This is a genomic window from Ectobacillus sp. JY-23 (assembly GCF_023022965.1).
Classification (GTDB): domain Bacteria; phylum Bacillota; class Bacilli; order Bacillales; family Bacillaceae_G; genus Ectobacillus.
In genome coordinates this window covers 2,068,372-2,299,057 of the sequence record NZ_CP095462.1, presented here as the reverse complement: position 1 = coordinate 2,299,057, position 230,686 = coordinate 2,068,372, and the positions used below count along the sequence as shown (strand labels likewise).

The 230,686-nt window shown below is 42.3% G+C and carries 208 protein-coding genes, 1 tRNA gene, 3 rRNA genes and 3 pseudogenes (2 of these 215 running past the window's edge); 169 read left to right on the top strand and 46 right to left on the bottom strand.

The features are described 5' to 3' along the window. From MUG87_RS11865 to MUG87_RS11815, 11 genes are all read left to right on the top strand, one after another. Window positions 1-134 carry the 3' portion of an acyl-CoA dehydrogenase gene (locus MUG87_RS11865; protein ID WP_247082372.1) on the top strand. Its footprint begins 1,006 nt before the window's first position, so only the last 134 of its 1,140 coding nucleotides appear in the window; its start codon lies off the left edge, out of view; its stop codon occupies window positions 132-134. 281 nt (window positions 135-415) lie between these two features. After that, entirely contained in the window at window positions 416-1,057 is a 642-nt protein-coding gene (locus MUG87_RS11860) for a TetR/AcrR family transcriptional regulator (protein WP_247082371.1), read from the top strand. 2 nt (window positions 1,058-1,059) lie between these two features. Beyond that, window positions 1,060-4,299 carry a fused isobutyryl-CoA mutase/GTPase IcmF gene (gene icmF / locus MUG87_RS11855; RefSeq protein ID WP_247087670.1) on the top strand — a complete coding sequence of 1,080 codons (3,240 nt, stop codon included), beginning with the start codon at window positions 1,060-1,062 and terminating at the stop codon, window positions 4,297-4,299. A gap of 251 nt (window positions 4,300-4,550) precedes the next feature. Beyond that, on the top strand, window positions 4,551-5,093 hold the full coding sequence (gene rpoE, locus MUG87_RS11850) for a DNA-directed RNA polymerase subunit delta (RefSeq protein ID WP_247082369.1): 543 nt from the start codon (window positions 4,551-4,553) through the stop codon (window positions 5,091-5,093). A gap of 243 nt (window positions 5,094-5,336) precedes the next feature. Next, window positions 5,337-6,944, top strand: coding sequence for a CTP synthase (locus MUG87_RS11845; RefSeq protein WP_247082367.1), 1,608 nt, complete (start codon window positions 5,337-5,339; stop codon window positions 6,942-6,944). A 253-nt stretch (window positions 6,945-7,197) separates the two neighbouring features. Further along, entirely contained in the window at window positions 7,198-8,130 is a 933-nt protein-coding gene (locus MUG87_RS11840) for an ABC transporter permease (protein ID WP_247082362.1), read from the top strand. A gap of 11 nt (window positions 8,131-8,141) precedes the next feature. Then, window positions 8,142-9,062 (top strand): ABC transporter permease, encoded by a 921-nt coding sequence (locus MUG87_RS11835; RefSeq protein WP_247082360.1) that lies wholly within the window; start codon window positions 8,142-8,144, stop codon window positions 9,060-9,062. 1 nt (window position 9,063) lies between these two features. After that, on the top strand, window positions 9,064-10,089 hold the full coding sequence (locus MUG87_RS11830) for an ABC transporter ATP-binding protein (RefSeq protein ID WP_247082358.1): 1,026 nt from the start codon (window positions 9,064-9,066) through the stop codon (window positions 10,087-10,089). Beyond that, complete coding sequence (locus tag MUG87_RS11825; protein WP_247082356.1) at window positions 10,086-11,693, top strand: peptide ABC transporter substrate-binding protein; 1,608 nt, start codon at window positions 10,086-10,088, stop codon at window positions 11,691-11,693. Before MUG87_RS11830 ends, MUG87_RS11825 begins: the two co-directional genes overlap by 4 nt. 51 nt (window positions 11,694-11,744) lie before the next feature. Continuing rightward, window positions 11,745-12,584, top strand: coding sequence for a C40 family peptidase (locus MUG87_RS11820; RefSeq protein ID WP_247082354.1), 840 nt, complete (start codon window positions 11,745-11,747; stop codon window positions 12,582-12,584). Further along, complete coding sequence (locus MUG87_RS11815; RefSeq protein WP_247082352.1) at window positions 12,584-13,324, top strand: serine hydrolase; 741 nt, start codon at window positions 12,584-12,586, stop codon at window positions 13,322-13,324. The genes MUG87_RS11820 and MUG87_RS11815 overlap by 1 nt, the downstream gene beginning before the upstream one ends. Window positions 13,325-13,349: 25 nt before the next feature. Here MUG87_RS11815 and MUG87_RS11810 read toward each other — a convergent pair whose 3' ends face one another. Beyond that, complete coding sequence (locus tag MUG87_RS11810) at window positions 13,350-13,862, bottom strand: DUF2529 domain-containing protein (protein ID WP_247082350.1); 513 nt, start codon at window positions 13,860-13,862, stop codon at window positions 13,350-13,352. A 316-nt stretch (window positions 13,863-14,178) separates the two neighbouring features. Here MUG87_RS11810 and MUG87_RS11805 point away from each other — a divergent pair, with 316 nt between their 5' ends. The 18 genes from MUG87_RS11805 (at window position 14,179) to MUG87_RS11720 (ending at window position 30,159) form a co-directional block, all read left to right on the top strand. Beyond that, window positions 14,179-14,547, top strand: a complete 369-nt coding sequence (locus tag MUG87_RS11805) for a response regulator (protein ID WP_247082348.1) — start codon at window positions 14,179-14,181, stop codon at window positions 14,545-14,547. 208 nt (window positions 14,548-14,755) lie between these two features. After that, window positions 14,756-15,613, top strand: coding sequence for a class II fructose-bisphosphate aldolase (locus MUG87_RS11800; RefSeq protein WP_124564125.1), 858 nt, complete (start codon window positions 14,756-14,758; stop codon window positions 15,611-15,613). Window positions 15,614-15,786: 173 nt separating this feature from the next. Next, the gene (fsa, locus tag MUG87_RS11795) at window positions 15,787-16,428 is read left to right on the top strand and encodes a fructose-6-phosphate aldolase (RefSeq protein WP_247082346.1); all 642 of its coding nucleotides are present in this window, start codon (window positions 15,787-15,789) and stop codon (window positions 16,426-16,428) included. Window positions 16,429-16,446: 18 nt separating this feature from the next. After that, entirely contained in the window at window positions 16,447-17,733 is a 1,287-nt protein-coding gene (locus MUG87_RS11790) for a UDP-N-acetylglucosamine 1-carboxyvinyltransferase (protein ID WP_247082344.1), read from the top strand. A 26-nt stretch (window positions 17,734-17,759) separates the two neighbouring features. Further along, the gene (glpX, locus tag MUG87_RS11785; protein WP_247082342.1) at window positions 17,760-18,725 is read left to right on the top strand and encodes a class II fructose-bisphosphatase; all 966 of its coding nucleotides are present in this window, start codon (window positions 17,760-17,762) and stop codon (window positions 18,723-18,725) included. Window positions 18,726-19,217: 492 nt separating this feature from the next. Next, window positions 19,218-20,489, top strand: a complete 1,272-nt coding sequence (rho, locus tag MUG87_RS11780; protein ID WP_247082340.1) for a transcription termination factor Rho — start codon at window positions 19,218-19,220, stop codon at window positions 20,487-20,489. A gap of 191 nt (window positions 20,490-20,680) precedes the next feature. Further along, a complete protein-coding gene (locus MUG87_RS11775; protein WP_124564120.1) occupies window positions 20,681-20,926 on the top strand; it encodes a type B 50S ribosomal protein L31 in 246 nt (81 codons plus the stop codon). 164 nt (window positions 20,927-21,090) lie between these two features. Further along, window positions 21,091-21,669, top strand: coding sequence for a thymidine kinase (locus MUG87_RS11770; RefSeq protein WP_247082338.1), 579 nt, complete (start codon window positions 21,091-21,093; stop codon window positions 21,667-21,669). Between the two features lie 101 nt (window positions 21,670-21,770). Then, window positions 21,771-22,838, top strand: a complete 1,068-nt coding sequence (gene prfA, locus MUG87_RS11765; protein ID WP_247082329.1) for a peptide chain release factor 1 — start codon at window positions 21,771-21,773, stop codon at window positions 22,836-22,838. Beyond that, window positions 22,838-23,689: a peptide chain release factor N(5)-glutamine methyltransferase gene (gene prmC, locus MUG87_RS11760; RefSeq protein WP_247082327.1), complete on the top strand. Its 852-nt coding sequence runs from the start codon at window positions 22,838-22,840 to the stop codon at window positions 23,687-23,689. The genes prfA and prmC overlap by 1 nt, the downstream gene beginning before the upstream one ends. Window positions 23,690-23,905: 216 nt before the next feature. Continuing rightward, window positions 23,906-24,712, top strand: coding sequence for a stage II sporulation protein R (gene spoIIR / locus MUG87_RS11755; protein WP_247082325.1), 807 nt, complete (start codon window positions 23,906-23,908; stop codon window positions 24,710-24,712). 51 nt (window positions 24,713-24,763) lie between these two features. Continuing rightward, window positions 24,764-25,201, top strand: a complete 438-nt coding sequence (locus MUG87_RS11750) for a mechanosensitive ion channel protein (protein WP_247082323.1) — start codon at window positions 24,764-24,766, stop codon at window positions 25,199-25,201. 150 nt (window positions 25,202-25,351) lie between these two features. Further along, complete coding sequence (locus MUG87_RS11745) at window positions 25,352-26,386, top strand: L-threonylcarbamoyladenylate synthase (protein WP_247082321.1); 1,035 nt, start codon at window positions 25,352-25,354, stop codon at window positions 26,384-26,386. Window positions 26,387-26,441: 55 nt separating this feature from the next. Beyond that, complete coding sequence (locus MUG87_RS11740) at window positions 26,442-27,002, top strand: manganese efflux pump MntP (protein ID WP_247082319.1); 561 nt, start codon at window positions 26,442-26,444, stop codon at window positions 27,000-27,002. Between the two features lie 368 nt (window positions 27,003-27,370). Then, window positions 27,371-28,237 (top strand): hypothetical protein, encoded by an 867-nt coding sequence (locus MUG87_RS11735; protein ID WP_247082317.1) that lies wholly within the window; start codon window positions 27,371-27,373, stop codon window positions 28,235-28,237. A 29-nt stretch (window positions 28,238-28,266) separates the two neighbouring features. Further along, complete coding sequence (locus MUG87_RS11730) at window positions 28,267-29,220, top strand: hypothetical protein (RefSeq protein ID WP_247082315.1); 954 nt, start codon at window positions 28,267-28,269, stop codon at window positions 29,218-29,220. Window positions 29,221-29,241: 21 nt separating this feature from the next. After that, window positions 29,242-29,874: a hypothetical protein gene (locus MUG87_RS11725; protein WP_247082313.1), complete on the top strand. Its 633-nt coding sequence runs from the start codon at window positions 29,242-29,244 to the stop codon at window positions 29,872-29,874. An 18-nt stretch (window positions 29,875-29,892) separates the two neighbouring features. Next, window positions 29,893-30,159: a DUF4176 domain-containing protein gene (locus MUG87_RS11720; protein ID WP_247082311.1), complete on the top strand. Its 267-nt coding sequence runs from the start codon at window positions 29,893-29,895 to the stop codon at window positions 30,157-30,159. Window positions 30,160-30,187: 28 nt separating this feature from the next. On the opposite strand, the gene MUG87_RS11715 is transcribed toward MUG87_RS11720, so the two are convergent. Next, window positions 30,188-30,463, bottom strand: coding sequence for a WXG100 family type VII secretion target (locus MUG87_RS11715; RefSeq protein WP_247082309.1), 276 nt, complete (start codon window positions 30,461-30,463; stop codon window positions 30,188-30,190). A gap of 147 nt (window positions 30,464-30,610) precedes the next feature. Here MUG87_RS11715 and MUG87_RS11710 point away from each other — a divergent pair, with 147 nt between their 5' ends. Next, window positions 30,611-30,754, top strand: a complete 144-nt coding sequence (locus MUG87_RS11710; RefSeq protein ID WP_247082307.1) for a hypothetical protein — start codon at window positions 30,611-30,613, stop codon at window positions 30,752-30,754. Window positions 30,755-30,770: 16 nt separating this feature from the next. On the opposite strand, the gene MUG87_RS11705 is transcribed toward MUG87_RS11710, so the two are convergent. Genes MUG87_RS11705 through MUG87_RS11690 form a run of 4 tightly spaced genes read right to left on the bottom strand, consistent with a single transcriptional unit; the run spans window position 30,771 to window position 33,364 of the window. After that, entirely contained in the window at window positions 30,771-31,370 is a 600-nt protein-coding gene (locus tag MUG87_RS11705) for a flavin reductase family protein (RefSeq protein ID WP_247082305.1), read from the bottom strand. An 18-nt stretch (window positions 31,371-31,388) separates the two neighbouring features. Continuing rightward, on the bottom strand, window positions 31,389-31,994 hold the full coding sequence (locus tag MUG87_RS11700) for an alpha/beta hydrolase (protein ID WP_247082303.1): 606 nt from the start codon (window positions 31,992-31,994) through the stop codon (window positions 31,389-31,391). After that, the gene (locus MUG87_RS11695) at window positions 31,994-32,938 is read right to left on the bottom strand and encodes a ring-cleaving dioxygenase (protein WP_247082301.1); all 945 of its coding nucleotides are present in this window, start codon (window positions 32,936-32,938) and stop codon (window positions 31,994-31,996) included. The genes MUG87_RS11700 and MUG87_RS11695 overlap by 1 nt, the downstream gene beginning before the upstream one ends. Before the next feature lie 42 nt (window positions 32,939-32,980). Next, window positions 32,981-33,364: a DoxX family protein gene (locus MUG87_RS11690; protein WP_247087668.1), complete on the bottom strand. Its 384-nt coding sequence runs from the start codon at window positions 33,362-33,364 to the stop codon at window positions 32,981-32,983. Between the two features lie 224 nt (window positions 33,365-33,588). Between MUG87_RS11690 and MUG87_RS11685 the strand changes: the two genes are divergently transcribed. The 20 genes from MUG87_RS11685 to MUG87_RS11590 all read left to right on the top strand — a co-directional run bounded on the left by MUG87_RS11685 (window position 33,589) and on the right by MUG87_RS11590 (window position 49,531). Then, window positions 33,589-34,089, top strand: a complete 501-nt coding sequence (locus MUG87_RS11685) for a PTS sugar transporter subunit IIA (RefSeq protein WP_247082299.1) — start codon at window positions 33,589-33,591, stop codon at window positions 34,087-34,089. 305 nt (window positions 34,090-34,394) lie between these two features. Then, window positions 34,395-34,844: a MarR family winged helix-turn-helix transcriptional regulator gene (locus tag MUG87_RS11680; RefSeq protein ID WP_247082297.1), complete on the top strand. Its 450-nt coding sequence runs from the start codon at window positions 34,395-34,397 to the stop codon at window positions 34,842-34,844. A gap of 4 nt (window positions 34,845-34,848) precedes the next feature. Continuing rightward, the gene (locus MUG87_RS11675) at window positions 34,849-35,268 is read left to right on the top strand and encodes an organic hydroperoxide resistance protein (protein ID WP_247082295.1); all 420 of its coding nucleotides are present in this window, start codon (window positions 34,849-34,851) and stop codon (window positions 35,266-35,268) included. A gap of 116 nt (window positions 35,269-35,384) precedes the next feature. Beyond that, the gene (locus tag MUG87_RS11670; protein ID WP_247082293.1) at window positions 35,385-35,822 is read left to right on the top strand and encodes a low molecular weight protein arginine phosphatase; all 438 of its coding nucleotides are present in this window, start codon (window positions 35,385-35,387) and stop codon (window positions 35,820-35,822) included. A gap of 46 nt (window positions 35,823-35,868) precedes the next feature. Continuing rightward, on the top strand, window positions 35,869-36,306 hold the full coding sequence (gene rpiB / locus MUG87_RS11665; protein WP_247082290.1) for a ribose 5-phosphate isomerase B: 438 nt from the start codon (window positions 35,869-35,871) through the stop codon (window positions 36,304-36,306). 147 nt (window positions 36,307-36,453) lie between these two features. Next, complete coding sequence (locus MUG87_RS11660; protein ID WP_247087666.1) at window positions 36,454-37,026, top strand: TIGR01440 family protein; 573 nt, start codon at window positions 36,454-36,456, stop codon at window positions 37,024-37,026. Window positions 37,027-37,131: 105 nt separating this feature from the next. Continuing rightward, complete coding sequence (locus tag MUG87_RS11655; RefSeq protein WP_164464220.1) at window positions 37,132-37,272, top strand: hypothetical protein; 141 nt, start codon at window positions 37,132-37,134, stop codon at window positions 37,270-37,272. Between the two features lie 389 nt (window positions 37,273-37,661). After that, entirely contained in the window at window positions 37,662-38,903 is a 1,242-nt protein-coding gene (gene glyA, locus MUG87_RS11650; RefSeq protein WP_247082288.1) for a serine hydroxymethyltransferase, read from the top strand. Window positions 38,904-39,011: 108 nt separating this feature from the next. After that, a complete protein-coding gene (gene upp, locus MUG87_RS11645; protein WP_124564103.1) occupies window positions 39,012-39,641 on the top strand; it encodes a uracil phosphoribosyltransferase in 630 nt (209 codons plus the stop codon). Window positions 39,642-39,786: 145 nt separating this feature from the next. Continuing rightward, a complete protein-coding gene (locus MUG87_RS11640; RefSeq protein ID WP_281503648.1) occupies window positions 39,787-41,946 on the top strand; it encodes a S8 family serine peptidase in 2,160 nt (719 codons plus the stop codon). 265 nt (window positions 41,947-42,211) lie between these two features. After that, complete coding sequence (locus MUG87_RS11635) at window positions 42,212-42,439, top strand: AtpZ/AtpI family protein (protein ID WP_247082286.1); 228 nt, start codon at window positions 42,212-42,214, stop codon at window positions 42,437-42,439. Continuing rightward, window positions 42,436-42,828 (top strand): ATP synthase subunit I, encoded by a 393-nt coding sequence (locus MUG87_RS11630; RefSeq protein WP_247082284.1) that lies wholly within the window; start codon window positions 42,436-42,438, stop codon window positions 42,826-42,828. Before MUG87_RS11635 ends, MUG87_RS11630 begins: the two co-directional genes overlap by 4 nt. Window positions 42,829-42,835: 7 nt before the next feature. Beyond that, window positions 42,836-43,555, top strand: a complete 720-nt coding sequence (gene atpB / locus MUG87_RS11625) for a F0F1 ATP synthase subunit A (RefSeq protein ID WP_247082282.1) — start codon at window positions 42,836-42,838, stop codon at window positions 43,553-43,555. Between the two features lie 51 nt (window positions 43,556-43,606). Next, window positions 43,607-43,825 (top strand): F0F1 ATP synthase subunit C, encoded by a 219-nt coding sequence (gene atpE, locus MUG87_RS11620; protein ID WP_124564099.1) that lies wholly within the window; start codon window positions 43,607-43,609, stop codon window positions 43,823-43,825. Between the two features lie 143 nt (window positions 43,826-43,968). Next, the gene (gene atpF, locus MUG87_RS11615; protein ID WP_247087664.1) at window positions 43,969-44,472 is read left to right on the top strand and encodes a F0F1 ATP synthase subunit B; all 504 of its coding nucleotides are present in this window, start codon (window positions 43,969-43,971) and stop codon (window positions 44,470-44,472) included. After that, window positions 44,469-45,011 (top strand): F0F1 ATP synthase subunit delta, encoded by a 543-nt coding sequence (locus tag MUG87_RS11610; protein WP_124564097.1) that lies wholly within the window; start codon window positions 44,469-44,471, stop codon window positions 45,009-45,011. The genes atpF and MUG87_RS11610 overlap by 4 nt, the downstream gene beginning before the upstream one ends. A gap of 11 nt (window positions 45,012-45,022) precedes the next feature. Further along, on the top strand, window positions 45,023-46,531 hold the full coding sequence (atpA, locus tag MUG87_RS11605; RefSeq protein WP_247082280.1) for a F0F1 ATP synthase subunit alpha: 1,509 nt from the start codon (window positions 45,023-45,025) through the stop codon (window positions 46,529-46,531). A 263-nt stretch (window positions 46,532-46,794) separates the two neighbouring features. After that, entirely contained in the window at window positions 46,795-47,652 is an 858-nt protein-coding gene (gene atpG, locus MUG87_RS11600; protein WP_124564095.1) for an ATP synthase F1 subunit gamma, read from the top strand. A 52-nt stretch (window positions 47,653-47,704) separates the two neighbouring features. Beyond that, the gene (gene atpD, locus MUG87_RS11595) at window positions 47,705-49,108 is read left to right on the top strand and encodes a F0F1 ATP synthase subunit beta (RefSeq protein ID WP_247082278.1); all 1,404 of its coding nucleotides are present in this window, start codon (window positions 47,705-47,707) and stop codon (window positions 49,106-49,108) included. 21 nt (window positions 49,109-49,129) lie between these two features. Then, window positions 49,130-49,531 carry a F0F1 ATP synthase subunit epsilon gene (locus MUG87_RS11590; RefSeq protein WP_247082275.1) on the top strand — a complete coding sequence of 134 codons (402 nt, stop codon included), beginning with the start codon at window positions 49,130-49,132 and terminating at the stop codon, window positions 49,529-49,531. A 184-nt stretch (window positions 49,532-49,715) separates the two neighbouring features. Here the strand turns inward: MUG87_RS11590 and MUG87_RS11585 are convergent. Further along, window positions 49,716-49,835, bottom strand: a pseudogene (locus MUG87_RS11585) (hypothetical protein); the annotation flags it as partial. Window positions 49,836-49,931: 96 nt separating this feature from the next. Here MUG87_RS11585 and MUG87_RS11580 point away from each other — a divergent pair. Together MUG87_RS11580 and MUG87_RS11575 are read left to right on the top strand one after the other, a co-directional pair. Further along, window positions 49,932-50,615, top strand: a complete 684-nt coding sequence (locus MUG87_RS11580) for a DUF975 family protein (protein WP_247082273.1) — start codon at window positions 49,932-49,934, stop codon at window positions 50,613-50,615. 152 nt (window positions 50,616-50,767) lie between these two features. Next, complete coding sequence (locus MUG87_RS11575; RefSeq protein ID WP_247082271.1) at window positions 50,768-52,021, top strand: helix-turn-helix domain-containing protein; 1,254 nt, start codon at window positions 50,768-50,770, stop codon at window positions 52,019-52,021. 183 nt (window positions 52,022-52,204) lie between these two features. Here the strand turns inward: MUG87_RS11575 and MUG87_RS11570 are convergent, their stop codons facing one another. Both MUG87_RS11570 and MUG87_RS11565 read right to left on the bottom strand, forming a co-directional pair. Further along, on the bottom strand, window positions 52,205-56,314 hold the full coding sequence (locus MUG87_RS11570; RefSeq protein ID WP_247082262.1) for a S8 family serine peptidase: 4,110 nt from the start codon (window positions 56,312-56,314) through the stop codon (window positions 52,205-52,207). Window positions 56,315-56,856: 542 nt separating this feature from the next. Continuing rightward, on the bottom strand, window positions 56,857-58,194 hold the full coding sequence (locus MUG87_RS11565; RefSeq protein WP_247082260.1) for a sigma-54 interaction domain-containing protein: 1,338 nt from the start codon (window positions 58,192-58,194) through the stop codon (window positions 56,857-56,859). A 168-nt stretch (window positions 58,195-58,362) separates the two neighbouring features. Here MUG87_RS11565 and MUG87_RS11560 point away from each other — a divergent pair, with 168 nt between their 5' ends. Next, entirely contained in the window at window positions 58,363-59,562 is a 1,200-nt protein-coding gene (locus MUG87_RS11560) for an ornithine--oxo-acid transaminase (protein WP_247082250.1), read from the top strand. A gap of 118 nt (window positions 59,563-59,680) precedes the next feature. After that, window positions 59,681-61,081, top strand: a complete 1,401-nt coding sequence (locus tag MUG87_RS11555) for an amino acid permease (RefSeq protein WP_247082248.1) — start codon at window positions 59,681-59,683, stop codon at window positions 61,079-61,081. A gap of 105 nt (window positions 61,082-61,186) precedes the next feature. On the opposite strand, the gene MUG87_RS11550 is transcribed toward MUG87_RS11555, so the two are convergent. Then, window positions 61,187-63,613, bottom strand: coding sequence for a putative bifunctional diguanylate cyclase/phosphodiesterase (locus MUG87_RS11550; protein ID WP_247082246.1), 2,427 nt, complete (start codon window positions 63,611-63,613; stop codon window positions 61,187-61,189). Between the two features lie 500 nt (window positions 63,614-64,113). Here MUG87_RS11550 and MUG87_RS11545 point away from each other — a divergent pair, with 500 nt between their 5' ends. From MUG87_RS11545 to MUG87_RS11455, 20 genes and pseudogenes are all read left to right on the top strand, one after another. Beyond that, window positions 64,114-64,482 (top strand): NADH-quinone oxidoreductase subunit A, encoded by a 369-nt coding sequence (locus MUG87_RS11545; protein ID WP_247082244.1) that lies wholly within the window; start codon window positions 64,114-64,116, stop codon window positions 64,480-64,482. Beyond that, on the top strand, window positions 64,473-64,991 hold the full coding sequence (gene nuoB / locus MUG87_RS11540) for an NADH-quinone oxidoreductase subunit NuoB (RefSeq protein WP_124564085.1): 519 nt from the start codon (window positions 64,473-64,475) through the stop codon (window positions 64,989-64,991). The genes MUG87_RS11545 and nuoB overlap by 10 nt, the downstream gene beginning before the upstream one ends. Beyond that, window positions 64,988-66,358, top strand: coding sequence for an NADH-quinone oxidoreductase subunit C (locus MUG87_RS11535; protein WP_247082242.1), 1,371 nt, complete (start codon window positions 64,988-64,990; stop codon window positions 66,356-66,358). The genes nuoB and MUG87_RS11535 overlap by 4 nt, the downstream gene beginning before the upstream one ends. Window positions 66,359-66,360: 2 nt before the next feature. After that, the gene (locus MUG87_RS11530) at window positions 66,361-67,461 is read left to right on the top strand and encodes an NADH-quinone oxidoreductase subunit D (RefSeq protein ID WP_247082241.1); all 1,101 of its coding nucleotides are present in this window, start codon (window positions 66,361-66,363) and stop codon (window positions 67,459-67,461) included. After that, entirely contained in the window at window positions 67,461-68,462 is a 1,002-nt protein-coding gene (gene nuoH, locus MUG87_RS11525; protein WP_247082240.1) for an NADH-quinone oxidoreductase subunit NuoH, read from the top strand. Before MUG87_RS11530 ends, nuoH begins: the two co-directional genes overlap by 1 nt. Window positions 68,463-68,474: 12 nt before the next feature. Beyond that, the gene (gene nuoI / locus MUG87_RS11520) at window positions 68,475-68,894 is read left to right on the top strand and encodes an NADH-quinone oxidoreductase subunit NuoI (protein ID WP_247082236.1); all 420 of its coding nucleotides are present in this window, start codon (window positions 68,475-68,477) and stop codon (window positions 68,892-68,894) included. Continuing rightward, window positions 68,891-69,400 carry an NADH-quinone oxidoreductase subunit J gene (locus tag MUG87_RS11515; RefSeq protein ID WP_247082234.1) on the top strand — a complete coding sequence of 170 codons (510 nt, stop codon included), beginning with the start codon at window positions 68,891-68,893 and terminating at the stop codon, window positions 69,398-69,400. Before nuoI ends, MUG87_RS11515 begins: the two co-directional genes overlap by 4 nt. Next, window positions 69,393-69,707 carry an NADH-quinone oxidoreductase subunit NuoK gene (nuoK, locus tag MUG87_RS11510; protein ID WP_247082232.1) on the top strand — a complete coding sequence of 105 codons (315 nt, stop codon included), beginning with the start codon at window positions 69,393-69,395 and terminating at the stop codon, window positions 69,705-69,707. Before MUG87_RS11515 ends, nuoK begins: the two co-directional genes overlap by 8 nt. 9 nt (window positions 69,708-69,716) lie before the next feature. Next, entirely contained in the window at window positions 69,717-71,540 is a 1,824-nt protein-coding gene (nuoL, locus tag MUG87_RS11505; RefSeq protein ID WP_247087662.1) for an NADH-quinone oxidoreductase subunit L, read from the top strand. Beyond that, window positions 71,537-73,000, top strand: coding sequence for an NADH-quinone oxidoreductase subunit M (locus tag MUG87_RS11500; RefSeq protein ID WP_247082230.1), 1,464 nt, complete (start codon window positions 71,537-71,539; stop codon window positions 72,998-73,000). The genes nuoL and MUG87_RS11500 overlap by 4 nt, the downstream gene beginning before the upstream one ends. A gap of 11 nt (window positions 73,001-73,011) precedes the next feature. Further along, on the top strand, window positions 73,012-74,505 hold the full coding sequence (gene nuoN, locus MUG87_RS11495) for an NADH-quinone oxidoreductase subunit NuoN (protein WP_281503701.1): 1,494 nt from the start codon (window positions 73,012-73,014) through the stop codon (window positions 74,503-74,505). Between the two features lie 202 nt (window positions 74,506-74,707). Next, the gene (locus MUG87_RS11490) at window positions 74,708-74,944 is read left to right on the top strand and encodes a DUF1146 family protein (RefSeq protein WP_124564076.1); all 237 of its coding nucleotides are present in this window, start codon (window positions 74,708-74,710) and stop codon (window positions 74,942-74,944) included. A gap of 76 nt (window positions 74,945-75,020) precedes the next feature. Next, window positions 75,021-75,728 carry a YwmB family TATA-box binding protein gene (locus MUG87_RS11485; RefSeq protein ID WP_247082227.1) on the top strand — a complete coding sequence of 236 codons (708 nt, stop codon included), beginning with the start codon at window positions 75,021-75,023 and terminating at the stop codon, window positions 75,726-75,728. 39 nt (window positions 75,729-75,767) lie between these two features. Continuing rightward, the gene (gene murA, locus MUG87_RS11480) at window positions 75,768-77,069 is read left to right on the top strand and encodes a UDP-N-acetylglucosamine 1-carboxyvinyltransferase (RefSeq protein WP_247082226.1); all 1,302 of its coding nucleotides are present in this window, start codon (window positions 75,768-75,770) and stop codon (window positions 77,067-77,069) included. 454 nt (window positions 77,070-77,523) lie between these two features. Beyond that, complete coding sequence (gene spoIID, locus MUG87_RS11475) at window positions 77,524-78,528, top strand: stage II sporulation protein D (protein WP_247082223.1); 1,005 nt, start codon at window positions 77,524-77,526, stop codon at window positions 78,526-78,528. A gap of 126 nt (window positions 78,529-78,654) precedes the next feature. Next, complete coding sequence (locus MUG87_RS11470) at window positions 78,655-78,864, top strand: hypothetical protein (RefSeq protein WP_247082214.1); 210 nt, start codon at window positions 78,655-78,657, stop codon at window positions 78,862-78,864. Then, window positions 78,855-79,010, top strand: a pseudogene (locus tag MUG87_RS19705) (DUF4176 domain-containing protein); the annotation flags it as partial. The gene MUG87_RS11470 and the pseudogene MUG87_RS19705, both read left to right, overlap by 10 nt. A gap of 97 nt (window positions 79,011-79,107) precedes the next feature. Further along, window positions 79,108-79,617, top strand: coding sequence for a hypothetical protein (locus MUG87_RS11465; protein WP_247082212.1), 510 nt, complete (start codon window positions 79,108-79,110; stop codon window positions 79,615-79,617). 56 nt (window positions 79,618-79,673) lie between these two features. Next, window positions 79,674-80,258, top strand: coding sequence for an HAD-IA family hydrolase (locus tag MUG87_RS11460; RefSeq protein ID WP_247082210.1), 585 nt, complete (start codon window positions 79,674-79,676; stop codon window positions 80,256-80,258). 34 nt (window positions 80,259-80,292) lie between these two features. Continuing rightward, window positions 80,293-80,865: a nuclease-related domain-containing protein gene (locus tag MUG87_RS11455; RefSeq protein WP_247082208.1), complete on the top strand. Its 573-nt coding sequence runs from the start codon at window positions 80,293-80,295 to the stop codon at window positions 80,863-80,865. Window positions 80,866-81,025: 160 nt separating this feature from the next. On the opposite strand, the gene MUG87_RS11450 is transcribed toward MUG87_RS11455, so the two are convergent. The 5 genes from MUG87_RS11450 to MUG87_RS11430 are packed head-to-tail and all read right to left on the bottom strand — an operon-like array spanning window position 81,026 to window position 86,241. After that, entirely contained in the window at window positions 81,026-82,117 is a 1,092-nt protein-coding gene (locus MUG87_RS11450; RefSeq protein WP_247082206.1) for a GerAB/ArcD/ProY family transporter, read from the bottom strand. Beyond that, window positions 82,098-83,213, bottom strand: a complete 1,116-nt coding sequence (locus MUG87_RS11445) for a GerAB/ArcD/ProY family transporter (RefSeq protein WP_247082205.1) — start codon at window positions 83,211-83,213, stop codon at window positions 82,098-82,100. Before MUG87_RS11445 ends, MUG87_RS11450 begins: the two co-directional genes overlap by 20 nt. Window position 83,214: 1 nt before the next feature. Beyond that, window positions 83,215-83,463, bottom strand: a complete 249-nt coding sequence (locus MUG87_RS11440) for a hypothetical protein (RefSeq protein ID WP_247082203.1) — start codon at window positions 83,461-83,463, stop codon at window positions 83,215-83,217. A gap of 1 nt (window position 83,464) precedes the next feature. Next, window positions 83,465-84,661: a Ger(x)C family spore germination protein gene (locus MUG87_RS11435; protein WP_247082201.1), complete on the bottom strand. Its 1,197-nt coding sequence runs from the start codon at window positions 84,659-84,661 to the stop codon at window positions 83,465-83,467. Next, window positions 84,658-86,241: a spore germination protein gene (locus MUG87_RS11430; protein ID WP_247082199.1), complete on the bottom strand. Its 1,584-nt coding sequence runs from the start codon at window positions 86,239-86,241 to the stop codon at window positions 84,658-84,660. The genes MUG87_RS11435 and MUG87_RS11430 overlap by 4 nt, the downstream gene beginning before the upstream one ends. A 198-nt stretch (window positions 86,242-86,439) precedes the next feature. On the opposite strand from MUG87_RS11430, the gene MUG87_RS11425 reads away from it, so the two are divergent. The 19 genes from MUG87_RS11425 to tagH all read left to right on the top strand — a co-directional run bounded on the left by MUG87_RS11425 (window position 86,440) and on the right by tagH (window position 107,771). After that, window positions 86,440-87,306, top strand: a complete 867-nt coding sequence (locus MUG87_RS11425) for a stage II sporulation protein SpoIIQ (protein WP_368042540.1) — start codon at window positions 86,440-86,442, stop codon at window positions 87,304-87,306. A gap of 102 nt (window positions 87,307-87,408) precedes the next feature. After that, complete coding sequence (locus MUG87_RS11420) at window positions 87,409-87,549, top strand: hypothetical protein (RefSeq protein WP_247082197.1); 141 nt, start codon at window positions 87,409-87,411, stop codon at window positions 87,547-87,549. A 139-nt stretch (window positions 87,550-87,688) separates the two neighbouring features. Further along, complete coding sequence (locus MUG87_RS11415; protein ID WP_247082195.1) at window positions 87,689-88,228, top strand: GNAT family N-acetyltransferase; 540 nt, start codon at window positions 87,689-87,691, stop codon at window positions 88,226-88,228. Window positions 88,229-88,239: 11 nt separating this feature from the next. Beyond that, window positions 88,240-88,965 carry an AAA family ATPase gene (locus tag MUG87_RS11410; protein ID WP_247082193.1) on the top strand — a complete coding sequence of 242 codons (726 nt, stop codon included), beginning with the start codon at window positions 88,240-88,242 and terminating at the stop codon, window positions 88,963-88,965. An 18-nt stretch (window positions 88,966-88,983) separates the two neighbouring features. Next, window positions 88,984-89,418, top strand: coding sequence for a hypothetical protein (locus MUG87_RS11405; protein WP_247082191.1), 435 nt, complete (start codon window positions 88,984-88,986; stop codon window positions 89,416-89,418). 262 nt (window positions 89,419-89,680) lie between these two features. Continuing rightward, window positions 89,681-89,959: a sporulation transcriptional regulator SpoIIID gene (gene spoIIID, locus MUG87_RS11400; protein WP_124564221.1), complete on the top strand. Its 279-nt coding sequence runs from the start codon at window positions 89,681-89,683 to the stop codon at window positions 89,957-89,959. Window positions 89,960-90,158: 199 nt separating this feature from the next. Next, window positions 90,159-91,160, top strand: coding sequence for a rod shape-determining protein (locus MUG87_RS11395; RefSeq protein ID WP_247082189.1), 1,002 nt, complete (start codon window positions 90,159-90,161; stop codon window positions 91,158-91,160). Window positions 91,161-91,375: 215 nt separating this feature from the next. Beyond that, window positions 91,376-92,290, top strand: coding sequence for a polyisoprenyl-teichoic acid--peptidoglycan teichoic acid transferase TagU (locus tag MUG87_RS11390; protein ID WP_247082187.1), 915 nt, complete (start codon window positions 91,376-91,378; stop codon window positions 92,288-92,290). 56 nt (window positions 92,291-92,346) lie between these two features. After that, complete coding sequence (locus MUG87_RS11385; protein WP_247082185.1) at window positions 92,347-92,877, top strand: YdcF family protein; 531 nt, start codon at window positions 92,347-92,349, stop codon at window positions 92,875-92,877. Window positions 92,878-93,084: 207 nt separating this feature from the next. Next, window positions 93,085-94,284, top strand: coding sequence for a glycosyltransferase family 4 protein (locus tag MUG87_RS11380; protein WP_368042539.1), 1,200 nt, complete (start codon window positions 93,085-93,087; stop codon window positions 94,282-94,284). After that, on the top strand, window positions 94,277-95,575 hold the full coding sequence (locus tag MUG87_RS11375) for a glycosyltransferase (RefSeq protein ID WP_247082181.1): 1,299 nt from the start codon (window positions 94,277-94,279) through the stop codon (window positions 95,573-95,575). Before MUG87_RS11380 ends, MUG87_RS11375 begins: the two co-directional genes overlap by 8 nt. Before the next feature lie 67 nt (window positions 95,576-95,642). Beyond that, window positions 95,643-95,909, top strand: coding sequence for a hypothetical protein (locus tag MUG87_RS11370; RefSeq protein WP_247082179.1), 267 nt, complete (start codon window positions 95,643-95,645; stop codon window positions 95,907-95,909). Window positions 95,910-95,921: 12 nt separating this feature from the next. Beyond that, window positions 95,922-99,041, top strand: a complete 3,120-nt coding sequence (locus tag MUG87_RS11365) for a CgeB family protein (RefSeq protein ID WP_247082171.1) — start codon at window positions 95,922-95,924, stop codon at window positions 99,039-99,041. A gap of 11 nt (window positions 99,042-99,052) precedes the next feature. Further along, window positions 99,053-100,063 carry a glycosyltransferase gene (locus tag MUG87_RS11360; protein ID WP_247082169.1) on the top strand — a complete coding sequence of 337 codons (1,011 nt, stop codon included), beginning with the start codon at window positions 99,053-99,055 and terminating at the stop codon, window positions 100,061-100,063. Window positions 100,064-100,180: 117 nt separating this feature from the next. Further along, window positions 100,181-102,877 (top strand): alginate lyase family protein, encoded by a 2,697-nt coding sequence (locus MUG87_RS11355; RefSeq protein WP_247082168.1) that lies wholly within the window; start codon window positions 100,181-100,183, stop codon window positions 102,875-102,877. A gap of 28 nt (window positions 102,878-102,905) precedes the next feature. Beyond that, on the top strand, window positions 102,906-104,183 hold the full coding sequence (locus tag MUG87_RS11350; protein ID WP_247082166.1) for a nucleotide sugar dehydrogenase: 1,278 nt from the start codon (window positions 102,906-102,908) through the stop codon (window positions 104,181-104,183). 99 nt (window positions 104,184-104,282) lie between these two features. After that, window positions 104,283-105,167: a DUF6270 domain-containing protein gene (locus MUG87_RS11345; RefSeq protein ID WP_247082164.1), complete on the top strand. Its 885-nt coding sequence runs from the start codon at window positions 104,283-104,285 to the stop codon at window positions 105,165-105,167. A 156-nt stretch (window positions 105,168-105,323) separates the two neighbouring features. Next, window positions 105,324-106,130, top strand: coding sequence for an ABC transporter permease (locus tag MUG87_RS11340; protein ID WP_247082162.1), 807 nt, complete (start codon window positions 105,324-105,326; stop codon window positions 106,128-106,130). 15 nt (window positions 106,131-106,145) lie between these two features. Then, window positions 106,146-107,771: a teichoic acids export ABC transporter ATP-binding subunit TagH gene (tagH, locus tag MUG87_RS11335; protein ID WP_247082160.1), complete on the top strand. Its 1,626-nt coding sequence runs from the start codon at window positions 106,146-106,148 to the stop codon at window positions 107,769-107,771. A 101-nt stretch (window positions 107,772-107,872) separates the two neighbouring features. Here tagH and MUG87_RS11330 read toward each other — a convergent pair whose 3' ends face one another. Then, window positions 107,873-109,264 carry a right-handed parallel beta-helix repeat-containing protein gene (locus tag MUG87_RS11330; protein ID WP_247082157.1) on the bottom strand — a complete coding sequence of 464 codons (1,392 nt, stop codon included), beginning with the start codon at window positions 109,262-109,264 and terminating at the stop codon, window positions 107,873-107,875. 215 nt (window positions 109,265-109,479) lie between these two features. Between MUG87_RS11330 and wecB the strand changes: the two genes are divergently transcribed. Further along, a complete protein-coding gene (wecB, locus tag MUG87_RS11325; RefSeq protein ID WP_247082155.1) occupies window positions 109,480-110,595 on the top strand; it encodes a non-hydrolyzing UDP-N-acetylglucosamine 2-epimerase in 1,116 nt (371 codons plus the stop codon). Between the two features lie 42 nt (window positions 110,596-110,637). Here wecB and MUG87_RS11320 read toward each other — a convergent pair whose 3' ends face one another. After that, window positions 110,638-112,773, bottom strand: coding sequence for a S8 family serine peptidase (locus MUG87_RS11320; RefSeq protein WP_247082153.1), 2,136 nt, complete (start codon window positions 112,771-112,773; stop codon window positions 110,638-110,640). 349 nt (window positions 112,774-113,122) lie between these two features. Here MUG87_RS11320 and MUG87_RS11315 point away from each other — a divergent pair, with 349 nt between their 5' ends. The 3 genes from MUG87_RS11315 to galU all read left to right on the top strand — a co-directional run bounded on the left by MUG87_RS11315 (window position 113,123) and on the right by galU (window position 117,859). Further along, window positions 113,123-115,657 carry a peptidase S8 gene (locus MUG87_RS11315; RefSeq protein ID WP_247082151.1) on the top strand — a complete coding sequence of 845 codons (2,535 nt, stop codon included), beginning with the start codon at window positions 113,123-113,125 and terminating at the stop codon, window positions 115,655-115,657. Window positions 115,658-116,191: 534 nt separating this feature from the next. Next, on the top strand, window positions 116,192-116,626 hold the full coding sequence (gene fabZ / locus MUG87_RS11310; protein WP_124565930.1) for a 3-hydroxyacyl-ACP dehydratase FabZ: 435 nt from the start codon (window positions 116,192-116,194) through the stop codon (window positions 116,624-116,626). A 345-nt stretch (window positions 116,627-116,971) separates the two neighbouring features. Further along, the gene (gene galU / locus MUG87_RS11305) at window positions 116,972-117,859 is read left to right on the top strand and encodes a UTP--glucose-1-phosphate uridylyltransferase GalU (RefSeq protein WP_247082149.1); all 888 of its coding nucleotides are present in this window, start codon (window positions 116,972-116,974) and stop codon (window positions 117,857-117,859) included. Window positions 117,860-118,426: 567 nt separating this feature from the next. Here galU and MUG87_RS11300 read toward each other — a convergent pair. Then, window positions 118,427-120,466, bottom strand: coding sequence for a SpoIID/LytB domain-containing protein (locus MUG87_RS11300; RefSeq protein WP_247082147.1), 2,040 nt, complete (start codon window positions 120,464-120,466; stop codon window positions 118,427-118,429). A 340-nt stretch (window positions 120,467-120,806) separates the two neighbouring features. On the opposite strand from MUG87_RS11300, the gene MUG87_RS11295 reads away from it, so the two are divergent. The 3 genes from MUG87_RS11295 to yidC all read left to right on the top strand — a co-directional run bounded on the left by MUG87_RS11295 (window position 120,807) and on the right by yidC (window position 123,493). Further along, a complete protein-coding gene (locus MUG87_RS11295) occupies window positions 120,807-121,556 on the top strand; it encodes a DUF6904 family protein (protein ID WP_247082145.1) in 750 nt (249 codons plus the stop codon). A gap of 307 nt (window positions 121,557-121,863) precedes the next feature. Then, window positions 121,864-122,568, top strand: coding sequence for a DUF6904 family protein (locus tag MUG87_RS11290; protein WP_247082143.1), 705 nt, complete (start codon window positions 121,864-121,866; stop codon window positions 122,566-122,568). 142 nt (window positions 122,569-122,710) lie between these two features. Beyond that, window positions 122,711-123,493 (top strand): membrane protein insertase YidC, encoded by a 783-nt coding sequence (gene yidC / locus MUG87_RS11285; RefSeq protein WP_247082141.1) that lies wholly within the window; start codon window positions 122,711-122,713, stop codon window positions 123,491-123,493. A gap of 24 nt (window positions 123,494-123,517) precedes the next feature. Here yidC and MUG87_RS11280 read toward each other — a convergent pair whose 3' ends face one another. The 6 genes from MUG87_RS11280 to MUG87_RS11255 all read right to left on the bottom strand — a co-directional run bounded on the left by MUG87_RS11280 (window position 123,518) and on the right by MUG87_RS11255 (window position 128,144). Beyond that, window positions 123,518-123,850: a hypothetical protein gene (locus MUG87_RS11280; RefSeq protein ID WP_247082139.1), complete on the bottom strand. Its 333-nt coding sequence runs from the start codon at window positions 123,848-123,850 to the stop codon at window positions 123,518-123,520. A 397-nt stretch (window positions 123,851-124,247) separates the two neighbouring features. Then, window positions 124,248-124,904, bottom strand: coding sequence for an ABC transporter ATP-binding protein (locus MUG87_RS11275; protein WP_247082137.1), 657 nt, complete (start codon window positions 124,902-124,904; stop codon window positions 124,248-124,250). 12 nt (window positions 124,905-124,916) lie between these two features. Further along, window positions 124,917-125,429 (bottom strand): stage II sporulation protein M, encoded by a 513-nt coding sequence (locus MUG87_RS11270; RefSeq protein ID WP_247082135.1) that lies wholly within the window; start codon window positions 125,427-125,429, stop codon window positions 124,917-124,919. 1,469 nt (window positions 125,430-126,898) lie between these two features. Beyond that, complete coding sequence (locus MUG87_RS11265) at window positions 126,899-127,093, bottom strand: hypothetical protein (protein ID WP_247082133.1); 195 nt, start codon at window positions 127,091-127,093, stop codon at window positions 126,899-126,901. A 27-nt stretch (window positions 127,094-127,120) separates the two neighbouring features. Further along, window positions 127,121-127,312 carry a hypothetical protein gene (locus MUG87_RS11260; protein WP_247082131.1) on the bottom strand — a complete coding sequence of 64 codons (192 nt, stop codon included), beginning with the start codon at window positions 127,310-127,312 and terminating at the stop codon, window positions 127,121-127,123. A 160-nt stretch (window positions 127,313-127,472) separates the two neighbouring features. Further along, entirely contained in the window at window positions 127,473-128,144 is a 672-nt protein-coding gene (locus MUG87_RS11255; RefSeq protein ID WP_247082129.1) for a winged helix-turn-helix domain-containing protein, read from the bottom strand. Between the two features lie 344 nt (window positions 128,145-128,488). Here MUG87_RS11255 and MUG87_RS11250 point away from each other — a divergent pair, with 344 nt between their 5' ends. From MUG87_RS11250 to MUG87_RS11240, 3 genes are all read left to right on the top strand, one after another. Beyond that, window positions 128,489-129,181: a YknW family membrane protein gene (locus MUG87_RS11250; protein ID WP_247082127.1), complete on the top strand. Its 693-nt coding sequence runs from the start codon at window positions 128,489-128,491 to the stop codon at window positions 129,179-129,181. A gap of 937 nt (window positions 129,182-130,118) precedes the next feature. Beyond that, window positions 130,119-130,979 (top strand): helix-turn-helix domain-containing protein, encoded by an 861-nt coding sequence (locus MUG87_RS11245; RefSeq protein WP_247087660.1) that lies wholly within the window; start codon window positions 130,119-130,121, stop codon window positions 130,977-130,979. Between the two features lie 413 nt (window positions 130,980-131,392). Then, window positions 131,393-132,268, top strand: coding sequence for an aldose 1-epimerase family protein (locus tag MUG87_RS11240; RefSeq protein ID WP_247082125.1), 876 nt, complete (start codon window positions 131,393-131,395; stop codon window positions 132,266-132,268). 96 nt (window positions 132,269-132,364) lie between these two features. Here MUG87_RS11240 and MUG87_RS19600 read toward each other — a convergent pair whose 3' ends face one another. Further along, window positions 132,365-136,405, bottom strand: coding sequence for a S8 family serine peptidase (locus tag MUG87_RS19600; protein ID WP_281503647.1), 4,041 nt, complete (start codon window positions 136,403-136,405; stop codon window positions 132,365-132,367). A 390-nt stretch (window positions 136,406-136,795) separates the two neighbouring features. On the opposite strand from MUG87_RS19600, the gene MUG87_RS11220 reads away from it, so the two are divergent. Continuing rightward, window positions 136,796-141,001: a phosphodiester glycosidase family protein gene (locus tag MUG87_RS11220; protein ID WP_247082123.1), complete on the top strand. Its 4,206-nt coding sequence runs from the start codon at window positions 136,796-136,798 to the stop codon at window positions 140,999-141,001. 500 nt (window positions 141,002-141,501) lie between these two features. Beyond that, on the top strand, window positions 141,502-142,440 hold the full coding sequence (locus MUG87_RS11215) for a methyl-accepting chemotaxis protein (protein ID WP_247082121.1): 939 nt from the start codon (window positions 141,502-141,504) through the stop codon (window positions 142,438-142,440). 23 nt (window positions 142,441-142,463) lie between these two features. Here MUG87_RS11215 and MUG87_RS11210 read toward each other — a convergent pair whose 3' ends face one another. Then, window positions 142,464-142,769 carry a hypothetical protein gene (locus tag MUG87_RS11210; protein ID WP_247082119.1) on the bottom strand — a complete coding sequence of 102 codons (306 nt, stop codon included), beginning with the start codon at window positions 142,767-142,769 and terminating at the stop codon, window positions 142,464-142,466. 353 nt (window positions 142,770-143,122) lie between these two features. Between MUG87_RS11210 and MUG87_RS11205 the strand changes: the two genes are divergently transcribed. Next, entirely contained in the window at window positions 143,123-143,587 is a 465-nt protein-coding gene (locus tag MUG87_RS11205) for a sigma-70 family RNA polymerase sigma factor (RefSeq protein WP_247082117.1), read from the top strand. A 2-nt stretch (window positions 143,588-143,589) separates the two neighbouring features. Here MUG87_RS11205 and MUG87_RS11200 read toward each other — a convergent pair whose 3' ends face one another. Beyond that, on the bottom strand, window positions 143,590-144,042 hold the full coding sequence (locus MUG87_RS11200; protein WP_247082115.1) for a competence protein ComK: 453 nt from the start codon (window positions 144,040-144,042) through the stop codon (window positions 143,590-143,592). Window positions 144,043-144,222: 180 nt separating this feature from the next. Here MUG87_RS11200 and MUG87_RS19700 point away from each other — a divergent pair. The 11 genes and pseudogenes from MUG87_RS19700 to MUG87_RS11150 all read left to right on the top strand — a co-directional run. Continuing rightward, window positions 144,223-144,522: pseudogene (locus MUG87_RS19700) on the top strand (EAL domain-containing protein); the annotation flags it as partial. A gap of 28 nt (window positions 144,523-144,550) precedes the next feature. Beyond that, entirely contained in the window at window positions 144,551-145,582 is a 1,032-nt protein-coding gene (gene galE / locus MUG87_RS11195; protein WP_247082108.1) for a UDP-glucose 4-epimerase GalE, read from the top strand. Between the two features lie 77 nt (window positions 145,583-145,659). Beyond that, entirely contained in the window at window positions 145,660-146,517 is an 858-nt protein-coding gene (locus MUG87_RS11190) for an NAD-dependent epimerase/dehydratase family protein (protein WP_247082106.1), read from the top strand. 380 nt (window positions 146,518-146,897) lie between these two features. Beyond that, window positions 146,898-148,589 (top strand): sensor domain-containing protein, encoded by a 1,692-nt coding sequence (locus MUG87_RS11185; protein WP_247082104.1) that lies wholly within the window; start codon window positions 146,898-146,900, stop codon window positions 148,587-148,589. Window positions 148,590-148,716: 127 nt separating this feature from the next. Further along, window positions 148,717-149,877: an efflux RND transporter periplasmic adaptor subunit gene (locus tag MUG87_RS11180; RefSeq protein ID WP_247082102.1), complete on the top strand. Its 1,161-nt coding sequence runs from the start codon at window positions 148,717-148,719 to the stop codon at window positions 149,875-149,877. After that, window positions 149,870-150,550, top strand: coding sequence for an ABC transporter ATP-binding protein (locus tag MUG87_RS11175; protein WP_247082100.1), 681 nt, complete (start codon window positions 149,870-149,872; stop codon window positions 150,548-150,550). Before MUG87_RS11180 ends, MUG87_RS11175 begins: the two co-directional genes overlap by 8 nt. Beyond that, a complete protein-coding gene (locus MUG87_RS11170; RefSeq protein ID WP_247082098.1) occupies window positions 150,547-151,746 on the top strand; it encodes an ABC transporter permease in 1,200 nt (399 codons plus the stop codon). Before MUG87_RS11175 ends, MUG87_RS11170 begins: the two co-directional genes overlap by 4 nt. Before the next feature lie 19 nt (window positions 151,747-151,765). After that, complete coding sequence (locus MUG87_RS11165) at window positions 151,766-152,437, top strand: YknW family membrane protein (protein WP_247082096.1); 672 nt, start codon at window positions 151,766-151,768, stop codon at window positions 152,435-152,437. A gap of 149 nt (window positions 152,438-152,586) precedes the next feature. Further along, entirely contained in the window at window positions 152,587-152,724 is a 138-nt protein-coding gene (locus MUG87_RS11160) for a hypothetical protein (RefSeq protein ID WP_247082094.1), read from the top strand. 194 nt (window positions 152,725-152,918) lie between these two features. Continuing rightward, complete coding sequence (locus MUG87_RS11155) at window positions 152,919-153,425, top strand: DoxX family membrane protein (RefSeq protein ID WP_247082092.1); 507 nt, start codon at window positions 152,919-152,921, stop codon at window positions 153,423-153,425. 60 nt (window positions 153,426-153,485) lie between these two features. Next, window positions 153,486-153,878: a DUF4359 domain-containing protein gene (locus tag MUG87_RS11150; RefSeq protein ID WP_247082090.1), complete on the top strand. Its 393-nt coding sequence runs from the start codon at window positions 153,486-153,488 to the stop codon at window positions 153,876-153,878. A gap of 13 nt (window positions 153,879-153,891) precedes the next feature. Here MUG87_RS11150 and MUG87_RS11145 read toward each other — a convergent pair whose 3' ends face one another. After that, window positions 153,892-154,104, bottom strand: coding sequence for a DUF2922 domain-containing protein (locus MUG87_RS11145; protein WP_124566049.1), 213 nt, complete (start codon window positions 154,102-154,104; stop codon window positions 153,892-153,894). A gap of 17 nt (window positions 154,105-154,121) precedes the next feature. Beyond that, a complete protein-coding gene (locus MUG87_RS11140; protein ID WP_247082088.1) occupies window positions 154,122-154,346 on the bottom strand; it encodes a DUF1659 domain-containing protein in 225 nt (74 codons plus the stop codon). Between the two features lie 703 nt (window positions 154,347-155,049). Between MUG87_RS11140 and MUG87_RS11135 the strand changes: the two genes are divergently transcribed. From MUG87_RS11135 to MUG87_RS11105, 7 genes are all read left to right on the top strand, one after another. After that, window positions 155,050-155,547, top strand: a complete 498-nt coding sequence (locus MUG87_RS11135; protein ID WP_247082086.1) for a VanZ family protein — start codon at window positions 155,050-155,052, stop codon at window positions 155,545-155,547. Window positions 155,548-156,177: 630 nt separating this feature from the next. Then, window positions 156,178-157,713, top strand: a 16S ribosomal RNA gene (locus tag MUG87_RS11130). Between the two features lie 144 nt (window positions 157,714-157,857). After that, a 23S ribosomal RNA gene (locus MUG87_RS11125) occupies window positions 157,858-160,774 on the top strand. A gap of 202 nt (window positions 160,775-160,976) precedes the next feature. Continuing rightward, a 5S ribosomal RNA gene (gene rrf / locus MUG87_RS11120) occupies window positions 160,977-161,092 on the top strand. Together the 16S, 23S and 5S rRNA genes with 1 tRNA gene alongside form the textbook arrangement of a ribosomal RNA operon. Before the next feature lie 28 nt (window positions 161,093-161,120). Further along, window positions 161,121-161,201, top strand: a tRNA-Leu gene (locus tag MUG87_RS11115). An 83-nt stretch (window positions 161,202-161,284) separates the two neighbouring features. Then, the gene (locus MUG87_RS11110) at window positions 161,285-161,713 is read left to right on the top strand and encodes a GNAT family N-acetyltransferase (RefSeq protein WP_247082084.1); all 429 of its coding nucleotides are present in this window, start codon (window positions 161,285-161,287) and stop codon (window positions 161,711-161,713) included. A gap of 194 nt (window positions 161,714-161,907) precedes the next feature. Beyond that, window positions 161,908-162,669: a DUF4230 domain-containing protein gene (locus MUG87_RS11105; RefSeq protein WP_247082082.1), complete on the top strand. Its 762-nt coding sequence runs from the start codon at window positions 161,908-161,910 to the stop codon at window positions 162,667-162,669. A gap of 210 nt (window positions 162,670-162,879) precedes the next feature. On the opposite strand, the gene MUG87_RS11100 is transcribed toward MUG87_RS11105, so the two are convergent. Both MUG87_RS11100 and MUG87_RS11095 read right to left on the bottom strand, forming a co-directional pair. After that, window positions 162,880-163,440, bottom strand: a complete 561-nt coding sequence (locus tag MUG87_RS11100) for a DEAD/DEAH box helicase family protein (RefSeq protein ID WP_247082080.1) — start codon at window positions 163,438-163,440, stop codon at window positions 162,880-162,882. A gap of 9 nt (window positions 163,441-163,449) precedes the next feature. Further along, window positions 163,450-164,700 carry an MDR family MFS transporter gene (locus MUG87_RS11095; protein WP_247082079.1) on the bottom strand — a complete coding sequence of 417 codons (1,251 nt, stop codon included), beginning with the start codon at window positions 164,698-164,700 and terminating at the stop codon, window positions 163,450-163,452. Between the two features lie 115 nt (window positions 164,701-164,815). On the opposite strand from MUG87_RS11095, the gene MUG87_RS11090 reads away from it, so the two are divergent. Together MUG87_RS11090 and MUG87_RS11085 are read left to right on the top strand one after the other, a co-directional pair. Beyond that, complete coding sequence (locus tag MUG87_RS11090) at window positions 164,816-166,534, top strand: ABC transporter substrate-binding protein (RefSeq protein WP_247082077.1); 1,719 nt, start codon at window positions 164,816-164,818, stop codon at window positions 166,532-166,534. Window positions 166,535-166,551: 17 nt separating this feature from the next. Next, window positions 166,552-167,805 (top strand): helix-turn-helix domain-containing protein, encoded by a 1,254-nt coding sequence (locus MUG87_RS11085; protein ID WP_247082075.1) that lies wholly within the window; start codon window positions 166,552-166,554, stop codon window positions 167,803-167,805. A gap of 567 nt (window positions 167,806-168,372) precedes the next feature. Here MUG87_RS11085 and MUG87_RS11080 read toward each other — a convergent pair. From MUG87_RS11080 to MUG87_RS11065, 4 genes are all read right to left on the bottom strand, one after another. Then, window positions 168,373-171,093 (bottom strand): DEAD/DEAH box helicase, encoded by a 2,721-nt coding sequence (locus MUG87_RS11080; RefSeq protein ID WP_247082073.1) that lies wholly within the window; start codon window positions 171,091-171,093, stop codon window positions 168,373-168,375. After that, on the bottom strand, window positions 171,077-172,687 hold the full coding sequence (locus MUG87_RS11075) for an SWIM zinc finger family protein (RefSeq protein ID WP_247082072.1): 1,611 nt from the start codon (window positions 172,685-172,687) through the stop codon (window positions 171,077-171,079). Before MUG87_RS11075 ends, MUG87_RS11080 begins: the two co-directional genes overlap by 17 nt. 136 nt (window positions 172,688-172,823) lie before the next feature. After that, window positions 172,824-173,063 (bottom strand): hypothetical protein, encoded by a 240-nt coding sequence (locus MUG87_RS11070; RefSeq protein WP_247082070.1) that lies wholly within the window; start codon window positions 173,061-173,063, stop codon window positions 172,824-172,826. A gap of 77 nt (window positions 173,064-173,140) precedes the next feature. Further along, window positions 173,141-173,878, bottom strand: coding sequence for an SH3 domain-containing protein (locus tag MUG87_RS11065; protein WP_247082068.1), 738 nt, complete (start codon window positions 173,876-173,878; stop codon window positions 173,141-173,143). A 450-nt stretch (window positions 173,879-174,328) separates the two neighbouring features. Between MUG87_RS11065 and MUG87_RS19595 the strand changes: the two genes are divergently transcribed. Next, window positions 174,329-174,460, top strand: a complete 132-nt coding sequence (locus MUG87_RS19595) for a hypothetical protein (RefSeq protein WP_281503646.1) — start codon at window positions 174,329-174,331, stop codon at window positions 174,458-174,460. Window positions 174,461-174,738: 278 nt separating this feature from the next. Here the strand turns inward: MUG87_RS19595 and MUG87_RS11060 are convergent, their stop codons facing one another. Beyond that, entirely contained in the window at window positions 174,739-174,882 is a 144-nt protein-coding gene (locus tag MUG87_RS11060) for a hypothetical protein (RefSeq protein WP_247082066.1), read from the bottom strand. A 69-nt stretch (window positions 174,883-174,951) separates the two neighbouring features. Further along, entirely contained in the window at window positions 174,952-176,202 is a 1,251-nt protein-coding gene (locus MUG87_RS11055) for a C40 family peptidase (RefSeq protein WP_247082064.1), read from the bottom strand. 261 nt (window positions 176,203-176,463) lie between these two features. Between MUG87_RS11055 and MUG87_RS11050 the strand changes: the two genes are divergently transcribed. Together MUG87_RS11050 and MUG87_RS11045 are read left to right on the top strand one after the other, a co-directional pair. Continuing rightward, on the top strand, window positions 176,464-177,228 hold the full coding sequence (locus tag MUG87_RS11050; RefSeq protein WP_247082062.1) for a 5'-methylthioadenosine/adenosylhomocysteine nucleosidase: 765 nt from the start codon (window positions 176,464-176,466) through the stop codon (window positions 177,226-177,228). A 12-nt stretch (window positions 177,229-177,240) separates the two neighbouring features. Beyond that, complete coding sequence (locus MUG87_RS11045) at window positions 177,241-178,032, top strand: 5'-methylthioadenosine/adenosylhomocysteine nucleosidase (protein ID WP_247082060.1); 792 nt, start codon at window positions 177,241-177,243, stop codon at window positions 178,030-178,032. Between the two features lie 53 nt (window positions 178,033-178,085). On the opposite strand, the gene dat is transcribed toward MUG87_RS11045, so the two are convergent. Further along, the gene (gene dat, locus MUG87_RS11040) at window positions 178,086-178,946 is read right to left on the bottom strand and encodes a D-amino-acid transaminase (protein ID WP_247082058.1); all 861 of its coding nucleotides are present in this window, start codon (window positions 178,944-178,946) and stop codon (window positions 178,086-178,088) included. 139 nt (window positions 178,947-179,085) lie between these two features. Between dat and MUG87_RS11035 the strand changes: the two genes are divergently transcribed. Next, the gene (locus MUG87_RS11035) at window positions 179,086-179,988 is read left to right on the top strand and encodes an aldo/keto reductase (protein ID WP_247082056.1); all 903 of its coding nucleotides are present in this window, start codon (window positions 179,086-179,088) and stop codon (window positions 179,986-179,988) included. A 127-nt stretch (window positions 179,989-180,115) separates the two neighbouring features. Here MUG87_RS11035 and MUG87_RS11030 read toward each other — a convergent pair whose 3' ends face one another. Continuing rightward, window positions 180,116-182,038 (bottom strand): LTA synthase family protein, encoded by a 1,923-nt coding sequence (locus tag MUG87_RS11030; RefSeq protein WP_247082053.1) that lies wholly within the window; start codon window positions 182,036-182,038, stop codon window positions 180,116-180,118. Between the two features lie 417 nt (window positions 182,039-182,455). Between MUG87_RS11030 and MUG87_RS11025 the strand changes: the two genes are divergently transcribed. The 5 genes from MUG87_RS11025 to MUG87_RS11005 all read left to right on the top strand — a co-directional run bounded on the left by MUG87_RS11025 (window position 182,456) and on the right by MUG87_RS11005 (window position 186,735). Next, the gene (locus tag MUG87_RS11025) at window positions 182,456-182,818 is read left to right on the top strand and encodes a YkvA family protein (RefSeq protein ID WP_247082051.1); all 363 of its coding nucleotides are present in this window, start codon (window positions 182,456-182,458) and stop codon (window positions 182,816-182,818) included. A 64-nt stretch (window positions 182,819-182,882) separates the two neighbouring features. Next, window positions 182,883-183,365, top strand: coding sequence for a metal-binding protein (locus MUG87_RS11020; protein ID WP_247082049.1), 483 nt, complete (start codon window positions 182,883-182,885; stop codon window positions 183,363-183,365). Window positions 183,366-183,449: 84 nt separating this feature from the next. Beyond that, window positions 183,450-183,983: an NAD(P)H-dependent oxidoreductase gene (locus MUG87_RS11015; RefSeq protein WP_247082047.1), complete on the top strand. Its 534-nt coding sequence runs from the start codon at window positions 183,450-183,452 to the stop codon at window positions 183,981-183,983. Between the two features lie 346 nt (window positions 183,984-184,329). Continuing rightward, window positions 184,330-184,740: a hypothetical protein gene (locus tag MUG87_RS11010; protein ID WP_247082045.1), complete on the top strand. Its 411-nt coding sequence runs from the start codon at window positions 184,330-184,332 to the stop codon at window positions 184,738-184,740. 339 nt (window positions 184,741-185,079) lie between these two features. Next, window positions 185,080-186,735, top strand: coding sequence for a lactate permease LctP family transporter (locus MUG87_RS11005; RefSeq protein WP_247082043.1), 1,656 nt, complete (start codon window positions 185,080-185,082; stop codon window positions 186,733-186,735). A 24-nt stretch (window positions 186,736-186,759) separates the two neighbouring features. Here MUG87_RS11005 and MUG87_RS11000 read toward each other — a convergent pair whose 3' ends face one another. Together MUG87_RS11000 and MUG87_RS10995 are read right to left on the bottom strand one after the other, a co-directional pair. Beyond that, window positions 186,760-187,785, bottom strand: coding sequence for a cytochrome d ubiquinol oxidase subunit II (locus MUG87_RS11000; protein ID WP_247082041.1), 1,026 nt, complete (start codon window positions 187,783-187,785; stop codon window positions 186,760-186,762). Continuing rightward, entirely contained in the window at window positions 187,785-189,134 is a 1,350-nt protein-coding gene (locus MUG87_RS10995) for a cytochrome ubiquinol oxidase subunit I (protein WP_247082039.1), read from the bottom strand. Before MUG87_RS10995 ends, MUG87_RS11000 begins: the two co-directional genes overlap by 1 nt. A 277-nt stretch (window positions 189,135-189,411) precedes the next feature. On the opposite strand from MUG87_RS10995, the gene MUG87_RS10990 reads away from it, so the two are divergent. Further along, window positions 189,412-189,564, top strand: a complete 153-nt coding sequence (locus MUG87_RS10990; RefSeq protein WP_247082037.1) for a hypothetical protein — start codon at window positions 189,412-189,414, stop codon at window positions 189,562-189,564. A gap of 75 nt (window positions 189,565-189,639) precedes the next feature. On the opposite strand, the gene MUG87_RS10985 is transcribed toward MUG87_RS10990, so the two are convergent. Then, window positions 189,640-190,707 (bottom strand): glycosyltransferase family 4 protein, encoded by a 1,068-nt coding sequence (locus tag MUG87_RS10985; protein ID WP_247082035.1) that lies wholly within the window; start codon window positions 190,705-190,707, stop codon window positions 189,640-189,642. A gap of 295 nt (window positions 190,708-191,002) precedes the next feature. Here MUG87_RS10985 and MUG87_RS10980 point away from each other — a divergent pair, with 295 nt between their 5' ends. Together MUG87_RS10980 and MUG87_RS10975 are read left to right on the top strand one after the other, a co-directional pair. After that, window positions 191,003-192,322 carry a UDP-glucose dehydrogenase family protein gene (locus MUG87_RS10980; RefSeq protein WP_247082033.1) on the top strand — a complete coding sequence of 440 codons (1,320 nt, stop codon included), beginning with the start codon at window positions 191,003-191,005 and terminating at the stop codon, window positions 192,320-192,322. Between the two features lie 66 nt (window positions 192,323-192,388). Beyond that, window positions 192,389-193,465, top strand: a complete 1,077-nt coding sequence (locus MUG87_RS10975) for a glycosyltransferase family 4 protein (RefSeq protein ID WP_247082030.1) — start codon at window positions 192,389-192,391, stop codon at window positions 193,463-193,465. A gap of 90 nt (window positions 193,466-193,555) precedes the next feature. On the opposite strand, the gene MUG87_RS10970 is transcribed toward MUG87_RS10975, so the two are convergent. Then, window positions 193,556-194,575: an LCP family protein gene (locus MUG87_RS10970; RefSeq protein ID WP_247082028.1), complete on the bottom strand. Its 1,020-nt coding sequence runs from the start codon at window positions 194,573-194,575 to the stop codon at window positions 193,556-193,558. A gap of 12 nt (window positions 194,576-194,587) precedes the next feature. Continuing rightward, entirely contained in the window at window positions 194,588-195,223 is a 636-nt protein-coding gene (locus tag MUG87_RS10965; protein ID WP_247082026.1) for a YigZ family protein, read from the bottom strand. 406 nt (window positions 195,224-195,629) lie between these two features. Here MUG87_RS10965 and MUG87_RS10960 point away from each other — a divergent pair, with 406 nt between their 5' ends. The 6 genes from MUG87_RS10960 to cspD all read left to right on the top strand — a co-directional run bounded on the left by MUG87_RS10960 (window position 195,630) and on the right by cspD (window position 200,938). Continuing rightward, window positions 195,630-196,472 (top strand): DegV family protein, encoded by an 843-nt coding sequence (locus MUG87_RS10960; RefSeq protein ID WP_247082024.1) that lies wholly within the window; start codon window positions 195,630-195,632, stop codon window positions 196,470-196,472. 147 nt (window positions 196,473-196,619) lie between these two features. Next, a complete protein-coding gene (locus MUG87_RS10955; protein ID WP_247082022.1) occupies window positions 196,620-196,931 on the top strand; it encodes a winged helix-turn-helix transcriptional regulator in 312 nt (103 codons plus the stop codon). Window positions 196,932-197,268: 337 nt separating this feature from the next. Beyond that, complete coding sequence (locus tag MUG87_RS10950) at window positions 197,269-198,417, top strand: C40 family peptidase (RefSeq protein WP_247082020.1); 1,149 nt, start codon at window positions 197,269-197,271, stop codon at window positions 198,415-198,417. A 214-nt stretch (window positions 198,418-198,631) separates the two neighbouring features. After that, complete coding sequence (locus tag MUG87_RS10945; RefSeq protein ID WP_247087656.1) at window positions 198,632-199,951, top strand: ATP-dependent helicase ComFA; 1,320 nt, start codon at window positions 198,632-198,634, stop codon at window positions 199,949-199,951. Next, window positions 199,948-200,634, top strand: coding sequence for a ComF family protein (locus MUG87_RS10940; protein WP_247082011.1), 687 nt, complete (start codon window positions 199,948-199,950; stop codon window positions 200,632-200,634). The genes MUG87_RS10945 and MUG87_RS10940 overlap by 4 nt, the downstream gene beginning before the upstream one ends. A 106-nt stretch (window positions 200,635-200,740) precedes the next feature. Next, the gene (gene cspD, locus MUG87_RS10935; protein WP_124564518.1) at window positions 200,741-200,938 is read left to right on the top strand and encodes a cold-shock protein CspD; all 198 of its coding nucleotides are present in this window, start codon (window positions 200,741-200,743) and stop codon (window positions 200,936-200,938) included. Window positions 200,939-201,004: 66 nt separating this feature from the next. On the opposite strand, the gene MUG87_RS10930 is transcribed toward cspD, so the two are convergent. After that, complete coding sequence (locus MUG87_RS10930; RefSeq protein ID WP_247082009.1) at window positions 201,005-202,210, bottom strand: phospholipase D-like domain-containing protein; 1,206 nt, start codon at window positions 202,208-202,210, stop codon at window positions 201,005-201,007. A 260-nt stretch (window positions 202,211-202,470) separates the two neighbouring features. Between MUG87_RS10930 and raiA the strand changes: the two genes are divergently transcribed. From raiA to MUG87_RS10805, 25 genes are all read left to right on the top strand, one after another. Next, complete coding sequence (raiA, locus tag MUG87_RS10925; RefSeq protein ID WP_247082007.1) at window positions 202,471-203,004, top strand: ribosome hibernation-promoting factor, HPF/YfiA family; 534 nt, start codon at window positions 202,471-202,473, stop codon at window positions 203,002-203,004. A 410-nt stretch (window positions 203,005-203,414) separates the two neighbouring features. Beyond that, window positions 203,415-205,922 (top strand): preprotein translocase subunit SecA, encoded by a 2,508-nt coding sequence (gene secA, locus MUG87_RS10920; RefSeq protein WP_247082005.1) that lies wholly within the window; start codon window positions 203,415-203,417, stop codon window positions 205,920-205,922. 85 nt (window positions 205,923-206,007) lie between these two features. Further along, window positions 206,008-207,106 (top strand): peptide chain release factor 2 gene (gene prfB, locus MUG87_RS10915; RefSeq protein WP_247081997.1). Its coding sequence is split into 2 segments (ribosomal slippage): window positions 206,008-206,079 and window positions 206,081-207,106, totalling 1,098 coding nucleotides; the frame shifts between segments, so codons are not numbered across the junction. Between the two features lie 264 nt (window positions 207,107-207,370). Then, entirely contained in the window at window positions 207,371-208,231 is an 861-nt protein-coding gene (locus MUG87_RS10910) for a YitT family protein (protein WP_247081995.1), read from the top strand. A gap of 124 nt (window positions 208,232-208,355) precedes the next feature. Beyond that, on the top strand, window positions 208,356-208,679 hold the full coding sequence (cccB, locus tag MUG87_RS10905; protein WP_247081986.1) for a cytochrome c551: 324 nt from the start codon (window positions 208,356-208,358) through the stop codon (window positions 208,677-208,679). 346 nt (window positions 208,680-209,025) lie between these two features. Further along, window positions 209,026-209,712, top strand: a complete 687-nt coding sequence (gene ftsE / locus MUG87_RS10900) for a cell division ATP-binding protein FtsE (RefSeq protein ID WP_247087654.1) — start codon at window positions 209,026-209,028, stop codon at window positions 209,710-209,712. Then, complete coding sequence (gene ftsX, locus MUG87_RS10895; protein WP_247081983.1) at window positions 209,702-210,595, top strand: permease-like cell division protein FtsX; 894 nt, start codon at window positions 209,702-209,704, stop codon at window positions 210,593-210,595. Before ftsE ends, ftsX begins: the two co-directional genes overlap by 11 nt. 78 nt (window positions 210,596-210,673) lie before the next feature. After that, on the top strand, window positions 210,674-212,143 hold the full coding sequence (locus MUG87_RS10890) for a S41 family peptidase (RefSeq protein ID WP_247087652.1): 1,470 nt from the start codon (window positions 210,674-210,676) through the stop codon (window positions 212,141-212,143). Window positions 212,144-212,551: 408 nt separating this feature from the next. After that, a complete protein-coding gene (locus MUG87_RS10885; RefSeq protein WP_247081981.1) occupies window positions 212,552-213,694 on the top strand; it encodes a PDZ domain-containing protein in 1,143 nt (380 codons plus the stop codon). A gap of 191 nt (window positions 213,695-213,885) precedes the next feature. Next, window positions 213,886-215,859 (top strand): excinuclease ABC subunit UvrB, encoded by a 1,974-nt coding sequence (gene uvrB / locus MUG87_RS10880; protein WP_247081978.1) that lies wholly within the window; start codon window positions 213,886-213,888, stop codon window positions 215,857-215,859. A gap of 8 nt (window positions 215,860-215,867) precedes the next feature. Next, on the top strand, window positions 215,868-218,732 hold the full coding sequence (gene uvrA, locus MUG87_RS10875; RefSeq protein ID WP_247081975.1) for an excinuclease ABC subunit UvrA: 2,865 nt from the start codon (window positions 215,868-215,870) through the stop codon (window positions 218,730-218,732). An 80-nt stretch (window positions 218,733-218,812) separates the two neighbouring features. After that, the gene (locus MUG87_RS10870) at window positions 218,813-219,142 is read left to right on the top strand and encodes a hypothetical protein (RefSeq protein WP_247081973.1); all 330 of its coding nucleotides are present in this window, start codon (window positions 218,813-218,815) and stop codon (window positions 219,140-219,142) included. Continuing rightward, a complete protein-coding gene (locus tag MUG87_RS10865) occupies window positions 219,139-219,513 on the top strand; it encodes a phage holin family protein (RefSeq protein WP_247081971.1) in 375 nt (124 codons plus the stop codon). Before MUG87_RS10870 ends, MUG87_RS10865 begins: the two co-directional genes overlap by 4 nt. A gap of 75 nt (window positions 219,514-219,588) precedes the next feature. Continuing rightward, window positions 219,589-220,515 (top strand): HPr(Ser) kinase/phosphatase, encoded by a 927-nt coding sequence (gene hprK, locus MUG87_RS10860; RefSeq protein ID WP_247081969.1) that lies wholly within the window; start codon window positions 219,589-219,591, stop codon window positions 220,513-220,515. A gap of 12 nt (window positions 220,516-220,527) precedes the next feature. Beyond that, window positions 220,528-221,340, top strand: a complete 813-nt coding sequence (gene lgt / locus MUG87_RS10855) for a prolipoprotein diacylglyceryl transferase (RefSeq protein ID WP_247081967.1) — start codon at window positions 220,528-220,530, stop codon at window positions 221,338-221,340. Window positions 221,341-221,388: 48 nt separating this feature from the next. Then, window positions 221,389-222,321: a nucleoside recognition domain-containing protein gene (locus MUG87_RS10850; protein ID WP_247081965.1), complete on the top strand. Its 933-nt coding sequence runs from the start codon at window positions 221,389-221,391 to the stop codon at window positions 222,319-222,321. Beyond that, a complete protein-coding gene (gene ppaX / locus MUG87_RS10845) occupies window positions 222,311-222,961 on the top strand; it encodes a pyrophosphatase PpaX (RefSeq protein ID WP_247081963.1) in 651 nt (216 codons plus the stop codon). The genes MUG87_RS10850 and ppaX overlap by 11 nt, the downstream gene beginning before the upstream one ends. Continuing rightward, on the top strand, window positions 222,958-223,461 hold the full coding sequence (locus MUG87_RS10840) for an acyltransferase (RefSeq protein ID WP_247081961.1): 504 nt from the start codon (window positions 222,958-222,960) through the stop codon (window positions 223,459-223,461). The genes ppaX and MUG87_RS10840 overlap by 4 nt, the downstream gene beginning before the upstream one ends. Window positions 223,462-223,584: 123 nt before the next feature. Next, the gene (locus MUG87_RS10835; protein ID WP_247081959.1) at window positions 223,585-225,090 is read left to right on the top strand and encodes a tetratricopeptide repeat protein; all 1,506 of its coding nucleotides are present in this window, start codon (window positions 223,585-223,587) and stop codon (window positions 225,088-225,090) included. 67 nt (window positions 225,091-225,157) lie between these two features. Beyond that, on the top strand, window positions 225,158-226,120 hold the full coding sequence (gene trxB, locus MUG87_RS10830) for a thioredoxin-disulfide reductase (protein WP_247081957.1): 963 nt from the start codon (window positions 225,158-225,160) through the stop codon (window positions 226,118-226,120). A 707-nt stretch (window positions 226,121-226,827) separates the two neighbouring features. Further along, window positions 226,828-227,286, top strand: coding sequence for an NUDIX hydrolase (locus MUG87_RS10825; protein ID WP_124564497.1), 459 nt, complete (start codon window positions 226,828-226,830; stop codon window positions 227,284-227,286). Window positions 227,287-227,299: 13 nt separating this feature from the next. Continuing rightward, complete coding sequence (gene rapZ / locus MUG87_RS10820; protein WP_247081955.1) at window positions 227,300-228,178, top strand: RNase adapter RapZ; 879 nt, start codon at window positions 227,300-227,302, stop codon at window positions 228,176-228,178. Window positions 228,179-228,181: 3 nt separating this feature from the next. Then, window positions 228,182-229,129, top strand: a complete 948-nt coding sequence (gene yvcK / locus MUG87_RS10815) for a gluconeogenesis factor YvcK family protein (protein WP_247081953.1) — start codon at window positions 228,182-228,184, stop codon at window positions 229,127-229,129. A gap of 14 nt (window positions 229,130-229,143) precedes the next feature. Further along, window positions 229,144-230,088, top strand: coding sequence for a DNA-binding protein WhiA (gene whiA, locus MUG87_RS10810; RefSeq protein ID WP_247081951.1), 945 nt, complete (start codon window positions 229,144-229,146; stop codon window positions 230,086-230,088). Between the two features lie 15 nt (window positions 230,089-230,103). Continuing rightward, window positions 230,104-230,358, top strand: coding sequence for an HPr family phosphocarrier protein (locus tag MUG87_RS10805; RefSeq protein ID WP_247081949.1), 255 nt, complete (start codon window positions 230,104-230,106; stop codon window positions 230,356-230,358). Between the two features lie 95 nt (window positions 230,359-230,453). Here the strand turns inward: MUG87_RS10805 and clpP are convergent, their stop codons facing one another. Next, window positions 230,454-230,686, bottom strand: partial view of an ATP-dependent Clp endopeptidase proteolytic subunit ClpP gene (gene clpP / locus MUG87_RS10800; RefSeq protein WP_124564492.1) — the end only. 352 nt of this gene lie beyond the right edge of the window; the window shows 233 of its 585 coding nt (coding positions 353-585); the start codon falls outside the window, past its right edge; the stop codon is at window positions 230,454-230,456.

The window sequence follows — 230,686 nt, the reverse complement described above, 5'->3', positions numbered from 1 at the left end:
AAGTCTTTGGCGGCTATGGCTATACAAAGGATTACCCTGTAGAACGCTTCATGCGCGATGCGAAAATCACACAAATTTATGAGGGTACACAAGAGATTCAAAGGTTGGTAATTTCTCGTATGATTACCAAGTAATACAATCCGCCCCTTTTTAATATAAAGCCTAATGTTGCAAATTGGCACTTGTTAAGGGGGTAAGACACCTGCGGGAAAAGCGTGTCAAAGGGAGACCCCGCAGGCGCATAGCGCAGAGGAGGCTCCCTGACCGCCCGCAGAAAGCGACCCCCGTAACAGAAATCAACAACGAACTTGAACAGAGCTTACATGAAAGTGAGGGCTTGCGGTTAGGGCTGAGGAAAGTTCATGCCCAGGAATAGCTGTAGGTAGAGAGATGGATTAGAGAGCGAGGTGAGGGAATGGCAAAACATAATGTGCATGCTTCGGTGAAGGATGAAAAGCTAGTGATGAAGCGGCGCGAGCAGATGGTAAAGGGTGCTGTGCAGTTATTTAAGCAGAAGGGTTTTCATCGTACAACAACACGTGAAATTGCAAAAGCAGCAGGCTTTAGTATCGGGACGTTGTATGAATATATACGTACAAAGGATGATGTACTGTACCTAGTATGTGACAGTATTTATGACAACGTGAAGGAACGCCTTGAGCAAGCGCTCAGTCTGGATAAAGTGAGTGTGTTGAGCTTGCGGCAGGCAATCGCTAACTACTTTAAAGTTATGGATGAACTGCAGGAGGAAGTGCTCATTATGTATCAGGAAGCGCGTTCTCTTTCTAAGGAGTCCATACCTTATGTGTTGAAAAAAGAGCTTGAGATGGTTCAGATGTTTGAGGATTTATTGCGACAATGCGCTGAAGATGAAGGAATTTCGTTAACAGAAAAGGAGATTGGCGCAATTGCTCATAACATTTTTGTCCAAGGTCAAATGTGGGGCTTTCGTCGTTGGGTTATGCAGAGATTATATACATTAGAAGAATATACAGAACTGCAAAGCAATTATTTACTGTACGGTATGTATATGAGAAAAGAGGAGATGGGGAAATGACTGTGGTTGAGATCTATCGTCCAAAGCATAAAGTTCGATTTGTTACGGCTTCTAGTTTATTTGATGGTCATGATGCTTCCATTAACATTATGAGACGTATCCTGCAGGCAAGCGGGGCCGAGGTCATTCACCTGGGACATAATCGTTCTGTAGAAGAAATTGTGAATGCCGCTATTCAAGAAGATGTACAGGGAATTGCGATTTCTTCTTATCAAGGCGGCCATGTTGAATACTTTAAATACATGTACGATCTTTTAAAAGAAAAAGGTGCCTCCAGTATACGTATCTATGGCGGCGGGGGCGGTGTAATCATTCCGCGGGAAATCGATGAATTGCACGAGTACGGCATTGCGAAAATCTTTTCGCCGGAAGATGGGCGCCGCCTAGGCTTACAGGGAATGATTAATGAAATGCTGCAGGAGTGCGATTTCCCGACAGTGGGCGACCTGGTGAAGGAATTGGATCAGACGGAACAGTTGAATGCGGGTAGCATTGCGAAGCTAATCACGCTAGCTGAGCAGAGTGTCGGGGTTGGTAATGATGTATTTCGAACATTGGCGGAGCGTGTGCAGCATACCGCACCGGTTCTGGGGATTACCGGAACGGGCGGTGCTGGAAAAAGCTCATTAACAGATGAACTCATTCGCCGCTTTTTGCATGAATTTAAAGATATGAAAATTGCCGTTATTTCTATTGATCCAACAAAGCAAAAAACGGGTGGGGCTCTGCTTGGGGACCGCATTCGTATGAACGCGATTAACTCGCCGCGCGTATATATGAGAAGTCTTGCGACGCGTGATTCGCGTTCTGAGCTGTCACTTGCAATTCAGGATGCAATTACTGTCGTAAAAGCAGCAGGCTTTGATTTAATTATTGTGGAAACGAGCGGAATCGGCCAGGGAGATGCCGGCATTACAGAGTACAGTGACCTTAGTATGTATGTTATGACCAGTGAATTTGGTGCGCCGACGCAGCTTGAAAAAATTGATATGATTGATTACGCAGACCTAATCGTCATCAACAAATTCGAACGCAAAGGCTCAGAGGACGCTTTGCGCCAAGTACAAAAGCAGTATCAACGCAGCCGTATGCTATTCGAATTACCTCTTGAAGAGATGCCTGTGTATGGCACCATTGCCAGCCAGTTCAATGATGCGGGTACAAATACTGTGTTTTTAAAGCTAGTGGAATTAATTAATGAGAAGACAAAGCGCAATTTAGAAACGCAAACGATTCAAGCAGGAAAAGTTGAGAAGCAGCACGTCATTATTCCAAACGAGCGCCGCTATTATTTACGTGAAATCTCTGATGCGGTACGCGGCTATCATAAGCAAACCGAGCAGCAGGCAAAGGTTGCCGAGCGCTTGTTCCAAATAGAAGGCGCCCTAGAAGCCATTTGTGAGCAAAGTGCGGATGCGAAGGTATCTGAAACGTTGCAAGAGGTGAAACGCAGCTATGAGAATGCGCTCTCTCCACAAGCGAAGCTGATTTTAGATACATGGGATGATGTGAAAAAGAAATATAGTGGGGATGAGTTTGTCACAAAAATTCGGGATAAAGAAATTCGCACAAAGCTACATACCATTACACTTTCCGGTACTAAAATTCCAAAAGTGACTTTGCCTAAATACAGCAACTACGGCGAGATTCTGCGCTGGGTACGCAAAGAAAATGTACCAGGACAATTCCCTTATACAGCAGGTGTATTTCCATTTAAGCGCGCCGATGAAGATCCGAAGCGTCAGTTTGCCGGGGAGGGAACGCCGGAACGTACGAATCGCCGTTTTCACTATTTGTGTAAGGACGACAATGCAAAGCGCTTAAGTACAGCATTTGACTCCGTTACCTTGTACGGAGAAGATCCATCTTATCGCCCAGACATTTTCGGAAAAATCGGTGAGAGCGGTGTGAATGTATGTACACTCGATGATATGAAAAAGCTGTATAAAGGGTTCGATTTATGTGCACCTTCTACATCTGTTTCAATGACAATTAACGGACCTGCGCCAATCATTTTGGCAATGTTCATGAATACAGCAATTTCGCAGCAAGTTGAACTAAAAGAAGCTGAGCTAGGACGTACTTTGACAGAAGAAGAGTACCTGCATGTAAAGGCGAAAACCTTACAAACAGTGCGAGGTACCGTACAAGCGGATATTCTAAAGGAAGACCAAGGTCAAAATACGTGTATTTTCTCTACTGAGTTCGCGCTGCGCTTAATGGGAGATATTCAGGATTATTTCATTCAAAATCAAGTGAGAAACTACTATTCTGTTTCCATTTCTGGCTATCATATTGCAGAGGCCGGGGCAAACCCAATTTCACAGCTTGCCTTTACGCTTGCGAACGGCTTTACGTATGTAGAGTATTATTTAAGCCGCGGGATGAAAATTGATGATTTTGCACCAAATCTATCATATTTCTTCAGCAATGGCCTAGATGCGGAGTATTCTGTTATTGGTCGTGTTGCTCGCCGTATTTGGTCGATTGTAATGAAGGAAAAATACGGTGCCAACGAGCGTAGTCAAAAGCTAAAGTACCATGTACAAACATCGGGGCGCTCTCTTCATGCGCAGGAAATTGCATTCAATGATATTCGCACTACATTGCAGGCTTTGATGGCACTGCATGATAATTGTAATTCTCTTCATACAAATGCGTATGATGAAGCCATTACAACACCAACGGAAGAATCTGTACGCCGCGCGATGGCAATTCAGCTTATTATTACAAAAGAGCATGGGTTAACAAAAAATGAAAATCCATTGCAGGGCTCGTTTATTATTGAAGAATTAACCGACCTAGTAGAAGAAATGGTATTGCAGGAATTTGATCGCATCAATGACCGCGGGGGTGTGCTAGGCGCGATGGAAACGCAGTATCAGCGCGGTAAAATTCAAGATGAGTCCATGCATTACGAAATGCAAAAGCATACAGGAGAGCTGCCGATTATTGGTGTAAACACATATTTGAATCCAAGCGCTGCGGTTGAAGAAGATATGAACAATATGGAAATTGCCCGCGCTTCATATCAAGAAAAAGAAACGCAGATTGTAAATCTACAAGCATTCCAGGAAACGCATAAGGACCAAGCGGCGGTAGCACTAGCCCGCCTTCAGCAAACAGCAATCGCTGGTGGAAATATCTTTGCGGAATTGATGGAAACGGTAAAGGTAGCTAGTCTCGGACAAATTACGAAGGCTTTATATGAAGTAGGCGGACAGTATCGCCGGAACATGTAAGGGAAATCATTTTGATTTCCCTTTTTTAATAGGGTAGAAAGAATAGTAACTAAAGTTGCTCAGAAGTCTCCGCTTCAAGTGATAAAGCCAATAAGTGGGGGTAGCTCACATGCTACCAGGTATGAAAAAACATCTTTTTTTACGTTCCATATATAGCATAATCCATATAGAATTGTTTATAATGAATAGTATGTATTTTTTTGTACAGGCCTATTAATGCATTATTTTGAGAGAAAGGAAGTGCCTCGACCGTGAATTTACAACAGTATTCACCAGAAGAGTTAAAAGAACTATCCATGATTGAAGTAACGTATTCAATTATGGAAGGCAGAAAAGAAGCGATTGAGTTTTCACAGCTTGTGAAAGAAATCTCTAACGTGCTTAATTTATCCCAAGAAGAGGTTGCGGCAAGAATTGCTCAATTTTATACAGATTTAAATATCGATGGACGGTTCATTACAATTGGAGAAAACCGTTGGGGTTTGCGCAGCTGGTATCCGTACGAACAGATCGATGAAGAAATTTTACCGCAAGCAAAGCCTAAGAAGAAGCGCAAGTACGACGAAGATGAGTTCGACGATTTTGTTGCGGAAGATGAGGACTATGAAGATCTTGATGAAGTAGAAGATCTAGAGGACTTGGACGAGTTGGATGAGGATCTAGAGGACTTAGATGAAGACTTAGAAGAGATCGATGAAGAAGAACTTATCGATGAAGATCTGGATGAAGAAGAAGATTTCGTAGATGAGGATGAAGCGGAGTACGATGAAGTGGAAGAAGAGGAAGAACTATAAGCCTTGACTTTTCCACAGAGTCTATGTAGAATCATTTTTGGGCTCTTTAAAACAGATACAACTACGTTTTATATAAAAGAAAATAGCTCCCTACTATTAAATAGGGAGCTATTTTCTTTTTTTGTTTAGAAACATAAAAAAATCTAACAATAAAACATATGCTCCTTACATACGTTGCAAATTGCGACGTTTTATATAAGCTCATGATGAGCGGGACCAAAACGACTGAAGGGAGATTTTCTAATGACTAAGTATATTTTTGTAACAGGTGGCGTTGTATCATCTCTAGGTAAAGGGATTACGGCTGCATCTTTAGGAAGACTATTGAAAAATCGTGGTTTAAACGTGACAATTCAGAAGTTTGACCCATATATTAACGTGGACCCGGGAACAATGAGCCCTTATCAGCATGGTGAAGTGTTCGTAACAGATGATGGTGCAGAGACTGACTTGGACCTTGGTCACTATGAGCGCTTTATTGACATCAACCTAAATCGCTATAGCAACGTAACAACAGGTAAAGTATATTCTTCTGTTTTGCAAAAAGAGCGCCGCGGTGATTACTTGGGAGGAACTGTACAAGTTATTCCTCACATCACGAATGAAATCAAAGAACGTGTATTCCGTGCAGGTCGTGAAACAAACGCGGACGTTATTATTACAGAGATTGGAGGAACTGTAGGAGATATCGAGTCTCTTCCTTTCCTTGAAGCTATCCGTCAAATCAAGAGTGATATTGGCCGCGATAACGTAATGTACATTCACTGTACGTTAATTCCTTACATCAAAGCGGCAGGTGAAATGAAAACAAAGCCAACGCAGCACAGTGTAAAAGAATTGCGCAGCCTTGGTATTCAGCCAAACATTATCGTAGTACGTACGGAGCAGCCTGTTTCTCAAGATATGAAGGACAAGCTTGCACTGTTCTGTGACATTGATCCAAAGGCAGTAATTGAAGCGCGCGATGCAGACACATTATATGCAGTACCGCTTGCGCTTCAAGAGCAAAACATGGATCAAATCGTTTGCGATCATTTGAAATTGGATTATAAGCCTGCAGATATGCAAGAGTGGCAAGCGCTTGTTGAGAAGGTTCGCAATCTGTCTAAGAAAACAAAAATTGCATTGGTCGGAAAATATGTAGAGTTGCAAGATGCGTATATCTCTGTTGTAGAAGCATTGCGTCATGCAGGCTATACTTTCGATGCGGATATTGAAATCAATTGGATCAATGCAGAGCACGTAACAGCTGAAAATGTAAAAGAATTAATTGGTGACGCAGATGGTATTCTTGTACCTGGCGGCTTCGGCGATCGCGGCGTGGAAGGTAAGATTACAGCAACACAATACGCACGTGAAAACAACGTACCATTCTTAGGTATTTGTTTAGGTATGCAGTTGGCTTCTATTGAGTTTGCGCGTAATGTGCTTGGTTTAGAAGGAGCAAACTCTTCTGAAATCAATCCGGATACGAAGTATCCAATTATTGACCTTCTTCCTGAACAAAAGGATGTAGAGGACTTGGGCGGTACACTTCGTCTTGGTTTATACCCTTGTAAGCTTGCTGAAGAAACAAAAGCTTTCAACGCATATGGTGAGCCTGTTGTATACGAGCGTCATCGTCACCGTTATGAGTTCAATAATCAATTCCGTCAAGATATGGAAAAAGCAGGCTTCGTATTCTCTGGTACAAGCCCTGACGGTCGCTTAGTAGAAATTATCGAACTAAAAGACCACCCTTGGTTCGTGGCATCTCAGTTCCATCCGGAATTTGTATCACGTCCAACAAGACCGCAGCCACTGTTCCGCGACTTCGTGCATGCGTCTCTTATTCATAAGGAAAGTAAATAATCCGAGGCTAAGCCTCGGATTTTTTTATTTGAAATTGCAGGACTGCATGTCCAACGGATAGAAATCTGCCTCAAATCATAAAAAATCCATATTATTTATAATATTTAGAATATTTTATAAAATTTATGTAAAATTGTGTCTCTTTCTAGTATAATCTACATAACACCCTTCCATTTACACATCCAGAATATAACCTCACGTTATTTTATCCCGATTGCTGTAATAGAACAACCAACTAGAAAGGGGGACTTTTATGGTTCACTACCTGATTCGGCGTGTCATTTCCATGTTGTTTACGCTGCTTGTCATCGTAACGCTAACCTTCATTTTAATGCACAGTGTGCCCGGTTCACCTTTTAATGAAGACAGCGGCAAAGCAACAAACGAAGCAATCATGGCTAACTTGAATGCCAGGTACCACTTGGATGAACCGCTTTACATGCAGTTTTTTTATTATTTGTCTTCTCTCGCTCAAGGAGATCTCGGAATTAGTATGAAGCAATCTGATACGTCGGTGAATGAGTTGCTTGCTAGAGGATTTCCGGTAAGTGCCGAGCTTGGCACGTACGCAGTGTTGCTTGCCGTTTTGACAGGTGTCTCTCTCGGGGTACTTGCTGCGCTTCGTCATAATGGTGTTATTGATTATCTAGCAATGACATTGGCGGTAATCGGCATTTCCGTACCAAGCTTTATTATGGCAACCTTTCTTATCCAGCAAATTGCAGTGAATTGGGGCATTTTACCCGTCGCTACCTGGACAAGCTGGAAGCATATGATTTTGCCTACGCTCTCTTTGGCTACTGGTCCAACGGCAATTATTGCTAGGTTGACACGAAGCAGCATGCTCGAGGTGCTTACACAGGAATATATCCAGACTGCACAAGCAAAAGGACTACACCCTGTACGTATTGTTGTGGTTCATGCACTAAAAAATGCGATGCTTCCTGTTGTGACAGTGCTAGGTACATTAGTTGCGAGTATTCTAACGGGCAGCTTTGTCATTGAAAAAATTTTTGCGATTCCGGGCATGGGCAAGTACTTTGTGGAAAGTATTAATAATCGCGACTATTCCGTCATTATGGGAACAACGGTTTTTTACAGTATTTTGCTGATTGTTATGTTGCTATTAGTGGACCTCGTATATAGTCTGCTTGACCCGCGCATTAAGCTTCATCAGCAAAAGTGAGGTGAATCATCATGGAAAATATGGAAGCTTTATTTGTCAAACGAACACAAAAAGGCAATGTAGAAGCAGTGGTTAGGCCTTCATTATCCTATTGGAAGGATGGGTGGAGAAGGCTAAAGCGTAACAAGTTAGCTTTAACAGGTCTCGGATTTTTACTATTTTTATTGATTGGAGCTGTCTTAGGTCCAATCATCTCTCCTTATGATGTGGCGCATCAAAATGTCGTAGAAGGCAGCCAGGCACCAAGCAGTAAGCATTGGTTTGGCACAGATGAATTAGGAAGGGATTTATTTGCGCGAGTATGGTATGGGGCGCGTATCAGCTTGTTTGTAGGGGTTGTCGCTGCACTTATTGATATGACCATCGGTGTATTGTACGGAGGTATTGCAGGATACAAAGGCGGAAAAACCGATCACTATATGATGCGGTTTGTTGAAATTTTATATGGAATTCCATATCTACTGGTTGTTATTTTACTAATGGTCGCAATGGGACCGGGCTTACATACCATTCTGATCGCTCTTACTATCACCGGCTGGGTGGGTATGGCACGTATTGTGCGTGGACAGGTGATGCAGTTGCGCTCCTATGAATTTATTTTAGCCTCTCAAACATTAGGAGGAAGCACGCTGCATATTTTACGAAAGGGACTGCTTCCGAATACAGTTGGCCCTATTTTAGTAAATATGACCTTGTCTGTACCTGCGGCTATTTTCGCAGAGTCTTTTTTAAGCTTTCTCGGTCTTGGTATTCAGGCGCCGTTTGCGAGCTGGGGTGTACTTGCGAATGATGGCTTGTCGGCAATTTTAACAGGCGAGTGGTGGCGATTGTTCTTTCCGGCATTTTTCATCTCACTTACGATGTTTGCATTCAATGTTCTCGGCGACGGATTGCAGGATGCCTTAGATCCGAAGCTTAGAAAGGGGGATTAATATGTCGTTTGTAGATGTAAAAGGATTAAATGTCTCATTTCTAGCTTACGGAGGCTTTGTTCACGCTGTTCGAGACGTATCATTTTCAATTGAACGCGGTGAAACTGTTGCGCTTGTCGGCGAATCAGGATCCGGAAAATCTGTGACTGCTAAAAGCATATTTGGCATGACGCATATGAATAAGAATGTTCGCATGGAAGGGCATATTCACGTTGCAGGGCAAGATGTGATGCGGTTATCTCCGAAAGAATTGCGGCAGTTACGAGGTCGCCGGATGGGAATGATCTTTCAAGATCCTATGACGAGTTTGAACCCGACGCTTACTGTAGAAACGCAGTTAACAGAAGGGATGATTACTCATCTTGGCTTTACGAAGAAGCAAGCACGTAATCAAGCACTTGAACTACTTGACTTAGTTGGCATTGACAACGGTAAAGGTCGCCTCAATCAATATCCGCACCAGTTTAGCGGTGGACAAAGACAGCGCATTATCATTGCGATTGCGCTAGCGTGTAATCCGACTTTATTAATTGCGGATGAGCCAACAACGGCACTAGATGTAACCATTCAGGCGCAAATTTTGGAGTTGCTCCAAGATTTAAAAGAAAAGCTGGATCTATCTGTTTTACTAATCACGCATGATCTTGGTGTCGTAGCGCAAGTAGCAGACCGCGTTATGGTCATGTATGCAGGAAAAATTGTTGAGACAGGCAACAGCGAATCTTTATTTAAAAATCCTGCCCATCCATACACCAGGGCATTGCTAAAAAGTGTGCCTCATATGCGGAGGCAAGGAGGCGTTTTAGAAAGTATACCGGGGACACCTCCAGACTTGTTTCAGCCGCCTCGTGGTTGCGGATTTGTAGACAGATGTGCCTATGCGATGGATATATGTGCAGCAATGCAACCACCTGTGTTCCAAAATAGAGGACAAGAAGCTTCTTGCTGGCTCCACGATGAGCGGGCAAAGAATCTTTTTCCTGATTTTCATGAAAGAAATATTCTAATTAAAGGGGGATTACGATGAAAAAAGGGTTTGCGATTGTCATGGCAACAATGTTAGCAGTGTCTGCAGGATGTACGGCAAAGCAGGAAACAGCAACAACGGAAAAAGGAAAAGCAGAGAAAAAGGTATTGCGTCTGAACAATGGGAAAGAACCAACAAGCTTTGATCCGCCAATCGGTTTTGACAATGTATCTTGGGTACCTCTGAACAACTTGGGTGAAGGGCTGACCCGTCTTGGAAAAACACATAAACCGGAGGCTGCTGCGGCTGAAAGCTGGAAGGTATCACCGGATGGGAAAACATATACATTCAAGCTACGTAAAGATGCCAAATGGTCAAATGGCGAACCTGTCACTGCAAAAGATTTTGAGTTTGCCTGGAAGCGCATGTTGAGCCCTGAGCTTGCATCTTCCGCTGCTTTCCTTGCTTATTTTATTGAAGGTGCCGAAGAGTACAATACAGGCAAGGGGTCTGTTGATAACGTGAAAATAAAAGCTGTTGGTGATTACGAGCTTGAGGTTGTGCTTACAAGCCCGCAGGCATTTTTCTTGAGCGTTATTTCTAACCCATCCTTCTTCCCGGTACCGCAAAAGATTGTGGAGAAGGATCCAAACTGGTTTAAAGAAGCAGCTACATTTGTTGGCAATGGACCATTCAAGCTAACAAAGTGGGAGCATGGCAGTGAAATGGTATTCGAGAAAAACAAACACTATTGGGACAATAAGTCCGTTAAGCTAGATGAGATTAAATGGGCGATGGTTAACGATGTAAAAACAGAGTATCAAATGTATAAAACAGGTGAGCTTGATGTTTCTAGCGTTCCTGCAGAATTAGCTGAAAAGCTTCTGAAAGATGGTGAAGCAAAAGCTGAAGATCAAGCCGGTATAGAATTTTATCGTTTTAACTTAAAGCAAGCGCCGTTCCAAAATGCTAAGATTCGTCAAGCATTTGCGATGAGCATCGATCAGGCGAAAATTGCACAATACGTAAAGCGTGCAGGACAAAAACCAGCATACGGGTTTGTTGGGTTTGGTTTTAAAGATGCGAACGGGAAAGACTTCCGTCAAACGAGCGGAGACCTGTTGAAAACAGATACGACAAAAGCGAAACAGCTGTTAGAAGAAGGAATGAAAGAAGAAAATTATAAAACATTACCTGAAGTAACGCTGACATACAACACAAGCGATACAAATAAACCGGTAGCTGAAGCGATTCAACAGATGATTAAAGAATCACTTGGTGTGGATATTAAGCTAGCGAATATGGAATGGAATGTGTTTTCTACAGAGCAAAAAGCAGGCAAATTCCAGTTCTCTAGAGGCTCTTTCTTAGCTGATTACGGTGATCCGGTTAACTTCTTGGAAAACTTCACGACAGACAACTCTATGAATCGCACAAGCTGGAGCAGTACGCAGTTTGACGAATTAATCGCTAAGTCCAAAAAAGAAGGCGACGAGAAAAAACGCTTTGAATATTTATATGAAGCTGAAAAGCTACTGATGAAGGACGCATCAATTGTACCGCTTTACTTCTACAATCAAGTGTACTTGCAACAAGAAAAAGTAACGGGCGTTGTCCGTCATCCTGTTGGTTATTTAGAGTTGAAGTGGGCTGACTTAAAATGAAAGAAACACCATCGCCGCGGCGGTGGTGTTTCCGCTAGGGGAGGGAAAAGAATGCTAGTAAGGGTACCAGTAGCGAATGTATGGACGAAGCCTGTAGAAGGTTATGAGCTTGCTTTGTCAGAGCAAGGATTGATGAAGGAATGGACAGAAAGTTTAACCTTGGAGGGGCGCATGCAGTTATGGAAGGAAAATGTACTGCAAACGCAGGTGCTTCTTGGCGATGAAGTAGAAATCGTGAAAGAAGAGGGAGATTGGGCAGAGGTACGTGTGTTATCTCAGTCCTCTTCTAAGGATAAAAAAGGTTACCCAGGCTGGATGTATAAAGGGCAGCTTCGTGAAGGAAATCTGCAGGGAGAGCGTTTTGTTATTACTGTACCAGAGGCGGAGTTATTTGATGAGGAAGAACGAGAGAAACAACGAATTGTGTATCAAACAGTGCTTCCGCTCGTGAAAGAAGAAGGAGATTGGGTGTTTTTAATGACACCTGACGGCTTGCGAAAAACAAAACGAGAAAATGGAGCGGCAGGAGCCGATTTACTTACTAATGGAAAACAGTTTATTGGCTTGCCGTATCTGTGGGGCGGCACGAGTGCTTTTGGATATGATTGCTCCGGATTCACGTATACACTAGCTCGTTCTGTCGGCGTAGACATTCCGCGTGATGCGCATGATCAAGCAAAAGCGGGAGAGGCAGTTGAACGCGCAGATATGCAACCGGGTGATTTATTGTTCTTTGCCTATGAGAATGGCAAGGGTGCTATTCATCATGTAGCTGTATACGCTGGAGAAGGGCAGATGCTGCATGCTCCTAAAACAGGTAAGTGTATTGAGGTCATTCCGATTGAAGGTATTTATGCAGAGGAATTATGCGCAATTCGCAGGGTGATATAATGAATAACTTACATGAAACAGTAACGTTGTTATTGGAAAAAGTGGATGGACGCGTAAGCTTGTGTATAGAAGGGGCCTATACATATGCTTATCATGCGGAAGCATTACATGTGCCGGCAAGTCTAATTAAAATGCCTATCTTATGGGCGGGGCTTCCGCTTAATCAGAATGAGCAAGTTCTTCCCCATACATTAGCTAAAGTAGGTGGTAGCGGTATTATTGACAGTTTATCTTCCGGTGCGACGCTTACCGTACGAGACTTATTAACCCTGATGATTAACGTATCTGACAATACAGCCACCAACTGGCTCATTGAGCGAATTGGTAAATCAGCTATTCAAAGTTCTATAGCGGAAGCAGGGCTTACGCAGACCGCACTGCAACGCTATATGATGCAAAGCCCAGAAGAAGCAGGCGGTGACAATGTAACGTGTGCAGCAGATATGGTGAGACTGTTGCGAGTTGCCGATCATTCGCCGCAGCGTGATGCGTTCTACGCCCCGCTTCTGCAGCAGCAATTTCGCAGTCAGTTACCGGGACTTTTAGAGTATAGCGATGTCGAGATTGCCAACAAGACAGGAAGCGTGCGCGGCGTGTTACATGACGCGGCTCGCTTCCGCCGCGGCGCATGTACATTGTATGTAGCGGTGCTCATGTCTGACTTGCAGGATGTAGCGCATGCTGGCTATATACAAGCTCGAATTGGTTCTGCATTAGCAGAATGGATGCAAGCACAATAAAAGCATGGCAGCTGCCATGCTTTTATTAATACTCAGATAAAATTTCTTTTACTGTAAACGCAAGACCATAGTAGGCAAACAAAGCAATAATGCTACTTGGAAAGCCATAACGCACACCCTCATCATCGGGAATCAACGCTTTCAAAAGTTTTGTATCAATATGAGCATCCACATATTGCTCAAGAGACTCCGTTCCTTCTTGTACGGCAGAAATGCCCACAATCGCATGACCCTCCTCTTGTAATCGCTTTGCCAGAGAAATCGCTTCTTTGTCTGTAGAAAAGCGGCTTACAATCATAATGCGGTCTGCATACGTTACTTCATCTACGCATAGTTCTTGGGCACCTTGCAGTGGTTCGGCACCGTACAGAGCTTCTGCTACTACAGCCTGCATTTCGTGCGAGCCGTATATGTGAATGTGTCCGTCCCCCACTAAGGCCTGCGCTAAAATGCGAGCGCCATCCTCTATGTTCATCTCTTCCTGTTCCGCAATACGCTTAAAATAGCCGCTAATTTGCGTTGAAAATATCTTTAACATCCTTCGTTCTCCTTTTACCAATATCTATGAGGTCATGCTGTTCGTTTTACTACATCAGTATGCGATACATATGACATGCATATGCCCTAAAACCATGTAAGCACTGACCGCAGCTATACAATACCCATTCTTCTCTCTCAGCTGAAATCATTTGTTTTTCTACTTGTATACCTATTATAAAAAATTTCACTTAAAATCTGAAATAATAAGGTATACAATTAAGATAAGAAGGAAATTCAATACCAAAAAGAGAAATAGTTTGAAACTGAAGAATTAGGATACATTATATTTTATCAACTGAAAGGCTGTGGGGAAAATGAAAGGGAAAATTTTAATTGTGGATGATCAATACGGTATTCGTATTTTATTAAATGAAGTGTTTCAAAAGGAAGGTTACCAGACTTCACAGGCAGCCAATGGTTTTCAGGCTATTGATATTGTAATGAAGGACAAGCCTGATCTTGTGATATTAGATATGAAAATTCCAGGTATGGATGGAATCGAGATTTTAAAGCGAGTAAAGGCAATTGATCAAGATATTAAAGTTATTTTGATGACAGCATATGGTGAGCTTGATATGATTCAAGAGGCAAAGGATCACGGTGCGATTATGCATTTTGCAAAGCCATTTGATATTGATGAGATGCGTGAGGCAGTAAGACAAGAACTTACTGTAAATGCATAATGATGTGTCAAATTTAGAAAATAATTACGAAAAAACGCTTTCATACTGGGCTTTCCGGGTGAATTCAGTTGAGTTTTCTTGGTCAAGTTGGTATCCTATGTAATGTAGAAAAAAGTCCGGTATCATTCAATACATATTTTTTTTGCGGTTGCTAAAACTATACAGGAATGTATCGGATGTAAAATTTGTTTTTCTAGGAGGATTCAACATGCCTTTAGTTTCCATGAAAGAAATGCTTAATAAAGCATTGGAAGGTAAGTACGCTGTCGGTCAATTCAACATCAACAACTTGGAGTGGACGCAAGCGATCTTAGCTGCTGCTGAGCAAGAGCAATCTCCTGTCATCCTTGGTGTGTCTGAAGGTGCAGCTCGTCACATGGGCGGCTTCAAGACAACTGTTATGATGGTTAAAGGTTTAATGGAAGATATGAAAATCACGGTTCCTGTAGCAATTCACTTGGACCATGGTTCTAGCTTCGATAAATGTAAAGAAGCGATTGATGCAGGTTTTACATCTGTTATGATCGATGCTTCTCACCATCCATTCGATGAGAACGTAGAGACTACAAAGAAAGTAGTAGAATACGCACATGCGCGCAACGTATCTGTTGAAGCTGAGCTAGGTACTGTCGGTGGTCAAGAAGACGATGTAGTTGCTGAAGGCGTAATTTACGCAGATCCAAATGAGTGCGCTGAGCTTGTAAAACGTACAGGCGTTGACTGCTTAGCTCCAGCATTAGGTTCTGTTCATGGTCCTTACAAAGGCGAGCCAAACCTTGGCTTTAAAGAAATGGAACAAGTTCGCGACTTAACTGGTGTACCATTGGTATTGCACGGCGGTACTGGAATTCCAAAGAGCGATATTGATCGTTCTATCTCTTTAGGTACATCTAAAATCAACGTAAACACAGAAAACCAAATTGCATTTACAAAAGCAGTACGCGAAGTATTGGGTGCAGACGGTGAAGTTTACGATCCACGTAAATACATCGTTCCTGGCCGTGAAGCGATTAAGGCTACAGTTGTAGGTAAAATCCGCGAGTTTGGCTCCAACGGCAAAGCGTAAGCATTGCTTTTCCATAAATTTTATACAGCTTGGAAACCGTCTAGTCTTTTAGACGGTTTCCTTTCGTTGTATAATGAAAGCGGCAACAATTTACAAGAACAGACAAAAAACGCAAGAAAATTGTCTATACTGTAGAAGTATAGGAAATTATGGGGATAAGGAGGATTCACAATATGAAGTTTTTTATTGATACAGCGAATCTAGAAGAAATCAAAGAAATCAACAGCATGGGGATTCTAGCAGGTGTAACGACAAATCCAAGTTTGGTAGCCAAGGAAAAAGGGGTATCCTTCCACGAGCGTTTGCGTGAAATCACTGCTGAGGTAGAGGGCTCTGTCAGCGCAGAGGTAATTGCGTTAACAGCAGCGGAAATGATTGAAGAGGGAAAAGAATTAGCTGCTATTGCACCAAATATTACAGTAAAGGTACCAATGACAGCTGACGGTTTAAAGGCAGTAAAGGCGTTCAGTGAGCTAGGAATTAAAACAAACGTTACACTCATCTTTAACGCAAACCAAGCTTTGCTGGCAGCTCGTGCCGGCGCAACCTATGTATCTCCTTTCTTAGGTCGATTGGATGATATCGGTCAAGATGGCTTAGAGCTGATTGACACAATTTCGGCTATTTTCTTACAGCACAATATCAGAACAGAAATTATTGCGGCGTCCGTGCGTCATCCTGTACATGTAACAGAGGCTGCGCTGCGCGGTGCACATATTGCTACCATCCCTTATAAAGTATTTGGACAACTGATGAAGCATCCGTTAACGGATAAGGGAATTGAACAATTTCTAAATGATTGGAACAACCGATAAGCTGAAAAGGGGTGCAAGATGGAAAAATTACTTATTGAAGGCGGTATGCCCCTACGTGGGACAGTGCGTATCAGCGGCGCAAAAAACAGTGCAGTAGCACTTATACCGGCTACAATTCTTGCGGAAACACCAGTGACAATTGGGGGCATTCCCAATATTTCAGATGTAGGTGTACTTGGAGATTTATTAGAAGAGATTGGCGGAGTTGTTACGTTTGATGGACAAGATATGACCGTAGATCCTTCTAAAATGATCGGTATGCCACTTCCAAACGGTAAGGTAAAGAAACTACGCGCTTCTTATTATTTAATGGGAGCTATGCTTGGGCGTTTCAAAAAGGCTGTTATTGGTTTGCCGGGTGGTTGTCACCTTGGACCACGTCCTATTGATCAGCATATTAAAGGCTTTGAAGCATTAGGGGCGCAAGTGACAAACGAGCAAGGCGCTATTTATTTACGTGCTGATGAGCTGCGCGGTGCACGTATCTATCTTGATGTGGTGAGCGTAGGAGCAACCATTAACATCATGCTTGCGGCAGTTCGTGCCAAAGGCAGAACTATTATCGAAAATGCAGCAAAAGAACCGGAAATTATTGATGTTGCCACTTTGCTTACAAGTATGGGCGCGCGTATTAAAGGAGCCGGTACAGATGTGATTCGCATCGACGGCGTAGATTCTTTAAAAGGCTGTTATCATTCTATTATCCCAGATCGCATTGAAGCAGGTACATTCATGATTTTAGCAGCAGCTGCAGGTGAACGCATTATAATTGATAATGTCATCCCGCAACACCTTGAGTCCGTAACGGCTAAGCTTCGGGAAATGGGTGTACAAATCGAGACTCTTGATGATCAAATGATTGTGACAGGCGGCAATGACCTGAAGACAGTAGATATTAAAACACTTGTTTATCCAGGATTTGCAACAGATCTTCAACAACCGTTCACATCCTTGCTGACTAAGGCAAAAGGGACAGGTGTTGTAACTGATACCATTTACGGCGCGCGTTTTAAGCATATTGATGAATTGCGTCGTATGAATGCCAATATTAAGGTAGAAGGCCGAACTGCTATCGTCAATGGCCCGGTTGCCTTACAAGGTGCCAAAGTAAAGGCAAGTGATTTGCGAGCTGGTGCAGCTTTGGTAATTGCCGGGTTAATGGCACGTGGTATAACAGAAGTAACAGGACTTGAACACATTGATCGAGGGTATGAGGATTTAGAAAATAAATTGCGCGGTCTCGGCGCGCGTATTTGGCGAGAAAAGCTGACAGAACAAGAAATTGAGCAGGTGCAAAACTCGTAAATTGCGTAAAAGGGAGATGGGGAGAAATGGAAAGAAGTTTATCGATGGAATTGGTTCGTGTTACAGAGGCGGCAGCACTATCAGCAGCGCGTTGGATGGGACGTGGTAAGAAGGATGAAGCAGATGATGCGGCAACATCCGCTATGCGCGATGTATTTGATACGATTCCAATGAAGGGGACTGTTGTTATCGGAGAAGGCGAAATGGATGAAGCGCCGATGCTGTATATTGGGGAAAAGCTCGGCACAGGCTATGGCCCACGCGTAGACGTGGCAGTCGATCCACTAGAAGGGACAAACATCGTATCCTCCGGCGGTTGGAATGCGCTAGCTGTCTTGGCAGTTGCAGACCACGGCAACTTGCTTCATGCGCCGGATATGTATATGGATAAGATTGCAGTTGGACCGGAAGCAGTTGGTGCTATTGATATCAATGCACCAATTATTGATAACCTCCGTGCAGTTGCAAAGGCAAAGGGCAAAGATATTGAAGATGTTGTAGCGACTATTTTAAATCGTCCGCGACATGAACATATCATTGAAGAGATTAGAAGAGCTGGTGCCCGCATTAAGCTAATTAATGACGGTGACGTGGCTGGTGCAATTAACACAGCTTTTGATCATACAGGTGTGGATATTTTATTCGGATCAGGTGGTGCGCCTGAGGGTGTGCTTGCGGCAGTTGCACTAAAGTGCCTCGGCGGCGAGCTGCAAGGCAAGCTTCTGCCGCAAAGTGAAGAAGAACTGATTCGTTGTACAAAGATGGGCATCATTGATGTGAATCGGGTTTTACGTATGGAAGACCTTGTACGAGGTGATGATGCAATCTTCGCAGCGACGGGCGTAACAGACGGCGAATTGCTGCGCGGCGTACAATTCAAAGGAACGGTTGGTACCACACATTCTGTTGTTATGCGTGCGAAGTCCGGTACAGTTCGCTTTATTGATGGACGCCATAGTCTCCAGAAAAAACCAAACCTGGTCATTAAATAAGGCTCTTTTCTAAAAGATTGTTGTTTTTAGATAGAATTCTTTATTTCAGGTTGGTTGGACCGGAAGGTGCGAGACTCCACAGGCTGTAAGCCGAGGAGGCTCACCGCACGCCCCGCGGAAATCAAGCATGCCCCACTACTTGTTACATCGCAAAAAAGTTTGCGAAAACAGCCTTAAATAAAAGGAGGGTGTCCTAAGGGGCACCCTTTCCATACTGAAAAGGAAAGGTTTATTTTTACCATTCTTATGCTGTATCTTTCAAACAAGCATTGATTAAACCTAGAAAAAGAGGTTACAATAGGGAATATTAATCTGCATGTATTTACATCTTTCATAATACCTTCCGTTTTTTCCTTTCTAGATAAGTTCAATTTGTCTTCTGACAGACTGCCGTAGCCAATATATAATTAAAATTTACTGAGCCAAAGGTATCTGGTGGATGCCGTTGAATTTATGAAAAATAAATAGAATAAATTAAAGTGTGGTGTCCCAATGAATTTAACAATTTCAGCATTAGAAGGCATGAAGTTAAAAGAGCTTTATGAACATGCGAAGAGTTTTAAAATTTCCTACTACAGTAAACTAACAAAAAAAGAGCTGATTTTTGCTATTTTGAAAGCGCAAGCAGAAAAAGAAGGCTTTTTCTTTATGGAAGGCGTTTTAGAAATTATTCAATCCGAGGGATTTGGCTTCTTACGTCCAATCAATTACTCCCCAAGCTCTGAAGATATTTATATTTCCGCATCGCAAATCCGCAGATTCGACTTACGTAACGGTGATAAAGTATCAGGGAAGGTTCGTCCGCCAAAAGAAAATGAGCGTTACTTTGGTTTACTGCAGGTAGAAGCAGTAAATGGCGATAATCCTGAATCAGCGAAGGAGCGCGTTCACTTTCCAGCGCTTACACCGCTATATCCTGACCGTCAGATGAAGCTGGAAACAGAAGCGAAAGGATTATCAACGCGTATTATGGATCTTATAGCACCAGTGGGGTTTGGTCAGCGTGGTTTAATTGTCGCACCTCCAAAGGCTGGTAAAACAATGCTTCTAAAGGAAATTGCGAACAGCATTACAACAAACCATCCAGAAGCAGAGCTTATTGTATTGCTAATTGATGAGCGGCCGGAAGAAGTTACAGATATTGAACGCTCTGTAGCCGGTGATGTAGTAAGTTCAACATTTGACGAAGTACCAGAAAACCATATTAAAGTGGCAGAGCTTGTGCTTGAGCGTGCGATGCGTCTTGTTGAACATAAAAAGGATGTTGTAATCTTAATGGATAGTATTACTCGTTTAGCTCGTGCATATAACCTGGTAATTCCCCCAAGTGGGCGCACACTATCCGGTGGTATTGATCCAGCAGCCTTTCATCGTCCAAAACGCTTCTTTGGTGCAGCGCGTAATATTGAGGAAGGTGGCAGCTTAACCATTCTCGCTACGGCACTTGTCGATACCGGCTCTCGTATGGATGACGTCATTTATGAGGAATTTAAAGGAACGGGTAACATGGAATTGCATTTAGATCGCGCACTTGCAGAGCGTCGTATCTTCCCGGCAATCGATATTCGCCGCTCCGGTACGCGTAAAGAAGATTTACTCATACCAAAAGAGCATCTTGATAAACTATGGGGAATTCGCAAGGCGATGACGGACGCACCAGATTTTACAGATCGTCTATTACGCACATTGCGTAAAACAAAATCAAATGAAGAATTCTTCCAAATTGTATCAAAAGAACAAAAAAGCCCGGTCACAATGAAATAGCATAGAACACACAATGTGCCTGTACTTGGTTCATCATGTGTTCCTAAAAATACTAAAAACAGGTAGTTGCAAAATCAATTTTACCTTGTTATAATTTCATCATGTGTGTTTCATCGATAGACTATGCTGGTATAGCATTTGATGAAAAACTCTGTTTCTAAAATGATTCAGGGCGGAAGGAGATGAAAAGAATGAAACAAGGAATTCATCCAGATTATAAGAAGGTTGTTTTCATGGATACAAACACTGGATTCAAGTTTTTAACTGGTTCTACAAAGTATTCTGCTGAAACAATCGAATGGGAAGACGGTAACACTTACCCACTAATTAAAGTGGAGATCAGTTCTGACTCTCACCCATTCTACACAGGACGTCAGAAATTCGCTACTGCAGACGGACGTGTTGATCGCTTCAACAAAAAATACGGCCTTAAGTAATAGCTGCGTTCCTACGAATGATATGGAAATAAAGCAGGCAAGCACCGCTTGCCTGCTTTTTTTAGGCATAAAAAGCGAGCGAAAGCGCTTCGCTTACCACGGAAGCACGGGGATTCCCGTGCTCCGTTTTTGAGATTACGCTTCTTGCAATGAGGAGGCTTATTATGTACTTAATGAATCGAAACGGCTGGATTGAAGTCATTTGTGGCAGCATGTTTTCCGGTAAATCAGAAGAACTGATTCGCCGTGTGCGCCGCACACAATTTGCAAAGCAAAAAGCAGTTGTGTTCAAACCCGGCATTGATACAAGATATAGCGAAGAAGATGTTGTCTCGCACAATGGCGCTAAGGTAACCGCAATTCCTGTTTCATCATCACTGCAGATTTTGCATCATGTAACAGAGGAAATGGATGTAATTGCAATTGACGAGGTGCAGTTTTTTGATGATGACATTGTAGAGGTTGTTCAAACATTAGCAAACCGTGGCTACCGTGTCATTGTGGCAGGACTTGACCAGGACTTCCGCGGTGTTCCGTTCGGGCAAGTTCCGGCGCTTATGGCAATTGCGGAGCATGTAACCAAGCTACAAGCTGTATGCTCATCATGCGGCGCACCTGCAAGCCGTACGCAGCGTTTAATTGATGGCAAACCAGCAGGCTTTCATGAGCCTGTCATCTTGGTCGGGGCATCAGAATCCTACGAACCGCGCTGTCGTCATTGCCACGAGGTACCGGAAGAATAAAAACTCGCTAACCAGCGGGTTTTTTTCAAAGGGCGCTACTTTGTAAAACTACAAAAAAACAGATATACTAATTATAGAATGAAAATGTTGAGGTGAGTGACGTGTTAGATCGTTTACAAGCTGTAGAAAACCGTTACGAAAAACTGAACGAACTTTTGAGTGATCCAGCTGTTGTTAATGATCCAAAAAAGCTTCGTGAGTATTCGAAAGAGCAATCTGATATTCAAGAAACGGTAGCGGCATACCGCGAATACAAAAGTGTTCGTGAGCAATTGAAAGATGCAAAGACCATGCTTGAAGACAAATTGGATGCGGATATGCGTGAAATGGTAAAAGAAGAAATATCCGAACTGGAAACACAGGAGCAAGAGCTTTCTGATCGCCTGAAAGTATTGTTAATTCCAAAAGATCCAAACGATGATAAGAACGTTATTATTGAGATTCGCGGTGCTGCAGGCGGAGACGAGGCAGCTCTGTTCGCAGGTGATTTGTACCGTATGTACAGCCGTTATGCAGAGATGCAAGGATGGAAGCCTGAGGTTATTGAAGCGAGCCCAACAGGACTTGGCGGGTTTAAAGAAATTATCTTTATGATCAATGGGAACGGCGCTTACTCTAAAATGAAATTTGAAAATGGCGCGCACCGTGTACAGCGTGTACCTGAAACAGAATCAGGCGGCCGCATTCATACATCTACCGCCACTGTGGCCGTGTTGCCAGAGGCGGAAGAAGTAGAAGTAGAAATTCATGAAAAAGACATTCGCGTTGATACATTCGCATCCAGTGGACCGGGCGGACAAAGCGTTAATACAACAATGTCAGCCGTTCGTTTAACGCACTTGCCGACAGGCGTTGTTGTATCGTGTCAGGATGAGAAGTCTCAGATTAAAAACAAAGAAAAAGCTATGAAGGTATTGCGTGCCCGCGTGTATGATAAGTTTCAGCAGGAAGCGCAGGCGGAATACGATCAAAACCGTAAACAAGCGGTGGGTACGGGCGACCGTTCCGAGCGTATCCGTACTTACAACTTCCCGCAAAACCGTGTTACTGACCATCGCATCGGTTTGACAATCCAAAAGCTTGATCAAATTCTTCAAGGGAAGCTTGATGAGTTTATCAATGCTTTGATCATGGACGATCAAGCGAAGCGCATGGAGGCAGCGGAATAATGCGCGTGTACGAAGCCCTAAAATGGGCTTCTTCTTTTTTGCGGGAAAAAGGACGTGAAGAACATGCTGCTGAAGTACTTTTGCTTCATGTATTAGGGGTAAATCGAACAGAGTTATTAATGCAAATGCGCGATATACTGGACGATGCACAAATCAATGCTTTTAAAGATATGGTGATTCGTCATGGTGAGGGAAGTCCCGTTCAATATATGATTGGGCATGAAATGTTTTATGGCAGACCCTTTCACGTTAACGAGGAAGTACTGATTCCAAGGCCGGAAACGGAAGAGCTGATTGAAGGTGTGCTGCAGCGCATTGAAACTCACTTTGGAAATGAACGCTTAAAGGTCGCAGATATTGGAACAGGAAGCGGCGCAATTGCCGTTACATTAGCACTTGAAAACAAAAACCTGCAAGTTACAACCGTGGATATTGCCGCAGCTTCCATTGAAGTTGCAAAGAATAATGCCAAAATGCTGGAGGCAGAAGTGACATTCTATCACGGTGATCTACTGCAGCCTTTCATTCAAAATGGTCAGAAGCTTGATGTGGTAGTTTCTAATCCGCCTTACATACCGCAGCGCGAATGGGAAGAACTTTCCCCGGTTGTAAAAGATTACGAACCAGTACGCGCGCTTGTCGGTGGAGAAGATGGACTCGACTTTTATCGCCGCTTTATGATAGAACTGCCGCAGGTACTGCAACCAAAAGCACTTGTTGCCTTTGAATATGGGGCAGGACAAGGAAAAGCCATCAAGAAAATGCTTGCAGACACCTTCCCTGAGGCTCGCGTAGAAATTGTATATGATATCAACGGCAAAGACCGCATGGTATTTGCAACAATCGGATAAAAGCGACTTGCACCAAAAGTCGCCTTTATCCCTTCCTTATTCGAGACCACCTCGCTACATGATGGTCTCACCAAGAACGAGGCGCACATAAGGCCCCACCCGCAACAACCCAAAGCCCGTTCCTCTCTCTAATCTAAAAAAATCTTTTTTTAGATTACTAGTTTAGAAACAAGCAAACCTGCCTACACTGTTTTATTAGAAGGGACGGTGTGGAGGATGAAGAAACAGGTTATCGCATTTCTTATTTTATTGGTGATCGGTGCCCAGTTCATGGCGCATTTCGGATATATGCAAGCAGAAGCTAAGGTTATTCCAAATGAGGCAATTCGCCTGCGAATTCTGGCTAACAGTGATTCTGATAAAGATCAGGCATTAAAACGTAAAGTACGCGATGAAGTAAAAGCACAAATTGACACATGGGTAGCTGATTTAACCTCTATTGAAGATGCGCGTACCATCATTCAAAGCCGCATCCCAGAGCTTGAGAAGACAGTTGCAAAGGTATTGAAACAAGAAAAAAGTAATCAAAGCTATAAAGTTGAGTTCGGTAAGCATGTAAAGTTTCCAACAAAGCAATACGGTAACTTTTTATATCCTGCCGGTGAATACGAAGCGGTGCTTGTAACTTTGGGAGCAGGAGAAGGTGCGAATTGGTGGTGCGTACTTTTTCCGCCATTATGCTTCTTAGATTTTGCGAGTGGTACCGCTATTAAAAAACAAGAAGTAAAAAAAGAGTCTCTAGCAGAAGAAAAAGCTGTGGAAGAAATAGAAGAAGTAGAAGAAGCTGAGAAGGAAAAGCCAGTCGTTCAAAAGTCAGCTGAGAAAAAAATAGCGAAAGTGCAAACGAAAAAAATGGACATAAAGCGATTAGCAAAGGAAGAAAAGCTGCTAGAGCAAGTGGTAGCTGCCGCTGAAACGGAATCTGTAGAAGAACCTGAAGCTAAGATGGAGGTAGAGATAGAAGAAGAGCCAGAAGTGAAGTTCTTTTTGGTAGAAGTAGTCGCATCTCTATTTTCTAAATAAGTTCTAATCGGACATCCCCTGCATATAGTGAAAGTAAAGGGGGTGTCCGTGATGCGTTTTGCAACGGAGCGGGATGTGGATAACTTAATTGCATTTTTAGGACAAGCTGATATTGACGGTAAAAGTATACGTGAAATATACGCGCAGTTTATGGTTGTTGAGGATGAAAACGGAACAATCACAGGTACAATTGGTTATGAAAAGGCGGGAAATCAAGGTTTGCTTCGTTCACTTGTTTTGAAAAGTGGGGTTGATCAAGCGCAATTGTTGTATTTGATGCAGAGCTTTTTCTTCTATTTAGAAAAGCAAGCTGTGGAAAAGCTATACTTAGTCACAGATAAAAAGCAATCTGTACCGCTGTTTCATGCCTTTGGTTTTGAAGCTGTGGAAAAGTCTGATGTTCCAAATGCTGTTAGTGAACTTCAGCACTTTAAAAGGAGCATAGAACGCCCCGGATCCTTTATTTTATGTGGAAAAACAGGATTGTAAGAATTGTCAGCTATTCACAAAGTTATCCACTGAATCCAAAGGTTTATCCACAATCCGTGGATAAACCTTGTTTGTGTTTTATATAATGCTCATAGTAAACTGTGTAATACAAGGGAAATTTACGAAATAAGGGTGTGAAGGAAGTTGAAAATGAAGTATTGGTCTGTGGATAAAGATGTTGAAAATGAAAAAAATTATCCACAAATACATGAAGCGGCGATGTTGCTTCGTGACGGAGAAGCGATTGCTTTCCCAACAGAAACAGTATATGGCCTTGGTGCAGACGCGACAAGTGATGCGGCAGTGACAAAAATTTTTGAAGCAAAGGGCAGACCGAGCGATAATCCACTCATTGTCCACATTGCAAGTCAGTCGCAGCTGGAAAAGCTGGTTTCGGATGTTCCTCCCATTGCGCGTGTATTGATGGAGCACTTTTGGCCGGGTCCGCTCACCTTAATTTTTCCAAAACGAGACGGTGTTTCCACAAAGGTAACTGCAGGTTTGGATACTGTTGCTGTGCGCATGCCAGATCATGACATTGCTTTAGCTCTTATCGCAGCGGCCGATGTGCCAGTCGCAGCACCGAGTGCAAATCGTTCGGGACGACCAAGTCCAACGCTTGCTTCTCATGTGAAAGAGGATTTAGAAGGTAAAATTGCCGGTATTGTAGACGGAGGAGCTACGGGTGTCGGGGTAGAGTCCACGGTGCTTGATTGTACAGGCAATGTTCCGGTCATTTTACGTCCAGGCGGGGTTACGAAAGAGCAATTAGAAGAAGTGATTGGTGCAGTTATGGTTGATCCGGGACTTGAAAGCAATGTGGAGAAGCCCAAATCGCCAGGCATGAAGTATACACATTATGCGCCAAAGGCCCCGCTCGTTATTGCGGATGGATCAACGTCATTTGTGCAAGCCCTTATTGACGAAGCGAGGCAGGAAGGCCTGAAAGTCGGTGTTCTCACAACTGCGGAACAAAAAGGTAGTTATAAAGCAGATCAAATCATCATATGTGGTAAGCGTGAGGATTTATCCACAGTCGCCGCTGGTTTGTATGAAGCACTGCGAGGCTTTGATAGTACAGATGTAGATGTAATTTACAGTGAAGCATTTCCGAAAATTGGAATTGGTATTGCGGTGATGAATCGCCTTGTTAAGGCTGCTGGTCACCAGGTCATAAAAGAATAGTCTAACTCTCCTTGGACGTGCATATCTTTAATTAGCAGGTCCAAGGAGGGAAGACATGAATATTCAACATATTATCGGAGAGATTTTAACTCTCACCATCATGGCATTTGCCCTTGGGCTTGATGCCTTTTCTGTCAGTCTTGGCATGGGGATGGTTCGTCTTAGACTGAAACAAATCTTTTACATAGGGCTGACAATTGGTGCATTCCACGTTGTGATGCCGCTGCTTGGCATGTTAATTGGGCGGCTACTGTCAGCACGATTTGGTGAACTTGCGACAATTGCCGGCGGTATTCTGTTAATCGGGCTGGGTTTTCATATTATTTATTCCAATTTATTTGGCTCGGAAGAAAGCAAAGTCGCACCATCCGGTCTTGGCTTATATCTATTTGCTTTTTCCGTCAGCTTGGACAGCTTCTCAGTTGGCTTAAGCCTTGGTATTTATGGAGCGCGTACATGGGCGACCATTGTCATTTTCGGCTTAGTCAGCGCATTTCTAACATGGTCAGGCCTGCTGCTGGGGAGACATGCCACAAAAGTACTTGGCACATACGGCGAAGTACTAGGCGGTAGTATTTTAATAGGATTTGGTTTGAAACTGCTGTTTCCGATATAATGAAAAATCCACTTACACCAGAGTGGGTTTTTTGATTTGTGGGAATATCCTCTCAGGAGCTTAGCCGTCACCATCACAAGATAAAAAATATCTTTAAAATTATAAAAAAACGATCCAAGTGTTATTTTCTTTCGTTAGTTATATAGAGAGGGAAATCCTCTCTTTGCTCTCTGGATGAGAGCGCCTGCTTTCCTTTTCCGCCCTGATGACGGGTACCCTAATTGATGGGCTGCTTCCCCAAGAGGCAGCTCTTTTTTATTGTTACTTGTAGATAAACAGATGTAAATTTATGGGATTGTGAAGGCGCGATACCTACAGTAAAATAATAGTAGAGAAAGAGTAAAATGGTATAAGGTAGGGGGAGTATATTGTCACAAAATTGGTTTCAGACAATAGTAGATAGCGTAATCCGAAAGGTACAAGGAACGGATGAGATAAAGGGGGAAATTGTGTTGTTACCCAGTGAACAATCTATTACGGTGCAGCTAAGCCAGAAAGAAGCATTTTTTCTGTTTCAAAAAATGGGAATGCAAGAGCTACCGCTAGCGAATCCCTTTGTAGGTAAGAGTACCGAGGAGATGGAGAAAGAATGGCTACAGGTAAAAGCTGCGTTAATCAAAGATGAGATTTTGGAAGAAAAAAGAGGAAAGCTGGCTGTTGAACCAGTTACATATACGCTTTTACAAATCTGTAAGCTTAGCAGCGTTGTTTCTCGTCTTGTTTTGCACGGTGAAGAACCGATGGATGGTCATTATTATTTTTCCTCGCAAAAGATTGTAGAAGTAGAGAGTGGCCAAAATGAAAGTGAATGTACACTGAATACCATAAAAGACTTTGAAGAGTATCTGGATTCTTTAGGTAACTACTATATCCAAGCGAATGATACATCAGCGTTGGATATGAGGGGTGCTATAAGTGTAAGTGGTTATGAAGAGCTGATGAAGAACTTACCGCAGCTTCGGAAAGAAGGAATTCTTGATAGACTGCACATAGAAAACATATCGGCGGAGCTTGCGGAGGCTTTTGCATCGTCTTTGGTAGAAACAGAGAGATACGGTTCTTATGCAGTTTCCAAAAGAGTCAAAAGCGGCTGGGAGACCAAAGGAGTAGGCTTTGTTATCGGCCACACAAACAACTGGATTATCGTTCCAAACGTCGAACAAGCTGACATTTACACCATAGGCGATATAGAGCTTATCACGTATATGTATGACATGGTGACGGAAGCACTGTAGTGTAAAAATGGGGAAAGGCGGTATCGCTATTGAGTAGAATTGTTGTAACAGAACAGTATTTAATGTCATTAAGTAATGAATTAAAAGCTGCAATGGATCACCTGAAGCAGGTTGACAGTAAGGTCCAAAGATCATTACATGCCATTCCGTGGGAATCTCAAAACCGTGGAGAAATTTTAAGTATGTACGGTTCATATCAGCAAAAGCTGCGTATCGCAAATGAGCAATTAACAGCACTGTCTAAATTTGTGGATACGACAAAAGAGAACTTTATAAAAGCAGATCAATCATTCCTTGGCATGAAAGGATTTAATGGGATGGCACCGATTGACGGGCTAGGCAATACGTTTGGTACTGTCACGGGTGCATTGGCAGTGGCGCATGTTGGTTATAAGGTAACAAAGGACGGCTATAAAGTTGTAAAGCAATTAGATAGACATAGACCGCGCATCCTCGTTAGAGAAGATCATCAATCTGCAGCCCATCAGAAAAGAATGAAGGGCCGGGAACATAAAATTTATTACGTGGACCAAATAAATAAGCAGCTTGCGAATGGTACGGCGGATGCAAAAACAAGGGAAGTTGCAGCAATGATTAAGCCAGGGAGTGCCGTGAAAATGGCACTCAAGGATAAACTGGGGTGGGCCAGTGTTGCAATAGATACTTATAACGATACATCCGATAATATCAAAAGCGGGGCATCAGGTGATAAAATTGCGGGAGATATTATGGGAAATGTAGCTGTAGGAGCGGCTACAACGGTAGGGGCAGCGGCACTTACAGTGGCGATTTTGCCGGCGGCTGTACCCGCACTGGGGATAGCGGCTGCAGGATTTGCAGTTTCTGTCGGTGCTACCTATATCGCAGAAGGCATTAAATGGGATGTGGACACAAATGGCGATGGGGAGGATGATACGATTAAAGATATGGTAAAGACCGGAGCGCAAAAAGTATGTTCGACTGTTGCTGGTTGGTTTAAATAACATTATGGGGGCACTAACAGCATGAATAAAGCTATAGCCTATAATAAAAAAGCTCTTCAACAATATATGTTTTTATATCCCGTTAGTGGTGTTAGAGAAAATCTAGTAGCGCTTATAGTAGGGGCGGATGTTTTTATAGTTGTTCTCACCCTAGCCCCGCCGTTTCAGCTACTATATGCAGTTTTGCTGTTATCCCCAATTGCCTTTCTGAATATATGGGCAATTTGGATTGCCATTCATCCTCGGAAACGAAGTGTGCAATATATCTTGTTTCGCGGGGTGTTTGGTGTTGTATTTTCGTTTGGGTTAATGACGTTAACACAAAAGATGGCATATGGCATGATTGGCTTACAAACGCCGCTTTATTTTATTGTGTCTTTTAGTCTATACGGTCTAGCACTTTATGGATATACAAAGCGTCATATTCAAAAATTAAAAGAGCCCATTAAAAACCAAGAGATGGCAGGGAAGTTTGGTGGCAGTTTAGCGGCGGCTGTTGGATTAGGTTATCTTGTCGCAAATGTAAGCGTGGGGTATGCTACACAACAAATGGTGGCTGTTGTTTTGATGAGTGTGTTTACCGTGCTTTCGTTCGTTACGTTTCACTTTATCATGGAGCTGCATCGCTACTACATTATTAAAAAGTACAGCTAAACAAGAGGGGAGACCGCTATGAAATATGGGAAGGACAAGCTATTGCCTAATGGGTCGATTGTGCTGCTGAAGGAAGGTGAAAAGCGTTTGGTTATTTACGGACGCAAGCAGCTGCTGATGCGACAGGAGCCCGTCATGTATGATTATATTGGCTGCTTCTATCCAGAGGGCTATATCAACCCAGATTATACATTTGTGTTTAATCATGAAGATATTGAAGACATCGTCTTTGTTGGCTTTTCTGATGAAGAAGAAGAAAAGTTTGCAACATTGCTCGGGGAATAAAGAAGAAGCACCACAGTCTGTGGTGCTTTTATCTATTTAAGTCAGCTTCTCTAAAGCGCTGCGCAGTACTTTGTAGCTTAGCTTGTGTTTGCTGTAAACCCTCTATGTAATGCTCTAGAGCGGCAGTACTTTGGTTCAATTGATTCAAAAACTGCTGATGCTTATTTCCTTCCCACTTTCCCTGTGAATCTGTTCCTAACCGTTTAATCTTATTGGCAACTTCTCGGCATTCGGTGCTCGCTGCCGCAAATTGCTTTGCAATTCTATCTAATTCTTCTGGTACGACATGAATTCTATTACGCAATATTCTTCCCCCTGTAAACACTTTTTTACAGCTATCATACCATGGAAATTAATTGTAAATGAATGAAATTCTATTTTTTAGAGAAAAGTGATTCAAGCTATATTTCTGTGTATTAGGTAGGTGAAGAGCAATGAAGGAGGTGGCAATATGTTCAACGAAGTATTGACGAACCTATTCAATGCGCTACGCAGCATTATCGGTATTATTATTTTACTTGTGACAAGTATTTTGTATGGTAAAAAAGGTGCTCCAATTTACTATTGGAGCACCTTTTTATGCAAGTATGAGTGAATAAAAGAGCTAACCCTTATGGACGTTCAATTTCAAATTGCTCTCCTAACTTCGCGTAGCTGTTACCCGCGAGGCGGCTGATGGGACGCAGTCCTGTAGCATTGATTCGTCCGTTTTCGTAGAGATGCTCTGCTACGTGGAAGCGGACAACCTTTCCAATTAGTAAATCACAGGCCGGGCCGTCCCCTAGGGGAATCGCTTGCTCGAGCAGGCATTCCATGCGGATACTGGCTTCCTGTACACCTGGCACGGCAATGACCTCGCTCGGTACTGGCGTCAGCTTAGCGAGCTCAATTTCACTTTCATGAGGAGGAAGCTGTGCCGCTGTCATATTAATCGCTTCCGCATATGTTTCATCGGAAATATGAACCACGAAGGCGCCAGTTTCTATCGCATTGCGTGCAGTGTCCTTTTGTAACCCGTTTTGTCGCTGAACAGACACAGAAATAAGGGGCGGGTTTGCAGTTACAATATTAAAGTAACTGAACGGAGCCCCGTTATGGACGCCATCTTTTGAGAGTGTAGTTACAAATGCTACAGGACGAGGGATAATACTCCCTGTCAGTAGCTTATAGTTATCTCGTTCACTTTGCGTGCGGGGATCAATACTGTGCACAATGCTTCCTCCTCTGTATTATTCGTTTTTTTGTAGCCACGTCTTGGCGGCTTCTACTTCACTTCGTGTCAGCTGATGACCGAAGCTTTCCCAATGTACATGTACACTTGCTCCGGCAGCTGTTAGCAGGGCTTCTAGCTCTGTTGTTTCCTGCGGCGGGCAGATCGGATCATTTGTACCAGCGCTGATGAAGACAGGGGTTCCTGTTAGGTCTGGCAAAGGAATCCCTCGGCGCGGCACCATTGGATGATGAAGGATCGCGCTTTTTAGGGCATTCTGATAATGGAAAAGCAAACTTCCGGCAATGTTAGCACCGTTAGAATAGCCAATCGCAATCATATTGTTTCTGTCAAAGCCATACTTCTGGGCTGCTTCGTCTAAAAAGTCATGTAACTCTTTTGTGCGAAACACCAAATCTTCTTCATCAAATACGCCTTCTGCTAAGCGTCTAAAAAAGCGCGGCATGCCGTTTTCTAATACATTCCCACGTACACTCAGTATACTATAAGATGGAGCAATAAGATTGGCTAGCGGCAATAAATCGGTCTCTGTTCCGCCTGTACCGTGCAACAATAACAGGGTAGGAGCGGTGGTATCCGCTCCTTGTTTATAAATATGCTTCATCACAGGTCCTCCTTCAGTACACGTACCTCAGCTGGCAAGAGGATGCGCTCTAGCTCAGCGCGTTTTGGCTCAAGCCATGGCGGCAACAGCAGTTTTTCTCCAAGCTGTTCAAACGGTTCGTTATGCAGGAAGCCTGGCGGATCTGTCGCAATCTCAAATAAAATCGCGCCTGGCTCTCGGAAGTAAATTGCATTAAAATACTGACGGTCCACAATTGGTGTGACTTGATGACCGTGAGCGCTCACATGTTCCCGCCATGCCTCGTGGTCGGAAAAGTCATCGGCGCGCCATGCAATATGATGAACGGTACCCACGCCCATGCGTCCTGGAGCCATTGTGGTTTGTTTGACATCAATGATATTGCCAAGGTCTCCGGATGCGCGGAACCGAATGAAGTCACCTTCTTCACCAACTCGTGTAAGTCCCATTACGTCTGTCAAAACGCGCATCGTCCCAAGGGGATCGGCACTCAATAGGACAGCGCCGCCAAACCCTTTAATAGCATGCTGAGCAGGGACGCCTCCAAATGCCCAAGCACTATTTGGTCCTTCCTCGCGTTCTGTAATTTCCAAATGCAAGCCATGGGGGTCATCGAACTCTAAATACATTTCTCCAAAGCGTTCATATTTCGTAACGGCAAGCCCGAATTTACTTAGGCGATCCTCCCAAAATGTGAGGGATCCCTTCGGAACAACGTATGTTGTAACGCCGACCTGCCCAGAACCGATGCGACCCTGATAGGCATCTGGCCAAGGGAAAAATGTGATGATTGTGCCAGGACTTCCTTGCTCGTTACCAAAATACAGGTGATATGTTCCTGGGTCATCAAAGTTCACCGTTTTCTTTACGAGACGAAGTCCTAACACGCCTGCGTAAAAATCAACGTTTTCTTGGGGATTACCAACGATAGCTGTTACATGATGAATACCTGTTGTGTGTTTCATATTCTTCACCTCTTCTGTAAAATCTTGAATTCGAGATATCTATTATAATAAAGTGTAAGCGCCTGGTCCTATTAACGCAACCCCAATTACGACTACAATCAGCATCAAATTATATTCGTATCCGTTTTGTGTAACCCAAAATCCATTTTTACCGTGTACAGTCAGAATAGCAACTAGCATCGATCCTGCAATTAGTATTGCTCCTGCCCAAGTAAAAATTCCTGCTGCGAATAAAAATCCGCCTAACATTTCTGTAGCACCTGCCATAAAAGCCATAAATACACCCGGTTTTAAACCAATTGATTCCATCCAGCCGCCTGTTCCTTTTAAGCCATAGCCGCCAAACCAGCCAAATAATTTTTGCGCACCGTGCCCCATAAATACAATCCCAACAAACAAACGAATTAATAACAACCCAAAATCCATTAACATATTTAAAACCTCCTAAAAGTTAATTAACTTACTTTATGTAAGTAATGATACTTTTGTTACTTACTTTTGTCAAGTAACTATTTTTAAAATCCATTAAAATTGTAAAGTCTAAACAAGTGGAACAAAGTTGTTAAGATTTTTGGACAATTATCCTCAAAGTAGAAAAATGAAACAAAATTACTTTATAATATGAAAGTAAGTGTAAAGGAGGACGTAACATGTTAAAAAAATTATTTGGTTTATCAAAAACAAAAAAAGATGAATTGATTGTAGCGCCGCTTACAGGTGCTGTTAAAAATATTGAAGAAGTGCCGGATCCAGTGTTCGCACAACGTATGATGGGCGACGGGATTGCGATTGTTCCTGAGGAAGGTGTGGTTGTATCTCCGGTTGATGGTGAGGTTGTACAGTTGTTTCATACCAAGCATGCAATCGGTATTAAATCGAGAAATGGTCTTGAAATTTTAATTCACGTTGGCTTGGAAACAGTTAATCTAAATGGTGAAGGATTTGAAGCACATGTGACTACAGGTCAGCAAGTAAAAGCAGGTGACAAGCTGATTACATTTGATCTAGCGTTTATTTCAGAAAACGCAAAAAGTACGATTACACCTATTGTCATTACAAATGGGGATGTATTCGGCGCGGTTGATAAATCACTTGATATTCGTGCTGAAAAAGGTACAACACAAGTGATGAAGGTAGCGCTTGAGAAGTAAAAATAATACGTATTGTTATCTTGTAGTTAAAAAAACGCGCTTTCCATATGGGAAAAGCGCGTTTTTTAGGCTTTTTTAAAGCCTACTTGATAATGGACACTTGCTGATGGGAGTGAGGGAGGAGGCTCCCTGACCGCCCGCGGAAAGCGAACTCCCGTAACGGAAATCTATAACGAGCTTTAACAGAGCTTTTTATAAAGTGAATGAAGTTACAAAGCGCGGGCATAATAGTTGACGATACATACTAGGTTTGTTATGATTGTGTCAGATTTAGTTGTGCACAATCTAAATGAGGAGTTCTACAAATGAATAAGGAAATACTAAAGCTTGAAAATCAACTTTGTTTTTCGGTTTATGCGTGTTCCCGGGAAATTACACGCCTATATCGTCCCTACTTAGAAGAATTGGGTCTTACGTATCCGCAATATTTAGTGCTGCTTGTGTTATGGGATAAAGGGCCTTCCCTTGTAAGGGAATTAGGAGATGAATTGTTCTTGGATTCCGGTACGTTAACACCGATGCTAAAACGTATGGAGACAAGCGGACTGGTAACGAGAGAGCGTTCGTCAGAAGATGAGCGTAAAGTGTTTATCACTTTGACAAAAAAGGGAGAGGCATTAAAGGAAAAAGCATATTGTATTCCTGAAACTCTTCTACAGCAAAGCGGTGTTTCTCCAGCTGATTTTTCTAAGTTGCTGGAGCAAAGCCGTTCGCTTTTACAAAATATTCATCAATACAATGAAAAAGGAGACTAACAATATGGAACATTTATACACTGCAAAAGTAACAGCGACAGGTGGACGAAACGGCAAGGTTGTTTCTGAAGATAACGTAATCAATTTAGATGTAAAAATGCCAAAGGCACTAGGCGGTCCTGGCGGAGAGGCGACAAATCCAGAACAATTATTTGCGGCAGGATACGCAGCTTGCTTTGACAGTGCGCTTAACTTGGTAGCTCGTACAAAGCGTGTAAGTGTTGGAACAACTGAGGTAACAGCTCATGTTTCCATCGGTAAAGGAACAGATGGCGGTTTTGAACTTGCGGCAGTATTAGAAGTAAAGGTACCTGGTGTATCTAAAGAAGAGGCAGAGCAGCTAGTGGCGGCAGCGCACCAAGTTTGTCCTTACTCTAAAGCAACAAGAGGCAACATGGATGTACAATTAAAAGTAGTAGAGTAATACAGGAGCTGTCCGTCAATGCGGACAGCTTTTCTCATATACGCTATACTAAGGGTAGGAAAACTTTATATAGTTTGAATTACAAGAAACAGTATAACCTAAAGGAGGAAGTATACATGCGTGTCTTATTCGTTTGTACGGGCAACACATGCCGAAGCCCGATGGCCGAAGCACTGCTTAGGCATCACGGCCAAGATGTATTCGAGGTAAAGTCTGCAGGTGTATACGCTGCACATGGTAGCGATGCTTCCACTCATGCAAAAGAAGCGCTTAGTGAAAAGGGGATTTCAATCGAGCATCAGGCATCACAGCTACAAGAGGAGCAGTTGCTTTGGGCTGATATTGTGCTAACCATGACAGAGGGACACAAGCAAACCATTTTACACTATTTCCCTGCAGTAAAAGAGAAAGTCAGCACATTATTTGAAGCAGCTTCCGGTATAAAAGGTGATATTTCAGATCCGTTTGGCGGATCTTTACGGACATACCAACAAACGAGAGATGAACTTGAAAATTTAATTTTAAATTTTATCAAAAAGCATAGCAATCACTAGTATGAAGTGATATGTTTCATTATGTATAAAAGGTGGAGGTGTCAGGATGAAGGTAGTTGTAGCATCAGACCATGGTGGAATCAATATTCGTAAAGAAATTATTGGACTGTTGGAAGAGCTAGGTATTGAATATATAGATTTAGGATGCAACTGTGAGGGCTCGGTGGATTATCCTGATTTTGCATTTCCAGCAGCAGAAATGGTCGCAAAAGGCGAAGTGGATAAAGGGATTTTAATTTGCGGGACAGGCATCGGTATGTCGATTGCAGCTAACAAAGTGAAAGGTGTTCGTTGTGCACTTGTTCATGACACATTTAGTGCAAAAGCGACAAGACAACATAACGACAGCAACATGCTTGCGATGGGTGAGCGTGTGATTGGCCCTGGCTTGGCGCTTGATATTGCACGTATTTGGCTATCGACTGAGTTTGAAGGTGGACGCCATGAAAAGCGAGTTGGTAAAATTAAACATTACGAAGCGTGATGCATTGTAGAAAAAACACCATGAATAGTTGTTCCTTACATTTCGCAAGCGTGATATAATTTGATGAAATATTCTAGAATCGGCAGTGTAACGCCGAACCTTATTAGACAGTTGGTTCCGCAAAATGCCGTGAAAGGAAGAATGGCGATGAATGAGTTAGCGCATTTAAAAGAACAATTACAAACGGCGCTTTCGGATTTTCAGGAACAGGCTCTTTTAAAAGAAGGAAGTATTTTTGTGGTAGGCTGCAGTACAAGTGAAATTATTGGCTCACGTATCGGTACATCCGGAACGATGGAAGTTGCGGAGATTGTGTTTAAGGAGCTTCTTTCATTTCAAAGCAGCACAGGTATCGCTTTGGCATTTCAGTGCTGTGAGCATTTAAATCGCGCCTTAGTTGTAGAAAGAGAAACGGCTCTCAAGCATGGATTTGAGCAGGTAGAGGTGTTGCCGGTTCGTTCAGCGGGCGGTGCGCTCCCAACGTATGCGTATCATAATCTTAAAGATCCTGTAATTGTAGAGTTTATTAAGGCCGATGCTGGTATGGATATTGGCGATACGTTTATTGGCATGCATTTAAAGCATGTAGCTGTGCCGATTCGCACGAGTGTAAAACAGATTGGTCATGCGCACGTCACAATGGCGAATACGCGTCCGAAATTAATCGGCGGCGCTCGTGCAGTATATGCAGTCAAACAAGAATCATTTACGTGTCAATAAGGCTATCTATACAGATAGTCTTTTTTTGCGCGGTGAAAATTGCCAAGCATGTGCACCCCGCTTATGGCCCCATACTAAGTCATCTTGTAAAAAGGATGTGAAAACATGAATCAAAATAAAGGTTCCCTACAACGTTTTGGCGGCAATGTGAAAGCGGGCGCAAAAAAGGCAGATGCAGAATTCGCACGTGAAATGCAGGCAAACGCAGAACGCGATCAGTTGATTAAGCAATCTAAACATAAATAATTAGTAAAGCAGCCCAAACGCGGGCTGTTTTTTTTGTAGTGTTTGAAGAAATCGGCCGATAGAAGAGGAATTCGGCTGATAGAGAGGTGAATTTGGCCGATAGAAGAGGAGTTAGGCCGATAGAAGGGTAAATTCGGTCGATAGAAGAGGAAGTTAGGCCGATAAAAGAGTGAATTTAGCCGATAGAGGTGCAATAAAGTGTGGGCTTCACTTTTGACTTTTCGGTTTGTAGAATTTATTCTTTCACTATTAAGTACAATCATGTTAGAATGAAGTTGAAAAATGTGAATGTTAAAAGGAATCGTGCCTTTATAATTCGTGTTTTTAATATTTATAACGAATATAAATGCGTAAAGTCTTGGTTTCTTTCAGCGAAAAGGGGGATTTTCATGGAGCATTTAAAGTTGCAGGATGAAAAAGTGTTTCAAGCGATTATGGCCGAATTAGGAAGACAACGTTCTAAAATTGAATTGATTGCTTCTGAGAACTTTGTTAGCGAAGCCGTTATGGAGGCACAAGGATCTATTTTAACGAACAAGTATGCGGAGGGTTATCCTGGTAAGCGTTACTATGGTGGTTGTGAGTATGTGGACGTAGCGGAAGACATCGCAAGAGATCGTGCGAAAGAGATTTTCGGTGCGGAGCATGCGAACGTACAACCACATTCCGGTGCACAAGCAAACATGGCTGTTTATTTTACTATTTTGAAACAAGGCGACACAGTGCTTGGCATGAATTTATCCCATGGTGGTCACTTAACACACGGTAGTCCAGTTAACTTTAGCGGTGTGCAATATAACTTCGTAGAGTACGGTGTAGACGCAGAAACACATGTTATTAACTACGAAGATGTAAGAGAAAAAGCAAAGCAACATAAGCCAAAGCTAATCGTTGCAGGTGCAAGTGCGTATCCGCGTGAAATTGACTTTAAGAAGTTCCGTGAAATTGCTGATGAAGTTGGCGCATATCTGATGGTTGATATGGCTCACATTGCTGGTCTTGTAGCAGCAGGTTTGCATCCAAACCCAGTTCCTTATGCTGACTTTGTAACAACAACAACGCATAAAACATTGCGCGGTCCTCGCGGCGGTATGATTTTATGTAAAGAAGAGTTTGCGAAAGCAATTGATAAATCTATTTTCCCTGGTATTCAGGGCGGTCCACTTATGCACGTTATTGCCGCAAAAGCTGTTGCATTTGGTGAAGCGTTACAAGATGAGTTCAAAGCATACGCACAAAACATTATAAATAATGCAAAGCGTTTGGCTGAAAGCTTGCAAAAAGAAGGACTAACTCTTGTTTCTGGCGGCACGGACAACCACTTAATCTTAATTGATGTTCGCAACCTGAACCTAACGGGTAAAGTAGCGGAGCATGTATTGGATGAAGTAGGTATTACAGTAAATAAAAATACCATTCCATTTGACCCAGCAAGCCCGTTTGTAACAAGCGGTATCCGTATCGGTACAGCAGCCGTTACAACACGCGGTTTTGGACTAGAAGAAATGGATGAAATTGCATCTTTAATCGCATTTACGCTGAAAAACCACGACAACAAAGAAGCGCTTGAAGAAGCAAAGCAACGTGTGGACGCGTTAACAGCGAAATTCCCAATGTATCCTGAATTATAAGAATTTTTCCAAAGGGCTGTGTTTATCAAACACAGCCCTTGAATATTGAGGGCGTTTTCTATACAATCGTACATAGTGCAAAAAAACGTCCGAAGGAGAGAGTATCACATGGGAAAACTTTACGTATTTGATCATCCTTTAATTCAGCATAAGCTCACATATATCCGCGATAAAAATACGGGTACAAAGGAATTTCGTGAACTTGTAGATGAAGTGGCAAGCTTAATGGCTTTTGAAATTACACGCGATCTTCCTCTTGAGGAAATTGAAATTGAAACACCGGTAAGCACAGCAAAAACAAAAGTAATTGCGGGTAAAAAGCTTGGAATTATTCCTATTTTGCGTGCAGGTCTTGGAATGGTAGACGGTATCTTAAAATTAATCCCTGCTGCAAAGGTTGGACATGTAGGTTTATATCGCGATCCAGAAACATTGCAGCCGGTTGAATATTATGTAAAGCTTCCTACTGATGTGGAGGAGCGTGATTTTATCGTTGTAGATCCAATGCTTGCGACAGGCGGATCTGCGGTAGAAGCAATCAACTCCTTGAAAAAGCGCGGCGCAAAAAGCATTAAGCTTATGTGCTTGTGCGCAGCACCTGAGGGCGTAGAAACGGTTCAAAAGGCGCATGAAGATGTAGACATCTATCTTGCGGCACTTGATGAAAAATTGAATGATCACGGCTATATCGTACCTGGTCTTGGCGATGCTGGTGATCGCTTGTTCGGCACAAAATAAGAAGGGGATTCCCCTTCTTTTTTTATGGGCCACAATCTAATTGAAGTCCCTGCAGGTGCTTAGTGCCGAGAAGACATCGTCAGCACGGAATTTTTTATTTGTAAATTTTTATAATTGCACAAGCTAAGCAAAAGGAGGTTATAGTATGATTCGACTGATTTTGCTTATCCTGTGCGTATGGGTATCACCTGTCCATGCGATGACGTTCCCGGATCATCCGAAGGCACCTGTACAATATGAGAATGAACAAGAGGTTGTCATTATTGAAGTAACACCAGATCGCTTACGAGACGTACAAGCGCATATACATAATCGTTATCCAAATATAACAGTGCGCGCTGTATATCAAACCGCATTACATGGATTAAGTGTAAAGGGAAGGCGTCGTGAACTGCGGGAGCTATATCAAATACCAGGCGTGGAGCGTGTTACACCGGTCACAACCTACAAGGCTCATATTAATGAAAGTGTAACATTGATTGGCGGGCAGGCCGCACATGGCTACTACGATGAAAAGGGAAATCGATTGACGGGCAAAGGTGTGCGCGTTGGTGTAATTGATACAGGGATTGACTACGAGCATCCGGATTTAAGACGAAATTATCGCGGTGGCTATGACACGTTTGACGATGATACGGATCCGATGGAATCTAAGAAAGTGGGACCGACTCTGCATGGTTCTCATGTAGCTGGCATTATTGCGGCGAACGGTAAACTGCGCGGCGTGGCACCCGATGCCACAATTATTGCTTATCGCGCCCTTGGTCCGGGCGGAACTGGCTCAAGTGAAACCGTACTGGCTGCGATTGAAAAGGCTATTGAAGATAAAGTAGATGTTTTGAATTTATCGCTTGGCAACGAGGTAAACGGTCCGGATTGGCCGACAAGCATCGCTTTGGACCGAGCGGTAGAAAAGGGGATTGTGGCTGTGACTGCTTCAGGTAATTCTGGTCCTGCCATTTGGACGGTCGGGTCACCGGGTACCGCTTCTAAAGCCATTGCAGTCGGCGCTTCTTCTCCGCGCCTTCGTATACCTTATATTGAGGTAAGCGGACGAAGCTTACGGTTAGACATGATGGAGGGATCGCCGGAATGGAATATCTCTCGCTCTTTACCTTGGGTGCATGCCGGTCTCGGTAAAGAGATAAAAAACGCGGCAGGAAAGATTGTTGTGTTAGAGCGCGGTGCCCTTACCTTTTCAGAAAAAGCAAAGCGCGCTCAAGAAGCGGGGGCTGAGGGCGTCATTATCTTCAATAATATGCGCGACTCCTTTCAAGGAGCGGTAGAAGGGGTAAATATTCCGGTTGCTGTTTTATCAGGTCGCGATGGAAAATGGCTATTATCGCAGCAAGGCGCACTGATGGGGACGGTCTTTCGAGAAGAGCAGGATGTATTGGCTTCGTTTAGTTCGCGCGGCCCTGTAACGCAAACCTGGGAGATTAAGCCTGACCTTGTTGCACCCGGGGTCAGCATTCATAGTACGGTGCCCGGCGGTTACCTTGCTTTACAGGGAACAAGTATGGCGGCGCCTCATGTAGCCGGTGCGGCAGCGCTGCTTCGGCAAGCGCATCCGGAATGGAATCCAGAGCAAATCAAGGCGGCGCTCATGAATACGTGCAAGCTACTATATCAAAATGGGAAGCCATATGCGGTATACGAGCAAGGAGCAGGGAGACTACAAATTGAGAAAGCGTTACGTACAAAGACGCTGCTGTATCCGGCGGCGCTCTCATTTGGACTACTAACAGGGCAAGCGCGCGTAAAAGTGGATGTCACGATTGAAAATCGCACGGACGCGCCCCGTACCTATATATTCCAGCCTCCGCCTGCGGTAACGGGTATACAATGGCATTTGCCGCATACATTGTATGTAGATGCGGGTGGGAAGCGCACGGTCCCCGTAGAGGCGGAAGTAAATGCGGCTTTTTTGCGTAATACCTTGCATCAAGGATACCTTACAGTAGTAGGGGATGGCGATATGGTGCAGCTGCCGTACCTGTTTTTTACAGGGGAACCCAATTACCCGCGCATTATGGGCTTTCAATTTGCGCAAGGAGACGGAGAAGGTATATATAAATATGAAATGTATTTACCGGGAGGTGCGGATGAGCTTGGGATTGTCCTCTATGATGCGGCAACATTTCGCTATATTGATTTCTTAGATTATCGTCAAAATGTGACAAACGGCAGGTATGAACAAACTATATTAAACAAACAATTTTTAAGAGGTACTTATAAGGCGCTTATCTTTGTTAAGAAGGGAAATAGGGAAGATACATTTGAGACTTTGCTAACATTTTCTTAGAATGGTATTTTGAAGTTGTGAAAAATGAAATCAAGCTGAAATTTTTCGCTTTTTTTCGATTTCTCGTTGACACTATTAAACACACTATTGTATGCTAACAATGGCGATAGATGGTAGGGCTTTCAGTGACAAGTTTCCATCTATTTTTTGACAAAACAGTGACAGTTTTCATTTTTTAAAACGATGCTGTTAAAAATGAGTTACTATTATCACATCACAACTTTTCTGCACGACTTCCCCACACTTGTTTTGGAGGGATTAACGTATGCAACAAAATCGACGCAATCCTCTGAAGGGCTACGCTCTTATGACAGGGATTCTTTCCCAGTTGGTAGGTTCCATTCTTATCGGCATTTTTTTTGGAAAGTGGATTGATGAAAAAGTCGGTACGTTTCCTCTATTTCTCATTATCGGTTTGCTGCTTGGTCTCGCAACGGGCATTTACGCAATGATCATGCTCATCCAAAAATTTAACTCAGGAGACCCGCAATGATTACAATGCATGAACTTGTCCGAAGACAAACGAAATACACGCTATACCTTACCGCGCTTTTTGTACTAGGTTGGGGTTTTACTCCTTACCAAAAGGTGTTTCTCGGTATGGCATTCGGGACAGCCGCAGGCTTATTGGGTTTGCGTCTTGTCGCATGGAAAACGGACAAGCTGTTAGATCGTGTAGAGCGAGGGGATGCAAAGGTGCGTTTTAAAGCGAATGCAGTTAGTACATATCCGCGCTTGGCTGCTATCGGACTTGGCATTATTTTCGCCGTGCGCTATCAGCATATGATGGAAGCATGGAGCTTTGGACTTGGATTGTTGACAGCATATCTTGTCATGATCATAGATTTTATTTACTTACAGTATGGAAGGGAAGAGAGGTGAATTACTGGTGGAACACGGTCAGTTAAAAGAGTTTTTAGGGTTAACGTTTGACATGTCTAGTGTGATGATGACGACGGTCGCAGCCGCAATCGTACTTATAATTGCTGTAGCAGCAACGCGTACGTTGGCACTGCGCCCAACGGGGATGCAGAACTTCATGGAATGGGTTATGGATTTCGTGAAGGGAATTATCAACAGCACAATGGATTGGCAAACAGGCGGTCGCTTCTTGACGCTTGGGGTTACTTTAATCATGTATATTTTCGTATCAAACATGCTTGGATTGCCATTTATGCTTTCCATTCACGAAGGAAATGAACATATTGCATGGTGGAGATCTCCGACATCGGACCCGGCTGTAACATTAACATTAGCCGTGATGGTAGTTACCCTCACCCATTATTATGGTATTAAGTTGAAGGGTACAGGCGAATACGTAAAGGGTTACTTCCAACCGATGCCTTTCTTGTTCCCGCTAAAAATCATCGAGGAGTTTGCGAACACATTAACATTGGGTCTGCGTCTTTTCGGTAACATTTATGCGGGTGAGATTTTGTTGGCTTTGCTTGCGGGACTAGGCACAAGCGGTGCACTAGGTGCTGTCGGCGGCGGTATCGCTATGGTGGCTTGGATGGGCTTCAGCGTTTTCGTAGGTGCAATTCAAGCATTTATCTTTACTATGTTAACAATGGTGTACATGGCTCACAAAGTTAGTCATGATCATTAATAAATTTTAAGAAAAAATATTTTTTTCCAATACAAAGGAGGACAAATTAAAATGAGTTTAGGTGTAATCGCAGCTGCAATTGCTATTGGTTTATCTGCACTAGGTGCTGGTATCGGTAACGGTTTGATCGTATCTCGTACAGTTGAAGGTGTTGCTCGTCAACCAGAACTTCGTAGCACGCTTCAAACAATCATGTTCATCGGGGTAGCACTAGTTGAGGCCCTTCCTATCATCGGCGTAGTTATCGCGTTCATGGTATTAAACAAATAAGGAGCAATCCTTGCATGGCGAAGATCGTGGAAAAGCCGTCTTCGCCATTCTTTTAATAAGGCGCGGCCGACAAGCGGCGGCGAAATATATGTGCCAAGAATCACGGCTTTTTTTTGTCGAGTTGAAACTACTGAAGGGAGTGAATCCTTGTGCTTTTAGGAGCTGCCATTCCATATGGAACGATTGTATACCAATTGGTTATTTTCCTAATTTTATTAGCTTTGCTTCGTAAATTCGCATTTGGACCTTTAATGGGTATTATGAAGCAGCGTGAAGAGCATATTGCCGGAGAAATCGAAGCGGCTGAAAGAAACAATGCTGAAGCCAAGAAATTGGTAGAAGAGCAACGCACAGCTATGGCGCAATCTCGCCAAGAAGCGAAGGAATTGATTGAAAGAGCGAAGAAACAAGCAGAAGAGCAAAAAGAAGGCATTATCGCTGCTGCTAAAGCGGAAGCAGAAGCTGTAAAAGCATCTGCTGTACAAGAAATTCAACGTGAAAAAGAGCAAGCACTCGCTGCTGTACAAGCGCAAGTTGCCGCTCTATCCGTTCAGATTGCTTCTAAAGTAATCGGAAAAGAGCTGAAAGAGGAAGACCAAGCTGCGTTGATTCGTAACTACATCAACGAGGTAGGCGAAGCGCGATGAGCAAAGATATTGTAGCTAGCCGTTATGCAGTCGCTCTTTTTAAGCTTGCAAAAGAAAAGCATATGCTGGAGACGTTTGAAGAGGAGTTGCGCACGGTTAAGGAAGTTTTCCAAAACACAAAGGAATTACATATGTTCCTTGAGCAGCCAAATATCTCCAACGAGAAAAAGAAGGATATGTTAAAAACAGTATTCTCTTCTTTATCTCAACCAATGTTAAACACACTATGTCTTCTTGTTGATAAACAACGTGAAGACATTGTAACGGATATTGCGGATGCGTATTTTGAGCTAGCGAATGCGGAGCGCAACATCGCAGATGCTACTGTGTACTCTGTTCGTCCTTTAACGGAAGATGAGAAAGCAGGCATTGCTGAGGTGTTCGCAAAGCGCGACGGCAAAGATGCAATTCGTATTAAAAATGTTGTGAACACAGAGCTGCTTGGCGGCATTAAGGTTCGCATCGGCAACCGTATTTATGACGGAAGCCTGCAAGGAAAATTGGCGCGTATTCAACGTGAACTTTTGAAGAATAGATAGGGGTGAAACGCATGAGCATCAGAGCTGAAGAAATTAGCGCACTGATTAAGCAACAAATCGAAAACTATCAGTCTGAAATCGAAGTTAGCGATGTTGGTACAGTTATCCAGGTTGGTGACGGTATCGCACGTGCTCATGGTCTTGATAACGTAATGGCTGGGGAGCTTGTTGAGTTCTCTAACGGCGTTATGGGGCTTGCGCAAAACTTAGAGGAAAACAACGTAGGTATTGTTATCTTAGGACCTTACACAGGTATCCGTGAAGGTGACGAGGTTCGCCGTACAGGCCGCATCATGCAAGTACCAGTAGGTCCTGAATTGATCGGACGTGTAGTAAACCCATTAGGACAACCTGTTGACGGCTTAGGCCCAATCAACACAACAAAAACTCGTCCTATCGAGAGCCCGGCTCCTGGCGTAATGGATCGTAAATCCGTACACGAGCCGCTTCAAACAGGTATTAAAGCGATCGACGCTCTTGTGCCAATCGGCCGCGGACAACGTGAGTTAATCATCGGTGACCGCCAAACTGGTAAAACAGCAGTAGCGCTTGATACAATCCTAAACCAAAAAGACCAAGATATGATTTGTATTTATGTAGCGATTGGACAGAAGGAATCTACAGTTCGTAACGTAGTAGAAACACTTCGTAAATTCGGCGCTTTAGAATACACAATCGTTGTTACGGCATCTGCTTCTCAGCCGGCACCATTACTATACCTTGCTCCTTATGCGGGTGTAGCTATGGGTGAAGAGTTCATGTACAACGGCAAGCACGTTCTTGTTGTATACGATGACCTTTCTAAGCAAGCTGCGGCATACCGTGAGCTTTCCCTATTGCTACGTCGTCCTCCAGGCCGCGAAGCATATCCAGGGGATGTATTCTACTTGCACTCTCGCTTGCTTGAGCGTGCTGCAAAACTTAGCGATGCAAAAGGCGGCGGTTCTTTAACTGCACTTCCTTTTATCGAAACACAAGCAGGGGACGTTTCTGCTTACATTCCGACGAACGTAATCTCCATCACAGATGGACAGATTTTCTTGCAATCTGACTTGTTCTTCTCCGGTGTTCGCCCAGCGATCGATGCGGGTACTTCCGTATCCCGCGTAGGTGGAGCTGCACAGATCAAAGCAATGAGCAAGGTATCTGGTACACTTCGTCTTGACCTAGCATCTTTCCGTGAGCTTGAAGCGTTCGCGCAGTTCGGCTCTGACCTTGATAAAGCGACACAAGCGAAGCTAAACCGCGGTGCTCGTACAGTAGAAGTATTGAAGCAAGGCTTGCACAAACCACTTAAGGTAGAAAAGCAAGTTATGATTCTTTACGCACTAACACGCGGCTTCTTGGATGATATCCCAGTAGCTGATATCCAACGCTTTGAAGACGAAATGCTTGCTTGGATGGATTCTAACCGTGCTGACGTATTGGAGCAAATCCGTACAACAAGACAGCTTGCAGAAGACGACAAAATGGCTGCTGCAATCAACGACTTCAAAAAAACATTCGCGCCTAGCGTTTAATGAATAGGGCTATTACAGCCCATGGTTGATGTTGAAGCTTTGTTGATTGGAGCGCAAGGCATGAGCTGCGGGAAAGCGAGTCAAAGGTAGAACCCACAGGCGTTAGCCGAGGAGGCCTCCTGACTGCCCGCGGAAAGCGAATGCCTGCAGCGGAAATCAACAGGTACAAAGCATAGCCATAAAAAGCGGAATCGGCCGGCGCCTTGGTGCCGGTCGGTAACGCATGAATATGCCTACTTCCGACTAAAAGGTGGTGAAAACCTGTGGCATCTTTACGCGATATAAAAGCAAAAATTAACTCCACGAAAAAGACAAGCCAAATTACAAAGGCGATGGAGATGGTATCCGCTTCAAAGCTGAACCGTGCTGAGCAAAACGCACGCGCATTCGTACCTTACATGAACAAAATTCAAGAGGTAGTAGGAAGCGTTGCAAACGGCAGCAAAGGCGTGAACCACCCGATGTTGACAGCTCGCCCTGTGAAACGTACGGGATATATCGTCATCACTTCTGATCGTGGACTTGCCGGCGCATACAACAGTAACGTGCTGCGCGCGCTAAGCAGAACGATTGAAGAACGTCATAACATGGATCCAAATCAATATGCAATCATCGTGATTGGACGTGTCGGCCGCGATTACCTAAAGCGCCGTAACTTCAACATCATTGATGAAATTACAGGTCTTTCCGATCAGCCTGCATTCGCGGACATTAAAGACATCGCATCTCGTGCGGTAGCTATGTTCACGGATGGTGCATACGATGAACTGTACATCCATTACAACCATTACATCAGCAAGATTCAACAAGAAGTGGAAGAGAAGAAAATTCTTCCTTTGACTGATGTAGAAACGAAGTCCACAACTCTTTATGAGTTTGAGCCTTCTGAAGAGGAAATCTTGAAAGTGTTGCTTCCACAATACGCAGAAAGCCTTGTGTACGGCGCTTTGCTGGACGGAAAAGCAAGCGAGCACGCGGCGCGTATGACAGCGATGAAAAACGCTACGGACAACGCACTCGATGTTATCGACTCTTACACACTTACTTACAACCGCACTCGACAAGCTGCGATTACGCAAGAGATTACGGAAATCGTCGGCGGCGCGGCGGCATTGGAATAGCATGAACGAGGCTGATCAGGTAATCTGAAAGCCAACATGAGGAGGGAAACCGATGAATAAAGGACGCATTACCGCTATAATGGGTCCCGTTGTAGACGTAAAGTTTGAAGACGGCAAACTTCCTAACCTCTACAACGCCCTTAAAGTAACACATGAAGGAAATGACACATCAATCAACCTTACATTAGAGGTTGCGCTTCACCTTGGCGATGATACAGTTCGTACGGTTGCGATGTCTTCTACAGATGGACTTGTTCGCGGCATGGAAGCTGTTGATACAGAAGGTCCAATCTCTGTTCCTGTAGGTGACGCAACACTTGGTCGCGTATTCAACGTACTTGGCGATCCAATCGACCTTGACGGCGAAGTTGCGACAGATGTACGCCGTGATCCAATCCACCGCCAGGCTCCTGCGTTTGAAGAGCTTTCTACAAAAGTAGAAATCCTTGAAACAGGTATCAAAGTAGTAGACTTGCTTGCTCCTTACATCAAGGGTGGTAAGATCGGTCTATTCGGTGGTGCCGGTGTAGGTAAAACGGTACTTATCCAAGAGTTGATTAACAATATCGCACAAGAGCACGGTGGTATCTCCGTATTCGCAGGTGTAGGTGAGCGTACTCGTGAGGGTAACGACCTTTACCACGAAATGAGTGATTCCGGCGTTATTAAGAAAACAGCGATGGTATTCGGTCAGATGAATGAGCCACCTGGTGCACGTCAGCGTGTAGCTTTGACTGGTTTGACAATGGCTGAGTACTTCCGTGATGAGCAAGGTCAAGACGTACTTCTGTTCATCGACAACATCTTCCGCTTCACGCAAGCTGGTTCTGAGGTATCCGCACTACTTGGCCGTATGCCATCAGCGGTAGGTTACCAGCCGACACTTGCGACTGAAATGGGTCAATTGCAAGAGCGTATCACGTCTACAAACAAAGGTTCCATTACTTCCATTCAGGCAGTATACGTACCAGCGGATGACTATACGGATCCAGCTCCTGCAACGGCGTTCGCTCACTTGGATGCAACAACAAACCTTGAGCGTCGCTTAACACAGATCGGTATTTACCCAGCGGTAGATCCATTGGCGTCTACGTCTCGTGCCCTTTCTCCTGAAATCGTAGGTGAAGAGCATTACACAGTTGCACGTCAAGTACAGCAAACATTGCAACGCTACAAGGAATTGCAAGATATCATCGCAATCCTTGGTATGGACGAGCTTTCTGAGGACGATAAGCTAGTTGTACACCGCGCACGTCGTGTTCAATTCTTCTTGTCTCAAAACTTCCACGTAGCTGAGCAGTTCACAGGTCAAAAAGGTTCTTATGTACCTGTTAAAGAAACAGTACAAGCATTCAAAGAAATTATCGAAGGTAAACACGATGATCTTCCAGAAGAGGCATTCCGCTTAGTAGGACGCATCGAAGAAGCTATCGAGAAAGCAAAAACGTTAGTATAACAGGTCTAGGAGGGACTATTCATGAAGACAATTCAAGTCAGTATTGTAACTCCTGACGGACCGGTATACGAAACAAACGCAGAGATGGTCAGTGTAAAAGCAGAGAGCGGGGAAATGGGGATCCTACCGGGTCACATTTCTACAGTAGCTCCTTTGCAAATTAGTGCGGTTCGTGTAAAAGTGGAAGGCAAAACGGATTATGTTGCAGTATCTGGTGGCTTTATTGAAGTTCGCCCGGACAAAGTAACAATTCTTGCGCCATCTGCTGAAGTCGCATCTCACATTGACGTCCATCGTGCGAATGAAGCGAAACGCCGTGCAGAACGCCGCATCGGTGAAAAGCAGGCAAACGTGGACTTCAAACGAGCGGAGCTTTCCTTACAGCGTGCTGTCAACCGTTTGAACGTTGCGAATATGAGATAATAACAAAACCGCAAAGGTATATACCTTTGCGGTTTTTTGTATGAAAAATGGAGGTATGACTACGTTCATCTACATGGATGGGCATGTGTTCACAGTTGGTGAGGGTACCTCTAAGGTTGAATGTAGAAGATACTCATGTTTATTGCTTCACATACAGTGATATTTCTTTCTTCCGCATTATGGATTATAAGAAGATAAGAATCATCCCAATCAATCCTGCTGCTAACACGTAATACAACATAGGTACGAGTGTCATCCAGATAATGGTTCCTTCTTGTCCCGTTAATCCTATTACGGAGGCTGCTGCTACGACATTTAATCATATCCAATTCGTTTATTCGTAGTCATATCCTTGTCCCTTTTCACATATATTTGTACGAGTTAAGAACGGGGGGCTTGTATGATTGAAGAAGCAAAAATAATGGCTCGTTCTGCCTTGGACGGGCGATGGAAATTAGCAGTGGGAGCGATGCTTATATATATCGTTTGTGTATTTGTATTTGCTTATTTGACACTTGGGATTGTATTTTTATGCATGATTTTACTTATAGGTTCAGCGTTTGAATCCGTATGGAATGTGGTCGTATATGTGTGCTATGGAATAGGTATATTCGCGATAAGCTCCTCATTGGCTTTTGGCTTCTTACATATATGTATGAAGCTTGCAAAAGGAGAGCGCACCAGCAAATATGATGTATTTCGGTATTTACACACTGCGAGGCAAATATGGACAACTGGTAAGGCAGTAGGGTTAGTAAGCTTATATACATGCTTGTGGTCACTGTTACTTATTGTACCAGGTATGATAAAGGTATTCTCTTATTCTATGACGTATTTTATTTTGCTAGAGAAGCCGCATTATACGACGCGTCAAGCAATAGAAGAAAGCAATGCACTGATGGAGGGACAGAAGCGCAAGTTGTTTTTACTTATGCTTAGGTTTACCGGCTGGATCTTGCTTTGCATTCTTACGTGCGGCATCGCATGTTTGTGGATTATACCGTATATATGTGTGACGATAAGTCAGTTTTATTTAAAAATCTCGCAAACAGATATAGAGCTCAGTATAAATCTTGTGGAGTAAAAGCTGCTGGAATGAGCGGCTTTTTGTACGTATGTATATAGTGAATCCGTTTGAATAGTGAATAAATTTTCTCTTAACCTTATAAAAACATGTTATTATACATGTAGTTCAATGGAAATCTTCACTACGTAGATGGATAAGGGGAGAGGCATATGTTAGAGGGAGAAATTATTAAATTTTATCGTAAAAAAGCTGGTCTTACGCAAGAGCAGCTAGGTGAAGGCATTTGCTCGACAACACATGTCAGTAAAATTGAACGAGGGCAAACCGCCTATTCTCCAGAGATTATTACACTCTTTTCGGAACGTTTACAGATTGATATAGAAAAAGAAATTGAATTTGTGCAAGGAATGAAAAAGCAACTTCATAACTGGCACAATGCTATTATTATGCAAAGAACGAAAGAAATTGAATCGACCAAAGAGAAGCTGGAGAAGTTTTCTTTTATTGAATCATCTATGTATGCGACGTTATATCAATTGCTGCGGGCCAGATATTTCATCATGCACAATGATTTAGGACAAGCTCATAAGCTGTTACAGCAAGTGGAAAAAGAGTATGATCAGCTTTCTTTGTATGAGAAAAACTTACTGCAGCACGTGCGAGGCATTTATTATATCTCCGACTATACGAACTTCACCATTGAAAACCAGCAAAAGGCGATAGAAGTGTTAAAAACGATTCGCATGGATGAATACGGCAATCCGGAATACTACTATCATTTAGCAATTGCTTATCATTGTATCGGTGTTAAGGTCATGGCGTATTTGTATGCAGATAAAGCCTTGCAGCACTTTAAAGAAACAAATAACTTTTTAAGAGTGATCAATGCAGAATCCCTAATGCTATTGCAAATCCGTGGTGATATGTATCTTGATTTCGAGGAAACCGTCGAACGTTATCATAACCTAATTGATGATAGTGAAGCTCTTCATGACGCTGAGAAAAAGATTATGCTACTTGGAAACTTAGGTTACGAATACCATAAAAGAAAAGAGTATATAAGCGCGCAACAGTGCTATAAGGAAGCGTTAGATATGGCAAACAAAGATCATCCATCTTATCTCTCGCATTTATATAATTATGTGCACAATGCAATAGAGGGAAACACATTACCTAGAAACGAGCTTGAGAGGATGACGAAGTACGGCTTGGCGATGGCTAATAAACTCGATAATCACTTTCATCAAGTGGTGTTTGAATTGCTCATGCATCAAAGTAAAGGGGATCCTGAGCGATATTACACGTTTTTACAACATACAGCTCTGCCGCTGTTTCAATCTAGCAAGCATGTTGGCATGATTAATGAATATGGACAAGCACTGTACCAATATTATAGGCAGACGGAACAACATGAAAAAGCAGTTCAAATTGCAGATATTTTTATGGAGAATATCGATATGTAAAAAGCAGGCTGTTCCAAAAGTAGAACAGCCTGTTCTATGTCTGATGCAGACCAAAATGTGTTTAGTTTAGGCTCTTTTCTAAAAGATTGTTGTTTTTAGATAGGTTTCCTTGTTTCAGGCTGGAGCGGAAATCAACCATTCCCCACTACTTGTTACATCGCAACAAAGTTTGCGAAAACAGCCTTAGTTTATACCTAATATGGATTTAATGCTGGTGATGGTTTCTCCCTGATAAGATTGTTGCGGCTCTGGTGTGTTTACTACATAATCATTTTGTTTTAAGTAATTGAGCTCCATCAACTTAAAGTCTTTTGCATCAGTTTTCCCATCAAAATTGATGTCTGTATTACGGTTGCTTGTTTCCCAATGTGTTTTCATTAAAATGGCGTCATGAATATCAATAACATTATCTTTATTAACATCACCGGCCTTTGATTTGATGGTGTAATAGAAAATGCTTTCCCCAGCATAGTACCCGGCTTCTTTTCGGCCAATTTCAAGCGGCGCATACGTAGCGAAGTGTCCAGGCACATCAATCATTACTGTATATACTTGCTCCGCGGCTGGTAGCTGATTGATATATATCTGTCCATTTTTTTGGATGTCCGCATTGTATATGTTACCTTTCGCATCTTGTGCCTTTACAGTTGCGCCAATGGCTGTGTAATCCATTGTATAGTTGTAGCTGCCGTCCTCCTTGTAGAGTCCTTCTGCTCCGAGCTGGGCTTGTATCTTAGAATAAGGTGTGTATATAGGCAATAAGCCTACTTGTGTATAAGGTCTTACTGTAGTACCATTCACATCTTTATAATAAACATTGTATGCATTGAACAGTTGAGACAAAACGGGGATAAACTCTTCCGCTTTTGTGTCTGCAATAATATCAAAGAGTGGAACATCGCCGTTCAAGGCATCGCCTGTCACCTTCATATTAACTGTGTTACTCAAGCTGGTCGTTCCTTTTGTAGTTACTTTGAATTCTGTATTTTCCGGCAAGGAGGCATGCTTACGGAATTCTACGGAATCAAAATACTTTGCTACATAATCTAAGGTAAATGAGAACTCTTTCGCATTCTGCAGGCCATGGCTATAGAACGTATACGTAACTTTATCTCCCATAGTAATCGCTTTTTGATTTGGCTTGGCATAGAAATACTGTGTACCCGCTTTAATATAGTAAATGGTTTGTGGAGGTAGTGAATTGCCTGCACGGTCGCCACTCGTCATTTGGATGGCCTGAACAGTTCCAGGACCTGCGACTACAATTTCTTTAGTAAACCGGCCGTTTTGATCCGTGGTAATGCTATAATTCGGTCCGTATGTTCCGTAATATACCTTGTTATTCCCTTGTGTCACGTTAATGCCAAACGTATTCATTTCACCTACTTCATTGTCTATCACAGTACCAGACAAGGTAACGGTTGATTGTCCTGGGGCTAGCTCTACAAAAGGAAGCTCACCCTTAGGCATGGCATTTGTTTGGTCTAATGTTAATGCAGGGGCGCTGTTATCTAAATATACATAATCTGTATAGATAAACTGCTTACCGCTTAAATTGGTGCCAACTGCTTTAATTTTATAAACCCCATCCGGTGCTAGCACAGATGTATATCCAACTGGCTTTTTTGCATTGCCGGTAAACGGATAATATCTACCGGAAAAGGCACCTGACAAATAATAATCAAAATCAATTGCCGCACCTGCTGTATAGATAGATGTAATCAATCCAAGGTCTTTATTTGATTTGGCATCTACTAAAATAAAATCTAGTGTTTGCATAGATGAATTGAATTTAAAATCTAAATCTGTTGCTTTCACACTGTACGGATTGCGTATACGATTTGTTGAAAAGGAAGGAGTGTGTACTTTAAAATAGTCCAATCCTTCATCAACAACACGCATGCCAAATGGAATTTGATACGCCTCTTCTGGATTATGCTTATTCACGATATGAATGTAGCCTTCGTATGTTCCTCTCTTGGCTGTTTTTGGAACCAGAATGTAAGCTCCTAACTCTTTTTTTCTATGTTTTTGTACAACGATGGAGGTATCCGATAGTTTGACGATAACACCGTTTTTCTTTGGATCCAAGGAGCCCTGCACGCCAATATTGTAAACAACAGAGAGTTCATACTTGGTTGTTTTATCACCATTATTGGTAATAGATACTGTCTTTTTATCTGTAAATGCCGGTGCATCGCCTACCGGAATAAAGCCGTAGCTAAGTCCCCCTGTTTCTTCTTCTATCAGGGTTTGTTCTCCATTTTGCATATACGGTGTTTTATCAAGAACAGCTATCTCTGTGTCGGCGTGAATGGCTTCATAAGGGTCGACTCTGCCTGCTCCCGTTTCAAACACGCTGTATGTACCTTTTAAGGGATCAGCAGTATTCATCAATGCCGTCTTAATATCTGCTGGTGTGTATTCTGGATGTGCCTGCAGAAGCAATGCTGCTATGCTCGCCACATGAGGAGAGGCCATGGACGTACCTGACATTCTGAGATAAGCGGAGGAATAATCAGACGTATTGTTTTTGCTGTTGATATAAGAAGGTACGGTCGATAATACGGTTACCCCTGGTGCCGTCACTTCAGGCTTGATATCGTATAATGTACCAGAAGGCCCCTTTGAGCTAAAGCTTGCTAATTCATCTCCTGGTAAATTTGCTGTGCCGGTCGTTCCCAGTGAGATGGTTGGTGTACCACCGTTGGTAAATAGCGCATGAACCGCTACTCCTGCTTTGTTTGATAGCGAAAACACGGGAATATTGCTATTGCTTTCCCCCAGATAGTGCGGTATATGGCCTTCGGTTGGATTGCTGTTATAAATGATAATACCTGCTGCTCCGTTTTGTTGTGCGTAATACATTTTTTCAGCAAGTGCATACGTACCTCGAGCTGCAAAAGCAATTTTGCCCTTTACGTCTTTTCCTATATAATCCTGTGCACCGCCTAGCCCCACATTCACCATCTCAAAGATTTTTCCGGACAGGTTACGAAAATCATCGGTCCACTTTTTGGTCATTAACTGCAATGTGTCCTCAATCTGCGTACCATTTGCTTCGAATCGACTTTCAAATGTGGTTACCTGAATAGAAGCTGAGCTGGCACCAACTGTTAGAGCTAAAGCTGCCGCCCCTGGAGACCCTAGTGTATACATACCCATGTCACCCTCATTACCAGCTGCTACTACAGCGGTTATACCGCTTAGTACTGCATTATCAATCGCTAAACTTGCTGGGCTTAATGGGTCATTTTGAAAGGAACCTAAGGAAAGGTTAATGATGTCCATTCCGTCAGTAATGGTTTTATCGATAGCTGCAATAATATTCGCGGTAGCACCACTTCCATAGGGTCCCAAGACACGATACATATAGAGCTCGGAATCCGGTGCAATCCCGAGAACCTTGTGGTCGGAAGTATTCTTAGCACGCCCGGCGATTGTTCCTGAAACATGTGTGCCATGAGAAGTGTAATACGTACTGCCATTCATTGTTTCTTGCTTACCAGATTTCTTCCAATCATCATATGTTGCTTCCATTGGATTGCTATCACTATCTACAAAATCATAGCCGCCCTTATAAGCGTCTTTTAAATCGGGATGGTGATAATCGATTCCTGTATCAAGGACACCAATTTTAATGCCCTTTCCCGTAAAGCCTTCTTTGTGTAACTGATCAATTTTTAAAAAGGAAATGCTATCGACCTTTGTTTCATTTGCTTCTCCGTCTATTTGGATAGGAGGAGTAATATGTACTTGTTTGTTGCTATAAACAGCTTTCACGACATCGGATTGCAATAGCTTCTCAATTTGATTGGCAGGAAGTGATAATGCTACGCCGTTTAAAGCATATTTATAGGTGTGTTGGATCTGGTAATCATCCTTACCTGATTTTTCATTTTTACCTATTTTCTCTTGAAGGTGCTTTTTAAATTGTACATGAGATTGCTCTACATTGTCGGCGGCTGCTTGCAGAGATAGTTTTTCACCCTTAGCCGCTTGTGCTGTTTGTGCAACTTTGGCAGGAAGTTCTTTAAATTCTACAATAACTGATACTTCTTCCGTGCTTGTTACATCTACCTCCTGTGATAAACGTAAGCCCGTCTTCAGCTCGTGTCTCTCCAGATTTTGCAGGGCATTCCGTTGCTCTGGTGTCAAATTCGCCAACAGACTTTCTGTGGAAGCTTGCGCATATGCAGCATGTGGTTTTACTGGAATTGCTCCTAGTAAAAGCACTGAGCTAACAGCTAAAGACATCAAATACCTGGCTTTTCTCTTTCCTTTTTTCAACATAATCCCTCATCCTCTCCCCTTAACTGACAAAATTCTCTTTCAATTCATTCTACAAGAAAACTGGCAATGTTTGAATCGGGGGAATTTTTTGCATTTTTCCTTATATATGTCATTTGTTTGCATTTATAAAATACGCTCTGTTAAAGATCGTTGTTGATTTCCGTTATGGGGCTTCGCTTTCCGCAGGCGGTCAGGGAGCCTCTTTAGCACTATGCGCCTGCGGGGCCTCCTGCTTTGAATCCAATCAACAAGTGCCAATTATCAACATGAGGCTTGAACACAGTCACAAAATAAAAAAGCATCCGACGTTGGATGCTTTGCGTAAAAATCTATTTTCTTTTTCTACTTGTCAAACTGTATGTGTAAATCCTGCACATGTATACCGGTACCAGACATTTCAACTTTCATATTTTCTTCTTGCTGCAGAACTTGTATATAAACAAAACCTTCCTGTTCCATTTCAGTTCCTTGCTCAATTGTAAGACTGAGCTGTTAGGCAGGGTTAATGATGAACGATAATTTCTCCCATATGTAAGTCCCCTTTAGATATTGTATTTCTTTAGCCTATACTGCAGACTTTGCCTGCTTAATCCTAGCATCCTTGCAGTTTTAGAGATATTCCCGCCATTCTCCTGCAGCAGTTGTTTAATATAAATTTGCTCTGCTTCATCAATTTTTTTCTTTAATGGTGTTTGTTTTGGCATTTCAGGTGCATGCCGTTTGGTAATACGGCCAGGTAAGTGTGAAAGCTGGATGATATCTTCTTCAACCAGGTTCATGGCGCCTTCAATCATATGTTCGAGCTCACGAACATTTCCCGGCCAATCATGATGGAGAAAATATTCTTTTACATGCTCATCAATGCCTGTGACCTCCATATTAAATAATGCATTATATTTTTGAATAAAGCCTTGCGTCAGGAGCTCGATATCCTCAGTGCGCTCTCGTAGAGGAGGAAGAAATAAGGTAACGACACTGAGACGGTAGTACAGGTCCTTACGCATGCGGTTATGTGTAATAGCTTCGATCGGATCTTCATTCATCGTAGCAATGAGTCTGACGTCGATTTCTTTCTCCTGCGATCCCCCGACTCTGCGAACGGTTCGCTCTTGAATCACTCGAAGCAATTTTGCCTGCAGGTGAGGACTTAAGGAGTTAATCTCATCAAGAAGAAGGGTGCCGCCGTTTGCTTCTTCAAACAGACCAGGCTTATCAATCGCCCCTGTGAAAGCCCCCTTTGCTGTACCAAACAAAGTGCTTTCCATCAGCGACTCGGGGATCGCTGCGCAGTTTTGAGAAATAAAGGGCTTCGCCGCACGGGAGCTTTCATTATGAATGCTTTTGGCGAACACTTCTTTCCCCGTCCCAGTCTCTCCGATAAGAAGTACAGAGGAGGAGGTCCGCGATGCCCGCCTTGCTTCTTGCACCACTGCTAAAAAGGCAGGGGACCGCCCGAGCATCCGATCGAAGGTAAACTTCGTTTTGCGTTCTAGATCTGTTTTTTCAATCGTTCGTCTTAGCTTGGTAATATCTTTTACAATCTCAACGGCTCCTTTAATTTTACCGTTATAGATGATAGGAACAGTATCGTTAATCGTTGTAATCTCCTTACCGCGATTGTTGAAATAAGTCTGGGTAATATTGCGTCTTGGCTTTCCTCTAAGTGCATCCATCAGCGTACTGCTTTGATTGTCTTTAAAAGCAAATACCTCAAGCGGGCTTTTATTCAGCACCTCATGCTTGTCCATTGATTCAATCTCCATCATCTTTTGATTATAGATAATGGTTTTACCATCTTCATTTACTGCATGAATGCCAATATCAAGTTCATTTAGAAGGTATTCATAAAATGTTTTTACGTCCAAGCTGTGACCCTCCATGTGCAAAATATTCTGCCTTTATTGTATGATTATTTTGCGGTGGGTGCAAAATAATTTTGCGTTTTTGCGCAAATTTTGAAGGTTTTTCGTATATGTAGATTGAATTACATAGTTGGCATACATTTTGCATTGTAACGTGTGGAGACTACAAATAAGGGGGCTTTAAAGATGACGACAACATCTCGTACAGAGCATATTATTGAACAAACAAATCAGTATGGTGCAAATAACTATCATCCACTGCCAGTCGTAATTGCGAAAGCAGAAGGTGCTTGGGTATACGATCCAGAAGGCAATAAATATATGGACATGCTGAGCGCATATTCCGCGGTAAACCAAGGTCATAGACATCCTAAAATTATTGCTGCTTTAAAAGAGCAAGCAGACAAGGTTACGTTAACATCCCGCGCGTTTCATAATGATCAGCTAGCGCCTTTTTATGAAAAAGTAGCTAAGCTAACGAAAAAAGAAATGGTATTGCCGATGAACACAGGTGCAGAAGCGGTTGAAACGGCTGTAAAGGCTGCAAGACGCTGGGCGTATGATGTGAAAGGTGTGGCGGAAAACCAAGCGGAAATTATCGCATGCGAAGGCAACTTCCATGGTCGTACGATGACGGCAGTGTCATTATCCTCTGAAGCGGAATATCAGCGCGGCTTCGGTCCGTTCTTGCCAGGCATCAAGCTGATTCCTTACGGAGATTTGGAAGCATTGAAGGCGGCAATTACACCAAATACAGCGGCGTTCCTATTAGAGCCTATTCAAGGGGAAGCGGGTATCGTAATGCCAACAGAAGGCTTCTTAAAAGCGGCTCAACAGCTATGTAAAGAGCAAAATGTTTTATTGATTGCGGATGAAATTCAAACAGGCCTAGCCCGTACAGGAAAAATGTTTGCTTGTGACTGGGAAGGTGTTACACCTGATATGTACATTCTTGGTAAAGCGCTTGGCGGCGGCGTATTCCCAATCTCCTGTGTAGCAGCGAACCGCGATGTTCTTGGTGTGTTTAACCCGGGTTCCCACGGCTCCACATTCGGCGGAAATCCCCTTGCTTGTGCGGTTTCTATCGCGGCTTTAGAAGTATTGGAGGAAGAGAAGCTGGCGGACCGTTCTATGGAGCTTGGTGCATATTTTATGGAGAAGTTAAAAGAAATTAACAACCCAATGATTAAAGAAGTGCGTGGTCGCGGCTTATTTATCGGTGTGGAGCTTGATCGTCCAGCACGTCCATACTGTGAACAATTAAAAGCAGAGGGGTTACTATGCAAAGAAACGCATGAAACAACAATTCGCTTTGCACCGCCATTAATCATTTCTGAAGAAGATTTAAACTGGGCAATCGAGAAAATCCAAAAAGTATTAGCGTAAAAGTGAAGGGCTGCGGGGGGAACCGCGCAGCTTTCCTTTTTTCTATAAATATCAGAATTTTAAAAACAAAATAGTAAACGCTTACATTTACTAGAGGATGCAACAAAGGGGGATTTTTATGTTACAGCAAGATAATGGGTTAAAGCGTGAACTAAAAAGCCGTCATATTTTTATGATTGCCCTAGGAGGCGTCATCGGTACCGGTTTGTTTTTGAGCTCCGGTTATACGATCAATCAAGCCGGGCCGGGCGGCGCCCTTCTCGCATATCTAATTGGCGGATTTGTGATGTATTTGACGATGCTTTGTCTAGGGGAATTGGCTGTTGCAAATCCGCATGCGGGTTCCTATCAAACGTATGCTACGCAACACATCTCACCGGGAGCGGGATATGTTGTAGGATGGATGTCGTGGCTAAACTGGTCGGTGACAGTTGGTCTTGAACTGATTACAGTCAGTATTTTAATGAAGCGCTGGTTTCCGGATGTTCCTTCATGGATTTGGTGTGTAGTATTCGCAGTTATGCTGTTTGCGATCAATGCATTGTCTACAAAAAGCTTTGCGGAAGTGGAGTTTTGGTTTTCCAGCATTAAAATTATCGCTGTGCTAGCATTCATCATCCTAGGCGGCGCCGCTATGTTTGGGTTCTTAGATATGAAAAATGAACCAGCGCCATTTTTCAGTAACTTTACAGACCATGGCGGTTTATTCCCGAACGGTGTGCTGGCAATTTTAGTAACAATGATCGGGGTGAACTTCTCCTTCCAAGGAACAGAGCTCGTCGGTATTGCAGCGGGGGAAAGCGATAATCCTGAAAAAACAATTCCAAGAGCAATCAATAACACAGCATGGCGCATTCTTATCTTTTTCATTCTTTCTGTGTTCGTATTGGCAGGATTATTTCCGTGGGAAAAAGCGGGCTTGGTAGAAAGTCCATTCGTTGTTGTCTTTGACAGCATTGGTATCCCATATGCAGCTGATATTATGAACTTCGTTATTATCACAGCGGTATTATCGGTTGCCAATTCCGGATTATACGCGACATCTCGTGTACTTTGGTCTATGTCTTCGCAAGGTATGGTGAGCCCAACCTTCAGCAAGCTTTCTAAAAAAGGCGTTCCAATCAATTCATTGATTGCTAGTATGACAATTGGCTGTTTATCACTGCTTTGCGGTGTTTTCGCTGAAGATACCGTATATTTATGGCTTCTATCCATTGCTGGCTTTGGTGCTGTGTTCGTTTGGGCTTCCATTGCGCTTTCCAACCTGCTTGCAAGAAGAGCGTTTGTAAAGAACGGAGGCAACGTAAAAGATTTGAAATTCAAAACGCCTTTATATCCGTTCGTTCCTTTATTAGCTTTATCTATGAACACCATTGTAATGGTAAGCCTTGCATTTATTCCAGATCAACGCATGGCACTGTATTGCGGGATTCCTTTCTTGATTGCATGCGCGCTGTACTACCGTTTTGTCGCAAAGCATAAAATGAAAGAAAACGTACCTGTAAAAAAAGGCGCATAACGCGAAAAAGGCACGGATCTCCGTGCCTTTTTCTGTTGCGGTCGTGGATTTAGCAACCTTTAAGGAAAATCTGGCAACTTTGCGAATTTGTTTGGAAACTATGCCTCAAATAGCACCAAGAAAGGCAGTTGCATCTTCGACAGAGAGAGGTCGACTAAAATAGTAGCCCTGCACCTGGTAGCAATTATGTTTTTGTAAAAATACCATTTGCTCGTGTGTTTCCACACCTTCCGCAATCACGCAAATGCCCAGTGTACTCGCAAGCGAGAGGATGGCGGTAATGATAGCTTTGCCTTCGTCGCTGTTATCTGCCATATGAATAAATTCTTTCGCAATCTTTAAACGGTCTAGCGGGTAAAGCGGCAGATAGGCTAGTGATGAATAGCCGGTACCAAAATCATCAATTGAAACATGAATACCAAGCTCTTTCAGATGCTTTAGTTTATTGAGAGTTTTTTCTTCATTATCCATGGCAATTCGTTCCGTTAGCTCTACATCAAGAAGGTCTGGGCGGAGACCGGTTTTGGATAGGGTAGACGTAACCATTTCTAAAAAATTGTCATGATTAAATTGCTTTGTTGACAGGTTTACCCCTACTTTCAGCACATATCCCATTTCAGACCATGTCTTCATTTGTCTACACGCCTCCTGCAAAATCCATTCTCCTATTGTGACAATCAGGTTTGTATCCTCCGCTATGGGAATAAACTCGTTAGGTGGAATGAGTCCTAGAACCGGATGCCGCCAGCGCACCAAAGCTTCCATCCCGATAACGGTGCGGCGATTGGTATCCATCTGGGGTTGATACACAAGGAATAATTGGTTATGCTGCAGTGCTTGATACAAATCCTTTTCTAGTCGTAATCGTCTTCGCATTTTGCAACTCATCTCGTCAGTGTAAATAGAGTAGTTGTTTTTTCCGTTGTTTTTGCTGTGATACATAGCTAAATCGGCGTGTTTTAATAAAGATTCTGCATCTTCTCCTGCATAGGGATATACGGCAATGCCAATGCTCGGTGTCACATACAAGGTATGTCCTTCAATTAGGAAGGGCTCCTGCAATTCTTTTAAAATATCAGAGATGCTTTCATCAGCATCGCGTATTAAAATGGTAAACTCATCTCCACCTAAACGCGCCAGCCTTGCGTAAGGAGGAAGGCAACGCTTTAACCGTTCTGCTGTCTCTACAAGCACCAAATCTCCAATAGAGTGTCCTAGCGTATCATTAATGACTTTAAAGCCATCTAAATCGATGAATAACACCGAAAATGTTGTTCCAGATTCTTTGGCTGCATGAATCATGGTTTGCAAATCATTGTGAAATGTACTGCGATTGGAAAGGCCAGTTAAGGTGTCGTGGAAGGCAAGAAAGTTGATTTGCTTTTGCTGCTGCTTGCTTTCCGTAATATCTTTTACCATGACATAAATACCAAGAACCTTTTGATCATCCACAATGGGAACGGCAGTCAAAGCCAAATCGTAAATCATGCCATTTTTATGAAGACCGCGTACTTCAAGAGATGTGGCCTGCCCTTGTAGAACGTATCGGTAGGATACCAAGAGACGCCGCACATCCTTTTGATAAATAAATTCCTTGTAACTATGCCCAAGAATTTCAGATACCTTATACCCAAGCAAAACAGTCCCCGCCCTGTTTACCTGTTGAAATCGCCCTTGCAGATTAATCGTAAAAATGGGATCCGGGTGAAATTCGAATAAAGACTTAAATTTTTGTTCACTTTGCAAAAGAGCTGCCTGCTGCAGTAACAAATCTCGTGTGCGTTCTTCAATTCTAGTGCCGAGCTCTCCATTCATTTGCTGCAGTTGTATCAGCAGCCGTTTATTTTGTATTCGTATCAAGGTTTGGCGAAACAATACAAAACAAAAGGTTACACAAATTGCTACCATAACAGGATAAGAATGTGTCTGCGTCAAGATGACAAACCCGCCTAAACACACCAAAGCGAGATAAGATAACCAAGATTGTACATCCCCGGCCTTCTCTCCTGCATATCTTGATTCTCCGGTATCTAAAAGGCCCGCCGCTGCAGTCATAATCATCGAAATTTGATAAAGAGGATTTATTAATTCTATAGAAAATTTATTGTGTGAGAAATATAAAATACTATAAAGAGAATCAACCGCAACATATAAAAAAGTTGAGAGAAGAAGTAAATACAAAACCTGCTTAGACGAAAATGCGAGTGGTTGAAAATATAAGCTAATGCATACGAGTAAAAGCAACAGATTAGCAAATGGATATATGATTTCTATTAGTTTCGTTACAGATGAAAAACTAGAACTATTCCAAAAGTGTTGGATAATAAAGTAGTATTCCAGTGTTACTGCAGCAATAAAAGTCGTGCTAATGTCACAAAAGATAAAGAGCTTTTGCAGTAGTGAATACGTGTACGTAATCTTATAAGAGAAGGCGATTAAATAGTAAATCGGAAGCAATAAAAATAAAATATTAGACGCTTGCACATAAGGGAATAAAGAATAACCGAAAGTATCTTCGAAAAACCATAACATGTCACCGAGTAAAAACCCTACACAACCAAGCAATAGAAGAAACCAGAATGACCTATTTTCTTTAGGCTGTTTTCGAAAGGTGTAAAATAAAAAATATACAGCAATAGCATCAATAAGTAAGCAAGAGGTGTTGATGCCAATATTCTGAATGAATATATCATTTTTAAATAAAAAAAACCATATATAGTGAAAGATAAGGTATATCAAGGAAAAAAGGGTAAGCAAAGATAAGTATTTGTTTTCCTGTACAGTCATTAGAACACCTCAACAATAAGAACTACAAGTATATATTCCGTATTCAGCATATCTTACCGACATGGGATTTTCTAGTGAAATATAATAGTTTTAAAAATTCAGAATTGTACACTCGATATAACACCATGGCTATGAAAAATTTGGTATAATTTCTGTAAACCTACTTTTTAAATCATGAAAAAATGATAAAAAATAAAGTAGGCTCATATGATTGTATGGAACAATGATAGCACGGGGGGAATTTCATGTTCAATGTGTATCAAAATAGCTATGCAATTGTAATTGTATTTTTGCTGCTTGGCATTTTATTGCCAATTGTAGCACTAACAGCAGGCAAGCTGCTACGGCCAAACCGACCGAGCATTGCCAAGCAGACCACCTATGAAAGTGGCATTGAGCCTTTTCATGAGGCCAATATTCGCTTTCATGCACGCTATTATGTGTTTGCGTTATTGTTTGTTATTTTTGATGTAGAAACTGTATTTTTATATCCATGGGCGGTAGCTTACGAGGAACTTGGCTTATTCGCTCTCATTGAAATGCTAATCTTTGTCATCATGTTATTAATTGGGCTTTTATATGCTTGGAAAAAGAAGGTGTTGAAATGGTTATAAATTTTGAGCAAATGCACCCTGATGAGCGCGCTGAGCTAGAGCGCAACATTTTCTTTACAACGCTTGAGCAGTTAAAAGGATGGGCGAGAAGCAATTCGCTTTGGCCGATGACATTTGGTCTTGCCTGTTGTGCAATTGAAATGATGGGTGTAGGTTCTTCCCATTACGATTTAGATCGATTTGGTTCCTTCTTCCGTACATCGCCGCGCCAGTCTGACGTGATGATTGTGTCAGGAACAGTGACGAAAAAAATGGCACCTATCGTAAGAAGATTATATGATCAAATGCCGGAACCAAAATGGGTAATTGCTATGGGATCGTGTGCGACTGCCGGAGGACCTTACATAAAGTCATACGCAGTTGTGAAAGGAGTCGATCAAATTGTACCCGTTGATGTGTATATTCCCGGATGTCCTCCCAATCCAGCTGCTTTAATTTATGGAATCAATAAATTAAAGGAAAAAATTCGCTATGAAGCCAAAACCGGAAAGCAGGTGACCAACCGGTGAGCGAAGGGAAAAGTTTGGAGGAGCTGAAAAAAGAGGCAGCAGCTAAGGCAAAGGAAGAGGCGCTGCGAAAACGAGAAGAGAGAAAAGCGAAAGAATCGGCAGAAACGCAAGAAAAAGAGAAAGCGCTGTCAAAACCTGAAGAAAAGAGTAAGGAATCGACAGAGGATGAGCTGATACGAGCGAAAAAAGAGGCAGCAGCCAAGGCAAAGGAGGAAGCGCTACGAAAACGAGAAGAGAGAAAAGCGAAAGAAACAGCAGAAACGCAAGAAAAAGAGAAAGCGCTGTCAAAATCTGAAGAAGAGGGTAAGAAATTGACAGAGGACGAGCTGACACGAGCGAAAAAAGAAGCAGCGGCAAAGGCAAAGGCTGCTGCGCTTGCGCGTATGCAGCAAAAGGAAGCGGTCCAAACGGATTCGACCGAACCACAGGGTTCTTCTGAGGCCGAAAAGCAAAAGGCAATTGCTTTAGCGAAGGCAAAAGCTGCCGCGGCAGCCAAAGCGAAGCTAGCGTCGAAAGGGGAAGCGGGGTCAGAGGACGAGAAAGCAAAAGCAATCGCCGCAGCCAAAGCAAAGGCCGCCGCCGCGGCCAAGGCGAAGCTAGCATCGAAAGGGGAAGCGGGGCCAGAGGACGAGAAAGCAAAAGCAATCGCCGCAGCCAAAGCAAAGGCCGCCGTCGCAGCCAAGGCGAAGCTAGCGTCGAAAGGGGAAGCGGGGTCAGAGGACGAGAAAGCAAAAGCAATTGCCGCAGCGAAAGCAAAGGCCGCCGCCGCGGCCAAGGCGAAGCTAGCGTCGAAAGGGGAAGCGGGGCCAGAGGACGAGAAAGCAAAAGCAATTGCCGCAGCGAAAGCAAAGGCTTCGGCTGCAGAAGAAACGGCAGTCATCGCACCTTCCGTGAACCAGCCTCTATTAGATCGGTACGTTGCGGTTCTTACAGCGCATGTAGGTGCAGATGCTTTGGAAGACGCCTATATTAATAGATTGTCAAAGGACGTGCCGACGCTTGTTGTGAAGCGGGATGCATATTATGAAGTAATGGAGTTTTTGCGCAAGAATGAGCAGATGGCGTTTGATTATATGTCAGAGCTGCACGGTACGGATTTTGTGACGCATATGGAGGTATATGTGCATTTATACTCGTATCGCAACCGGCAGCCGGTGGCGGTGAAGGTGAAGGTCGACCGTGAGAAGCCGGTGTTGTCTTCGGTGGCTCCGCTTTGGCAGGGAGCGGATTGGCCGGAACGTGAGGCATATGATTTGCTTGGCATCGTATTTGAAGGACATCCCAACTTGAAGCGCATCCTATTACCAGATGATTGGATAGGATATCCACTTCGCAAAGATTACGAGCCTTTTGACGGGGAGGTGTAACTATGATTCGTACAGAGGAAATGCTGCTTAACGTCGGGCCACAGCATCCGAGCACGCACGGGGTATTTAGGCTTGTAATTAAGATTGATGGTGAGATTATTAAAGAAGCAACGCCGGTTATCGGTTACTTGCACCGGGGAACAGAGAAGCTTGCGGAGGACCTGCAGTATACGCAAATCATTCCATATACAGACCGAATGGATTATTTGTCGGCGATGACGAACAACTATGTGATTTGCCACGCGGTCGAGACGATGATGGGTCTTGAAATACCAGAACGCGCTGAATATTTACGGGTGCTTGCGATGGAGCTCGGACGTGTGGCGAGTCACCTTGTATGGTGGGGTACGAATTTGCTGGATATCGGAGCTGTCAGTCCATTTTTATATGCGTTTCGCGAGCGCGAGATGATTATTAATCTACTAAACGAACTCTGCGGCGCACGCCTCACCTTCAATTATATGCGCATTGGCGGCGTAAAGTGGGACGCCCCAGATGGCTGGATTGAAAAAGTGGCCGCCTTTGTTCCGTATATGCGCGAGCAGCTCGCCGGCTATCATGAGCTTGTATCTGGAAATGAAATCTTTTTAAGTCGTATCAAGGGTGTGGGCATTTACAGTGCCGAGGACGCCCTAGCCTATTCTCTAAGTGGTGCCAATCTCCGCTGCACGGGTGTAAATTGGGATTTGCGCAAGGATGAGCCGTATTCGATTTACGACCGCTTCACGTTCGATGTGCCGGTCGGGGAGACGGGGGATGCCTGGGATCGGTACATGTGCCGTATGCAAGAGATCGAGGAATCACTAAAGATTATCGAGCAAGCAGTTTTGCAATTCCCAGGGGATGGCCCTTTTTTAGCTAAGGTACCAAAGATTATTAAAGCGCCAAAAGGGGAAGCCTTCGTCCGCATTGAATCACCGCGCGGCGAGATTGGCTGTTATATTGCAAGCGATGGAAAAAAGGAGCCGTATCGCATCAAGTTCCGGCGTCCGTCCTTTTACAATCTCCAGATTCTTCCTAAGCTTCTAAAAGGAGAAAACATTGCGAACCTCATTACAATTTTAGGCGGCGTCGATATCGTGCTCGGGGAGGTAGATGGCTAATGGTACAGCGGCTCTTAGAGGCGAGTCCAGGCTGGACGACCTTTTTCATCTTTTTTGGCTTGGCGACAATGCTTTTGTTTATGGTGCTCGGCTTTGTTACATACGGCATTCTAGCAGAGCGTAAGGTTATGGGCTTTATGCAAGGCCGTATTGGACCAAACCAGGTCGGGGGCCGCTTTGGTTTATTACAGACGGTGGCGGATGTATTAAAACTATTAATTAAAGAAGATACGATTCCGAAGGCTGCCGATAAACCGCTGTTTATTTTAGGTCCGGTTATCGCTTTTGCGCCGGCATTCCTTGTCTTGGCTGTGATTCCTTTTACAGATGCATTTCGCTTTGCCGATATCGGTGTCGGGCTTCTATATTATATTGCGGTGTCTGGGATTACGACGGTGGGCATTGTAACGGGGGCATGGGCTTCTAACAATAAGTACTCGCTGCTTGGCGGCATGCGCGCCGCCGCACAAATGATTTCCTATGAGATTCCGCTCGTTATGAGCGTGATTGGTATTGTGTTGTTGACAGGAAGCATGAACCTGCTTGATATCGTATATGCACAGGAGCGGGTTTGGTATATCTTTTTACAGCCTGTTGCGTTTTTAGTCTTTTTCATTGCGGCTGTTGCGGAGCTGAATCGAACCCCGTTTGATTTACCTGAGGCGGAATCGGAGCTTGTATCTGGTTACCATACGGAATACTCTGGGTTTCGCTGGGCGTTTTTTATGCTGGCAGAATATGTGTACTTTTTTGCGATGACCTCGCTGATTACAGTCCTGTTTTTAGGCGGATGGCTGCCGGTACCGTTTCTGGCCTTCATTCCGGGAGCTGTTTGGTTCGCACTTAAGTTTGCGGTTGTTATGTTTATATTGATTTGGTTCCGCGTCACGTTCCCGCGCTTGCGTGCTGATCATTTAATGGAGTTCGGGTGGAAGGTGCTGCTGCCAGTAGCGCTGGCAAACATCTTTGTAACAGCTTTACTGAAAGAGCTGTTCTTCTAAGGGGGATGGAGCATGTTAGGACTGCTGAAGGGACTTAAATACACGCTACAAAACTTATCAAAGGAAAAGGTAACATATGATTATCCGAATCAACCCATACCGCTTCCGGACAGATTCCGCGGTATCCAAAAGTTTTATCCGGAAAAGTGCATTGTGTGTAACCAATGCGCGCAAATTTGTCCGACCGACTGCATTCAGCTAACGGGTAAAAAGCACCCTGATCCTACGAAAAAAGGCAAAATCATTGAGACGTACGATATCAACTTTGAGATCTGTATTTTATGTGACCTTTGTACTGAGGTTTGTCCGACGGAAGCAATTGTGATGACAAATAACTTTGAGCTCGCGGAATATTCGCGCGATGATTTGTTTAAAAATTTGGAATGGCTTGATGAAAACGATACGAACATTAGAAGGGAGAACAAAGCATGAGCGGCGGATTTTTAGCTTTTTTAGCACTTTCCGTTATCGCGATTGCTGGTGGTGTGCTGATGCTGCACCTCACAAAGGTGATGCATATGATGTTGGCGCTCGTCTTTACATTTCTTAGCATCGCCGGCTTGTATTTTATGTTATCGGCAGAATTCGTCGGTGTTGTACAAATCTTGATTTACTCTGGTGCAGTGACAATCGTGATGATTTTTGGCATTATGCTGACGAAGCATGATGCAGAAAGTGAAGGAAACAGCGGATGGCGTTCACTGCTTGTCTTGATTGGCGTACTTGCCTTTGGTGCGGTGATGTATTATGCCGTAAACCACGTGGATTTTAGCGCAGCGACAGAGGCGCCGCTTCATGAAGAAAATACAAAGCAAATTGGTGTTTTATTGTATACAAAGTATATCATTCCATTTGAAATTACTTCGGTGCTGCTGCTGGTGGCGCTTGTTGGCTCAATCATTCTAGCAAAGGGCAAGGAGGAAAAAGAGCATGAATGATATTCCTGTCGCAGGTTACCTCGTGCTTGCCATTATCTTGTTTTGTATCGGTTTATATGGTGCATTAACCAAGCGTAATGCGGTCATTGTCCTCATTTGTATCGAATTGATGATGAATGCCGCAAACTTGAATTTAGTCGCGTTCAGCAAGCTAGGTCTCTTTCCAAGTTTAAACGGGCAAGTATTTTCGCTGTTTACGATTACCGTAGCGGCAGCAGAAGCAGCGGTTGGCCTGGCCATTTTAATCGCGCTGTATCGCAACCGCCGAACGGTAAATGTGGATGAAATGAATACATTGAAGAGATAAGGAGGGATGATGATGAGTTATGCATGGTTAATACCGGTGTTTCCGCTTGTATCCTTCCTTATTTTATTGTTTGGACGCTTGCGGGAGCGATCGGGCTTAATCGGCTCATTGTTCATGTTGGCATCCTTGGTGGGGGCAGTCGCCGTGCTTGTGGAGCGATTGACAGAGCCTACACTGTACAAGGAGTGGACGTGGCTGGTTATCGGAGAAAGAACCATTACCATGGGCTTTAAAGTAACGGCGCTAAATGCCTTAATGCTTGTGATTGTAACGCTTGTCAGCTTTTTGGTACATGTATACGCAAATGGTTATATGAAGGGAGATGCGCGTATTTCCGTCTTTTATGCGTACCTCGGCTTATTTACCTTTGCGATGCTCGGTCTTGTGTTATCTCCCAACCTTCTGCAGCTGTACATATTTTGGGAGCTGGTCGGTCTCGGTTCCTTTTTGCTGATCGGCTTTTACTACTTTAAGCCAGAAGCGCGCGCCGCTGCGAAAAAAGCTTTTATAATGACACGTATCGGTGATGTAGGCTTATTCATTGGGATCATTCTTCTTTTTTGGCAGGCAGGTAGCTTCGAATATGAGGCTATTTTTACAGCTTTGTCAGAAGGTGCTGTGCCAGATAGCATGATTACCTTAACTGCCATTTTAATTTTTATCGGCGCAGTTGGAAAATCAGGTCAATTTCCGCTGCATACATGGCTTCCTGATGCAATGGAAGGACCGACGCCTGTGTCGGCTCTCATTCACGCCGCAACGATGGTAGCAGCTGGTGTGTACTTGGTGGCAGCGATGTTTCCGTTATTCGAGGCAAGTGAAGCGGCGATGATGACAGTCGCCATTACAGGCGGATTTACCGCTGTTTTCGCCGCAAGTATCGGCTTGGTACAAACCGATATTAAACGTATTCTAGCATTTTCGACCGTCAGTCAGCTCGGCTATATGATGCTTGCGCTTGGTTCGGGTGGATACGTTGCTGCTATTTTCCATTTAACGACACATGCATTCTTTAAAGCATTGCTGTTTCTAGCAGCTGGAAGTGTCATCCATGCTGTGCACACACAAGATATTACGAAAATGGGTGGCTTATATCGGCAGATGAAAGTGACCGGCACTCTCTTTTTAATCGGAGCAATGGCAATTAGCGGCGTACCGCTTTTGTCAGGCTTCTTCAGTAAAGATGAAATTTTGCTTGCGGCGTGGCAAAACGGCAACTATGTATTATTTACTTTAGGAATGCTGGCAGCCGCATTAACTGCATTTTATATGTTTCGTTTATATTTTCTGGTTTTTACAGGAAAAGCGCAGCGCACTGGTCATGAATCACCGGGCGTGATGACCCTCCCAATGATGGTACTCGGGGCTTTGGCTGTACTTGCAGGTTATCTCAATACGCCTTGGTTCGGTACTTTTTTAGGAGACTGGCTTGAAGGTGATGTATTGCTTTCAAAGCATGGACATGGCCCGGCTTGGATTATGATTATGGCTACGGTTCTTTCGTTGGGCGGGATTGCAGTAGCTTACGTAATGTACAAAGGTCCTCGTACAGAGCAGGAACGTTCTATGTTTTATATAATTTTGCAAAATAAATACTATGTAGATGAGTTTTATGCTTTGACTGTTCTTCCTCTCATCAACATACTAGCGAAGCTTATGCAGGTAATTGAGCGTGTGGTAGAGGGAATTGCACAAGGGATACGCGGTATTGTCAGCGGAAGCGGAGGTCTTGGTGCGAGGCTACAGAGTGGCCAGGTGCAGACCTATGGTGCAGTTGTGTTTGTCACACTTGCCGCTTTACTTGTCATTGTAGTAGGGGGGTATTTCTCATGAATGCAATATTGATCCTGTTCGTATTCTCCCCGCTCTTAGGGCTTGCATCGTTGCTGTTTACAAAGCGCTCGATGCTAGTAGGAATACTCGGCACTCTATTTCCACTCGTTTGTGCGCTTGTCATGTATCAATCATATGTAATGGGTGCATCATTTTCATCGTTTTCCTTTTATACAAACTGGTTCCAGTTTGGCAATTTTGAAGGGCAAAATCTATTTCAAGTAGCGTTTGAGCTTGGGGTAAACGGTTTTTCCTTTATGATGATGTTCTTAACAGCTGTATTGGCGCTGTTGGCAGCTTTCGCAGGCCGAAACATTACAGAAGGTGCGAGAGGTTTTTATGCCTTGCTACTTGTATTAGAGATTGGCATGCTCGGGGTATTTGCCGCTGAGAATCTTCTATTATTTTTCTTCTTTTTTGAACTTACCTTGCCGGCGATGTTTCTTCTTGTTGGGAAGTGGGGACGGTTTGGCAGCGAGCAAGCTTCCTACAGTTATTTAATCTACAATGGCATTGGCTCGGCTATTTTGTTAGTTGTGTTTGTCATCTTATTTGGTAAGACGGGAACGACCAATTATGAAGGTATTATGCAGGCGCTACAAAGCGGACAAACGATTGGTCATGTATCGGAAGAGCTGAAAATGGGGCTGTTTATTGCACTGTTTATCGCATTTGGAATCAAGCTGCCTATCTTTCCGCTTCATCGCTGGATGGTGCAGGTGCACGTACAAGCACCACCGGCAGTTGTTATGCTGCATGCTGGTGTATTGCTGAAAATCGGAGCTTACGGGTTAGTTCGCTTTGGACTTGGGCTATTCCCAGAGCAATTTGAGCGCCTATCGTTTTGGATCGCTGTAATTGGTATGGTAAATGTATGGTACGGCGCATTATTGGCGCTCATCCAAACAAATCTGCGCAAAGTACTTGCCTATTCTAGTATTTCTCATATGGGGATTGTACTAATTGGTTTGGCAGCAATGAATGAAGCGGGCATAAAAGGGGCTGTATTTCAAGTTGTATCGCACGGTTTAATTGCTGCGCTGCTGTTCTTTTTACTTGGTATTTTGGAAGATCGGTTTGGTACAAGTGATCTTGCAAAGCTTGGAGGTCTCGCAAAAAGCATGCCGTTGTTTGGCGGATTTTTACTGGCGGGCGGGATGGCTTCGCTTGGATTGCCAGGCATGTCAGGGTTTATTAGTGAATTTTTAGCATTTCTCGGTTTGTTTCAAACCATGCCGGTCGTTGCGGCAATGGGAGCGTTCGGCATCATTGTAACAGCTGCCTATGTGCTGCGGGCCGTTCTCTCAATTACATTTGGAGAAGGACCGAATGGCCGTGATTTGTGCGGCTTGGAAATTGTACCGGCTGCAGCCTTGCTCGTACTTATTATCGCAATTGGTGTTGTTCCTGAATTACTTGGCGGGCCGATCGGGTCTGTACTGCAAATGGTGGGGAGGTAGTCGCAATGGATATGGAAATGCTGCTGAGCTTGCCCTGGGGCTTGATGCTGCCAGAGTTCATTATCGTTGGTGCTGCTGTACTCCTTTCCTTGCTGGACCTGTTTGACATTGGAAAGCGAAAGCTTGGTTTGCTTGCCATCTTGGCTGTGCTATCATCGCTGGTAGCGCTAATCTTTTTGTATAACGATCCCGCAAGTGACATTTTATACGGTACCTTCGTGCTCGATGGCTTTTCAAAAGCCTTTAAATCGCTTTTACTTGTAGGCGCTGCACTTGTGCTCATGCTTGCGCTAAGCGACTATGAGAAAAAAATGATTGAGGACCGCAGCGAATATTTTTACCTGTTTTTAACTGCCTTGCTGGGTGCGATGATTATGACATCGAGCAATGATCTTATTACATTGTTTGTAGGCTTAGAGCTGTTGTCCCTTTCCTCCTATATTTTAGTGGGAATTCGTAAAACATGTACTGCTTCCAACGAAGCCGCGATGAAATACGTAATTAACGGCGGTATCGCCACAGCAATTACACTGTTTGGGATGAGCTACCTGTATGGCCTAACCGGCACGACAAATGCAACCGAGATGATGGCTGTGCTGCAGGGGCAAACAAGAGGCGATGTGGAACTACTTTTATCCATTGCCTTTTTACTAACCTTCGTTGGCTTGGCATTTAAACTGGCGGCTGCTCCGTTTCATATGTGGGCGCCTGACGTATATGAAGGGGCGCCGACACCAGTGACCGCTTTTTTAGGGACTGTATCTAAACTAGCCGGCTTTGTAATTATGTTGCGCATCTTCCTGCTGATCTTTTCAGGAACGCCAGCCGGTACAACAACAGTGATGGATAAGATGCAAATTTACATTGCGGTATTGGCGGTAGCTTCCATGGTGATTGGTAATGTTGTTGCACTAAAGCAGACGAACGTAAAGCGGATGCTGGCTTACTCCGGTATCGCACATGCCGGTTATTTACTGGTTCCGTTTGCTACATTGTCTGCTTTCACGCTCGACTCGATGTGGTTTTATATGCTCGCTTATCTATTGATGAGCATCGGGGGATTTGCGGTGCTATACGCAATCAGTCGAAATGGCGATGACAGCGTACATGCTTTTTCCGGTCTGTACCGCCGCTCGCCTTTGCTGGCGATTGCAATGACAATTTTTATTCTCTCACTTGCAGGAATTCCGGGCACGGCTGGATTTATCGGAAAGGTACACATTTTCCTTGGCGCGCTGGCTGGTGATGCTTCTTACTATGTACTACCCGCCATCTTAATGGCGACAACGGTGGTATCATTTGCTTATTATTTTCGTATCCTCCAGCTCATGTTCTTCCGGACATCTGAAGAAGAAGTGTCAGATATCCCTTTCAATTTAAAGGTTGTTATTACCATATGTGCTGTGCTCACAATTGTATGCGGTATTTTACCGTCAATTGGATATGACATTTTTTACGAGAACTTTCCATTTATGAGAGATTTCTTTTACATTGGACAAAACTAGTGATATAAATGATACAGTGAGAAAAGTGCAGAGTGAAGATTCTGCACTTTTTAGAGCTTAAAAAACTTTTTAGATAGTAGATTGTAGAGGTCGCCTTGTGCATAGAAATCGCAGTTCTCCGTATAAAAGGAAAAATGGGATGATAAGGCGAATTGTTTAGTTGTGAAAATGACTTGGAAAATTGTTGGGAAGGGGATTTACTGTGTCGCAAATGTTAGGGCAACAAGCGCTGATAGCGATTATATCGCACCTGTTTTTTATCAGTGTAACCTGGTGGGCGCTTCAAGGACTTCGTATTGAAGAGCTAATGAAAAAAGGAAAAGTGCTGCAAACAAAGGTGCTGCTTGTTTTATTGACAGTGGCAATTGGCTCGTCTGTAAGTAACTTTTTCTTGGATTACTTAGGATATTCGAAAAGCTTGCCGTATATTTTGCAGTAATGCGTGTAATTGGTCTGTAAATGTCGAGTATACTTCCCTCATGTCCCGTCAAAAATGGGAACAGGAGGGGATCGATATGAATAGATTGGTACATTTGTTTATTGCCATGTTTTTTGTAATGGGAATCGTGGGGTATCAGCAAATACAGGCTGTAAAGCCGGAGAAAAAAATAACACAAATACAAGCCGTTTTAGAGAAGAACGGAGCACATATACAAGAGTGGAGCTTGCTTGCTAAGGAAGAAAGTGATGAAGTAAGTGATGTACATACATTTCAAAAGCTGCTGGAGCGTTTAAAGGCGCAAACGGACGGTGCGGATTGGTATGTGGAAAATGCAGAGCAGGGCATGAAGGCAACCGCAATAAAAAAGTTTTCAAATCGTCAAGAACGGCTTGTAGTAACGTGGACAAACGCTCATACTACACATAAAACCTTTATTATTTATGAGGTAAAAGGGAAAAAGTGGGACGAGGGAATTGTTGCGAAAATGGATAAAATTTTTAGTCAAAAACCGACAATTTACACTTGTGTTCGAGCCGTTTGGGGTGATAAGATTGAAGGTGTTTTGCAAAATAAAGCAACAAAAATATTGGAAGACTTAGAAGCTAAGCCCATTGAGACTTTGCAGGAAAGAGCATTCGTCACGGTTTCCGCATATACTGGGAAGTGGAATGACGCCCTTTCTATAAACAAAGAGAAAATGAACGTACAAGTCGCACTGCGTACTGTAGGCGACAAAACGACTGTAGTGGTTGGCACACCAATAATTACGTCAGAGTATTGATAGATGATTTAGGAAATTGAAGACACGGAGGGGAATAATTTGGAAAAAATCATTGTCCGTGGCGGTGGCCGGCTGAATGGTACTGTGCGCGTAGAAGGCGCAAAGAACGCCGTTTTGCCGATACTTGCTGCAACCTTATTAGCAAGTGACGGGAAAAATATCATATCTGATGTGCCGGCTCTATCCGATGTATACACAATTAATGAAGTATTGCGTCATTTAAATGCTGATGTCGTATTCGCAGATGGCCAAGTAATCATTGATGCATCGAAAGAGCTAAACGTGGAGGCGCCGTTTGAGTACGTGCGCAAAATGCGTGCATCCGTTCAAGTTATGGGACCACTTTTGGCACGTAAAGGACACGCGCGCATTGCTTTGCCTGGCGGCTGTGCAATCGGATCTCGTCCAATCGACCAGCACCTTAAAGGCTTTGAAGCGATGGGTGCAAAAGTTAAGGTTGGAAATGGATTTGTAGAGGCATATGTGGATGGAGAGTTACATGGAGCAAAAATTTACTTAGACTTTCCAAGTGTAGGTGCAACGGAAAACATCATGTCAGCGGCTGTGTTGGCAAAAGGTACGACAATCATTGAAAATGCGGCAAAAGAGCCGGAGATTGTGGATCTTGCGAACTTCTTGAACGCGATGGGTGGAAAAGTACGTGGCGCAGGTACGGGAACAATTCGCATTGACGGCGTTTCAAAGCTATTCGGTACACATCACCATGTTATTCCTGACCGTATTGAAGCAGGCACATTTATGGTTGCTGCGGCGATTACAGGTGGGAATGTTCTCATAGAAAATGCAGTACCTGAGCATTTGCGTCCTGTCACAGCAAAAATGCAAGAAATGGGTATTACCATTATTGAGGAAGAAGACGGTTTGCGTGTAATCGGTCCTGATCGCTTAAAAGCTGTGGACATCAAAACGATGCCGCACCCAGGCTTCCCAACTGATATGCAAGCACAGATGATGGCTCTTCTTCTAAAAGCAGAAGGCACAAGCATGATTACGGAAACTGTATTCGAAAATCGCTTCATGCATGTAGAAGAGTTCCGTCGTATGAATGCTGATATTAAAATTGAAGGTCGCTCTGTCATCATGAACGGACCGTGTGATTTGCAAGGCGCAGAAGTAGCCGCAACGGATCTTCGTGCCGGTGCAGCGTTGATTCTGGCGGGTCTTGTATCCGATGGCTACACACGCGTAACTGAGCTTAAACACTTAGACCGTGGCTACGTAAACTTCCACGGTAAACTCGCAGCGCTTGGCGCCGATGTGGAACGCGTAACAGAACAAAATGAAGAAACGGCACAAACCGTATCAGATCTTCATGCATAATCGCAAGGCAGCTTCTATGTTTTTTCCGAAAAGCATGGAAGCTGTTTTTTTGTGCGCCTGAGCGAGCTGGTGCCGCTTTTCTTCCTGTCCAGCTCCAGCGGCTAACTCCTCCGGTCAGAGAACCCCAGCCCATAAAGGCAAAAAGCGCCTTTTTGTGCCGGGAACCTCTTTCCTATGGAGTTAAGCAAGCCCCTTCCGCTTTTCTTCCTGTCCAGCTCCACCAGCTAGGCGCTGTCATCAGAGAACCTCCGCCCATAAAGGCAAAAAGCGCCTTTTCGATCGGAGAACCTCTGATTCTGCGCCTGAGCGAGCTGGTGCCGCTTTTCTTCTCTACTACTGTTATAGTCAGAAATGTGAGATAATATGCTTTTGTTTCCAAAAAATGCTGAGTTGTTCTAAATGCTTGTCCGCTTCCATACATTTAAAGGGTAGAGAGTATGTGGGAGGGAAAGCGATGAAGACAAAACTTGCAATTACACTCGTGTCTAGCTTAACTGCGCTCGTCATCATCGTACCAAGTGCGTTGGTAGTGCCGTTTCACGGAGAGACGAAGCAGCTAACGGTTACAAAAGCAGCACCTACTAAGAAACAAGAGGTGCCTACCGTGAAGAGTGATGTAGAGGTTTCTGTATATCGAAGTGCGCAAAAAAAGGTGGAGCGGGTGCCGCTTGAGGAGTATGTCACCGGTGTGATTGCCGCAGAGATGCCTGCTGATTTTGAGCTGGAGGCTTTAAAGGCCCAAGCGCTGACGGCCAGAACATTCGTTGTTAAGCGAATGCTTGCCGGTACGGGAAATGAAGCGCATGTGACGGATACAGTCGACAACCAAGTATATAAAAATAACGCCGAGCTGCAAAAGCTGTGGGGCAAGGACTATGAGCGGAAAATGAAGCGGATCAAGGAAGCCGTCGAAGCAACGGCAGGACAAGTTCTTACATATAAAGGAGAGCCGATTACTGCCTCGTTTTTCTCAACAAGCAACGGCTACACTGAGAATTCCGAAGATTACTGGACCAGTCCCTATCCATACTTGCGCAGTGTGAAAAGTCCATGGGATAAAGAAGCGCCGAAGTACCAAGCGGAAAATAAGATGGATATAAGTAAATTTCAACAGGCGCTTGGTGTGCAGATTCCTCCGACTGGTGAGGTGGCTAAAGTTCTTGAACGCACACCAGGTCAGCGCGTCAAAACAGTAGAGGTAAATGGTAAGAAGCTGTCAGGACGTGAGGTGCGCGACAAGCTAGGTCTCCGCTCCACTGACTTTTCCTTCAGCCGTCAGGGCAACACGATTGTTGTTATCACAAAAGGCTATGGTCACGGCGTGGGTATGAGTCAGTACGGTGCTAATGGTATGGCAAAGGAAGGAAAAACATACCAGGATATTGTGAGTCATTATTATCAGGGTGTCGAAATCACAGGGTTAAATCAATATGAAGGAAAATTAACGGCGAGAAATTGAGAACACAGTCCTTAGGAGGGCCGTGTTTTATCATTATATACGTTTTCTAGAAAAAGGAATTCTTGGATAGAAGATATGCGTTCCTTTTGTTAGACTGTAAACAGAAGTTGCAAGAGGAGGAGCATCGTGGAACTACATACGTACTATCAGAAAAGAGCTAAGCTGCGCTTTGCCTTAGGTACTATTCTATTGCTGTTTGCTTTATACGGTATATATAAATCGGGAAAAGATCTTGTGATTGGCCAGCTGTTGCTTGTACTTACAGCTTCAGCTATTTGTTATATTGCCGGTTGGAGACAACTTTCTTTTAGTAAGCAACAAGAGAGGACTACGTAGCTTGTTATTTCCCGCACGGTAATATTTCGCCGGACTATAACTTCTTTTTCAATCATGAAGATATTTCAGATGTTTTACACGTAGGATTTATGAATGAAGTGGAGATGGAGTTTCAGGAATTATTTAAAGAGAGAAAGAATAGATAACTTCTGGAAAAATAGAGTTATAGGTGGAAGCCGGCGTTTGCTTTTGATAGACTGTACATAGAATAGTGTACATACGAAGAAGGGAGCTGGCAGACACTTGTACAGACAGAAAAAGCCTGTCTCGTTTTATGTGTTCTTCCTTCTGTTTTTGAGCGGAGTGGGGCTGACGGTATACAGCTTGCTTTTATTGAACCAAACGCAGAAGGTGCAAACGGACGGTATTAATAAAATAGAAATTACGAAAAGCGGTGTGTACAAGCTATATCATGAATATGAATTTATAGATGGCGGCAACACGGTGAAAATGCCTGTTTTTTCGGCAATCGAAAATGTGACCATTCGCTCGGAGGACGGCACAAAGGCTGAGGTGTATGGGTCTCCTGTTAAAGGTGGTCATAAGGATGGTACAAGTCGCTTGCGTGAAGTTGGGATTGTGAAATTCGCAAAGGCGGGCTGGTACACAGTGCAAGTTAAAGGAAGTAAGGATCCGCTTCGTTTTCATCTGCGTCGTAGCTCGGACAGGCCGCTTGCGGCAACGGGTATTGTATTGATTGTGATAGGTGCTTTGATGTGCACCACGATTGAAAAGCGTTTGCGTGAAATGTAAATTATACTTTACCCTATTTTTCATAATTTGGTATACTGTAACATAAAACAAATCTTATGATGATAGGGGATAGGGCTCTGAATATATTATGGGATTTTGACGGTACGTTAATTGACAGCTATTGTGTATATGTGTCTAATTTTAAGAAGGTGCTTGGTGAGCATGTGCCTCGTCACGAAATTATGGCAAAGCTGAAGGTGTCGATTCCCTATGCGCTTTCGTATTATGGCGTGTCGGATGAGGAAATTGAGTCGCCATCTTCGTATCGTCCGTTCGCTGGAGCGGCACAGGTGCTTGGGCAAGCGAATCAAAATGTAATCGTGACGCATTATCCGAAGGAAGAGGTTATTCGTATTTTAACGCATTATAGTTTACTGGACTATTTTGTGGAGATTATCGGCCCGGAGGACGGGTTCCCCAAAAAGCCGGATGACCAAGCCTATCGCTATTTACATGAAAAGTATCATATTGATCTTGTTATTGGAGATCGTGAGGTTGATTTGATTCCGGCCAAGCGCCTCGGGATCAAAACTTGCATGTTTCAAAATTTGCTGGAACCCGGCGCTGATTTTTATGTAGAGTCGTATGAACAACTTTCTCGTATTTTATATTTAAAAGAGATTCGGGAGCTGTCCGGATGATGAGACAGCTCTTTTTATAAAAAGGAGTGAGCATATGATTCAGAAAGAGCGGCGTATACCGCTGAAGATTAAAAAGTTAGAGGCACTGCTGCGTAGGCTACCGAGCAGTCACCCAGAACGGAGCAAAGTCGAAACAGAGTTGTCTAAAGGTTTAACAGGCTTTCATGGTGAACAATCCCTCAATTATCATCTTTCCTTTTTACCTCATTATCATATCCTTCATGACCTGCGACTTCCTACTATGCAGGGTTATTTCCAAATTGATACGCTACTGGTTTCTGAAACCTTTCTTATGATTATTGAAATTAAAAATATTGCCGGTACATTGTTTTTTGATCAAGCGCAGCGACAGTTAATTCGTACATATCGCGATAAAGAAGAGGCGTTTCCAGACCCGCTGCTGCAGTCGACGCGTCAGCAATTGCATTTACAAGAATGGCTGGTTCGTCATGGATTTCCGCTTGTTCCGGTCTGTTATCGCGTTGTCATTAGTAATCCAGCTACGCTTATTAAAGCGGACGGACGTTTGCGTAATGTTGTTCACGCGGCAGCGCTTCCAGCAGAGGTAGAGGGGAACGTAGACATAGAGTATACAAACTTCCTCTAACAGAGTGACTGTACCAACCTGCAAACCAAGTGCACAAACATTTGGCCGATAGAAGGTAGGATTCGGCCGATAGAAGAGAAGTTAGGCCGATAGAAGGTAGGATTTGGCCGATAGAGAAGAAGGTCGGCCAATGATGAGTGTGAACAAGTTAAAAACGGCGCTAGCGGCGTCGTTTGATGAGTGTTATTAGCAATAAAAGTAGTGGTACGCCTGTTTGAAGGGGAAGGTGCAGATAATAGGGAACCACTTCTAATCCAACTTGGATGTGTTCACTAAAGTTGCTGGCCATACGAGGTGCGTAGATGATGAGTATGGCAGCTATGATGATGGTAATGATGTGACAGTATTTGGTTTTTAATTTGAATACATCTTTTAGACCGAGTGCGCCGGCATAAAAGAAGATACTGATTTTTACGAAGCCGCCAACAATAAGGGCAGACAGGGCTACTGCGTCCAAGCGCTGAATGATTTCGCCGATCCGGACGCGGCTTACGCTGAGAAGGAGCGGGAACTGAACGATTTCAGCATAGGTGACACCAAGGATACAGATGTTGAGAATAATCGTTGCACTCAGTACAATGCCGCTGACAATAATGGCTGCAAACCCTGCGCGAATGGCACTTTTACGATTGTTAGTGTGCTGCATTAGCATGGTAAATACAACCATTTCGCCAAACGGAAATGTATAAATTAGGGGAAAAGCCGCCTGAATGACAGGCCTGATTCCATTTTCAAGCATAGGAAACAGTCGTTCCACATGAATGATGTTAGAAAAAAACATCGCTACTAAAGTCATCCCACCTATTAATAGAGAGGCAATGAAGAGTAGGCCGCCTGCTCGTGCAAACACTTCAAATCCATTGCATACAGAAAAAAGGACTGTCACCATCATAACAATCATTATGACAATGAGAGGTGTACTGTCCAAAGAAGATGTGGTAAGGAGCTCACCAAAGTCTCGCAATACACGAGCTGAGATATAGAAAAAGTATAGAATATATACGATAGAAATGGCGCCGCCGAGCCAGGTGCCAAGTAGCTTTCGCAAATAACTGGTGAGTGCCATGTTATGTACATTGTATAAATAGGCATAAACAGCGAATAATGGAAGACCTACAAGCATCCCGACTAATACAGCAAGCCATGCATCCTGCTTCGCTTCTGTACCTAAACTGATAACAATGGAACTACCAATTTCAAATAAAAACATGAGGGCAAACAGCTGCTTACCACTAATGTTCATGTTTTGCATATTGTCGCTCCTTTCTACGCTGCTTAATACTATCTATAATCAACAGCATCACAGGAATCAAAACACCGTATATAAGAACAAGTGGTGTCCAGTACTCTGAGACGTAATTAAAAAAGTAAGGAGCGTTTGGAACCATTAAAATACTGTAAGGTACAGAAATCAGCATGATTGGGCCCAGCAAAATCTTAGGATTATGTACTGCGAAGGTGTGAGCCATGCTCGTCACACAGCCGTATAAACAAACAGAGGATTTTACAAAAAAGGTAATTAACCAAATGACACCGATAATAACCTCTAAGCGTTGAATGAAATTACCAATATTCACTTTTTGCGCAAGTGTATATACAGGATAAATAGAGTTTGCAGTTAAGCCCACCCCTAAAATCAATAAAGAAAGTAATACAATTAAGACAATGACAAAGCCACCTACCAAAATCCCGATAAAATAAAACTTACGGACCTCTTTGACAGCATGTACGTGCGGTGCAATCATTAAAAAAATAATGAGATCAGCATAGGGAACACCAAGAACGGTAAAAGTGCCGCGAGTAATCGGCGCCAATCCGTTTTCCCATACGGGCATAATATTGTGCCAGTCGATGAGCGGTACAAGCATCAATACAAGCAAGATAAAAAAGCACATAATCCAGGGGACGAATACACGAGCTGTGCGTGCAAGATTTTCAATTCCGCTTCGAACGGCAAGAGTGACAACTGTGAAAAAAACAATGATAATCGCAACAAGTGGTGTGTCGGGCAATAAAAGAGTAGCAATTAAGTCTGACACTTGACGAGACAAGCCGGCTGCTAACGTTAAAAAATAAAAAGTAAATAAAAGTGCGATGCAGCCGCCAATCCATTTCCCGAATACGATCTGCAGACATTGCGTAAAGGTCTTGTCAGGATATCTTTTATGAATCTCAGTATACAAAGGTACGAGAAGTAGAGAAATGGGTATTGCAATAGCAGCTGAGATCCAACTGTCCTGCTGCGCATAGGGCGTAACGAGGTTAGGGACGTTTAACGTCGAGCTGCTGACAATGAACATAAAGATCAATATAAAAAACTGCGCCCCTGAAATGTGCTCTTTGCGCACGTTACGCCCTCCTTACGCCTAAAGTATCATTCAGCCATTCGCTGAACGGTTTGACAAGCATCGCTAACCAATCAAGCGGATTTGGAACCGGCAAATGAAGAATGACTGCTGATGAAAGCAACGTTCCGCTTAGCAGTAATACACCATACACGATGAGATCACGTTTTCGCTTTTCTTTCCGAAGAGGCGGTATCTCAAATACACTAATTCCCACTGCAAATAACACCACCATGACACAACCGAGCAACATATTAATCCCTCTTAATTTCTTTTAAATAAGATTTCCCTGTATTACCCGTTCTCCAAATTTTGATATCTGGATGAAAGCGGATAGATGCTTCTAAGAATCCTTTATCATGCCAGGTATGCTTCATCCTTTTCCAAGCTTTTGGATCAGCTCGGTGCACGGCTTCTCCAAAACCAAAAATATCACTATGGAGTTCACGAGCGCGCTTCACAGATTCGGTAGTCAATTGCCGATTTACTTTTTCAACTAATTTTTCTGCTTTCTTAATTACATTAGGATCTGTTAAATCCATATTGCACTGCACCTCACTAATGTTCCCTTGTGCTTTTACATAAACATCAATGTAGGCTTTGCCGTTCACTACGCGCGCTTTTATTTTAGAAGAGGCGCGCATAACCTCCATTACAAATAGACCGCCTTCAGGCCAATAAACCTCCCCTACTGTTGTACTGACCTTTCCAACAATATAATTGAGTCCCTTACTTTCCCGCTTATTCAGCCAACCAATAAGCTGATCGCCGCGAAACACGCCCAAATCATGATATTGCAGCGTGCTTTCAGGATACACCTTATCTAAATTTTGCTTGGTGCCTCCTTTTTCCTCACTTCCTATAAAACGAATGCCTGTCAGAACAGGTGATGTACCGGAGGAGGTCATTTGGGATATCAATTCATCCAACTGCGTCGCATATGTAGGGGCCCATACCCGCTGAGAAACTTCTAATGATTTGTAGAGCTTTTGCGCTGGAATCTTTTCAATTGGACTTACATTTTCCAACACAGCAAACCCTGTTGTATCACGTGCTAAAATAATATAAAAGTCCGAACGCAATTCTTGATCTCGGTGCAATAGCTCTAAAATCTTAGCAACCCCATCTTCAGCTAGCTGTTCACTCAAGACTAAAATGCGCAAATGTCCCAAATAAATTTTACGCGGTGATATAGTTGTCATAAGGCGTAAAGCCTCATGCAGTGTTTTTGACTTTTGTTTGTATATGGTAACAGGCGCTCGACCGCCCGTACCAAGGCGCGGTGTTACTTCGTTTGGATCTACAACCTGCACACTGATTACATATTGCCCATCCGAGCTTTTATCAATCGCCATCCCAACAGCGATTGCGAGTTCATTCAGTTCACGTCGATTCCAGCACCCCGTTAACACGAGAAGCATGACAGAAAAAATAAGAACAGATCGCTTCATGTTGTTCCCTTCTTTGGCCGAGGCATCGGCGTTTTATTACGTATGTTATTTTGCTTTGAAAATTCAGCAGGTCGCCTACGAAGCAACCAATGCGGTAACCGAATCAGTGTATCCTGCGGTGATGTTTTGTGCGTCGGTGTAATCGGCGCTAAATATGGTACGCCAAACGAGCGCAAGGAGCATAGATGAACCACCATTAAAATGAGTCCCATGGTAATACCGAATAAACCAAAGGAAGCCGCCAGCATCATGAGCAAAAAGCGTAAAATTCGAATTGCAATAGATACGTTGTAAGCTGGCAGTGCAAAAGATGAGATGGCCGTAATGGAAACGACAATTACAATTGCGGCGGATACGAAGCCAGCTTCTACGGCTGATTGCCCAATAACGAGTGCGCCGACAATCGAAATGGTTTGTCCGAGCGGACGCGGTGTGCGTAATCCAGCTTCACGTAATACTTCAAAGGTAATCTCCATAATGACAGCTTCCACAAATGCTGGAAACGGAATGCCCTCGCGCTGAGCTGCCAGACTGATGAGTAAAGGAGTCGGCAGCATTTCCTGATGAAAGGTCGTAATCGCAATATAAGCGGACGGTGCCAACAGTGCGATAAAAAAGCTGGCATAACGAAGTAGTCGCAATAAGGAAGAAACAAGGGAGCGTTCGTAATAGTCCTCCGGTGTTTGAAAAAATTGCACGAACAAAACAGGAACGAGTAAAACGAAGGGTGTTCCATCTACAAAGATGGCAACTCGTCCTTCTAGCAGTCCCGCCGCCACTACATCTGGTCGTTCGGTGTTAAATACGGTTGGAAACGGAGACAAAAAGCTGTCCTGGATATATTCTTCGATATAACCGCTTTCTAAAATGGCGTCTGTATCAATGCGATCCAAGCGCTCATATAATTCCTTTACAATATTTTCATCGGCAATCCCATTAATGTACATTACCGCAATGTTTGTTTTGGTAACCTTTCCGATATGGCGCTGCTCACAGTACAGATTTTCATCATGAATTTTCCGGCGTACGAGCGTAGTATTTGTACGTAATGACTCTGAAAATGCTTCGCGCGGTCCACGAACAACTGTCTCTGAAGATGGTTCATTAACACCGCGATCCTTCCATCCGCATGTTGGCACCGCTAACCCTTGCTCACAGCCTTCGATAAATAAAATGGTATGTGCGTCTAACATTGACATCTTTACATCCATCATGATGTGTAAATCATGAACCTCTCCGGTAGCTATGACAGAAGTTGTAATATAGTGAAGGAGCTTTTCCGGTTCGTGTGTACCGTATCGCTTTATATGCTTTTCAGCTATTTGCATAGCTTGAATAATAAATTCACTGATTGCGGTTTGGTCGATCAAACCTTCTATATAAGCCAATCCGATGGGAACACCAATGTTCATTTGTCGTGTGACGACATCGGCACTGCTTCCGAAGGCTTTATTAATGGTATCTATATTTGCTTGTACGCTGCTGGTGAGCTTGTTTTCTTCTTGTTTCGGTGCCGGTTTTTGTGGCTGTTCTGGAGGTGGTTGTATTCGTGAACCGCCATGACCATCAAACCAATCCATGAATTGCTCCCCCTTTCCCATTTATTTCATTATTTGTTAAGGAAGTAATTTCTATGAATGATGGTTAAAAATTATATATTTGACGAATTTCTACAAAAAAACATGCATAAAAATCTTTGTTTTGTCGAAAAGTAATGAGTTATACAGCGTATAGATTGATTGATTCTTGTTCAAACTGATTGCTGAGGTGATAATCAAATGAGAGATGGAGAAAAAAAATCTCGTAAAGTAGTGAAGTTTGGTCAAAAACGTTGGGTATTTCCAACTGTGTACATCGCGTGTGCAGCTGTAATCTTAACAGCGACGCTTTGGTACCAATCGGCAGACAAAAAAGAAACAAAGAAACCAACTGCGCCATATAGCCAAAATAATGAAGGTGCGGTTCCAGTAACGAAAGCAACAGAAGTTGTGAAAATGCCGGTTGCAAAAGTAGAAAACGCGGTTGTAAAGAAGAAATTCTACGATCCTACTGCAACACCAGAAGAGCAAGAAGCAGCACTTGTATTCTATAACAACACGTATTCCGCAAACACGGGTATTGATATTGCATCTAAAGATGGCAAGACATTTGACGTGACAGCAGCTATCAGCGGAACAGTAGTAAAGTCTGAAAAAGACTCCCTACTTGGTTACGTTGTAACAGTCGACAGCGGCAATGGCATCACAGCGTCTTACCAAAGTCTTGAAGGCGTAGCGTTGAAAGCTGGTGACAAGGTAGCACAAGGCGATGTGATTGGTAAAGCAGGCCTTAGCACAATCAGCAAAGAAGCTGGTTACCATGTACACTTTGAGCTTCGCAAAGATGGCGTAGCGGTAAATCCGCAAACGTTCTTCGATAAAACGGTAGCTGATATTAAAACAGCACCTGTAACAGCACCGGTGAAAAACGAAGACAAAGAGCCAGCGAAGGACGAAAAGCAAAACGCTGATAAAGAAGAGCCTGCAAAGGACGAGAAGCAAAATACAGATACGGAAAAAGAGCCAGCGAAGGATGAAAAGCAGAATACTGAGAAGGAACCTGCTAAGGAAGGCACTGAAAAACCGAATCAAGAAGAAAATAACTAAGTGGCCAAACAGCCGCCCAACTGCGAATACGCTTGGGCGGCTGTTTTTTGTCGTAAACCTGCTTGTCCCCACATATATATGAAGAAAAGGAGGGGGACGAACATGTCATTAACCGTAACGCTCATTATCTTATGCATCATTGCATTCTTTATCTTCTCTATTCTGATCCTAATAACAGGAAGCAAAGGCCCTCCATCTTATCAGAACTTTGAAGTGGACAAAGAAGAAAAGCTGCCGGACTGACCGGCAGTTTTTCTCTGTGTATAGAGTTTGGCCGATAGAGAGTAGAGTTTGGCTGATAGAGAGGCTTACCTAGTTGGTAACGCGCAGAATTTGATGTGAAACCGCATGTTTTTCTTTTATAATGGAATAAAATGGGGGGATGAAAATGAGCGAACGTATTTATGTACGATTATTTACACGCGCGGATGCGGCGAAGCGCTTAGAACTTCAAATCAAAAATCGCGCGTTTTTCGAGCGGTATGCCATGACGCGTGATGACAGCTATTATACGCTAGCGGCGCAGGAGGATTTGCTTACATATTTGGAGGAAGAAGCGCAGCACGACAGGCAGTATGGATTTGGGATTTATAAAAAAGAAAATAATGAACTGATTGGTACGATTAGTTTATTCCAGATTGTGCGAGGTTCCGTACAAGGTGCGTTTATTGGCTATTTCCTTGATGAAGCACACAATGGTCAGGGATATATGACAGAAGCGGTGCAGCTCATTGTTGCATATGGCTTTCATGAGCTGAAGCTACACCGCATTGAAGCGGGTGTTATGCCGCATAACATCGGCTCGATTCGTGTGCTGGAAAAGGTGGGCTTCCATAAGGAAGGACTTGCGCGTAAAAGTGTGAGAATTAAGGGCAAGTGGGAAGATCATCAAATGCTGGCAATTATTAATCCAAATGACTAGGAGCATAGCATATGTTTTTAAAGCGGATTACTTTACTAAACGAAGGCGTATCAAAGCAGCAATATCCGTTTTCCATTCCTGCCATCCGAAGCCTACGTGAGCTTGATATTACGAAGCCGGTCACCTTCTTTGTTGGAGAAAACGGCTCTGGTAAATCAACACTATTAGAGGGAATTGCAGATAAATGTGAATTTGCCCTTGGCGGGGGCGGTCGCAATAATACATATGAAGTGCATGCCTCGCAATCTGCGCTAGGAGCTTACCTGCGTTTGTCGTGGCTGCCCAAAGTGACGAACGGCTTCTTTTTACGCGCGGAAACCTTCTATCATTTCGCCTCGCATCTTGACCATTTGGAGCATCCCGGTAAATATGCCGCATACGGCGGACAATCCCTGCACGACCAATCGCATGGCGAAGCATTTTTATCACTATTTCTCCATAGATTTAATAAAAAAGCAATCTACCTACTCGACGAGCCTGAGGCCGCGCTTTCACCAGCACGGCAGCTCACCTTTTTACGAATTATGCACGACTTGACAAAAAGTGGGAATGTGCAGTTTATCATAGCTACGCATTCACCTATTTTGCTGGGTTTTCCTGATGCAACGATTTTGCAATTTGATGAGAATGGCATGAGTCCAATTGAGTACGAGATGACAGCGCACTATCAAATTACAAAATATTTTCTCTCACATCGAGAGAAAATGCTGGAGGATTTGTTTTATGATGAAAAATAGGAGTAAGGTGGGAGACTTATGTCTTTTGATGAGGGACAGACCTATAATAATGGAAATTTATCCATTCACAACGTGACTATTAAGTATAAAGGCACGTTGTATATTACAAAGCATATCTACAGTGTGACACAAGATGAAGATAAGCCTAAGCGTCCTATTAATGCATACGTTGGCTTTGCGGTAGCACTGATTGTAATTTGGCTTGCAGATTATTATTTTCGTCAGCAACCAAATAATGCAATATGGATTGTTCTTGCGGGTGTTAGTTGGATGTTTTTGACTAGCATGTATCGCCGTATATTTGCGAACGTGACTGTGTATAAGTTGAATTTGCATATCAAAGACCAACAAGAGCCTGTTCAACTTGAATTTACAAAAGAAGAAGAGCGCAATAACGCATATATACGCATTCAGCAAACGATTGAGAACAACCATGCGCGCAGTCACATTTGACAAAGAAGCAGACATTTCTGCTTCTTTTTTTATTTTTTTATGCTTAGTCCGCAAATTTGTACGGAATGTAGCATATATCTGTAATGGGCTCCATACAATGGTATAAACCCAACAAAGAGAGTGTTTGAGGTGAGGAACCGTGGATCAGTTTATCATAAATCAGCGTACATCGAAATCCGACATGCAACTCTCGAACTTACAGCTAGATGAAGCGCAGCGAGTCTCATTTCACTCTTCTTACATCTTAGGGGAGGCGAGTGGTGTGCACGATTACATCAAAGAGAGAACAATCAAGATTGGTAAGTATATCGTGGAGACAAAGAAGACGGTTCGTGTGATTGCGAAAGAATTCGGCGTATCAAAAAGCACAGTTCACAAGGATTTGACAGAACGCCTGCCGGAGATCAACCCGGAATTGGCCAACGAGGTAAAGGAGATTCTAGATTACCACAAATCCATTCGTCACCTCCGCGGCGGCGAAGCCACAAAGCAAAAGTACAGAAAAGAAGACACAGTTGTTGAAAAAACAGTAAGGCAGTAAGACCCTCTACGGGCAGTGACATTGTCGCTGCCCGTTACGCGTGCGCTTTCCCCTCCTCTTTACTCTTCTTCCATAAATTTTCCGACAAAAATCGCGTCGGCTTGTTACGTTTCCCGAAAAGTTATGATAGAATCATAAATTAGGTATATAAGAATTCGGTGCTCGTTTTCGGGCAATAATCAAGGAGGCACAAACTGTAATGTTTTCAAGAGATATCGGGATCGACCTTGGTACCGCTAACGTTTTGATTCATGTTAAAGGAAAAGGTATTGTACTAAATGAACCGTCCGTTGTGGCGATTGATCGTAATACAGGAAAAGTACTTGCAGTTGGAGAAGAAGCGCGTCGCATGGTGGGTCGTACACCAGGCAACATTGTCGCAATTCGTCCGCTAAAGGATGGCGTTATCGCTGACTTTGAAATTACAGAGGCAATGCTGCGTCACTTCATTAATAAATTGAATGTAAAAGGCTTTTTGTCCAAGCCTCGCATTTTGATTTGCTGCCCGACAAACATTACATCTGTTGAGCAAAAAGCAATTCGTGAAGCTGCTGAGAAATCTGGCGGTAAGAAAGTATATCTAGAAGAAGAGCCAAAGGTAGCTGCAATCGGTGCCGGCATGGATATCTTCCAGCCAAGCGGTAACATGGTCGTAGATATTGGCGGCGGTACAACTGACATCGCGGTTTTGTCTATGGGTGACATCGTTACATCTTCTTCCATTAAGATGGCCGGCGATAAATTTGACGCCGAGATTTTAAGCTATATTAAACGCACGTACAAGCTTCTAATCGGGGAGCGTACATCAGAAGAAATCAAAATCAAAGTAGGTACTGTATTCCCAGGCAGCCGCAACGAAGAAATTGACATCCGCGGTCGCGATATGGTAACAGGCCTACCGCGTACAATTACTGTGCGCTCTGAAGAAATTCAACAAGCATTAAAAGAAAATGCAGATATTATTGTACAAGCTGCCAAAGGCGTATTGGAGCGTACACCACCTGAGCTTGCAGCTGATATCATCGACCGCGGCGTTATCTTGACAGGCGGCGGCGCACTTCTGCACGGCATTGATATGCTGCTTGCAGAAGAATTGAAAGTACCGGTTCTAATTGCCGAAGATCCGATGCAATGCGTTGCGAATGGAACAGGCATTATGCTAGATAACATCGACAAATTGCCACGCCGAGCATTACTATAATATGAAAGCTGCCAATCTATGGCAGCTTTTTTCAAAATGTGTTTACATTCGTAAATTTGCATGCTCTTTGACATATTCTCGAACATATTGCTATTTCCTTTTCTTCATAATTGTTATAAAATGATTTACGAAAAATGGATGGATTTTGAAAATGGTAGTGGACGAGCAATATCATAAACAAGGAACGCATATTTCGTACAGAAAGCAGGGATCACATGAAAAAGAAAGTGCTTTTATGGATAGGTGGTATTATAGGCGTTCTTTTAATTGGCGCAGGTATATATGCCTACAATGTATATAGTAAGGTTTCCAAAACGCTTGAAGGTGTACATCAACCACTTGAGCGGGAGTCTTCGCCAAAGCGTACGGAGCAGCCGAGTATTAAGCAGGCGGCGCCGATTTCTATCTTATTGATGGGTTCTGATCCGCGCGGCGATGAGCGCGGTCGTTCTGACTCACTTATTTTAATTACATTGAATCCGACACTGAAATCCATGAAAATGGTCAGCATTCCGCGTGATACGTACACGGAAATCGTAGGAAAAGGTATTAAAGATAAAATCAACCATGCATACGCATTCGGCGGCGTTGAGATGTCTGTGAACACAGTCGAAAACTTCCTGGATGTGCCGATTGATCACTATATCGAGGTAAACATGGAAGGTTTCAAGGATATCGTAAATGCAGTGGGCGGCGTTGACGTGAACAACGATTTAACATTTACACAAGATAACCATACATTTGCAAAGGGACCCATTCACTTAAATGGTGACGAGGCACTTGCGTATGCTCGTATGAGAAAGCAAGATCCGCGCGGGGACTTCGGTCGTCAAATGAGACAGCGTCAAGTGATTCAGGCTGTCATTAAAAAAGGTGCGAATGTCTCTTCGCTAGCGAACTACGGGAGCATCCTAACTGCGATTCAAAAGAACGTAAAAACAAGCTTAACGCAAGATCAAATGTTTGAAATTCAACAAAACTATCGCGAAGTGCGCAATAGTAATGAAGAAATTCAGATTGAAGGAAAAGGTCAGATGATGAATAACATCTGGTACTATGTCGTTGCGGAACAAACGCGCCAGGAATTGTCTAAAAAGCTACGTGAGCATTTGGCATTGCCAGTGCAATAAAACAAGGAAGGCACTCTTTTCGGGGTGCCTTTTCTAATGTGAAAAGGGGGAACATTTTGAGAAAGTTGTTTTTCGGCACGGGGATCATCAGCCTCTTTCTTCTGATTTGCATCCAAAAGCCTTTTTTAACGCTACAAGAAAAGCCAGCCCATGCAGATGTTATCATTGTGTTAAGCGGTGATCAAAAACGTCTGGAGAAAGCAGCCGCATTGTATAAACAGGGATACGCTCCATACGTACTCCTGTCAAAGTCCGACTCAAAGCGTTTTTCAGTGGAGAAGGCTGTAAAGCTAGGTATATCAAGAAAGCATATTATCGAAGAGAAACATGCCACAAGTACATATACCAATGCTTTATATACGAAGGAGCTATTGGAGAAGAGGCAGTTTCAAACAGCCATCGTGGTGTCTTCTGATTATCACATGAAGCGTGTGCAACTAGCTTTTGAGAGGGTATATGATGAAAGTTATCATTTTTTATATGTACCGTATGAGGGAGATTGGTGGAGTGATATAAGACGTACTGCAGTAGAGTATGTAAAGCTTTCTGGTTATTTTATAAAATTATACAAATATATAGATTTATAAGGTCAAAACAGATATCCAGATTATCAAATTGGAAGAGTTTTGCTTTGTGTTTTTATAACAGTGATAGTACACTTATAAAAGTAAATCATGCCAGTAATTTCATAATCTTGTTATGAGATATTGAATAGTAAATGAAAGGGTATAGACATACTAACCTGTAGGAATAAATGGAAATGCAATTTTGAAATGGGTGGAGAGTTGGCTCGGTTGAAAAGAGTGCTAATGATTACGCAAAATTTCTATCCTGAAATCGGCAGTGCCGCTAACAGGATGAAAAATATATATATGGAATTGAAGGAAGCTGGCTATGAAGTGACGGTGCTTACCCCTTCTCCTAGCTATCCAAATCAAAATTTGTATAAGGATGAAGCTTACTGGACAGATGAGCATATTGAAGCAGATGTTGTACGAATTCATCCGAAAACGAGAAAGTACACACATAACATTTTTAAGCGTCTTATGCTGTATCTTGAGGTGGCTGCAAGGCTTATCTTATGTACTTTGCGCCTGAAAAAGGAATATGATTATATATTTGTATCTACACCAGCCATCTTTATACCGCTAGCTGGTATATTTGCTAAACGTAAAATGAAGGCTAAATTAATTCTGGATGTAAGGGATTTGTGGCCGGATTCGTTGATTGGTGTAGGAGTCTTTCAACAGCGCTGGGTGCTGAAAAGTGCATACTGGCTAGAACGATTTATCTACCGGCATGCAGATCATATCATTATTAATAGTCAAGGGTTTCGAACGTATATAGAAGCAAAAGGAATTCCGCCTCAGCGCATTTCGTTTATGCCGAATTCTTTAACGGATAGTGAACTGCATATGTTACCGATGGATACACAAACAGAAAAGGTGACAGTTATTTATACAGGTAATATTGGACTCGCCCAAGACATTATGAAGCTGATTGAAGTGGCAGAGCGTATGCAGGTGTATGAAGATATTGAGTTTGTAATTGTGGGGTATGGTTACAAAAAGAATGTGGTTAAGGAATTGATTCAACAGAAAAACCTTACCAATATACGATTTTTAAAGCCAAAGAATCGACAGCAAACTTTAGAAGAAGTCGCAAAGGCGCATATTGCGTATGTGAGTTTAAGTGATAAAGAAGTTTTTGAAACAGTTTTGCCCGGTAAAGTCATTGATTATATGTGTGTTGGCAAGCCTATGGTGGCTGATGTGTCCGGTTATGCGCATCAAGTAATTAAAAAAGCGCAATGTGGTATTGTCGCAGTGACGCGTACATCAGAGGAGATTGAGAGAAGTATTCTCAGGCTGGCACAAGACCCGGGATTACGTAAACAACTTGGAAAGAATGGACATGCGTATGCTTATCAAGAGCTGCGCTGGAAAACAAATATTGAGGCTTTACTTAGCATAATGGAGGAGAAGCATGTCTAAAAAGGTATGTATGTTTGTATGGAACCACTTTACGAATGACGCACGTGTATTGCGTGAATGCACAGCGCTTACGGAAGCCGGCTATGAAGTGGATTTAATCGCGATTCATGACTGGAAAAATGAACAACTACTGAAAAAAGAGCAACGGCCGGAAGGGTTTACAGTATATCGCGTAAATAATAAGTTGAAAGTGCTACCTAAGATGTCCGGTACGGTTAAGAGAGTAAAACGACTAGTCTTCAAAAACGTAATGACAAAAGCGGTAGCTGCTGTATTTGTATTGCTTGCGCTATGGAAGCTGTTTGTTCCAACTATGCTGCTTCTTTTCGCGGCGATGGTACTTTCGCACCCTAAGATAGGTACACTGTTTTTGCGAGCTTCTATTGCCACGCAGATGGTGCTTAGAGGCATGAAAAAAAGCTACGATATTTATCACTCGAATGATTTAAACACGCTGCCGCAAGGAATTGTGTGCGCTAAGCTCTTAAGACGACGCAAGCTGGTCTATGACTCTCACGAAGTACAAACAAGCCGAACAGGATATGATAGTAAAATTTACGGCATTATGGAGAAACTATATTTGCAATTCATCGATGTTATGATTGCGGAGAATCACACGCGCGCAAAGTATAACGAAGAACTGTACGGATTTTATCCTGAGGTTGTGCATAACTACCCTTTTGTCACACGACCGGAAAATAGTTCTGCAGTGAACCTGCATGAAATGCTGCACATACCGAAAGAAGAGCCAATTTTATTATATCAAGGCGGTATCCAAAGTGGACGCGGTCTGGAAAAGGTAGTACAAGCGGTACCCCTAATAAAGAGGGGTGTAGTAGTATTTATTGGGGACGGTCGTATTAAACCGGACCTTGAGAGGCTTGTTGATGAAATGAAAATTCACGATCGAGTGAAATTTCTATCTAAAGTGCCTGTAGAGCAATTACCGCACTATACCAAAAATGCATACTTAGGTTTTCAAGTTTTAAATAATACAAACTTTAATCATTACTCTGCATCTTCAAACAAACTGTTTGAATATATGATGAGCGGCATTCCGGTGGTGGCATGTAGTTTTCCAGAAATTCAACGCGTTGTTGAGGGCGAGCATACTGGTGTATGTGTAGACTCTCACGATCCTGCATCAATTGCAGAGGGCGTTAACTATTTGCTCGATCATCCTGAAGAACGTGAGCAGATGCGTCAGAATGCGTTCCGCGCACGTGAAAAATATAACTGGGAACATGAGAAGGAAGTGTTTTTGGAAATTTATCAACGCATGTTTGTATGACGATCTATTAAAAGTGCTGTTATGAGTGGTGTGCTATATATTTTAAACAAGTTGGGGGGAAGCATCCGTGGAATCATTAGAAGATTTAAAGATAAAGAACAGTCAATTAAACAATCGCTTATCCTTGCTAGAGGAACGGACGAGGGTGTTGCAAAAAGAGCTACAGCAGCAACTAAATTTACGTGAGAGCGAGCTAGTTGAATTAAAAAGATACCATGATAAGCTTACTTATTTAGAGAAGCGTTACAGAGCCTTAAGCAATTCAATATTAGGTAAGGTGATGCTAAATTACTGGGCGCTACGAAAAAAAGTGAAGAACCGCTTGCATAGGTAGGAGGAATTGTTAATGAAGGACTATATCAGTGTTAAGTTAGATGAAATTCAAAAAAAGAGAAGATGGTTAAGTACGGATTACTCTTTAGGTGAGGGGACAAATCTGGTCAAAGACGCATTTCGCGTTATCAATGTTGGGAAATTTCAACATTTAACTTATACGGATTGGTATATTCCGAATCACAAGTCATTAACGTTTAATCGATCCAATGCAGAGTTTCAAGTGAACTTGAACAAAGGTGAGTCTTTATACGTGTTGCATAAAGAACCAAACTCTCACTTTAATCAGGTTGGTGAGCATGCGATTGCAGTTGAACGTAAGCAGTTTCCTGTTATTTTTGAAGGCAATCAAACTGGAAGCGTTGATATAAGACTTAGCCTTATTTTCTATACAAATGGTGAGAAAACAGAGGTAAAGGAAATTCCTTTCAATCATAAAAGCTTTATCGTTGTACCTGAAGGCGCGGACTATATGCGTTTGGCTATCCGGATTGCAGGACAAGGAAGCTTCTATATCAGTAATATTGTAGTTGGAAATATGGGTTATTGGTTACAAAATGAATTCAATGAAGCAAATCATCAACCATCCGATTACCAACAGTATATTGCGATGACGAAGGATAATTTGTTTGATGTATCTAAAGATTATCAAATTATATATTATCCTCAGCAGAACATATTACAGTCCAAAATGAGTGGGAAAGAATTTTCTTATTTGGCTTGTTTTGAGAAGGCAGGTTTACAAGAAGCACCTAAGGAAACAGTTTTACATCCCAAACCTAAGCACTATTACGAATTTTATGCAGGTGCTGAAGTGACAGGAGATGTGAAGTTGTCCTTGTTGATAACGGAATATCGATACAGCAGACGTGGAAACATACATCAAATTCCGTTCCATAGTCGAAAAGTACTTCAATTTAGTGAAGACACAACACATATTAAGATACTGCTTCGAGTAAGCGGGTCTGGATTTGCGATGAATATGTATCTTGGCTTTAATGAGCATCCTGTACAAATTACAAACGAAGTAACATTTAGTCTGCATAGTACAGATTGGTTTGGTGCTAATAAAGCGATACAAATGGCAAATCATGAAGATGATTTAGTAGCGAAAGTGGATGTTCCGCAAGATAAAAAAATGTATGTATCTTATAAAGAAAAAAATAACAGCTTTGGCTTGCTTCCTGAGCATCATATCATGCCTGTTCGACCGCAATTTATATATGAATTTTTGGTGCACGCGGAAATGGAAGAAGGTATTGAGCTGTTGGCAATGCTTATTACTTATAGCAAAACAGAAAAAGTAAGTGTATTAAATATAAAGTTAAATGAGCCTGTGATTGTGCAAGTCCCACCGCATGTAACTAGTTTCCGCTTTGCTTTTCGTATCGCAGGTGCTGGTAACTTTAAAATACGTGAAGTTACGATTAAGGAAATGGAAGTAGTGGCTTCAGACTCTACACTACATTGGGGTAGTCACCGCGAACCTGATGTATTAGGACTAGTGGCACCCAAATCTTTAGAAAAACTTAGAATGGCTGTTATTTTTGATGAATTTACTACAGCCTCCTATAAGCCGGAATGCGAATTAATTACTTTTACACCTGATAACTGGCTAGAAGTGTTAACAGAAAAACGACCAGATATGTTGATGGTAGAATCAGCCTGGAACGGAAATGGTGGCAGTTGGAACAAGCGTGTAGGGTATTACGGCGAGGAAAATATGAAGCCGTTACACAATTTATTGCAGTGGTGTAACGAGAACGATATTCCTACAGTGTTTTGGAATAAAGAGGACCCTGTGCATTTTGAGCGTTTTATTGATACGGCTAAACGATTTGACCATATCTTCACAACAGATGAGAATATGATTCCAAGTTATTGTGAACAAGCCGGTCATGACCGTGTATATGCACTGCCTTTTGCGGCGCAACCAGTGATTCATAATCCCATTAAAATTGTGGAAGAGCGTGAAAATAAAGCTTGTTTTGCCGGATCGTATTACCGTCATCATGAAGACCGTAGTGTTGATATGGACAGAGTGCTAGATAAAGCTGCAGAATATGGTTTGGAGATTTTCGATCGAAACTATGAGAAAACCAAGAAAGGCTTGATGCCAAACCATCGTTTCCCAGAGCGTTTTGAGCCTTATATCAAAGGCAGCTTAAAATATTATGAGATTGACAAAGCTTATAAGGGCTACAAAGTTATGATCAATGTAAACACAGTAAAGTATTCCCCAACTATGTTTTCGCGCCGTGTATTTGAAGGATTGGCGTGCGGTACACCTGTTGTAAGTACGTATGCACAGGGGATAGAAGAAATTTTCGGAGATTTGGTGTATATCTCAGAAAATGAGGCGGATATTGAAGATGCGTTTCGTCTGCTTTTACGTGATGAGCAAGCATATCGTCAAAAGGCGTTACTTGGTATAAGAGAGGTATTAAGTAAACATACGTATACGCATAGATTGGGTGATATTGTACAAAAGGTAGGCTTACAATTTAAAAAAGCTTTGCCAAAAGTGACTGTTTTGGCGTTTGCTCATTCAAAAGAGGAATTTATGCATGCATTGGAGGCTTTTAACCAGCAGGCGTATGAAAATAAAGAGCTATATGTGCTGATTGATAAATTTGAAGGCTATTTAGACTTATTTTCTCAATATAACCAAGCTTCCATTAAAACCTTTATACGAAGCTATATGCATAATTATCAAAATATCTTGGAATGGATTCCAACACCATATGTTGCTTATTTTGCGAATCATGATTATTACGGTAAGTATTATTTAACAGATTTAATGTTAAGCACTACATTTACTAACAGTGATTTTATTGGAAAACATACGTATATGGCAATGCAGAGCGGAGAACTAACAGAAATACAGACAGGAGCGGAGTATGAGTTTGTGGCGTCCCTGGCGGCAAATCGCACTGTTGCTAAAACGGATGTATTCAGTAAAGAACCTCTGGCAGAATTACTAACGAATCTTGAACAAGGTATGGATTTCTCACGTTACTTTAAATATGGAAAAACAATGTACAGCAGTGACAAATATAACTATATTTCTGGAGCTTATCATAAAGCTGGTCGCGCGCAACTTGAAGCAATGAAAGATCAAATTGAGATATGAGGCAGGAGATTATGAAGAAAACAAAAATTGTTTTTGCTGGACACGATTTAAAGTTTGCACAATTGATTATGGACTATCTAGAGAAAGAAGGGAGCTATGACCTGCGAGTCGATCAGTGGGCAGGTCATAACGTCCACAATACGGAACAAAGTAAAGCATACCTAGCATGGGCAGATGTTATTGTATGTGAATGGGGACTTGGAAATGCAGTATGGTATTCTCATCATAAGCTACCTCATCAACGTTTAATTGTACGTATGCATAGACAGGAGCTAGATACCATTTATCCTAAACAGTTTTATATGGATAACATTGATGCCATTGTAGCTATTTCACCTCACATTTATGAAGAGTTTTACCGGGCATTCAAAATTCCGCGTGAGAAAACGTATATGCTTTTCAATACGTTAGATGTGGAAGCTTTAAATAAAGAGAAAGAGGATACAAACACAGCGAAATATCATTTAGGTATTATTGGGATTTGTCCGAAAATGAAACGTTTGGACTTAGCGGTAGATATTTTGGAAAAGTTGTGGTTAAAAGATTCTCGATATAAATTGTTTGTAAAAGGAAAGCTACCACAAGATTACAGTTGGCTTTGGAAGAAGGAAGAGGAACGTCAGTATTACGAAAACCTATTTGAGCGTATTAATGAAGCGCCTTGGAAAGATGCTGTAGTATTTGATGGGTTTGGTTCGGATATGGATGAATGGTTTAAAAAGATTGGCTTTGTATTATCTACAAGTGATTTTGAAAGCTTTCATTTAGCCCCAAGTGAAGGTATGGCGTCTGGAGCGTATCCGGTCATTCTAAATTGGGATGGCAGTGACACAATCTATTCTTCCCATTACTTATTACAAGATGTAGATGAATGCGTGACACGAATTGAAGAAATAAACGCATTAGATGATGAGCAAATGGAACGTGTTAGAGAAGAGGTAAAGGAATACGCTTCAAATTTTGATATCCGAATTGTTGGAGCGCGTTGGCATTCATTGCTTCAGCAACTAACAACAGTATAGTTGCTGGTCCAGTTTCCTTATTTGGAAATAAAATGGTATGGATAACGATTGGCTTAGTTGTTAGTATGAAAGATGTTAAGTGCAATATGCACGTTATAAAACTGGAGGGAAACAAGAGTGGATCAAAATCTTCCTTCTCACTTAAAAACAAATAAAATACAAGCTATTATTGATGCATTACCAGGCAGCCGTAATAAAGATTTTCTACAATCAGCTAAGCTCATGGTTACCAGAAATGCATACACATTGCCTCCGTTTGGAGTGGTAACTTACAAAAGTTTGGTTGATTGGGAAGACAGTAGGTCTCGCAGTTATTCTAGATTAATTCATGGACACACCTTTTTAGGATGTTTGATTGAAGCTTATAGAGAATCCGGACAAGTTCAATATCTTACAAAAGGTATGGATTTAATCAGGGATTGGATTCAAAAACACACCTTTGAAACGCATAAAGGAACAATGGCTTATCACGACGAAACTACCGCATTGCGCTTGCAGTACTGGCTACGCTTCTATATCTTTGCGCAGACAGTGCTCTCAGCGGAAGATATGTGTTTGCTGGAAGAGAGAATGTGGACAACAGCAGAACTGCTAAGTGAAGATTTTTTCCATTCCACAAATACAAATCATGGTATGTTTCAAGATATGGCGTTGCTTTTCTTTGCAGCATATTATGGTGATACGAATGAACGAAGTATGTTTTATAAACAGCTAGCAGTTAAACGTTTGGAAGACTATTTCTTATCAACCTTTACAGCAGATGGTGTTCATAAAGAACACTCACCATCGTATCATTTAATGGTGGCTTCCTATATTAAGAAACTGGTAGTATGGATGAATGATATAGATAAAGAAGTAAGTAATTCTTTCTTTAGTATGTATAAAAATTCTGAGCCGTACTCGGTTCATATTATTAGACCTGATGGATATCTACCGCCCCTTTGTGATACAGAGGCAAAATCAGTATTAGAAAGTAGCTATGGTAAATTATATGATAGCAATGCATATTTATATGCTGTAACAAAAGGTAAACAAGGGGAAGTCCCGCAGGAGACAGATAAAGTGTTTGCAGAAGCTGGCTATGCTATTTTTAGAGATGATTGGAATAAAAAGGATAAAGCAACATATGTGTTGTTTACCGCAGCTTATAATGCGGATTATCACAAGCATAGCGATGATTTAAATCTCCATATTTACGCAGGTGGAGAGATTATCACAGAAGCTGGCCCAAACGGATATAATTATCAAGACCCCTTTACTAAATACGCTTATTCATCATTTGCACACAATACGCTTGTTGTTGATGGTAGAAGTTTACCGAGAACAGATAAACAATATGACAAGGTATACATTGCTGATTATCATATAGAGCAGTCGCAAGCGGAAGCTACAGGTATAAATTTGCGTTACGAAGGTGTTGCTCATAAGCGCCGTGTTCAATATAAGAAGGAGCAACAGGTAATACACGTAACAGATACTGTAGAGTCTTCGGATGAGCATGAGTATAAGTTACTTTGGCATGTTGCACAAGATATTCGTGTACGTGTTTGGGAAAATACAGTTGAGTTGTTCCGTAAAGGTACAAAAGTAATGGAGATCTTCATCTCAGCAAGTGTACCTGCACAAATTAAAATAATTACAGGGCAAGAAAAACCACAGGTGCAAGGCTGGGTGTTCCCTAAAATGGAGGCTAAGCTACCTGCCACTGTAATTGAAGTTACAATGCGTGGTACGAATGTCTTTTGTGAAACAGAATTTCGCATGAAAGATTTTGCTTTGAGAGGAGATTTTGAAAAACGGTCTGCTCTTATAACTGAAACAGCAACACAGTTGCTACCAGATAATGCAATCACATACACTTTACATCCTGCAAAAGCGGAGAATAAAAATAAGCTTTTAGTCGTTTTTTGTGATCAAAGTAGTCAAAGCAAGTACAATGAGCATTTGCAGTATGTATCTGTTAATAAACTATTTATCACCAGTGTGAATATAGATTCTGAAATACCTTGTGTTGAAGAAGGCCGATACGAAAAGGAGAATGCTGTAATTGCATTGATTCAACGGATTATGTCTTCGCACTCTGTATTGCACAAGGATGTAACATTAATTGGTGCTGAAAAGAATGGATTTTCCGCTTTGTATTTCGGTGCAAAATACCAATTTGGTCACATTATAGTAAGTAATCCACAAATGCAATCTAATGAGCACTTGATTAATGAGAACAATGCAGCGGCTATTGTACAGTATGTTACAAAAAGCAATATGCCCCACTGTAATCGGTACTACGATAGGTTACTCCTAGATGCCTTTTCTCAGATTTTGCAAAGCAATATGAATCTGCATATAAAAGTGGGTGTTAAAGGGCATAAATACATTTCGTATGTAGATAATGTGCGTGACATATGCTTAAATGCGGGATGTAACCTTCAATTGACCACTGAAAACATCACACAGCAGGATTCTAATGCCACATTCTATTCCTATATGTTGCAGCGCGTATGTAATCTTCTTGATATTGAGTATAAGGCGACTACATCGATAAATCATGAACAAAGTCAATTTGTGATGCAAAATGTAAAAATTGAGAAGCAAGATAGTAATAGACTTGTAGCAAAATGTACAGCAAAGGGAAAAGGCTTACGATATGCCTACTATGTATATCGAAACAAAGAAGTTGTTCATAAAACACCATACGGCTTAAATAGCGAGTATGTTTATAATATTGAAGAGTCAGGTGAGTACATGTGCCGCATATATGTTCGTAACGCGGACAAGCAAGTAATTGCTAGGAATACGAATCTCTTGAAATTTTAATCTACTATGATATTAGGGGGATATAACTATGAAAATTTGTACAATGGGTCTTGGATATATCGGATTGCCAACATCTGCAATGTTTGCTAAATACGGTGCTGAGGTAGTAGGTGTGGATATTTATCCAGAGGTAGTGGAGAAATTGAACAGAGGCGAAATTCACATTGAAGAGCCAGGTTTAGGAGAAGTAGTAAAAGAAGTGGTAGATAAAGGCTTATTCAGAGCTTCTTTAACACCTGAAGCAGCAGATGTATTTATTATCGCGGTTCCGACGCCAAACCATAACGATGAGCATAAGTCTTGTGATTTAACATATGTATTAACTGCAACAAAACAAGTATTACCTCATGTAAAAAAAGGAAATGTAATTATTGTAGAATCTACAATTGCCCCACGCAGCATGGATGATTACGTAAAACCTTTGGTTGAAGAGGCAGGCTTTACAGTAGGTAAAGATATTTTTCTTGTACATTGTCCTGAACGCGTATTACCAGGTCAAATTATGCATGAGTTGGTTCATAACAACCGAATTGTCGGCGGTGTAACAGAAGCTTGTGCTGAAGCTGGTGCACGCGTATATGGCTTGCTTGTAGAAGGTGAAATTATTAAAACAAATGCTAAAACAGCTGAGATGTCCAAATTAATGGAAAACACCTTCCGTGATGTAAATATTGCATTAGCAAACGAGTTAACCAAAGTGTGTAACTCCTTAGAAATCAATGCTTTGGATGTTATTGAGATGGCAAATAAGCATCCACGTGTAAACTTGCATAGCCCAGGCCCTGGTGTTGGGGGCCATTGCTTAGCAGTTGACCCTTACTTTATTGTGGCGAAAGCACCTGAGCTTGCGAACATTATTAAATTGTCTCGCGATACGAACGTATCTATGCCCCATTATGTAGTTGATAATGTAAAACAGCTTCTAGCTGGAGAAGAATCACCTAAAATAGCTGCTTTCGGTGTAACGTATAAAGGAAATGTTGATGATATGCGTGAAAGTCCAGCAATGGATATCATTGATTTGCTTCGTAATGAAGGGATCCATGTTGCCGCACATGACCCGCATGTTGTACACGAAAGCTTAGTATCTGCCGAAGAAGCAACGAAAGATGCTCATATGATTTTAGTATTAACAGATCATAATGAATTTAAAGATATGGACTATAACCAATTCGTAGGTTCTATGAAAACACCATTCTTATTCGATACAAGAAATTGTGTTGGTGCAGCGAAGCATGATAAAATGAAGGTTGTGAATTTCGGTAATTTGCATGAATTCCTAAAACAAACAGCTGTTATGGTGTAATGATGATATAAGACTGTTTTCGTTGTGAGTTCAGCAACGAAAACAGTCTTACTACTTTCAAAGACTTATCCGTTCGCTCGTGGTAAAGGGGGGGTTGTGTTGGAAAAGAGAAAAGAGAGCTGGTTTGCACGATTGATGGGGATGTTTGTTCGGGCGGATCAAGAACAACAAATACCTGATGGCTCTTTGCAAGGTAATACGGAAAGTATGGCTATAGAAGAGAAAGCTACTAAGGAAGAGGTGCAACCTGAGAGTAAGGTTGTACCAATTGGCATATTAGGCAGTTGTGTGACACGAGATGTATTCAACTTTGACGAAAAAAAGCAATTTACAATCAATTATTATCAGGCAAGAACATCTTTGGTTAGCTTAATGTCGCCTTCTTTAAAAGTAAAAGAAACAGATATAGCATTAACAAGTGCCTTTCAGAAGCGAATGGTATTAAGTGATTGCAACAAAACCTTCTTCAAACAAATTGCTTTAAGAAAACCGGAATACCTTATTATTGATTTTATTGATGAACGATTTGATGTGATTCAATCTGGCAATGCATTCGTTACCAGGTCACGTGAATTTATCAACAGTAAATTGTCTCAAAATATTCGTAAACATGCCCGCTTCTCTGTTGAAGAAAGGGATGAGCTTTGGAATGATGCTGTGCAAAGATTTGCAGATAAGATCGTAACACTATATGAACCTTCTCAGCTTGTTCTCCATGAAGCATATTACAAAGATAAATATGTTACAAAAGACGGAGAGGTTCGTTCATTTGATGCGGATATCTTAAGTGATAATGAGAAGAATAATCGTATATTACAGGGATTTTATCAGCAATTACAGCAACTCATACCTGGTATCGTAGTAATTAAACCTTCGGAAAAATACCTTGCCTCAGAATCACATATGTGGGGACTATCTCCGTTTCATTATGAGGATGTGTATTACCGTGAGTTTATTACTACCTTTGAAAAATTGTGTCAGTAAGAACACTGTTATGTTTCGGATAGGAGAGAATGGCAGTATGGATATAGCCAATATGAAGTTTGCTCAAATGGCAGGCTCAATCGTATGCAACGGTCGTGAGTTGCATGTGAAATTAAGAAAATCATATGAATTTCAGAAGGAATATGTGGGTAGGGTATGAATGCTATTAAAACAGTACTTCAAGAGCAGTTTCAAAACTTATATTTAATTAGGAGATTATCTGCTTACGAGTTAAAGCAAGCATATGCAAGTAATGCATTAGGGTCGTTATGGATTTTTTTAAATCCTTTAATACAAGTGTCCTTATATTGGCTAGTATTTGGTCTTGGGATTCGTGGCGGGCAGCCAGTACAGGGAATTCCATATTTTGTTTGGATGATTTGTGGATTGATTCCATGGTTTTTTATTAGCGCTGCAACCGGACAAGGCTCAAGCTCAATCTATAGCCGATTAAATACAGTTGCAAAAATGAATTTTCCTTTAAGTATCATTCCAACATACGTAGTGTCTGCTCAGTTATACACACATGGTTTATTATTAATTGTTCTGTTAGGAATCGTAATACTTAGTCAGGGCTTTAGTGATATAAATATATTCGGTTTAATTTACGGTGTGGGCTCATTAACTGTATTTTTGGTGTGTTTGGCATTTGTAACATCCACCTTTTCAACAGTGCTACGGGATGTTCATATGTTAGTTCAATCCTTCATGCGGATGTTATTTTTCGTAACCCCTGTATTGTGGGAACCAAAAGAAAATATGCCGGAATTCTTTTTAATGATAATTAAATTGAATCCGTTTTACTATATCATTGAAGTGTATCGTTCATCTCTTGTATATGGAGATATGAGCGTCTTATTTTCTGGATACACATTGTATTTTTGGACAATTACAATTGTATTGTTTGTGATTGGTGCTACGATGCACATTAAGTTCCGAAAACAATTTGTTGATTACTTATAAAAGGTGAGTAACCACATGGCATATAAAGTGAAATTTAAACACGTAACGAAGCGTTATAAAATGTATAACAAACCTTCTGAAAAAATTCTTGATTTATTTTCAAGTAAAGAGCAAGGCGAGTATCATTATGCTTTAAATGACATTTCTTTTGAGGTTCCTGAAGGTGAAGTAGTGGGAATTATCGGCCTAAATGGTTCGGGGAAAAGTACACTTTCCAATTTGATTGCAGGTGTGACTATGCCAAATGAAGGACAAATCTTTACAAAAGGTACAGCTGCGCTCATTGCTATTGGTTCTGGATTGAACCCACAGCTTACAGGGATAGAGAATATAGAAATTAAAGGATTAATGCTGGGGTTATCAAAAGAGAAGATCAAAGAAATTACTCCTAAGGTAATGGATTTTGCAGATATTGGAAAATTTATTTATCAGCCTGTAAAAACATATTCTTCAGGCATGAAATCACGTCTTGGATTTGCCATCTCCATTCATATCGATCCAGATATCTTTGTAATTGATGAAGCGCTATCTGTTGGAGATCAAACATTTACAGATAAATGTTTGAACAAAATGAATGAATTTAAGGAGAATGGCAAAACAATCTTTTTTATTAGTCATTCTCTGGCACAGGTGAAAAGTTTTTGTACAAAAGCAATTTGGTTGCACTATGGAACTATTCGCGAATACGGAGATGCTTCCGAAGTAGTAGATCATTATATGGACTTCCTAAGGGATTTCAACAAAATGACTATGGAAGAAAGAAGGCAATTAAGAGAATCTCAAATTAAAGAGTTCCAACATGGCTTATTGCAGAATACACCAATTCCTGAGCGAAAAAAACGGAAACGAAGAAAACTTCCCTTTCTTACATTGGCAGCAATAGCAGCCCTTGGAGGTGCTGGAGCTACATATGCTTATAAGCATAATAAGAGCAAGGTACAGGAAAGGCCCGCATCGGTAGTGAAACAACCTGTACAACACAAGACAGAGGAGCAACCTCCTGTTGTACAGAAGAGAATAGCTGTTAAGAATATGCATGTTGTAAACGGAACAGATGTGATGATACGAAAAGAGCCCAATAAAATGAGCTCTCCAGTCATGACCACAGATGTCGGAGAAGTATATGAAGTGATACAAGAGAAAAGGGATGCGGAGCAGAATATCGTTTGGAAACAGCTGAAGTTGAAGGACAGCACACTTGGTTGGATGAGTGTACAATGGCTTACTGGATATGCAACTGATCGAAAAGCTTTACCTGATACGACACTGAATATTTTCAATAAGACGATGCAAGAGGATTATAAGGTAACTTTACTTAGCCTTGCAAAGTACTTTGAAAAAACAGAGGAACAGTTAAAGGCAACATATCCTGTACAACTAAAACAGTCTAAAGTGTCCGGAGAAAAAATTGTTGTAGGCTCAAACCTTGTGTCTTTTATCCTTTGGAAGGATCGAGTATATAACATTACATTACCTGCTTTACAGCTTTCTATATCACAGGCTGCTTCGTTACTAGAACAACCGATTGTAAAGAACAATGGGGTAAATCACATTCTATTTGAAACAGAACGATACTATGTTACTATAACAGAAACAGTTCAAACAAAAGATACAGTTCGTGTATCATTGACACAAAAGTAAGAGGGCGCTATGCTCTCTTTTTGTAGGATATATAAGAATTAAGGAATAGAAAACTTCCGCCTTACAACATAATTTCTATATGTTTGAGGGGGAAGTTATTTTTATCTTGTTTTAATATTATTGTCAGTTATAGTTGTTTTATCTAATTGCGCAGCATTCCCTTTTATAAAAGGACCTTTTATATTCTCTACCGTATTTCCTGAAGCAATCATATCGCCGCGATAACTATCCAAAAGTACTACAAAATTTTCTAAGGAGCTATTGTATCTACTCTTATAAGTATTATTCAATAAATTGACATGGTTACCATAGGAAGTGGCGACAAAACTTCTGCTAAAGCCGGTATGAATGTTATTTTTTATGGTAATATACGTTCCTCTTGTGACAAATCCATAGCTAAAGTTTTCCACATAGTTGTTTTCAAATGTGATGTGCTCAGCGGTAGAATGTGTACCAAAGCCACTATTTCCACTAGCAAGAACACCATCTTTATAGCCGTAAGCTTTCGAATGTCTGACTGTACCATATCGCGAAGGTGTGTCTCCAGAGAAATCAACGCCGCGACGCACTCTCATAAAGGTACTATCTGTAATGAGAGTTTCCGAGCCGCCGTAGTCTTGAATACCATAACCAGATGTAATGTCCTTAGTGGTTCCTAAATTCACATTGGCTTGACTGACCACACTTTGGAATGTTGCATTTAACAATAGTCCCACACGTTGTGAATTTTTAATGGATAATTTATCAAAGTGAGCATTACTCGTATAACTTACTTTCATCATGACCGTGTTATATGGGTTAGGATGGGCAAATGAAACGTTTCGAATTTGTAATTTTGAGTTTGGATAAGCCGTAGCAGTGACAGTTTCTGTTAGATCAACTTTGTAACGTTCTTGTGTGGTGCGATCTAAATAAATAATATTACCTTCTATCTTTGTAATCTTATGAAGCTCACCTTTTGTTAAGTAACCTCGATTATCCCAATACCATAGCTTTGTGGAGCGCAAATGCAGTAAATCTCCCTCTTTCATGCCTGTTGCGTCCTTTACTACTACATACGGTTTATTATAAGCCACATTCTTTGCAACTGTTGTAGAAGCGATTGGTTTGTTTTCAAAAATAAACGCAGTCTCTTCACTTTGCTGCAAAATAGTTGCAGGTGCTTGTGTATAGTCTTTCGTTTCAATTACAATAGATTGCTTGCTTACAAGTGGCCGATCAATAATATAGGTAGCATGATTTTGTAGCTGAACAATTCCCCCAGCGTTTAGCGCTTTTTGTAGCGCCGTGGTATCAGGTTTAGTATCAAATCCGTTTGCGCCAAATTGTTCTGGTGTATGCACCATAGGTGTGGCTGGTACTGCGACAGGAGCAGGGCGCTTCGTAATAGAAACTGCTGGTTTATACCAGAAGCTTCTTAACACAATAAAAAGAGTTACAAGCAAGCAAGAAATAAGTATAGATATCAATAACTTTTTATGTATTTTTTTCATACTACACCTTCTAAATTATATAAGTCTTGTAGCTGCATAAGTGCTACAGGAAAAGATGAATAGCCTCTACAATGTTTGTCACTATAAAATAGAGGGCCTAACATCGTACGTAATAGTTTAACATTAAGTTCAAAATGACACCAATGCTTTTGCACGATACTGTTATTTTATTGTATGATAGGGTCATATTATTTCGCAGAGGTGAAGATGTACATATGAACAGGAAAATAAAGGTAATGACTATATTTGGTACAAGGCCCGAAGCTATTAAAATGGCTCCGCTCGTTTTAGAGCTAGAAAAACATACAGAGCAAATTGAATCTATCGTGACAGTAACCGCACAGCACCGACAAATGTTGGATCAAGTTCTGGAGGTTTTTGGTGTTACACCTGATTATGACTTAAATATTATGAAAGACCGTCAAACATTGCTTGATGTAACAACAAGAGGTTTAGAAGGTCTTGATCGAGTCATGAAGGAAGCAAAACCAGATATTGTATTGGTTCACGGTGATACAACAACAACTTTTATTGCGGGACTTGCTGCTTTTTATAACCAAATTCCAATTGGCCACGTAGAAGCGGGTCTTCGTACATGGGATAAGTATTCTCCATATCCTGAAGAAATGAACCGCCAACTTACTGGTGTATTGGCTGATCTTCATTTTGCACCAACAGCAAAATCCTCAGCGAATTTATTAAATGAAAATAAACAGGAAGCACATATTTACGTAACTGGAAACACAGCTATTGATGCACTGAAAACAACAGTAAAAGATACGTATGAGCATCCTATTTTAACGCAGGTTGGTAACGATCGCCTCGTATTAATGACAGCACACCGTCGTGAAAATTTAGGGGAACCGATGCGGAATATGTTCCGTGCTATCAGAAGACTTGTTGAAGCGCATGCGGATATTCAAGTAGTTTATCCTGTTCACATGAATCCAGTTGTGCGTGAGACAGCAGCAGAAATTTTAGGAGAAAATGGGCGTATTCATTTAATTGAACCGCTTGATGTAATCGATTTCCACAACTTTGCGGCACGTGCCACGTTGATTTTAACAGATTCTGGTGGTGTGCAAGAAGAAGCGCCTTCTCTTGGTGTACCTGTATTGGTGTTGCGTGACACTACTGAACGTCCAGAGGGTATTGAAGCAGGCACGCTTAAACTCGCTGGAACTGATGAGGAAACAATCTTTTCACTTGCGAATGAATTACTATCTAACCAAGAAGCATACGAAAAAATGGCGAAAGCGTCTAACCCGTATGGAGATGGCCATGCTTCTGCACGAATCGTTGACGCGATTATTAACTATTTTAATAAGTAAACATATGCGCATGATAAAAAGCACGGGACGCCCGTGCTTTTCTTACTTATAAACCGTAATCGAATCAATATTTACATTCGAGGCTGACTTACGGGCCCCTTTTGCAACTTTACCCGTCCACTCAATCGTCAATACATGGCGACCGTTACTTAGGCCTGTTTTCTTATAATACTCTGCTTTATATGCACTCGACGTCGCATGCAGGCTAACCTCACTGCTTGCACCATCTATTGTTACCTTAGCAATTCCTTGGTTATTTGCTTTTACGCCGCGCAGAGAGACGCCTGTGCCGTAAAAGACAAATTCCAGCTTAGCGCCCTTTGTATTGGCAACAGCGTAAGAGCTGCCGGATGCGCTGGATGATGAAATGGTGTTCCATGTACCCATGTAGGTGAGGGCGCTAAAGTTATTTTCATATGTTCCTGCTCCAGTGCCGGCGCTTTTTTGAATTTTTAACGTATACTGCCCAGAGCCTGAGAAGGCGGAGGCATCGATGTAGTATGTGCCGGACTTTGGTGCTGTGTATACAACGCCCTCTGAAGAAGTCTTATTCTTTTCCGAATAGGCTACAATACCATCGCTGCTTTGTACTGTTTTCGCACCGGGTCCGTATAGATACACGTCAAAGTCTGTACCGGCTGCACCGGACATCGAAACGCTGAGACGATCGCCTTGACTTAAAGCGATGGCGTACACGTCATCTTTATCAGAGGAGCTCAATGTGTTTGTTACACTCGTTCCTTTAAAAGGTAAACCTGGAATCTCGTTGTCCGTTTGTATGAACACAGCCGCGCTTGCATTTAATAAGCCACCGGACTTTACTGCGTTCGTTAGTGTGGATAGCTTTGTCACACTAGCAAGCAATTTTGCTTTTAAATCTGCGGTTTTATAAGCTGTGTTCGCACTCAGCATCAGCGCCGCTACACCAGAAACATGCGGTGTTGCCATAGACGTACCGCTCATAAAACCATACGAATTCTCAGGTAGTGTGCTGGCGATATGATCGCCAGGTGCGGCTAAATCCACGTACGCTGTGCTGTAGTTAGAGAAATCTGCTAGATAGCCGTCGCTATCAATTGCTGCGACGGAAACGATGTTATCAAGGTCAAAGGCGGCCGGATATTGGGAATACCAATCAAGGCTGTAGCCTTCGTTACCTGCAGCTGTTACGAACAACGCGTTTGAATCGCGGATGGCTTCATATAGAGCTGAGCTGTATTGACTGCCGCCCCAAGAGTTGTTTGTAATTTTCACGCCCATTTTTTTCGCATAGTTAATGGCTTCAACAGCATCAAATGTATTGCCGCCGTCCGGTCCTAAAAACTTAATCGGCATGACCTTCACATTTGGTGCGACGCCGACAACGCCAGTTGTATTAGAAGAAGCGGCAATCGTACCAGATACGTGTGTCCCGTGCTTGTCACCGTGCCAATAGTTGTATACGACGTTGTTGTCATTATAGAAGTTCCAGCCATTTACATCGTCCACGTAGCCATTTTTATCATTATCTATATAGTCGCTTGGAACCTCACCTTTATTCACCCAGATGTTATTCATAAGATCTGGATGGGAAATATCAGTTCCGGAGTCAATCACACCCACAACAACAGAGGCATTTCCTTTTGTTTTTTCCCAAGCTGCTTCTGCCTTAATGTCCATGCCTGCCGTGCCATAATAGCCGTTTACATATTGCCCCGTATTCTTCAGTCCCCATAAGTAGTTAAAATACGTATCGCTGACGCTTTTCGGAGTAGCTGCCGGATAGAGCTTATAATTGGGCTCTGCATATTCTACTTTACCTGTCGCTCGTAAAAGTCGCGCTACCTCTTCAGCCTTCAAACCAGACGTAAATCCCAGCAATGCTAATTTCGCGTTGCCTTTACTTGTCTTCTTTACGGAAAGACCAAGTGTTTTTTCAAGTGCGCCTAAATTCTGTACCTGAACCGCCGATTTAAATTTAACAATCACCTCATTTGCCTTATATGCTGATGTTTTGCTTCGTTGTGAAGCAGTGGCGAATGACTGTTTCTCTTGCTTTTTCTCAGGTACTTGCAGGATGGGAGAAAGCGGTGTACTGCCCTTTTTAACAGGCTCATCCACGCCCGCTGCTTGTGCCTGAAATGGAATCAGTGTGCACAGCAACCCAGCGCTGATTAGTAAGCTTTTTAATTTTTTCACATTGTTTCCCCCTTTGTATGTATATGATTGGCTGTGATATGTGTAGTAGATGAAGTGTAAGTACTTATATATCTAAAAATGTAAATATAAAACCAAACATGCTAATGATAAGCTACAACAGAAGGGGATGCAATCTTTTCCTCTCGCTACAGGTCGACTGCATTCGACAATCGTAAGCTCTTATTTTGCATGTACTTTATGAACCATTATTCTCCTTTCTTTGAAATCTATGATATATTACTCAAGAAAAATATTCCAAAAAATATATATTTCCTTATAATAGGATATGTGTGAGTTTGGTTGAAGTAATGTAGTACGCACAATACCTATTTAGAAGAGGAGCAAGCACATGATGTCAAAGCGAATGAAAAAGGTTTATAGTTTGCTAATCTGTTTTACTTTCATTCTATCTATTCTCAGTCCACTTCGCACTGCCGCAGCCCCAATGGACAAGGCTGTCGAGCTGAAGTTCGGTACACCAGCAACAGGAAAGCTAAAGGCTGGAGAAGAAGCGTGGTTTAAAATCTCTCCAGGGAAAAACGTGTCTACTGCAAGTCACGTGTTTTTCACGGTGAGCGGTACAAGTACACCGCACTTTACCGTGTATGCAGACCTACAAAGTGCACAAAATGAGTTTACATATGCAAATTATGAAAATCGAGTGGATGGATTAGAGTATCCACTTGCTTGGACAGGTCCTTACTATATTAAAGTAGTAGCGGAAGCTGCAGGTGATTACACAATCAATACAGAAGCTGTCACAAAACCGCCGGGTGAGCGCGAAGAGGATGGCGGTATGTGTATGATTGAGGAATCTGTTAAAGGACAAAAAACAAGCCTTCAAACACTTGCGAGCATGCGTACCATTCGTGACTCTTTACTAAACCAAACAAAGGTCGGAAAAGAAATTACTTCCTTGTATTATAAGGTATCGGCTACAACTGTGTTTGATGTGGTAAAGGATAAAAAGTATCGCGATGAAATTTTAAAATACCTCGAGCAGTTACGACCATTGCTAGAGGAGCTTGAAAAAATTGCAAAGGGTAAAAATAGCGATTATACCATCACAGATAAAGACTATCAAACTATCATTGGATTAAAGGATCTTGTATTAAGCAAATCCACGACATCTGTAACAAAAGAAGTAAATGCACAGTGGACGACAGTCAATGCTGTCGGAATTAAAGGTAAAAAACTGAATGTATTGGTTGAGCAGCTGCAGCTCAAGCAAAAATCAAAGAAATACGTAAACAACGAGATTATCGTCTCTGTAAACAATACAGCTGCCAAAGATGCGATGGTAAAGGCGGCGGGAGCTCTATCTGGCAAGCAGGTCAAGGTAGAGGCAATGACAGCAAAGGGTGTTGCAATTGCGAATACATACGTTTTGAAATATGAAGGCAATCAATCACCAGAAGAACTAGCTGCATTATTGCAAAACCATCCGGCCGTTACATATGCAGAGCCAAATCACATCGTGCGCTCGTTCGCAAACGATATTCAATACCAATATCATTGGTCTCTGGAAAATAATGGTCAAGCAGGCGGCGAAAAAGGAGCTGACATCCGCTATAAGGATATCATCAGCCTTTTAGCTGGCAAAAAATATAATAATACGCTGATTGCAGTCGTTGATACAGGCACCAATTACACAGTGCAAGATTTAAAGTCTGTTGTACGCACAGATCTAGATAAAGACTTCGTAAATGAAGATGATGATGCCATTGATGATAATGACCACGGCACACATGTCGCAGGAACGATCGCGGCATTAGGCAACAACAGCTATTCGATGACAGGTATCAACCCGTTTGCTAACATCCTGCCTGTAAAAGTATTGGATGCAGATGGCGGTGGTACGGTGGAACAAATTGCACTAGGTATTCGCCATGCGGTAGATAAAGGGGCAAAGGTCATTAACCTAAGCCTTGGCTCTAGCGAGTTTAGTGAGACCATTGAAAAGCAATTGATTTATGCAAAGCAAAAAGGAGTTACAGTTGTTGCGGCAGCTGGTAACGACGGAGAAGGACAGCTAAGCTATCCGGCAAGCTCCGAATATGTAATTAGTGTAGGTGCAACAGATCCTGCTGATATGCGTGCCGAGTTCTCCAACTTTGGCAAGGGCTTAGATATTGTCGCACCGGGTGTAGGAATTCCAAGCTTGATGCATGACGGTGAAGTGATGTACTTGTCTGGTACATCAATGGCCGCGCCGCACGTTGCGGCTATAGCTGGCTTAATTTACTCCATTAAGCCGAATGTAAAGCCTAATGAAGTACAGCAAATCCTAACAAAGAACACAGTAGATTTAGGTGCACTGGGTTATGATGAAGAATACGGCAGCGGCCGCCTAGATGCATCTCGCGTCTTGCATGCGCTTGGCTTTGCCTATCCAAAGCCTGCAAAACCAACTGTAAAACCGGTAGATGACAACGATACGGTCATCACAGGAACAGCAAAGGCGCAATCTATTATTGTCAAAAATGGCAAATCCATTATAGGTAACGCCCCGGTTGATGCAAAAGGAAACTACACAATTAAAATTAAAGCACAAAAAGCGGGGACTGTTCTGCATGTATCGGCTATCAGTGACAAAGGTGTTGTTGGTGATCCGGTCGCAATTCCTGTAAAAGATGCTACACCACCGGCCAAGCCAACTGTCGAGACGGTAAGTAGTAAATCTACATCTGTCATCGGACAAACCGAAGCAGGTGCAGTTGTAACCGTAATGAGCGGTACAAAAACGATTGGAACAGGCAAAGCAAACAGCAAAGGTCGTTTTTCTATCGCCATTGCAAAACAAAAAACAGGGACAGAGCTCACAATTACAGCGACAGATGGTGCGAAGAATGTAAGTGGAAAGAGCATTGTGAAAGTAAAATAAATGAAATGAGGCACCTGTACAGGTGTCTCATTTTTAGTGAAAGAGAGATACGTGCATAAATCAATCAAGCTTTTTAAAGCAGTCATATATTTCTCAAATAATCTAGTAAATTTTCTTACTTTTCATAAAAACGTGAGAAAATTCGAGGAAAACAAAGCAAAATTGAAAGATATTGTCTATATTTCGGCAATTTTGGGATATTTGCCATTTCCTTTTTGTTGTCAGTCGTCATATAATAAAGACGAATACGACACATGAGGCAAGATGCTTCATTTCAATTTATGAATGAACACTGCATATTGCCTTTCCCCTAACTTGGTCACACGCTCATTTCGGCCTCCGTGTCACTTGTCGAGAAATCGTCATTTGCAAACCGGAAGAGTGTGTGCATTTTTTTTATATTTTAGCGTACATGGTGATTCATGTGCGCTTTTTAGTATGCATCCGAAAAATTACATAGACTTCTTTGCTTACAAGTGTGATAATATAAATTGTATGTAACTTTTATGACCAGATACTAAAGGAGTGGATTATATGTTGGATATCGAACAAATTAAAGAAATTATTCCGCACCGCTATCCGTTTTTATTAGTAGATCGCATTTTAGAAGTCGAAGAAGGCGTACGTGCCATCGGTATTAAAAATGTCAGTGCCAATGAAGAATTCTTTAACGGTCACTTCCCAGGCTACGCCGTAATGCCAGGTGTTCTTATCGTCGAGGCATTAGCGCAGGTCGGTGCAGTAGCTGTACTCAAAAAAGAAGAAAACCGCGGTCGCATCGCCTTTTTTGCCGGCATTGAAAACTGCCGCTTTAAAAAGCAAGTACGCCCTGGCGACCAGCTACGCCTTGAGGTTGAGCTTACACGCGTGCGCGGTCCAATCGGAAAAGGAAAGGCAGTCGCAACAGTAGACGGCGAAGTGGCATGTGAAGCGGAGATTACATTTGCATTAGGAGATAAGAAGGAATAAGATCGCTGCGGCGGTCTTTTTTGTCGCAGATAAATTAAATTAATGTAAAATAATGATTGTAATGGGTAATATAATGTTTATAATTATAAGTGTATAGTTTTAAATAATAATATTAGGATAAATTTATTCTTTATATTCTATATAATATGAACTATAATGTTCTTTATAAAGAATATTAAATACTTTAAAGCTTATAACATTTTTAAATGTGAAGTTAAATGAAAAGGTAATTAGATTCTGTTCATTGAAGAAAATAATAGGTTCATAAACCTTAAATCTGAATATTTTATTTTTAAGAGGTTGTTTTAGTTTGAGTTTCATCATAAAGTGCTGTAGGAGGAATATATGAAGACAGTAAAAAAAGCCATTATCCCGGCTGCCGGTCTGGGAACACGCTTCCTCCCGGCTACAAAAGCTATGCCGAAAGAAATGCTGCCAATTGTGGACAAGCCAACGATTCAGTACATAGTGGAAGAAGCGGTTGCTTCTGGTATTGAAGATATCATCATCGTAACAGGTAAAGGCAAACGTGCTATTGAAGATCACTTTGATCATGCGTTTGAACTGGAACAAAATCTATTAGAAAAAGAAAAATACGCTCTACTAGAAGAAGTGCAAAAGTCTTCTAAAATGGTAGACATTCATTATATTCGCCAAAAAGAACCAAAAGGCTTAGGTCATGCGATTTGGTGTGCGCGTAAGTTTATTGGTGATGAGCCGTTTGCGGTCCTGCTTGGTGACGATATTGTACAAGCCGAAACACCATGCTTGCGTCAGTTAATGGATGAATATGAACGTACCTTATCATCTGTGATTGGGGTACAAACGGTACCAGAAAACGTAACACATCGCTATGGCATTGTGGACCCAATTAGCCAAACAGGTCGCCGCTATGGTGTTCGCAACTTTGTTGAAAAGCCAAAGCAGGGCACTGCGCCTTCTAACCTAGCAATCATGGGCCGCTATATTTTAACGCCAGAAATCTTTGCCTTCTTAGAAAAGCAAGAAACAGGTGCGGGCGGCGAGATTCAGCTAACGGATGCAATCCAAAAGCTAAACGAAATTCAGCGCGTGTTTGCCTACGACTTTGAAGGTAGACGCTATGATGTAGGAGAGAAGCTTGGTTTTATTGAGACAACGATTGAGTTTGCACTGCAGCATCCTGAATTAAAAGAAGGTGTGCTTCGTTTAATGCAAGGAATGTTAGATCGTGAAGTAGTTGTAAGTGAGTAAAAAAGGAAGCAGCAAGGATATACTTGCTGTTTCTTCTTTAAAGGGTAAGAGGTAACAAAGGGAAGGAATGAAAACCTGAACATCGTAGTAACCAAAAAATAACACGTATGCGGTCATATACGCCAAAAAACAGAGGGTTGCATACATTAATTGTGAAATAATTAATATGACGATGAAATAAAGGTTTAATATCCGTTTCGTTTATATTAAAATAATATAAAATGAAATATACAAGCTCCAGTTTACATAATACTTTTGTGCCTAGTAAAGAAAGCATGAGCACATACATTTTATCTCTTGAAACCCTTGGGAGAGTAAGGTAAGATTAAGGTACTGTAGAAATAAAAAAGCCTCGTTTAGAGGATTGGTTGGATAATTATTGGTACGAGCTACAATCGTTAATTCATGTGGATATACAGTATGCTGATCATACACGTTTTTTGTAAGCAGGCATTACAGAGGCTTCCTTCTAGATGTTCATATAAAAAACTCCCTATATCACGGTATAAGGAGTTTTTTCATTTGTACCATGTTTAGAGTGTATATCTACACGTGTCCGTTTTTATCTTATATAGATTGCACTGTCACTGTTGTATAAGGACTGTAATTGCCACTGCTGTCGCGTACAACCACTCTTACTTTTATCCCTGCTGTTTGGACAGGAATAGAAACAGAAAAGGCCCCAGCAGTATTCACCTTTTGTCTACCAAGGATAGTGGCTCCAACCTTTACATAGACAGTCGCATTTGCTTCCGCTGTGCCCGTTACGGTTGTAGCTTGATCTGTAATTATATTTACTTTCGGAGCTAACGGAGCGGTTTTATCCTGCACCATCACGGATGTGTAAGGGCTGTAATTGCCGCTGCTGTCGCGTACAACGACTCGTATTTTTGTCCCTGCTTTTTGCACCGAAATAGGAACAGAAAATCTGCCAGCGGAGTCCACTGTTTTTCTACCTAAAAGAGTGGATCCCACTTTCACATAGACAGTCGTATTGGCTTCCGCAGTTCCTGTTACTGCGGTAGTTTTATCTGTAATGATATTCACGTTTGGCGCTAATGGAGCCTTGTCTTGTACCACAGCTTCTGTCACTTCACTCACATGTCCTGCCTGATCGCTCGCTGTGATGGTAAGCTTTGTGCCCGCTTTTTGAACAGGAATTGGAACCGCAAAGTCACCAGCCGCATCTGCTTGCCCGCTTCCTAATATGCTTCCATTGCCCTTTACTGTTATCGTTACATCAGAACCTGCCGCTCCTGTTACTACTTTGTCGCTGTCACCTACTGGGTTGACTTGTGGTTTTGTGACCGGTCTGATTTGATACACAGAGGAAAGGGTAGTGCCTGTATAATAAAACGCTACAATCTCTTGATACGTTTTACCTAGCTCGCCCATTTTTTTAGCGCCGTACTGGCTCATGCCGACACCATGACCATCACCATTGCCTTTTATGGTAATGGTTGCTTCATTCTCAGCTGCCTCGGTAACGAGGTAGCTCAATATCACACGATTACCAATGATTGCTCTGATTTTGGCAGCTGTTGTACCTGTAAAATTCAACTGCTGTACGGACAGCTTGCCAGCAGAGTCAAATTGATCCTTAATGATGTATGTAATACTGATATCACCTTTCGTCACACGTCCCCCAGATGAGGGTGCATACAATGATAGCTTTGGAATGCTGACGATTTTAATGTCTTTGCCGGCATATCCATTTGCAAGCATCCATGCTTTGATGTTACTGCTGATGTTTGTATCCGTTTCTTTTGTCGCGTCCCACCAAGCACCAGGATTCTTCAAGTCTTTATTAGCCAGATCTATTTGCATTTTTTGCAAAGCTAGCTCCCATGAGATGCTAGTGTCATAGGGATCGCCCTTAATTGTCAGGTAAGGCAAGGCAGTGCTTCCCCAGGCATTTGCATTGGATTCGGTTCTTCCGCCGTTGCTTGCTGAAAATACAGCGCTAATCAGTGCATCTTGATATTTTAGTACTTGGCCGAATGTTTCATCTACCGCTCGATTGCTGTTTTTATACCAAGTATCATTCATATAGCCGCCGTATACCTGATAACGAATGGTATCATCAATGACCTTATTGATATAACCTAACGCATATGTTCTAGCAGCCACCGCTTGCGCCTTTAATGCCTCCGCGTTCCAATAAGCGGGCATTTCCATCGGGACAACCCCTTTAACATAATCCTCTAAAGGCAATGTATTGATGGGCCGGACATACTTTCCGCTTTCATTTGTAAATAAAATATTGCCTAAATAACCTTGCTTACCAATCCACAAGATAGAACTGCTTCTAAAGGGTGTAACCTCCAAACTCGTGAATGCACCTAGATGCTGACTGCCTTTATGTAATGAAACGCCATCACTTGTGGCTTTAATCTGATACTCCACATTCGCCTCGAGCTGCAGCTTCGTATCTTTCACTAAATAGGTACCAGAAGGCTTGATTGTAATCTCACTTTTATTGCCTAAATAGTTTACTAGCTTGACGGAAATGGTTGGTTCGATTGTTTCAGCCTTCACGTCTGTTGAATAAGAAAGATGGGCAAAAACAACGGCGAAAACCAATAAAAGTACATAGAATCTTTTCATTCTTTCTTTTCCCCTTATGTTCAGTATGTTATTTCTAAAGATTACTAGTTTTGCATATCTATTACTATACGTATTATAGCATAGGAATCTCGCAGTATTCTTGGTCATATAACCAGTTAACATGCACAACTCTATAATAAAACTTTATACTTTCTGAAAACGTGGTTGTTACAAAGTGTATAAAGCTAGCTTTTTACCAAACCTTGGAAGGGTAAGGACGAAACATGATACGTATGAAGATAATGGTTGAAACTGCAGAAAAGGAGCTAATCAAACGTTTGTTTAGCTCCTTTTTGTATGTGCTACAATAGATGTATCACAATGGAAAGGCGGCGAAGGGATGCTGCAAATCAACACAACACCGAATTATGCAGGTGTTACTATTTCAGGTGACTTTTTAGACTTTGATGCACTGTATGAAGCACTGCATGAAGTTACAGGAGAAGAGAACGATTTCCCTCATTATTATAGTGCGAAGATACGGGTGTTTGCACTGTGCTATGATTTGCGTCATGCGCTGATGGGAGACCGCGATATTACGTTTATAGACAACGGGATGGATGCGGACAAGATGAAATATATGTCCGTCATTACAAGCGAGAAGAATGTGTATTTGACGATACAAATGCTGTGGCCCGAGCTGTTATTCGTTACGATAGCGCTCAATGATTTTGTAAAGTTGTACGGTGCTAAGCAATCAAAAGATCGTTTTACGTATCTGCAGGATAAGCATAACATCTGGGATCGTAATATCGCACAGGTTCGTATGTTTCAAGCTGCTGTCGCATCGTGTCTTAAGGAAGAATTAACCCCAAATATGTTCAGCCGTACGATGAATATGTTGAACGGCCGCTATTTCTCTGTTGGGGGTTATATAACACAATACATAGATGTTCTGAACGAGCAGTTTTTACAGATGAACAAAGAAAAGCGGATGAAAAGCATTAGCTTGATGGCCAAACGGCTGACAGAATTGAACGGTGACTATCAAGACATCCGTGAGATTGTCCGTGAAGCAGCGGCGCGGTATGGCTGTCCACCTGATGATGTGCGTTTAAATGTGGAGTATCCGGAAGAAATTGAGTGGTAGAAGAGGGTATAGTGCTCCTCAAATACTGTAACAGCTATTACAGAATATGTTTATAATCCGGTATTTGTAGCTACTCAAACAGCACCAGCAAAGCCAAATGTAAATACAACAAAACCAATAACATCATTATACTAGGCGATTTTCTCTTCTACCTCAAAGATTATGGTAGCCATGTGATACCAAGTGCCTAAATTGAATACATTCCATAACCAAACTTAACAATTCCTTTTCACTCTCTTAAAACACCATTGCTACAATAGGTATATAATGAGCTTTTTACCAAACTGTAGAAAGGTAGGGGCGAGCCATGATACATATGAAGGCAACAAATGATGGTGTAGGTGTAACGGTTTATGGTGATCATTGGGATATTGGCATGCTGGTCAAGGTATTAAAGCAGGTTGCGGAGAATGAAACGGAGCCGCAATATAACGGCACAAAGGTTCGTTTGCTTTGCTTGTGTTATGACTTATATGGTGCGCTGATGGGGAATCGGGATGTTACGTATTTAAACTTGCATAAAGGTTTATTCGCCGCAGCATACGGAGAGTCTTGGGAACCGCAAAAGAGCCTGTACGTCGGTACGCGAATTTTGTGGCCGGAGCTGTTGTTTATCATCATGGCACTCAACGAACTGGTCAAACAGGACAAGTATGCAGAGTGGGATGAATCCGCATCGTGTATTCGTTTATTTCAATCGGCTGCGATAACGTGTCTTCAAAGGAATCTGCCGCCAGAGACCTTTGCAGAGGTTGTCAGCCTGATGCAAAGCCCCGGCTTTTCCATTAGAGGCTACACCGGACAATACATAGATGTGTTAAACGCAGAGTTTCTCAATATGGATCCAGACAACCGGCTATCAAGTATTCCGCAGGCGGCTCGGCGCATTGCCGAGCAAGAAGACGATTATCAAGATGTGCAGCATACGGTTCGCAAGACGGCACTTAGACAAAACTGTTGTACATGGGATGTGCGTTTAAATGTAAGATATCCTGAAGAAGTAGGGGGATGAGGTGTCTGTAATAGGCACCTTTTCCTTTCATCATAGATATAAAGCTTTTAATAAGCTTAATCTAAGTTTTTTATATTCTTACAAAAATACAATAAATTGTTATGATGATATTGTACTCTTATAGATAAAGGAGCTTATTATCATGAGAATAAGGCAAGTTGTGTTTTTGGTGAGTGTACCTGCTCTATTCTTGGCGGGGTGTGACAAGATGAATGGGATGACGGGACTGTTCAACCATTTTGTCTCGTTTCTTACTTGGTCGATTGAGTCTTTGGCTGCTGCTTTCGATAACAGCTATGGTTTGGCGATTATTGGATTAACATTCATTATGAGATTGGTGTTGATGCCAATGATGGTCAAGCAATACATCATGCAGGCAATTCGAAAAGAGAAAATGAAGGTGTTGCAGCCGAAGATACAAGCGGTTAAGCAGAAGTATACAAAAGATCAAATCCAAGATACCCCGTCTTTGGCAAAAGAGAGAGATAAGGAAATCCTTGCATTGCACAAAGAGTATGGGGTAAACCCGTTCGCGACGGGATGTTTACCAATTCTAATCCAACTAGTGGTCCTAATTGGCGTTTATTATGCAATCCAATCGTCTCCAGCCATCGCTTCTCATGAGTTCTTATGGTTGCAACTAGGTAAACCAGATTTCTCGCTTTCTTTAATCACAGGTATGGTGTATGTCATTCAAGTGTTTGTCAATAAGGATCAGGGTGCAAATGAAAATATGCCCAAATACTTATCTTACATTGGGTTCATTTCTCCGATTATGATGTTTTCTATTTGTTTGACTGTTCCATCTGCTTTGCCTTTATATTGGGCGATGAGCTGTATGTTCGTAATTGTACAGACGATTTTTGCAAAGAAACTGTTTTATTATAAAAAAGCTAAAGCAGTAATGAGAGGACAAGAAGCATAAAAACAGCCTATAATGGCTGTTTTTTTATGCTACAATTTTCTTTTCTTTGTTGTGCAATCGGATAAAATTTAAAAGGGCATACATGCCTACAGAGAGATAGCTTAAAAACACGAAGGAGACGAGCCATAACCATTGTCTTCTTCTAAATGCCATAATGACACCCCAAATGGCTACAACAAATGATAACAGGCCAGAAACATTGACCATGATGGGTAATTCGTTAAGAGGTATAAGAGAAGATGCGCCATTTTGTGCTCTTTTTGCAGCCTCTTTGGAATATTCCGGCATGCCAATTGCAACAAGTACAGCGGTACTGATGCAGATAATAAGAAGCAATAAGTATTTGTTTTTATTCATATTTGGCCTCCTGTAAAAAACGTTTTTTTGATACGGGCGCCCGGTTTTTAATGATTTGAGGCGCTAAAAATCCTTTGCTTATAAGTGTAAGGGGTCTTCCATTTTGATCTACCTCATACCAACCTATGTATTTGCTAATGAATATCAGATAGAGGAAATGGTAGAGTACATATCCTATGCTTACATATAAAATAAGAGAAAGCATATTAGCTATTAATAAAAAAATCACTATTGCAGTTAAAATGATTGTAATAGTGATGCCAGATATGAATTTGTTTCTATCTACTCCATATGCGATATGTGATTCATCTTCATTTCTTTTCATCCAAAACGCATAAAATAGAATGTCTTCATCATGAGGAGATTTCAATATTGCTCTCACCTTTCTCTATGGGTATTATTCAATATGACCGTCTTTTAATGTCAAAAATCGATCTGCCAGTCTGTTTTTAATGTTCGCTTGATGTGAAGAGAAGAGCATACTACACTTTTGTGTTTTCAAGGATTCTAGGAGTTGAAGGGCCGCTTCAGTTGAATCCTGATCCATGGCAGTGAAAGGCTCATCTAGCACAATTAAAGCAGGTTTGTGAAATATGGCACCTATAAAGGAGAGTTTTTGTTTCATACCTTTGCTATAGGTGCTCGTCAGATTATGAAGATCGCGGTCATTTAATCCTAAGTGATGTAATAAGGCTCTTCCATAACTGATGGATTGCTCATCAAGACCGCGAAAGCCTGCCCACAGCTTAAGGTGCTCTAGTCCTGATAGGTACGAATATAAAAAAGGATCATCAGGAGAAAAGCCGACAAGGTGTCTAGATTTAACCGGCTCAATATCTATATGATAATTCGATACATAGATGTCTCCTGAATCTCGAGATAACATTCCTAGAATGCAATGTAATGTTGTAGATTTCCCTGCGCCATTTTCTCCATTAAGCGCCACAAACTCTCCTTCGTATATAGAGAGATTAACATTCTCTAAAACCTTCTTATCTGTATAGCTTTTATGTAAATGTTTTACTTCTAAAACAGTATTTTTAATTTGGATCAACCTCTTTCTTTTTTATTGAGAGATGGTCGGCACAGGCATGCTTACTTCGACAATTCCAGCGACGATAATTAATGCAGCGGCAGCGACATTAAACATAACTCCTCTTTTAAATTTGGTTTTGGCATTTTCTTTTCGCCTCATAATCAAAAGGATAATAGCTACACATATATATAAATCCCCAGCAGCAGCGATGATAAATGCTGGTATTTCAAAAATACCATGTGGAACTAGTGCCATCACAATGTCTCCAAAGTAATGTTTATCGGCAAAAGCGCCCAATGTGATTCCTAAAGATGATCCATTAATGAAAATGATAGAGAGTGTTCCAATTCCTAGTGTGACAATCCCAGCGGCCATCAGCAATACTACATTCAAATTATGCAGGATTACGGTGTCGTAGTTTAGTTTTTGTGGATCTGGAGTTAGTTCCATATTTAACTTGCTAGCCGAGTAGGCTCCAATTGCGGCACCTAAAATATACACCAGAGTAACTATAAGTGAATACCATGGCATTTTTTTAATCATTGGTCAACCTCCAAGTAGGTCATATAGTTTTGATACATCACGAATTTTACATAATATCCAAAATAGACGATATCAATTAAAGCGCTCGTCAACAAAGTGAAAAGAGGTTCGTTCAAGAAAATTGAAACAGTTACTAGAATGAAAGATTTTATGTTTATAAACAGAAATAAATATAAGCTAGCTGTGAGTTTTCTCGGGCTGAATAGTAAGTGAATTAAGATAGTACTTATACTTAGAGAGCCCAATGACGTAAAACCTAAGTAATACAAGATAAAAGAAATCTTAAACGCTTGCATCAACACAATCCCCCATATGAACAACATGAAACTTATAATGCATACAGAACAACAAAGGGGGATAAGTAAATGCCACTGATAAGGTATCGGCAGATAGTGTAACCTTTTATGCTCCTCAATTTTACCAATAGAAATCTTAAGGATAATAAAAATCAATAAAATAGGTATAGATACCGAGGTGAAGGAAAGTATCACCCTTTTAATAAAGTTGCTTGGAATATCGTGTATGGACCACATAGTGATATATGACATGGTACCCACAACAATAAATGCCATGCATACATGTAAAAGTGATATTCTACCCAATACAATTGAGAGATAAAGAACTAATCCCTTTTGGCTTCTGTTTATAATAAGAGAAGATAAACGTTCATGCCATGCGACTTTAATGCCTTTTTGTGTATTTTCAGTGTAAGCATGATAAATTAACATGAGCATGAAGAGAGACAGTATAATACAAACGCTTATAAATGCTAGCGTATGCCAGATATCTAAATGTCCTAGAATGGCCCAAATAGGATAGGACATTATTAAAACGACCTTTGTGAGTGGAGCTGGTATATCATGTATTGACGGTAAGAAAGTGAAGCCGGCAAATATAAACACACATAATACAATTACCCAGATTTGCAAGTTTGGGGTTTTGGAATTCAGGTTCAGAAAAGTTCCGATTAGGGATGGGAACAATGGCAAACATAAAAAAGATAGTAAGGAGCAAAACAATGATTCTGAAAATATACCTTGATTCACAATAATTGCCAAAGCCACCGGCGGTATGAAAACTATATTGAACAAGTAACCTCTACAAAAACCCATAAATATACGAATATTTAATAAGTCCTTTACTTGTATGGGTAGCTGACGCAATGACTGAATTTCAGCTCTACTAGAGGTGTCGGTCAAAGCCCCTACGCCTAATGAGTTGAATATGTATAAACCGAATAACAATAAAAATATAAAGGGCACTAGTGCATCTAGGTGTTGTGGATTATAAAAGCTGTAATTTTTTTCTAGGTACAGGTATACAGGAATGAGATAGCATAAGGTAGATATACATAATAGAATCTTCCCTAATGTAGTTTTGGGGACAATTCCTTGCGCACGAAAATCCCCCCGCATATAAAGAGGGATGACCTTTTTATATGCAGGGAGATTTTTCTTCATATTCAACAGTTACCAACCTATTATTCCTGCTGTACCTGCAATTGCAATGACACCTTGAATTGTCGCAACAAAAGGTGCCAAGAACGGATACGCGATTACTGCGTACCATACGCCACCGGATGCAATTAATCCAGCAATTGCGACAGCTACTTGTTTCTCAACGCCAAGAGTGCCTACTAATAACCCAGTAAGTTTTTCAACCATGATTGGTTACCTCCAGTAATTAAATTTTTAGAACCCTACAGCTGCAGCAGTTCCCGCTACCGCTAAAATACCACGAAGTGTTAGAACGAAAGGTGCCAAGAAAGGCCAAGCTGCCACTACAGCGGCTGCACCAGCAGATCCTAACAGAGCTACGATTGCCAATGATACCTCTTGATCCAATCCTAACTTTGAAACCAAATGCCCTACGAAATGTTCCATGTTTTTGCCCCCATTCTGATTGTTTTTAGGAAAATAAGCACTGTAACTATGTACTCGTTTTGAAGAAATGCTTACTACCAATATCTAAAATTTAACATTAATTACATTTTAATACAATATAGTTTTTCTTTAGGTTTCATATATATGGATGTATTCTTTCTTAAGGTTTGATTGATAGAATATATCCTTTTTTTCGAGCTGTCTTTAGAATGGCTGGGCTTTGAGGGTTCTTTTCAATCTTGTTCCTTAAGTTTTTAATATGGACATATAAACTTGCGCTATTTGACAATTCTGCTTTTTCCATCAAAATATTTGTTTCAATAATTTGATTTAAATTTTTATAAAGAAATAACAAAATTTTTGCCTCCAGATTGGTCAGAGGAATTTTTTCTCCTTTTTTTAATACACAAAGATTAGAAATGTCAAAAATGACATCTGTATCCAAATATAAATCTAGTGCATGTTTCTCAGAGTGGTTTTCCTCATGTTCTTTAATTGCATCCAAATTCCCTAGAGATAGTAAAGGGTTAGATAAATAAAGAATAGATTTTTGAACACTAATAATGTCCTCAGGAGTTTGATATTCCGTGTTGACCAGCAAAATAGGATTCTTGGAAATTTTTGCAAAATCCATCCAACGTTGCGCTGCAGCTTCGTCCAATAGTTGTGTGTCAATTATTAGTGCAGCTTCCCTACTACTAGAGGGAGGGAGATGAAGAGTATTATAGCTAATGGGGTTTTTTAAGACTTCTATTTGAACCTTTGTGTTATTGAGTACAGTTCTTAGTAAAGATATCAATAAACTGTTTTGAGATATAACGACTAAGTTCATTTTCTCCTCCTATTCTTCTGCTTTTACAGATTGGCTATAAATTTAATTCCTAAAGGAATATTACATATAAGTCAAACAAATATGTATTGATTTTGAATTCGAAACTGTAAGATAATAACATAAAGATGAATGGATTTTTAAGTAGTATAAGATTAAGTAGTTGTTGTTATTTTACAATTAAAACGATGAAATAGTAAATAATATTCTTAAAGTTATTTTTTTCGATACCGATATAAACCTTTATTGAAAAGAATTTCAGGATTTATAAAGGATTTTATATGGTTTCGAATCATATTTAATTCTTTAAGGAATATTTTATAATTGGTATAAGGAGAAGTGATAAGATGAGAGAGAATATTTTGGGAGTTAAAGTTGAGACGGCAAAGGTAGATAGGGAACGCCCAACGCTCTTAGGAACCATTTTTGCACCGTTACAAAATTTTGAGAGAATGAAACGTAATCCAATCATAGTTTTTCCTTTAGTCATTATATTTGTATTGCAAATGACGGGCACAATTATTACAGCATTTTCCCTTGACACTAACTTTCTTCTCCAAGGAGATGTTCCCAAAGGCTCCGAGGAATTTCTCGTCACTTTCACGAGAATATCTATTATAGCAGCTGGTGGACTCATCCCGTTCGTATACCTGTTTGTATCTTCAGGTGTTCAGTTATTTTTGGCGAAATTTACAAGTTCAGATGTGAAGTTCAAGCAATTGTTATCTTTAAATATTCATATTATGATTATTACTGTGATTTCAATTTGGGTTAATGGTTTAATTAAGTATTTTATTGATGGATCCATGCCCTTTTATGTAACGAGTTTTGGAGGGTTGGTAGAACCTGAGGGTGGATTATTTGGATTTTTAAATGGAATCGAAATTTTTGCAATTTGGCACTTTATTTTAAGAGCAAAAGGTCTTCTAATTGTAGCAGACTTTCCAAAGTCTTTTGCATGGTTTACAGCGTTTTTATTTTTCGCAATCTTACTGTTCTTTAATATCATTAATGGGATGACATTGACTTCGTTTAAATGATAGGAGGCTGAAGGGGAATAGGAAGAGGTAGTAAAGTAAAACGTACAATTCATAAAAAAAGGAGATTTCTAGTTTACTAGAAAATCTCCTTTTCAAATAAAGATGTATTAGATATATAAATCTATTGGAAGGGTATGTTGGTTAGGTAACTCCTCTATAACTAATTGAATAGCATTAGGTGTTAACCTTATTAAAGTGAACATTACAATTAGAGCAAAGAAAAGTGTCAAAAATTTACGCATTACAAAATCCTCCTTATTGTGATAAATGAATACTCCATTCCTTATTTTACATAAAAAGCTAAAAAAATAAACATTTTTTTGAAATTTTAACAAATTTTGAAAATATGTACTCGTCTTAAAAGATAGACCCGACAAGAATGATGCCCTGTTTCTAGAGCAATGTATAAGAACAGGGAGTGATATTTCAGTTATTCAATCTGTGACCCGTTTGATGTAAGTTATTGGAGTGGACTGTATGCTCCTATCCTATTTTTCCTGAAAATATTTTTAATAGGTTTTGTGGCACTTTGTTTTATCTTTCGGTTGTAATTACCACTGGTTGATTGAAGTGAAGGGGATGAGACAAAGCAAGTCAAAGGGAGGAACCGCAGGCGTATAGCACTGAGGAGACTCCCTGACTGCCCGCGAAAATGGAAGTCAACAACGAACTTTAACTGAGCCTATCTTTAAAAACTTCTCCATTTATGATAAGAATTCATATTCTATTGCGAATGTACGGCAGAATTTTGGTTAAAACATAACAATAACAGAATTTCTGTTACTGAGAAAAGCTCTATTCATAGAATTATGAAATACAATATTTTATATAGTGTATAATTCTTTTGTAAGGATACATCCCCCAATTTATTAAAGGTAATATATCAAATATAATAAAAGAATAGTAAAAGTAAGGTTTGGAGGAACAAGTATTGGATGTGGAACAGATTGGCCTTATTATTAAGGATGTGAGAAAAGCTTTGGGATATACACAAAAAGAGCTGGTCGAAGGCATATGTTCACAAGCACAACTTAGTAAAATTGAGAGCGGAAAAGAAAATCCTTCTTCAGTCACTCTTTATAAAATTGCAAAAAAATTAGGTATAGATATCAATTATTTTTTCAACGTGGCACAATCCCCTCAACTAGAGTATATGAAAAATATAAAGGCTGAAATGAGAAAGCAAGTCAGAAATCGTAATTATGGGGAAGTAGCTGCTCTTATTAAGCGTGAAAAAGATAAACAAATCTTTCAAGATATAGACAGTCAACAGTTTTTTTTATGGCATGAAGGTGTTTGCGTGTATTATTTAGAGAGAAATGAAGAGAAAGCTATATCTTTCCTTAAAACCGCTTTGAGAATGACATCCCGAACGCCACATTTTGCTACAGAGCGAGAAATTGAAATATTAAATAGCATTGGAATTATCTATAATGAGACTAAAAAATATGAAGAATCAATAGAAACCTATACGAAAGCATTGCAGTTAATTCATACGGAGCATGAGGAATCATATAAAGTCAAAATCAGGGTCTTATACGGGTTATCTAAATCGTTAACTGCCATTCAAAAGTTTACGGAATCAGTTGATTATATAGATCTTGGTATTAAGGAATGTCTTAAGCAAGAAACGTTGTATTTATTTGGAGAATTGCATTATCAGCAAGGTGTCAATTGGCACCATTTAAATGAAAAAGAAAGAGCTGTACAATTTATGCAAAAAGCAGCCACTATTTTTGAACTTCAACAAAATTATACGTTTTCGGAATTCGTCCATAATAATATCAGCATGCTATAAGTTTGCATGTATTTAATTTTAGAAATAGGATTTTTTTAGATTGGAATAAAGTCAAAAAACGTATGTGTTTACAGGCGCATACGTTTTTTGCTGAGTTGAGATAGGAAGCGTCAAGCAACATACATATAAGATTGTGGAAGCTCATGCGAATTATATTGGTATGTTCAGCAGAACAGGAAGATTGGCACTGAACTAAATTATATGTACAGTAAAATAGCTAATCAAACGTTTGTTTAAGAGTATGTAAGACATTCCCCTAGAGGCAACATCGGTAATTTCATGAAAGTTCTTATTCTTTCATTTATCATATAACCTTTTTATTTTAACTAATAAACGAATATTTTTGCAAACTTTCCACTTTTAGCTTGTATCAAGCATTTTAGGTATAATCAAAAAAAGAAAGGGTGAAAATAATGCATGTAATTGAAAATAATTGGCTGAAAGTAACGATCGCGGAGCTTGGTGCGGAGATGCGCAATGTACTTCATAAGAAAAATGGTCTTAGTTATATGTGGACAGGTGACAGTACCTACTGGGGCCGTGTATCTCCTGTCTTGTTTCCCATTGTCGGTCGACTAAAGGACAACCAGTATCAGCTCGATGGTCAAACATACGAGCTGCCGCAGCACGGCTTTTTGCGGGATGTTGTGTTTCAGGTAGCGGAGCAGAAGGATGATAGTATTTCGTTTGTATGTGAATCTGCCGGCCGTTTTGCGGCGGTATATCCGTATGAGTTTAAAGTGACCATTCAGTACATACTGCAAGAGGCTTCGCTGCAGATTCGCTGGGAGGTAGAAAATCAAAACGAGGAGAAGATGTATTTTTCAATTGGCGGCCATCCGGCATTTCGTATTCCGCTTTTGGAAAACGAGCAAGCAGGCGACTATACGCTGCAGATGACTGCTTCGGCAGGGAAGCAGGTGCATCAATACGAGCTAAAGGACGCGCTCATTGCGGGAAAATGTACGGTAAAGTCATTGGAGGCCATTACGATAGCACCGTCTTTATTTGCAGGTGACGCTCTCGTTTATGACAATATCAACACCGTGACAATGACAAATGCATCCCATCACGGCGTAAAGGTAACACTTTCTGGCTTTCCGTTCGTCGGCATCTGGTCGAAGTATAACGAGAGCGATGGTACAATGGCACCATTTGTTTGCATAGAACCGTGGTACGGTATAGCAGATACGTATGAGACTTCCGGCAATATGAAGGAGAAGCTTGGGGTCAATGTGCTTGAAGCCGGAGAAACGTTTCAATCGGAATATATAATCGCATTTCAATAAAAAATGCAGCAATCTCTCAGGAGATTGCTGCTTCCAGACCATTACCGACCCTGCAAGGAGGGGTTCACCCAAATCGATAATGGTTATATTCAAGAGCTATTGTAGGTTGCTCAGAATATCAGAAAGAGTTTTGCTTTCCGCTTTTTCGCGCGGTTTTTTCGATGGTGTGACCATCTGGTTTTCCAATAGGTAGTTCGCTTGGATATAGCTCATATCCTTTTGATCGACCTTGCCGTCAAAGTTGATGTCGGCTTGGCGATCAGCTGAGCTCCAATGCTCTTTTACATATATGGCATCGTCAATATCAATGACGTTGTCCTTGTTAACATCACCAGCTAGAGCCGGTTTAAAGGTTAGGTATTGTTGCTGCGGCATGCTGTTTGGCTTTCCGATGGTAACAGTCTTTTGAACAGTGAAGTGACTTGGTACATCTAATTCAAACGTTAAGGTTCTACGGTCAGAAGGAAGACCATCCACAATAAATTTCGCATCCTTTAGAATTTTACCTTCGTAGACATTCCCACTCTCATCCTTCACTTTCACAGTTGCACCGAGGGCTAAGTAATCAACATATGTGGTTAGAAGATTTCCAAAGCCATCGCGCGTATAAATGGCTTCACCGTTCAGGTCGCCGTAAAGCTGCGAGTGCTTCGGCTGTACTTTGACGGATGGCTGCGCTGCGCCCGCATTTATTTTTGTACCGTCTTCTTTTGTGAAAACAGGACTTGCTGCTGTTAATGTAACATATTGATCGATATATTTATCGTCTTTTGCCTTCGCTTTTACCTGCAGCAGTGGCATTTTATCCGCTGCCGGAATAGCGCCGTCAAGAGATTTCAATGTAATGGTAATACCGCTTGCTGTTTCTGTTTTCTCCAAGGCAATTTGGCTTTGCCATTCTGCTGGCACTTCGATGCTTTCCACTGTAATGACATTTTTATTAAACTGATAGGTCCATTTGGCTTCTGTCCAGCTTGTGCTGTTGTGAATTGTTGATGTAAAGGTAATAGAATCACCCGATTGTACATCCTTTTGATTAGCTACAGTCGAGATATAATTCGTTCCTTTTCTAACAAAGAAATATTCCTTTTGTGTAGAGGTAGAACCAGCGCGATCCTTCGCAAAAACAGTAAGCGGTAATACTTTCAAGTAGGTTGGGAAGTTACGGTTTACTTGGAAATTTCCACTTGGATCAAGTGTGTACTGCTGCGGGTAGCCGTTTTGATCACGAATAAACAATTTATTGTTACCTTGTGTGACCGCTGCACCGGACGCTGCCGCTTCTTCAATTTGTTTGTCATATACGTTTCCGCTGAATGCAACTGTAGAAAGGGCGGGTTCGATTTCAATAATGCCTTCTGCTAGGCTTGCTTCAACAGTTGGTGCCTCATGGTCTAGAATAAATGGCTTTTCAATAATGGTGTCTTTTCCTTTATCATCCGTAAAGACAAATTTAATTTTATAAGAGCCTGGTTCAGCCACTCTTGTTTCGTAAGCAATTGGCTTTTCTTTATCATTGGTAAACGGGTAATACTTGCCATCAAATACGTTGTAAAGAGAAATCTGTGTGTTTTCCCCAATCCAAGTGCCGTCCATGCTTCCAATAAAACCAAGGTCTTGTCCTTCAGCATTTGTAAGGAAGGTGTCCACGGATTTCATATGGGAGTTTAGCTGGAACGAGCCGCTTAACTGTGTCATAACGGTGTTTCCGACGTCTCCTGGGTTACGGATGGTGGTAAGTATGTCTGTCATATTGACAAAGGCAACGCCTTCCTGAACTTTACGCGCTGCAAACGGAACTTGATAGGTTTCGTCTGGACTGTTTATGTTTGTGAATGTAACATAACCTTCATAGGTGCCGTTTTTGGCTGTGATTGGGATATGCAGCTTTGCATTTACCCCATCTTTACTGCCTGCTTTTACCGTGACAGAAGAAGTTGTTTCTAATACAACCCCGTTTTCCTCTGCCGGTAAGGAACCTTTAAGTGCTTGGTAGTTCACTTTCACTTTGTATGTTTTGTCTTCTTCACTATTGTTTTCAATCGAAATCGTTCTTTCTGCTTCAATCACAGCGCCTGTATCAAAGAACGTGCCGTAGCTTAGTGCACCTGTAATTTCTTTGATGAGACGTTCTTTATGATTACTTCCAATTGTAAAGGTTTCATCGGCAATGGTAAATGCAGCATTAGCGTGTGCTGCTTCGTATGCATCAACGCGTCCTGCACCGATTTCATAGACACTGTTTTGGCTTTTCAGTGCGTCCGCCGTGTTCATTAAAGCGCTCTTAATATCAGACGGACTTTGTTTTGGATTAGCCTGCAGCAAAAGTGCCGCAATGCCAGCTACATGCGGTGTTGCCATAGATGTGCCTGAAAGTTGATCATAAGCCAGCTTGTAATCGCCGATATATCCTTTGCCCCAGTGGTAACTTGGAACGGTTGACATGATGTTGCCGCCTGGTGCCACGATTTCCGGTTTGATATCATAGGTACTGCGTGCTGGTCCCCGCGAGCTATAGAAGGACAGTTTGTCATCGGAAGTGAGTACACGTTCTTTCACTTGATCAAATGTGAAGGTGCCTTCACCTGCTTGCAGCATGCTTTTGAAAGCGCGCCCTTGCTCACCTTTAATAATCTGGGAAGGTATGTGTTCGGGTAGCTCTAGCAATGTGTCCGCTACGTAGCCGTTATCTGTTTCTCTGTAAATGAAAATGGCTTTTGCACCTTTTGCTTTTGCGAGCAATACTTTTTCTTGAAGTGTATTACCTCCTGTGGATACAAGCGCAATTTTTCCCGTTACGTCAACACCTGCATAATCTTGTTCTGTCCCACGATTTACATGTACGATGCCGAGGGTTTGTCCCTTTAGTGCACGCATATTAATACCAAAGCCTGTTGTTAGGTATTGTGTTTCGGTTGTGATTTGCTGAGAACCCACTTTGAAGGTGCCGATAAAGGAAGGCAGTGCCACCTCTGTGTCTGTTGATCCGACCGTAATGGCCAGCGGAGACGTGGCAGGAGAACCAACTGTATATAAATTGGACCCCCCGTTTCCGGCAGCCAATACTGCTGTTACACCAGCGAGGACAGCGTTGTTGATTGCCACCGCCAATGGCTCGAATGGGCTGTTTGAGCTGTTGCCAAGTGATAGGTTAATAATATCCATTTTATCTTTCACAGATTGTTCGATACCACCTACAATATCATCTGTCCAGCCCAGCCCGTATGGACCAAGCACGCGATAGGCAAATAGATCGGCATCCGGTGCCACTCCTTTTGTCGCAAATACTGCGTCGCTTTTCTGCTGTCCGGCAATGATACCTGCTACGTGTGTGCCGTGATAAGTATAGTAAGGCCAGCCGCCACTGTACTTTGGCTTTCCGGACTCCTCCCATTGCTGATATGTTGCCTCCATTGGATCACTGTCATCATCCACAAAGTCGTATCCGCCCTCATAAGCATCTTTTAAGTCAGGGTGATTATAATCCATGCCAGAATCCAAAACACCAATCTTAACCCCCTTTCCTGTTAATCCTTCCTGGTGAAGTTTATCAACACCAAGTGTGGTATGCGGATGGGTGCCTGTATATGCCGTCGCTTTTGCTTCTTCGGTTGCAGGAGGCAAATCCAATTGAACAGAGCGATTTTCCCATACGCTTTTAACAGCCTTAGATTGCAGCAAATGTTTGACTTGGTTTGCAGGTAAGGTTACGGCTACACCGTTATATACCTGTTTGTAGGACCTTATCATCTTTCCTTTTATAGAAAGAGAATCAAAATCCTTTCGGAATGCAGCGTGATCTGCTTCCACACGTTCTTGTGCATCTGTGATACTTATTTCTTTCCCATTTAGCTTTTCCAGTAAAACCGCTGTTTTCGCAGGCTTATTTTTAAATTCGACGATAACAGAAACCTCTTCCTTACTTGTCAAATCAATGTCTGGAGAGAGCTGAAGCCCTGAAGCTGCAGAAGCGGACAAGGTTTGAATCGCACGGCGCTCCTCAGGTGTTAGCTGACTGAGTGCTTGCTCGATGGTGGAATACGTTTGGGCATGTCCAACAGTTGGCGTTGCAGCAGGAATAAAGGTACCGGTCATCATTGCAGCCGCCAAAAGTGCTGAGGTTACTTTCTTTTTCAATGTCTTTCCTCCTTGTCGTTTTCATAGAAACATAGGTGATAGTGTCCGTGCTGTACATTTCTTTCAATGTAACATGGAAGCGGGAATATGCCTATTGGGTTAATTGTAAGCTGGGATGAAGTGCGTCATTTTCTGTTTTCGTAAAAAAATTCGACAAATATTTAAAAAAAATTCGGCAGGAACAGGTGGAAAAGCAACTAAATTGTCACAATTGACAGGGGAAAGGGAGTGTGATAATTAGGGATTTATTTACAGATTCATAAAGGGAATTCGCCAATTTCCCCGAATGATTTACATGTTATTTACGCGCATTTCATACGTAGTCTATACAACTCGTATACTATAAGACTCGTTACAGCTAATTCATCACAAGTGAGGGGACTGGTATTCATGAAGAAGAGAAAGCATTTGGCGGTTGGTTTGGCAGCGATGGCATTGTTTGCACAAACAGCGCCAACCATGCCTGTCACATATGCACAGACGATGTCGCAGGCTTTTATGGAGGAGAAAATTGATATTTTAAAGCAAGAGATGCTGTCACAGGGGATTGTTCATACAGAGAAGCAAATTACCAACTTTAAATCGGAGTCCGGTGTGAAGCAGCGCATCAATATCATTGAAGCAGACCTGCAAAATCCAAATGTGAAGATGATGACGTCAAAGGCTTTGGATGCGGTGGTAGCGATGGATTCTGTGCCGTCACAGGCCAAACGGGAGATGTTCAAAGGTCATGATGTCGTAGCGGCGACCAATGCGGATATGTTCAGCATGACCACCGGTATTAATATGACCACACAAATCAAAGACGGAAACCTCCTTATTAATAATTGTGATGCTGAAGCCATTCGAAAGTTCCCGGTGTTTGGGATTGATGCAACTAACAAACCTTTCATTGACTCTGTCTCTGTAGAAGGTACGCTAACTGCAGGCAGTGAAACCATCCAGCTTGATATGATGAATCGCAATGAAAATAGCGACAATAAAATCGTCGCTTACAATCAATTGCTGAATCAAAAGAAAAAACTTACATATAACACGAATATTCCGTATTTGGCAAACGGCGCGATGGCAGTTGTGAGAGGGGTAAAGAATGCCACGCATCTAAAGGCCGGTGATATCTACGGGGGAACGATTGAAAACGTATATGACAAGATGGAACAAATCGATATTCCCGAGGATGCGATTGTGATAGCCGGTTATGGAAGCAAGGCGGACTGGATTCGGACGCATCTAAAGGCCGGCAACAAGCTTTCGTTTCAGTGGAACATATATAAAGGAGAGAATCGGCAGCTTGCTAATGGCGTGCAGGAAGCAACAGGCTCGCACAGCTGGATTGTACAAAATGGCACTGAGGTCAGCACGGACAAGCTGATTGCTGATTATGGACAGTCGTTTGTGACGCAGCGCAACGCCCGAACAGCGATTGGTATTACAAAGGATCATAAGGTGATTGCCGTAACAATTGATAAAGGTAGTGCACAATTCGCAGACAGTACGGGCGTGAGCTTACCGGAGCTGGCGACCATCATGAAGGAAGCGGGTGCGGTAGCAGCGGTTAACTTAGATGGCGGCGGTTCAACTGAAATGGTGACGCGTCTGAAGGGAACAAGTACGCTTGTGACGGCAAATCATCCATCTGATGGCAATTCTCGCCCCGTTACGAATGCATTGCTGTTTGTAAACCTAGCAGCAAGAACTGGTGACGTTGGTGAGGTAATCATTGATAAGCCTATTACGATGTATAAGGGCGCATCTTATACCTTCTCTTATCGAGCAACTGACGCCAACGGCAACCCGCTATCATCAGCTGTACGTCCGGTGTCTTGGAAGGCAAGCTTTGGCACCATTGCACAGGATGGTTCTTTTACAGCACCTTCTGCAGCAGGAAGTGGTACAGTAAGTGCGCTTGTTGATGGTGTAGAAGGAAAAGCGGATGTGGAGGTTGTGGATCAGGTTGACAGCATTACGCTCAAAGATCAGGGGACGGTCGTTCTGCAGCCAGGTCAAATGAAAACATTCGCGTTCACTGCCATGAAAGACGGGAAGCAGGTTGTCATTGATGGAAACGCCGCAACTTGGTCAATTGATAAGGAAGTGGGCACGCTTTCTAAGGATGGTACACTTATCGTCAATTCCGACATCATAGCTGGCACAACCGCAACAGTAACGCTTAAGGTCGGAGAGATAGAAAAACAGATTCCGCTTATGCTTGGATTGAAGGATATCAAGCTTGATGACTTTGAACACGGCGATATTTCACAGTACACAACGAATAAAAACTTTGTTAAAAGCTATGATATTTCCATTGCAAACGATATTGCAAAAAGCGGCAGCAAGAGTCTCAAGCTCGATTACAATTATGGCGGCTGGACGACTGGAAACGGCGCAATGTATATGATTCCAAAGGGCGACTTAAGCACCAACATCATGCCAAAAACGATCGGCATGTGGGTGTATGGAGATGGCAAAGCACCGTGGCTGCGCGCCATTATTAAGGATGGCAGCAACGCTAACAAAACAATCAACCTCGCGCCGCGCGTTGATTGGATTGGCTGGAAGTATGTAGAGGCACCAATTGATCCATCTTGGACATTGCCGCTTAAGGTTTCACAAATTTATGCGGTAGAGGTAGATAAAACGAATCAAGGCAATCCGAACTATAAAGGTGCGATCTACTTTGATGACATCCGTTTTGTGTATACAAACGAAGAGGATATGATTGGACCGACTTTTACAAGTATAAAACCGGAGAAAAGCGCAGTTTATTCCCAAGATGTAGAATTTTCTGCCGTACTGCGGGATGATAAAACGGGTGTAGATGCATCATCTATTCAGATGATGGTAGACGGCGCAAAAGTAACACCAGCCTATGATGCTGCAACAGGCAAGGTCAGCTATTCCTTGAAAGGACTTACGGAAGGAACGCATACAGTTACCGTGGAAGCGCGCGACTTTGCGGGCAATGTAGCGGTGCCAGCTCTTACAAAAACAATTCAGGTAGACTTGAGTGAAGATACGGAAAAGCCGGTAATAACTAGTGTAACGCCAACGGCAACAGCGAGGGAAAAGACAGCAACGCCGCGCATCACATTTAAGCTGACGGACGAAAAAAGCGGAATCGACGCATCATCAATTCGTGTTGCCATTGATGGCAAAATCCATCCGGTTACCTATGATGAGCAAACAGGCTGGGGCTATACATTTGCACAGGAAGCATTACCAAATGGGTCTTATACGTTTACCGTACAGGCTAAAGATAAAAAAGGCAATGCGCTAGAACCGCTGCAGCGTACGTTTCAAGTGGAGGCATTGCCGCAGCCAAAACGAAAAGACCGTTTTAACATCACATTAATTCCTGACACGCATGTATCTGAATTTGCAAAGCCAATTTTCATGCGTGCCGCACAGGATGATAGCGATTTTATTATTCATATGGGCGATATGGTAGACCAGTCCTCAGCTGCTGAGTGGGCGCAGGTAAAGCAGGATATTGGATTGCTTGGCAGCAAACCATTTTTAACGGTACCCGGCAATCATGAATCGTTCCAGGGTAATCTAAATGAATATATGAATACATTCGGTTCCCCGACGTACCACTTAACGTATGGCAATACGCTTGTAATTGGCTTGAATACGTCATTTGGACAAAGTATCACCACATCAGATAGTACACAGTTTGCTTATTTAGAACAGGTGCTTGCACAAAACAAGCAGAAAAATGTGCTGGTTGTCACGCACAATACAACAAAAGATCGCTTCGGCACACTGCATGAGCTTGATACAGAAGATGCGGCAAGGTTTGAAACCATTCTTGGTAACTATAAAGCGGCACATCCTGATGTGGATATAGATGTTGTGTTTGGTCATCTGCATGTGTTAGATCAGTGGGAGAAGGACGGCGTAACCTATACAGTGACCGGAAATGCCGCAGCAAAAGGCTACGTGAGCAATGCGGTCGGCAATATGCACGGCACAGGTGAAATAGAGGTAACGTCCAAAGGAATGGAATATCATTTCAATCCGTTTGTATCTAATGTACGTATTCTGGATGAAGCGCTTGATCGCACGGGCACGCTCAAGCTGGCGGACGGAGCGAAGCGGCAGTTGAATTTATTCGGTGATTTCCGTGAAGTATCATCTAACTATATTCTGCCAATTTCACAGTTTGAAGCAGTAGATGTGACATGGAAGTCGAGTAATCCGAGGGTTGCTTCTATTGATGAGAATGGCCAAGTAACAGCGCATAAGCAGGGAAAAACAAAGATTACCGCAGAAAGCGGCGGAAAGTCGACAACGATTACAATAGAGGTCGTGCAGCCGAGTTCTATCAAGCCGGTTTCTATTTCGGTGACACCGCATAAGGATACGATTACGCAAGGTGACGTGGTGTTTTTCCAAACAACAGTCACAGATATGTATGGCACACAGTTTGCAGTGCGCTCCGGTGAATTCGAGTGGAGCTCCAGCGATCCATCCATTGCTGACGTCAATTCGATTGGCTTTGTAAAGACTAGAAAGCCAGGAACAGCCGTCATTTCATATGAATTTCAGGGCAGAACAGGAACCTTCCCGTTAATTGTACTGCCAAAGAAATAACAAAGGTCGCTCCGCTACTTGGCGGAGTGGCTTTTCGTCGTCTGTAAAACAAGTAGATGGAAATGCGTTACAATTTAAACCTTGCTTATTTAGGCGGGAAAAACATCAAAGAGATACAAGGTTAATCAAACGTTTGTTTAAGCGGAGATGTGCCCTATGGAGCTAGCGCTCTCAATGGTAACCGGTGTCTTGTGTATCATCACGTGTTTTGTTTGCTGAGGAAAAATGATCTGATGGGATTGATATCTTTGTGATAGTCAAGCAGCTGACTTGGTAATATAAATGCACGGCTGTAGGGAAAAGCCTGTTCTCCAAAAAGGAACAGAACCTCCATAGAACCTTATAAAAAATAAATTATGTAAAATTGCAATAATATAAAAATACAATTAAAATAATATATAAGCATAATAATCTACATAAGGGTGCCATGTGCTATGGTGTTCGTTGTAGCGTTTTTATTGTACGCTATTACGTAAATTACATACAAAAGGGGATTGGTTGTGAATAGTACATACGTATCTAAGTGTGCACCAGTAAGCACACAGGTGTTAAAAAAAAATGCCGTATTAGCGGCGTTAGAGCAAGCGCTGGCGATGATTGAGTTTAACCCGCACGGACAGGTGCTTTGGTCCAATGAAAACTTTGCGCGGACCATGGAGTATAGTGTACAGGAGCTGCCAGGCTTACATCATCGGCAGTTTTGTTTACCTGAATTTGCGAACAGCTTTTCCTATGAAAGCTTTTGGCGCAGCCTGCGTACGGGAAAGTCATTTCAAGAGAAGATTCAACGCGTTACAAAGAGCGGCCGCATCATTTGGCTAGAAGCAACCTATATGCCGGTGCTGACAGAGAATGGTCAGGTCGAGGCTGTGATTAAGGTCGCAACTGATATTACCGATCGTGAAAACAGCATGAATCATGTCACAAATGAGCTGCAGTTGATGGCGGAAAGCTTGAAAGAGCGGGCTGAAAAAGGCGTTGCATGTAGTCAAGAAATTGAGAGTGCAATTGCTAAGGTGGTTGCGGAGACAAACGAAAGCGCAGCAATTTTGCAGATGCTTACATCACAGGCTGAAGCGATTCGCGGTATGGTAAAAACGATTGGTGACATCGCTGCGCAAACAAACTTGTTGGCGCTGAACGCGGCGATCGAAGCAGCGCATGCCGGCGTGCACGGCCGCGGTTTTGCAGTGGTGGCAAACGAGGTCCGCAATCTTGCGAATCGTGTGCAGGAAGCCAATCAACAGGTGCAGGGCAATGTAGAGGATATTACAAATCATGTCGCACAGATGGGCACATCTACAGCACGCTCTGAAGCAGCTATTGCCGAAAGTCAAACGAAGATGCAGGAGGCGGTCGCAGCATTTGTCGCGATTGGCAATGCAGCAGCACAGTTGGATGTACAAGCAAAAACATTAGTGAATCAAGTAGAAAAGTGAGGACAGCCATGCTGTCCTCTTTTTCACTGCAATCGCCCATTGTCGCCAGAGGTGATTGGCGTAAACCAACGTCTGCCCTTAAAGATTTGAATATACCGAAGCATCTCCTCTTTATTAGCAAAATGAAAGAGTTTGTATGTAGAGGCGAGCGTGTGCTCCTTTGTTTTACTGTTCCAATTTGCATTATACATAGCTAACGTGCAGGTGCGGTCAGGATTGACATGTGAAAACAAAAATAAAGCGATTGTTGGATCCTCTTTTTTAAAAATAATTTCTTCTAATTGCTCGTACAAACTATAAATCACAAACGGCTGCTCGGTAAAATGCATGATTTTTTCACCTCTTTTATAGATTTACGATCATAAATCTATGATAATATGTGTGGTTTTTTTTGTAAAAAAAGCGTTTTTGGCTACTAGTTTGTTATTTTTCATTCTAGTCCGTTTTATCAAGATGACTAGAAGGAATGGAAAGAACCATACAGGTAAAAAGAGAAAAATTTATAGTATGAATGTTGTTATTTTAAATATCGTGTACGTAAGAAGACGTAAGAGCATCTGTTATTTGAAGGAAAGTACTGCGCTTCTGAAATAGGGCGACGTGAAAGAAGTGAGATTGTGAGATAAGGTAAGGGTACCGCGGAATATGAAGAAAGGCGCGCCTTTTTAAAGGGGATCGTACCATGAAACCGGCCACGTTTGAGGAAGCTTTGCAGCTGTATGAGAAAATGATTATCAATCAGATGAAAAAGCTTTCACTGTATAAGGATTACGACATGTATTATCAGTGCGGCGTCATTGGGCTTTGGTATGCGTATGAACGATATGAAGAGGGAAAAGGCAACTTTTCCGCATATGCACTGCGTACAGTACGAGGGTATCTACTTCTGGAATTGCACCGCGAAAAGCGATTGGAACAGCGTTTTGTAAATTTAGAGGCAAGCCGCGACCCGGTATACGTACAGGAGGAAGGAATCGACTCTTATGTGTCGTGTTTGGAAGATAGAGAGCGCCAGGTGATTGTAGATAAGTTTGTATACGGCTTTAGCATTGGCGAGATTGCTGCAAATATGGAATTAAATCAAAATCAGGCACGCTACTTATATCGGCGCGCGATGAAGGCGATGCGAGAGCAGGAAAGTAGGTAGGCCTACGTTTCCTGCTGCAAAAGCTGAAAGCTTGATAAGATGTGACCGGCGCGCATAATTTGCTGCTGTGTTTGGTAAACGCTGCAATTGATGAGAAGAGATTCGTGGTTGTGGAAGATTAGGAGAGTTTGTTTGTCCTGGTGACGAAAATCCTTAATATGAGCATAAAAATACCACACGCACTCCCACCTTTGCGGTGAGCCCGAAGGAATCGCGCAGATGCCTTGTTTAAAGCAGAGCGGAATGGGAACATTTTGCTTCAGGTTCAGCAGCGAACGAATCGCATCGCGCTTTCCTCGGTAGCTTGCACCGCTTCGTAAACATGCGGCATTCAACAAATCTCGGCACGTATGCTTAGAATAATAGGTACCACTTCGATCTAAAATCTTAGTCTGATATACCATATCAGCAATAGGTAACATAGCCAAAGTCGTTGGGCCAATCATATAATCCATCAAAAAACCTCCTCCATATCGATATATCACTATTATAAAAGGTAAGGATTTCCTTATGTTAAATCGTACTTTAAGATTTTATATATTTATTGTAAAATTATGTATTATTTTGTTAGAAGATGCCGTAAATCAGTAGAGATTTTTTGGTGAGAAAATGGATTTACATAATTTGGTGCATGTTATCATTCTTTCAGTCATTTAAAACAATTGCGCTTTCAGCGTTTAAAAATTAATCTGGGCTTTGTGCAGTATTTAGGTAAGGATTCGTATGATCCAGCCATTGTAGCAGCTATTATCTCTATGGCGAATCACCTTGATATTAAAATTACGACAGAAGGTAAACACAAGACCAACTACATATTTTGCAAGAGATGGGCTGTGAAGACGCACAAGGCTACTATTTTTCCAAGCCGCTACCACTTGAAACCGTGCAGCAGCTATTGCTTCAGGGACAATTGGTATAATATGATATACTGGTAAAGACTAGGGAGTAAAAGGAGACGAGACAATGATATTAGTCACAGGAGGGGCCGGATATATCGGCACGCACACATGTGTGGAATTATTAGAAGCAGGCTATGAGATTGTCGTTGTAGATAATTTCTCCAACAGTAAACCTGAAGCGTTGCAACGTGTGATGGAACTAACTGAAAAAACATTTCCGTTTTACGATGTGGATTTGCTAAATCGCGATGCTCTTGCAGAGGTATTTCAAAAGCATGATATTGAGGCAGTTATTCATTTTGCTGGCTTAAAGGCAGTTGGAGAATCGGTAGCAAAGCCGCTTTACTACTATCATAATAATATTACAGGAACGCTTGTCCTTTGCGATGTGATGAAGCAATTTGATGTAAAGAAATTGGTATTTAGCTCATCGGCAACTGTATATGGCATGCCTGATAGAGTACCAATTTCAGAGGATTTCCCGCTTAGTGCTACAAATCCATATGGCCGGACAAAGCTCATGATTGAAGAAGTGTTGCGTGATATGCATACAGCGGATTCCACGCTCGGCATCGCGCTGCTGCGTTACTTCAATCCTGTCGGTGCACATCACAGCGGCAGAATTGGGGAAGATCCAAATGGGATTCCTAACAATTTAATGCCATTCATCACGCAGGTGGCTGTTGGTAAACGGTCGGAACTTGGCGTGTTTGGCAATGATTATGACACACATGATGGTACGGGTGTACGTGACTATATTCATGTCGTCGATTTAGCGCAGGGTCATTTAAAAGCGCTTGAAAAAGTATTGAAGGAAACAGGTGTAGAAGCTTATAACTTAGGTACGGGTGTTGGCTATAGTGTCCTGGATATGGTGCATGCATTTGAAAAAGCGACTGGACAAGCTATTCCTTATCAGTTGGTAGATCGCCGTCCTGGTGATGTAGCCGTATGCTATGCAAATCCGGAAAAGGCCGAAAAGGAGCTGGGCTGGACAGCAAAGAAAAGCCTGCATGATATGTGTGCCGATTCATGGAATTGGCAAGCACAAAATCCAAACGGCTATGAGCTTGGTGAAACGGTTACGCAGCAATAAATGACAAAACACTTCCAATTTCGTCTATTTGTGTATTATAATGGTGAAAAATCTCTAGAATAGCGGGTGGAAGCGACATGATTGTAGTAATAGGCGGTGCCGGCTATGTAGGCAGTCACATCGTGAAGGCCTGCATTGATCGCGGGCACCGCGTAGTAGTGCTGGATAACTTGTCAACGGGTCACCGTGTTAGTGTAAGTAATAGGGCAGTGTTTGAAAAGGGAGATTTCGGAAACGCGCATGACTTGGAGCGCGTGTTTTCCCGCTACAGCGTTGATGTTGTGATTCATGTAGCAATGGGTCATCCTGATGAAACGAAGGAAGTTCGCCACATGCCGGAGCGTATGCAGGTATTGCTTTATAAAATGAAGGAATATGGCATCGAGGACCTTGTATTGTCAGAGGCATCTTATATGACGGGGCTGCCGGTGGTGCAGCAAATGTATCAGCAAGAACAAATGATGATACGGAACCTTCTTGCCGCATTTAAGCTGCGCTCAACTACAGTGCGCGCTTGTCACATTGCAGGAGCCACCGAGTATCTCGGTGAAGATCATGAACCGGAAGCACATCTCATACCGCTTCTCCTCAAGCACAGCTTACGGCCAAACGAGAAGCTCCTCTTACATCCGGGATTCGAAGGCGCATATGCACATGTAGCCGATGTTGCAAAGAAGCACGTTCTTTGCGCAGAACGACTGCTGGAGGGAAAAGAACCAATCCATCATGAAATCTATGGTCATACATTCGCAATCGGTGATATTGTTGCAGTCTGCCGAAGCTTAGGGCTACGACCTGATATTTCCTATGAAAAGAGTGTGCTACAAGCCCTTCCTTCAGCTCGAGCATGGCAGTCTCTCGAGGAAATAATCTATTCAGCACTACGCTGGCACATGCTTCACCCAAACGGTTACGAACGAAATCTTGTATATTGAAAGCCTCGACAAACGTCGAGGCTTTTTTTACTCGATAGGAGGTAGAAATCGGCGGATAGAAGAGTGAGATTGGCCGATAGAAGTTAGATTCGGCCGATAGGAAGTCCAAATTCGGTCGATAGACAAGAAGGAAGTTGGTGTGTAGCGCGCTAGAAATGAGAAAACCATGCTCTAGGGGGGAGAGCATGGTTTCACTTGCAATAAATTTTATAGGGTGGGAAAGCCCTGATAGTAGGATGTCCCATTATGCTTCTTTATATACATATAAATGTAGAAAATTTTTCATGTGCAATGTTTGTCGTTTTATGTAGCTTTTTCTTTATTATTACTCTCGTTATATAGTAAGATTAAGATGCGGATTCCGTTAGTTAGGGGGATATATGAGTTACTTACAAGAAATCCTGTTCGTATTGCTTGGGATTTGGTGTGTTTATATATGGCGTCAACATAGCAGAAAACAGACACAACGTAGCCGCAGCGAGCAACAATATTATGAAATGATGGAAATGAACACAGATCCGATTGCCTTTCAAGTCGGACAAACGATTGTATACGTAAATGAAGCGACTGTTCAGTTGTTAGGGGCAACAAGCAAAAACGAGCTGCTCGGTAAGAACGTATTTGAGTTAATTAGTCCATCGCAGTGGAAGTTGGCATGGAAGAATTTTCGAGACCAAAACAATCGCGGGTATGTTCGCTTTTTTGAAACAGAAATGATACGTTTAAATGGCGAGCGTATAATGACAGAAATTGTTTGCCAAGAAGCAATATATCAAGATATGTACGGCATGCGCTTTATCATTCGAGACGTTACACAAAAGCGTGAAACAGAACGCAAAATGCTAGAGGCAAAAGAAAAGCTAGAAGCTTTTTTTACAAACTCGGCCGACCCGATGTATATCATGGATTTGGACCGAAAAATTTTACAGGTGAACCCTGCTTTCGAAGAGCTGTTTGAGATGTCTGAAAAAGAGTTGTATGGTAAAAAGTTTGCTGGTAAATTGCTGCTGGCAGAAGAAGAACGAATCTCTTATGTAAAACGAGCTACATCCGGTCATGTTGTGCGCGATGTCGAGACAGCTGTCGTACGAAAAGATGGGACGCATGTACCGGTCAGCTTGACATTATCACCTATTCGCGACGAAGCTGGGAAGGTTGTGATGTTATCTGGTGTAATGCGCGATATGACCGTGAAGCAACAATATGAGCAAGCGCTGCGTGAGAGTGAATATCGCTATCGAATCATTGCGGAGCATTCAAACGACTATATCTTAACTGTATCTAAGGAACTTGTCACAACGTACGCCTCACCTGCAATTCGTACTGTGCTCGGATATGCGCCGGAAGAGGTTGTGCAGTCTCATTTTTATCATGGGATCCATCAAGAAGACTTGGCGCGTGTGCAAAATGGGATTGCTAGTGTGTTACATGCTCATACACCGACGATTTTAGAATATCGTGTACAAGCAAAGGAAAAGGAATGGGTGTGGATTGAAGCCCGGTTTATCCCAATTCCTGAATTTGATCACATTGTCGTATCAACAAAGGATATTCGTGAGCGGAAGCAATATGAGGCGCAACTCAAAGAGTTGGCATTCTTTGATCCGTTAACAGGAATTGCAAATCGCCGCGCTTTTGAAGAACGTCTGCATTATTTTCTGGAACGCGGACAACCATTTGCGCTTTGTTATTTAGATTTTGATAATTTTAAACAAATCAATGATGTATTTTCTCATGAGGGCGGAGATACTTTTCTAATTGAAGTGGGTCGACGTCTTAACAGTGTAGTCAGAACATCAGATTTGCCTGCTCGCCTGGGCGGTGATGAATTTGTGCTTCTTATTCCTAAGATAACCAAAGAAGGCATGACAAACATTGCAAATCGCATTGTAGAAGCATTTCAGCAACCTTTTCAATATAAAAATCAACACATCATTGCTACTGTGTCTATGGGAATCGCGTTATATCCTTATGATGGAACGGATGCAGAAACCTTGATGCGCCGAGCAGACGAAGCGTTGTATCAAGTAAAAGAAAAAGGGCGTAATGATTTTCAATTTAGCAAAATATAAAAGAGCTGTATTTCAGCTCTTTTTTAGGTTCTAAAGAACTTATCATAAAACCTTGAAAAAATCAAGAGTTGTTTTGTTTTGGAAAAATTTTATAATAATAGTATATAAATAGAAAAGGAGAGCTGTCATGCAAGCAGAACTGGTACAGAAGCCGAAGAGGAAGAAGTGGATTATTGCCGGAGTTGTTGCTGCGGTCATGTTGGTTGCTGGAATTAATATTGCGCTCGTAAAAGGGAAAAAAAGTCCGGCAGAAGCATTACAGTTTGAAAAGGTAACAGAGAGAACCATTCAGAGCACCAAATTAATTTCAGGACAAGTAGTACCAGGTAGCATTGAAAATGTATATGTAGATGTAGCAAAAGGTAAGGTTTCTGAAATTTTTGTAAATGAAGGAGATGTGGTTACAAAAGGACAGAAGCTATTTTCTTACGAAAGCTCTGAGCTTTCACTACAAGTGAAGCAGATTGAGTTAGAAAAGAAAATGACAGCTATGCGCTATGAGCAAGGCAAGGATAAAATTGCTTCCTTAAAGAAAGATATCCAAAAAGCAACGGATGCAGCGATGCGTGAGCCGCTAAACGCGCAGCTGGCAGAACTTGAATTTCAGCAAAAAACAATAGAGCTGGAAATCGAAAAAAATAAGCTACAGGCACAAGAATTGGCAAATCGCCAAAGTGAGCTCATTGTGTACAGCAGTATCGACGGTATTATTCAAAAGCTTGATAAAGACGCCACACAGGCACAAGGTATGGGACAGCCAAAGGCGTTGATGCAAATCGCGTCCAAAGACCCGTATCAAATACAAGGAACCTTAACAGAACTGCAAAAAGGTCAGATCGTAAAAGATCAAAAAGTGACCGTATCAGCTAAAGCTGTATCCGATAAAAAATGGACGGGGAAAATTATCGAGGTAAGTGAATATCCAACAAGTGCTGATTCCGGACAGCTAGCCGGCGGAGGGCAACCTGCGCAAATGGTATCCTACTATCCTTATAAAGCGCTGCTAGATTCTCAGGATGGTTTATCACCGGGTTACCACGTTTCGTTGCAGGTAGAGTTAGAAGCAAAAACCATGTTGGCTGTGCCACGAAGCAGTGTGAAGGAAGATGCAGAGGAGCCATATGTATTTCTTGTAGAGGGAAATAAGCTAAAAAAACAAACCGTAACGACTGGGATAAGCGACGGGGAATGGATTGAAATTTTGGAAGGTGTAACAGCCGGTCAGAGGGTGGTTAAAAAACCTGCCAAAAATGTGAGTGAAGGAATGGAAGTGAAGGGCAATGATTGAGCTCAAGCAGGTATACAAATCGTATGCGCAAGGTGCGTTAGCTGTCCCTGTTCTGCATAATATCAATATTTCCATTGAAAGTGGTGAATTTGTCGCAATTATGGGTCCGTCTGGTTCTGGAAAATCTACGATTATGAATATCATAGGTTGCTTGGACCGCCCGACAAAGGGTGAGTACATATTAAATGATGTGAACGTATTGACTGCAGATGAAAAGCATTTAGCACTGCTTCGTAATCAATATATTGGATTTGTATTTCAACATTTTCACTTATTGCCGCGCTTATCGGCTGTTGAAAATGTAGAGCTGCCTCTCGTTTATGGTGGTTTGAAGAAAAAGGAGCGCCGTGAACGGGCGCTAGAGGCGCTAGATAAAGTGGGTCTCGCTGATCGTGTGGGGCATTTACCGAACCAATTGTCAGGTGGACAAAAGCAACGCGTCGCCATTGCCCGCGCTATTGCGAACAATCCAACCTTTATTCTCGCTGATGAGCCAACAGGAGCGCTTGATTCCAAATCCGGCGAGCAAATTATGAACATTTTTACCAAATTAAACGAAGAAGGTACAACTGTAATCATGGTTACGCACGAGGAAGAAGTTGCAGCCTATACGAAACGGCGCATCTATATTAAAGATGGTGAAGTGATTCAAGATCGGAGGATGGTGATATGACGCTTTGGGACAGCATCAAAATTGCCTTTTCCTCCATTTGGGCACATAAGCTTCGCTCCGCTTTGACAATGCTTGGTATTATTATCGGGGTTGGCTCTATCATTACTGTTGTCGCAATCGGGCAAGGCGGGGAGGCTGCTTTGAAATCACAAATTGTAGGTGACGGTAACAATACCATCAGTCTTCAGTTCAAGCCGAAAGACGACAGTATGTTTGCGATGGTTGAATATACAGCCCCAACCTTTACGCAAGATTCCTTGTTTCAAATTCAAAGTGTTCCCGAAGTAAAGTATGTGATTCCGGTAAATTCCTCATTTGAGCAGCTAGAACACAATGAAAATACCTCATCTGTCCAAATTACAGGCATTACTGAGGATTATTTTGCTATTAATAAGATTAAGGTGACAAAAGGAAGAAGTTTAACCGGCAGTGATTTTGCACAAGCAAATAATGTTGTGATGCTCAATGAACAAGCTGCAAAAGAATTATATGGCGAGGAAAATCCGGTCGGTAAAATTATTGAAATTAAAATGCAGCCGTTTGAAATTATTGGGGTTTACAAAGGAAATGACGAATTTTTTGGTTTGGGCTTTCCTTATATGTTGCTGCCGTTATCCATCTGGCCGGTTATGTATGGTAGTGACGAAATTCAATCTGTAACACTTCAGGCGAAATCACCAGATTTAATGGAAACAGCAGGACAAAAGGCGGTAGATGTATTAAACTTTAATAAATCAGATGAGCTCGAAGGAAAATATGAGGTGCAAAACCTGGAAGAAATCAAAAAAGGTATCTCAAAGGTAACGACTATCATGACGTCCATCATTGGCGGTATTGCCGGTATTTCCTTGCTTGTTGGCGGTATAGGTGTAATGAATATTATGCTTGTATCCGTTACGGAGAGAACACGAGAAATTGGTATTCGAAAAGCGCTTGGTGCGACAAGAGGAAAGATCCTACTTCAATTTTTAATTGAAGCGATGATGCTTACTTTGCTTGGTGGCATCATCGGTATTGGTCTTGGTGTTGGCGGAGCGTATATCGTATCCACATTTGCGAAATGGCCGCCGCTTGTCTCAGGTCAAGTTGTATTCGGAGGCGTATTGTTCTCCATGACATTGGGTATCATTTTCGGATTGATTCCTGCAAATAAAGCAGCGAAGCTTGATCCGATTGAAGCACTACGATATGAATAAAAGAGAGGGAGAGATGAACATGGAATTAGAAACAAACGTACAACCGCAGCAAAAACCATCCTTATTTGGTATGATTGCTTCACCAACCTTACAGTTTGAGAGAATGAAAGACAAAACAAAGGTCGGCTTGCCAATGTTTATGGTTATGTTGCTACTGGCAATTTTGGCAGCTGTGACAACGCAATTTCTACCAACTGCAGAGCAGCTGGAAGGATTTCCTGAGCCAAGCCCAACTACTACCATGATTTTTGCTTTTGTAGGAGGATTAGTTGGGGGATATATCGTACTATTTGTAGTTGCCGCCCTTTATAAAATACTTGCTTTGCTTTTTGGTGAAAGCATTTCATACAAAAAGCTTTTACTTATTCTTGTATTTACTGGCATTATTGGCGTGCTAGGGCAAGCGGTTAATGTAGTACTAATGGCGATAATTGGGGGAGATCAGGTCTCTTATACAAGCTTGGCACCATTGTTTGAGTCAGGTACAATTGCACACAGCATTGCCGGCTCTATCGAGGTGTTTACTATTTGGAATTATGTATTGCTTGTGCTAGGTTTACAAATTGTTGGCGGATTTTCTAAAAATAAAGCAATCGCTTTTGTTGTAACTCTTTTCGTAATCTCTACAAGCATTTCTGCTGCAGTAACATACGTGGGATCAACATTGGAATCTATCTTTACACAAATGTAATGAAAAGGCATCTTCTTCGGAAGATGTCTTTTTTTGTTCGATTTGGAGAACAAAACACTTTGCCAAAATTTATCACATCTGTTAATATGAAAATAGAAATTAATGAATCGTTATGTTCTCCTTAAAGAATAAAAGAAAGAGGGATATATGTGATTAAGCAAAAGAGAAAAAGAATGCTACAGGCTATTTTAGCTGGTGTAATTGTAATTGCGACAATTACTACAATCGCAACGGGTAATGTTCACTTTAAAGAACAAGTTTCGAAACTAACACAAATGACGCCATAAGAGCGGTTCTGTAGACAAATCAGTTCTTATTAATAAGAACTGATTTGTTCGTTAGATGAGCGGTTATTACAAACGTTTATTCTTGATATTATAATATATGGAAAATATTGACTTGCATGACTATGGTTTCTACTATGAAAGATAGATAAAAGTTACATATTTTCATAGCTTGTAAGAAAAGGGGATGTCAATTCATGTGGGCGTACTTACAGCGTCGGGGAAAAAAGTCAATTGTCTTTACGTTAATCCGCTTGTATCTCGGAGTAAAGTGGACGATGGCGGGATATGAAAAAATTAAAAGCGGCTCCTTTAATGCCACCAGTTTTTTAAAAGGAGCATTAGAAAAAGCAAAGGCATCTGGTGCCGATGCTTTGGTTCAAGACTGGTGGGCGGTTGTTATTAAATATCTGTTTTTGCCGAATGTAGAAATCTTGAACTATTTAATCCCGGTGACAGAGCTCCTTATTGGAATCTTCTTATTGACAGGTTCGTTTACACGTCGGTCCTTACAGTATGCAATTGCACTTAATTTCTTATATTTATTGTCGGGTTCCTTGCATGTTAACCCACAAATGATTATCCTATCTCTCTTTTTATTAAAAGTAAAAGAAAATGCAGCTACATATGGCGTAGATGGCTGGATTTTTATCCCTGCTATGCGTAAAGCGGCTCCTCCAAAGCCGACTAGCCCACCCATGTAGGGAAATGCTTGTTTTACTTTTGACATTTCTGTCATAACTATAAAAATGGAGGTGACAGATATGAAATGGCGATATCTTTCAGCAGCACTTGTTATAGTATCCCTGTTGTATTTAGCGAATACAAATCCGGAAAAGGGCGATTACACAGCGTGGGCTTCTAAACAGTTTATTGAGCGTACAGCTATCCACAGTACATTAGCAGAAGCGGAAAAACAAGAAAGTGTAATAGGTGACTTAGCTGCATTTGGTAAATCCATTACAGAGCAAGTGGTAGAGCCGCAGGTGGGACTGATGATCGATAAACACACAAAGCAAAAGGACTATCTCTTTTTTTCCTTTTATCAGACGGAATTTACAGTAGGCACAACTCAGTACAAATATGAAACAATTGGTATAGCAGATCGCTTTGTACTATTAGAAGCACCCCAGCAAACAACAAAGAAGGAGCCCTAATGGCTCCTTCTTTCTATTGTAAGTCGTATTCTGTGACTGTTCGCTCTACAAGACGTGCTCCTTTTTTACGCGAATTTGGTCCGAGTGTGCGGAACACACCAGCGTTTAAGATGGTATCCATTACCGCGTTTACCGCTGTCTCTTCTACCGGAAGAGTAGGATTGTCGATAGAGAATGTGGCGGTCTTACCGTCATCCTTTAAAAATTGCAGCTCAAGTGTAAGCATACATTATTCCTCCCTTATTAAATAGATACAATGTCAGACGTGCTAACCAATTGGATTGCTTCAAGTGCGTTCTGTTGCAAAGAAGCTAATGCGAGCGCCACTTCGTGCACCTTTTCAGCTGGTGCATCAACCTTAACAAAGCGGTATAACTTGTTTTTCATGATTGCTTTGCCATTCGTATCCGTACCGCCGTTAAGGGTTAAACGTAAATTCATATCCGTGATTCCTGATTGAATTGCCATGTGTATCACCTCCTTTCGCTATCTATATACATGCGAAGAAGGTAAAAGGGAAAAGTTTTTTATATTTTTTTCTGTGTTAAAGCTTGATGTTGATAATGGGTACTTGTTGATGGGAGTGGAGGGGATGAGACTCCTGCGGAAAAAGCGAACCCATACAACGGAAATCGATAAGGAACTTTAACAGAGCTATATTTTTTCGTAGCATTTTGTTTACGAGAAAAAGTGGCAAGTATACGACCTTATCTAATGCGTAATGCCATTCATTTTGAAACAAACAGGCGATGTGTAATTGTATTTTTGTTAAAGGTGCACCTTGGCGCTTTGACATGAAAAATAAAGTCAAATTTGCTAAAATAGGAAAGATATTTATATAGGAGTAAAGAAATGATATTCTTTTTTAGAGTATAGTAATCAAAGTTGTACGTGGTCGTGACTATGCATAAAAAGGCTTTTATTCTTTATGTTTCCTTTTTGTATTGGTTATGTTAAAGCCTGATGTTACGAATTGGCACCTGTTGCTGGGAGAAGGGGTGAAGCTCCTGTGGGAAAAGCGAGTCAAAGAGAGACCCTGCGGGCGCATAGCGCTGAGATAGCTCTCTGACTGCATGGAAAGGAAACCCCCGTAACGGAAAGTAACAACGAACTTTAATAGATTCTTTGTATTAAAAATACTACGTATATAGAGTTGATAAAGGAGTTTACTATGAAGCATGTTATGAAATATTGGCTTCCTGTGTTGCTGTGGGCTGGCATGATTTTTTATGCCTCTTCGCAGCCTTATGAAAAACAAGATATGCGCCCGGGTATTATGGAGCGAATTAATCCGGAGCAGGTAGAACGTTGGTTTTCCGCTGTAAGCTTCTCTTATGCTAACTACGAGATCAGTGTACAAAATATGGGAGCAGCAGGATTTTTAGAGTTTTTTGTACGAAAAGGTGCGCATCTCACTGTTTTCTTCGGTTTAGGTCTATTGCTGTTTCGTGCGTTTTCGCAATATCGCCTTCCGGTGCACCTTACATTTATGTATGCCTTCACATTGCTGGTTACATACGCGGCGCTTGATGAAGTCCATCAAGGCTTTACTGGCGGGCGCACACCGCTTTGGCAAGATGCGCTGCTTGATTCTGTAGGTGGATTTCTAGGAATAGTAGTTTGGTTATATGTTCAAAAAAGAAAAAAGAGTGTAGCCTCAGCGAAATAAGTAAGGTAGGAGACACACTGCTGGATATGCGAGTGGAAGAGAAGATTATTTATATCTAAAAAAGCTTGTCTAATAGATAATATAGTTTTTCTGACATATCAAAAGAGAATGTGACGGGTATGCATCATGTTACTCGGCATATTCTCTTTTTTAGGATCTGACCGCAGCTACGCTTGTACATTTCTTTTTCTTAATTAAAGGCTGTGTTAAAGCCTAATGTTGATAATGGGCACTTGTTGATTGGAGTGAAAGGGGGGTGAGACTCCTGCGGGACAAGCAAGTCAAAGGGAGACCCCGCAGGCGCATAGCGCTGAGGAGGCTCCCTGACTGCCCGCGGAAAGCAAACCCCCATAACGGAAAGTAACAACGAACTTTAACAGAGCCTAATTAAAAATAGAAGAGAAACAATCATTTTATTATTTTATTAAAAAAGTAATTGACGTTCTCTCCGTCACGTAGTATATTAATACATGTCGCTTCTGACAAAACAAAAAACAACTTAAAAATAAGTTGTTGACATGTTAAACCAGAAATGATATATTATGAAAGTCGCCGATGAGCGAATACATAGTTCTTTGAAAACTGAACGAAGTACAAAACGTCAACATTTATTTTAGCTAGACAAACACTTTTATGGAGAGTTTGATCCTGGCTCAGGATGAACGCTGGCGGCGTGCCTAATACATGCAAGTCGAGCGGACCTCTTCGGAGGTTAGCGGCGGACGGGTGAGTAACACGTGGGTAACCTGCCTGTAAGACTGGGATAACTTCGGGAAACCGAAGCTAATACCGGATATGTTTTTGAACCGCATGGTTCAAAATGGAAAGATGGTTTCGGCTATCACTTGCAGATGGACCCGCGTCGCATTAGCTAGTTGGTGAGGTAACGGCTCACCAAGGCGACGATGCGTAGCCGACCTGAGAGGGTGATCGGCCACACTGGGACTGAGACACGGCCCAGACTCCTACGGGAGGCAGCAGTAGGGAATCTTCGGCAATGGGCGAAAGCCTGACCGAGCAACGCCGCGTGAGTGATGAAGGCTTTCGGGTCGTAAAACTCTGTTGTCAGGGAAGAACAAGTACGAGAGTAACTGCTCGTACCTTGACGGTACCTGATTAGAAAGCCACGGCTAACTACGTGCCAGCAGCCGCGGTAATACGTAGGTGGCGAGCGTTATCCGGAATTATTGGGCGTAAAGCGCGCGCAGGCGGTCTTTTAAGTCTGATGTGAAAGCCCACGGCTCAACCGTGGAGGGTCATTGGAAACTGGGAGACTTGAGTGCAGAAGAGAAGAGCGGAATTCCACGTGTAGCGGTGAAATGCGTAGAGATGTGGAGGAACACCAGTGGCGAAGGCGGCTCTTTGGTCTGTAACTGACGCTGAGGCGCGAAAGCGTGGGGAGCAAACAGGATTAGATACCCTGGTAGTCCACGCCGTAAACGATGAGTGCTAAGTGTTAGAGGGTTTCCGCCCTTTAGTGCTGAAGTTAACGCATTAAGCACTCCGCCTGGGGAGTACGGCCGCAAGGCTGAAACTCAAAGGAATTGACGGGGGCCCGCACAAGCGGTGGAGCATGTGGTTTAATTCGAAGCAACGCGAAGAACCTTACCAGGTCTTGACATCCTCTGACAACCCTAGAGATAGGGCTTTCCCTTCGGGGACAGAGTGACAGGTGGTGCATGGTTGTCGTCAGCTCGTGTCGTGAGATGTTGGGTTAAGTCCCGCAACGAGCGCAACCCTTGATCTTAGTTGCCAGTATTCAGTTGGGCACTCTAAGGTGACTGCCGGTGACAAACCGGAGGAAGGTGGGGATGACGTCAAATCATCATGCCCCTTATGACCTGGGCTACACACGTGCTACAATGGACAATACAAAGGGTTGCGAGACCGCGAGGTGGAGCGAATCCCATAAAATTGTTCTCAGTTCGGATTGCAGGCTGCAACTCGCCTGCATGAAGCCGGAATCGCTAGTAATCGCGGATCAGCATGCCGCGGTGAATACGTTCCCGGGCCTTGTACACACCGCCCGTCACACCACGAGAGTTTGTAACACCCGAAGTCGGTGGGGTAACCGTAAGGAGCCAGCCGCCTAAGGTGGGACAGATGATTGGGGTGAAGTCGTAACAAGGTAGCCGTATCGGAAGGTGCGGCTGGATCACCTCCTTTCTATGGAGACATCAATGAACGTTGTTCATTGTATGAATACGTTTTGACAACTTCGTTCAGTTTTGAGAGAACTATCTCTCAAACATGTACCTTGAAAACTGGATAACAATACAAGTGTAATTCAAAAAGTGTAAACTTTTTAATGGTTAAGTTAGAAAGGGCGCACGGTGGATGCCTTGGCACTAGGAGCCGATGAAGGACGGGACTAACACCGAAATGCTTCGGGAGCTGTAAGTAAGCTATGATCCGGAGATCTCCGAATGAGGAAACTCACCATTCGTAATGGAATGGTATCCTTATCTGAATACATAGGGTAAGGAAGGCAGACCCAGGGAACTGAAACATCTAAGTACCTGGAGGAAGAGAAAGCAAATGCGATTTCCCAAGTAGCGGCGAGCGAAACGGAATTAGCCCAAACCAAGAGGCTTGCCTCTTGGGGTTGTAGGACGCTCTATACGGAGTTACAAAGGAACGAGGTAGACGAAACGGTCTGGAAAGGCCTGTCATAGAAGGTAACAACCCTGTAGTTGAAACTTCGTTCCCTCTTGAGCGGATCCTGAGTACGGCGGAACACGTGAAATTCCGTCGGAATCCGGGAGGACCATCTCCCAAGGCTAAATACTCCCTAGTGACCGATAGTGAACCAGTACCGTGAGGGAAAGGTGAAAAGCACCCCGGAAGGGGAGTGAAAGAGATCCTGAAACCGTGTGCCTACAAGTAGTCAGAGCCCATTTACGGGTGATGGCGTGCCTTTTGTAGAATGAACCGGCGAGTTACGATCCCGTGCAAGGTTAAGTTGATAAGACGGAGCCGCAGCGAAAGCGAGTCTGAATAGGGCGACATAGTACGTGGTCGTAGACCCGAAACCAGGTGATCTACCCATGTCCAGGGTGAAGTTCAGGTAACACTGAATGGAGGCCCGAACCCACGCACGTTGAAAAGTGCGGGGATGAGGTGTGGGTAGCGGAGAAATTCCAATCGAACCTGGAGATAGCTGGTTCTCCCGAAATAGCTTTAGGGCTAGCCTCAAGTGTGAGAGTCTTGGAGGTAGAGCACTGATTGGACTAGGGGCCCCCCTCGGGTTACCGAATTCAGTCAAACTCCGAATGCCAATGACTTATTCCTTGGGAGTCAGACTACGAGTGATAAGATCCGTGGTCAAAAGGGAAACAGCCCAGACTGCCAGCTAAGGTCCCAAAATGTATGTTAAGTGGAAAAGGATGTGGAGTTGCTTAGACAACTAGGATGTTGGCTTAGAAGCAGCCACCATTTAAAGAGTGCGTAATAGCTCACTAGTCGAGTGACTCTGCGCCGAAAATGTACCGGGGCTAAACATACTACCGAAGCTGCAGATTGATACCGATGGTATCAGTGGTAGGGGAGCGTTCTAAGGGCTGTGAAGTCAGACCGTAAGGACTGGTGGAGCGCTTAGAAGTGAGAATGCCGGTATGAGTAGCGAAAGATGGGTGAGAATCCCATCCACCGTATGCCTAAGGTTTCCTGAGGAAGGCTCGTCCGCTCAGGGTTAGTCAGGACCTAAGCCGAGGCCGACAGGCGTAGGCGATGGACAACAGGTTGATATTCCTGTACCACCTCTTTACCGTTTGAGCAATGGAGGGACGCAGGAGGATAGGAGATGCGCACCGCTGGTCGCGTGCGTCTAAGCAGTTAGGCTGATGAGTAGGCAAATCCGCTCATCATAAGGCTGAGCTGTGATGGGGAAGCCCGTATGGGCGAACTCTCTGATTCCACACTGCCAAGAAAAGCTTCTAGCGAGGTAAAAGGTGCCTGTACCGCAAACCGACACAGGTAGGCGAGGAGAGAATCCTAAGGTGTGCGAGAGAACTCTGGTTAAGGAACTCGGCAAAATGACCCCGTAACTTCGGGAGAAGGGGTGCTCTCTAGCGAGAGCCGCAGTGAAAAGGCCCAAGCGACTGTTTAGCAAAAACACAGGTCTCTGCGAAGCCGCAAGGCGAAGTATAGGGGCTGACACCTGCCCGGTGCTGGAAGGTTAAGGGGAGAGGTTAGCGCAAGCGAAGCTTTGAACCGAAGCCCCAGTAAACGGCGGCCGTAACTATAACGGTCCTAAGGTAGCGAAATTCCTTGTCGGGTAAGTTCCGACCCGCACGAAGGTGTAACGATTTGGGCACTGTCTCAACCAGAGACTCGGTGAAATTATAGTACCTGTGAAGATGCAGGTTACCCGCGACAGGACGGAAAGACCCCGTGGAGCTTTACTGTAGCCTGATATTGAATTTTGGTACAGCTTGTACAGGATAGGTAGGAGCCTATGAACCCGGAGCGCCAGCTTCGGTGGAGGCGTCGGTGGGATACTACCCTGGCTGTATTGAAGTTCTAACCCGCGCCCCTCTATCTGGGCGGGAGACAGTGTCAGGTGGGCAGTTTGACTGGGGCGGTCGCCTCCTAAAATGTAACGGAGGCGCCCAAAGGTTCCCTCAGAATGGTTGGAAATCATTCGAAGAGTGTAAAGGCATAAGGGAGCTTGACTGCGAGACCTACAAGTCGAGCAGGGACGAAAGTCGGGCTTAATGATCCGGTGGTTCCGCATGGAAGGGCCATCGCTCAACGGATAAAAGCTACCCCGGGGATAACAGGCTTATCTCCCCCAAGAGTCCACATCGACGGGGAGGTTTGGCACCTCGATGTCGGCTCATCGCATCCTGGGGCTGTAGTCGGTCCCAAGGGTTGGGCTGTTCGCCCATTAAAGCGGTACGCGAGCTGGGTTCAGAACGTCGTGAGACAGTTCGGTCCCTATCCGTCGCGGGCGCAGGAAATTTGAGAGGAGCTGTCCTTAGTACGAGAGGACCGGGATGGACGCACCGCTGGTGTACCAGTTGTTCTGCCAAGGGCATCGCTGGGTAGCTATGTGCGGACGGGATAAGTGCTGAAAGCATCTAAGCATGAAGCCCCCCTCAAGATGAGATTTCCCATAGCGTCAAGCTAGTAAGATCCCTGAAAGATGATCAGGTTGATAGGTCAGAGGTGGAAGCGCGGCGACGTGTGGAGCTGACTGATACTAATCGATCGAGGGCTTAACCAAAAAAGCAGAAGCGAGCGTTTAGCTCCGCAGGGCAAATGTTCTTGTGACAGAAACGTCGATAGACGTTGGCGGAACAAGGTTATTTGACCGGATGGAGCTGCGAGCTGGAGCTAGATTATGAATATACACTATGTTATCCAGTTTTGAAGGAATATGATATTTCTTCTTGACAGATTTTCTTCTGTCAGTATAATAATAAGAGTCTGGTAATGATGGCAAAGAGGTCACACCCGTTCCCATACCGAACACGGAAGTTAAGCTCTTTTGCGCCGATGGTAGTTGGGACCTTGTCCCTGTGAGAGTAGGACGTTGCCAGGCTTTTATTTTTTTATATACCCAATTTTATGCCGGTGTGGCGGAATTGGCAGACGCGCACGACTCAAAATCGTGTTCCTCTGGAGTGCCGGTTCGACCCCGGCCACCGGTATCATGTAAAAACATCCTTTACTATGTAAAGGATGTTTTTTTATTGAATAACCCATCAGATAAGTGACGTAAAGGAGCTATGTTATGAAAGAAGTTACCTCTATCTCCATTTCTTCAAGCTTAAGGAAATTGTTAGCGTACGCGACAGCTATGGATAGGATCAATAAGGAATACAAGGCATATATACAGGAAGAAAACCGAAAGTTATATGCATGGCAGGAAGATGGACAGTTCGTTGGGTGTATAGGAATTTCCTTCATTAACACATATGAGTGTGAAATTAAACATATTGCGGTTTTACCAGAAGAAAGGGGAAAACATATTGGGCGACAAATGATTCAATTTGTCCTTCATCATCATGCGCTGAAGCGGATTACTGCGGAAACGGATATAGAAGCAGTAGAGTTTTATCGTAAATTCGGATTTAAGATTATAAGTTTGGGAGAAAAATACCTAGGAATAGAACGATTTCAATGTGAATATGAGGAAAACAATCGATTCAAAATAGTATAATATACTTAGTTAAAAAGGGGTGGGAAGCTGTAGGGAGGTATCTTCTGGAAAAACTAAATCAATTTATATAGGAATATCGTTGCTTTTTAGTATAAAACTCCTTTATGTGTGCTATCATTAAAGTGATTCATTGCATAATAGATTAGCAGATTAAAAGAATAGACCGTGTAACGGTAAAAATGAAAGGTGAAAAAATGGAAACAACGAGAGAACGGATGAGAGAAAAAGACGAACGAATTGCACAGCTAGAAAAACAGCTACTAGAATTACAGGAAGCATACGGTCAAAGTGCCGCAGCTGTTGCAGTAAATCATAATTCAAGATTGTTATCTTCACCAAAAGGAAAGTTTAAGTTTTTCTTAAAAGCTGGTGGAGTGAAAATTATTTTGGCGATCTTTGCTTCTTTAGTCATTATTGCAGGAATTTGGAAATTCGCAGGCAGTGTCTTTAAACAAGAGTCTGTCGTGTTCGTTGAACAAGTTCAAGAGCTTGCTACATTAGCAACAGTTGAAGCTCATATGAAAGAGGTTATCCACGAAGAGGATAATAAAATTTTTGAGAAAAATATCTCTATTGATTTACCAGGAACAAAGCGAGAGCTACTATTAGTTGTACCTGCGACGGTTATTGCTGGTGTTGATTTAAAAAAGGTTACTTCTGAAGATATGGTTGTTAATGAAAAGAAAAAACAAATAGATATTACCCTTCCTCATGCGAAGCTCATTCAGGAGCCGGCAATACAGATGGATAAAGTCCAAACCATTGTCGATGGTGGACTTTTTAGTGATAGTGTTAAATGGGATGAGGGATTTAACTTTGCCGCTGAGGCACAAAAGCAAATTCGTCAAGAGGCTATCTCTACTGGTTTACTAGATACTGCAGAGAAAAACGCGGAAAAAGTGTTAAAGGAATTTTTTAAGAATATCGGCTATACGGTAAATGTTACGTTTAAATAATAGGACGGGCCTGCCCATGTTACTTGGGTTAGGTCTGTTTTGTAATTTGTTAGGAATTATAGAGGCTTGTCAGATGTTCTAACTAAGAAATTTATTTAGCTTGCGTTTCTTTTTGTTATATGTTCATCAGATAATTAGCGCAAAGCCCCGCTTCAATTTGCTAAAAGCTCGTAACATAGATGAAAAGACTGCTCATCGCAGCCTTTTTTCTTATAAATCAAACGTTTGTTTAATGCGCACAGCCGTCTCGGCCGCACTCAAATACGTGTTATCAATCTTCAAATAGCGGTGATGTGTAATTTCACCATCATGAGAGTAGAGGCGATGTGCTTTCATGGACACCTTCAAGTTTTCTTCAGAGCGCTGTACGTTTCGTTTTGTTGGCTTGTGCGCTAGGCGATGTGGTGTGACGTTTCGGCGCAGGCGTTCGTCTAGCTCAGCTTGTAGTTCCACAAAGTATACTTCTCCGCCTGCTGCTTCAAAGGTAGATTTGGTTTTTTCAATAAAGGCCCAATCGCCAGGGCTGTCAAACGCCCAAACGTACGTAAAAATCATCCCGTATAGATCGCTGTGAGCCACCTCTTGAAACATCTGTTCACGGAAAAGGGTAACAAGCCGCTCAAACGCGGGTGTTCCAAAATCAAAAAAAGGATGAACCAATTCAATGGTCATATGATTGTGAAACAGCTTTAAACCTGTAATTGCTTCCAGTTCATGGCCAACTGTCATTTTGCCTGCAGCTTGCGGGCCGAATATAATCACTAGTTTCATCTTCATCACCTACGCTTTTCTTTGTGTCAGTTGCATTGCTTTTTTCTGTTCAAGTACGTGTTTAAATAAAAGAATGCTGGCAATTCCAAGGACAAGATAGCCCAGTGCCATTCCAAAGCCACCAATCAAGTTACCGAGAATAATACCAAGCGCGCCGATGATTTTAGCAGCTTGAAACACCAGCCCGTTGATTGCCATATAAGCGCCCCTCGCTTCATCTTCAATAATATCAGCCATTTTTGATTGTCGCACCGGTACATACAGCATCTCTCCGATTGTTTGCACAAGGCAAGCAAGTAATAAAACAGCGATATGATTATGAAAAGCCATTACACCAAAACCGACGGCTTGCAGGAAGGTACCTAAGTACAACAGCGGCAATTCCGGTCTGGATTGCATCCAGCGTGCCACAAGAACTGTACAAGCTACAATGAGGAAGGTGTTTTCCATCGTTAAAAAGCTAAGCATGCGAATGCCGTCCATCTTCCATTCATAACCGAACAAGCCTGCGGTGTAGGCCGGGAACTCCTCTGAGAGTCGAACAGCAATGTAGTTGTTGCGCTGAAATTCTAGTGCGAGTACAAAAATACTAGCAAGGGAAAAAATGAGAAAGGTACGATTTTTCATTACAACGCGATAGCTGAGCGTAATATCTTTCCAAACTGTTACTTTTTCAGTACGTTTCTTCGGCTGATATACCTCTGTCATCCAGATTGCCATAATGAATAACGTAACAGCGGCAATCATAGTTAAGGTAAGAAACAGCTCAAAGCGATGTGTTTTAAAAAACCAACCGCCAACTAAAGCGCCAAGCATAATAGATAGATTGACAGCCCAGTAGTTTACACTATACATAAACGCCCGCGTTTCTTTTGTGCTCACATCAATCAGCATGGCTTCTGCAGCTGGATTAATGAGACCCGCAGCTAGACTGTTGACCAACATCATAAAGAATGTCAACCATGGGGATTCCCACCAAGGAGAGTTAGCCAAAGCCATACATGCGAAAGAAAGAATTGTTGCAGTTTGTCCCCAAATCATCACCCTTTTCCGCCCGATACGATCGGCGATATAACCGCCGTAAAAGCCCATAAGTAAAGAGGCAACAACATTAATGAGTAATAAAAGGCCAGCCCATGTGGCGGACATTGTCTCTGTAAAGTAAATAGCCATAAATGGAAATACCATGGAACCGACAGCGCGGGATAAAAATGATGTTAAAATACGAATTTGAATATTCCGGTGAAGCTGCAAAAACATAGTTGTCCTCCCCCTTTGCGGTATGTATAAAGCTTATATAGAATTTTACATGGAAAAAGAGGAATAAAAAGGGTAAACTTATGTAAAAAATGTCCCCTTTTATGGAGGTGGAAGCATGAAAGCGATTGACCATTACGTGGCATTAAGGGCAGCTTTGCTGCAGGAGGAGGAAGAACGACGCGTACAGGTCACACTTTCTCAAATGGCAGATGTACTTTGTTGTACAAGAAAAAATGTAAAGGTAATTCTGCAAAAGCTGCAGACTGAAGGCTGGCTACAATATGAGCCGGGGCGTGGACGAGGACATACCTCAGAGCTTTTGTATACACGGCCCTTTAGTGATGACTTGCATACAATCGTTGCTGGGTATTTGGAAGAAGGAAAAGTAGATGCTTGTTTACGTGTATTACATCAGCCCATTCCCCCGCATATATTAGAGCCTATTGCCAAGCAACTACAAGACTATGTAGGCTTAAAACAAACGCAAGAACTGGATATACTTCGTATTCCGTTTCGGCGCGCGCTTTCTGTTTTAGACCCTGCGCATGTGTATATTACTATGGAGAGTCATTTGCTTCGTCAAGTATTTGATACGCTCGTATGCTTTGATGAGAACAATGGAACAATTCAACCTCATCTTGCGCACGCATGGGAATATGATAATGAGCATTTCATATGGACATTTTATTTGCGAAAGGGTGTGACGTTTCACCACGGTAAAGTATTAACAGCTGAGGATGTGGTGTATTCGTTTCAAAGACTACAAGCAAGTAAGGGCTCTAATGCATGGATGATGGAAGAGGTAAAGGAGATGCACATTATCCATCCATATTGTGTAAAAATTGTGCTTAAACGTGATTCCTCGCTTTTTTTACATTATGTGAGTACAGTGGGTTTTTCTATCCTTCCTTCTGATGTACGGTTTACAGAGGAAAAACTCGTCGGTACCGGAGCTTTTATGTATCAAAAGCACGAGACGCATGTGACACTCACCGCATACAATACGTATTTTAAAGAACGGGCACTCCTTGACCGCATTGATATTTTATTTGTTCCACAGCAATCAAAGCTGCAATTTACATACGAATTGCCAGTTTCTACGGAAGAAAAAGAAGAGATTACCGATATGAGTAACGGCTGCCGTTACGTGGCTTTTAATCTGCATAAACCACTGTTACAGGATCGCTTTTTGCGAGCGGCTTTATATGAAGCGTTGGATGCAAGCGTGATGCTAGAGGAGCTGGAACGAACAGAAGCAAAGCCGGCAAGTAGCTTTTTCCCATCTAAGAGTATAAGGGAAGACAAATCATTGGAGCGTGCTCGTCGCTGTTTGGCACAAAGTGCGTATAAAGGAGAGGAACTGCGCTTATATGCTTTATCTTTTTCAGACAGCTTAGCGGATGCGATATGGATTCAGAAGCGCTGTGCTATGCTTGGTATTTCTCTCACAGTTGTTCCATTTTCCATTAGTGAGTATTACGAGGATAAACTACATGAGGCAGATATATTGACAATGGGGGAAGAGTTTGACGCCGACATACATGTGTCATTTATGAGCGCATTCCAAAATAAAAGCTCATTTTTGCATCGCTTTATAGGTGGGGAATGGAAAGAAGAATTGGATGTACAACTGCAGATGTTTGCTCGTGCTGCCCAGGAGAGGGAGCGGCTTCGTTTGATGGATGAGATTGAAGAATATATCCGCCGAACGCACGTGTTTCTCTTTTTCTATCATGCTTTAAAAAAGAAATCGTATTCGCCGTTACTGCAGGAAGTTACACCGCGACGTTTTGGTTGGGCAGATTTTCGTCGCGTATGGATTAAGCCTACATAGAAAATAAGGGGAGAGGTATGATGCTAGAGGGAGAAATCATTAAATTTTACCGTAAAAAAGCAGGCTTAACACAGGAGCAACTTGGTAAGGGAATTTGTTCAACAACGCATGTTAGCAAAATTGAACGTGGGCAAACTGCATATTCTCCTGAAATTATTAAGCTGTTTTCTGAGCGGCTTCATATTGATATCGAGAAAGAAATGGAAGCACTGCGTGACATTGAAAGTAGATTGCAGCAATGGCATACAGCCATGATTATGCAGCGCCCAAAAGAGATGGATAGCATCAAAGAGGAACTTGCGGCATTTCCATTTTTAATGGCTTCAAACTATGCTGTGTTGTATCAGCTTTTGCAAGCGAGATATTGGATTATGAAAATGGATATACAGCGTGCTAGAACATTGCTTCAGCATGTCCAGGATAAGTATAGCGATTTTTCACCTTATGAAATGAGTTTGCTACGCCATGTTCTGGGAATGTTTTATATTAATGAATTCAGCAGTTCTGAGAGCGATAATCACCAAAAAGCAATTCAGGTGCTGCGAGAAATTCGTATTGAGGAGTATGGAAATCCCGAATACTATTATCATTTGGCTGTGGCTTATCATTGTATAAGCGCACGCGTACCCGCTTATTTATATGCTGAAAAAGCATTGCAGCACTTTAAGCACACCAATAATTTTTTACGTGCTTTTAATGCGGAATCTATTATGCTGCTGCAGATGGCTGAGGATACAAGGCTTGATTTTAGAGAAGTAGCTGCACGCTATGAGCGTCTGATTGAAGACACGGAAATTTTCCAGGCCAATGGTATTAAAGCAATGCTACTGAACAACTTGGGCTATGAATACTTCCGAAGAAACGAATACGCTTTAGCACACCCCTTTTATCAACGCGCCATGCAGATGGCCGAACCATCTACTATCATATATATACAGCGATTATACAGCTATTTAAATAATGGATTTGAAGGAAAGCTCATACCGAAAGGAAAGCTAATACAGAAGGTAAAAGAGGGCTTAGCAGCTGCGAAAGAGCGTAAAAGCTACCTATACAAGCTGTTGTTTCAGTTGCTTTTATATAGAATAGAAGGCGCAGAGGAGGCCTATTATGAAGTATTAGAGAAACAAGCATTTCCTTATTTTGTATCCAACAGGCACATGACGTTGCTGCATCGGTACGGTAAGCAGCTGTATGAGTACTATGCAAATAGTAAGCAATATGAAAAAGCTGTTGCTATCACTGCCATCTTTATGGAGCCCATTCACTAGACCAATCGTCTCTGTTGGCTGATAGAAGAGAAGTTTGGCCGATAGAAGGTAGATTAGGTCAATAACGGCGGCAATTTTACAGAATTTGCGATATAAGAAAGCCCATGCAGGACTTTAGTCCGCCTTTAGGCATGGGATGAAAGTATCGCTTTTGCTACGCAAAACATGGTACAATATCCACATAGACAAGTATAAGTCTCTAAAACAAATCGTTCTCTGAAAACTGGATATTGTATGAGGTTCGACAGCCTAATACACGCTATCGGTAAAACGATATGTGTCGTCACGCACAAGACGCTAAAACGCATATGAGAACTCAAAATCTGTACGGTATGGTCACAGTACCGTAGCCATAGGTGCTATACGCACTGCCTATGGAGGGGTGATGGCACACCCTAATCTCAAAGACTGTTCAAAACAGAAATGGACTGCGAACGCTTCGTCATTTGAGAATCCCACTGGCGTTAGCCAGCTTGCCCCTTTAGGGGTGGGAGTGTCAATAGAAATCAGCCTGTGATACAGAAAAAATCAAATGAAAAAGGAAGAGGGCGGCTCTTCCTTTTTGTTTTATCCGTGCAGTAGTTCTTGTAGCTCTTCGGTTGTGAGCTCTGTAATCCAGTTGTCGCTTGTGATAATGGTGTTGTTGAGTGATTGTTTGCGTTCGAGCATATCATCTATTTTTTCTTCAAGGGTGCCGGTGGTAATCAGTTTATGAACATGCACAAAGCGTTTTTGACCGATGCGATAAGCGCGGTCGGTTGCTTGGTTTTCCACGGCTGGATTCCACCAGCGGTCGTAGTGGATCACATGGTTGGCAGCGGTCAAATTCAATCCGGTACCGCCGGCCTTAAGAGATAAAATAAAGATTTTGTAGCGTCCGCTTTGGAATTCATTAATCATGTGGTCGCGATCTGCTTTTTTTACGCTGCCATTTAGAAACAGCACTGGTTCGCCCGTTTGTTGCTCCAGAACATTTTTCAGCATATCACCCATACGGATATATTGAGTAAAAATGATGCAGCTTTCATCACGTTCGCGAATGTTTTCAACGAGCTCCTGCAGTTTTTCCATCTTCATGGAGCGCTCAATGATATTTTGCGGCGCTTCTTCCTTTAAATACAGAGCCGGGTGGTTACAAATTTGCTTGAGTTTATTCAGCATGAGTAAAATAAAACCGCGTCGTTCAATGCCGGAAAGTGTTTGTACGTTGGACAAGGTATCGCGAACCATCTGTTCATACAGCGATGCCTGTTCGACGGTCAGCGCACAATATTCCTTCTGTTCCTGCTTATCCGGTAGATTTAAAGCAACGTCCGGATCCTGTTTAGTGCGGCGCAGTAAAAACGGTGCGATTAAACGCTGTAAGCCCTGAATTTTTTGCTCGTCACGATCTTTTTCAATCGGCGTAACGAACCGGCGCTGAAACTGTGTTAAACTACCAAGATAACCTGGATTTAAAAAGTCAAAGATGGCCCATAGTTCGGATAGGCGATTCTCCATCGGTGTGCCTGTTAAAGCCACTTTATGATGCGCAGTCAAATGACGTACGGCACGGGACTGCTTGGTGTGAGCATTTTTAATGTTTTGGGCTTCATCCAGAACGATGCTGCTCCATGTGTAAGAAGAAAGCTCCGCTTCATCCAAATTGGCAAGCGTATATGATGTGAGTATCACATCTTTATCAATTAAAGAAGGCAAGAAAGCTTCTCCTTTTGCGCGAGTGCTACCGTAATGTAAGCTAACGCGCAGGCTCGGCGCAAAGCGTTCAAGCTCTTTTTGCCAGTTCCCGAGAACCGAAGTGGGGGCTATTACAAGCGCAGGCCCCTTTGTCATACGGTTTTCCTTGGCGTATAACATATAGGAAATCGTTGACAATGTTTTTCCCAGTCCCATATCGTCGGCTAATAATGCACCAAAGCCGAGTTCGCGGTGGTACAGAAGCCATTCAATGCCTGTTTGCTGATAAGGACGAAGCGTTGCTTGCAGGCTGTCCGGCATTTGTTTTTTCGGTACGTTTCCAATTTCAAGGAGTCTACCAAGCAAGCTTTCATAATAATCGTCCAGCTCAATCGCAATTTCCGCAAATGGGTTATCCTCCGGTATATCTTCAGGCTCTGGTCGAAGCAATTCCTGCTGCAGCAAATCCTTCATCTCCATACCTTGTCGGTCGGCTTTTTCCATCAGTTTTTTCACATGTTCAATAAAAGCGGGATCGAGCTTAATCCATTCACCGTTAATATTGATGAGACGGCGATTTTGTTCAACAAGTGCCAAAAACTCTGCCTCAGAAAGCTCAGCTGCACCAGTGGAAATTTTCCAATCAAAGTTAATGAGCGTATGCATGCCAAAGAAGGATTCTCCTTGGACATTTCCTTTTACTTTTGCGCGCAGCGATAGCTTTGTTTGCTTAAGCTGCTGCCACCAGGATGGAAGCAGAATATCCACGCCAGCTGCCAAAAGCTCATTGCTTGCCTCGGTCAAAAACCTCCAGGCTTCTCCTTCGTACAGTTCATGCCGCAACACGCCATCCTCCACAAGCCAAGGAACCAGCTTTTCCCAGCCCTGATAGGTTTGCAGAATTCGCTCTTCATAAGATTTCCAACGTTTTGGCAAGGAAGCAGAATCTGTATACACGTACGTTTTAGCAGCGCCGCGCTTTGTCATTAAAATCGTCTCCAGCTTCCAAGTTTCATAGTCTTCCTGTGGCTCTAATAAACGCAGTCCAATGGTAAACGGTGTATCATCTTCTAAAAAGCCGATTTTTCGGAGCCAATCTTCCTCGTTGCTCGCAGCTTCTAATTGCTTTACAGAGAAGGTGCGATGTTCTAAGAGGCGCAGTGCATTTTCCCATTGTTCGTTTCGCGGTACATTTGTTTGTAATGCATATGTGATGGCTTCAGAGAATAGGACTCCAATTTCTTCAGGTAGCTCGTCTCCTAGCGGTTTCCAATAAATACGCTCTGCCCATGCAGAAAAGTCGGGAAGGAAGTTTCCCTCTTGATAATGAGCCCATGCCCGAAGAGCATCATCACGATAACGAAGTAAAGCGTGACAACGAAAATGCGCGAAAGAATTAAAGGGAAGAGTGGCCATCTCCAGTGCCTCTAGTGCCGTTAGAAGAAAGCCGCTGTTGCCTTCATGTACATACGATTTGCGAAGTGTACCGTAAAAGGAGGTCGTGTGCCAAGCAAAGGCAAAATCTTCCCATGTATCTTCTGCCTCACTCCATAAAAACCAGCTATTATCAAGTTGTTGTAAATGCAGTGGTATTTCAGTTTTTATCATCAATTAGCTTTCCTTTCCGCAGTTCTTCTTGTAAGGCGCGCAGGCGTGAAAATGAAGCTGTGATGGTCATCATGAATCGTTCCCAGTCGTCGGTACGCTTTAGCTTCTTATAATGCGTGCGCAATTTTTTTAAATAACGAACGGCTTGCCGGTAAGCGGGGCGGTTTTTCATTTCGATGCATTGTATGACGGCGCGGTGATACAAAGGCAATACGGCTTCTCGGTCTTCCTTTTCGACTTCGCGTACAATGTGCTGTAAGCCATCTATAGAATCATAGCCCATCATGAGCTGCAGATCTGCCCATATGCGATATTGTTTTTGGTTCAGTAGGTGTTCGCTATATTCAAAGAAGCTGTGCGGTAAAAGCTCTTGCAAGATCACCTCTGCACCGGCTGTATCGTCAATAAGGTCAGCGAAACGCATATAAGCGTTTAGATAGAGACGGGCGAGCTCACGCTTAGAAGGATAGTCATGATCTGCTAGGCAGAGCTTTACCTTTATGTAGCAAACGGTTAACCATGTTTGTGCACGTTCTAATTTACTTTCAGCACATAGCTCATCAATCCAATAGATATACAAATCCACAAATTGATACGGCAATGGTTGTAAAAGCTCTATAGCTGTCTCATCCTGTTTATGAATGAAGGCGAGATGCGCTAAAGCCAAAGGCTGCATGTCAGATGATGATACAAGAGCAATACGCGCTTCTTCTTCATGGATGTTTCGTTTTAATAAATCGCTCCATAACCGGCGGTATAAAAAGTAACGCTCCGGCAGCATGAGACGATGCGTGAAGAATAAGTCATGAATTAATTGTCCTGTTCCTGAAATCATGTGGTCGTAGCTCATTGGTATCGGTCCTGCCATAAGCTTGTCGATTAACAAGTCAATTTCATCTACAAAGCGTGACGCGACAACGAGTGGATTGTAGTAGGAATACACCTTTTCTGCTTCAAATTTTACAGCAGCAAGAAGCAATTGCTTGAAGCCAAATAGGGCTGCGTTCAGAGTAAATAAATCGCGAAGCACATTCACACGCGGTGCTTTACGAGCCAACTTTTTGTAAAAGTCCTCAAAAATATTAACAAGTAGATACGATTGACGAAACGGATATCGAGCTTGCTCCTTCGTAAAAGCTTCTGCCTCTCGCTCAAAAAATTGCAGCCAGCTGTTATAGTCGTTTTCTTCGTAAGCCGCTGTTTGCAGCAATTGCTTGGCTGTTTTAAGCTGCGGTAGGATATCTACTGGTTTATCTTTATGTTTAAATCGCTTCATAATTTCTCCGACAAGGCCGAAGCTAGCCCCTGCATAAAATAAAAGGGCAATCATATGCTGACAGTAGCCGACTTGAAAACAGTCGCAATAGCTTTCGTCAATGCGATGCAAAGGAAGCTGTACAGTGCATGTTTCTTCCTCTTCTACGGTTCCTTCTAGTACATCGTCGTACAGGTTTACGTTATATACACGTCCTTCTCGATATAAGCGCAGACCAGTCGCCATGATCAAGCGATCTTCTTCAACACTTGGACTCAGCGTCGCAATTATGCGATCAGCCGCTTCTAAAATTTCTTCTTTTCCAATTGAGTGCTGCAGCATATTGCTACCTCCATAAAAAATTCCTACCTACCATTATAGCCGAATTTACAGTAAAGTAGCGATTGAGAGCTACTTTTTTTAAAGGGGCGTGTTAGGGTAAGCAGAGAAAAAACCGACAAGTGAGAGTTCTGTCGGTTTACATATTAGAAAGGATAAATCGGATGAGCGCTTCTGCCTCTTCTGGAACGTACGATGCTGGTTCGAGCAGCGGTTTTGGTCGGCCCGGTATAGGTTTATACTGTAAAATGCGGGGGACATTGTCTTCTACAATCAACTTATAGCGTGCATCATCATCTGTTAAAGTAAAGTCCACAAATAAAGTATGGTCCTGCTTTCGCGGCAGTCCAATCCAATCCGGTGTTGCGTTTACATTCATATATACTCCTCCTTCCTAAACAAGTATACGTTATATAAACTGTGAAAGCACCTTGCATATCGCAAGGTGCTCTTTGTTTAATCCGCTATTCGAATTTTCACTTGCTTGCGTCCCCATTGAAAAGCTTGTTCCTTTGTTGGCATGAGCACATCAATTCGATTGCCTTTAATCGCTCCGCCTGTATCACCAGCCAGTGCTTCACCGTAGCCTTCTACCCATACTTTTGTGCCAAGTGGAATTATTTTCGGGTCAACAGCGATGAGCTTCATATTTGGATTTTGGCGTACATCAATTCCCATTGCTGTAATGCCGCTCATTCCCTCATCATACGGTGTATACGCGGTGGCCTCTACTTGTATTTCTTGGGCGGCCTTGACCGTTCCTGTACCTAAAAACTGCTTGCTAACATAAGCTGCGCCCCGGTCAAAGCCAATCAGTGCCCAGCCGTTTCCTGCATCAGACAGAACTTGGACAGCTTGCCCATGAATCAGTTTTCCCACAATGCTGTGATTGGTACCTGGACCGGTACGTACATTCAGTACAGAAGCATTGACATACTGTGTATCTTGCTTTGTATATTGTGCGCTCACATAGGCTGTTTGTCCGTTATGTAAAATGCGTAGCCAGTCGTTTTCTTTACCGGTCACCTGCAAGGTTTGTCCGGTTGTTACTTTTCCTAGAATAGAAGAACTTGTGCTCGGGGCCTGCCGAACGTTTAGTACACTTGTATTCACAACTGTAGCCGCCTCTGCGGCCGCTGTAAAGAATCCTAAACCAAAGATTGCTGCTGTTGTTATACTTAGTATTCGTTTCATTCATTTCCCTCCGTCTTCTCAAGCTACTCGCATTATAGCAACCAATTAGATGAAATCTGTCTACAACATGCAATCTCAAACGAACTGTAATCCTCTATTAATGTCTGTAACAATAAGCGGTTTTTGAAAAAGTGTTATATCATACAGGTTGATGGGAGATTTAGGGAAAATTTTCCGTTGTAAATGTTACATACGCCCTAGCTATGTACTAATTGATGAGAGTTGTATTTCTATTTGTGGTTATATATGTGAAAGGATCTTTCAATCTACAATCTCCTAAAAATTGTCGTATTATTTGAGTTATAAGACTTTTATTCTTTTGTAAAACAAGTGTTGAAAAACGAAGGAGGATGCAGTATAGTTATTTGTGGAAGCGGTTACATCATAGGTTGAAATTTTGATTTACGTTAATAGTTTGGATGTGTTCGCATATCCAAGGGGGAAACAAGTATGAAGAAATACGAACGCAAATTAAAGCAAATCAGCTTGAAGCGCCAGGCAACCACGAATCGAATGGCCGCTACAAAGGACACGAAGAGTAGTGAAGCTGAACGGAAACAGCCTTCTGTGTCAAACGCGTAAGCACGTATTTGAGAGGTTGGGGAGCCGATCAAATATAAGGGGTATATCTTCTATAGAGTAAGAAAAAGCAGAGATTGGGGAATCTCTGCTTTTTCATGTAAGAATAGATTAGTAAAAAAGCGGAAAGCACTGAGATGCTTTCCGCTTTTTTAGTGTTGTATTAGCAACTGAATCTGCCTCTAGTGTCTAGCTCCTCCCTAGCACATGAAGGCAAAAAGTGCCTTTATGTGCTAGGAGCCTCTGGCCTATGGAGCTGAACAAGCCGCTACCACTTTTCTTTACTGACTGTCGTCTTCCATTTGTTCTGATGGTTCTTCGCTTGGATCGGGTTCGTCTTCATCGACACCGTTACAGCCAGCTAGTAAGCCCATAGATAGGATGACTGACAATAGACCGCATATGAATTTCTTTTTTCTTGTCATTTCATTCCCTCCTTTCACTGCTGTTAGCATGTGCAAATAAGGAAGGAAAGTATGCAAGCAAACGTTTGTTTAATATGGTTTTGTGTATCCAAGGAAATGCTGCTTCCAGTAGGACGTGCTTACATTCGCTACGGCAACTCCATTGTCACCGGCATGAATGAAGGAGCCGTTGCCAAGGTAAATCCCCATATGAGAAGGGCCTGGCTTGTACGTATTTTGGAAATAAATTAAGTCACCGGGCTGTGGGCTTGTTGTTTTTGTCAAACTTCCCCAATAGCCTGATGTACTTGTGCGTCCTATCGAGAAGTTAAACTTTTGATAGACATGATAGATAAATCCACTGCAATCAAAGCCGGCAGGTGTAGTTCCGCCCCAGCGGTAAGGTACACCGGTAAGAGATTGGGCATAAGAAACCAAGGAACTGGCAGCAGGAGGTGTACTGACTGATGGCTGTTGTTTTGATACAAAGTCTTTTGTGATAAATGCAACGTGCCCGTTATAGTTGATTTGCAGCCAACCGTTTTGTTCACCTGAAGCCTCTACCTTTTGACCTTGCTTTAACATGCCCAGTACATTGTAATTGGTACCTGCACCGCTTCTTACATTCAAAGCATTCACATTAACATAATAGGTTTCTGTTGTAATAATAGGTGCTGTTTCGACTTTTGTTACATATTGTGCACTTACATAGCCGAATGAACCACCGCGGTTAATCTTATACCAACCATTTTCTGCACCAACTACCTCTAGCTTCTGTCCTTTGACAGTACCGCCAATCACGGCATGGTACGTTCCCGGTCCTTTACGAATACGCAATCCGTCCACATTCACGATGTATGTACCATTTCCTTGTGTACTTACTTGCGGTTCGGATGCTTGTCCGTTTACTGTAATAAAATCTTTACTGACATAACCTGTTTGACCATTGTAGGAAATTTTATACCAATCCTGCGCTTCTCCTAACACCTCAATCTCCTGTCCTTTTGGCAGTGATCCGATGATGCTGTGATTTGTACTTGGGCCCGTACGAACACGTAAGGAAGATACGTTTACTGTATATTGGGGCGTGGTTGTCACCACGAAATCTTTGCTCACATAACCTGTTTGTCCATTGTAATCAACCTGATACCAACCATCTGTTTCTCCTGTAATTTGCAGGGATTGCCCACTGTTGACAAGATCGATAACGCCGTGGCTTGTGCTCGGACCTGTACGAACACGCAGGCTATCGGCTTCTACCGTACCTGTAGCTGCTTCCGCATCTAATGCAATACCGCCTGCTACGGAAGCAACGGCAATACCAGCAAGAACTTTTTTCATATGCCTCATATTCCTTTCTGTATAATTTGTGCTGGGAATGAAAGATTTCCCAACAATAAAAAATACTATGCCACGTGTCGAATGATGTCAATGGACATTGATGAATCCGCATATAAGAAATGCTGTACCAGTATAACTATTTTTAAAGGGGAAGAAGAATGGTTATGTGTCTGCGGTCAGAGCGTAAGAACTGTGATAGGAAAAGGGAGTTTGATGCAATCTATAAAAGAAAAATCTGACGAGAGAAGGGGGAGGTGTAAGTTGAAAAGCCTTTGTGTTTTATGTATATTCGCTTTTATAGTTGCTTGCATTCCAGTTGCGGCACAAGAGCAACCCATCGGTATTATTGGTCCTATGGAGGAAGAGATTGTATTTATTAAAGAGAAGATGAAGATAACCGGGACGAAAAAGGTTGCAGGCATGCGATTTTATATGGGAACCCTGCACGGCAAAAAAGTTGTGCTTGTGAGCTCTGGCATTGGCAAGGTAAATGCGGCCACTTGTGCACAAGTTCTTATTGATCACTTTCATGTTCGAACGCTTATTAATGAGGGAATCGCAGCTGCGCTTGCTGACAAATATCAACCTGGCGACATTATTTTGTCTGTAGATACGGTACAGCATGACGTAGATGGAACAGGAATTGGCGAAGAGCCCGGTGCTATCCCACGCATGAATATGAAGTATTTTATTGCAGAAAAATTGTTGCTGCAGTTCGCGGAACAAGCAGGAAAAGAGATGGAGGATACACATGTTTACACGGGGCGCATTGCGAGCGGTGATCAGTTTATCGCAAGCGAATCATTTAAATTGCGGATTCGCAACCAGTTTCAAGCTGCAGCAGTAGAAATGGAAGGCGGTGCAATCGGACACGTTGCGTATTTAAATAATGTACCGTTCTTGGTGATTCGCGCTATCGCGGATGACGGTACAGGGGTAGAAGCTGCCGAGTACGATAAACTGATTGTAATGGCTTCTAAGCAAGCGGCAGAAATGGTGGACTTGCTTATAAAAGAAATAAAATAATAAGGAGCGAAAATGATGAAGTGGATTAAATATATCCTGTTACTTGCAATGCTTTTTAATATCAGCACACCCGTCGCTGCTTCACAGGGGAAACCTTCTATAACAATTGGTATCATTGCACCAATGGAGGAAGAATTAAAGCTATTACGCTCAAAGATGGAAATTGAATCTACCGAAAAGCTCGCGAACTTTGAGTTCTATAAAGGAACATTAGACGGCGTAGATACGGTATTGGTACGGTCTGGAATAGGAAAAGTGAACTCAGCTGTTGCCGCACAAATTTTAATTACATTATATAAAGTAAATTTCCTGATTAACTCTGGTGTTGCCGGTGCCCTGAACCCCAAGCTAAAAGTAGGGGATATTTTAATCTCAAAAGATGCTGTCCAGCATGATGTAGATCAAACAGCAATCGATGAGCCACCAGGAAAATTTGAAGACTCTGATGTTATTTACTACAAGGCCGATGAACGACTTATTCGTTTGGCACAAGAAGCAGCAAAAGGATTGCCGGGTGTAAAAAGCTATGTAGGTCGCGTGGCTAGCGGTGATCAATTTGTAAGTGAAGAAAAGCGCAAAAACGAAATCATTTCTACGTTTCAAGCTGATGTTGTGGAAATGGAAGGCGGTGCGATTGGACAGGTAGCCTACTTAAACCGAATTCCGTATATTATCATCCGCTCTATTTCCGACCCGGTCAGCGAAGGCGGAGGAGAAGATTATCAAAACTTTGTCAAGCTCGCCGCTAAAAATGCAGGGTATCTAATTGAAGAGATGATAAAGCGGTTGCCGGAGTCGGATTAGTTTGCATATAGCTATTCACAGGAAAGAAAGCGTCCTATGATGGACGCTTTCTTTTATTGTGTCGTACCTACAGCAATGCTGTCTTGAAAAGCTTTTTGCAGTGCAGTTGTAACAGATCCCACTACACCGCTATTAATTGCTGCCCCATCAAGATATGTCATGGGCAAAACTTCAAAGGTAGTGCCTGTGAAAAAGGCTTCTTCTGCAAGCAACACGTCTTTCACGCTGAATATTTCTTCACGAACCGGTATGCCAAGCCTACTTGCAAGTGAGCATACATACTGTCGGACAATGCCGTTTAAAATAAGATGATTGGCGGGGTGTGTATATAATGTACCTTGCTTCACAAAGAAGAAATTAGACTGACTGCCCTCAGTAACCGTATTGCCGCGAACAAGCAGCGCTTCTTGGCAGTTTTTGCGCTCAGCGTTTGTACGAGCTAGCACATTCGGTAATAAATTCAATGATTTAATGTCACAGCGAAGCCAACGAATATCTTGCTCAGTACAGGCATGAATGCCAGTTTGCATGAGTGTAACTGGTCGTTCTTTTTCAGCTACATACCCATACACAATGGGTGTGAGATTGTCTGCGTACACATGGTTACGAATTTGAGCACCTCTTGAAATTTGCAGATAAACAATGCCGTCTTCTTTACATTCATTTTGTGCCACGAGCTCATATAGCCAGTGAATTAGCTCGGCCTTTGTAAAGGAAGGGCGAATTTCTAGCTCCTCCATTGAGCGATATAGGCGAGCTAAATGAGGCTCCAATAGATGGAATGTACCTTGATATAACCGAATGACTTCATACACACCGTCTCCAAATTGAGAAGCACGATCATGCAGGGAAGCGCTCGGCTGTTCTACTCTTGTATCAATTAGTCGATTTTCTAATAAAAGAATCGGTTTCATACAGCACACTCCTATTTTCAAAAGGGTATAATACACATTAGAGATTTTGCAAAAAACTCCTGCCGGAAGGGCATTTTTTTCGTGAAAAAAGATAGTTTGTGTTACTATGGAAAAGAATTTCAGAAAGAGAGGTCTACATATGGAACAAATACAGCTTGCTGAGAATGTAAAATTTTCTCGTATCGTGCATGGCCTGTGGCGTTTGACAGAGTGGAACATGACGGACGCTGAGGTTGTGCAATTAATTGAACAATGCATGGAGCTGGGGATTACAACATTTGATCATGCCGACATTTATGGTGATTACACATGTGAAACGCTATTTGGTCAAGCTTTGCGCCAAAAACCATCGCTTCGTGAAAACATGCAAATCGTAACAAAGTGCGGTATTAAGCTATTATCCGATAAATATCCGGAACGCACAGTAAAATATTATGACACAAGCAAAGAACATATTATTAAAAGTGTAGAACAATCACTGCGTAATCTACAAACGGAGTATATTGATGTTTTGCTGATCCATCGTCCGGATCCGTTCATGAACCCTGCTGAAGTTGCAGAAGCATTTCGTCAACTGCGTCAGGAAGGAAAGGTATTACAATTTGGTGTGTCCAACTTCTTACCATCGCAATTTGATATGCTGAGCGCTCATGTAGATGAGCCGCTTGTTACCAATCAAATTGAAATTTCGGCCCTGCAGCTTGAGCATTTCGGGAACGGTACCTTGGATAAGTGTCAAGAAACACGCATTGCGCCAATGGCTTGGTCACCTCTTGCTGGCGGCAGTATTTTCCGTGACTCTTCTGAGCGTGCTGAGCGTGTTCGTAGTGTTCTTGAGAAAATTGGTACTGAAATTGGTGCCACATCGCTAGATGAAGTATTGTATGCATGGTTACTGCAGCACCCAGCGCGTATTATGCCGATTGTTGGTTCTGGCAAGCTAGAGCGTATCCAATCTGCAGTGAATGCGACGAAGTTATCTATGACAACGCATCAGTGGTTTGAGATTTATACGGCGTCTATGGGACATGAGGTGCCGTAGGGAGTCACGTGTGCTCATGCATGAAAGTTATGGATGAGAAGTAAGGTGATACGGATGCGTCGCTGCGCTTAGTAAGAGGTTGGTTTGCTGGATATAAAGAAACCCTGCACATTGTGCAGGGTTTCTTTTATTCTTTGTTGTTCTCTTTAATAATGGTTTTTACAGTGCCTGTTTTGATTTTGTTCCCTTCAAAGAAGCGAAGTAGGTCACCTTCAATGATTTTGTCAGACATTTGCAGTTCATTTTTTGCGCGGTCTGTAAGAGCTTTTGCTTCTTCTTCAGGTAAGGTTACTTCTTGACCTGTTAGACGGTCATAGAATGTGTTAGCGTGATAAGTATACTTATCTGTTACGAAGCTACCGTCACGCATCACAACGAAGGGGTTGCGGTCTTTTGAGAATAAATCGTGACCGAATTTAATATCGCTGTTATTCTCGATACCAAGCAAGTTCAAGATAGTTGGTTTAATGTCCACTTGACCAGCTGGTGTTGAAATTACTTCACCTTTTGTTTGACCTGGTACATGAATGAACAATGGTGTACGTTGCAGATTCATATGATCATATGGCGTAATTTCATCTTTTCCAAGATATTGTGCCATTGCACGGTTGTGGTTCTCGGAAATACCGTAATGGTCCCCGTAGAAGACAATTACGGAGTTATCATAGATGCCTTCTGCTTTTAGACGTTCCACAAAGTGCTTCAAAGCTTCATCCATGTAACGTACTGTCACAAAGTAACGGTCCACTGTACCATTTCCAGAGTTATATGGTTCAATCAACTTTGTGCTGTCATCATATAAGAATGGGTAATGGTTTGTTAATGTGATGAAACGTGTATAAAACGGTTGCTTCAATGTTTTCAACATATCTACAGATTGATCAAAGAATTCTTTATCTTTTAGACCCCAGCTCAATTTGTTCGTATCATCAATTTTATAATCAAGCTCATTGAAGTAACGATCGTAACCAAGTGCTGGGTACATCATGTTACGGTTCCAGAATGTTGCGTTGTTTGCATGGAATACCGCAGAATAATATCCTTGTTGACGCAAAATCTCAGGTGTGCCCACATACTCGTTATTTGCATGTGTAAAATATACCGCACCACGGTCTAGAGGATACAAGGAGTTGTCAATCATAAACTCAGCATCGGATGTTTTTCCTTGTCCTGTTTGATGATAAAAGTTATCAAAGTAATAGCTTTCTTTCATCAGTTGGTTCATAAATGGTGTAACTTCTTGTCCGTTTACAGTCGCGTTAATTAAGAATGACTGTGTGGATTCAAGAGATACTACAATTACGTTCTTGCCTTTGGCAACACCAAACATTTCCGGATTCGGCTTTACTTCGTTTGCTTTTACGTAGTTTTCGGTTTCTTGAAGCTTGCTGCCGTCAGCCAGCGCTTTTTGGGAGCTGGATTTGGCTTGTAAACCAATATCATATACTTGGTGTGCATATAAACCAAGGTTTTTAACAAGCATGACACGGTCAAAAGAACGTGTTAACAGTTCAGGGCGCTCTGCTTCCGCAAGACCAAGGTTAGCAAAGAATACGGCAACCCCCGCTAAAAAATATACCATCTTCATAGGGCGAGCAATTCGGTGCGTTTGGGCAAAGTTTTTGCGCTTTATCGCAACCCAAAGCAATACAAGGATGTCCGCAAACATAACTAATACTTTAAAGCTTAATAGCTCCTTCGCACTAGATCCCAAGCTGCCGAAGTTAGAAGTTTGTGTTAATACCGGCAGTGTAACGAAGTCATTAAAGAAGCCGTAAAACGCCACGTTTCCCATCAATATAAATGTTAATAAAAAGTTAAGGGAAATCGCAATATAGTTTCGCTTCGCACCGTTCGCCAACAGTGAAAGTCCAACTACTAATAAGGAAGCCGCCAATGGGCTAATAAACAAAATAAACTCCTGCATAAATGATTCGAGTTTCAAATCAAAGCTCATGCGAGTGACAATATATGTTTTCAACCATACAAGAAGCGCTGTCAGCACTGTGAATCGCATGCTCTTAAATTCTGCTTTTAATGATTCCTTCATCCATTCTCACCCTTTCATTTCTCTCTATATAAGCTCCATAGAAAAAAAGGAGCCCGGCAAACCAACATAGTGTATCTATGCAATGCTGCAAGTTTCCTTCATAACTAAAATAACATTATACAATAAATTTACTTTTTTAGGAATATGGTACTTTATAACATACCATTTAGGCGTTCGTTGAACCGCAAAAAACACTTTAACATCTGTTTTCCCTTCCGTCAACAGTAAACTATAACCTGTCCTGGCAATGCTGATGGTTCAATATATGCCGCATGCCTAGAAAACAGGACAAATCCCTGTGAGAGTATATAAGCCAGATGCGACATTACGAGCTGAAAATAAGATTTGTATGCGCAGATATTGGGACGAACGAAAGATTTCCTATATAATGAAAGAAAGTAATTAGGAGGGATTAGGATGGAAACAAAATTTTCACCAGAGGCCTTTTGGCAGAAAACAAAGCAAGTTGCAAAAAAGGCGGGGTATTTGGTTATATATGCTGCACTTCTATTGTTTTATGTACTAAAAAAGCCAGAAGTGCCAAAGCGAACAAAGATAGCGATTATTGGCGCCTTAGCGTACTTTATTGCACCGATTGATGCAGTTCCCGATATCTTAGCAGGTATCGGTTATACAGATGATCTTGGCGCATTAGGTGCTGCACTCGTACAAGCGGCCATGTATATTGATGATGACATAAAAGGACAGGCAAAGGAAAAGCTTGCGGAGTGGTTTGAGGGTGAGCTGGATACAGGTGCTATTGACTCTAAGCTAGAATAAAAAGAGTTGCGAACGTTTGTTCTTGTTGGTATACTGAAGCAGTAAATATACTGAGGAGAAGCTTATGCCATCGGGAAAAACACATACAAGTTTAAATTTATTTGCATTGCCGTTTTTGCTTTTTTTGCTGATTTCATACGGTTTTACAAGTTGGGGCTTTTTACTTTGGTTTTGCGGCGGCTTTGTTGCCGGCACGTACTTCTTAAGCCCGGATTTAGATACGCGTAGTACACCGTATCGTGCATGGGGACCACTGCGTGTACTTTGGTATCCTTACCAGGTCATTATGCCCCACCGATCACCGCTTACGCATATGCCTATCATTGGGGATATACTACGCGTATTGTATTTTGTTTGCGTCAGCATGCCAATTGTCTATGTACTGGACACATATGTATACGATATGAATGTAAAAGCCATACTAATGCGGTACAAGTCAGAGCTATTTGTAATCTTTTTTGGCGTTGTAACAGCAAGTACACTACATATTACCGTAGATATTATGAATACAAGGCGAAAAAGATTATGGAAGAAAATAAAAAAATAAAGTGTGAATGTTGTAGTTGACGGCACACTTTTTTTAAATTATCATTTGTATGTACAAACAAACGAAAAAGGAGCTTATAAACATATGAAAACACTTGTTATTATTGCACACCCTGACATGAAAAATTCTCGTTTTAATAAACGTTTACGTGATGAATTAACAAAAACTGATGTAACAATTCATAACTTATATGAAACATATCCAGATGAAAATATTGATGTAGCTCGTGAGCAAGAGCTGCTTTTGACGCATGATCGTATTGTACTGCAATTTCCATTCTATTGGTATAGCTCACCATCTTTATTGAAGAAATGGCAGGATTATGTCTTAACATTTGGATGGGCATACGGTCCTGGGGGTACGAAGCTACATGGTAAAGAGCTTATGTTAGCTGTCACGACTGGCGGTCCGGAGGCTGCGTATCAAGCAGGAGGATATAATCAGTACGCTATGAGTGAATTGCTAAAGCCATTTCAAGCAACAAGCAATCTTATTGGTGCTAGGTATTTGCCTGCTTTTATCATGCATGGTGTGCATCATTTAACAGAAGAACAAGTTAATGAGCATGCAGCTCGCTATGTGGAACATATTGCAAAAGATTTTGGTCCAAGAAGATAGGAAGATCTATTTTCATAAGAGTCTCGGCATATTGCCGAGGCTTTTTTGTATAGGCTGTTTTCGCAAACTTTGTTGCTATGTAACAAATAGTGGGGAGTGGCTGATTGCCGCTCCAGGTTGCTCGCTTTCCGCGGGGCGTGCGGTGAGCCTCCTCGGCTTACAGCCTGTGGGGTCTCACCTGACCCGCTGCTCCCGCAGGAGTCTCGCACCTTCCGCTCCAACCAACCTGAAACAAAGAAACCTATCTAAAAACAACAATCTTTTAGAAAAGAGCCTTTGTATAAGAAGCGTAACTAGGTGCTTAGGATATAAAATAAGCCTATAATAGAGAAGAAGGAGTGATTATATGAAATATGTTGTATCTTGTTTAATGTTATTACTTTTGTTCGGATGTGCACCTACAGATGCACAATCTCAATTATTTAAACAGGCAGAGGAAGGCTGGATTGATGCTGGCTATCGTTTAATTTTAACAAAGGAAGAGCCGCCGATTGTCTTTCCGGCGCCCCATCGTCATTATAAAGTGGACAATGATCACTTGGTTATGTACATATTCGATAGTGCAGAAAAGGCAAATCAAGCAAAGCTTGATGCAGAAAAACCGAATCCCAAGTGGGACTATCTCATTCCCATTTATATGGTGAAAGATAATGTGCTGTTTATTTACTTTACCTCTGCGGCACAAGCAAAGCCACCGCTATTTGATAAGTTAGAAAAAGTAGTAGAAGGAATTGATTTGCAAAAAGATATAAAATAAAGGCTGTGTTAAAGTCTGATATTGATAATTGGTACTTGTTGATGGGAGTGAAGGGGGTAAGACTAAGCGAGTCAAAGGGAGACCCTACAGGCGCATAGTACTGAGGAGGCGTCCTGACTGTCCGCGGAAAGCGCCCCCCCCCCCGTAACGGAAATTAACAACAAACTTTAACAAAGCCAAAATAAAAGAAAGCGATTTTAATTTTTGAAAAAGTGTGATAAAGTGAAATAAATCAAATGAAAGCGTTTTTAAAAAACGCTTTTCTTTTTTGGTTAAAGGTCTGATGACCAGATTGGCATATCATCAGAATGATGAAATTATGAGAAAAGGAGAGAGAGTATGCAAACTTGGATACAAATGTATGACCCGCTCGGCAATATCTGGCTTTCGGCAGCAGTTGCACTTATTCCCATCATATTTTTCTTTTTAGCTTTAGCTGTTTTTAGAATGAAAGGCTATCTTGCTGGGCTCATTACAGTACTGCTGACGCTCGTGATTGCGCTTGCGGTATACAAAATGCCCGCAACAATGGCGATAATGGCGACGATTTACGGCTTTGGCTACGGCTTATGGCCGATTGCCTGGATTATTATTACCTCAGTATTTTTGTATAAAATTTCAATTCAGACCGGGCAGTTTGATATTATTCGCGCATCTGTTCTTTCTATAACAAATGATCATCGTTTGCTGATGATTTTAATTGGTTTTTCCTTTGGTGCTTTTTTAGAAGGTGCGGCAGGTTTTGGTGCACCTGTTGCCATTACAGCAGCCCTTTTGGCAGGTCTTGGTTTGAATCCTCTTTATGCAGCGGGTCTTTGTTTAATTGCTAATACTGCGCCGGTTGCCTTCGGTGCGATGGGGATTCCGATTACAGTTGCCGGACAGGTAACAGGCATTGACCCTCACAAGATTGGTCAAATGGCAGGACATCAGCTACCATTTCTATCTATGTTTGTACCATTCTTTATTGTTTTCTTAATGGATGGATTAAAGGGTGTAAGACAAACATGGCCAGCCCTCTTGGTGGCAGGTGGCTCTTTTGCTGTTTCACAGTTCTTAACAGCCACATATCTCGGCCCTGAGCTTCCAGATATTACATCTGCTTTAGTCAGCCTCGTGAGCTTAGCGTTGTTTTTAAAAGTATGGCAGCCTAAGGAGATTTATCGTACGAACAACAGTCATGCGGAGATGGCAGCAACAGTTACCGGCACGCATGAATTAACACTTGGTAAAGTCGTGAAAGCTTGGTCACCGTTTATTGTGTTGACTATCATGGTTGTCATCTGGAGTCAAAAAGCGTTTAAAGCAATGTTTGCGCCGGGTGGTGCATGGGAGAGCCTGGTCTTTAAGTTTCATGTGGCCGGTCTTGATAATCTCGTTTCAAAGGATACACCGATTGTGAAGCAACCCACACCTTATGAGGCTATTTATAAGCTGGATATTGTATCCGCGACAGGTACAGCTATTTTACTCGCGGCGCTGGTTTCCATAGTCTTGCTGCGCATGAGTCCGAAGGCAGCAGTAGCAACTTTTGGCGAAACGTTGAAGGAACTGGCTTTTCCGATTGTATCAATTGGTTTGGTGCTTGGCTTTGCATTTATTGCGAACTACTCTGGTTTATCTTCTACACTTGCATTAGCGTTATCAGAAACAGGACACTGGTTTCCGTTCTTCTCCCCGTTCCTTGGCTGGATGGGTGTATTTTTGACAGGCTCTGATACATCGGCGAATGCGTTGTTTGCTAACTTGCAATATATTACAGCACAGCAGGTTGGGGTATCCGAAGTATTGATGGTCGCAGCCAATACCACAGGCGGTGTGACGGGAAAAATGATATCACCGCAGTCTATTGCCATTGCATGTGCGGCTGTTGGATTGGTTGGCAAAGAGTCTGATCTCTTCCGCTTTACAGTGAAGCATAGCTTGTTCTTTGTTACTATCGTTGGGATTATGACATATGTTCAAGCATATTATTTAACATGGATGATTCCATAAACAATAAGCCGGGCGATGCCCGGCTTATTTGCCTTTAATGAAGGTGCGGTCTTTCAAGAACAGGTTCCAGAAGAAAATGAACCCTGGAAGGAGGACAGCAATGCCAATCGCGTATAAGACAAGTAACGTATAAAAGGTTTCTTTTGTAGTAAAGCTCGTATCAACCGTTACATCAGGGTAGACAAGGTACGGTAGATGGGCGGCACCGTAGCCGTAACTGGCAAAGGCATATTGTGCGATAACAGCTAGAACGGCGATGCGCGGCCAACCGAGCGAATTGTGGGCACGGTTCGTCCACCAGAGCGATGTATAACCGACCACAAAGAAAATAAGAGATACCGCAAAAAACGGAATTTGCTTCATTAAGTTATCTAAAAACCAACTGGCGTCTACATCGGTAGCTACCAATGCGATAATCGCGGTCACAAGTGTGGCAGGACCAAGAAAAATAGCACTGCGACGGTACACTTGGTAGGTTTCTTCTGAACCTTGTTCCCTTGAAAAGTCTGCTAGAAACAACGCGGACAAAAAGAGCTCTGATGTTAAACCAAACAGCATGTAAAAGTAAACGGCAGGGCTACTGAACAGTTTGCCGTACAAAAGAGATTCTGTATCGCCAGAAAAATCAACGTATCCGCCTTCTGTAACCGGCAAAACAGTAATGAGCAAGGCCGGAATTAACAGGCCGGTAATGCCTGAGATAATACGCAGCATTTTTTCGTAACGAGGCAATGAATAAGCAAATACCATAAAAGTACTGCGAACGGCGATTAAAACAAGTATCAGTGTAACGGGCGCAAACATGATTGTAGCTAATGTATAAGCAGCCTTTGGAAAGAAGCCAATAAATGCAACAACCACAAATACAAGAACTGTGTTGGTTAACTCCCATGTTGGCGATAAATAACGATTGGCAATTTTACTGGCCAGTGATTTGTGGTTGGCATACACCATCGCCCAAAAACCAGCTCCAAAATCAATGGAGCCGAGAATGCTATACGCAAAAATCACGGCCCATAAAATTAAAATGGCAATGCTTTGTTCATTCATTATACCTTGCCTCCATTCCCTTCAAGCTCAGAAAGCAACGGATGCCGTCTAAAAAATGTACGTAGTACGATAACGGTCAATACAGCGAGAAACACATACAGCACGATGAACAGCATATACATGGGTGCGACGAAATCAGCACGCGTGGCAGCCTCTGTTGTACGCTGAAAACCGTAAATCGTCCATGGTTGACGACCACTGCAGCTAAAAATCCAACCGAATTCAATCCCAAGCATGGAAACAGGGCCGATAGAAGCAATGCTCCAAAGCAGCCATTTCGGCAGCTTTCCGCCCCGCTTATGATGGATAAAATACCAATAGACAAGAGCAAGCCCAGAAATCATTGTTGTCCACCCGGCAGCACCTACCATGAGATTAAAAAAGACATGTGTGTAGAACGGTGGCCATGTTTCTGGCGGGAATTCGTTTAAACCTTTTACAACAGTGTCGGGGCTTAAGCCTGTTAAAATGCTGAGCGCCCATGGAATTTCAATGCCGTATTTCACTTCTTGTGTAGCAGGGTCTACAAAGCCGCCAATAGCAAGAGGTGCATGTGATTGTGTTTCAAACAGACCTTCTGCAGCTGCGAGTTTTTCAGGGGAATGCTCGTGCAAATTAATAGCTGATGAATGACCTGTCAACCACATCATAATGCCCATTACAAAGGTCATAATTAGACTAAGCAGCAATCCCTTTTTATGATAGGCAATCTCACGTGCACTTTGATTACGCTTTAGAAGCTTGTAGCCTGCAACAGCTGCCACAACACCTGCACCTGCTGCATAGGCAGTAATGACAACATGTGAAGCACCTGTATAAAAGCTTGGGTTAAAGAATGCTTCCCATGGATTCACATCATACACTGTACCATCTGGACGCATTGAAAAACCGGCTGGTGTATTCATCCATGTATTTGCGGATGTAATTAAAATACCGGATGCAGTAGCACCAATCATCACAAAAAATAAGGAAAGCAAGCGGAGAGAGGAAGAAAGTTTATCAGCCGCATAGACGTAAATTGACATAAACAATGCCTCTAGGAAGAATGCAAAGATTTCAATTTGAAAAGGCACAGCGATAACTTGTCCTACAATTTTGGCGAAGCCCGGCCAAAGTAAAGCAATCTGGACCCCGACAATCGTTCCAGTAGGAATGGCAACGCCTAATAAAATCGCGAAAGCCTTTGTCCAGCGTTTTGCCATCACTGCATAATCTGGGTCCTTCTTCCATTGATACATAATCTCAAATAACAAGATCATAAGAGACAGCCCAATGCCCAGTGTGGCAAAAATGATATGGAACGCAAGAGATGTGCCAAAAAAGGCACGCGATAAAGTGACTGTATCCATATGTACGTTCTCCTTCTTTTTTACCAGTATTTTCTTACATATGAAGGAAAATTATTCAAAAATATTTATATTTTTATATGTTTTACAGAATGTAATTGTGATAATATCAAAGTATATCTTAATAAACCGAAAATTAAAAATATTAAAATCGATTGTGGCGAATATACGACAGTGTTCTTAGTGCATGAGAAAAATAAAAGTAAGATGATTGATTTATCGAAAAGTATGCTCTATAATAAATCGAACATAGGTTTGTGTTAAGTAAGGGGGCTTTTTGATGTATCCGGAGATCATTAGTAAAATGGCGTTCTCAAAAGCGCATAAAGATTTGTTATTAAAGCTGTATAATAAGGAAATTACAAGGAGAGAATACGATCGCTTAGTCCAAGAATTATATGAGCCGATTCCACAACCTGTAGAAAAAAAATAGCATTTACATAAGAAGACATCAAACGAGCAGTGTAATAAAAAAGGCTGTCCCACAAGAAGTGGGACAGCCTTTTGGTTAGTTTTCGAGACGAGCTTTTACTTTTCGGTACACCGAAATTATTGGCTTATATTTCTCATGGACAAGTCCAATCACTTCGGCAATAATTTCACCGACTAGAAGAAGTACAAGTAAGATTAGCATAGACTGCCATAATAAAAGTCTGGAAAATACAATGGCACTAACGCTGAAGAAAATACCAAACATATAAATCAGCAGAACCGTTTTTCGGTGAGAAAAACCCATCGCAAGCAGGCGGTGATGCAAATGTGATTTATCAGGCGCCGAAATGGGTTGCTTGTTTACTAAACGGCGAATAATTGCAAAACTTGTATCGAAAATAGGTACACCCAGAATAATAATAGGAACAATCAAACTAAACAAGGTAACGCTCTTATATAAACCAAGCAAGGATAAAATGGAGATACAATAGCCAAGGAACAGCGCCCCTGTATCACCCATGAAGATTTTTGCTGGGTTAAAGTTATAGAATAGGAAAGCAATTGTACTTGCGATTACAATAACAGCAATCGTTAGTATAAGAGGTGTATTTCCTAAAAAGGCCATAACAGCAAGTGTTGTTAAAGCAATAGATGAAACGCCTGCTGATAAACCATCTAAGCCATCAATTAAGTTAATGGCATTTGTAATACCTACAATCCAAAATATTGTTAAAGGATATGCAAATAAACCAAGTTCATATGAGTCATTTGTAAAAGGAATATTCACATAATCAATCATCAAGCCGCTTCGTACAATCAGAAGGGCCACAAATACTTGACCGAGAAACTTCCATTTTGCAGATAGCTCATACATATCGTCCAAAATACCAATGATTACAATAACAATTGCTCCTACCACAATCGTTGTCATTCGCTCGTTGTATAATCCGCTAACAAAATAACCAACAACTACACCAATAAAGATGGCAAGACCACCAATACGCGGCGTGATTTTTTGATGCACCTTTCGGGCGTTCGGTTTGTCTACGGCACCAATTTTAAATGCGAGCTTGATTACGAGAGGGGTAACGAGCAGCACTGTGATAAAAGACGCGATAAACGCGTAAATAAGCTGTAAGTTCACTAATACTCCCCACCCTTAAGTATAGTTTTCATTCAATCAAACTATGTGCAGGCTTTATGCTGTATTTTTCATTCATTAGCTATCGTATCATAAACAAAAGAGAATTCAATCTTTTTTTCGTGTAAAATTGATTACTATAACATGAAAAATGTTACAATCTGTCTTTTTGTGGTGTTTTTTGGGAGTGGAAAGTATGGATATACAAGTCTGGCTTTTACATATTCTTAAAAAATATTGTAAGGCTGTTTATATATAATAAAAGGGAAGAAAGTATTATTTGAAAAGAGGTGTGGCGATGCGCGTTACAGTTGTTGGAACGGGGTACGTTGGCTTGGTGACAGGTGTTGGTTTGGCAAAATTGGGACACGACGTCATTTGTATGGATATCGACCACAAGAAAATTACGGCTTTGCAGCAAGGGAAAATTCCGATCTACGAGCCTGGTTTACAGGAGTTAACGATAGAGTGTTTAAAACGAGAAACACTACAATTTACGAGCGATCCTTCATATGCATATCGGTATGCAAATCTGATTTTTTTGGCTGTAGGAACGCCGCAGCACCCGGACGGCACGACCAATTTATCTTACATTGAGAACGCATGTGATACAATTGCTGCGCATCTGACGGAATCGGCCTTTATTATCACCAAGAGTACGGTACCGGTTGGAACGAATGAGCGGCTGCGTGCACGTATGGTGAAGCGGCTACCAATGGGTATAGAGGTTGAGTTTGCTTCTAATCCGGAGTTTTTAAGGGAAGGATCGGGTGTGCATGACTTTTTTCATGGTGATCGCATCGTAATTGGAACGGAGAATGAGAAAGTGAGGTTACAGCTGCAGGAGTTATATGAACCGCTTGAAATTCCAATCTTTTTTACGGATATCCGCAGCTCAGAAATGATTAAGTATGCCTCTAATGCATTTTTAGCAACGAAAATTAGCTTTATCAATGAGATATCAAATATCTGTCAAAAAACAGGTGCTGATGTGGAAGCTGTTGCACACGGTATGGGAATGGATATGCGAATTGGTTCTCAATTCTTAAAAGCGGGCATTGGCTATGGCGGCTCTTGTTTTCCAAAAGACACAAATGCGCTTGTGCAAATAGCAGGTGATGTAGAGCATGATTTCCGGCTGTTAAAAGCTGTGATTGAAGTAAACAACCAGCAGCAGGAAGTGTTGGTGGATATGGCAGAAAACGTGATGACACTTACCGGGAAAAAAGTTGCGCTCTTAGGTCTTTCCTTTAAGCCAAATACAGATGATATACGGGAAGCGCCTTCTATAGCCATCGCTAAGAGATTGCTGGCAGCAGGAGCTATTGTACGAGCATACGATCCGCAAGCAATGGATAACATGAAGCGCTTGTTACCCGATTTATTGTATATAAATGCAGCGGAAGCGGCACTGCAAGATGCTGATGCGGCGTTTATTGTGACAGAATGGAAAGAAATTATACATATACCTCTTAAGCGCTATGCCGAGTTAATGAAAACGCCGCGTATCTTTGATGGACGTAATGTTTATTCCTTACATGAAGCCCTTGAGGCAGGTGTGGAATATTACTCGATTGGTCGTAAAGGGATTAAAAGTGAGACACTGACAACTCGATAATGTATGCATAAATACCTGCCTTTGACAGAAAATAAAATGATGCATTTTCTAAAGGCAGGTGCTCCTATGGATGTACGTATTTATGTTGCGGCTTTTTTAGTCAGCTTTTTAACAGTTGTCATCGCAACGCCGCTTTTGATTCGCGCGTCGCATAAAGCTGGCTTAGTGGACCGTCCAAATGAGCGGAAGGTGCATACAACAGCAATTCCTCGCACAGGAGGGATTGCAATTATTTGCGGTGTAATTCTCGGGGTGATTTTGTTTCCGGTCTCTTTTCCGAATTTTAAAGGTGTTGCAATCGGATCAGCCATTATCATTTTCGTAGGAATTATTGATGACATCTATACGTTGCCGCCGCTGTATAAACTGGCGGGACAAATCGTTGCTGCAATCATTCCCATAGCCTACGGAGTTACAATCAGCAAGTTTATGCTTCCGTTTTACGGTGAAATTAATTTTGATGTAATGCGTTATGTTATTACCTTTGTTTGGATTATTATCGTCACCAATTCCATTAACCTTATTGATGGACTTGATGGCTTAGCCGTCGGAATTTCTACCGTCGCTCTTACCATCATGCTGTTGTTTGCTTTTGCGCAGCAACAATATATGCTTGTCGGCTATATTGTGTTGTTGATTGGTAGTAATGTCGGTTTTCTTGTGTATAATTTTCATCCGGCAAAAATTTTTATGGGTGATGTGGGGTCTTTATTTTTAGGATATACCATCTCACTGCTGTCCATTTTGGGATTTTTTAAAGGTGTGGCGCTTACCAGTGTGCTCATCCCGGTGATTATGCTAGCTATTCCGCTTTCAGACACCTTTTTTGCCGTTGTAAGGCGAGTGGGGGATAAGAAGGGGATTATGAAACCTGATAAATTCCATTTGCATCATTGTTTAATGCGGCTCGGATATAGTCATCGCCGCACGGTGCTTATTTTATATGGCGCCGCTATTTTATTCGGAACGGTTGCCTTGTTTTTTCCGTATTATAATTATCGAGCAGCCATTGTACTATTTCTTATTTTGTTGTTTTTCATTGAACTATTTGCAGAAATTATTGGATTAACAGGGCGAAAAACAAACCCGATTTTACGATTATTAAGAAAGATGGGATTGCTGCTGCCAGATAAAAGAGCTTAAGAAAATAGGCTGTGTGAAAATTCGTTGCTGATTATCAACATTGATTGTTAACACAGCCAAAAAATAAAGGAACTTGCAGTGCAAGTTCCTTTATTGCGTACTTTCTTCGTTTGTATTATCAGTTGTATCTTTCGTTGTGTCTTCCTTTGGCACAAGCTCTAATATATCCATAAATGTATCATGAGCTGCATCTACGCTTTCCTCGTCCAATTGATAGTAATAAATGCTGTTAATCGTTGCATCTTCACCTTCAAGCTTTAAGGTTTCAATGGACTGCGCATTAAACTTAGAAAACTTTCTATATAATGCTAAACCGTCTGAAACCGGAATATCCGTTTTAATATTTTTACCGACTGCTTTTGCTAAGTCGTTTACTTTTAATAAAGAGGATGGTGTGTTTATCTTCTCAAAAATAGCAGAAAGTAATTGACGTTGACGGTCTGCTCTTCCGAAATCGCCGCGTGGGTCATGCTTACGCATACGCGCATAGGCAAGTGCTTCTTCACCATTCAAATGCTGCTTTCCTTTTTTAAATGTAATCCCTTTACGAGGGTTCAGGTCGGAACCTTCTACAAAGTCAAATGGTACATCCACAGTTACACCACCGACTGCATCAACGATTTGTTTAAAGCCGTTAAAGTCGATTTTCGTATAATGATCAACCGGTACGCGCAGCAATTGCTCCACTGTGTCAATCGTAAGCTGTTCGCCTCCATAAGCATAGGCTGCATTGATTTTATCTTTTTTCGTTCGGCCTGGGATTGAGACGTAGCTGTCACGTGGAATGCTCATCATGGTAACACGTTGTGTTTTAGGGTTCACCGCTGCAAAAATTAGAGAATCCGTGCGCCCGTTATGGCCGCCTGAAGAGTAATCTTCTACGCCCATAATCAGCACAGTAAACGGCTTTTTCGTAATCTCAACTTCTTCTTTGCGCAAATCGGACTTTTTCGTCTTTGTTCCGCTGTAAATGTCCAGCAGAGAAGAGAAGGAACTATATACATAGTATCCGCCGCCGCCAAGCAGCAGCAAAATGATAAGCAGCAAAGTAATACGTCTTCGTTTTTTCTTTTTCTTTTGTTGCATTAAATATTGATAGCGGTCTTTCATATATGTGCTCCTTTAATTAACATCGATTTCAATATATAGTGACTCGGCGGACACAATCTCACAGCGGCCATTGGTCAGTTCAACCATCCACTCTTCGAATGCAGCGGTTTCTTCTTCCGCTACATACGTATGAAACGTTACTTGATCTAAATATTCTATTTCCTGTAGCAAAAAAGCAGAGCTACGCAGTTCATTCTCTACTTTTCCAAGTAAGGTGTACTCTACGCTTGTGCGCATATGACGCATTAAGCGGCGCTCTACCATACCTGTATGAGCAACTCCTTCGCTTACGCTTTTTCCATACGCGCGAATTAGGCCGCCAGCACCAAGTTTAATTCCTCCGAAGTAGCGGGTTACAACAACGACTGTGTTCTTGAGCTTCTTTTTCTTTAGAACTTCCAACATTGGTACACCTGCTGTTCCGTTTGGTTCACCATCATCATTTGCTTTTTGGATTTCGTCGTATTCCCCAATGAGGTAGGCGGAGCAGTTGTGATTAGCGTTATGGTGCTTTTTCTTAATGCTTTGAATAAAAGCTTGTGCCGCTTCCTCTGTTTCAGCACGATCTATAAAACAAATGAACCGCGATTTCTCAATGATAATCTCGTGCTCTCCATACCCTTTTACAGTGTAATATTGATTTAACAATGATTATACGCCCCTATCTCATACAATGACATGTATTCTATTCTAAAAGGGTATTTTTTTAAATTCAAATATTTTTCTTGTTTTTCATATTAGAATGAGGAAAAAGCACATAAGCTATGCATGTTTCAGGCATATATAAGCAAGATGTTAATTGTGTGTTACATGCAGTTTTCTAACGTATTACAGCAAAGAACCGAAAGCGCAAGACTGCATGTACTTTTGCTGAGAACAGATATCCTTTAGCTTTGTCAGCAACCACATATCGTCTGCTCGTTTCTCCTGTTTCAAAAAGCATGTCGCTTTTTTATTTATACGTATATAAATTTTGAATTTAGCTATGATTTAATGCACCGTTCTTCATTTTCATGTACAATTAGATAATAAAAAGTCAAAGGAAGGTAAATTTATGAGAACAGCGATTGTCACCGACAGTACAGCATATATTCCAAAAGATGTACTAGATCGGTTAGATATACATATGGTTCCGTTGAATGTAACCTTCGGTGATGCCTCTTATCAAGAAGAAACGGAAATTACGGATCTACAGTTCTATATGAAAGTCCGCGAGCAAGAGGAATTGCCGAAAACGTCACAACCGGCGATCGGACTGTTTGTGGAATTGTTTGAACGTTTGGCAAAAGAGTATGACGCGATTATCAGCATTCATCTATCCAGCGGCATTAGCGGCACGTATCAAACAGCAACAACAGTGGGAAATATGATTGAAAATGCGCGTGTGTACACATATGATTCTGAAATCAGTTGTGCAGTACAGGGCTTTTATGTGCGAGAGGCGGCAAAAATGGCACAAGAAGGCCGAGAACCTGAGGCCATTATTGCGCGTTTGGATGAAATGAAACAAACCATGGATGCGTATTTCGTGGTAGATGATTTAAATCACCTGCAGCGCGGCGGTCGTTTGAATAGCGCAGCTGCTTTTATTGGTAGTCTTTTACAAGTAAAGCCGGTATTATATTTCCGAGACAAAGTTATTATCCCGTTTGAAAAGATTCGTACTCGTAAAAAAGCGCTCAAACGAATTATAGAAATCTTTGATGAGCAGGCAAGCAAAGGCATGCCGATGGAAGCAGTGGTCATTCATGCAAATTGCGAGGAAGAAGCAAAGCGTTGGCAAGCTGAACTGCAGGCGCTGTATCCTCATGTGAACGTTAGCCTTAGCTATTTCGGTGCCGTTATTGGTACGCACTTAGGTGAAGGTGCAATTGGACTTGGATGGTATGTAAAATAAGTTCCCTGTGAAGGGGGCTTTTTATATGTGGTCAAAAGAGAGTCTTCTGTGCGTATGTTTGTTGTCTACATATCGTGGATATAATTGTAAAAGCAAGATACTTACTTTTTGTAAGAAACTGTTTTATAATGAAATAGAGGTGAGAATATGGAACACAATCCTGCTTTATGTCCTAAGTTTGAGTCCGCGTTCACCCTGCTCAGCAAAAAGTGGACAGGTCTCATCATTCAATCGCTTTTGGGTGAGCCGATGCGTTTTCGAGAAATCGCGGAAATTATTCCTAATATGAGTGATCGGATGCTTTCAGAGCGCTTAAAAGAGCTTGAAAGTGAAGGTATCGTGGTGCGTACTGTATACCCTGAAGTCCCAGTTCGCATTGAGTATACGCTAACTGCCAAAGGAAGAGCGCTTGAAAATGTGATGGGTGAAGTGCAAAAATGGGCGGAGCGCTGGGTGTAGCGCGCATAATAGATAAAACCTTGTGCTACAGGCACGAGGTTTTTTTGTGTAGTTGGTGCAAATCGTGATTATATGACTAGCAAAACAGGCACGAGGTTGATGATTTCAATAATATGACGAGATGTAACAAAGTAAGAACCTGTAACTGCCCTACGTTTGTCGAAAGAGTACGTATCATATATATAAATATTACAAAAAAGTACAATTTAAGACGTATTCCACCATGAAAATACATGGTTTTTATTACGGTTTTTTTACAAGTGTGTAACAAAGGCGAAAATGTAAGAAAATTGTGGTATAAAAGAGAAAGGAAAAAGAAGGTGTGGGGGAAAAGGAAATGAAACAATTGAAAATGGTTACAACTGTAATCGCTACGGGTCTTATAATGTTTTCAACAGCAGCACCTCAAGTAAACGCAGAACGAAGCAAACAAACCATTCAGGCTAATATACATACAAAAGAGCAAGAACGTAAAGAAATTATGAAGCAAATGGATGAGCGTTTAAACGAAATTAAAGCGCTTGAGAAAACGATTGCTGATAATGAGACGAAACTAAAGCAAACAGAGACGGATATTTCTGAAACGCAAAAGTTAATTCGTGAAAAAACGATGGCAATCGATGCGTTACAAAAGAAAATCGAACAGCGCGGAGAAGTTATAAAAAAACGTTTGGTATCATTGCAAACACAGCCAACAACAAATATTGTAACAGAAGTCGTTATCAATGCGAAAAGCTTTGCAGATTTATTAGATCGGATGAACTCTATTAATCTTCTATTACAATCTGATAAAAGTATCTTAGAAGCGCAGGAAAAGGATAAAGCACAGGTTGAAAAAGATCGTGAGTTAATCCTTCAAAAAGAGCAACAACTTCGTACATTCATGGAAGAGCTTCAAAAAACACAGCAGCAACTTGCGACAGATCGTCAAGCTAAACAGGCAATTTGGAATGAGCTAAATGACAAATTACAAGCAATCGTTGCAGCAATCGCAGCTGAAAACCGTGAACTAACAAAGGCAGAAGAGCGTGATTTCCAACGCCTTTCTCTTAATCTGCAACGCTCTGACAATACAGAAGATACAAAGCCGGCACCAGCTGCACCAGCACCTGCAAGCCCTGGCTTCACAGCACCTACACCGGCACCAGCAGGTGGTGTAGTAGCGAAAGCACAGCAGTATTTAGGTGTTCCGTACGTGTTTGGAGGTGCATCTCCACGCGGTTTTGACTGCAGTGGGTTTATCTCTTATATTTACGGCGGTGGTCGTAAAACAGCGGCAGGCTATTATGCTTCGGCAACTAAAATCAGCACGCCACAACCAGGAGACTTGGTTTTCTTTGCTAACACATATAAGCCGGGTATTTCCCATATCGGTATTTATGTAGGAAATGGACAAATGATTCATGCGAGTGATAAAGGAATTGCCTACTCTAGCTTAAGTAGCTCCTACAACAGAAAACATTTTGCGGGATATGGAAGACTGTAAAAATTTTATTCACAACTAACAAAACCAAAGTCGGTAACTTGCCTTTTCTTGAGCGGGTTATCGGCTTTTTTATATTTGTTTCTTTTTTCTCTCCCTTTTACAATAAGACTGTGTTATAGCTTGGTGTTAATCATTGTATCTGCTGACTCACCTTTAGCAAAAATCAACAAAGTCTACAATTAAAGAAAAGAGGATAGGTATGGAAATTTATTCGATGTTGCAGGGCAGACGGTTGTTATTACATGAAATTGATATTCCGTTAAAGGATGAACGTGTTCAGTACGAAACAGCGCTCGTTCCTAAAGGTAAGAGCTACCTGTGCAAGCGCTGCGGCAACGATACGCCGTATTTATTTGCACAAACGCCTTGTGTACGTTGCGGTGTTTGTGTTTATTGTCGTAAATGTATCATGATGGGGCGCGTACAATCATGCTCCACACTTGTCTCTATGCCTCCTGAGCCTTTGCCTATTCAGCATAAACCACTGCATTGGAACGGTACTTTGTCTACAGGACAACAACAAGCATCAGATGCAATTGTGCGCGCTGTATTAGAAAAAAAGGAGCACCTTATATGGGCGGTATGCGGTGCTGGTAAAACAGAGATGCTGTTTGCTGGTATTGAAGCCGCATTACAGCGCAGAGAGCGCGTATGTATTGCAGCGCCGCGCACCGACGTTGTTCTTGAATTGCACCCCCGCTTACAACAAGTATTTCCTCACATTGATGTTATCGCTTTATATGGCAATAGCCCCGATCGCTATCGTAATGCGCCTCTTGTTATCGCTACAACACATCAACTTCTTCGCTATTACCGCGCATTTGATATCCTTATTATTGATGAAGTGGATGCTTTTCCTTACACAGTAGATAAAACCTTGCGCTATGCGGCCGAGCAAGCGCGTAAGCAGCAAGCTGCGCTTATCCATCTTACTGCGACACCGAGCAAGCTGTGGAAGCGTGAAATAAGAAGCGGTAAGCGCTCAGCGACAATCATTAGTGCGCGTTACCATCGTCAGCCACTGCCCTTGCCAATGTTTGTGTGGAGTGGTAATTGGAAGTCACATATAGAGAAGGGGAGGTTGCCTACTGTTGTGCAAAACTGGGTAAGAACTCATGTGAAAAACAAACGTCCTGTTTTTTTATTTGTATCTAAAGTTTCTTATGTACAACCGCTCGTTGCATGTATGAAGCAATTTCATCTTTCTACAGAGGGGGTTCATGCAGAAGATCCTAATCGTAAGGAAAAGGTAGCTTCATTCCGTAAAGGAGAGATAGCTGTTCTTGTGACAACAACAATACTGGAGCGAGGTGTTACCATCGCTAATTTACAAGTTGCAGTACTGGGTGCGGAGGAGCCAATTTTTACAGAGAGTGCACTTGTACAAATTGCAGGGCGCGTCGGGCGAAACGCGTCGTTTCCAAATGGTGATGTCGTGTTGTTTCACTTTGGAAAAACCAAAGCAATGCTAGCAGCCCGCCGTCATATCCAATCCATGAATCGTGATGCGCGGCAGAATGGGTATTTTGAATGAACTGTCTCATTTGTTTTGATGAATTACAAGTCGGCGATACGTGGTTTTCTTATTTGGTTCCAAGATATATAAAAGCAGTATGTGCGCATTGCGATCAAAAACTGCAGCGGATACAAGGTGTACTTTGCGTATGTTGTGGGCGTATGCACAATACGTCATCGAGTGTGTCTGAAAACATATGTGAGGATTGTGAGCTATGGCGGCGTCTGGGGGACCCGCTAACATGTAATCGTTCTTTATATGTATACGATGATGAAATGAAGAAGCATATGAATCGGTTTAAATTTCGCGGCGATGTAGCGATGGCGAAATTTTTCGGGCTGGAGTTACGGGCGCTGTTTCGACATTCATTCCGTCATTATACACCTGTTCCTGTCCCTTTGAGTACGGAACGCCTGGAAGAACGCGGCTTTAATCAAAGTGAGATATTGGCAGAGCTTTTACAAGTACCGTTTCACACTCTTTTAGCGCGTCGACATACAGAAAAGCAAAGCAAAAAAAGCAAACGGGAACGTATGAACACAGAAAATCCCTTCTTTTTGTCGAATGAAGTGGTATGTGGCAAGAAATATGTGTTAATTGATGATATTTATACAACAGGTGTAACGGTGCGGCAGGCAGCCTCTATCTTGCGTAAGAATGGCGCGGCCGATGTGGCGGCGTTGACGCTGTGCAGAGGTTAGACTTGTCGTAAAAACACGACAAATCTTCTTTGACTTCTAGAGGAGAAATCCCGTATATTCAAGATGTGGGACAACCATAAGTACATTGTTGAAGGGAATGGAAAGCATGCAAGGAAAAGTAAAATGGTTCAATGCAGAAAAAGGTTTCGGATTCATCGAGCGTGAAGAAGGAGACGACGTGTTCGTTCACTTTTCCGCAATCCAACAAGACGGATACAAGTCTTTAGAAGAAGGCCAAGAAGTAGAATTCGAGATTGTAGAGGGTGCGCGCGGACCACAAGCTGCTAACGTAACAAAGCTGTAATTCCTCTACATATTTATATAGGAATGACAAAAAACTCCTCCGAGACGAGGAGTTTTTTTGATAGATCTATAAATAATATACGATTCGCTCTGGTGTATGGCGGAGAACTCGTACCCAAAGCGGCAAGTTTTTAAAATCTGCATGCTTCATTTCTTTCGCATCCCCAAAGTCTTTCCGAAGTGCAACATGCACCATCTCAATTGCATCCTTGTCGTAGATGATACAATTCGATTCGTCGTTGATAAAGAAGCTGCGTTGGTCCCAGTTTGAAGTGCCAATTTCCAGTGTTTTATTATCAGTAATCATTACTTTACCGTGGAAAAAGCCCTTTTGATATTCGTACACTTTTGCACCGTGCTTTGTTAAGGTTTGAAGTGCAATATAAGCAGGCGGTTGTGTGAACCAAGCATCCGTTTTTTTCGTTACTAAAATCTTCACCTGCACACCCCGGCGCAGTGCCTCTGTCAGTTCTGCAGTCACACGTTTGGAGGGAGCAAAGTATGGATTGGCAATTATAATGGATTGTGCTGCACCTTGGATTTGTTGGAGCATGTGCTTCTCAAGTCCCGTACCGGAAGTGTATAGGTATTGATGCGGTACCTTACCGGGCGGCTGTGCAGTCGCTACAGGTTTGATTACCTCACCTGTGTCTTCTTCCCAATCTTTTAAAAATTGTCGTTGTGCCTCAAAGGCACCAGTTCCAACGATACGTATTTGGTAGTCTCGCCACTTTCCGAGTTTTTTGTTCTTACCTAAATACTCTTTGCCGATATTAAATCCCCCAATATAGGAGATTGTGCCATCTATTACGGCAATCCGCCGATGGTTACGCCGGTGTAATGTATAAAAAGGATGCTGCCAATGTACTTTGCGACTATAGGTGAATTCAATACCATTTCGGTGCATGCGCTTCAACATATCAAGCGTGATGCTATGTGCGCCCAGCAAGTCCGCTGATAATTTGACACGGATACCTTGTTTGGCCCGCTTCTCTAGCAGTTCGAGAAAGGATTTGCTGATATGATCGTTGCCAATAATAAAAAAGTGGATATAGATTGAATGACGCGCTTTTTCTATATCATGAAACAATGCATGATAAAAGGTTTGACCTTCTGTATATAACCGCAAGTCTCCTGTATGCACCGGTGATATGACGAGCGGATGTGTTTGTACGTATGTTTGCTTGCCTGCTTTTACGTCGTGATCCATCCAAAAAAACAGCACGATAAGCACGAGACCGCATAGCGAGGCGAATATAAACTTTTTCAACATAAACATTCTCCTTGGCGCGTTCTTCTCTCATCTAGAAATGATTTGTACTCATAGCATACGCATCTTCACTCATTTGTAACAAACTATTCATACGTTTGTGTGATTACTGCAACAATTATCGGGTACAATATAGGTGTAAGGAAGGCAATCGATATCAAAGAAATTTGTCGATTTTTCTAACCTTTTTTTCAAAAAAAAGAAGGAAAGCCATTCCTTATTAGGGAATATAGTGTACATAGCTTGAAAGGAGGAATTCATCTATGAAGTTTAACGTTCGTGGTGAAAACATTGAAGTAACTCCTGCATTGGGGGAATACGTGGAGAAGAAGCTCAGCAAGCTGGATCGCTATTTCGATACATTCCCGGAAATTAAGGTCAACTTAAGGGTATACTCTGACAAGCAGCGCGTAGAAGTAACTATTCCATTTTCCAACTTAATGCTTCGCGCGGAGGAAACACATGATGATATGTATGCGGCCATCGATCTCGTTGTAGATAAATTGGAGCGTCAAATTCGCAAACATAAAACAAAAGTAAATCGCAAATTACGCACAAAGGTTCCGCAGCTGACACCTGAATCAGCGATTGCGGTACAAGAGGCAGTAGATGAGGATGAAATGGAGCTTGTACGTACCAAGCGCTTCGATTTGAAGCCGATGGATGCTGAAGAAGCAATTCTACAAATGAACATGCTTGGTCACAACTTCTTCGTTTTCACAAACGCACATACAAATGAAACAAACGTCGTCTATACACGCCGTGACGGCAAGTACGGCTTAATTGAAACAAAATAATAAGACTGCCGGGAATCCCCGGCAGTCTTATTATTTTTCTGAAACTGACCGATATATTTCTATTTTGACCGGAAAACTGACTCAGGTGGCCGATATATAGTAGAAACTGACCGGAAAGCGCCTTTTTGTGCTGGGAACCTCAGCCCTATGGAGCTGAACAAGCCGCTTCCACTTTTCTTGTGTCTAGTTCCGCCTTCCAGGCACTGCCATCTAAGAACCTCGGCCGCAAAAAGGCAAAAAGCGCCTTTTAGCGCCAAGAACCTTAGATTCTGTGCCTAAACGGTCGGCTCCACTTTTCTTGTTGGCATATTTTCTATGCAAGTGTTACAATTATCTGTAGATTTTTTAAATTGGTATTTTCATCTTACTTATAGATTTGTCATATATCCTACAAAGAGGAGCGTATTCCGATGATTGGTATTTTGAAGAAGGTATTTGATACGAACCAGCGTCAGGTCAATCGTATGCAGAAAATGGTTGAGCAAGTAGAAGCGTTGGCTCCAACGTTTTCCGGTTTAAGTGATGAACAATTACGAGGAAAAACAATTGAGTTCCGCGAGCGTTTGGCAAAAGGAGAAACGCTTGATAGTTTGCTGCCGGAGGCTTTTGCGACTGTTCGCGAGGCGGCAACGCGCGTGCTTGGTATGCGTCCGTATCCGGTGCAAATCATGGGTGGTATTTCTCTGCATGAGGGCAATATCTCCGAGATGAAAACAGGGGAAGGTAAAACCTTAACTTCCACCATGCCGGTATATTTAAATGCGTTGACAGGAAAAGGTGTTCACGTTGTAACAGTGAATGAATACCTAGCACAGCGTGACGCGAGTGAAATGGGCAAACTTCACGAATTTTTAGGTTTAACAGTGGGGCTGAACCTAAACAGTATGTCACGTGAAGAAAAGCAAGCTGCATATGCAGCTGATATTACGTATAGTACGAACAATGAGCTTGGCTTTGACTACTTGCGTGATAATATGGTGCTTTACAAAGAGCAACGTGTACAGCGTTCGCTTCATTATGCAGTTATTGACGAAGTAGACTCCATCCTAGTCGATGAAGCACGTACACCTCTTATTATTTCTGGACAAGCCCAAAAATCTACGGAATTATATTTATTTGCGAATGCATTTGTCCGTACACTGCGTGTAGATACGGACTTCACGTACGATGAAAAAACGAAGAATGTGATGCTTACAGAAGAAGGTATGAACAAAGCAGAAAAAGCTTTCCACGTTGAAAATATCTTTGACTTGAAAAACGTGACATTGCTTCATCACATTAATCAAGCGCTTCGTGCTCATGTCGTAATGGTACGTGACGTGGATTACGTGGTTCAAGAAGATGAAATTGTAATCGTTGACCAATTTACAGGTCGTTTAATGAAGGGACGCCGCTACAGCGAAGGCTTACATCAAGCTATTGAAGCAAAAGAAGGCGTAGAGATTCAAAACGAAAGCATGACGCTTGCGACAATTACATTCCAAAACTACTTCCGTATGTATGAAAAGCTGTCTGGTATGACAGGTACAGCAAAAACAGAAGAAGAAGAATTCCGTAACATTTACAATATGAATGTTATTGTTATTCCAACAAACCGCCCGGTTGCTCGTGACGACCGTCCGGATTTAATTTTTAAGTCCATGGAGGGCAAGTTTAACGCTGTTGTAGAAGACATCGTAGAACGTCATAAAAAGGGACAGCCTGTTCTTGTAGGTACGGTTGCTATTGAAACATCTGAGCTAATCTCAAAAATGCTTCTTCGCAAAGGGGTTCGTCACAACGTATTGAACGCGAAAAACCATGCGCGTGAAGCTGATATTATTTTAGATGCTGGTCAAAAAGGTGCTGTAACGATTGCAACAAACATGGCGGGTCGCGGTACGGATATTAAGCTTGGGGAAGGTGTAAAGGAAGTTGGCGGCCTCGCGGTTATTGGTACAGAGCGTCATGAAAGCAGACGTATTGATAACCAGCTACGCGGTCGTTCTGGCCGTCAAGGTGACCCAGGTGTAACGCAATTCTACTTGTCTATGGAAGATGAGCTTATGCGTCGCTTTGGCTCTGACAACATGCGTGCTATGATGGATCGCCTTGGTATGGATGATTCACAGCCAATCGAAAGTAAAATGGTTTCTCGTGCTGTTGAATCCGCCCAAAAACGCGTAGAGGGTAACAACTACGATGCGCGTAAGCAGCTTCTACAATACGATGATGTACTTCGCCAGCAACGTGAAGTGATCTACAAGCAGCGTCAAGAGGTATTGGAAGCTGAAAATCTGCGCGGTATTATTGAAGGCATGATTCATGGGACGGTGGAGCGTGCGATTACGGCACATACCACACAGGAATTAGATGAAGACTGGAACATCAAGGGCCTAATTGAATACTTAGAGGCATCTGTTTTAGAGCCGGGTGATGTGACAGAGGAAGAGCTTCGTCGCTTGGCACCAGAAGAGATGGTAGATGTAATTTTCAGCAAAGTGAAGCAACATTACGATGCAAAAGAAGAGATGTTACCGTCCGAGCAATTACGCGAATTTGAGAAGGTAGTTGTATTGCGTGTAGTAGATTCTAAATGGATGGAGCATATCGATGCGATGGATCATTTGCGCGAAGGGATTCATTTGCGTGCATATGGTCAAATCGATCCATTACGTGAGTATCAAATGGAAGGCTTTGCGATGTTTGAAGCAATGATTTCTTCTATTGAAGAAGAAATTTCTCGCTATATCATGAAAGCACAAATTGAAAGCAATCTGCAGCGTGAAGAAGTTGCGAAAGGACAGGCAATTCATCCGGGTAGCGGCGAAGAAATCAAACGTCAGCCAAAGGTAAATGAAGATGACACAGGTCGCAATGAAGCGTGTCCGTGCGGCAGCGGCAAAAAGTATAAAAATTGCCACGGCGCATTAAAATAAAACAAACCATGCAGGCAACCGGCAAAACTCTCTCTGCGGTGCGGAGGGAGTTTTGCGCTGTAATTTAAACGAAGAGGTGGACGAAATGGAATTAACAGAAATTAGACAAGAGCTTGAAAAAATGGCTAAGCGATTAGCGGACTTTAGGGGGTCTCTTTGACCTCGCTAACAAAGAAAGCCGCATTGCTGAATTAGATGAAATTATGCTGGACCCGACATTTTGGGATGATCAGCGCAATGCACAAACTATCATTAACGAAGCAAATGCGTTAAAGGAAATGGTGGGCAGCTTTACAGAGCTAAGTGAAACGCATGAAAATCTAGAGCTTACCTTTGAATTATTAAAAGAAGAATACGATGAAGATTTAAAAGTAGAGCTGGAGCAGGAAGTAAAAACGTTACTGGAAACAATGAACGAGTATGAACTGCAATTGTTGTTAAGCGGTGAGTATGATAAAAACAATGCTATCCTTGAATTGCACCCGGGCGCAGGAGGGACGGAATCTCAGGATTGGGGCTCTATGCTGCTTCGTATGTACACGCGCTGGGCAGAAAAGCGCGGCTTCAAGGTAGAAACGTTGGACTACTTGCCAGGTGATGAAGCAGGTATTAAAAGTGTAACCCTGCTGATTAAAGGACATAATGCCTATGGCTACCTAAAGGCGGAAAAAGGTGTACATCGTCTTGTTCGTATTTCACCGTTTGATTCTTCAGGTCGCCGTCACACGTCATTTGTGTCTTGTGAGGTTATGCCGGAATTCGATGACAATATTGAGATTGAAATCCGTACAGAGGATTTAAAAATTGATACGTACCGTGCGAGTGGTGCTGGTGGTCAGCACATCAATACAACAGACTCTGCTGTGCGTATCACACATATTCCAACAAATACGGTTGTAACGTGCCAAACAGAGCGCTCTCAGATTAAAAACCGTGAGCGTGCAATGAAAATGCTACAAGCAAAATTATATCAAAAGAAACTGGAAGAGCAGCAGGCTGAATTGGATGAGATTCGCGGTGAGCAAAAGGATATTGGCTGGGGTAGCCAAATTCGTTCGTATGTGTTCCATCCTTACTCCATGGTGAAAGATCATCGCACAAATACAGAGGTTGGAAACGTACAAGCGGTAATGGACGGTGATATTAGTCCGTTTATTGATGCATATTTACGTGCGAAGCTATAAAAAAGAGCCGGGCCAAATGCCGGCAACGAAGAATAGAGGATATATGTTTCTCTAAATGAGGAAAGGGAAGTTGGGAACCTAACTTCTCTTTTTTGCGGAAGGTGTTTTTATCATAGCGTATCTGCATATCTGACGTAAAACGTAGAAAATTAAACAATGACGGAGCATTTTTACTGTCATGAGAAAGCGACAAATTCTATTTTGCTGCTGGGAAAGTAGCGAGACAATATAAAAGTAAGAGCGGTAAAAGGAGTACACAACATCATGGGTAGAAAGAGAAGAACACGTTCAGCTGCTAGCACGGCTATTTTGGAGTATGGTTATATATTGTTGGGTTCCGCGCTTATAGCGCTGGCATTTAATTTGTTTTTATTACCAAATAAAGTCGCATCCGGAGGCGTAAGTGGTATCAGTACCATTTTGAAGAGCTTGCTCGGATGGGAGCCAGCTTACGTACAATGGGCTTTTAATATCCCGTTGTTTATTGCCGGTGTATTGCTGCTTGGCAAGCAATTTGGTATTAAAACATTAGTGGGAACAATTTTCCTGCCGTTTGTCGTATTTTTATCAAAAGATATGGAGCCTGCTACAAACAACGCGCTACTGGGCTCCTTGTTTGGCGGAATTGGTGTGGGATTAGGACTTGGTATTGTGTTTCGCGGAAAGGCTTCCACCGGCGGCACGGATCTCGCTGCGCAAATTGTTCATAAATATACCGGTATTTCTCTTGGGTTATGTGTTGCGTTAATTGACGGGCTTATTGTTTTAACTTCGGCGCTTGTATTTAGCTTAGAAGCCGGGATGTATGCATTGATTGGACTATATGTCACGAGTAAAACCATTGATTTAATACAAGTTGGTTTCGGACGCTCTAAAATGGCATTAATCGTAACAAAGCAAGAAGAAGCTGTTCGTGAAGGCATCTTTAAAAGTATTGACCGCGGCGTAACGAAGCTACAAGGAACTGGGGGCTTTACGGATGATGAACGTCCCGTATTGATGTGCGTAGTGGAGCAGACGGAATTCACAAAATTGAAACAATTGGTAAGGGACCTTGATCCAGCTGCATTCGTCATTGTTGCGGATGCTGCTGAGGTACTTGGAGAAGGTTTTAATCGAGCGTAAACGCATTATAATGAATATGTATGTATAACTGGGCGGTCATTTGTCCAAAAGAAGCACGTGCTGAGTAAGATCGTATTCTGACAAGTGACTTTTACGTATTTGCTAAAAAATAGGAGTGAAGCATATGAAAAAAACATGGTTGATTGCAAGCGCGGTTTTAGTGCTTGGTCTTAGTGCATGCGGAGTGAAGGAAGAAAGCAAGCCATCTGAAACAGCACAAACATCGGATGGATCAGAAGGAGAAAAGATCTATCAACAAAGCTGTAGCAGCTGTCACGGCAATAACTTGCAAGGACAGGTGGGACCAGGACTGAAACATGTTGGTGGGAAATATGACCAAGCGGAGATTGAAAAGATTATTCTTAAGGGACGCGGCAGTATGCCAGCCGGTGTCATAAAAGGCGAAGACGCTACAAAAGTAGCGGAATGGCTTGCAGGTAAAAAATAAGCGAAAAAGCTCTTGCCGATGTGCAAGGGCTTTTTCTTGCTTGTTATTACCATGTGAAAGTGGTGTGTCTATGCTTTATACTGTATAAAAAAACGGATTTTGTAGAGGAAAGTGACAGCCGGACAATCTAAACGTGTAGGCACGCATGTAATTATAGAGTGACTTTACTTTTTTTACCACTGTAACGCAACTGTAATAAAATTGTAGCGGTATTTACAGTACATTGATGTTACAATGTAATGCGGTAGCATTTTTTTGTGGTTTATGTAGAACTTTGTAAAAAAATATATATTCATAGATAACGTGAAGAGAGTACAGTAAAATCTCAGAAAATCGGGTGATGAAAATGATAACAATGAGCAATGTTTATAAAACATACGACAATGGCGTACAAGCCGCTAATGGAATAACAGTTAAAATCAAGCAGGGCGAGTTTGTATACGTAGTAGGACCAAGCGGTGCTGGTAAGTCTACATTTATTAAAATGATGTATCGCGAACAAAAACCAACAACGGGTTCAATCAACGTAAATGGCTTGTCGTTAGAAACGCTAGCAGAGCGTGATGTGCCATACTTCCGTCGCCAAATCGGCGTGATCTTCCAAAACTTCCGTTTGCTTCCGAAGCTAACAGTGCATGAAAATGTAGCATTCGCACTGGAGGTAATCGAAGAAGAGCGCGATGTAATTGATCAGCGTGTAAAAGAGGTGCTAAAGCTCGTTAAGCTTGAACATAAGGCCGACTCTTTGCCAAATCAGCTTTCTGGTGGTGAACAGCAACGTGTAGCCATTGCACGTGCTATTGTAAATCAGCCTAAAGTTGTGATTGCGGACGAGCCGACAGGGAACCTGGATATGGATACCGCTTGGGAGATTATGGATATTTTTAAAGAAATCAATGAGCGCGGTACAACTGTTGTTATGGCTACGCATAACGCGGATATCGTAAATACACTGCGCCATCGTGTCATTGCTATCGAAGGCGGTAAGATTGTTCGAGATGAGATGGAAGGAGGATATGGATATGAAAGCTAACACATTTTTGCGTCACTTGCGCGAAGGAACAAAGAGCTTAATGCGTAACGGCTGGATGACATTTGCATCCGTAAGTGCAGTTACAATTACACTTTTATTAGTAGGCGTGTTCTTGGCAGTTATCATGAACATGAATCATTTTGCAACAAAGGTTGAAAAAGATGTGGAGATTCGCGTCCATATCGACCCGGCAGCTGCAAAAGAAGATCAAGCCGTTTTGAAAGATAATTTAAAACAAATTTCGCAAATTCAATCAATTAAATTTTCTTCTAAGGAAGACGAACTAAAGCGCGTAATTAAGAGCTTCGGTGATTCCGGTCGTTCGTTTGAATTGTTTGAGCAAGATAACCCGCTGAAAGATGTATATGTAGTGAAAACAAAAGAGCCACGCGATACGGCAGTTGTAGCTGAAAAAATTCAAAAAATGAATTATGTAAGCAACGTGCAATATGGTAAAGGTGAAGTAGAAAAGCTGTTTAGCACGGTTAAAGTGGGACGTAATATCGGTATTGTATTAATTGCAGGTCTACTGTTTACGGCAATGTTCTTAATCTCTAATACCATTAAAATTACGATTTATGCACGTCGTACTGAAATTGAAATTATGAAGCTTGTGGGTGCGACAAACTGGTTTATTCGCTGGCCATTCCTGTTAGAAGGCTTATTCCTTGGCTTCTTAGGTGCGTTGCTGCCGATTGTTTTAATTATGTCAGCGTACAGTTCTATTCACTCTGTTCTGCAACAAAAATTTGCGGGCACAATCTTTGAATTACTTCCATATAACCCGTTTGTATTCCAGCTGGCTGGTTTGCTTATCCTAATTGGAAGCTTGATTGGTATGTGGGGCAGTGTTATGTCGATTCGTAAGTTTTTAAAGGTTTAAGCGAGAAAAAGTTGCAAACATATTTCGTACAAGCTTATCATATAGTAGACATAGTAAGGGCATCACACATAAAGTGTGATGCCTTTTAAGTACATAATCTGGAAAGGAGACTCCGCATTGAAACGTAAAATAGCGGTTGTGTGGATGATTGTGGCGTTTTTGGCGGGGGCCGGCGTTATGTTCGCGGGAATTAAAGTGACAACGCAAGGACCGGCAAGTGCGCTTCTTAGTAAGTCTGACGCGCCTACAAAAGAAGAAGATCTGCAGAAGATTAGACAGGCATATGATTTGATTGATTCAAAGTATGTAGAAAATGTAAATGAAAACAAGCTGGTGGAAGGCGCCATTCAAGGGATGCTCGGCACACTCAAGGATCCGTATTCCACATACATGGATAAAGAAACAGCCCAGCAGTTTGAGCAGTCTTTGGATTCTTCGTTAGAGGGCATTGGCGCCGAAATTAATAAAATTGATGAAAAGCTCATCATTGTCTCTCCCATTAAAGATTCACCGGCAGAGAAGGCTGGCATTAAACCAAATGATGAGGTTGTAACGGTAAATGGCGAAAGTGTAAAAGATTTAACTCGTGAAGAAGCGGTTCTAAAGATTCGCGGCAAAAAAGGAACAGTTGTTACCTTGCAAGTGCAGCGTGCTGGTGTAGCAGAGCCAATTACGTTTAAAATTACACGTGATAAAATTCCGTTGTTAACAGTCTTTGGTTCCGTGAAAAAGGAAAATGGAAAAGATATCGGTTATCTGCAAATTACATCGTTTTCTGAAGAAACAGCAAAAGAATTTAAAACAGAGCTCGAGAAGCTTGAGAAAAAGAACATTAAAGGACTTGTAATTGACGTGCGCGGCAATCCTGGCGGTTATTTAACAAGTGTAGAAGATATTTTAAAGTTATTCGTTACAGACAAGAAGCCGATGGTGCAGGTAGAAGACCGCGATGGCAAGCGTCAAAAGGCTTTTACATCTCTTAAGGAACGCAAGCCTTATCCGGTTTCAGTTTTGATAGATAACGGCAGTGCTTCAGCTTCTGAGATTTTAGCTGGTGCGCTTCAGGAGGCAGAAGGGTATCCACTTGTTGGTGTGAAAACCTTCGGTAAAGGTACAGTACAACAGGCTGTTCCGCTTCCAGATGGCAGCAACATAAAGCTGACTATGTTTAAGTGGCTCACACCTGATGGCAATTGGATTCATAAGAAAGGAATTGCCCCAACGGTAGAGCTGAAGCAACCAGATTACTACTACGCAACACCAATTCAATTTGACAAGCCGTTATCTTATAATATGAACAGCGAGCAAATTAAAAACGCGCAGGAACTACTAAAGGATCTCGGTTTTGAACCTGGGCGCGCAGACGGCTATTTCAGCAAAGAAACAGAAACAGCTGTAAAAGCGTTCCAGCAAATGAACAAGCTAAAAGAAACAGGAGTTATTGATCAGAAAACGGCGGATACGATTCAAAATAAAATCATTGAAAAAATTCGCTCTGGTGAAAATGACCTGCAGCTACAGGCCGCACTGAAATTAATTGCAAAATAAGAAAAACCCGCAGAATTCTGCGGGTTTTTTCTGTCATACAGACAACAGCCGATAGAGAGGTAAATTCGGCCGATAGAAGAGGGAGTTCGGCCGATAGAAGAGGGAGTTCGGCCGATAGAGAGGTAAATTCGGCCGATAGAAGAGGGAGTTCGGCCGATAGAGAGGTAAATTCGGCCGATAGAAGAGGGAGTTCGGCCGATAGAGAGGTAAATTCGGCTGATAGAAGAGGAAGTTCGGTCGATAGAAGAGGAATTCGGTCGATAGAAGGGAGGAAACGGCCGATAGAAGGAGCAAAACGGCTAAATTGGATTGATATGAGATTTGAGAATAACCTTTTCCAGGTAAAAATAAATCCGTCTTACAAAGAATGTGATAAAATGGAGAAAATGCCGACAAGGAGGGAATTCTGTGGAGTGGCTTTTAGAGATATGCTATGCAATGGGACGATTCTTTCTGCAACCTGCTTTATATATTTTTATCTTGATTAATATTTTCATAGGTGTATTCCGTGTTAAGAAAGAGAGACGCGAGTTTTCGTTTAAGGTTCATGATATATGGTATGAATTACGTATGTCTGCATTGGCAGGCATCGGAATTGGTTTGCTGCTTTCTGTCATTGCGTTTGGAACAGGGTTGGTGGTCTCGCAAGATAGCTTACAAGTTATCGCGATTTCAAGCGCAATCGGTGCTCTTTTATTGCGATTTGGCCTTTTATCTGCTGCTTATAGTATTGGGGTTGCTATTGTCGTTACGGCGTTTTCGTTGTATAGCAATTCGGATGAGACAAGCTTAGCTGCCTTAGCTTGTCTAATGAGCTTGCTTCTATTTGCCGAAGGCCGCTTGATTGCAAAGCGTGCTGCTTACGAAACAACACCAAGATTGCAAAAAGGAAAGCGCGGCTTGCTTGTGGGTTCACATGAAAGCAAGAGAATGTGGCTTGTCCCGCTTCTTGTGCTTGTACCTGGTGAAGGGATGGGTAAGCTGTTTTCCTGGTGGCCGGTCTTTACAATTGGCGCTGAAACGTATTCTTTATTTGTGATACCGTTTTTACTAGGCTTTGCAAGACGTGTGACAGGCAGTTTGCCAAAAGTAGCGATTACTTATACGGGTCATCGCGTGATGGGGCTTAGTATATTAGTATTTGCTCTTGGGCTCATAAGTATTTGGACCCCAGGAATTGCGATTGCGGCAGCCGGTATTGCCATGCTGGGAAGATTGATGATTGCGATGCAAGACCGTATTCAGGATCAACAGCAGACACCGTATTTCTCGGTTCAAAAGACAGGTGTCATGATCTTGGATATACTGCCGGGCTCCGCTGCAGAAGAACTTGGCCTGCGTCCTGGTGAGGTTATTACAAAGGTAAACGGGAATTACATTGAAGATGTTGCCGACTTTCATCGCGCTTTGCGCCAAAAGGGTGCGTTTTGCAAGCTGGAAGTGCTTGATGTGCAAGGAGAGATTCGCTTTGCACAGCGTGCACTATATGCTGATGATGGTGATTTAGGTATTTTATTTGTACGTGGTAGCAATCGAGAGCAAGCCGTGTAAGGCAGGTGGAGACACCTGTCTTTTTTTGTATGCTTGGAGGAAAAATATGCAAAATGAGCATAAATCCTGTTTGACACCGCACCCTAGTAGAAGATGTTATACTTTCATGCGAATATTTGTTCGTTTTTTTGGCTTTTTCTCATTTGTTCATGATAAAATAACGATAGATATTGTTGAGGAGGTCGAGGTGTGTGGAGCAGCAATTTAAGGTAGTGTCACCGTATTCACCGCAGGGTGACCAGCCGAAAGCGATTGAGAAGCTGGTGCAGGGAATACGCGAAGGTAAGAAGCATCAGGTGTTGCTTGGAGCGACTGGTACGGGTAAAACATTTACAATGTCAAATGTAATTAAAGAGGTCAATAAACCAACGCTTGTAATCGCACATAATAAAACGCTGGCGGGACAGCTATACAGTGAGTTTAAGGATTTCTTTCCGAACAACGCAGTTGAGTATTTTGTGAGCTACTATGACTATTATCAGCCGGAGGCCTACGTTCCGCAGACAGACACATTTATTGAAAAAGATGCGAAAACAAATGATGAAATTGACAAGCTGCGCCACTCCGCCACTTCAGCGTTATTTGAACGGCGTGATGTGATTGTTGTAGCGAGCGTGTCCTGTATCTATGGTCTCGGTTCGCCGGAAGAATATAAGGAAATGGTAGTGTCGCTCCGGGTCGGTATGGAAAAAGGGCGCGACGAGCTGTTACGTCAATTGGTGGATGTACAATACGCGCGTAACGACATCGATTTTCAGCGCGGAACGTTTCGTGTACGGGGCGATGTTGTTGAGATTTTTCCGGCTTCGCGCAGTGAGCATTGCATTCGCATAGAGTTTTTTGGAGATGAAATTGACCGTATTCGCGAGGTCGATGCCCTCACGGGAGAAGTGCTTGCTGAGCGAGAGCATGCGGCCATCTTCCCGGCATCTCACTTCGTAACCCGTGAAGAAAAAATGCGCATTGCAATTGAAAATATTGAAAAGGAGCTAGAAGATCGACTCAAGGAATTGCGAGATGACGAGAAACTTCTAGAGGCGCAGCGTCTCGAGCAGCGTACGCGCTATGATCTTGAAATGATGCGTGAAATGGGCTTTTGCTCTGGCGTTGAAAACTACTCGCGTCATCTTACGCTCCGGCCGCCGGGTTCTACACCGTACACGCTCATTGACTACTTCCCGGATGACTTTTTAATCGTAATTGATGAGTCGCACGTATCTGTTCCGCAAATTCGCGCGATGTTCAACGGTGACCAAGCGCGTAAACAGGTGCTTGTGGACCACGGTTTCCGCTTGCCGTCTGCGCTTGACAACCGTCCGCTTAAATTTGAAGAGTTTGAAGAAAAGGCACATCAATTGGTATATGTTTCAGCAACACCAGGTCCGTATGAACTGGAGCGTTCGCCTGCACCTGTTGAGCAAATTATCCGCCCGACCGGACTGTTGGATCCAATTATTGACGTCCGTCCGATTGAAGGGCAAATTGACGATCTTATTGGAGAAATTCAAGATCGTATCAGTAAAAACGAACGCGTGTTAATTACAACACTCACAAAGAAAATGTCTGAAGATTTAACAGATTACTTAAAAGACATTGGCATTAAGGTCAATTATTTGCATTCAGAAATTAAGACGCTGGAGCGCATTGAGATTATCCGTGATTTGCGTCTTGGTAAATATGATGTACTCGTTGGAATCAACCTGCTTCGAGAGGGACTTGATATTCCGGAAGTGTCGCTTGTTGCCATTTTGGATGCCGACAAAGAAGGGTTCCTTCGCTCTGAGCGCTCATTGATTCAAACGATTGGCCGGGCGGCGCGTAATGAAAACGGCCATGTTATTATGTATGCCGATAAAATGACCAATTCCATGGAGCTGGCGATAGGTGAAACAAAGCGCCGCCGTGAGATTCAAGAAGCGTACAATGCGAAGCACGGTATCACGCCGCGCACGATTCGCAAGGAGGTTCGCGATATCATTCGCGCGACAACAGCTGCGGAACAGGAAGCAGCATACGAAACAAAGCCGAAGAAAATGACGAAGGAAGAGCGCGTAAACTTAATTGCGCGTCTTGAAATAGAGATGAAGGAAGCAGCAAGAGCGCTTGATTTTGAGCGTGCGGCAGAGCTTCGTGACTTGGTGCTTGAACTGAAAGCGGAAAGGTAGGGATAGCGTTGGCAAATGATCGAATTATTGTGAAGGGCGCCCGTGCCCATAATTTGAAAAATATTGATGTGACGATTCCAAGAAACGAACTTGTGGTTATTACCGGTTTATCAGGGTCGGGGAAATCTTCGTTGGCTTTTGATACAATTTATGCAGAAGGACAGCGCCGCTATGTCGAGTCGCTGTCCGCATACGCTCGTCAGTTTTTAGGACAAATGGATAAGCCGGATGTCGATGCAATTGAAGGCTTGTCACCGGCAATTTCCATCGACCAAAAAACGACGAGCCGCAACCCGCGTTCTACGGTCGGTACCGTTACGGAAATTTATGATTACTTACGTTTATTGTATGCGCGTGTCGGTACACCCATTTGTCCGAACCATGGCATTGAAATCACATCGCAAACGATTGAACAAATGGTAGATCGTATCTTGGAATATCCGGAACGCACCAAATTACAGGTGCTGTCTCCCATCGTTTCTGGGCGTAAAGGAACGCATGTAAAAACGCTGGAGGACATTAAAAAGCAAGGTTATGTTCGTGTGCGCGTAGATGGTGAAATGCGTGAGCTATCCGATGACATTCAACTTGATAAAAATAAAAAACATAGCATTGAAGTTGTGATTGATCGCATTGTTGTAAAAGAAGGTATTGCATCACGACTTGCCGACTCCTTAGAAACGGCGCTTCGCCTTGGTGAGGGACGTGTACTCATTGATGTAATGGGAGAAGAAGAGCTGTTGTTTAGTGAGCATCATGCTTGTCCACACTGTGGGTTTTCCATCGGTGAATTGGAGCCGCGCATGTTCTCCTTCAATAGCCCGTATGGTGCATGTCCATCCTGTGACGGTCTTGGCTCTAAACTGGAGGTAGATCCGGAGCTTGTAATTCCAAACTGGGACTTAAGTCTGCGCAATCATGCGATTGCCCCTTGGGAGCCGTCCAGCTCGCAATATTATCCGCAGCTTTTAGAGGCGGTGTGCAATCATTATGGCATTGATATGGATGCACCTGTAAAAGATGTTCCAAAGCATTTGTTTGATAAAGTGTTGTATGGCAGCGGAGATGAGAAAATTTACTTCCGCTACGTGAACGATTTTGGGCAGGTAAAAGAAGGTGACGTTACTTTTGAAGGAGTATTGCCGAACATTGAGCGACGCTATCGCGAAACAAGCTCGGATTATATTCGTGAGCAAATGGAGAAGTATATGGCGGAGCAGGCGTGTCCGAAATGTAAAGGAGCACGTTTAAAAACAGAAAGCCTATCTGTGTTCGTGGGAGGTAAGCATATTTCCGATGTAACAAACCAGTCCGTAACGGAAGTATATGACTTTTTCTCTACAGTGTTGTTGACAGAAAAGCAGGAGCAAATTGCTCGTCTCATCCTCCGTGAGATTAAAGAACGCCTTAGCTTTTTAATTAATGTTGGTCTCGATTACTTAACGTTGAATCGTTCGGCAGGGACGCTTTCGGGCGGTGAGGCGCAGCGCATCCGCTTGGCAACACAAATTGGCTCACGTTTGACCGGCGTGCTTTATATTCTGGATGAACCTTCCATCGGCTTGCATCAACGCGATAATGACAGGTTAATTCAAACCTTGCAGGATATGCGTGATTTAGGAAATACGCTCATTGTTGTAGAGCACGATGAGGATACCATGATTGCGGCAGATTATCTGATTGACATCGGTCCAGGTGCGGGTATTCACGGCGGGCAGGTTGTGTCTGCGGGAACACCGGAAGAGGTAATGGCGGATAAGAAGTCGCTAACGGGGCAGTACTTAGCAGGTAAAAAGTTTATTCCAGTACCGATGGAGCGCCGAAAAGGTGATGGTCGTAAAATTGAAATTCTAGGTGCTAGAGAAAATAATCTGCATAATGTAAAAATGTCGTTTCCGCTCGGTACATTTGTTGCGGTGACCGGGGTGTCGGGATCTGGTAAAAGTACGCTTGTGAACGAGATTTTATATAAAGCATTGGCCCAAAAGCTGCATAAAGCAAAAATCAAGCCGGGTGCGCATAAAGATATAAAAGGTATTGACCATTTAGACAAGGTCATTGATATTGACCAATCGCCAATCGGACGCACGCCACGCTCAAACCCAGCAACATATACAGGTGTATTTGATGATATTCGTGATGTATTTGCGCAAACGAATGAGGCAAAGGTGCGCGGCTATCAAAAGGGACGCTTCAGCTTTAATGTAAAGGGCGGACGCTGTGAGGCGTGTCGCGGCGATGGTATCATTAAAATTGAAATGCATTTCCTTCCGGATGTGTACGTTCCTTGTGAGGTGTGTCATGGCAAACGCTACAATCGTGAAACGCTCGAAGTAAAGTACAAAGACAAAAGCATTGCTGATATTTTGGAGATGACGATTGAGGACGGCGTACGCTTTTTTGAAAATATCCCGAAAATTAAGCGCAAGCTGCAAACACTTGCAGACGTGGGGCTTGAGTATATGACGCTCGGACAGCCGGCTACGACGCTTTCGGGCGGAGAAGCGCAGCGCGTCAAGCTGGCATCTGAATTACATCGCCGTTCTAACGGGCGCACGCTGTATATTCTGGATGAACCGACAACGGGTTTGCATGTAGATGATATTGCGCGCTTACTGAAGGTGTTGCAGCGTTTGGTGGAAAACGGTGATACCGTGCTTGTAATTGAGCACAATTTGGATGTTATTAAAACAGCTGATTATATCGTCGATTTAGGTCCAGAAGGCGGAGACAAGGGCGGACAAATTGTTGCGACCGGTACACCAGAGCAGGTGGCGGACGTACAAGCATCCTATACTGCTAAATATTTGAAGGTCATCATGGAACGCGATAAAGCAAGGATGAATCAAGAAGCAACAGAAACCGTGCAGTAAGGGAAAACCTCCAAAAGAAGGGTATTCTTTTGGAGGTTTTTTTATACAAATGAAGAAAGGAGCGATAGAGGAGGGGCGGTATGAAGGGAATAGAAAAGGTATTGGCGGCCGGTGGGTATATGAGTTTATTTGTATTACCAGTTGTTATACCGTTTATTTTGTATGTTGCGTGTGCCAATCGCGAAGTAAGGCATCATGTAGGAATAGCTTGCCTATCACAATGTGTTCCGTTAGCGTGGGCAGCGATGACGATTTGGTTTTTCTTGTTGCCGCGCGAGACGGATGCAGTGTCTATTGGAATTCTTTTTGGTATAGTAGTGCTAGGTTTATTTAATTTTTGGATTATGGTATGGAGTGTCGGGAGCGCACTGCGCATACTCGTATCAGGAAAAGAGGATGTGGAAGCATGAGATGGTTATTGTCTATTGTATTAAACGGCTTTGTGCTCATTGTTGTATCAGGCTTATTGAAGCTAGTTAACCCGGAATCGTTTTATATTAAAAGTATTGGAACCGCACTTATAGCTAGCTTTACGCTTTCGCTGCTTCATATTTTTGTAAAGCCGCTTTTAATTATTATCACGTTGCCGCTTACGATTATCACGTTCGGATTCTTTTTGGTAATTATCAACGCAATTACATTAAAGTTAACGGACAACTTGCTGGGAGATGCCTTCAATATTAATAGTTTCGGTACAGCAATCATAGCTGCAATCTTCATCTCTGTATTCAATATTTTTATTGATAAGCTCGTATTTCGAGCACGTGAGAAAAAAGAATAAGCGGTTTCGCCTTTTCAGAAAAAAGTGGTACACTAGACAAGTGAGATGTTATTAGTGAAATAGTGGAGGTAGGATATGCCAAAGGTTCGTACAAAGGATTTGATGGAGCATTTTCAGCTGGAATTAATCGGCGGAGAAAAAGGTATCGATCGTCCTATTAAAACAAGTGATTTATCGAGACCCGGAATTGAGATGGCAGGCTTTTTTACATACTATCCGGCAGATCGTGTGCAGCTTGTCGGTATGACAGAGCTGACTTTTTTTGAAACATTAACTCCGGAGCAAAAAAAAGATCGAATGAATGCGCTTTGTACACCAGAGACGCCTTGTATTATTGTAACGCGTGGCCAGCAAGTACCGCTTGAATTGATGGAAGCGGCATGTGCGGCGAATGTACCGCTATTACTCTCAAATCAAAAAACGACTCGCCTTTCGAGCCGTCTGACCAATTACTTAGAAAGTAAATTGGCGCCAACAACGGCTGTACACGGCGTATTAGTTGATATTTATGGTGTAGGTGTTTTAATTACGGGTTCAAGCGGCGTCGGAAAAAGTGAAACAGCATTGGAACTTGTCAAACGTGGTCATCGCCTAGTGGCGGATGACAGCGTAGAAATTCGTCAAGAAGATGAGGATACCTTGATTGGCAGTTCACCGGAATTAATTGAGCATCTGCTTGAGATTCGTGGACTTGGTATTATTAACGTTATGACATTGTTTGGCGCAGGAGCAGTGCGCAATCATAAACGTATTTCGCTGGTTATCAATCTTGAGATTTGGGACCAAAAGAAAAACTATGATCGTCTCGGCTTGGATGAAGAAAAAATGAAGATTATTGATACAGATTTAACGAAGATCACGTTGCCGGTACGACCGGGACGTAACTTAGCTGTTATTATTGAAGTAGCGGCAATGAATTTCCGTTTAAAACGCATGGGTGTAAATGCCGCCCAGCAATTTTCAGAGCGTTTGATGAATGCGATTGAAACGAAAGAAGAATAGGGGGAAACGGGGATGTTATTAACTGCTGCACCTTACTTTGATCGCGTCTTTATCCAGCTCGGTCCTTTTCCGATCTACTGGTATGGCGTTATCATTGGCTCCGGTGTTCTGCTTGGGTTGTGGCTTGCGACACGTGAGGCCGAGAGAAGAGGGTTGCCGAAGGATCTATTTGTAGATCTTGTATTATTTGCAGTGCCTATCGCCATTATTTGTGCGCGCTTATACTATGTTATTTTTGAATGGAGCTACTATAGTGAAAACCCGTCGCAAATCATTAATATTCGCGAGGGTGGTCTTGCGATTCACGGTGGCTTAATTGGAGCTGTGCTGACAGCATTCGTATTCTCTCGTGTGCGCGGCGTTTCGTTTTGGAAAATGGCTGATATTGCGGCGCCGAGCATTTTACTTGGACAAGCCATTGGCCGCTGGGGTAATTTTATGAACCAAGAAGCGCATGGCGGACCGGTCACGCGTGGATTTTTGGAAGGGCTGTACCTGCCAGATTTTATTATTAACCAAATGAATATTAACGGTACATACTACCATCCGACATTTTTGTATGAGTCGCTATGGAGCTTTGCGGGTGTAGCACTTTTATTGCTGCTTCGCAAAGTAAATTTACGCCGGGGAGAGCTGTTTTTAACGTATTTAATCTGGTATTCTATCGGTCGCTTCTTTATTGAAGGACTACGTACAGATAGCTTGATGGTTGGACCTTTTCGTACGGCACAGGTCATCTCTGTTGTGATTATTGTCGTAGCGCTTATCTTGGTGGCGGTGCGCCGCAAGATGGGGCAAGCGGACAAACGGTATTTAGAAGCATAAAAAAACAGCGCCTGTCACAGGCGCTGTTTCTCATAGGGGGAAAACGAGATGGAAACGTTGAAGCGAGGGTTACTTGCAGGGGGGAAAACGACCTGGGCACTCGGGAAGATTATCTTTCCGATTACATTGTTTGTGACCATTTTACAATACACACCGGTATTGCCTTGGCTTACCAAACTGATTGCCCCGCTCATGGGCTTACTGGGTTTACCGGGTGATGCGGCTATTGTATTGGTGTTAGGTAATGTACTCAATTTATATGCAGCAATTGGAGCGATTTTAACGTTGGATTTAACAGTAAAAGAGGTATTTATTCTAGCGGTCATGCTGTCATTCTCTCATAACTTACTAGTAGAGTCTTCTGTTGCTGCTAAGGTAGGGATACAAATTTGGATTGTCCTTGCTGTTCGTATCGGTTTGGCCATTATGTCAGCAATATGCATTGATCAATTTTGGCAAGGCGGCGGTAAGCAAGCGCAGTATGGCTTTGCTGCAGTCAGCAAAGCTGCGCCTGAAACATGGACAGATATTATTTTTGTTGGTTTGCAGAAGGCAGCTAGTGGAATATGGCAGCTTGCTCTTATTGTAATTCCACTTATGATTATGATTCAGGTTTTAAAAGATTACGGATTTTTGGATCGTTTTTCAAAGGTGATGGCACCATTTACAAGGTTGCTTGGCATGAAGGAGAATACGTCTACTACATTGGCGGCCGGTTTATTATTCGGGTTGGCGCTCGGTGCTGGTGTTATGATTCAAGCGGTGCGTGAGGATGGTGTAGAAAAGCGCGATTTGGTACTGGCATTCATTTTCTTAGTTGCATGCCATGCGGTTGTAGAAGACACGTTTATTTTTATTCCACTTGGCATACCGGTATTGCCGCTGTTTTTCATTCGTCTTGTAGTAGCGATATTACTGACGGTTGTGGTTGCGATTACTTGGAGAAAAACGGATAGAAAGGACTTGGCTTATGAAAATTAATACGGTTTTATTTGACTTAGATGGAACACTCATTAATACAAACGAACTTATTATCTCATCCTTTTTGCATACGCTGAACACGTATTATCCAGAGACATACAAAAGGGAAGATGTTTTGCCGTTTATCGGACCGTCGCTCACAGAAACCTTTTCGGCAATGGATCGGGAACGCACAGAAGAAATGATTGCATGTTACCGAGCTTATAACCATGCTAACCATGACGCTCTTGTAGAAGAATACGAAACGGTATATGAGACGGTAGAAGCGTTGCATAAGCAAGGCTATAAACTCGGTATTGTCACAACGAAAGCGCGTGTGACAGTTGAGATGGGGCTTAAGCTGTTTGATTTACGTAAATTTTTTGATGTGATTGTGACCATTGATGATGTAACGAATGTAAAGCCACATCCAGAACCGATTGAGCAGGCTTTGCGCTTACTTGATGCCAAGCCAGAAGAGGCTTTGATGGTAGGAGATAATCATCATGACATTTTGGGTGGCCGCAGCGCAGGCACGCGAACGGCTGCTGTTGCGTGGTCTATTAAGGGCAGAGAATATGTAGCGTCGTATCATCCGACATATATATTAGAGCGTATGAGTGATTTGCTCGGTATATTAGCCGAGGAGGGAGAAGTGTGAGACGTACAACACGGTATCCTGTTACCGGTGCGAATTCCTTGTGGCATATATATAAAACTGTGCCATTTTGGAAGGTTGTCAAAAACTTTATTGTCATTCAGCTAGCCCGCTATACACCATTTTTGCAAATGAAAAATTGGCTATATCGTACGTTTTTACGCATAGATATCGGTCCTGAAACCTCATTTGCGCTTATGGTCATGCTTGATATTATGTTTCCTGAAAAAATTAAAGTAGGCCGCAACACAGTGATCGGCTATAATACAACGATTCTCGCGCATGAGTATTTAATTAAGGAATATCGTCTTGGTGATGTTGTTATCGGTGATGAAGTGATGATTGGTGCAAACACAACCATTTTACCGGGCGTTATCATTGGAGACGGGGCTATTGTTTCCGCAGGGACACTTGTTCATAAGGATGTACCGGCCGGTGCTTTTGTAGGCGGAAATCCCATGCGTGTCATTTATACGAAAGAAGAAATGGAACAACGGGTATGAAAAGCCATAAATTGCATACAATATACTGTTTTGTTTTTTCAAGAATCGTTTATACTTATAAGTAGAGAAATACGGATGTTTTTCACTTTGTATGTGAACGTATTATAGATAAACGGAGGAATTATGGGGAAAAAACAACAAATCGAGGAAGAGAAGGGACAAGTTATTACCTTTCATCAATCATCGCAATATTTCTATGAAAAAGGTATGAAAGCGTATCGTCGCAATAACTTGGATGATGCGATTAAATATTTACAAAGAGCGGCGGATATGAATCAAGATCCGTTTGTTCTGTGCCAACTGGCATCTGCTCTTTCAGAGGCTGGACAGTATTATGAATCCAATCAGCTTTTTAAAAAAGTGATGCGACTGGATGAAAGTATGACGGAGTGCTATTACTATTTGGCAAATAATTGTGCCTTTTTAGGTTTGTTTCAACAGGCTAAAGGTTATGCAGAACGTTATTTAAAGTTAGAAGAAGACGGGGAGTTTAGAGAAGAAACGATTGAACTCCTAGATATTATTGCAATTGAGGATGAAGAGGAAGAGTTTGCTGCAGAGGATGAACTTATTTTGATGCAGGAGCAAGCGAATATTCTCATTCGCAGCGGTCATCTAGAAGAAGCGATTCATACATTAGAGAATGTACTCGCAGACTACCCGGAATTTTGGTCAGCGCATAACAACTTGGCAATTGTTCATTTTCAGCTTGGTCAGGTAGAGGAAGCCATGCGAATTTTAAACCATGTATTAGAGCGCAATCCAGGGAATTTGCATGCGCTTTGTAATAGTCTTGTATTATTATATTCAGTTGGTCGCAGAGAACAGGCAGAGCGTCTGGCAGATCGATTGGAGAATGTGTACCCTATTTTACTGGAGCAGCGTTTTAAGTTAGCAAATACATTGGCGACGGTAGGTCGCTTTCAATCCGCATATGTTATGTTTAAAGGTCTTAAAAAGCACGGGTATGAAGGCGATACAAGCTTTCATTACTGGTTTGCCTATGCAGCGCATATGGTAGGTGATACGACTCTTGCGCAAAAAATGTGGGAACGTGTTGTAGAGGCGCTACCAGACCGAGAAGGAAAAGAGCCTTGGGGCCACACGACATTTACAGATGGAAATCAAGCAGTATTGCTTGGTCAACTGCGCGTTTCCTTCAAAGAGGCGACGACAATAGAGGAAAAGATGTTGGCGCTGTACCTGATGAATGAGCTCAACATAGACGAAAAAGCACAGGTCTTTTTAGATATCGCAGAAAAAACAGAGCATGAAGTGATTCGTAACTGGGCGTTGTATTTATATAGCGAAGTGACGGGAGAAGACATGCCTGAAGCAGCACATGCTTTTGCACATTGTGCGCATATTGCCCATCTTTTGTATCATCACGCAGAAAAGGACGATATGTTGATTGAAGAATGCCTGCAGCGCTGGTTCCGTATTTTTACTGCACATCAGAAAAATTCCTACGGTAATCCAGTTGCTTGGTCAGCAGCGATTGAGTACGTTGTGCGGGGCGATTTAAAAGAAAACATGACACAAGCAGAAATCGGACATATATATAATGTGTCCGTTTCCACCGTTCGCAAATATGTGCAGGCGGTCAAGAAGATGGAGGCAAATAATTAGAAAAAAGCATCTCCACTACGTATAATAGAGATGTAATGACAAGGCCTTCTATAAGGAGTGAAACAAAGTGTCTGAAGAAAAAATTTATGACGTAATGATTATCGGTGCAGGTCCTGCCGGCATGACGGCTGCATTATATACATCTCGTGCCAATTTGAGCACACTTATGCTTGAACGCGGTATTCCGGGCGGACAAATGGCAAATACAGAAGAAGTTGAAAACTACCCAGGCTATGATCATATTTTAGGTCCAGAACTATCTACGAAAATGTTTGAACATGCGAAAAAATTCGGTGCGGAATACGCATACGGTGATGTAAAAGAAATTATTGACGGCAAAGAGTTTAAAACAGTAATTGCTGGCAAAAAGGAATATAAAGCACGTGCTATTATTATCGCAAGCGGTGCAGAATATAAGAAAATTGGCGTACCAGGCGAAAAAGAGCTTGGTGGTCGCGGTGTATCCTACTGTGCAGTATGCGACGGTGCATTCTTTAAAGGAAAAGAGCTTGTTGTTGTTGGGGGCGGCGACTCCGCAGTTGAAGAAGGTGTATACTTAACACGTTTTGCGACAAAGGTGACGATTGTGCACCGCCGCGATAAATTACGCGCGCAAAAGATTCTGCAAGATCGTGCATTTAACAACGAAAAAATTTCTTTCATTTGGAATAGTACAGTGAAGGAAATCAATGAAGCCAACGGTAAAGTTGGTAGCGTTACGTTAACGGATGTGAATACAGGTGATGAGCAAGAATTCAAAACGGATGGCGTATTCATCTACATTGGTATGTTGCCATTGTCCAAACCGTTTGAAGCGCTCGGTATTACAAACGAGAACGGTTATATTGAAACAAACGACCGCATGGAAACGAAAGTGCCAGGCATTTTTGCCGCCGGTGATGTGCGTGAAAAAGCACTTCGTCAAATCGTAACAGCAACAGGTGACGGCAGCATCGCCGCACAAACAGCACAGCATTATATTGAAGAGTTGTTAGAAGAACTAAGTCGCGAAACCGTAACGGAAGAGTAATTATTAGTTAATGCCTTTGTAACGGTAACGAAATATAGATGGGGTATAGTTAAGACACAGTTGACCCCCTCGATATATATGGGAGCATGAGCCGTGGCTCATGCTCTTTTTTTATGGAAAGCGGCAGCAATGTGAATCGTATAATATAGCGAGCTTCTCTAGCATAATAGGAACTAAAAGTAGAAAAATTACGCGCTTCTGCACCTAAGCAGTCGGCTCCGCTTTTCTAGATCCAGCTGCGCCTCCTAGGCACTGCCATCTAAGAACCTCAGCCGCAAAAAGGCAAAAAGCGCCTTTTAGGGATGAGAACCTTAGATTCTGTGCCTAAACAGTCGGCTCCGCTTTTCTAGATCCAGTTGCAGCGGCTAGCTCCTCCGGTCAGAGAACCTCGCCCCATAAAGGCAAAAAGCGCCTTTTTGTGTCGAGAACCTCTGCCCTATGGAGCTGAACAAGCCGCTTCCGCTTTTCTAGATCCAGCTGCGCCTCCTAGGCACTGCCATCTAAGAACCTCAGCCACAAAAAGGCAAAAAGCGCCTTTTAGGGATGAGAACCTTAGATTCTGTGCCTAAACAGTCGGCTCCGCTTTTCTTTTCAGTTTTTTCAGAAAAAATACCAGGACAGCTTCATTGTGGCAAAGCTCGTTTAATAGTATAATGAACGGAAGGAGAGGCGAAGGTCTCTTCCCACATAATTGAGGTGAAATAAACGTGCAAAGAGTAACAAACTGTGTACTGTTAAAAGATAATCAAGTTCTTCTTCTGCAGAAGCCGCGCCGCAATTGGTGGGTTGCACCGGGCGGGAAAATGGAAAGTGGAGAAAGTATCCGCGAAGCGGTAACGAGAGAGTATCGAGAAGAAACCGGCATTTACTTAAAGAATCCTGCATTAAAGGGGATATTTACATTTGTCATCAAAGAAGGCGATAAAGTTGTCTCTGAATGGATGATGTTTTCTTTTTTAGCGACAGACTTTACTGGTGAAAATAAGGACGAATGTGAAGAAGGAATTTTACAATGGCACAACAAAGAAGATATTGCACAGCTGCCGATGGCGCCGGGCGATCATCATATTATAGATTACTTGTTGCAGGGAAATGCCATCATATACGGAACTTTTGTATATACACCGGATTTTGAGTTGATTTCGTATCGGTTAGATCCGAGCTAAGGGGGAAACGGGGATGAATAAAAACGATATCAAAATGGTGATCATTACAGGCATGTCGGGCGCTGGAAAAACGGTTGCACTGCAAAGCTTTGAAGATCTTGGCTATTTTTGTGTCGATAACTTACCGCCGGCACTGCTTCCGAAGTTTGTGGAGCTGATGTCTGAATCCCGTAATAAGATGGATAAAGTGGCGTTAGGCATTGACCTGCGCGGGCGAGAGTTCTTTGATCAACTATGGGAATCGTTAGATGATTTGACGGAGCGTACGTGGCTCATTCCGCACATCCTGTTTTTAGATGCAAAAGAAAGCACACTTGTAACGCGTTATAAAGAAACAAGGCGTTCGCACCCTTTAGCGCCTACGGATTTGCCACTTAAGGGAATTGAGCTGGAGCGCGAATTACTCAGTGATATGAAGGCGCGTGCCAACATGGTTCTTGATACGTCAGATTTAAAGCCAAAAGACCTGCGTGAAAAAATCTCTACTGTATTTTCTTCACCAGACCAAAATGGGTTTCGTATCAACGTAACCTCCTTTGGCTTTAAATACGGTGTACCGATTGATGCGGACTTAATGTTCGATGTGCGCTTCTTGCCAAATCCATTCTATATTCCGCAAATGAAACCGCTAACCGGTTTAGATGAAGAGGTTTCTTCATATGTATTAAAGTTTAACGAAACCAATCAATTTTTAGAAAAGCTGACAGATTTAATTTCATTCATGTTGCCTTACTACAAGCGCGAAGGCAAGAGTCAACTCGTGTTGGCTATCGGCTGTACCGGCGGACAGCATCGCTCTGTCACAATTGCGGAATATCTCAAAGAATATTTTGCGAAGGAGTATACGACACACGTATCTCATCGCGATGTGGAAAAAAGAAAGGGACATTAATTCATGACGACACGCAGAAAGCCCAAAATGGTCATTGTGGGCGGAGGGACCGGGCTGTCCGTTCTGCTTCGCGGGTTAAAAAAATATCCAGTCGATTTAACTGCCATCGTCACTGTAGCTGATGATGGTGGCAGCTCTGGTCGCCTTCGAAACGATATGGAAATTCCGCCCCCCGGTGACGTACGAAATGTATTAGTGGCGCTCTCCGATGTAGAGCCTCTTGTAGAAGCTTTGTTTCAGCATCGCTTCACCACTGGGGATTTATCTGGACACGCGCTCGGCAATCTATTGTTAGCAGGTATGACATCCATCACCGGTGATTTCTTTCATGCGATTACAGAGATGAGCAAGGTATTAAATGTAAGAGGCCGTGTATTGCCGGCAGCCAACCAAAGTGTTGTCCTGCATGCGGAATATGCGGATGGCACCGTTGTGACAGGCGAGTCGAAAATTCCATACCGCGGTGAAAAGATTAATCGTGTATTTTTAACACCACATGATGTAGAGCCTTTAGCGGAGACGCTAAATGAAATCCGCAAAGCGGATTTGCTTGTGTTTGGACCAGGTAGTTTATATACAAGTATATTGCCAAACTTAATGGTTCAAAAAATTGGGGAAGCGGTGTTGCAGGCGAAAGCCCGTAAAGTATATGTATGTAACGTCATGACACAAGCGGGCGAGACGATGGGATATAAGGCATCTGATCATGTCCAGGCGCTACATGATCACCTCGGACCGTTTATTGACACCATCATTGCTAACAACGGCCCTATTCCTGAGCGTTTATTAAAACGATACGAAAAAGAGCTTTCCACGCAGGTTGTGTGTGATGAAAAGCGTTTGTCTGATATGAACATTACTGTAATACAAGATATGCTTGTTAAATATGAAGACGATGTTGTTCGTCATGATACGGTGAAATTGGCCAGTATCTTATATTCATTGCTGTGAGGAGGTGAGCAAAGATGTCCTTTGCATCAGAAACAAAAAAGGAATTGACAAACTTAGAAGTAAAAGACTGTTGCGTAAGGGCGGAGCTCTCTGCATTGATTCGAATGAACGGCTCACTTTCCTTTTCCAATCGCCGGTTAATTATTGATATTCAAACCGAAAATGCTGCCATTGCACGACGTATTTATACATTGTTAAAGAGAAGCTATAACGTTGCTGTGGAATTGCTGGTGCGCAAAAAAATGCGTTTGAAAAAGAACAATGTATATATTGTGAGACTTGTGGAGCAAGCAAGAGAAGTGCTCGACGATCTCCAAATTATGCAGGGCGACTTTTCTCTCATTCATAATATTTCAGAAGAATTGATTAAGAAAAAATGCTGTAAGCGCTCCTATTTGCGAGGTGCTTTTTTAGCGGGCGGGTCCGTAAATAACCCGGAAACTTCTTCGTACCATTTAGAAATTTTTTCATTGTACAAGGAGCATAATGAAGCGATATGTGAGCTTATGAACGAATTTGAGCTTAACAGCAAAACGCTGGAGCGTCGCAAAGGTCATATTACGTACTTAAAAGAGGCAGAGAAAATCACTGAGTTTCTTAACATCATTGGGGCACATGGTGCATTGCTTCGATTTGAGGATATTCGCATTGTTCGTGACATGAGAAACTCTGTAAATCGTTTGGTAAATTGCGAAACAGCAAATCTTAACAAGACGATTGGCGCTGCACTTAGACAAATTGAAAATATCAAATATATTGAACGAACTGTCGGTTTAGATTATTTACCGGAGAAATTACGAGAAATCGCGCAGTTACGTATTAGCTACGAAGATGTGACTTTGAAAGAACTTGGGGAAATGGTAACAGGAAAAATCAGCAAGTCAGGTATTAATCATCGTCTCCGCAAAATTGATGAGATTGCTGAAAAGCTGCGGGCGGGAGAAATAGCAATGAAGTAAAAGGGGGAGAAAACATTGGTACAAAAGCAAGTAAAAGTTGCATTAAAGTCCGGGTTACAGGCACGCCCGGCCGCTTTGTTCGTACAAGAAGCAAATCGCTTTCAATCTGATGTGTTTATTGAAAAGGATGGAAAGAAAGTGAATGCAAAAAGCATTATGGGGTTAATGAGTCTGGCAGTAGGTGCAAATGCAACAATCACGATTATTACCGAGGGACATGACGAAGCGGATGCCTTGGATGCTTTAGTCAGCTATGTAGAGAAAGCATAAAACTTCGCGTCTAATGGCGCGAAGTTTTTTACTGAAAGTTCTATTTAAAATGGGGAAAAAGCCGGTGCATACACGCACCGGCTTTGTTTCAGTTCTTATTGCTTGTTTGCTACGATTTTATCAATCAAACCGTATTCAAGCGCTTTTTCAGCTGTCATGAAATTATCGCGATCTGTATCGCGTGCAATGACCTCAAGCGGCTGTCCAGTGCGCTCGGAAAGAATTGTATTTAGCTTATCGCGCAAGAACAGAATACGTTTTGCAGCAATTTCAATCTCTGTTGCTTGACCTTGTGCACCGCCAAGTGGTTGGTGAATCATCACTTCAC

Coding starts and splice junctions, on each gene's coding strand:
- MUG87_RS11750 (WP_247082323.1), top strand. CDS start 24,764: ATGCGTTTTGCAACGGAGCGGGATGTGGATAACTTAATTGCATTTTTA.
- MUG87_RS11660 (WP_247087666.1), top strand. CDS start 36,454: ATGAATGAGTTAGCGCATTTAAAAGAACAATTACAAACGGCGCTTTCG.
- MUG87_RS11830 (WP_247082358.1), top strand. CDS start 9,064: ATGTCGTTTGTAGATGTAAAAGGATTAAATGTCTCATTTCTAGCTTAC.
- MUG87_RS11240 (WP_247082125.1), top strand. CDS start 131,393: ATGCATGTAATTGAAAATAATTGGCTGAAAGTAACGATCGCGGAGCTT.
- MUG87_RS11000 (WP_247082041.1), bottom strand. CDS start 187,785: ATGAATGAACAAAGCATTGCCATTTTAATTTTATGGGCCGTGATTTTT.
- MUG87_RS11590 (WP_247082275.1), top strand. CDS start 49,130: ATGAAGACAATTCAAGTCAGTATTGTAACTCCTGACGGACCGGTATAC.
- MUG87_RS11140 (WP_247082088.1), bottom strand. CDS start 154,346: ATGGCAATTCAATCAGGAATCACGGATATGAATTTACGTTTAACCCTT.
- MUG87_RS11295 (WP_247082145.1), top strand. CDS start 120,807: ATGCTGCAAATCAACACAACACCGAATTATGCAGGTGTTACTATTTCA.
- yvcK (WP_247081953.1), top strand. CDS start 228,182: ATGACGACACGCAGAAAGCCCAAAATGGTCATTGTGGGCGGAGGGACC.
- MUG87_RS11690 (WP_247087668.1), bottom strand. CDS start 33,364: ATGGATTTTGGGTTGTTATTAATTCGTTTGTTTGTTGGGATTGTATTT.
- fsa (WP_247082346.1), top strand. CDS start 15,787: ATGAAGTTTTTTATTGATACAGCGAATCTAGAAGAAATCAAAGAAATC.
- MUG87_RS11030 (WP_247082053.1), bottom strand. CDS start 182,038: ATGAAGGAATCATTAAAAGCAGAATTTAAGAGCATGCGATTCACAGTG.
- whiA (WP_247081951.1), top strand. CDS start 229,144: ATGTCCTTTGCATCAGAAACAAAAAAGGAATTGACAAACTTAGAAGTA.
- rho (WP_247082340.1), top strand. CDS start 19,218: ATGAATTTAACAATTTCAGCATTAGAAGGCATGAAGTTAAAAGAGCTT.
- ftsE (WP_247087654.1), top strand. CDS start 209,026: ATGATAACAATGAGCAATGTTTATAAAACATACGACAATGGCGTACAA.
- MUG87_RS11175 (WP_247082100.1), top strand. CDS start 149,870: ATGATTGAGCTCAAGCAGGTATACAAATCGTATGCGCAAGGTGCGTTA.
- MUG87_RS11485 (WP_247082227.1), top strand. CDS start 75,021: ATGAATAGATTGGTACATTTGTTTATTGCCATGTTTTTTGTAATGGGA.
- MUG87_RS11800 (WP_124564125.1), top strand. CDS start 14,756: ATGCCTTTAGTTTCCATGAAAGAAATGCTTAATAAAGCATTGGAAGGT.
- MUG87_RS11670 (WP_247082293.1), top strand. CDS start 35,385: ATGCGTGTCTTATTCGTTTGTACGGGCAACACATGCCGAAGCCCGATG.
- MUG87_RS10990 (WP_247082037.1), top strand. CDS start 189,412: ATGTATCCGGAGATCATTAGTAAAATGGCGTTCTCAAAAGCGCATAAA.
- MUG87_RS11580 (WP_247082273.1), top strand. CDS start 49,932: ATGATTGAAGAAGCAAAAATAATGGCTCGTTCTGCCTTGGACGGGCGA.
- MUG87_RS11695 (WP_247082301.1), bottom strand. CDS start 32,938: ATGAAACACACAACAGGTATTCATCATGTAACAGCTATCGTTGGTAAT.
- atpA (WP_247082280.1), top strand. CDS start 45,023: ATGAGCATCAGAGCTGAAGAAATTAGCGCACTGATTAAGCAACAAATC.
- MUG87_RS10945 (WP_247087656.1), top strand. CDS start 198,632: ATGTTGCAGGGCAGACGGTTGTTATTACATGAAATTGATATTCCGTTA.
- MUG87_RS11105 (WP_247082082.1), top strand. CDS start 161,908: ATGGAAACAACGAGAGAACGGATGAGAGAAAAAGACGAACGAATTGCA.
- MUG87_RS11685 (WP_247082299.1), top strand. CDS start 33,589: ATGTTAAAAAAATTATTTGGTTTATCAAAAACAAAAAAAGATGAATTG.
- MUG87_RS10960 (WP_247082024.1), top strand. CDS start 195,630: ATGAGAACAGCGATTGTCACCGACAGTACAGCATATATTCCAAAAGAT.
- MUG87_RS11460 (WP_247082210.1), top strand. CDS start 79,674: ATGATGATAGGGGATAGGGCTCTGAATATATTATGGGATTTTGACGGT.
- MUG87_RS11820 (WP_247082354.1), top strand. CDS start 11,745: ATGCTAGTAAGGGTACCAGTAGCGAATGTATGGACGAAGCCTGTAGAA.
- galE (WP_247082108.1), top strand. CDS start 144,551: ATGATATTAGTCACAGGAGGGGCCGGATATATCGGCACGCACACATGT.
- MUG87_RS10950 (WP_247082020.1), top strand. CDS start 197,269: ATGAAACAATTGAAAATGGTTACAACTGTAATCGCTACGGGTCTTATA.
- MUG87_RS11630 (WP_247082284.1), top strand. CDS start 42,436: ATGATTACAATGCATGAACTTGTCCGAAGACAAACGAAATACACGCTA.
- MUG87_RS11390 (WP_247082187.1), top strand. CDS start 91,376: ATGAAAAAGAAAGTGCTTTTATGGATAGGTGGTATTATAGGCGTTCTT.
- MUG87_RS11725 (WP_247082313.1), top strand. CDS start 29,242: ATGAATAAAGCTATAGCCTATAATAAAAAAGCTCTTCAACAATATATG.
- MUG87_RS11430 (WP_247082199.1), bottom strand. CDS start 86,241: ATGGATTGGTTTGATGGTCATGGCGGTTCACGAATACAACCACCTCCA.
- MUG87_RS11455 (WP_247082208.1), top strand. CDS start 80,293: ATGATTCAGAAAGAGCGGCGTATACCGCTGAAGATTAAAAAGTTAGAG.
- MUG87_RS11710 (WP_247082307.1), top strand. CDS start 30,611: ATGTTCAACGAAGTATTGACGAACCTATTCAATGCGCTACGCAGCATT.
- MUG87_RS11095 (WP_247082079.1), bottom strand. CDS start 164,700: ATGTTTTTGCAGCTTCACCGGAATATTCAAATTCGTATTTTAACATCA.
- MUG87_RS11835 (WP_247082360.1), top strand. CDS start 8,142: ATGGAAAATATGGAAGCTTTATTTGTCAAACGAACACAAAAAGGCAAT.
- MUG87_RS11035 (WP_247082056.1), top strand. CDS start 179,086: ATGGAACAAATACAGCTTGCTGAGAATGTAAAATTTTCTCGTATCGTG.
- MUG87_RS11375 (WP_247082181.1), top strand. CDS start 94,277: ATGTCTAAAAAGGTATGTATGTTTGTATGGAACCACTTTACGAATGAC.
- ppaX (WP_247081963.1), top strand. CDS start 222,311: ATGAAAATTAATACGGTTTTATTTGACTTAGATGGAACACTCATTAAT.
- MUG87_RS11825 (WP_247082356.1), top strand. CDS start 10,086: ATGAAAAAAGGGTTTGCGATTGTCATGGCAACAATGTTAGCAGTGTCT.
- MUG87_RS11530 (WP_247082241.1), top strand. CDS start 66,361: ATGATTCGTACAGAGGAAATGCTGCTTAACGTCGGGCCACAGCATCCG.
- MUG87_RS11610 (WP_124564097.1), top strand. CDS start 44,469: ATGAGCAAAGATATTGTAGCTAGCCGTTATGCAGTCGCTCTTTTTAAG.
- MUG87_RS11675 (WP_247082295.1), top strand. CDS start 34,849: ATGGAACATTTATACACTGCAAAAGTAACAGCGACAGGTGGACGAAAC.
- MUG87_RS11085 (WP_247082075.1), top strand. CDS start 166,552: ATGATGCTAGAGGGAGAAATCATTAAATTTTACCGTAAAAAAGCAGGC.
- MUG87_RS11560 (WP_247082250.1), top strand. CDS start 58,363: ATGACGACAACATCTCGTACAGAGCATATTATTGAACAAACAAATCAG.
- MUG87_RS11340 (WP_247082162.1), top strand. CDS start 105,324: ATGAATGCTATTAAAACAGTACTTCAAGAGCAGTTTCAAAACTTATAT.
- raiA (WP_247082007.1), top strand. CDS start 202,471: ATGAAGTTTAACGTTCGTGGTGAAAACATTGAAGTAACTCCTGCATTG.
- MUG87_RS11700 (WP_247082303.1), bottom strand. CDS start 31,994: ATGAAGCATATTTATAAACAAGGAGCGGATACCACCGCTCCTACCCTG.
- MUG87_RS11840 (WP_247082362.1), top strand. CDS start 7,198: ATGGTTCACTACCTGATTCGGCGTGTCATTTCCATGTTGTTTACGCTG.
- MUG87_RS11010 (WP_247082045.1), top strand. CDS start 184,330: ATGAAATATGTTGTATCTTGTTTAATGTTATTACTTTTGTTCGGATGT.
- MUG87_RS11205 (WP_247082117.1), top strand. CDS start 143,123: ATGAAACCGGCCACGTTTGAGGAAGCTTTGCAGCTGTATGAGAAAATG.
- MUG87_RS11220 (WP_247082123.1), top strand. CDS start 136,796: ATGAAGAAGAGAAAGCATTTGGCGGTTGGTTTGGCAGCGATGGCATTG.
- MUG87_RS11360 (WP_247082169.1), top strand. CDS start 99,053: ATGAAGAAAACAAAAATTGTTTTTGCTGGACACGATTTAAAGTTTGCA.
- MUG87_RS10835 (WP_247081959.1), top strand. CDS start 223,585: ATGGGGAAAAAACAACAAATCGAGGAAGAGAAGGGACAAGTTATTACC.
- MUG87_RS11810 (WP_247082350.1), bottom strand. CDS start 13,862: ATGTTAAAGATATTTTCAACGCAAATTAGCGGCTATTTTAAGCGTATT.
- spoIIR (WP_247082325.1), top strand. CDS start 23,906: ATGAAGAAACAGGTTATCGCATTTCTTATTTTATTGGTGATCGGTGCC.
- tagH (WP_247082160.1), top strand. CDS start 106,146: ATGGCATATAAAGTGAAATTTAAACACGTAACGAAGCGTTATAAAATG.
- MUG87_RS10970 (WP_247082028.1), bottom strand. CDS start 194,575: ATGAAAGACCGCTATCAATATTTAATGCAACAAAAGAAAAAGAAAAAA.
- MUG87_RS11640 (WP_281503648.1), top strand. CDS start 39,787: ATGATTCGACTGATTTTGCTTATCCTGTGCGTATGGGTATCACCTGTC.
- MUG87_RS11170 (WP_247082098.1), top strand. CDS start 150,547: ATGACGCTTTGGGACAGCATCAAAATTGCCTTTTCCTCCATTTGGGCA.
- MUG87_RS11300 (WP_247082147.1), bottom strand. CDS start 120,466: ATGAAAAGATTCTATGTACTTTTATTGGTTTTCGCCGTTGTTTTTGCC.
- MUG87_RS11045 (WP_247082060.1), top strand. CDS start 177,241: ATGATGAAGTGGATTAAATATATCCTGTTACTTGCAATGCTTTTTAAT.
- galU (WP_247082149.1), top strand. CDS start 116,972: ATGAAGACAGTAAAAAAAGCCATTATCCCGGCTGCCGGTCTGGGAACA.
- MUG87_RS11805 (WP_247082348.1), top strand. CDS start 14,179: ATGAAAGGGAAAATTTTAATTGTGGATGATCAATACGGTATTCGTATT.
- glpX (WP_247082342.1), top strand. CDS start 17,760: ATGGAAAGAAGTTTATCGATGGAATTGGTTCGTGTTACAGAGGCGGCA.
- MUG87_RS11655 (WP_164464220.1), top strand. CDS start 37,132: ATGAATCAAAATAAAGGTTCCCTACAACGTTTTGGCGGCAATGTGAAA.
- MUG87_RS10980 (WP_247082033.1), top strand. CDS start 191,003: ATGCGCGTTACAGTTGTTGGAACGGGGTACGTTGGCTTGGTGACAGGT.
- MUG87_RS11500 (WP_247082230.1), top strand. CDS start 71,537: ATGAATGCAATATTGATCCTGTTCGTATTCTCCCCGCTCTTAGGGCTT.
- MUG87_RS11185 (WP_247082104.1), top strand. CDS start 146,898: ATGAGTTACTTACAAGAAATCCTGTTCGTATTGCTTGGGATTTGGTGT.
- MUG87_RS10940 (WP_247082011.1), top strand. CDS start 199,948: ATGAACTGTCTCATTTGTTTTGATGAATTACAAGTCGGCGATACGTGG.
- MUG87_RS11575 (WP_247082271.1), top strand. CDS start 50,768: ATGTTAGAGGGAGAAATTATTAAATTTTATCGTAAAAAAGCTGGTCTT.
- MUG87_RS11155 (WP_247082092.1), top strand. CDS start 152,919: ATGTGGGCGTACTTACAGCGTCGGGGAAAAAAGTCAATTGTCTTTACG.
- nuoB (WP_124564085.1), top strand. CDS start 64,473: ATGGTTATAAATTTTGAGCAAATGCACCCTGATGAGCGCGCTGAGCTA.
- MUG87_RS11555 (WP_247082248.1), top strand. CDS start 59,681: ATGTTACAGCAAGATAATGGGTTAAAGCGTGAACTAAAAAGCCGTCAT.
- upp (WP_124564103.1), top strand. CDS start 39,012: ATGGGAAAACTTTACGTATTTGATCATCCTTTAATTCAGCATAAGCTC.
- secA (WP_247082005.1), top strand. CDS start 203,415: ATGATTGGTATTTTGAAGAAGGTATTTGATACGAACCAGCGTCAGGTC.
- MUG87_RS11315 (WP_247082151.1), top strand. CDS start 113,123: ATGATGTCAAAGCGAATGAAAAAGGTTTATAGTTTGCTAATCTGTTTT.
- nuoI (WP_247082236.1), top strand. CDS start 68,475: ATGTTAGGACTGCTGAAGGGACTTAAATACACGCTACAAAACTTATCA.
- spoIID (WP_247082223.1), top strand. CDS start 77,524: ATGAAGACAAAACTTGCAATTACACTCGTGTCTAGCTTAACTGCGCTC.
- MUG87_RS11405 (WP_247082191.1), top strand. CDS start 88,984: ATGTCTTTTGATGAGGGACAGACCTATAATAATGGAAATTTATCCATT.
- yidC (WP_247082141.1), top strand. CDS start 122,711: ATGAGAATAAGGCAAGTTGTGTTTTTGGTGAGTGTACCTGCTCTATTC.
- MUG87_RS11435 (WP_247082201.1), bottom strand. CDS start 84,661: ATGAAGCGATCTGTTCTTATTTTTTCTGTCATGCTTCTCGTGTTAACG.
- ftsX (WP_247081983.1), top strand. CDS start 209,702: ATGAAAGCTAACACATTTTTGCGTCACTTGCGCGAAGGAACAAAGAGC.
- MUG87_RS11550 (WP_247082246.1), bottom strand. CDS start 63,613: ATGTTATGGTTTTTCGAAGATACTTTCGGTTATTCTTTATTCCCTTAT.
- MUG87_RS10955 (WP_247082022.1), top strand. CDS start 196,620: ATGGAACACAATCCTGCTTTATGTCCTAAGTTTGAGTCCGCGTTCACC.
- MUG87_RS11060 (WP_247082066.1), bottom strand. CDS start 174,882: ATGACAAGAAAAAAGAAATTCATATGCGGTCTATTGTCAGTCATCCTA.
- MUG87_RS11410 (WP_247082193.1), top strand. CDS start 88,240: ATGTTTTTAAAGCGGATTACTTTACTAAACGAAGGCGTATCAAAGCAG.
- MUG87_RS11720 (WP_247082311.1), top strand. CDS start 29,893: ATGAAATATGGGAAGGACAAGCTATTGCCTAATGGGTCGATTGTGCTG.
- MUG87_RS11200 (WP_247082115.1), bottom strand. CDS start 144,042: ATGGATTATATGATTGGCCCAACGACTTTGGCTATGTTACCTATTGCT.
- nuoN (WP_281503701.1), top strand. CDS start 73,012: ATGGAAATGCTGCTGAGCTTGCCCTGGGGCTTGATGCTGCCAGAGTTC.
- MUG87_RS11135 (WP_247082086.1), top strand. CDS start 155,050: ATGAAGCATGTTATGAAATATTGGCTTCCTGTGTTGCTGTGGGCTGGC.
- MUG87_RS11790 (WP_247082344.1), top strand. CDS start 16,447: ATGGAAAAATTACTTATTGAAGGCGGTATGCCCCTACGTGGGACAGTG.
- wecB (WP_247082155.1), top strand. CDS start 109,480: ATGAACAGGAAAATAAAGGTAATGACTATATTTGGTACAAGGCCCGAA.
- prmC (WP_247082327.1), top strand. CDS start 22,838: ATGCGCGTGTACGAAGCCCTAAAATGGGCTTCTTCTTTTTTGCGGGAA.
- MUG87_RS11420 (WP_247082197.1), top strand. CDS start 87,409: ATGTCATTAACCGTAACGCTCATTATCTTATGCATCATTGCATTCTTT.
- MUG87_RS10930 (WP_247082009.1), bottom strand. CDS start 202,210: ATGTTGAAAAAGTTTATATTCGCCTCGCTATGCGGTCTCGTGCTTATC.
- hprK (WP_247081969.1), top strand. CDS start 219,589: ATGCCAAAGGTTCGTACAAAGGATTTGATGGAGCATTTTCAGCTGGAA.
- MUG87_RS11210 (WP_247082119.1), bottom strand. CDS start 142,769: ATGCATTTTACCGAGCAGCCGTTTGTGATTTATAGTTTGTACGAGCAA.
- MUG87_RS10870 (WP_247081973.1), top strand. CDS start 218,813: ATGAAGGGAATAGAAAAGGTATTGGCGGCCGGTGGGTATATGAGTTTA.
- lgt (WP_247081967.1), top strand. CDS start 220,528: ATGTTATTAACTGCTGCACCTTACTTTGATCGCGTCTTTATCCAGCTC.
- MUG87_RS11570 (WP_247082262.1), bottom strand. CDS start 56,314: ATGTTGAAAAAAGGAAAGAGAAAAGCCAGGTATTTGATGTCTTTAGCT.
- MUG87_RS11680 (WP_247082297.1), top strand. CDS start 34,395: ATGAATAAGGAAATACTAAAGCTTGAAAATCAACTTTGTTTTTCGGTT.
- rapZ (WP_247081955.1), top strand. CDS start 227,300: ATGAATAAAAACGATATCAAAATGGTGATCATTACAGGCATGTCGGGC.
- MUG87_RS19595 (WP_281503646.1), top strand. CDS start 174,329: ATGAAGAAATACGAACGCAAATTAAAGCAAATCAGCTTGAAGCGCCAG.
- MUG87_RS10865 (WP_247081971.1), top strand. CDS start 219,139: ATGAGATGGTTATTGTCTATTGTATTAAACGGCTTTGTGCTCATTGTT.
- cccB (WP_247081986.1), top strand. CDS start 208,356: ATGAAAAAAACATGGTTGATTGCAAGCGCGGTTTTAGTGCTTGGTCTT.
- MUG87_RS11395 (WP_247082189.1), top strand. CDS start 90,159: ATGTTTTCAAGAGATATCGGGATCGACCTTGGTACCGCTAACGTTTTG.
- atpD (WP_247082278.1), top strand. CDS start 47,705: ATGAATAAAGGACGCATTACCGCTATAATGGGTCCCGTTGTAGACGTA.
- MUG87_RS11065 (WP_247082068.1), bottom strand. CDS start 173,878: ATGAAACGAATACTAAGTATAACAACAGCAGCAATCTTTGGTTTAGGA.
- MUG87_RS11005 (WP_247082043.1), top strand. CDS start 185,080: ATGCAAACTTGGATACAAATGTATGACCCGCTCGGCAATATCTGGCTT.
- MUG87_RS11365 (WP_247082171.1), top strand. CDS start 95,922: ATGAAGGACTATATCAGTGTTAAGTTAGATGAAATTCAAAAAAAGAGA.
- MUG87_RS11775 (WP_124564120.1), top strand. CDS start 20,681: ATGAAACAAGGAATTCATCCAGATTATAAGAAGGTTGTTTTCATGGAT.
- MUG87_RS11860 (WP_247082371.1), top strand. CDS start 416: ATGGCAAAACATAATGTGCATGCTTCGGTGAAGGATGAAAAGCTAGTG.
- MUG87_RS11190 (WP_247082106.1), top strand. CDS start 145,660: ATGATTGTAGTAATAGGCGGTGCCGGCTATGTAGGCAGTCACATCGTG.
- nuoK (WP_247082232.1), top strand. CDS start 69,393: ATGAATGATATTCCTGTCGCAGGTTACCTCGTGCTTGCCATTATCTTG.
- MUG87_RS11025 (WP_247082051.1), top strand. CDS start 182,456: ATGGAAACAAAATTTTCACCAGAGGCCTTTTGGCAGAAAACAAAGCAA.
- MUG87_RS11075 (WP_247082072.1), bottom strand. CDS start 172,687: ATGCTGCAGCACTCAATTGGAAAAGAAGAAATTTTAGAAGCGGCTGAT.
- MUG87_RS11145 (WP_124566049.1), bottom strand. CDS start 154,104: ATGCTTACACTTGAGCTGCAATTTTTAAAGGATGACGGTAAGACCGCC.
- MUG87_RS11425 (WP_368042540.1), top strand. CDS start 86,440: ATGAGAGATGGAGAAAAAAAATCTCGTAAAGTAGTGAAGTTTGGTCAA.
- MUG87_RS10850 (WP_247081965.1), top strand. CDS start 221,389: ATGGAAACGTTGAAGCGAGGGTTACTTGCAGGGGGGAAAACGACCTGG.
- atpE (WP_124564099.1), top strand. CDS start 43,607: ATGAGTTTAGGTGTAATCGCAGCTGCAATTGCTATTGGTTTATCTGCA.
- MUG87_RS11270 (WP_247082135.1), bottom strand. CDS start 125,429: ATGATTAAAAAAATGCCATGGTATTCACTTATAGTTACTCTGGTGTAT.
- MUG87_RS11090 (WP_247082077.1), top strand. CDS start 164,816: ATGAAAGCGATTGACCATTACGTGGCATTAAGGGCAGCTTTGCTGCAG.
- MUG87_RS11565 (WP_247082260.1), bottom strand. CDS start 58,194: ATGGAGGGTCACAGCTTGGACGTAAAAACATTTTATGAATACCTTCTA.
- MUG87_RS11110 (WP_247082084.1), top strand. CDS start 161,285: ATGAAAGAAGTTACCTCTATCTCCATTTCTTCAAGCTTAAGGAAATTG.
- MUG87_RS11165 (WP_247082096.1), top strand. CDS start 151,766: ATGGAATTAGAAACAAACGTACAACCGCAGCAAAAACCATCCTTATTT.
- MUG87_RS11450 (WP_247082206.1), bottom strand. CDS start 82,117: ATGCAAAACATGAACATTAGTGGTAAGCAGCTGTTTGCCCTCATGTTT.
- MUG87_RS11020 (WP_247082049.1), top strand. CDS start 182,883: ATGCCATCGGGAAAAACACATACAAGTTTAAATTTATTTGCATTGCCG.
- nuoH (WP_247082240.1), top strand. CDS start 67,461: ATGGTACAGCGGCTCTTAGAGGCGAGTCCAGGCTGGACGACCTTTTTC.
- MUG87_RS11055 (WP_247082064.1), bottom strand. CDS start 176,202: ATGAAAAAAGTTCTTGCTGGTATTGCCGTTGCTTCCGTAGCAGGCGGT.
- MUG87_RS10890 (WP_247087652.1), top strand. CDS start 210,674: ATGCCTTTTAAGTACATAATCTGGAAAGGAGACTCCGCATTGAAACGT.
- MUG87_RS11770 (WP_247082338.1), top strand. CDS start 21,091: ATGTACTTAATGAATCGAAACGGCTGGATTGAAGTCATTTGTGGCAGC.
- MUG87_RS11415 (WP_247082195.1), top strand. CDS start 87,689: ATGAAAATGAGCGAACGTATTTATGTACGATTATTTACACGCGCGGAT.
- MUG87_RS11265 (WP_247082133.1), bottom strand. CDS start 127,093: ATGGTTGAAAAACTTACTGGGTTATTAGTAGGCACTCTTGGCGTTGAG.
- MUG87_RS11745 (WP_247082321.1), top strand. CDS start 25,352: ATGAAGTATTGGTCTGTGGATAAAGATGTTGAAAATGAAAAAAATTAT.
- MUG87_RS11100 (WP_247082080.1), bottom strand. CDS start 163,440: ATGAAACTAGTGATTATATTCGGCCCGCAAGCTGCAGGCAAAATGACA.
- MUG87_RS11515 (WP_247082234.1), top strand. CDS start 68,891: ATGAGCGGCGGATTTTTAGCTTTTTTAGCACTTTCCGTTATCGCGATT.
- MUG87_RS11350 (WP_247082166.1), top strand. CDS start 102,906: ATGAAAATTTGTACAATGGGTCTTGGATATATCGGATTGCCAACATCT.
- MUG87_RS10910 (WP_247081995.1), top strand. CDS start 207,371: ATGGGTAGAAAGAGAAGAACACGTTCAGCTGCTAGCACGGCTATTTTG.
- MUG87_RS11250 (WP_247082127.1), top strand. CDS start 128,489: ATGAGAGAGAATATTTTGGGAGTTAAAGTTGAGACGGCAAAGGTAGAT.
- glyA (WP_247082288.1), top strand. CDS start 37,662: ATGGAGCATTTAAAGTTGCAGGATGAAAAAGTGTTTCAAGCGATTATG.
- MUG87_RS10995 (WP_247082039.1), bottom strand. CDS start 189,134: ATGGATACAGTCACTTTATCGCGTGCCTTTTTTGGCACATCTCTTGCG.
- nuoL (WP_247087662.1), top strand. CDS start 69,717: ATGATGAGTTATGCATGGTTAATACCGGTGTTTCCGCTTGTATCCTTC.
- dat (WP_247082058.1), bottom strand. CDS start 178,946: ATGAAACCGATTCTTTTATTAGAAAATCGACTAATTGATACAAGAGTA.
- MUG87_RS11330 (WP_247082157.1), bottom strand. CDS start 109,264: ATGAAAAAAATACATAAAAAGTTATTGATATCTATACTTATTTCTTGC.
- MUG87_RS11280 (WP_247082139.1), bottom strand. CDS start 123,850: ATGAATAAAAACAAATACTTATTGCTTCTTATTATCTGCATCAGTACC.
- MUG87_RS11290 (WP_247082143.1), top strand. CDS start 121,864: ATGATACATATGAAGGCAACAAATGATGGTGTAGGTGTAACGGTTTAT.
- MUG87_RS11740 (WP_247082319.1), top strand. CDS start 26,442: ATGAATATTCAACATATTATCGGAGAGATTTTAACTCTCACCATCATG.
- MUG87_RS11845 (WP_247082367.1), top strand. CDS start 5,337: ATGACTAAGTATATTTTTGTAACAGGTGGCGTTGTATCATCTCTAGGT.
- fabZ (WP_124565930.1), top strand. CDS start 116,192: ATGTTGGATATCGAACAAATTAAAGAAATTATTCCGCACCGCTATCCG.
- MUG87_RS11015 (WP_247082047.1), top strand. CDS start 183,450: ATGAAAACACTTGTTATTATTGCACACCCTGACATGAAAAATTCTCGT.
- MUG87_RS11635 (WP_247082286.1), top strand. CDS start 42,212: ATGCAACAAAATCGACGCAATCCTCTGAAGGGCTACGCTCTTATGACA.
- MUG87_RS11070 (WP_247082070.1), bottom strand. CDS start 173,063: ATGAATGTAAACGCAACACCGGATTGGATTGGACTGCCGCGAAAGCAG.
- MUG87_RS11815 (WP_247082352.1), top strand. CDS start 12,584: ATGAATAACTTACATGAAACAGTAACGTTGTTATTGGAAAAAGTGGAT.
- MUG87_RS11260 (WP_247082131.1), bottom strand. CDS start 127,312: ATGGAACATTTCGTAGGGCATTTGGTTTCAAAGTTAGGATTGGATCAA.
- MUG87_RS11545 (WP_247082244.1), top strand. CDS start 64,114: ATGTTCAATGTGTATCAAAATAGCTATGCAATTGTAATTGTATTTTTG.
- MUG87_RS11150 (WP_247082090.1), top strand. CDS start 153,486: ATGAAATGGCGATATCTTTCAGCAGCACTTGTTATAGTATCCCTGTTG.
- cspD (WP_124564518.1), top strand. CDS start 200,741: ATGCAAGGAAAAGTAAAATGGTTCAATGCAGAAAAAGGTTTCGGATTC.
- MUG87_RS10975 (WP_247082030.1), top strand. CDS start 192,389: ATGGATGTACGTATTTATGTTGCGGCTTTTTTAGTCAGCTTTTTAACA.
- MUG87_RS11180 (WP_247082102.1), top strand. CDS start 148,717: ATGCAAGCAGAACTGGTACAGAAGCCGAAGAGGAAGAAGTGGATTATT.
- MUG87_RS11255 (WP_247082129.1), bottom strand. CDS start 128,144: ATGAACTTAGTCGTTATATCTCAAAACAGTTTATTGATATCTTTACTA.
- rpiB (WP_247082290.1), top strand. CDS start 35,869: ATGAAGGTAGTTGTAGCATCAGACCATGGTGGAATCAATATTCGTAAA.
- MUG87_RS11440 (WP_247082203.1), bottom strand. CDS start 83,463: ATGTTGCTCGGTTGTGTCATGGTGGTGTTATTTGCAGTGGGAATTAGT.